Raw genomic sequence first — 203,561 nt, 5'->3', positions numbered from 1 at the left:
ACACACTTAGCAATCATGCATATCTAGTTTTGAAGGTGCATATAATCACGGAGAGTTACCCAAGAGGCCGAAGGGGACGGTTTGCTAAACCGTTAGTATGCGCAAGCGTAGCGAGGGTTCGAATCCCTCACTCTCCGCCATTTTTATTTTGGCGGCGTAGCTCAGCTGGTTAGAGCGTTCGGTTCATACCCGAAAGGTCGGGGGTTCGATTCCCTCCACCGCTACCAAACTACATAAAAATATGGCGGTCGTGGCGAAGGGGTTAACGCACCGGATTGTGGCTCCGGCACTCGTGGGTTCAAGTCCCATCGATCGCCCCATACCAACATGGGAGTATAGCCAAGTGGTAAGGCACGGGTCTGCAAAACCCTTATCCCCGGTTCAAATCCGGGTACTCCCTCCATTTTAGTCCCAGTAGCTCAGCAGGATAGAGCAACGGCCTTCTAAGCCGTCGGTCGGGAGTTCGAATCTCTCCTGGGACGCCACGCCTTTTCAAAAGATAGCCTCCTTGAGACGTTGTGGCGTCCGCAGGAGGTTTTTTTCGTAGAAGATAGTGCGTCCTTTCAGGAGACAATCAGAAGCAAGTGATAAGTCAAATGGCCTATTTCGAAAAAAAAGTAAAAAAACTTTCAGCCACAATTGGAAATGTTTTGTCTAATTTGTCATAAATTATGTAAAAAAATCAGAGAATATGGCTCCCTTTCTTTTCCGAAAATGTGACGAAACGATGATATTTTTGTAGAGAGGCGTTTGCATTCTTTCAAAATTTTTGCGACATGTAACTTTCTTTTTCGACAAACGTATCTACTAGAAGACTGAGCAAACAAAGCGATAGTTTGACAGGGAAAATCTGGGCTCCATCCAGTTGAAAACGATATTGACTTGCGAAATTTGATTGTGTATACTCAAAAACGTACTTCGTGTCAACAGAAAAACACGAGTAAAATCAGCGTTTATTGGCGGTCGTGGTGGAATTGGCAGACACACCATCTTGAGGGGGTGGCGGGGTGACCCGTGCGAGTTCGAGTCTCGCCGACCGCACCAATCCCGGAAACAATCAGGAAGAAATGGAAACGAGTGTTTGTGTTTTTCTAAATAAACAGAGCCTTTTTCGACAAGGGCTTTTTTTTCTGCCAACTGCCAAGCACTGTCGAATAGAAAGAGAAAAAGGTGGGAAAGGTGATAGCAGTGCCTTATTTTTTCCCACTTTTGGGTCATTGCTTATGAATCGTATTTGATGTAAACTGCCAATTGAGAGAAAAACAATAGAGAAATGTTGGAAAAACAACACTACCTAAATTCAGATCAGACCCAATCTGATTTAGGTCGAGGAGAAGAACCCATGAGTGTAATTAGAGAGATCATTGAGGGATTATTCATCGGATTTACTTCTGCGGTGGGCGTAATCGGCACATACCAAACACTGGTTTCTTGTGCAGGCCTATTCCGCAAAAAGGAGCAAGTAACATCTGAGCCGCAAAAGACGTTTGCTGTGCTCGTGGCTGCTCACAATGAGAGCGCCGTAATTGCTCCGCTTATTGAAAACCTGAAGAAACTCGACTATCCACGTGAAATGTACGACATCTTTGTCATTTGCGACAACTGTACAGATAACACGGCAGAAATTAGTCGGGCGCATGGTGCAATTGCATGTGAGCGTTTTGACACATCCAAGCGTGGGAAAGGCTACGGCATCGAATGGATGCTGGAGAACCTCTGGGCAAGACCAAAGCAGTACGACGCTGTCGTCATGTTTGATGCTGACAACTTGGTAGAGAAAAACTTCCTGAAAGTAATGAATGACCGTCTCTGCAAAGGGGCTCGTGTGATTCAAGGCTACCTTGATTCCAAGAACCCGTTTGATTCCTGGATTACGCTGTCCTATGCGGTTACGTACTGGTTTACAAACCGTATGTGGCAGCTGGCTCGTCACAATTTGGGACTGCCGAACACTTTGGGCGGAACTGGCTTGTGCATTGAGAGCAACCTGCTCAAAGAAATGGGCTGGGGAGCAACGAGTCTCACGGAAGACCTGGAATTTGCAACACGTTGTATTGAACGCGGTATTTACCCGACTTGGGCTCATGACACCAAGGTCTGGGATGAAAAACCGATTGACTTAAAATCGTCTATGCGCCAGCGCTTGCGTTGGATGCAAGGGCACTACGATGTGGCAGGACGCTACATTCGATCTGTATTATTTAATGGTGTGAAGTCGAGAAAGCTGGGGATGCTTGACGCAGCCTTCTACCTCTTCCAACCGATGTACGTGCTGATGGTGACAATGATGTCGGTATTGTTTCTGGCAAGATTTTTTGATATTGGTACGTTTTCAACGGTATCCACGATCTTGCCTACGTGGCTGGTATACGGTTCTACTGCCGTGTTCTACCTGTTGCCAATCTTGGCCCTCTATTTGGATAAAGTCCCGTGGAAGGGGTATTTCGGGCTCCTCTTACTACCGTTCTTTTTCCTGACCTGGCTTCCGATTATGTTTTACGCGTTCTTTACGAAGAAAAACCAAGTGTGGAGTCATACCTCTCACACACGCGCGATTCGTATCGAGGAGATCCAGCAATAGTGATGTAAACAAGCAGAAACCACAGGGGGAATATTCACCTGTGGTTTTCCTATTATCTTAAAGTAGCGAGACCGTTGCCGAATTTGTTATAATGACGTGATCAAGCAAGTAGCGTTTGCCAACGGGATTAAGGCACCAGCGCCAGACGTAGCGGTGCCCATAGGAGGAAAACAGCAATGAAGCTCGCAACAGATATTCACAACAACGACGTCCCATTGTTGTGGGGCGATAAAAGATACCATACATGGAATTATCATTTAAGAGGGACTTTTCACGAAAAGATTTTCAAGGTTCCCTTGGATGGCGGCTTTAGTTGTCCGAATCGGGATGGGAAAGTAGCGACAGGCGGCTGCACGTTTTGCAGCGCGAGAGGATCTGGAGATTTTGCCGGTGACCGCAGAATGGATCTGGAAAGACAGTTTCATGATGTGAAAAATCGCATGCACGAGAAATGGCCGCAAGCCAAGTATTTGGGCTTCTTCCAAGCGTATACGAATACGTATGCGCCTGTGGAGGAACTGCGGGAGATGTACGAAGTCATCCTTAAACAGGAAGGGGTAGTCGGACTCTCCATTGCCACACGTCCTGACTGCTTGCCAGACGACGTCGTGGAGTATTTGGCTGAACTGAATGAGCGCACATATTTGTGGGTGGAGCTCGGTCTGCAGACAGTCCATGAGCACACAGCCCAGTTAATTAATCGAGCGCACGATTATCAATGCTACGTGGACGCTGTAGAGAGGTTGCGCAAGCACAACATTCGTGTATGCTCTCATATCATCTACGGATTGCCGGGAGAGAGCCACGAAGAGATGATGCAGACGGCAGATGCTGTGGCACATCTGGATGTGCAGGGGATCAAGATACACTTGTTGCATCTGCTGCGCAAAACACCGATGGTGAAGCAATATGAAGCAGGACTCTTGGAATTCCTGTCGCAGGAGGAGTACACGAAGCTCGTTGTGGATACATTGGAAATTCTACCTCCAGAGATGATCGTCCACCGAATCACAGGGGACGGACCACCTGATCTCTTGATAGGACCGATGTGGAGTCGCAAAAAGTGGGAAGTTCTGAATGGCATTGATGCAGAACTGAAAGCACGGAATAGCTGGCAAGGAAAGTTTTTCGTGCCACGCACGTAAATGTCACAGCAACAAAAAGGAGGGAGCCTTTTCTGGGCTCCCTTTCTTTTTTATAGACTTCGAATGAGATTTCTCGCACGCTTCGGGTAATTGGTGATCAGTCCATCTACCCCACAGTCAATGGCTCGCTGGATTTGCCGACCAGTATTTACGGTCCAGCTCAAAACTTCAAAATGATGCTGCTTTGCTTGTTTGACCAAGTCTTCCGTCAGTTGATCAAATGGGACGTGCAATTGATCAGCTCGATAGTTGCTGGCTACTTCCCAAGGCTTGGCGAGGGGTCCAACGTATAAAAGTCCCGTCGTTTGCGTGGCATCCAATTGCTTGATTCGTAAAAGGCTGTCGAAGTTAAACGTTGAAATGATGGTTCGCTCTGTTAGCTGATAACGCCTGATTTGTTCGATGACGAGCTCCTCTAAGTGAGGTTGATCAAGGAAGAAATTTTTCATCTCGATGATGAAGCGCAGTGGTGTGTCGACAAACGTCTGAAATACCTCCTGCAGAGTTGGAATGTGGGCTTTTGGTACTCGCATAGATGAGTCTTTATCCGCGCGTAGCTGACGTAGCTCGCGCAATGTGTATTGACGCACCAAGCCAGAACCATTGGTTGTGCGCTCCAGGCTATGGTCATGAATAACAACCAGCTTATTGTCACTGCTGAGCTGAACGTCTAATTCGATCCCATTGGCTTTTCGTCGGACAGCTCCTTGAAACGATTCCATCGTATTTTCCGGAAACAGGCCGGAAGCGCCACGATGGGCATAGATAAGTGGGGGCACGAGGGCTTCCTCCCTTCTCGAGCGTGTTATTCCCTACTACCATGATATGTAAAGGGCCCCTCGATACGACCTGACATGAGAGGCATCTGCAGAAGTCTATCCGATTACGACAAGTACGATGACCAAAAGGACAAAGAGGACAAGGATCATGGCAAAATTGTTATTGCAGCTCACAAAAAACACCCTCCTTCTCGCACATGAAGCATCTACTCTCATGGTATGAAGAACGAGTAAATATGACCCAACAGAATGCCCACCTTCTGTTTTTTTGTGCATGAGGAACGCTTTTTTATACAGATTGGCAGATGACGGCTTTACTTGTTTTGCTACAATGAGAGGAGGAGTATTGTAGGGGAGGATGAAGACCGTGATAAATGTTGTAGGCGCACAGGACACTGGCGACCTGATCATTGATCGACAAAATCGCCGGGTAAAGCTGCATGTGTATGAACCATCACAAATCGAGCAGTGGGATCGGGTCTTGAAGGAGCTGGCCGAAGAGTCAGAGGCAACAAAAGTGATTGTATACGGGAAGAAACTAGATATTCCGCAATGGAAATCCCTGGGTTACGAACTGGAGGGAACCATCGACGGTTTTTTTCAAGGGGAAAACGCGCAGATGCTCACCTGCTACCTGACAAAAGAGCGGGCTACCTCTGGTGCAGAAAAACTTGCTGAGGAAATTCTTGCGTTGAGCCTGTCAAAAGCAGGCAGTACGATAGAGAAATCATTACCAGAGGGATACCATCTGCGTGAAGCAACGGAGTCAGACACAAAAGAATTGGCGTGTCTGTATGGACTGGTATTCGCGACGTATCCTACACCGATGAACGATCCGTCCTATATTCGCAAAACCATGCAGGAAGGTACCATCTACTATGTTGTTGAATTTGAAGGCAAGATTGCATGTGCTGCTTCAGCTGAAGTATCCGAGCGCTTTGGTTCTGCGGAAATGACGGATTGCGCGACCCATCCAGACCATGCGGGGAAAGGTCTCCTCCAACCGCTGTTTATCGCGTTGGAACAAAGGATGGAGGAGGCAGGAATTTACTTTTTGTACACCTTGACTCGGGCACAATCGGCAGGCATGAATGTGACGGCTGCCAAAATGGGTTATGAATATCGGGGAAGGCTGATTAATAACTGTACGATTTTTTCAGGCTATGAAGACATGAATATATGGGTAAAGCCACTTCGCCCGACGAGGGAATAACAGGCTACCTGTTTGTAGGATACAACTGCTGTTGCAGACGACGGGCCATCAGGGCCAACTGAAGCTGCCAACGTTGATGAGCGTCCTCCAGGCGGTAGCCTGTTTTTTCTTCGATCTGGGTCAACCGGTACTTGAGCGTATGTCGATGGATATACAAGGCTTGCGAGGTCTGTAGACCGTTTCCATTCTGGGCCAAATACACTTCAAGTGTTTCGAGCAGCTGTTGATTGTATTTCGTATCATAGCGAATTAATGGGTCCAGCAATGGGTTCCACAGGCGGAGCAAGCTATCTTTTTCACGATGGTACGGAAACAAAAACTGATAGCCCTGCATATCCCGGTATCGCAAAATTTGCGGGGATTGGGCCAACAGCGGGTACGCTTGCAGAGCAAACATTGCTTCTTCGGAGGCACTGACGACGTTTGGCAATTGCTCACAGGGATTGCTCAAGGCGATCTGTAGTGCAAGCTCTGGATGCAGCCCTCTCCAGCGGGAAGTGAGCTGTTCCAACAGGCGTAGGCTCGTCTGATCATCTGGCAAAATAAACAAGAGGCAATGTGGCCGCTCGCGCAGCAAATAAGAGCGTTGATGACGGTCGCTAAGCCTCCGCATCAACGTAATGACACTTTGATGCATGTCTCCAAGCATCGTCTGGTCGGCTACCTCTACGCGAACAGCGACACAGAGATGATGTCCGGCAAGCGGGTACCCCAGCATGCGACAACGGCTCTCCAGCTCCGTATGGGTCATCTGCTGCCCGTTCAGCAACTCCTCCACAAAATCCCCTTTTAACCGCCATTCCGTTGCCGCTACCGCCCTTTCCTTTACATATTCGAGTGCACATAAGGTAGAGGCATGCTGTAGAGCGACGTTATCGAGCTCTTTCCAGGCGTGCTCAGGCTTCGTTAAGGTCAACGTGCCAAAATGCTCGCGATTGGCGCGAATCGGTACACGATGCGCGATTTCCTGAGACTGATCATGTGGCAGTGCCTCCGAACTGCCATGCTGTGTGACTTCGAAGCCTAATGCATCAACGAGTGACACGACGCCTCCCGTAAGTACAGCGAGCTCCCCGGCAATAGCGGGAAGGCCTCCCTTGGACAGGGCAGCGTCAATCATACGGTTATGAATGGCAGAGGAATAGGCCAGCGTTTCAAATTGCCGATTCATGATCGGCTGCAAGATGGCTTTGGTTATGGTTGAAAAGTTTATCTCCGTGGGAATTTCAATCAATGGAAGTTGATAGTGATCCGCCAAAGTCAAAAACGTCTCGGGGATTTCCCGTAAATAAAAACCTGTATGAATTGCAACGCCACTCAGCTTTTGCTTCGCCAACGAAGGAATAAAAGAAGCGAGCTTTTCTGTGTGCTCAGCCAGCCCGAAGCCGGTTGTAATCAAAAATTCGCCTTCCTGCAAGCGACTCGTATCCTCCAGCACCTCGACAATTGTCACCCAACGAATCGGATTGTCCAGTCCGCCTGCTCCTGCGATCAGCCTGGTGTGAACCATGTCCGGCAGTTGCAGTGCTTCTCTTATCGTGATGGTCATCAGGTATCTCCTCCAAAAGCCTCGGTAAAGGTTCTCTTATACAAAATGTACAAAAGATTTTGTCTCTTTTCCATGTTTTTTTGCCAGCACGTAGGATGGCTCTTGCGTGCTGGTCAGCTAGGATAGAGGTATAGAATAAGCGAGGTGGCGACGAAAATGACGAAAAGCTATGTAATCAAGCCTGAATTGGGCAAAGAGTATCCGGTTATTTCTCACGGTAAAGGCATCTATCTTTACGATAAAGAGGGGAATCGTTACATCGACGGTTCAAGTGGAGCGGTGACGGCAAGCATTGGTCACGGTGTGGAAGAAGTGGCTGAGGCGATGTATGCGCAAGCCAAGGAGGTTTCCTTCGTATACCGGTCGCATTTCAGCAGCGATGCTGTGGAGAAGCTGGCTACAAAGCTAGCGGAGTGGGCACCAGGCTCAATGAACTGGACGTTTTTTGTCAGCAGCGGTTCGGAAGCAACCGAGACGGCACAAAAAATCGCGATTCAGTACTGGCAAGAAAAAGGAAGACCAACGAAAAACCGGATTATCTCCCGCTGGATGAGCTATCACGGGATTACAATGGGTGCACTTTCGATGTCTGGACACGTCTTGCGCAGAAAGCGCTTCACTCCACTATTGGCTGACTATCCGGCGATCACCGGACCATATCCGTATCGCAAACCAGAAGACATGTCCCTCGAATCGTATGCGCTTGCGTGTGCAAACGAGCTGGAGACGGCAATCTTGCGCGTTGGACCTGAGCAGGTAGCGGCATTCATCGCAGAGCCAGTCATCGGCGCTTCTGGGGGAGCGGTCGTGCCACCAGACGGTTACTTCCAACGTATTCGCGAGATTTGTGATAAATATGAGGTTTTGTTTATCGCAGACGAAGTAATGACGGGAGTAGGTCGCACAGGGAAAGCGTTTGGGATCGACCATTGGGGCGTCGTGCCTGACCTGATGACATTGGGTAAAGGGATGAGTGCCGGTTACACGCCTATGGCTGCTACGATTGTCTCGGACGAAATCATTGAGACCATTACAAAAGGTAGCGGCTCGATTATGGCAGGGCATACGTATAGTGCCAATCCACAATCTGCTGCTGTTTCTCTGGCTGTCCTCGACTATGTGGAGAAGCATCAGTTGGTCGACAAAGCAGCCGAACAAGGTGCCTATATGCTTGCCCGCCTAAAAGAACTGGCAGACGAGCTGCCGTTGATCGGAGATGCACGTGGTCTTGGCATGCTGTGCGCACTGGAATTTGTGAAAAACAAGCAGACAAAAGAACCGTTTGCGCTTTCGGGGGGAGTGGGCGGGAAGGTCATTCAAAAAGCATTTGAAAAAGGCTTGCTTATTTATCCGGCAATGGGCGGAATCGAAGGGGTGGCAGGGGATGCTGTCATCATCTCACCTCCACTGACCATTACCACGGAGCAAATCGATGAACTGATATCTCTGCTGAAAGAAGCGGTGGTAGCTGTTCAGCAAGAGCTCCAAGACAAGGCACTGATCGGATAGAGAAGGAGGAACGAGGATGACAAATCGATTTGAAAAGGTCGTCTCCCTGTCCGAAGCGCTCACCCATTTTCGCGATGGGATGACGCTGTTGGCAGGGGGATTCGGTGGCGTAGGAAACCCGCCTACTTTAATACAGGGAATTTTGGATAGAGGTGTGCGTGATCTGACGCTGATCAGTAACGATACGGCTTTCCCGCATATCGGAATTGGCAAGCTGGTAACCGAAAAGCGCGTCAAAAAAGTGATAGCTTCGCATATTGGCTCAAATCCGAACGCAGGGGCCCAAATGACAGCTGGGGAGCTGGAAGTAGAGTTCTGCCCGCAGGGGATACTTGCAGAGCGTGTACGGGCAGGTGGAGTCGGTCTGGGAGGCATTCTATCGGATGTCGGCATCGGGACGATCGCGGAAAAAGGAAAACAGAAGGTCGTTCTGGATGGAAAGGAATACTTGTTGGAGACACCGCTCACTGCCGAAGTGGCTATCGTACATGCGAAAAAAGCGGATCGCTTTGGCAATTTGGTGTTTGATACAAGTGCACGGAATTTCAATCCGTTAGTGGCGATGGCAGGTGACATTACCATCGTGGAAGCGGATGAGATAGTAGAGGTAGGCATGATCGACCCGGAAGAAATCGTCACCCCGGGCGTTTTCGTGAACCTTATTGTCCAAAGTGAAGGGGTGAACTGGCAATGGGCATGGGAGAAGTAAAAGAAACCGAGAGCTATCGTGAACGTATTGCCCGCCGCGCAGCATTAGAAGTGGAAGACGGCATGATCATTAACTTGGGAATCGGCATTCCAACGTTGGTTGCGGATTTTATTCCAGCGGAAAAACGAGTCATGTTTCACGCGGAGAACGGCATTCTCGGTACAGGGCCAAGCCCTGCGAAAGGCGAGGAGAATGCCATGCTTTGCAATGCGGGCGGTTTTCCTGTCACGCTTGCCACAGGAGCTTCCTTTTTTGACAGTGCGACTGCTTTTGCCATCATTCGCCGTGGACTATTGGATATGACGATTTTAGGAGTTCTGGAAGTAAGCCAAAATGGTGACATTGCCAACTGGATCGTTCCAGGCAAACGCGTCCCTGGCATGGGAGGAGCTATGGAGCTGGCACAAAAGGCCAAAAAGGTCATGGTTGTGACCACGCATCTAGATAAAAACGGACGTTCGAAAATCGTTCGGGAATGCTCACTGCCGTTAACTGCAACAAAAGCTGCGGATTTGATTATCACGGACATGGCTGTTATGGAGGTCATGCCAGATGGTTTGTATCTGCGGGAAGTCATGTATCCATACAGTGTCGCTGATGTGATTGGAGCAACGGAAGCCGAGCTCAAGATGGACGGAGAGGTTGGCGTTTTCCGCTAAGCAAAGACAAAACCATGGAACGGGGGAAAAACATGGCAAACTGGCAGGTGCTTATACGGGAGCAATTGGAAAAAGATCGAGAGGCTGCTGTTCAACTGCTGCAGCAATGGGTAAAAAGCCCAAGTGTACAAGGAGAAGAGCAATCCATCCAGCAAAGCATTGCAGAGCTTTTGGGGCAGATGGGGTTGGACGTTGACTTATGGGTCATGGAAGGCGAAGAGCTAGTGTCACATCCGTATTTTGTCTCCCCGCGTACCACATTTGAGGGCAGCCCGAATGTCGTCGGTGTGTGGAAGGGACAAGGAGATGGCCGTTCCATCATTTTAAACGGACACGTGGATGTAGTGCCCGCGGGAGATCTGGCACAGTGGGGCGATGATCCGTTTAGCGGGAAGGTGGAAGACGGCAAGCTTTATGGACGCGGAGCAACCGACATGAAAGGTGGAAATTTATCATCGTTGTTGGCGATCCAGGTTCTACAGAAGTTGGGTGTGCAACTAAAAGGCGACGTCATTTTTCAGAGCGTTGTAGAAGAAGAAAGCGGCGGTGCAGGTACATTGGCGACGATCATTCGTGGTTACAAGGCGGATGCTGCCCTGATTCCAGAGCCGACCAATATGAAAATTTTCCCGAAGCAGCAGGGCTCCATGTGGTTCAGATTGACCGTCAAAGGGCGTTCTGCTCACGGAGGGACCCGCTACGAGGGAGTCAGCGCCATCGAAAAGAGCATGCTTGTCGTTCAAGCCATTGGACAATTGGAAAAAGAGCGTAACGATCGACTCGAAGATCCACTCTACGCCAAGCTGCCCATTCCGATCCCGATTAATCTGGGGGTGATTGAGGGTGGCAAGTGGCCTTCGTCTGTAGCTGACCTCGTCAAGCTGGAAGGAAGGATGGGGGTTGCCCCAGGAGAACAGATGGACGATGCCAAAGCAGAAATGGCGGCTGCACTCAAAAAGCTGGCAGAGGTCGATCCGTGGTTTGCAGAGCAGCCTGTTGAGCTGGAATGGTTCGGAGCTCGTTGGGTCCCGGGAGCAGTGGAGCTCGATCATCCGTTGATGGAGATTTTGCAAGCGCAGTTTGAAGCTGTGACAGGAGATCGTGCCATTGTGGAAGCATCGCCTTGGGGAACAGATGGCGGTTTGTTGACTGCTTTGGCCAATACCCCAGCGATTGTAGTCGGACCTGGAGTCACACAGGTTGCACACTACCCGAATGAATACATCGTTTTGGATGAGGTATTCCGTTGTGCTGAGATCTTTGCGCTTACGTTATTGGAATGGTGCGGTGTGGCTGAAAGTGTGAAAGAGTAAGGGAATATCCAAATATTTCAAAGTCAAGACAGGAAGGCACGTATATGAGGGAGAATGATTGGAAGGTGAACGCCAATCAATGAGAGTGAGGATATGCCGATGAAAAAAACGTGCTTTATCGGGGGGGAGTGGGTCCCAGCTACTGCTCATGCACCGCTATTCTCTCCATGTACAGGTCAAGAGATTGCACAAATTTCGCAAGCAGACTCATCATTGGTTGAAAAAGCAATTGCTGCGGCCCACGAAGCGACAGCCGTCATGCGGCGACTTCCTGCCTATCAACGCGCCTTCCTGCTTGAAAAAATCTCGATTTTGATGAATGAACGTTTGGAAGAAGCAGCGCGGATCATTGCAATAGAAGCGGGGAAACCAATCAAAACAGCCCGTGGTGAAGTGATTCGAACCATTCAGACGTATAAATTTGCGGCAGAGGAAGCCAAACGGCTCCACGGAGAAACCGTACCATTCGATGCAGCTATCGGGGGAGAGGGACGTTTGGCTTATACTGTGCGTGAACCACTGGGAGTCATCGGCGCAATTACACCCTTTCCTTTTCCAATGAATCTCGTTGCTCATAAGGTCGGACCTGCTCTAGCTGCTGGCAATACTGTTGTTCTCAAGCCAGCATCGCAGACACCGCTTAGCGCATTGTTCCTAGCAGAGCTTGCAGAGCAAGCTGGTGTGCCCGCAGGAGCCCTCAATGTGATTACGGGCAGTGGGGCGAGCGTAGGTGATAAAATTGTATCTGATCCAAGAGTCAGGGCGGTGACCTTTACAGGGAGTCCAAATGTTGGGCTGGAGATACGCAATCGAGCGGGTATGAAAAGAGTCACGCTCGAGCTGGGATCGAATTCGGCAGTAATCGTTGATCGCAATGTGCAGCTGAATGAAGTGATTCCTCGATGCGTTTTTGGCGCCTTCGCTTATTCTGGGCAGGTATGTATCTCTGTGCAAAGAATTTATGTGGACAAAGAAATCTATCCAGATTTCGTCGAACATTTTGTTGAGCAAACACGAGCACTTCGCGGTGGTGATTCGCTTTCTGAGGACGCGGACTATTCTGCCATGATTAATCCGCGCGAAATAGAACGTGTTTTGGAGTGGATTCATGAGGCACTTCTTCAGGGGGCGCGTTTGGAGTGTGGGGGACAGATCGTGGATCGGATGCTTCAGCCTACGGTATTAACGGGTGTTCCGGCAGATGCAAAAGTATCTTGTCAGGAGGTATTCGGCCCTGTCGTTCTGATAAATCCAGTGGAGTCGGTCCGGCACGGTATTACGTTGGTAAACGATTCTCGCTATGGATTACAGGCTGGTGTCTATACAAACAATCTGTCGTTGGCTCTGGAAGCGGCAGAAGAGCTACGCGTTGGCGGTGTGATGGTGAATGATATTCCCACTTTTCGCGTGGATCATATGCCATACGGTGGCGTGAAAGAGAGCGGACTTGGTCGAGAAGGGGTCAAATACGCGATAGAAGAAATGACGGAATTGAAACTCGTTGCCATCAAGCGATAAAGGAAATGGGAAAAGAGCTCTTGCAAAAAATAGTAGAGCTGTGATATAGTATATATTGTTGAAATACGGAGGGATACCGAAGTGGTCATAACGGGGCGGTCTTGAAAACCGTTAGAGTGCAAGCTCACGCGGGTTCGAATCCTGCTCCCTCCGCCATAAATACAAATGAACCGACTCCAGTTTAGAAGCTGGGGTCTTTTTTATGGTCGAGAGCTTTGAGAGTTAGTTGTCGGTTATTTTTTTTGAAAATATCAGAAAATAAAGAAAACTAATATATAATGGAGATGAGACTATAAGTGATGGGGGAATTTGCATGCTAGAAGCGCAAAGGGTTCGGAGAAATGCACTTGGCGATATTTTGCGAAGAAGTCGTGGACGAAATCCTGATAAGCCTGCCCTGTACTTTGAAGAAGAAGTATTGACCTACACGCAGCTTGATCAGCTTGCAAACAAGACGGCTCATTCGCTTCTTTCAAGAGGCCTGCAAAAAGGGGAGCGGGTAGCAGTACTGTCACGCAACTCGATGGATTTTGCGATTCTGAATTTTGGGCTAGCGAAAGCAGGAGCCATCATGGTGCCGATTAACTTTATGTTGAATAAGGAAGATGTCGCTTATATTTTCGGTCATGCGGAAGTGAGTGCGTGCTTCGTAGCCCCCGAATTCATGCGGCTCGCTCAAGACGGACTCCACTTAGCTGGAATTTCCCCCAAGCTGCTTTCCGTCATCTCCAAACCAGCAGCACAAGCAGAGGAATGGCTGCCTTTTCGCACGCTGATTGAAGCGGCAGACGACCATGAGCCTGAAGTAGACATAGTGGACGAAGATGTTGTGCAGATTTTGTATACTAGCGGAACGGAATCAAAGGCAAAGGGTGTTATGCTCACTCATAAAAGCATTATCTCCGAATATGTCAGCACGATTATCGAAGGCGGAATGACGCAGGATGATGTGGCAGTTCACGCACTCCCCTTGTTCCATAGTGCGCAGCTTCATTGCTTTTTAGGTCCGTACGTGTACCTGGGTGGAAGCGGAATTATTTTGGAACAGGCAACCCCTGCGTTGATGCTACAGACGGTAGAGGAGTATAAGGCTACTCAGTTGTTTTGTCCGCCAACCGTGTGGATTGCCTTACTGCGTTCTCCCGATTTTGCCGCGCGTAATTTGAGTTCTTTGCAAAAGTGCTACTATGGTGCAGCAATCATGCCAGTAGAAGTATTAAAAGAGCTCGGTCAACGTCTCCCCAACGCACAGTTTTACAATTTTTACGGACAGACGGAAGTGGCGCCATTAGCAACTGTTTTACAACCGAAGGATCAGATGAGAAAAGCAGGCTCTGCAGGCAAGCCAGCATTAAATGTGGAAACGAAAATCGTCGATGATGATGGGAAGGAAGTCCCACGCGGTAGTGTTGGTGAAATTGTACACAGGACCAGCCATGCGATGCTGGGGTATTTCCGAGATGAGGAAAAGACACAGGCTGCCTTCCAAGGAGGGTGGTTTCACAGCGGGGATTTAGGCATCATGGATGACGAAGGTTATATTACGGTCGTTGATCGGAAAAAAGATATGATTAAATCGGGGGGAGAGAACGTTGCAAGCAGGGAGGTTGAGGAGCTTATTTATCAACATCCGAAAGTGTCTGAGGTCGCTGTGATCGGAGTTCCCCATCCGTACTGGATCGAAGCTGTGACGGCTGTCGTTGTGCCAAAAGCAGGTGAGTTACTGACTGCCGACGAGATGCTTGCTTTTTGCAAAGAACGTCTTTCCTCCTTCAAAGCACCCAAATATGTAATGATTGCTGACAATCTTCCTAGAAATCCCAGCGGCAAAATCTTGAAAAGAGAGTTGCGCCTCCGATATGAAACATTGACGACGTAGACACTCGCAAGGTCTAAAGCACAGAAAAACCCGCTCTGAATCCGGAGCGGGCTTTTTGCTGCTGTGATTATTTTACGTTGGAAACAGTCGGGCGATCGGCTTTAATGATTTCAAAACGATAGCCTTTTTCTTTCAAGTACGAAATGATTTCGGGGAGAGCTTCAGCCGTTGGCGACTTGGTACTGGAATCATGCATCAAAACAACGATTTCTTTTTGTGACTTTACTTGCTGCTTTATGTTTGCCAATGCTTGCGCGGCTGTGTATTTGTTGCTCCTTGCATCGCCATTGGTTACATTCCAGTCGATAAACATATAGCCACGTTGCTTCGCCTCTGCTTTAATCGCCTGCATGACTGTATGCTGCTTGTTATAACGTGTGGGATCTTGATATTTCAAACTGACGGTATTCGTACTGCCACCTGGATAGCGGAACACGGTTGGCTTTACACCGATTGCCTTTTCAATCATTTGACTGCCTTTTTCCAGGTCTGCAAAAAAGCCATCCATATTTTTGTAAAGAAGCTGATAATTATGGGAATACGAATGTCCTCCCAGCGCATGTCCTTCAGCTACAATCCTCTTAAGAATGGCCTCATGACCAGCCACCTCACGGCCTACAATAAAGAAGGTGGCTTTGACCTGATGCGTTTTCAGCGTATCCAAAACGCGAGGAGTTACAGCAGAAGGTCCATCGTCAAAGGTTAAATAAGCGATTTTCTCAGAAGTCTTCGGTGTCTGAGGGATCGGTTTTTTAACGGGTTCAGGCTTTTTCGTTTGATCGGTCGTTCCATTATGATTGCCAGTCTTCGGTGGAGTCGGTTTCTCTGGTTTTGCTGGCTTGGACGGTTTTGGCTGTTCTGATTGCTTTGGTTGTTCCGGTTGTTTTGTGTGCTTTTGTTGAAGTGGCTGCATCGGGATAAATGGTTTATCGCCATAGATCAAATATTTTTGCCGCAGCTCTATAAATTTCTTCAGATCCGCTTCATAGGAGGAAACGATCTCCTGCGGGGATTTTCCTTGTTCGAGAAGCAGACCGATTTTATTGGTACCCATCACTTTGTCGAACATGGAGATTTGCATACTCGTACTTCTTGGTATAGGGAATGTCTGTAATTGCTTGGCATAAGCTAGCGCGTAAATACCTGTTTTTGCCGGGTTAAACTGATGTGGATCGTTGATCTGAAGGCGTACGCCCCCGGCAGTTCCTTTATTCTCAGGAATAAAGAGGACGCCAGGCAGAAGACTCCCATTTAACAGATCGGCGTACTTGTGCGAATCTAGACCCTCTGCCCCGATCCAGGTGAAATAGTCGCCTTGATGAATAGGGGTACCCTCACCCAAACCAGTTGCCATATACCCGAAAACCGAGGTCAAGTTAGGGATGTGCGGAGAACTCGGAATCCAGGCCAATCCTGTCTGTTGGTAAATCATGTTGCGTGTATAGCCTTGCATCGGAATGACGGTAAGATCTACACCGATGGTACGATTGAAAAACAAGGCCAGCTCTCCGATGGTCATACCATGTGCAAGCGGGAGGGTATCCACTCCGATAAAGGAGCGGTAAGGAGGTTCAACTACAGGACCCTCGACAATCGTTCCACCGAGAGGATTCGGTCGATCCAGTACCATTACTTCTTTTCCTTGTTCTTTTGCAGCTATCATGGCGTATTGCAAGGTAGATATGTATGTGTAGGTTCTCGATCCGATATCCTGCAAATCAACGAGAAGAATATCGATGTCTTTCAGCATTTCTGGTGTCGGCTTGCGAGTTGATCCAGACAAGCCGTAGACGGGAATAGCGTAGACGGGATGAACAAAGCTCGTTACTTGTTTCCCTGCGACCGTTTTTCCGTCGAGGCCGTGTTCAGGTGCATACAGAGCGGTTAAATGGACGGAGCGATCACGTCGTAACATGTCGATCGTGCTAACCATTTGACTGTTTAGACCTGTTTGATTCGTAATTAACCCGACTTTTTTGCCTTCAATGAGATGGTGGAACTGATTGAACAGTACATCACTTCCCAATTGGATGGCAGTCGTATTGGCGGAGCTTCCTACTGGAGGAATTAAGGTTAAGATAATTGCCAGGATGAGGAAAGGGAGAAATTTGTTCATCATACATTGCCTCTTTCAAGATAAAATACTGTCGCTTCTTGTCTATTGTAACGGTTTTGCAAAGCAAGATGGTTGCATTTTTGTAACAATTTGAAATTAGGTCAAAAGGAGGAGGAAAAGTAACGGAAAAGAGGAGAGCTACTAGGAAAGAATGATCTTTTGAAAAGGAGACTAGAGGAAAATCTTGAAACTGCCTTCATCCTATAGTAGATTAAGAATCGTGTGAACCTTTTTGGAAATGGAGTGAATGTTTTGCTAAAAAAAGTAACCTCATTACTGCTAGCGATCGCTTTGGTACCGTTGGCAGCATTTTCTGCGGCAGCAGCGCCTGCAACTGTAACGCCTAAAACCGTACAGAATGCTGTTAAGGTGGAGTACAATAAAAAACAAATTGCGTTTCCTGACCAAGCACCAATTATCAACCAAGGACGTACACTGGTTCCGATTCGTCCGATTGCAGAGAGTCTTGGATTTGAAGTGAAATGGAATGAACAAACTCGTACCGTTACCATCAATAAAGGGAAAGATAACATCAGATTGGTCGTTACTCAAAAAATTGCCAACAAAAATGGACAAACGATTAACCTAGATGTACCTGCACAGATTGTGAACAAGCGTACCGTAGTACCTGTTCGTTTCATCGCGGAAGCTCTGAGCTACAAGGTTGAGTGGGATCCGAATACACAAACTGTATTGATTGCGGATAATGTGAACCCTAATCAAGTCGGCCAACAGGAAAAGCCAAAAGATCCGACGAAACCAGCTACAGATGAGAAAAAAACTGAGCAGGTTGCTTTGATTGACAAGGAAAGTATTGAAGGGAAATCTACTACAATAGCTGTGATCGGACTGTATCGAGTTACTGGTAAGGTTGATCCGAAAGCAGATCTGACCGTTGTAATCGAAGATGATACACATGAAGTAGAAGTTAATGCAGATGGCACTTTTAAATTACAAATAAATGGTGATGAAGGCATTCGCAGCTTTACCGTAAAAGCTGAAAAAGACGGTAAACAAGATACTTTTGAAGGCGAATTTATTTCCATTGATTAAGCCGTCTGATTTCTGAGTAAGAACACCTCCTGCACATCACACTAAGTGCAAGGAGGTGTTTTTGTTGTGAGACGAATGAGTGGGAGTATCATTGCTGTACTCCTGTTTGCCGGCTTGCTGACAGGGTGTTCACCTAACAAAGAACAGGGCACCGAAGATCAGAACGGAAATCAGGCCAAATTTGAATCTCTCGGAATTAACTTCCAGAACGATAACGTTGGTAGGGATAAAGGACCGGCAGCCATGATTAGCCAAAAGAGGGTTCATCAGCGAGAGCCGCAGCTCGTGAGGCACTTGGAAGGGCACGCGGAAAAGCTGCCCGGTGTAGCCGATATCAAGGTGTTAGCATACAAGGATAACCTGATTGTAGGTGTGTTGCCAGTCGATACACCAAAGCCTGACGAAGTCAACCCGCGGCCGTCCATCCCGTATACGCCTGGAAAAATTGTGCGAGTCGATAATGGTCATCCAGATTCGCTGCACAGACGTGTTGTGGATCGGATGAGGTCACGCTTGCAGGCAGAAACACGCTTCAACATTTTGTACGTGTCTACCAATCGCGCTGTTTATGACCGGATTACAGATTTGCATTCACGAATTACAAACGGAGAGCACATCAGTGACGAAGAATTCCAAGTTTTGTTAAATGATATTGGATATACGGTGATTGGATATAATTTAGTGGATTGAAAGAGCACCACCTGGACTCCCGGGTGGGCTTTTTGTCGATTAAGGCTCAAATGGCAGGAGAATAGTTAGAAATGGGGAAATAGTCAAAGAAGAGCAGGAGAACGGCAAGGAGTGCACATTGTATGATACCAATCCACATCCCTATATCCAAAATAACTCCTCCAGGACAGAAGCCATATGTCTTACGGCGACCTGCATTGGCGAAAAAATTACGCCTGTTGAAATATACGCAGCTTTGTCTTATTCATGCAGGGACAGGCTATGGCAAAACGACTTCTTTGGCTACATTTCTACATGATGAAGCACTGGCTGCTTCCTGGTATACCATTCAGGATGAAGACGATGCCCTTCTTGCGTTTGTCCTCTGTCTTGTCGAAAGTGTTCGTCAGGTTCATTCTGATTTTGGACAGGTATTGCGAGAGCAACTCAAACGTATCACAGAGCAAAATCCGGTGCCCTCCATAGACAGTAAGGTACTAGTCGACTGGTTTGTTGGGGAATGCGTACAGCTTCAGGCTGACCACATACTCGTTTTGGACCATTACCAGCGAATTGAGAATGGTAGTGACGTCGATCGATTTGTTCAAAGGTTAGCCGAGGCTCTTCCACAAAAGGTCAAGCTGGTTATCTTAACGCGCTTTCGACCGAAATGGTCCACCCTCGACTTGTTGTCTGCAAGAGGAGAGTGTCTGGAGCTTACAACAAATGACCTTTCGTTTACGCTGGAGGAGAGCGAGGCCTTTTATTCTGATCAATACGACATCACGCTGTCAGAAGAGGATTGGGGCCGAGTCGAAGAGGTGGCGCAAGGCTGGGTGATGGCTCTGCGGACTTTTGGTGAAATGGTAACGAGGGGGCAGACGGTTTCTGACAGTCTGCGTGAGTTATCGCGGTTGCTGCATTTGCTGGAAGTAGAAGTCTGGACGCAGCTGGATACAGGTATGCAGTGCTTTTTAATGGAGGCAGCGGTTCTCGAACAATTCGATTTGGAGGATTGCAAGCAAATACTTGGGGAAGGATGCATAGAACACCTGTTGGAAGCACAGCGTTGTAATCTATTTCTTCATGTCCAAGCAGGATCTCATTATTCCTTTCATCCGCTTTTCCAGCGTCTTTTGTCTAGCAAGCTGGCTGCGAATCAAGCGACGTACGTGCATGTCAATCACAAGGCCGCAGGATGGTACAGACGTAAAGGGGACGAGGCAAAAGCTTTTGGGCGGTTGCGTCTCGTCGAGCAGTGGGAGGTGCTGGGTGAGTGGTTGTGCCAAGCATCAGAAAGGTTGCTGCAAGCAGGGAAGCTGGACTTTTTATACGAGTGGATAACCTTGTTACCAGAGCGCATTAAGTGCGAACAGCATTGGTTGTTGTTTTATCAGGGCGAAGTAGAACGATATCGTTGTCTATATGCGAAGGCCTTTTCTTCTTACGAGCAATTTTTGAAGCACTGTGAACAAAAGCAAGATCAAATCGGATTGTGCCGCGGGTTGGAAGGGCAAGCACGCGTTCATCTCGACAGCGTACAAGGCGTTCGGGCAGAAGAACTGCTCAAGAGGGCGATTCAACTCTTGCCCCCGTTTGAGCAAGAGAATGAGATGGCACCGAGGCTATACCGCTTGCTGGCAGAAATCTATACGAATCGCGGAGATGCCAAACAGGCGGCAGCTTGGTATGAACGGAGTCAGGAATTAGAGCAGCAGACGGAGGTTGAGCTGGAATCGCGCCTGTTGTTTCGTACTGGCCGATTGCAGTCCTCCATTCAGCTCTTGGAGAGTAAGTGGCAGGTAGAACAAAGGAAGCATCCTCCGTTGACCAGATCGTATCGGGAAACCTCTTTGCTGTTATCTTTCGTCTATGCATTGAACGGCGAATGGGAGCGAGGATGGGAATCTGCAGAAACTGCCATCCAACTTGGGCGTGCAGCGCATTCACCTTTTGTAGAGGCGAATGGCTATGTTCGAAAAGCCCATGCGGCCCTCATCAGTCAAACTTTGCCTACGGATGAGATTCGCCAGCTTTATGAAAAAGGTTTGCAAATCATGGAGGAGCTCCAATCCACACGCGGCAAGTCAGAAACGCTTCTGGGACTAACCCTGCTTCATGCAAGAGAAAAGGCACTCGACCAAGCGCTTCTGTATGGAAACAGGGGGATACAAGAGACAGAGGCAATGCGCGACGACTGGTTAGGCAGTCTCGTACGCATGGCGATCGGGATTGCATATGCGAAATACGGGAAAGAAGAGGAAGCGTGGGCTACCTTTATCGATTGTGCCGACCGACTTAGTCATTGCGGGGATAGCTACAGTGTCGTCATTTGTCAATTGTGGCTGAGCTTCTTGGCTTATCGAAAAAAACAATGGGATTTGTTTGTGCCTGCGGTGACGCAAGCGCTGTCCTTGATGAAATCCGGTGAATATCAATTCCTTTTGCAGAGACCTACCCTGCTTACACCGCATGATGTACAGCAGCTTATGCCAATTCTGATCGAGGCAGAGCGCCGAAAGGTATCGCCGGATTACGTCTCTCAGCTGTTAAATGATTTGGGCTTGCAAAACGTGACATTCCACCCCGGGTATACCCTTCGTATTCAGACGCTGGGCGCTTTCCGTGTATGGTTGGGAGACCGGGAGCTGAGCGAAAAGGCGTGGCAGCGTGGGACGGCCAAGCTGTTGTTTCAGCTTTTATTGACAAAGAGGCATCATTTGTTAGCCCGGGAAGAAATCATGAATCGACTTTGGCCAGACAGTATCGAAGAAGCGGCCATTCGCGATTTTAAAGTGTCGCTGAATGCATTGAACAAAGCCCTCGAGCCAGATCGTGCTGCCAGAACAGACACATTCTTCATTCAACGCCATGGCAGCTCTTACGGTTTCAATCTGGCATCGGGCTACCATATGGACGTCGAAGAGTTCGAGAAGCTCGTTACACTGGGCTTGGCAGAATCAGATCGTCGTCAGGGGGCCATCCTTTTGGAAAAAGGGCTTGCGTACTACTTGGGTGATTACATGCCGGAATGCCGTTATGAGGATTGGTGTGTAGAAGAGCGAGAGAGAGTGCAGGCGCTGTTTTTACGCGGAGCAGAGAGGTTAGCTAAAATCATGCTAGAGGACGGGCAATTCGAAAAAACGATCCGTTGGTGCGAAGCGATTCTGCGGGTGGATGATTGCTGGGAGGAGTCGTACCGCTTACTTATGACTGCGTATTATCAGCAGAATAATCGGACACAGGCAATCCGCTGGTATGAAAAATGTGTAGGAAAGCTAAGGGAGAACCTCGGTGTCGCGCCAATGCCTGCAACCATGGAGACTTACCTTCAAATTATCGAGAAGTAAAAGATCGCCCGCAAAGCGATCTTTTTTTTGTATATAGAGCAATGGCTGCTTGACAAAACTAGGAAGTATTCGTAATATAATCTTTGTACTGACCAGTCAGTTCAAAAAATCGAAAGGGGACAGGAGTGATGGCACCATCCAAAAAAGATCAAATTGCGAATGGAGCGCTAACCGCATTTGCCCAATTGGGTTATAGCGAAACGACCATGGATGCAATCGCGGAAATGGCACAGGTGGCAAAAGGAACACTCTATTATCACTTTTCCACAAAGGAAGAGCTATTTTTGTACGTGATAGAAAAAGGCGTGAAGATGCTGATTTACCATGTAGATAATGTAATGCAAAATGAAGAGCTTTCCTTGGAGGATCGCATTCTGAATGTGCTGGATGAGCATCTTCGCTTCTTTTCCGAGAATCAAGATTTGTGTTTCCTGTTGCTGAGTGCCTTCTCAGGAGATGGGCAGCGCGACAGGATGGTTGGCAATCTGCTAGGTGGCTATTTCAGCACGATGGAGTCACACATGCTGGAACTTCAGCAGCAGGGGTATATCCGGGCGGATATCGATATTCGCACACTTGCTTCCGCGTTGTTTGGGATGGTTGGTTTTACCGTACTTCGCAAGCAGTTTCGCAAAGAGCCAGTGAACAGTGCCGCAGATAAACAGACGCTTCGTTATATGCTTTCAGGAATGATTCAAAATAACGTCTAGAGAAACGTAAAACAAGAGGAGAAGACAGATGAACAAACGTGCATGGATCGGTGTAGGTAGCTTTGTAGTCAGCATTGCAGTGCTTGGAACCGTATTGTTTGGTTCCAATGTGAGCAGCATGGCTGGTCAAAATTCAACGAAATTAGCAGGTGTAATCGAGGGAACAGAGGTAGACCTCTCTTTTAAAATGGGCGGTTCCATCGAACAGCTCTCACTAAAAGAAGGTGACGAAGTAAAAGCAGGGCAAGTAGTTGCCACACTAAGCAGCGCGGAAATCCTTGCGAAGAAAGAGCAGGCTGAAGCTGCTTACAAGCTCTCGCTCGTCAGACTGGACCAGGCGAAAAAAGGAGTATCAGTGACGGATAACTCCAGCAATGCTCAAGTCGACCAAGCAAAAGCAGCAGTCAACTCGGCGCAAGCGCAGCTTGACGCGAACAAAAATGGAGCCCGTTCAGAAGAAATTACACAGCTCAAAGCGAAATTACAAGCAGCACAAACTTCAAATCAAATTGCCGCGACAAATTTGGAGCGAATGAAAAAATTAATGGCGGAAGGTGCCGTTCCACAAGTGAAAGTGGAAGAGGCACAGATGCAAGCAGATAAAGCACAAGCGGAGTTCAAAGCAGCAGAAGAACAGTTGAAAATGGCTCAAACTGGATCGCGCAAAGAGCAGGTTGATGCCGCACAAGCACAACTGGATCAAGCAAAAGCTGCATACAACCAAGCTGTAGCAGGGAGAGGTCAAGTAGGCTTGAAGGAGCTGGATGTTAAATCCGCAGAAGCGAACGTCATGCAGGCAAAAGGCGCCCTGGCAGAAATGGAAGCCTATGTGAACAACACCAAGCTGACAGCTCCAGTAGACGGTATTGTAAAATCAGTTGCCGTTCAAAAGGGAGAGCTGGTTTCGCAAGGCTTCACCGTCTTGACGATCCAAACGAAATCAGACAACTATGTCAAATTTTATGTGAATGAATACATGCTTGCGAATGTGAAAACAGGCGATCAAGTGAAATTGTTTGTCCCAGCCCTGAACAGAGAAGTAGACGCCAAAGTAGTTACTGTAGCTCCTGCTGCTGACTTTGCCGTAAAAAAAGCGACACAAGAACTCGGTGATCGTGATATTCGTTCCTTCCAGGTGAAGCTGCTGGTGTCCGATCCGGAATTGCGTCCAGGCCTGACGGTTGAGTGGCAACTTGAAGGAGCTGGTAATGGTGAATAGTTTCTCTCACCTGTTCTGGAGCGAATGGAAAAATCTTTTTGCAAACAAAACCATTCGGAATATTCTCTTCCTCGTACCGCTGATTTATTTGACGATGTTCGGCTTTCTGTACAGTGAGAAAAAAGTAATGGAGATCCCGACTGTCATGGTGGATGCCGATCAAACCGAATTGAGTCGTGAGCTCTATCGCGCCTTTGAGGTCGATCATACATTTCGGATCACGTCGATCGTAGGGACAGAAGAAGAAGCAATGAAAATGGTTGACAAGGGCGAAGCAAATATCGCCCTGATCATTCCTGCTGGATTAGAAAAGGATGTGAAGGCTGGGAGAGAGGCAGAGGTATTGACTGTTATCGACGGCAGTAACATCATGATTTCGAATACGGCAGTTCGAGCAGCGAATACAGCGATTAAGTCTGTTTCAGCAGGAACCACGCTGAAGAAGATGGAAGCACTTGGCGGCTGGGGAGAAGAAGGAAAAAACATGTTTACGGGTATCGACTATCGATACAGAGTGTTGTATAACCCGACCTTCAGCTATCTGTCCTTCATGGTATTTGGACTTGCAGGTACAGTGCTTCAGCAAGTATTGTTCCTGGGAATTGTATTGTCGGTTGCCCAACAAAAAGAAGAGGGCACCTGGAAGGATACACTCTCTCGCCATGGCTTCTTCGCGATCACAGCGAGCAAATTGTTGCCGTACTTTCTGGCAGGAACCCTCAACATGTTCCTGGCGTTTACACTGATGTTAAAAGGTTTCGATATCCCTTATTACGGAAGTACGTTAGACCTAATGCTACTGGCAACTATGTTTAATTTGGCGGTGTTGGCTATCGGTTATGCCATCTCCTTTGTATCCGGCAGCCAGCTCCAAGCTACTCAGATCGGGATGATGATTGCCGTACCTTCTTTCATGCTTTCGGGTTACACATGGCCACTGATGTCGATGCCCACGGGGATTGCTGCGATTGCAAAATCTTTGCCGCTGACCTATTTCCTGGATGGTGTCAGAGAAATTTTGACGAAGGGACATGGGCTGTCAGCTGTCATGGACGACTTTATGGTTCTCGGTTTCATGACACTCATTGGGTTGTTCGCAGCCTATGTCATTTATTTGTTGCAGATAAGGAAAATGAAGGGGAAAGTAAGAGAACAAACGGCGGCATAAATGTAAGAATTTGGCTGCGCCAAAGCTATGGCGCAGCCTTATTTGTGTTTACATGCATCTTGGTTGGCAGGCAGGTTGTATAAAAATAACCCTTGTGTAATAAATAATCTTTCCTTTATACTTATTTTAAAAAAGGCAGATTCTTCAACGCTAGGGGGATTTTATGTCAGCGACTCATCTAAAGCAATTGTGCGAGGAGACATACACCAAGTTGAAAAAGGTCAGCATGGAAGTGGAACGTTTTTTGAATCAGGTTACCTTATCTGCTCTAGTATCCGCGTCAGGTGATCCTGAAGAATTTGAAACGTATTACCGTAACTATCTTTCCGACTTGCGCCACCTTTTAGTCTACTGCGAAAATGCATATGAAAGGCTGGGAGTATCACTCCGGCGCGCACGATTCCATGAGGAGTTTGCCGAAGAAGTATTGTATCAGGTATACCATACCTGTATAAATAACTTCTACTATCCCAAAGGCGAGGTCTATGAAGAAGATGGGCGGTTGGCCTATACGGGTCAGGACTGTATCATTTTCCGCAAGCAGGTAGTCCCTGAGTTGCAGGAGTTGACCTTGTCCCTGTCCAGAGTGTTCGAACAGATGCGTAATGATTTGCAGTATTACGAGACAGACTACATTGCGAAAAAAAGTATGCAAATAGAAAAAGCACAGGCCTAATAAGCCTGTGTTTTTCTTTGGGTTCCCGATCAGGGACGAACCGTGATAGAAGTCCTATCATTTATGAAAGTGTAGTGTAATGGATAATGGCTGTTTACATTATGCTTCGAAATAATCAGTTTTCTCCTCGTTAAAAGAGGGAGGAGAGTTCACGAGAAAAAAACGAATTTCCTCAATGGATAATCCCATTTTTCGTGCTGTAAGGATTAAATCGATCCATTCCTTATCCAGGAGATCTTTAGGAGACGGAGTGGTTTTCATGTTAGTTCCCCTTTTACCCTCCTTTTGTAAAAACAAATAAATTACCCAAAAAATGGTTAGAAAAAGATAGGTAAAAAGCTTATATCAGAAATGATACTTAATTCAGTTTCATATGTAAATCTAGTATTTGTGACTTTTGTTTTAAATTCATGCAAAAAAAATTATAAGCCACCACTATATCAGTGCTGGCAACAATGTTATTTATGTCGATTTAACCGCCATTTATTGTACTCCAAAAACTCTCGAAACTGTTCTTTACTTACCCCGGATTTCATAGCCTCTTCGATCAGCTTGTACCATTCTTCATCAACATTCTCGCTTGAAGGTATATCTTTATCCTGAAGCAATGTGTCTACTGTCACATTTAATACTAGTGCGATTTTCTCAAGAAATTGAATAGAAGGATTTCGCTGAATGCCGCGCTCGATTGAGCTCAGATAAGACTTGGCGACACCAGCGCGTTCAGCTAAATCAGAAAGAGAAAGGCCTTTGTCTATTCTAAGCTGCTGTATACGCGAGCCGATCATGTAATAGCCACCCCTTTAAATCTCTTCGTTTATTATAACGTCAATATAGCTGAAACACAACTTTTTGTGGGACTAGTCCTGTGTCGTTTGGCTCATTTATTCGAATTGGCTCTACTGACATTGCTAAAAAATTACCTTTCTACTAGATAAAATGAAGCGTCATTATGGCTAAGTATCTATAATCACGATCGTTCTTTATAAGAAACAGAGTGTTCGTTATTAAGGTTGAGTAAAAACGAGATATTCAGACGATATTCTACAAAATAGTCGATTTTCGCTGTTTTTGGTCTATTTTTAGAGAAAATTGATAGTTTACATTCCATTGCCTGTACAGGATACTAACTTTAAATCGTTCTTTATAAAGAACAAAACGAACGAACCGTTCTCTATAAAGAAAAGTTTGAGCTTGAATGGCGCTAACCGCTGCCGACTTGAAATGGATAGGAATGCACAGAAAAACTTACAAAAAAAATTCGGAGAGGAGAGATCCATTCTGCATGCCAATTTGTCAGAAGCAGTAACGGTAATCTGCCTGCTAATTGTAATAATTATACTATTTTTTATGGGTATCTTGGTGATTAAATCACGGAATTTGTTGATAGAAAGGAGAACACGCATTTATCTGGGACAGTTTCAAGACTACTTCACGTATATCCAGTCTCATATGGACTCGCCTGAGAGGTTCAAACCGCCTTACTGGCAATTAAATCGTTTGGAAATGAGAGTTTTGCAACAAAAACTCATTGAATGGATCGAATCTCTTACGGGAAGCCACCGAAAGAAAATGATTACACTATGTGAGGATACAGGGCTCGTCAAGCAAAACCTCCAAAGGCTGTATAGTCGTTTCCATTGGATAAGGATCGATGCAGCCTACCATCTAGGAGCAATGCGATCCGAGGAAGCCGTACCAAGACTTCTGGAATTGCTACAGACAAAAAAACTCGATCCCACTCATTTTATCATCGCGAGATCTATCGCTAAGTGTGCGAGAAATCTGGACGATATAAGGAACATGTTGATGCTTCTTGTAAAGCATCGAAAAAGCAATCATTACCTTGCCGTTGACATCATGAAAGAGACAGAGCTGGATTGTACGCCACTATTGCTTGAATGTTTGCGAAGTACGGACAAGGATTTGAATAAAATCGCTTTAATTGGATGGTCTGCTCCTTTAACCGCGGAGATTGCGGATTTGGTATATCGGCAGATTGATTCGGAAGACAAGGAAGTCCGCATCCTGTCAGTAAGGTTATTGTTCAAATATGATGCTGCTTTGGCAACGGCAGTGTTCGAGTCCTTGATGAAGAAGAACGATACGGAGGTTTGTCAGAATACTGAAATGATTGAGATGTATGCCAGTTACAGAAAGCAAATCCATGAGGATGAGCAGGTGGACGAGAAAAGTCGTTATGTTTATGCCGTGTAATTATACCTGAAAGGAGTTTGACATGAGGGACTTTTTGCAAGCATACGGGATCTTTGCTGTTTATTATGTAATCGTGATTGAGACGCTCTATTTAACAATTCTAATCCTGTCCATCAAAAATATTTTTTCCATCATCAAAAGCTCCATGTATTCTCGCTTTCAGTCACTCTCTGGCTCAGAGTACGTACCACAAATTTCGATTCTCGTTCCCGCTTACAATGAGGAATTGACCATCATTGAAAACGTTCGTTCACTTCTCGCGCTAGATTATCCCAAGTATGAAGTCGTTGTTATTAATGACGGTTCCAAAGATGAAACGTTGCAAGTTTTGTTACAGGAGTTCCAGTTAACTCGCACAGAGTATGCAGGAGGCTCCAGAGTATTGGAAACCTCCAACGTACGAGGCGTTTATTACAATCCGCAATATCCTAATTTATATCTTATTGATAAGGAAAACGGAGGAAAAGCCGACTCGCTAAACGCAGGGATTAATCTTTCCCATTATCCATTAATTGCTTCCATTGATGCTGATTCGTTATTGGAAAAGGACGCGTTGATCCGCATCGCCAAGGTGTACATGGAAAACCCTGAAGAAACGGTCGCAATCGGCGGCATAGTCCGAATTGCGAACGGCTGTGAAATCGAGGATGGAATGATAAAGAAAGTCAATCTTCCTAACAAAATTTTGCCTATGTTTCAGTGTGTCGAATACCTAAAGGCATTCCTAGGGGGAAGGATCGGTTGGAGCTCAATCAACGGACTGATTATTGTGTCTGGTGCCTTTGGGGTATTTCGAAAAGATTTCGTTGTCAAAGCCGGCGGTTATCGAGGGGGATATCCCGGCGAGGACATGAACATTATCATCAAGCTTCATAAATATATGCTTGAAAATAAACTTCCATATCGAGTGGCTTTTTGCCCTGATGCCGTTTGCTGGACCCAGGCTCCTGATACCTTGAAAATACTTGGAAGCCAGCGAAGAAGATGGGGACGTGGCAACCTTAAAAACATGCTGGAGTACGGTATTTATATAGTAGGCCGTCCCAAGTACAAAGTTGTAGGGCTGATTACATTTCCCTATAACATCATTTTCGAAACGCTCAATCCTTATTTCAGGTTTACCGGTTTTTTGGCTCTGCTGGGATATACATTGATGGACATGACTCAATGGAGAATACTGGCTATCTATGCGCTGCTGAATCTCTTGTTTGGCGTGCTGCTCGGGATCGGTTCTCTTTTTATGGAAGAGCTGGCCTTCAAGCGTTACACAAGATTTCGCGACAACCTCAAGATGTTGGCATTCCTCTTCTTCATGTTTCTTGGATATCAGCAGTTGGGAGTCATTTGGAGATTTCTGGGGCATATCGAGTTTATGCGCAACAATAACACATGGGGAACCATGACGAGAACAAGCTGGAAAACATAGAGAAATAAGGCACAGGAGGGAGATACCATGAGTCAGATTGCAAAAGCGTATTCGTTTCCTTTATTTCAAGCCTTTGAACATGTGCTTACCTTCTATGAGTCGAGTCAGTTGCCATGCGGGATTATTCTGGCTGTCACGAATGGAAGCAGTGAGGAAAAGCTCCAAGATTTGAAAATGTCTTTGGCAAAAGCAGAGGGGTTTACGGATATCCATTGTTTTTACGACAAACAAAGCAGCATTCTGGGAATTCTCCTTGGCGATCAAATGCTAGGCAATACTCATTTCTATTCTCTCTTCATCAAGGAACAGCTACAGACCCAACAACTGTTGGCTGGGCCAGTATTCATCGCCAGCTTCCCTGAACAGGGGGAATCAGCAGCACAAGTTCTCAGTGGTATGGTACAGGAGATTACTGCTGGAAAGGGAAGCGCTGGTGAGATTCACATATACAGCGGTAAAAGATCATCGGAAGAAAAGAGAAGTCTTTTGCTCGTTTCGCAAGATGAAACTGTGAATGAGTTTTTACGCATCTATTTACAAAGAAAAGGTTACTGCGTTTATTTGGCGGACAACGGGAGAGAAGCGTGGGAAAAATACAAACGATTTTTACCGGACGCTGTTATCACCGATGTCAATTTGGCCATTGAAGACGGTTACCAGCTCATCAGCAAGATCAATGCAGTTGCGCATGGCACCAAAATCGTGGTGTTAACCCACAAACGGTTGGAAGACGACAAGAAAAGATCATTCGAGCTGGGAGTCTCAGATTATATAGCGAAGCCATTTTCACCAGTGGACCTGGAAGCACGAGTGAGAAGTCTATTGTCTTAAACATAGATAAAAGGGAGGAAGAAAAAAATGAGCTACTTCACAAAATTGAAGCAAAAAATGGAATCAAAAACCGTAAAAGTCGGGGTAATTGGTCTTGGGTACGTTGGTCTTCCCCTCGCTATGGAAATGGCAAAAAGCGGTTTCTCTGTTTACGGGATCGATTTGGACCAACGGAAGGTAGAAACCTTGCTTGCTGGGAGGTCGTATATTCAGGACGTTCCTTGCGATGTGATCCAATCAAGCCTATCTGCTCAGCGATTCTTCCCGACTACTGATTATCGGGTGCTCAAGGAGCTGGATGCCGTCAGCATATGTGTGCCAACGCCGCTCAGTGAAAATCAAGACCCGGATACGTCCTTCATTAAGGGAGTTGTCCGTGAAATTATTAAATATAAAAAGAAAAACCTTCTGATTACGCTTGAGAGCACAACTTACCCGGGGACGACAGAAGAATTGATTCAATGGGAGTTCGAAAAGCTGGGTCTGACCGTCGGAAAGGATTTCTTTCTTTGCTTCTCTCCTGAGCGAGTAGACCCAGGCAATCATTCCTTCAACACACACAATACGCCAAAAGTAATCGGGGGAACCACGCCGAAGTGCTTGGAGTTGGGGGCCCTGCTGTATGGCAATCTGGTAACCAATGTAGTAACGGTTTCTTCTCCAAAAGTAGCTGAAATGTCAAAATTATTGGAGAATACATTCCGGAGTGTAAACATTGCCTTTATCAATGAAATGGCTATGATGTGCGACAAAATGGGCATCGATGTGTGGGAGGTTATCAAAGCTGCGTCAACGAAACCGTTTGGCTACATGCCATTTTATCCAGGTCCTGGAATCGGTGGGCATTGCATTCCGCTTGATCCGATGTACCTTTCTTGGAAGGCAAAGGGCTTCCGCTTTCATAGTAAATTCATCGAACTGGCACAATCGATTAACGACAATATGCCAGACTATGTGATCAATAAAACTGCACAGGTACTGAATCTTTATGCCAAATCAATCAAAAACTCGCGGATTCTCATTTTGGGGATGGCCTACAAGCCTGACATTGATGACCTGCGTGAATCCCCAGGCTTGCATATATATGAGCTGTTCCTGGAAAACGGGGCACGTGTGGATTACTACGATCCTTATGCACAAAGCTTTGTAGACAAACGCGGGAACACAGTTCGTTCCATTCCGCATGACTTGGAACAAATGAAAAATTACGATTGCATGGTACTCGTTACGAATCATAAGAGCTTTGACTATCAGGAGTTTGCTGACCTGGGTGTAGCCATCATTGATACACGAAATGCTTTTGACAGCATAACAGGTCAACACATTTACAAGCTGGGGAATCCGGCAAGGATGCACGCCGAGGAAGAACGAGTCGTACTCCTGGCTTAATTAGAAAACTGGCTGATGATTACGGAATAGGGAGGCAATCGTATGTGCGGTATCGTGGGATATATTGGTGAGGGGCAAGCGCAACAAATCCTGACAAATGGTTTGCAGAAGTTGGAGTATCGCGGCTATGACTCGGCTGGTGTCGCAATATTTAACGGTGAAAAAATGGAGATTTGCAAGTCGAAAGGAAGGCTGGCCGTTTTGGAAGAACGGCTCGTCCAATCTCCTATTCGAGGTAGTTTGGGAATCGGACATACCCGTTGGGCTACTCACGGCCGTCCATCCGATGAGAACTCACATCCGCATACCGATGAATCGGGAAAGTTTTCTGTTGTCCACAACGGTATTATCGAAAACTATCTGGAAATCAAACAGCAGCTTTTGGACCATGGAGTCACTTTTACATCCGAGACCGATACAGAAGTCATTGCTCATCTCATTGCTGTACTATACGAAGGCGATCTCGTTACCGCGGTTCGAAATGCAGTACTGCGTATGCGAGGAGCATATGCTCTCGGGGTTATTTGCGAGTACGAACCAGATAAAATGGTGGCAGTCCGATTGGCAAGTCCATTAATTATCGGGGTAGGCAAAGGAGAAAACTTCATTGGCTCCGACATCTCTGCTGTACTTGAGCACACACGCGACATTGTCATCCTAGAAGATGGGGAAATGGCTGTTCTCAAGAAAGACAGCGTTTCTCTCATGAAAGTGGAAACGGGCGAACCGCTTCAACGAGAGTTGTTCCACGTAGATTGGAATGTGGAGCAGACGGAGAAGGACGGTTTTGAGCACTTCATGCTTAAAGAAATTTACGAGCAGCCAAATGCATTTCGTAACACGCTGCTCAACCGGATTGACGAGGACGGAAAGCAAATTGTTTTAAAGGATTTTCCACTACATCCAGAACAAATCAATCGGTTTGAGAAAATATTCATCGTAGCGTGCGGAACCGCTTATCATGCAGGGTTGATCGGCAAGAATGTGATCGAAGAACTGGCGAGGATACCGGTAGAGATCGATGTCGCTTCAGAATTCAGATATCGACGCCCTATTATATCTGAAAAAACGTTGGTCATTGTCGTGAGCCAGTCTGGTGAAACAGCTGATACGCTGGCAGCGTTGCGGGAGAGTCGACGCCTGGGAGCCAAGGTCTTGGCAATCACGAATGTACAGGGCAGCTCGATTGCCCGTGAGGCCGATTATGTGCTTGCTACCTTTGCCGGACCGGAAATTGCTGTCGCTTCTACGAAGGCGTACACCTCTCAGGTAATCGTTTTTTATCTGCTGGGATTGTACCTGGCTCAAGTGAAGGAGACACTCGCGGAAACAGAAAGAGAATGCTTGATAGCCAATCTGCGACAGCTGCCTGAGCAGGCTGAAAAGGCACTCCAACATGCAGATGATATTCGCGTCTATGCTGAGTCGATCAAAAATCATGCCAGCCTGTTTTTTATCGGTCGAGGCATTGATTATGCTGTGGCGTTGGAAGGGTCCTTGAAGCTGAAGGAAATTTCGTACCTTCACTCAGAGGCATACGCTGCAGGGGAATTGAAGCATGGAACGCTGGCTTTGATCGAAGAGGGTACGCCTGTCATTGCCTTGGTGACACAAAAAGAGCTGGAAGAAAAAATGGTTAGCAATATTACCGAAGTGAAGGCACGAGGTGGGAATGTGTTAGCGATCACGTTGGAAGGGAACGTTGAATTGCACCGAAATGTAGACGAGGTGTGCTTTGTGCCTGCGACATTGCCTGTATTTACCCCCATCCTGACCGTTATTCCGCTACAGTTGATCTCGTATTACACTTCTTTGGCATTGGGCAATGATGTTGATAAGCCACGGAATCTTGCCAAAAGTGTAACCGTTGAATAAAAAATATGATTTGGAAGAATCCCGGAACAGCCAGTTTTTTGGAGACGGGATTCTTTCCCCATTTTGACCTGTCGGATTTACATTATTTCCGTAAGGGGCTGAATTGTCCATGATGGATGCCACTGACCAAACTCTTGATCAAAAAACGTTGATAGAAATCATGCTGCAGGTTTACGAGAAAGGTCAACAGACAACGACAATGGGAACGAGAGATATTGTTGAGGATATTGTCAACAGAGTAAGGCCGTACTTGAAAGAAGCCAAATAAGTCGATCTGATGGGAGGATCACATGAGTAGTCGTTATGCAATTGTATTGGCAGCGGGAAAAGGGACACGGATGAGGTCTACGCGTTGCAAAGTGCTCCATGAGGTTTGTGGCAAACCAATGATCCAGCATATTGTCGACCGATTACATGGTCTTGGCATCCATGAGATTATTTTGATTGTAGGGCATGGGGCCGAGCAAGTGAAAAATCAATTCGGTGCTTCTGTCCGCTATGCTTACCAGTCCGAGCAATTGGGAACTGCCCATGCAGTGATGATGGCGGCAGACCTCTTGCAAGACAAACAGGGGACAACGATCGTGTTGAGCGGGGATACACCATTGGCGAGGGAGAAAACGCTGGAGCAATTGCTTGAGCAGCATGAAACTCAACATGCAGCTGCAACTGTATTAACGGCACGGGTAGACGATCCTACAGGGTACGGGCGATTGATCCGCGACGCAAACGGTCTGGTAGAACGCATCGTGGAGCACAAGGATGCAACAGCCGAAGAACGGCAAGTATGCGAAATCAATACAGGAATGTATTGTTTCGACAATCAAAAGCTGTTTCAAGCCATATCCCGGGTGAAAAATGAGAATGCCCAGAAAGAGTATTATTTGCCGGACGTTTTAACTATTTTAAACGAGCAAAACGAGCGCATTGGGGCTTTCATGACCGATGATGCGGAAGAGGGGACAGGCGTGAATGATCGAATCCAGCTGGCTTGCGCTGAGAGATTACTCCGTATGCGAATCAATGAGCAGCATATGCAAAACGGAGTCACGATCATTGATCCGACCTCCACATATATTGATGCCGATGTGTGTATTGGACCTGACACGGTTATTCATCCGGGAACGTACCTTCGCGGGAAAACAAAAATAGGACCGGCTTGCGTCATCGGACCAAATGCAGACGTAAGTGATTGTATCGTAGGGGGTAACGTAGAAATTCGTTACACAAATGCATGTAATAGCACGATTCGAGACGGAGCAGTGGTTGGTCCTTATGCCTATATTCGTCCAGGTTCAGATGTAGGTGAGGAGGCGAAGGTCGGAGATTTTGTTGAACTGAAAAATTCACGTCTCGGGAAAGGTGCAAAGGTTGCTCATCTTTCGTATATTGGTGATTCTGATATTGGTGAACATGTAAACGTAGGGTGCGGTACAATCACTGTCAACTACGATGGCGTCCGCAAGCATAAAACGATCGTTGGTGATCACGCCTTTATTGGTTGCAATACCAACTTGATCGCTCCAGTTACCATCGGAGAGGGCGCTTATGTAGCCGCAGGCTCTACGATCACAGATGATGTTCCGAACGACGCTTTGGCCATCGCTAGAGAACGCCAGAGCATCAAAGAACAGTATGCTAAACGGTTGATGAGAACCCGCCCATAATCGCAGTCAGTAGGAGGATGTCTTATTTTTACAGCTAGCATAGAACCAGAACAAAATCGATCAAGCAAAAAAAAGCTACTCCTTGGTTTTTTGATCATCATCATACCAGTCATCGCAATCATCGCTTATTTGTATAGGACTCCGCCGATGATCGCAACCTGGATTTGGAATACACAGCTCATTATCACAGAAAAAGAAGATATCATCGCATTTGCCAAGCAACATGACGTCAATCTCATTTATTTGCATATTGATCAAGAAAATGTTGCCCATCAAGACTATCGTTCCTTTATTAAGGAAGCAAATGCATCCGGCATTCGAGTAGATGCTCTTGCAGGAGATCCGGTCTGGTCTCTTGTTTCCAATCGAAAAAGTATTACCACCTTTGTACACTGGGTTCAGACCTATAATAAATCAGCAGGGGAAGGTGAAAGATTTAGTGGCCTCCATCTTGATATTGAACCTCACGTACTACCCGAATGGAATGAGAACAAGGAAGTAATCAAAAACGAATGGATAGCCAATATCGAGTACTTGTCCGCGGAAATCAAAAAGGATCCGGCATTGGAGCTAAGTGTCGATATTCCGTTTTGGATGTACGAGCTGTCGCTGGAAGACAAATCGGAAACTGTCAGCAAATGGCTGGTCAGCACGCTAGATCATGTAACATTAATGGCCTATCGCGACAGGGTAGAGGGACCGAACGGGGTATTGGAAATTGTGAACCCGATCATGAACGAAGCGAACGATCAAAAAAACAAAGTAGTCGTAGGCCTTAACCTGCTGCAAAGCGCAGAGGGAGAAAACACAACCTTTTATGAGGAAGGGCATGGCGGATTGGAGGAGCAGCTGGCCGTTCTCGAAGATAATCTCGAAGAATTTGGAGGCTACGCCGGGTACGCCATTCATGATTACGAAAAGTGGAAGGAACTGGTCAAAAAAAGCAAAGCCCAAATGGAAGCAAGCAAAGCAGCAAAACCGATGCCTGTATTCGAAGGTGAAGGTAAAAAGCTGGTTGCCAAAGTAGACGGCGGGGATATTGCCCTCTATAACGGGCAAGGCTGGGAACCCGTGTTTTGGGCGGGAATCAACCTGGGTGCAACGACACCAGGACACTATCCTGGAGAGCTCTCCCCGACCCGCGAAGATTACTTGCGCTGGTTTTCGCAGATGAAGGAAATGAATAACAAAGTCGTCCGCATTTATACGATTCTACCTCCGATTTTTTATGAGGCCTTACACGAGTTCAACCAAAAACAAGAAGAGCCGTTGCTCCTACTTCAAGGAATTTGGTCGCCGGATGAAGCGCTCGCGGGTGAAGATCGGAAAGGACGGGATGCATTTACTCCCGAGATAACCAGAGATTTTCGCCAGGAGATTAAAGACGCGGTACAAGCAGTCCATGGAGACGTGACTCTCCCGGAGCGGTATGGCCGTGCCAGCGGTGAATATCGAACAGATGTATCGGAATACTTGGTAGGGTGGATACTTGGTACCGAGTGGCATCCATATACGGTACAGGTAACGAATGCATCTCATCTGGACATTCCTCCTTATCAGGGAAAAAACATCATAGCAACGGAAAAAGCGTCTCCTTTTGAAAGTTGGCTTGCCTCCATGCTTGATTATTTGGCTGAGGAAGAGATGAAATACGGATGGCAGCATCCAGTATCGTTCACAAACTGGCTGACGACCGATCCACTGTCGCATCCCAACGAACCGCTGCCGCAAGAGGATATGGTCTCGATCGACCCAATGAATTTGAAAGCATCGGCGGCATGGACAGCCGGTTACTTTGCCGCTTATCATGTCTATCCGTATTACCCGGACTTTTTGCGATATGAGGGAAAGTACCAAACATACCGGGATTCAAGCGGCAAGATAAATCCGTATGCCGGATACTTACATGATTTGCGTGCCCACCATAAAGGAATCCCATTGTTAGTTGCCGAATATGGCGTACCCAGCTCGCGTGGAATGACTCATTACGGGCCAGCTGGACGGAATCAAGGAATGCATACGGAACAAGAGCAAGGTGAGATAAACGCTGACATGCTGCGCAATATTTATGAAGAGGGTTACGATGGCGCACTTTTATTCGCATGGCAGGATGAATGGTTCAAATTTACCTGGAATACGATTGACTTGGAGTTGCCTTGGGAGAGGAGGGCGATGTGGAACAATCCGTTAACGAACGAGGAAAAATTTGGTGTCATCGCGGTCGAACCCGGTAATTACGTCTCCGACCAGATCATCCTTGATGGGAAAACAGCAGATTGGGAAAAAAGACTTCAGCGAGTCAAACGTGCTTATCCCGGATTTGAACTCTCTGTTTCACACGATGAGGCGTACCTGTATCTCATGCTAAAGAAGAGCGAAGGAGTTTGGGATTTCTCAAAGGACAGGCTGGATATTGGCTTTGATACGCTGAGTGGTGGGAGTCGAACCGCTGATCAAGCACCAGGAATTACATTTTCCCAAGAGATAGAATTTTTGCTGCGAATGCAAGGGGAAAGCAATTCTCGCATTTTTGTCAATAGCGCCTATGATCAGCATAGTTGGCTATATGGGTATATTAAGGGAATGCTGCCTTGGGACGAGCGTTATGATCAAGCAGATCGGGGCATATTCTTGCCATGGAAGCTGACACTCAACAAAGCATTGTATTTACCGGAAACCAAGAAAACAGTACCTTTCGAAGAGCTGGAAGTGGGCATCATGAAGCCAGGGATTTCCGATCCAGAAGATCCGACGTACAACTCATTGGCAGATTGGTATGCAAAGGGTAATGTTTTGGAAATACGGATTCCTTGGATGTTTCTGGGGTATACTGACCCGAGCAGCAAACAGGTTTGGAAATACCCGTATGAGGAGAATGGAATCGTTCCAACTGAAAGTAAAGGTGTTGGAGTGGAAGTGTTTGCACATTCCAATCAAAAGCCATTCTCGCGGGAAGCTTCCAAACCACTCTTGTACCAATGGGACAAATGGGATCTGCCCACGTACCATGAACGCAAAAAGCAGAGCTTTGAGATTTTGCGCAAGGCTTATGAAACATATGGTATGCCCAAGCCTCAGTGACATCCGATTTAACAGAGAAATAAGGGCGTGGTCCCATATAAAAAAGACGTACGAGCCCTAAATTAGTTCGTACGTCTTTTTGTTCACTAAGCTTACTGCCCACCAAAACGCAGTCGTTGAAAGAATTTATTGAGCAAGCCCCCGATTGTTTTTGGAGGCTGTTCCGTTTTGACTTCCTCGACCGGCTGGGCCTGGCGAAGGGCTTGGTTTACGTTAATCATACCGTATCCGTACAACTGATCGTGACCCGGAGCTCCGAGGTCAGTTGCGGACTGTCTGATGAGATTCATCACGTCTCGGGTATTCATATCAGGATGAATGGAACGGATGAGCGAAGCTAGTGCAGCGACGTGAGGACATGCCATTGAAGTACCTGATAGCGAGGCGTAATCGCTATAAATGTACGTGCTAGGAATATCGACCCCAGGAGCAGATACATCTACATAATCACCAAAGTTGGAAAAATCGGCACGTTCTTTGCGGTGATCGACAGCGGCAACGGCGAGGACCTCATCATAGGCAGCAGGAAAGCTAGGCTGATCACTCGCATCGTTTCCGGAAGCCGCGACCAACACGACATTCCTTTCAAAGGCGTAGCGACAAGCTTCCCGTAGAGCTGCAGAGGAGGTGTAGTTGCCTACGCTCAAGTTGATGACATCTGCCCCGTTATCAGTCGCCCAATAAATCCCTTGTGCGATGTCTACAGCTGATCCCGAACCGTCTGCGCCAATGGCTTTGATCGGCATGAGCCTGCTATTCCAGGACATCCCGGCAATACCATCTGCGTTGTTCGTTTTCGCGGCAATGACACCCGATACGTGGGTTCCATGACCATTATCATCCTGAGGGGTGTTGCTGCCATCCAAAACGTTGTAGCCTTTGACCAGCTTACCAGCAAATTCTGGATGCTTCATATCAACTCCCGTATCGACGACTGCTACGATAACATTGCTGCTGCCTTCACTGACGTCCCAACTTTGTTCCATGCCGATCAGAGAAAGATTCCACTGGTAATCATTGTAGTACGTATCGTTCGGCTTCACATTGGGGAGTAGGAGATAATTCGGTTCGGCATATACCGAGTCAGGGTGTTCAGCGAGTTTTTTCATGAGCTGCTTGGTAGTCATGCTCTTTGATTTGATAATGAGAAATTTGTCAAAGTCGCGCTTGATCTTGGCATCCAACGAAGAAACGAGCTCATCAATTTTTTCTTGCTTGGGTCGAGGTGAAAAGCGCACGACGACTTCATTTTCTACATAATGACTGCGATCACGCTGGTTATGATGAAGCGTTTGAATATGGTTTTTTTTCTCCAAGTCACGACGAATATCCTTCACTTGTTCAATGTAGTTAATCCGGGGAATTCTCGCCTGAAGCGATGTCACGTGGGGATGAGGTTCGCGCATTTCCTGTTCTGCATTCTGATTCATCCGATACGGGACAACTACGAGACCGACCAAGGCAATAGCGGCAACAAAAGGCCAGACGCGCAAAAAAACTCACTCCCTCCAGTGCTGTTATCTATATCGTGCACATGAAGGGAGTGATTATGAAGGAAATAGCTTACAGTTAGCGTGATTAGATTAAGCCAAGCTTTGCTAAACCATATTGGATGCCACTGTCGTTTACGTGGCGCGTAATCATATTGGCGAACGGCTTTAATTCTTCATGAGCATTACCCATCGCTACCCCCATGCCAACATAGGAGAGCATCTCTTTGTCGTTCAATCCGTCTCCAAAGGCAACAGCTTCAGCAGGAGTGAGTCCAAAATGTTTCAAGACGGCTTCAACTCCTTTTGCCTTGGAGCCATTTGGAGGCAAAATATCCATGCAGTGTTCATGCCAACGAATATAAGAGACGTCACGGAATTCTCCTGTGTACTTAGCTTCATCTGGGCCACAGTAGAGAAATGCTTGATAAATCGGCATTTCCTCCCAGTAGCGATGGCGATACGCTGGGTATTCCAGTCCCAACCAATCAAAAGACTCGATGATATGTGGGTGATCCATCGCATTGGCATAGAAGTGATCTGCACTCAAAAATACCATGGGATGGGAATGACCCTCAGCCATTTGTTCGAGCTTTGCCAAAGTATCTGTAGCAATTGGCGTATGATGGATGATCTTCCCTTCACTCTTCACATACGACCCGTTAAAGCCCACGAATGTCTCAATGCCCAGTTGCTCAGCGATTGGCATCAAATGATAAGGAGCTCGGCCTGTTGCGATCGCGACATGGACACCGTTTTGTTGTAAGGTTTGTACGGCGTCCACCGTTGTTTGTGGAATGATGTGATCGGTGTTCAGTAAGGTTCCGTCAATGTCAAAAAAGACGATTTGATAAGCCACTTCTTATCCGCTCCTCTCCACGCTATCTCTCTAGGTGTTCTCTCTATAAAGGTTTTGCACAAAAAAATAGGAAAAGGAATGCCGGATGGGACACTCCTTCTCAGTTCGCTATTAGAATACAGCTACTTCTGTCTCGCTGTCAAATACGTGACATTTGGCAAGATCCATCGCTAGTTTTACCTTCATCTTAGGTTTTAGCGCTTCACGAGAATCCACGCGCGCTACCATCTGGGTATCCCCAATATTGTGGAAATATACATACAATTCAGAGCCCATATTTTCTACGACTTCAACTTCTGCTTCAAGTGAGCTCTCAAATGGATTTGCTTCCATAAAGGAGGCGTCGCTGTAAATGTCCTCAGGGCGAATCCCAAAAATAACCTGCTTATTTACATAACCTTTTTCCCGTAAAGTCTTAGCTTTATCTTCTGGGAAGCGTACATGAATATTTTGCGCATCAAAATAGAGCGCCCCGTCTTTTTCGGAAAGATTCCCTTTCACAAAGTTCATCGCAGGGGAGCCGATAAAGCTCGCTACAAACAGATTGACTGGATGATTGTAGATTTCGGTCGGGGTGGCAACCTGTTGGATAAGGCCGTCCTTCATGACGACGATCCGGTCTCCCATGGTCATGGCCTCTGTCTGATCGTGTGTCACATAAATGATCGTGGTATTCAAGCGTTGATGCAGTTTCAAAATTTCCGTGCGCATTTGTACACGCAGCTTTGCATCGAGGTTGGACAACGGTTCATCCATCAAAAATACTTGCGGTTCACGCACGATCGCACGACCCAATGCAACACGCTGTCTTTGTCCCCCTGACAGCGCTTTTGGCTTGCGGTCTAGCAAATGCGAAATATCGAGGATTCGCGCTGCATCTTGAATTCGCTTATCAATATCAGATTTGGAGAATTTGCGCAATTTCAGACCGAAAGCCATATTTTCGTATACATTCATATGCGGATAGAGTGCATAGCTTTGAAAAACCATGGCGATGTCGCGATCTTTGGGAGCCACATCGTTGACACGGCGATCGCCTATGTATAAATCACCATCCGAAATCTCTTCCAGACCTGCAATCATGCGCAGCGTGGTAGATTTTCCACAACCAGATGGTCCGACCAGAACGAGGAATTCGCGATCTTGAATTTCCAAGTGAAAATCGTCAACTGCCGTAACGTTGTTTCCATATCGCTTATAAATGTGGGAAAGACTTACCTTTGCCATGAAAAAGGCACCTCCTCGGGTTTGTGAAGAAAGAAAATTCTTGGATAACTGTAAGGGTAGGGTACCAATTCACTTGCAAGTTGGATACGGACAGTATATACGAAATGTTTTGTTAATTTTGACGAAAGAGCAGGTAGAGCTGGAGCATGACGGCATCAGGAAACAATCGCGGGTCTAATCCGGTTTGTTCTGTCAGCTTGTCCAATCGATACAACAGTGTATTCCGATGAAGGAATAGCTGTCGTGCTGTATCGCTTACATTCAATTGTCTGGCGAACAACGTATCTAATGTTTCCAGTTGTTCATCTGTCATGTGCGGAACGGTTATGACAGCAGCCAGCTCGTTAGCGATTGCGGCTGCTATTTCTTTGGGGAGAGAAGCTGCCCATCGTTCTAACGGATAAGACCAATCTCCAGCAACCATCATTTGTGGTCGATAGGATTGAAGGGCACGGGCAAGTGATAATTGCCGTAATAGAGTGTCGCCCAATGCAAGTGGACTCGTGATTGGCGATCCGACAACAAGGCGAACGGGTTCCATCCATTCCATCGAAATCAGATCATGCAGGCCAGATGCCCACTCCATAAGCTCTGAAGCCGTTTTCTGATGATCGAGCATGGAGACAGGGACGATGAGAAGGGCATGTGTTTGCGTTAACGGAATGAAATCCGGTCCTCCTTCAAAAAAATCATGCAGCAAGGGCTGCAAGGAATCCCATTCTCCCTTTCGATCCGGTCTGCATCGCTCTAATAAAAAGGAGACACGCGCTTCTTTCCACGGCCATTTTGCTTCGAGTTGAGCAGGGATTGCAACAGGGGAGCCAGTGACAATGCTCGAAAGCCAGTTGGATATCTGTTTTGGGAGGGGAAGCGCTGCTGGATCATCCACATGAGGAAAAATCAGATCCAACAACGCTCGGGCTGAAGTATGCCATGCTACCGTTTCGATAAGGATCAATGTCACTACACCGTTACTCGAATGGCGGGCAACTTGCTCCCAGCCTTTTTGTACCCAATCCTGCTGGATATGTGCTGCTTCTGTTTGTGAGACTTGTACATATTCGATAGGTAAATGCGTCGTTTGTCGGATGTGCTCGACATCTCTCTTCCATTTTTCCACAAGGTGACCCCCATCTCGACACGAAAGTAAGGTTATTATACCTTAGTCGAGGGCGAGCGTGGCAGCGGTTTCTTGTAGGGCCGGAGCTGGAGTGGCCAAATCGTTGTATGGAGCATCAGTGCCCAGGACATGCAAGGTTATCTCGGGACGGGAACGCAGACGGATGTTTACCCCTGTTTGCCCCAAGCCCTCACTGATGTAAAAGGGGCGACCATCCATCTCGTGAAGACCTTTCACGATATTTTGCTTAGGTAATTTCCCCATCGTTGCGAGATGAAAGGGGCGAGGCCAATGGATCTGTCCTCCGTGAAAATGCCCTGACAACAAATAATCGTAAGCATACTCTTTCATGTGCAAAACTATATTAGGATCATGAGTCAAGACGAGCCTTGCTCCTGTCTCGGGTACATCGAAGAAAGACTTGGCCAGGTTGCTATGGCGCGTGCTGAAATCATCCACACCGATAATGTGCAGGGGCTGCCCCTTGTGATAGACGGTTTCATTTTCATTGAGAAGAACACGACAGCCAATGCGTTCTAACTCTGATTTCAACTGGGCGAGCTTGAAAGGGGCAAGAACATAGTCATGATTGCCAAAAACCACATAAATTCCGAGTGTCGGCTGTAATTGCTGGAGATATTGCACAAAAGCGACTGCCTTCGGAATGTTTATTTCACGGTCAAGCAGGTCGCCGGTAATCGCAATCAGGTCTACCTGACGCTGCGAGAAGTCATCGACAATGCGCTGGGGCCCTACAGACAAGTTTTCCATGTGCAAATCAGACAAGTGCAAGATCGAAATCGGCTCAAAATCATGCGGGTGTTGAAGGTGCTGTGATTTTTGCAAGGGAATCGCAACTTCTTTTATTTGAACATCAAATGTATTGCGATAGGCTCGAAAAAGCAACAAGGCGATAGCACCAAGTAAAATAAACCAGATCATCATGGTCAGCCATCTCCTTTGCGGTAAGAATACTGTCATTATACTAGAAAAAGTTCACGATCGAATAAGTAGGTTCTGGTAGGAGGAATTACGCAAAAAATGTAGAAATATTATGAATGTTGCGTAGTGAGAAAAACGATGTAGAGTAGGAGAGTGACGACATGAACGTAGAGAAAATTCCAGCAACGGAAGGCCCTTATAATCTGGAAAATTATGATGAAGCATATGCGAATTTTGATTGGGCGGATGTGGAGAAGCAATTCTCTTGGTATGAGACCGGGAAAGTGAACATGGTGTATGAAGCCATTGATCGACATCTCGCTACGGATCGGAAAGACAAAATCGCTTTGATGTACAGCAATGCGACGAGAGACGAGACTTATACTTTTGCGCAATTAAGTGAATTATCCAATAAATTCGGGAATGTTTTGCGGAATCTGGGCATTGTGAAAGGGGACCGCGTTTTCGTCTTTATGCCGCGTTCGCCGGAGCTTTATGTAAGCGTTTTAGGTACGATCAAAATTGGTGCAATCGTAGGGCCGCTATTTGAAGCGTTCATGGAAGCAGCTGTGCGTGATCGCTTGGAAAATAGCGAAGCCGTTGCGATCGTTACGACACCTGCACTTTTGCCGCGTATTCCAGTAAACGACCTGCCAGCACTAAAACACGTGATTGTTGTAGGTGCAGAAGAGGAGCTAAAAGAAGGTCATATCCGCTTTGAAAAAGCGATGGAAGAAGCCTCCACCGAGCTGGAAATCGAATGGGTCGATCGTGAGGATGGCATGATTCTGCACTATACCTCAGGCTCAACCGGTAAGCCAAAGGGTGTCCTGCACGTCCACAATGCCATGATCCAGCATTACCAAACTGGGAAATGGATTCTCGACCTGCAAGAGGATGATATTTATTGGTGCACAGCAGACCCAGGCTGGGTAACAGGTACCTCTTATGGCATTTTTTCGCCTTGGTTGAATGGAGCAACCATTGTCGTACGTGGTGGACGTTTCACTCCCGAAGACTGGTATAAAGTCATTGAGAAAAACAAAGTATCGATTTGGTTCAGTGCTCCGACTACGTTCCGCATGTTCATGGGGGCAGGGGATGAACTCGTCAAGCAGTTTGACTTATCCAGTCTGCGTCACGTCCTGAGCGTTGGCGAACCACTCAATCCTGAAGTCGTTCACTGGGGCATGCGTGTGTTCAATCAACGCATTCACGACAACTGGTGGATGACGGAAACAGGTGCTCAGCTGATTTCTAACTATCGCTGTATGGCGATCAAGCCTGGATCGATGGGTAAGCCGTTCCCAGGTATTTATGCAGCGATTATTGACGATCGCGGAAATGAGCTGCCGCCGAATCGTATGGGGAATCTGGCAATCCGTGCGGGCTGGCCGGCCATGATGAGACAAATCTGGAACAACCCAGCGAAGTACGAGGAGTACTTCAGCATCCCAGGCTGGTATGTATCCGGGGATTCTGCATACAAGGATGAAGAAGGCTACTTCTGGTTCCAAGGCCGTATTGATGATGTGATCAATACTTCGGGTGAGCGAGTCGGTCCGTTTGAAGTAGAGAGCAAGCTCGTGGAGCATCCAGCAGTAGCCGAAGCGGGCGTCATCGGCAAACCAGATCCGGTTCGTGGTGAAATTATCAAAGCATTCATCGCGCTGCGAGCTGGGTATGAGCCAAGTGAAGCGTTGATGGAAGAGATTCGCAAGTTTGTAAAAGAAGGATTGGCTGCACATGCTGCTCCTCGTGAAATCGAATTCCGCGACAAGTTGCCAAAAACTCGTTCCGGAAAAATCATGCGCCGCGTCTTGAAAGCGTGGGAATTAGGTCTACCAACTGGTGACCTGTCTACGATGGAAGATTAATCACAAGAAAAACCATCTCTCGAAATGTCGGGAGATGGTTTCTTTTTTTAGGAATGGTTATGTTGTTTATGATCATGCGGATGGTCGTGGTTGTGCTCATGCTCATGGTTATGATCGTGATCGTGGGAATCGGCTGTTGCCTGGCAATGTAAGTCACCATGTACAGTAGAGGAGTTCTCAATCTGAATGGTAGCGTGTGTAATGCCGAATTCTTTTTCCAAAAGGACCAGCGCGTCATTTAACACAGGGTAGCTGGGCAAATCGTCCTGGACAACCAGATGGCATGTCAGGGAATCAAATCCGGAAGTAACCGTCCAAATGTGCAGGTCATGCACTTTGATAACTCCAGACAGCTGACTGAGTCGCTCTTCCACTTTTGCCGTATCCAGCCGAGAAGGGGCTCCTTCCAGCAAAATATTGACGGATTCTTTCGTTACGCGCCATGCGCTCAGCATGATCAGGACAGCCACGACGATACTGATGATCGGGTCGGCAATGTACCAGCCAAAAGCCCACATCAGGATACCACCAACGATTGCACCGACAGAACCGAGAAGATCACCGAGAACGTGGAGATAGGCACTGCGTACATTGACGTTGTTCTTGGTATCACCACGCATGAGTACCATGGCTGCAGCAATATTCGCCAAGAGTCCAACTGAGGCGATAATGATCATGGAGCCACTGGCAACCTCAGGGGGATTCCACATGCGTTGGAACCCTTCCCAGAAAATGAACAAGGAAATCAGCACGAGTGTCACACCATTGGTTAGTGCAGCCAAGATTTCAAAACGTTTCAACCCGAATGTTCTCTTGGCAGAAGGTGGTCGTGCAGCGAAATGAACAGCGATCAAGCTCAATAGAAGCGCTAATGCATCACTTAACATATGCCCAGCGTCAGAGAGCAACGCCAAACTATTGGTGAGGAAGCCCCCGATGGTTTCTACAACCAAAAATACAGCAATGATGAGGAAAGAAATGAGAAGAGCTCGTTTACTGGCTCCTTTTCCATGGTGATGGTGGTCGTGACCATGACCATCTCCATGATCGTGATGATGAAATCCCATAATTGTGTCCTCCTTATAAAATGAATGAATTATAGATGCTCTGCTAAAAAAAGCGCGTCATTCCCAACACCGCCCATAAGCGCTGATCCTCGTGTATGCTGCCAGGGTAGCCCGAGAAAGGATAGGCCAGGAACTTTGGTTATCCCGCGATGATGAATCGGTCGGCCGTGGGAATCAAGCACATGAGGGACGTTAAGCCAATCGTAGTTCGATCGAAAACCGGTAGCCCACAATATGTTGTTGACCGTTGCTTGATTTCCATCTGCAAAAATAGCAGTGTTTCCATTCACCTGTACTGCCCGGGAAACCAATCGCATTGCTCCGGATCTGGACAAATCGCGGACCTGCTTTTTGTAACCGAAAATGGGATCAGGTGATTGACTCAATTTTTGTCCTAGCCAGGTGGAGCGGGGGACATCAAGTAACCCGAGTACCTTCATGTAATCAAAGATAGGTTTTCCAAAAATGAAGTGCGGCAAGTAAGGACGTGATTCGCCTTGTGAAAAAACTACGGGACGATGAGCGGCAAGCTCTACTGCGATTTGCGCGCCAGAGTTGCCACTGCCCACGACGAGGACAGGACCGTCAATGAGCTGGCTTTCATTTTTGTACTGCGCGGTGTGCCATTGACGAATGCTCGGGTTCAAGCTGTTTGCGATAGCCGGGATATAGGGTGTATGAAAGGGCCCTGTAGCAACCACTACCTGGCTCGCGAAGAGCAAGCTGTCTGGTGTCCGAACCTGAAATCTAGATCCGGCATGGCTAAGTTCCAAAACGGTAGTTCCGAGCATGACTGGCAATTCAAAACGTTTCGCGTACAATTCCAGATAATCTGCTGCATCGTCTTTGTTTGGGAGTGTATGCGGCTCTCCAGGGAAAGCGAGGCCAGGCAGATGATTATATTTGCGAGGCGTAAAAAGTACGAGTGAATCGTACCGCTTGCGCCAACTATCACCAATCCGTTTGTTTTGCTCCAAGATGACAAAACGGCGGCTTTTACGCTTGAGAGCATAACCGAGAGCAAGTCCTGCCTGCCCTCCGCCAATTACGATGACGTCATAGTCGTTCATGATTCGGGCCTTCTTTCCGGTAAGGATTACCTAAATCATACCATATTCATTATTATATTCAAGTAATTGTTTGAATGTTTTTTGGACATCAGCAAAAAAGGCCGCCACTATTGGTGACGGACCCGGATAAAAGCCAGTGGATTTACGGCTTTGATTGCTTCAATTCGGCAGCATGCTCAATACCACACATGATTAAATGGCGGACATGATCGTCGTCGAGTGAGTAATAGACGAGCTTGCCATTTTTTCGGTACCGGGCGAGACCCATGTTTTTTAACAAGCGCAGATGGTGGGAGGTATTGGGAATCGAACTATTGATGGTTGCAGCGACATCGCATACGCATAGCTCTCCTTCAAGTGCCAGCGCATAAATGATTTTTGCTCGCGTATCATCTGCAAGAGCCTTGAAGAGAGGGGCGACACCTTCCGTCTCCATCATTCTGGGCCGAAGCCTGTTTACTTTTTCTTCGTCGATCGTCTGGACTTCACAAACCTCTAGATCAGTGGGAATGCGCTGAATGTCTTCGCTCATTTCCTTCACCCCAAACCGTACCATTTTCCACCATTATAAGACGGATAAAGGGGGAAGGGAAGGCTGGACAACCTGTTCATTTTGTAAAAAAAGGTCAAGGAAAAGAAGGAAATATCAGTGCCTTTATATAAATAGGAATGATACCTATTTGTGAAAAGAGAGGAGAGAAATTCCACTTGATTCTGAAGATTCGCCAATTCCTGGTTGAAATAATCGGGGCGCTCCTGCTTGGACTAAGTGTCGTTTGGTTAACAATGGGCAGGGACAGCGACTTTTTTTCCGGTTGGAGCATAGAATGGTCCCCTTTGTGGCTTGATGTGAAAACCTTTTTCCTTAGTATTTGGCTGGAAGCAATCCCGTTTGTCCTCTTGGGTGTATTCTTTTCTGCGTTTATCCAGACGTTTGTGACAGAAGAGCAGGTGAGGCGTTGGACACCGAAGCATCCACTCGTTGCCCTGCCGTTTGCCGGGTTACTGGGATTTTTATTCCCCGTATGTGAATGTGCCATTATCCCTGTGGTTCGTCGCTTGATACAAAAAGGGATGCCGCTGTCAGTCGGGATTGTTTTCTTATTGGCGGGACCGATTGTGAATCCCGTTGTTTTGTCATCGACCTATGTGGCTTTCACGCGTCAGCCGGAAATGGCTCTCTACCGGGGCATTGCGGGATTCGTTGTTGCGCTAATTGTAGGCATGCTTGTCTTTCTGTTTGTCAAAAAAAATCCAATACGGCTCGGCATGGAATCGCAAATCAGTCATGAAGCCGACCATGTAAAAGCGACGGGTGGAAAGCTGTCCTCGACGTTTGCCCACGCGGTGGACGAATTTTTTGACATGGGGAAATATTTGTTGTTTGGTGCGTTTATCAGTGCGCTTTTACAGGTGTACATCAGCCGGGATACGCTCATGGACATCGGTCAAACACCGCTCACCTCCAATTTGGTCATGATGGGGATGGCGTACTTGTTTTCGCTTTGTTCAGAGGCAGATGCGTTTATCGCTGCTTCCTTTGCCAATACATTTTCAAGCAGCTCGTTGCTTGCCTTTCTGGTTTTTGGTCCCATGCTCGATTTAAAAACGACGTTGATGCTATTTGGAACGTTTCGCTTTGGTTTTGTTGTCAAGTTGGTTGTGGCTATTACGCTTTTGGTAATTTGCGTCACCATGCTCATACCGATGTAAGGAGGAGAATATGGATCAGAAAAAATTGAAGCGTCATCATATCATGCGCAGTTTGATTTTGGCGGGCATTACAGTGTTGTTGGCCTATTTGATCCTGTCGGAAACACTCAGTCACTATCTCGCACCGCGATTGCACATGTTCAGCTATGTCACACTCGTCATCCTGGCCCTGTTGACAATTGTCAGCATACGGCAAATTTTTGTTGGCAGTAGTGTTTACGATTGCGATTGTGAGGAGCAGCACAAAGTTCCGCGTACACCTATGGGCTCCCTTTTGGTTTATAGCTTGTTTATACTCCCCATCGTAATGGGCTTTGTCATGCCGGATAAAATTCTTGGCAGTGATGTAGCGGAGAAGCGGGGGATCACGTTACTCAGCAATGATGTACGAAAGCTGGCGGATGTTACGGCGAGCGCGAATATGAATGCGAATGCAGCAGAAAATGCGGAGCAGGAGGCAGAAGTAAAAGAAGATGCCGAACAAAGCGTAGAACCACAGTCAGAAGCTACCAATCAAGCAGCTTTACCCCCGGTGCAAGCAACAGACGACGAGCAATTGCGGCAACGATTCTCGAACGGGGGATTTGGTGACTTTTACACGGATATCGCCGTCTTTTTACATAAACAGCCAGTGATTGAACTGAATGACAAAGTGTTCTTGGACGGACTCACCACAATGGAGCTATATGCAAAAGAATTTGCTGGGAAAGAGCTTGAAACGATGGGATTTGTATATCGGCAACCTGATTTTACCAAGCAGCAGTTTGTTGTAGCGCGTTTTTCCGTCACCTGCTGTACAGCAGATTCCAGTGTTTACGGCGTTCTGGTGGAAAAGGAGGACGCGAACAAATGGGCAAAAGATAGCTGGGTAAAAGTTCGCGGAAAGCTCGAGCTGCGTCAGGTAGACGGATACGACATGCTAGTGCTCAAAGCATCTCAGGTAGAAGCCGTCTCCGCGCCAAAAGATCCTTATGTGTATTACAGCTTTGAAGCAGCAACAGACAGCTAAAATGTGGGGGAACGAAAATGATCGTGCGACTAAATTTACAGGATGAACAAACGGTACAAAAACTTTGGAACCTGCAGCAAAGAGCGTATCGTGTAGAGGCAGAGATAATTGGTACAGCAGATATTCCTCCCCTGCGAGAATCAGTAGAACAACTGAGAGCATGTGGAGAAACGTTTTATGGCTACATAGAGGGAGCCGAGCTGACAGGGGCAGTATCTTTTTTGATCGAAGGAGATACATTGGATATTCACCGAATGATTGTAGATCCTATTCATTTTCGCAAGGGAATCGCGAGTCAATTACTTGCCTCTGTCCACGAGCATGCCAACAGCAAGATCATCGTCGCAACCGGTTCTTTGAACGAACCCGCCGTTCGGTTGTATGGGAGACATGGTTTTACCTTGACGGATAAAAAAGAAGTGAAGCCCGGTCTGTGGCTATCTTTTTTCGAGAAAAGGATAAAGTAATTCCCCGCACATCCACTGCTATAGATTGCTTGACACCACCCTTCGTTGTTAGTATATTGGTTACAACGAGGGGTGGTACAATGAAAATCAGTAACAGATTCACCATCGCAGTACATATACTGTCGCTTATAAGCGTCCGTACCGATAATATGACCTCAGAGCAAATAGCCGATAGCGTGAATATTAATGCGGGATATATTCGGCAAATCAGTGGACTTTTGAAAAAAGCCGGATTAATCGGAGTGAAGCGTGGATCGGGTGGAGCATACTTGTTAAAAGAACCAGGTTCTATTTCTTTATACGACGTTTATCAAGCCGTCGATGTAGTCATCGAGGGTGAACTCTTCCATTGGCATGAAAATCCCAATCCAAATTGTTGGGTTGGGTCAAATATCCATGATGTTTTGGAAATCTATTTATTGAAGGCACAGCAAGCTATGGAAGAGGTCTTGCGAGCAGTCTCCATCCATGAAATTACTGAGATCATAATTAGAAAAAAAAATGCTTCTTCGGGAGCATAATTTTTTCGACTTAGTTGTAAGTGTTTTACTAACAACGAGACCGCCCTCTCAAAAAAATTTTACATCATAAGGAGGATTTAGTAATGATTAGTTATGATTCTGAAATTAAAGAACTTCACTGGGATCAAGATGTAAATTCATATGTTCAACTTATTCCAAACATCATTTATTCCGAAAAAGGGAACACCCCTTTAAAGCTAAACTTATTGGTATATAGAAATCCGATGGATGCTCTATTTAATCGAGAGGGTAACAAAGAGGTTTACCCATTGATTATTTATCTGCAAGGTTGTGGATGGGGATGGAGCGACCAAGATTTGTTCGCCTTTATCCCACAGCTCTCAGAATTTGCCAAACGCGGGTTTGTCGTTGCAAGCGTGCAATACCGCCTTAGTTCAGAGGCTATTTTTCCTGCTCAACTCGATGATGTGAAGGATGCGATACAATTTCTAAAATCAAATGCCGCGAAGTACAACATAGATCCAAGCAAAGTCGGTCTATGGGGAGATTCCTCCGGTGCACATTTAGCTTTACTAGCAGGGTTAGATGCTTTGGGATCAGAAGAAAATCAATGTGTGGTTCAAGCAGTTGTGGATTGGTTTGGGCCAACCGAATTGCTGTCCATGAGCCAATACCCTTCTGTTTTTGACCATGATTCACCACATTCGCCGGAATCTAAGCTAGTGGGAGGAGCAATTCAAGAGAATCAAGCAAGAGCAAGAGAAGCGAGTCCCATCGAGTATGTTCGTCCGGATGCTCCGCCCATATTGATTATGCATGGTGACGCAGATGATGTAGTGCCCTATGAACAAAGCGTTGAACTTTTTTATGCTTTGCGCAGAGCTGGAAACAACGCAAGTATGTATAAAATTAAGGGAGCAGGGCATAACGGTTTCACACAACAGCAAACAATGGATGTTGTTAAAGCTTTTTTCGACGAACATTTAAAATAAACGCTAGTGACCTAATAGAGAAGGATCTCATAAAAAAGGATAGTCCCGTGAGCTAGCGAGGGGTTGGCGATATGCTAAAAACTCCCTAGTACTGCAATGGGGAAGAAGAGAGTTTTAGAGTCGGTCCGATAATTATTGGTGCCTCCGGGGGAGTTATGGGTTGCGTCCTAAATAGTTAGGTTAGACAACATGGTGGAATTTTATTTATGCAATGTTCCGCAGACGATAGGAGCGGAATCAAGAGATGATCTGGGCCATTTTCCTAGGTCTTTTGTATTCGTCGAAATCCCGTTTGTATGCGTAATCCCCTCCAGTAGTCACTAAGTAGGAAGAAGCAGGAAAAAGGTTTAACGAGGACTTGCTTTCCGATTTATTGCCTAGGAATAAGGTTACTGTACAAGGTTGTCATGCTCATGCTCTTATATAAGTAGGAATGGGTTGGAAAAACATTTCCAATATTGCTAAAAATGGAGTGTGGAAAACATGAGAACAAGGGAAAAGAATCATTTCCGTTGCCGGCGGTTCTTGATCCGGATGGTTGCCTTCTCGCTGGCGGCATCACTTTGTCTGATTGGACAAGCTTCCGCTGCCGATGATGAAATCCAACTGAAGTGGGAACAGCGTTATACCAAAGAGGAGACGCGGGAGTTAGTCCAAAAGGTCGTCCCGACGAAAGATGGAGGCGGGCTGGTCTGGGCAAACGGGACGAACAGTGATTATCGCATACTCCCCCCTTTGCTGGTGAAAGCAGATGGAACGGGTCGGGAAGAATGGTCAAAGCGCATGCCGGAAGAGTTCTTTATCGCCGACGTGGAGCAGGCGAAAGAAGGCGGATATCTAGTGATGGGAGCGCTACGCTCGGAGCCGGACAAGCTGCAGTTGATCAAATTGAGTGAAACCGGTGATGAGGAGTGGACGAAAGCAATTGAGGTAGAGGGGGGGGCGATGATACCGGACAGATATGTCCTGCTGTACAGTGATTTCGCCGAAACATTCGACGGTGGTGTGGTCGCAGTAGGCCACAAATACCTCGAAGAGAGTGGACAGTACCTATACAATATCGTGAAGATCACAGCATCAGGTGAAATCGAATGGGATAAGCCGTTGGGCAACTCAGCTCATCGGGTTTATGTTACCAAAAGCGGGGAAATGTTTGTCCAAGGCAGTGTGTTCTCCGGCGATGCTCACCTGTACGTGGCAAAGCTGTCCGAAGAAGCGGACAAGCTTTGGGAACATACCTACGAACAGAAGGGTTCGGTCACAATTAAATCAGTCCTCCCTGCGACCGATGGCGGGCTTCTCGTCACCGGATACACCAACCGCTTCAACTCTGACCCCGGTTTCGATGACATCGTTGCGTGGCATATCGATTCGGAGGGGAAAGTTGTTTGGCAGAAGCTTTACGATACCGAAGTGGGAAGTGGAGAAGTGTCGGACGGAGAAAGAGGCTTATTGTTGTCCGAGACAGCGGATGATGGCTACATGCTGATCGGGCTGATGGATTCGATAAACGCTGACCCTTCCAAATGGAATTTCAAGAAGTTGGATCACTCTGGCGACCTTTTGTGGGAGAGAACGATCTCGTTCCCGCAAATACGCGTTGCTAATGCGGTTCCGCAGGGAAATGACCAATACTTATTATTGGGGGAATATTGGGAAAAAAGCACAACAATGGCGGACAAGCGAGACATCTATGTGATCAAATACGGCAAAACAAAAACCATCGTCTCCCTTGAGCCGCAAATGCAAATGCACAAACTGAAACTGGATAAAGGCGATACGGAAGAACTTAAGGTTACGGCTGTTTATGATGACGATACCAAAGAAGCTCTGACGAACGGGATTCGATGGACCTCTTCCAACGAAGAAGTGGCCGTAGTTGACGAGAATGGACGAGTTACGGCCAAAGAGAAGGGAAAAGTGCAAATCATCGCAACCTTTCAAGGAAAAAAAGCAGTATTCTCGGTCCAGGTGAAAGGGTAGATACTCAATTTGCGTCAATAGATAACGTACTTAACCTCCTATCAAAGAGATAGGAGGTTCTTCCCATTAACATCGTCGAAAGATGTCCCAACCAGCCTCAAACATGTTTCTACAAGTAGGGGGTGAACAGTTTAGCGTACGAGGTCAATGCCCCACGGGTAGGGACGTTCTACCCCGGCTACGTAATCGTAGAACCATATTAAAAATGGTAAACCAGTAAAAACTGGCTGACCTCATAATACGAACGGGCAGGATAGCATAATTATTAATTCGGTAAGCGGAGTTGATGTGGTGATATTGTTTTAAGAAAAATGAAACGATCAGGTAGAGGTCAACGTAAAAGGTATCATGAAGGATTTCTTGTTTTACAGCCGAAAGATCTTGTACACGGAGGATTAAATTGTGAGAAAACAATGGGTTGGCAAAATCGCTATTGTATTAGGGATGGTACTGTTTGTTCTGCAATATTATTTTCAGACCTTTGAATATAACTATATTTTAATAGGGCTAGGGGTGGTTCTCTGCCTGATGGGAGGGTTCCTGGTTTCGGGCGATTCTCCCAAAAAGGAAACAAAGATTTGATCCTGCCAACCTTTCCCGGCAAATCGTCAGTGAACGATACCAAAAGAAGAGTATATTCAAATGGAACTTAGGGGAATTAACAAGGCTATGCAATTGATACCTTTCCACGAGAAGGCGAAAGCCCGCCCAAATAGCTTGGGAAGGATAGAGTTGCACAAAACAACCCGGATAACGGGCACTTTTTCAAGTGTCTGTCTCCGGGTTTTCTTTCTTTTTACAGCATAAGCTTATTTGGTATCGTCAGTTTCTTTCTGTTGGTCTTCATAAAACCAGAGAGGATCATCGCAATCCTCATCACCATTGTAGTTGATTAAGATTTCTTCACCCGCTTGAATGTCCGTATACGCATAAAAATCAAACGTGTGGTTGTCGAAGTTAATCTCATACGTGGCATTTGGCGTGTAGGAATGATTAAATAGCATGCCATAGCCTAACAAAAGGGCTGTGTGATTGGCACCGTACTCAAATGCATAATCCGCGAGTAAGGTTTTCTCAATATGCTCATGCTCTTCGTTTAAATAGGGCAGCACGGGCGCTTCATGAATCAGGTCGCCTTTTCGGATATCTTGCGTTGCAAATACACCTCTATTTAATTCTCCATTGCTTAGTTTGGAGGTCTTGACTTCGATCATGCGGATCACCTGCATTTCTTATGTCTGTGGAAAACGTATCTTTCTAAGGATGACAGTTGATCGAGCAGAAAGCAATGTTTTTTATTTGATAACCAAATGATGGCGAACCGCATAAGCAGCGAGCTGGACGCGATTGGCCAATTGCAGCTTCTCGAGAATGTTTTTCAGGTGGTTTTTCACAGTGTTTTCTGCGATGATCAGCGCTTCGCTTATTTCCCGATTCGTTTTTCCGGCTCCCACATACATGACAATCTCTCGCTCTCGCGGGGTCAGAACAGCGGGTACCATTTCATCCGTCACCTCTTCTTGACGGAAGCGGTACATGAGACGGGTTGCCATTTCGCGAGTCAACTCACTATCCTCGCCGAGCAAGGCATGCAAGTAGTTAATCCAGTCGTCAGGCTCTAAATTTTTCAGCAAGTAACCTTGGGCACCGAACTGAATGGCCGTGATGAGGTCAGCAACGTCGTCGGAGACGCTGAGAATGACGACCTTGATGTGAGGGTATGCTTTTTTGACCTCACGGGTCGCTTCGAGTCCGCTCCATTTCGGCATGTTGATGTCCATGAGCACAAGGTCCGGTTGTATTTGTCCGCATAAGAGAAAGGCTTCCTCGCCATTTTGCGCTTCTCCGATGACCTCAAAAGAGGGATCGGGATCAAGCAGACTGCGAATGGCCATACGAGCCATCGGGTGGTCGTCGGCAATCAATACACGGTAAGCGTTCATAGTGTTTTTCCTCCTGAATGAGAAGATAAGCGGATGACCGTACCGCCTGCGGGTCGTACCTGAATGTCGATGGAGGCGTTCAACTGGCGCGCTCGCTCACGTATCATGGACAGACCGTATTTTTTCGTATCGGGAGAAGGGTTGGAAATCCCAATGCCATCGTCCTCAACGGCGAGAAGCCAGCCAGTTGTTTCATCCGTCGTGAGGTGAATCCACGAATGCTTGGCCTGAGAATGCTTGCGAATGTTGGCAAAAGCTTCTTGGATGATCCCGAACAGTTGCACTTCTGCGGTGGGAGTGAAAAAGCCGTCTTTGACATGCAATTCGCTAGCAACGTCGATTCCAGATAACGCGCTCCATTGCGCCAGCCATTTCTCAAGGCGTTGATCCAGACTGCCTTCTTCTGGCAATGAGCGCAAGTTAAAGATGGCTTGGCGAACATGATTGTCGATGGCAGATACAGCGACCCGTGCATCGTCCAAGTGCCCCTGCTTCAGCTTTACGTTGAGGAAGAACAGAGACTGCGCAATTCCGTCGTGTAATTCGCGGGCAAGGCGTTCCCGTTCTTCATAGACAGCGCGACGGGCTTGTTCCTCGACAATTCGTGCATTCATTTGTTTAAGGGTGTGAAACATCCAGGTAGCGAATAAAAAAGAGAGAAAGAGCGTCAAGAGGGTAATGTACACATTTCCGACTTCCATAGACATATAGGGCAGCAGAAAGTCGTGACGGATAAATTCAAAACCCCCGATGATGATAGTTGGAATCAAAAAGGTCAACCAATAAAAGATCCGATAGGACATGCAGATGCCTCCTTGCATGACTGTTGGCAAACATTCCTTAAGTATACCGAATGGGACGAGCGGATGGTATACTCAGGTGAGAAAAGGTGGAAAGCAGGAGGGAATGTCATGAGCACGATTGCGAAAGCGTTGACAATAGCGGGTTCAGATAGCGGTGGGGGAGCTGGGATTCAGGCAGACCTGAAAACCTTTCATCAACTCGGTGTGTACGGGATGAGTGCAATCACAGCGATCACTGCACAAAATACATTGGGCGTAGCAGGCGTATATCCGTTGCCGACAGAGGCAGTCGCCCAGCAAATGCATGAGGTGCTACGTGATCTTGGCACTGACGCGGCGAAAACGGGCATGCTGTTTAACGCTGATATTATTCGTGCTGTTGCGGAACAGGTCAAAGCATTTGACCTGAAAAAGCTGGTGGTAGACCCTGTGATGATTGCCAAGGGAGGGTCAAAATTACTGCTGGACGAGGCGATCGTTGCATTGAAAAAAGAGTTGCTGCCACTCGCGGAAGTCGTCACACCTAACTTGCCGGAAGCAGAATGCTTGACTGGCATGAGAATCGACACGACAGACGAGATGCGCGAAGCGGCAAAAGCGATACATGCGTTAGGCGCCCGCAATGTCCTGATGAAGGGTGGACATATGCAAGGGGATGTTGTTGTTGATATTTTGTTCGACGGTGCGTCATTCCATGAAATATCCCATGAGCGCATTCATACACGCCATACGCACGGCACAGGTTGTACGTTTTCAGCGGCTCTCACAGCGGAGTTAGCCAAAAATACACCGCTCACCACTGCGGTTGAGAAAGCAAATCGCTTTATCTTCGAAGCAATTAAAACAGCACCACAATTGGGTGGCGGGCATGGGCCGACCAATCACTGGGCGATTGTAGACTAAGTTTATCAAAAGAATGCCCCACAGCGATGCCATACAAGCAATCGCTGATGGGGCATTCTTTATTTGACTTCTAGAGAAAAAGTACCTTGAAGGCGTTCAGGATAGCTGGACAGAGGAAAGGAATAGGAAGTAGGTGTGCCTTTGTTTGTTTTTCGCTTGAATAGTATGGAATAGTTTTGAATGGATTCATCTTTTGTTGCAGATGAAGCGCTTCCTTGCACATAATCATATTCATTTCCCAGGTCGTCAGTCAGGTCATACCCTAAGGATATATGAGAGTGTTTATCTTGAGGCGGAACCTTCAAAGAAAAGTCCATACCCACCACATCATCGACTTGACGCAGTGCTGTTAATTTTAAGCGATCATTCGGCACGTTTGTTAATGTACCTGTCTTCGCGTCGATAACGATTCGCAATTTATCTTTGTCTAGGGCACGAATGCCATCGGCTTTGAGAATAAGCTTTTCGGGCTCTACAAAATAAATACTTTCCAGATTGTATATCCTCCTATTCTCACCGTTATCACGAACAGGAACACCATTTCCCCAAAAAGCGAATGTTTCTCCTTTTTCATCTTCGAGCCTTAGCTTATCAAAATCAAATATGTGCTTTTGGTTAGCTGGATCAAAGCGAATGCTCACTTCAGTCTGAGTGGGAAAGACTGCGATTTGTTCAATCGTGAAACGCTGACCGTCGATCATGACTTCCTTCATCACGGGGTACACTTTTTTGTCTAAGGTCTTAAATTTGTTTTTATCTACAGCAAAGTCGATCAAGAGAGGAGTCTTTTGTTCGAGATTATCAATTGCAAGTGTGACTTTTGCAGTCATTGCATCGGGTATTTCAGTGGCTTCATTGATGACAATATCAATACGATCTTGAATCACAGGCTCTTCTCTCCCCATGCTTGACCAAGATACACCATGCTCCCATTCCTTTCCCGTTTTGTCTAACAACTCGATCTTGTGCAGGGCTACTTCTTTATCAGTAAATGGATGCTTTACAGTATAGAAGAGGACCATCCGTTTTTCGTCGGCCAAAACTTGATCGATGGTAAACGTCACATCTTCTACTGAATCACTGGCGCCAATATTCTGGATAAGATTGTGTTCTGCTGCCTTTTGCAAGCCTTTATCATCCCGAAGAAACTCTACGATCTTTTCCATCCCGGGAATCGAGCTGACATAAGCGGCAACAGCAGGTGAAAGGCGGACGGAAAAAATAAACACGAAAATAAACAAACAAGCAACCAGACTAGAACCAATGCGTATCCACCGTTTGCGGCTCCGATTTTGCCGCAGCTCTTTTGCTTGCTCCATCCCTCTTCGAATGTATTGATCAATCTCAGCGGGAACCGTGTATGGACTCGCATTCTTTTTTTCATTTTCACTCATAAAGCTCACCAGCCTTTCCCGAGATCTTTGCGGAGTGCACCCAAAGCCTTGTGCAGCCATGTTTTGATGGTGCCTTCCGGATGACCGAGTACTTCTGCAATATCGCGTATCGTCCGATCTTCAAAATATTTCAAAATAATGATGTTGCGATAATTTGGACTGAGACGAGCGAGAGCCTCTTCGATTTGAATACGCTCGACATTCTGGTCATCCATAGGAATAATTGCACGACTTTCGACGTCATCCTCCATGGGACCCAAGATGATCCGTTTTCGGCGCTTTTGCTCATCCAGACAAATATGAATAAGGATGCGGGTCAGCCAAGTACGAAAATACGCAGGCTGTTTCAATCGTGCCAGCTTGAGGTAGGAACGGCACGTTGCTTCCTGAATGGCTTCCAATGCATCCGTCTCATTACGAAGAAAGGCGTAGGCGATTTTATACAGTTGTTCTTTATGAAGGCTGACGAGTTGAAAAAAGGCATCATCATCCCCAACTTTTGCGCGCGAAACGAGCTGTTCCAGATTCACTTTTTCCCCTCCTCTAGCATTAGACGGCTCAGGTGCCAAAACGGTTTTCATAAATTGTCAGCCGAGCTCTTTTTTTTGAACCAATCGCCTGTCCACTGCTTACTGTAAAAGAAAGAAGCGTGTGGGGATGGGGTGCAAGTGCATGTGGATCAAATGGGTTACGATTCATGAATCGTATGGACTCCCGCGGATTGCTCAGGAATGTCGGCGTTATTTAGAAATGAAAGGAATTCGAGTCAGGCTTTTGTCCAGACAGACAAAAAAGGCAGGACATGTCTATACATTGCAAGTACCGCAAACGCAGCAGGAGCAAGCAAAGGCGCTGCTGCGCCATTTTAAGAACACCCTGAAATAACGGAGCAAAGCCATACTTCCCCTTAGGTCCAGTCGAATGGCATGGGCATACTAGGTGAAGGGGGGATGGTGGCTATGGGAACGACCCTTTTGGAAAGACCTGAAAAAACGGAGCAAAAAGGGAGCAAGCTGTTTGTTCCGGATTATATTTTCGTCGAGCCAAATGCATTGAATTATCCACTAGGGCAAGAGCTGTATCGCCGTTTTCAAAAGGAAAGAATTCCGATGCAGATGACGACCAGCCATAATCAGGTTCGTGGCATCCCTGGGGATACAGAAGTGGAAAAATATCGCAATGCGAAGCGGACATTGGTCATTGGTGTACGCAAAACATTAAAGTTCGAGACTTCCAAGCCTTCCGCAGAATATGCCATCCCACTTGCTACGGGATGTGCTGCCCACTGTCACTATTGCTATTTGAACACAAATATCGGGACAAAGCCGTATGTTCGGGTGTACGTCAATACAGATGAGATTCTGGCGCAGGCCGAGAAGTATATCCAAGAACGCCCGGGAGAAATTACTCGTTTTGAGGCAGCTTGTACATCTGATCCGGTAAGCATTGAGCATCTTACGGGCAATCTGAAACGAGCAATTGAGTTTATGGGCCAGCAGGAGTTTGGGCGGTTGCGCTTCGTGACCAAGTTTCACCACGTGGATTCCTTGCTGGATGCCAAGCACAACAAGCACACTCGATTTCGCTTCAGCATGAATGCCGACTATGTCATCAAAAATTTTGAGCCAGGCACATCCAGCTTTCATCAGCGACTGGAGGCAGCTGGGAAGGTAGCCAAGGCTGGTTATCCGCTCGGCTTTATTTTAGCGCCTTTGTATTGGTTTGACGGATGGGAAGCGGGGTATACCGATTTGCTGGAGCGGCTGCGTTCGCAGTTGGTCCCCGAAGCGATGGAAGATTTGACGTTCGAGTTGATCCAGCACCGTTTTACTAAGATTGCTAAAAGCTTGATCCTCCAACGCTATCCGAAAACGAAGCTGGAGATGAAGGAAGAAGAGCGCAAGTATAAATGGGGGAAATACGGGAAAGGGAAGTATGTCTATCCCGACATCCAAGCAAAGGCTTTGCAAGCCCATTTGGAAAGCGAAATTGCCCGACTGTTTCCGCAAGCTCGTGTTGAATATTTTACCTAAGAACCAGACTGCTCTTGATGAAGAGCAGTTTTTCTTTTTGTGAAGCATACTACCAAACGATACCAAACGACACGATGCGAATGTTTTCGACAAACGCTTACATACATGCTAGAATATGGAGTGCTCTCATTTTCTTGAAAGGAATCGAAGCATACATGAAGTCCATATTAATTACCGTTGAGGGACCTATTGGTATTGGGAAAACCTCTTTATCACGGGAACTAAGCCGTGCATGCAACTTGCAGCTATTGGAAGAGATTGTCTACGAAAACCCGTTCCTGGGTAAATTCTATGAAAATATTGCCGAATGGAGCTTTCAACTCGAGATGTTTTTCCTCTGCAATCGCTACAAGCAGTTGCAGGATATTCATTCACAGTTCCTGAATCAAGGCATTTCCGTTGTTTCTGATTACAATATTTTCAAAAATACGATTTTTGCCAAACGGACGTTGCAAGGAGATAACCTGCCAAAGTACCTCAAAATTTATGATATCCTAACAGAGGATTTGCCTCAGGCCCATTTGGTAATCTACATGACTGCTTCGATTGAGACCGTGATGAAGCGGATTGCAATGCGCGATCGCGAAATGGAGCGCAGCATGGATGTCACTTATATGGAGAACCTGATTGCTGATTACAACGAGTTTATGGAAGCGTTTGAAAAGCATCATCCGGATACGCCTGTCATCAAATTCGATTGTGACGATTTGGATTTTGTACATCGACCAGAAGATTTGAAGATTGTACTAGATCGAATTGCACCACGGATTCAAGAGTTGATGGGAAAAGAAGGATAGGAAACGAAGGAAAAGTAAGCATGGGGATAAGGAGTTTTTTACATGTCGAGGTTTCAAAACAGCACACTTCGTGAAAAATACGGGATACCAAACAACGCAGTGATTACGATCGGCGGGACTGTAGGGGTAGGAAAATCCACCTTTACTCATGCCTTGGCAGATCAGCTCGGATTTCGTGTGTCCGTAGAAAAGGTTGACAATAACCCGTATTTGGGCCGTTACTATAACGATTTATCGCGTTGGGGTTTCCATTTGCAAATTTTCTTTTTGGCAGAACGCTTTAAGGAACAAAAAAGGATGTTTGATTATGGCGGCGGTTTTGTCCAAGATCGCTCTATTTATGAGGATACCGGGATTTTTGCCCGCATGCTGTACGAGCAAGGCAACATGACAGAAGAAGATTACCGCACTTATACAGAACTTTTTGAAGCGATGGTCATGACGCCTTACTTCCCGCATCCGGATATTTTGATTTACTTAGAGGGAAGCTTCGATGATATTATTGGTCGCGTAAAAGAGCGCGGGCGTCCGATGGAGCAACAAACTCCGATCGATTACTGGCAGGATTTATTTGGCCGCTATGATAGCTGGATTGCCTCCTTTACTTCCTGTCCGATTTTGCGGGTCAATATCAACGAATACGACGTTGTGGAGGACCCATCTTCCGTAGAGAGCATTATTGCTCGGGCTGCTGAAAAAATTCGGATTGGACGAGCTACACGCTTTTCATCATAGAAGCCCATAGCAATAACAAAAGCACCCCTGCATTTTGCCGGTAAGAAGGCGGAAGCAGGGGTACTTTGCTTTTATTTGGTGCGATATCCTTCCAAGAGAAGGGTCATCGCTGCTGAAACTTCCGCAAGAGATTTCTCATGATCAGGCGTCTCCGAAATCCAGAGCACGGCTTCGTTCATGGCACCAGACAGCAAATGCGTCAGAGCATCGATGGAAACGGGACGTAGGTACCCTTGATCTTGCATCGTTTGAAGCTGCTCCCTGAGATGCCGCATGGAGTTTTCCTCGTCCATCCGGCGCCACGTTTCCCATCCGATGACAGAAGGTCCATCGATAAGCAAAATCCGTTTGTTGCGATGTTCGACGGCCGCAGAGACAAAGGCCAAGCAACCCAGGATCAATTGTTGCCAAGGCTCCTCACTTTTCGCAGCTTCAGCTTCTACTCGCTCTCCGATTTCTTGTTGGACAGAAGCAAGTACTGCCTCAAATAATCCTTCTTTGCTCCCGAAATGATGGTACAGTGCACCACGGGTCACCCCGGCTTGTTTTACGATGTCTTCCATGGCGGCATCCGCGTAGCCTTGCCTGGAGAACATCTCTCTTGCTACGTCGATTAATTTTTGCATCGTCTGCTGTTTTTGCTCTGCTTTGGACATCCTCATGCTATACGATCTCCTTACTTATTTCATGCCTGATTAGACAGGGTCAACATAACTGTCAGCATACGCTGCAGAAGGCGGGATTACCTTTATGATATCAAGTAAAATGCCGTTTGGATCGGCTGTAATAAAATGCCGCTGACCAAAATCCTCGTCTCTAATGTCGAGATGGAGAGGAAGACCTGCTTTCACAATAAGTCTCTCGTATTCAGCGTCAACATCATCGACTTCGAAATTAAGGATAAGGCCACCATCTACTGGCTTTCGGAATCCTTGTGGAATCGTGTTGTGAGAAGGATCCAAGATGGCTAGCTCAAATGCCGGAGTGCTGCTTAGATTTTGCAGGCTCACATACCAGTCAGCTTCGAAAACAATTTCAAATCCAAAGTTTTCACGATAAAACTTCGCGCTGGCCTCAACTTGTTCTGTCAAAATGACAGGGTAAAAGCTGTTCACTTTCATTACGGATCTCTCCCTCACGATTTGGATGAGGTTAAATTAACATACATACTGTATGTATGTAAAGTGATTTCGCAATTTTTTCAACAAAGCTTTCCTACACTTTGCCACATGCAAATGGGCAACGGATAAACCCCGCTGTGGTATAATAAGAACATCTTGGAATTAAAGGGGCTCAGACATGGCAGAAGAATGGTTTGAACGCAGCTTTCGCGAAGATTATGTGCTTGTGTATCGTCATAGGGACGACTCGGCAGCAGATGGAGAGATCGCTAATCTGTTGGAAAGATTGCCGGTAAAGGACACAGGACGCGTACTTGATCTTTGCTGCGGGAGCGGGCGTCATTCGCGTGCGCTGGCTCGCCGGGGGTATGAAGTAGTTGGTGTGGATTTGTCGCCTGTTCTTTTACAGTTGGCAGAGGAACAAAACACCTATCCACAGCTAAGTTTTGCCCGCTGTGACATGCGCGACATTCCGTTTCACGAAGAATTTGATATCGTGGTGAATTTGTTTACCAGCTTTGGTTATTTCTCCACAGATGAAGAAAATGCTAACGTTATTCGTAACATGGCACAAGCGCTCAAAACAAAAGGTGAAGTGGTCATCGATTTCTTAAATGCAGCGTACGTCATCGATAATCTCGTGCCGCACTCCTCGAAGGAAGTCAGTGGGATGTTGATTGAAGAAGAACGCTGGATCCAGGATGGATTTGTGAAAAAGCGGATACTGATTTCCGATGAGTCTTCGAATGAACCGCGTGAGTATATGGAGCAGGTTCGCTTGTTTTCTGCCCAGCAAATGATTGCCATGCTTACAGAGGCAGGATTCGAAAAAATTCAAGTGTTTGGAAATTATCAGTTTGACGAATATGTGGCGCATGAATCACCGCGTATGATTTTTTATGCTGTGAAGCAATAGGTTGCGGATAACCTGTACGTCTCGTGAATATGATGGTGTAACAACCATTTATCGGGTAAAAGGGGGCATTGCTACAATGAGCAAGCTGTCTTTGGAACAGGTCAAATTGTATCTGAGCAAGGTACCTGGCTGGAAGCTGGTAGAAGACCGAATGGCGCTATCACGCACGTACCACTGTCGTGACTTTTCCACGGCGATTAGTTTCGTCAACCGTGTGGCAGAGATGCTTGAGCATGACAATCAGCACGTGGAGATTCATCTGGCAGGTGGAACAGTCACGTTTACGCTAGCCACCCGCGAGGCAAAAGGTTTAACCGGCAAAGATTTTGCATTAGCCCAGACCATTAGCAAAGTAAGCTGAAAGGCAGAAGAGAAGTAGCCGCTTCCCATAGCGAAGCGGTGTTTCTTTTTGGCTTTTTACGAGCTACTTTGTTATGATGGGCAGTATGAACCATTTCGGAGGGATTATTAAGATGGACATTCAACAACACGAGCAATTGATTCAGCTGTTGGCGGAGTATAAAAATCAAAAGGCTTCCGTGACTTTTACCCAATGGGATACCGATAGTGAAGAAGAGGAAGAGGTAACACAATTTCAAGCGCAGCTTCTGGAAACCAAGCTGACTGACAATGAATTTGAAGAAAAAGATCTACTGCTCGTGTTTACGACAGCAGAGGGCGAAGAAATGGAAATCCTGATGGAAATCCCGGGTGATGAGGTAGATTTGGCTAGCTATGAGGAAGGCCATTTGCGTATTTTTGGAACAGAAGCGGAGATTGTTTTGCAAAAATGAAAACGAAGCGAGCTTTTCGCTATGTAGGCACGCCCGATCCCATGTCTGATAAAGAGGCGTACCACTGCGAAAAATATATAAAGAAAAACAAGCATTCATTGGTGAGAGCGGGACAATATTTGGTTGATGTAACAGCCCTTGGTGCTCTGTTTCACTTGGACTGCTGGAATTGCAGGACCGTACATCGTGAGACCTGCTGTGAGGGTGGACAACCTTACGCAGTAGAAGAATGGCAGATTCCAATCTTGGAGGGGGAAATCCCCTCTATCTCTGCCGGGCTCCAGGATGAGTCTGAACGCAATCATTGGCTTCTTCATGGAGTTTGGGATCGCAATGAGCCTCCAGGAACGATTCGCATGCGACATGGCAATTGTCTTTTTTATCAAGAAAAAAATGGGCGTTACGGCTGTGCGATCCATGCTTACGCCGAGCAAACTGGTCGTGAAGTAGAGCCTCTCAAGCCATTCAGCTGTCAACTGTATCCAATCGATTTGATTGATACAGAGGATGGGATTCTGTTAACGGCCGTTACGAATGAAACATCCTCCTTTTCCAGATGGGGTACGGATTATTTGGAGCAGTTTTACTGTGCCAGTCCAGCCCGCCGAAAGCTTGCCACGCATATAGACGACAAGCTGTTTGCATTAGACGGCTATCGACCAGCTTATGAGTGGAATCTCCCTTTGTTACGTTATATCCTGCAAGATGATGCAGAGAGAATAGAAGGCATCCTTGCGAGCAGCTATCAATTGGAACGTTGAATGCCTTGTGATATGATGATGTATGCATCAAGTAGATTGATAAAGGAGCAACAGCGATGAACGTCAAGACAACTCAAGAATCTCGTACAATTCAGGCATCACTGGTTCAGCCATCTGATACGAATTACCATGGGACTATTTTTGGTGGTACGATGATGGCTTATATAGATGAGGTAGCTGCAATCGCTGCGATGCGACATTCGCGTCGCCCTGTTGTGACAGCATCGATTGACTCCATTGATTTTCTTGCTCCCGTTAAAATGGGACATTCCATCTGCCTGGAAGCGTTTGTTTCGTCAACGGGCAAAACATCTATGGAGATATTCGTAAAAGTCGTCTCGGAAAATCTCCAGACTGGCAAGCGCATTTTGACCGCGACATCTTTTCTCACCTTTGTTGCCTTAGATGAGGAAGGAAATCCGACCGAGGTGCCAGCCATCGTCCCTGAAACAGAGGAAGAAGAGCGATTGATGGCCACAGCGGATGAGCGCAAGAAAATGCGCAAAGAACGAAAAGGGAATCTGCAAGATTTCGTGAGTCAATTGAACATCGAGAAAAACATCTAATTTTTTTTGGTCTTCACCCTGAACGAACATTCGTTCAGGGGATTCTCGTTTATCCATGATGAGGAGGAATCGGGCAATGAAGTACCGCAGACTAGGAAAAACGGATCTGAACGTATCCGTGATCGGTGTAGGTACCTGGCAATTTGGCGGGGAGTGGGGGATGGATTTCTCCCAAGAAGGTGTTGACCAGATTCTCGACAAAGCAAAAGATCTCGGCATCAACTTGATTGATACAGCAGAATGCTACGGAGATCATCTGTCCGAACAGCTTATCGGAGGATATTTGAAAAAAAGCCGCCGGGAAGACTGGATTGTGGCGACGAAATTCGGGCATCATTTTCATGACAAATTTTCTCGAACCAATCACTACGGAGCAGCTGAAGTTCAGCAGCAATTGGAAAAATCGCTTCAAGCCTTACAAACCGACTATATTGACTTGTACCAATTCCACTCAGGACCTGACGAGGCTTTTGATAACGATGACTTGTGGACCTACCTCGACAAACAGGTGCAGGCAGGAACGATCCGTCATCTCGGCCTCTCGATTGCGAAAAATGACAATATGCATCAAACATCTGCCGCTACTTCGGTGAATGCAAAAGCAATCCAAGTAGTATACAATCGTCTGGATCAAAAGTCGGAAGAAGGTGTTTTTGCTTCCTGCCAGCAGCAAGACCTGGGTGTGTTGGCTCGCGTTCCGTTGGCGAGTGGTTATTTAAGCGGAAAGTATAAGCCAGGTTCTGTGTTCGGTGGTAACGATGTGCGGCATCGACATGATCAGGAGCATGTCAACAAGCTCTTGCTCCAAGTAGAAGAAATCAAGAAAAATGAAGTTCCTGAAGGAATGGATATGGCGCAGTGGGCATTGGCGTGGTGCCTCAAGCATCCGGCTGTCACAACCGTGATCCCAGGCAGCAAGAGCCCAGCGCAGGTAGAGGCAAATGCCAAAGCAGCTGACTATGTAAGCGATGAGCATCCACAAGCGAAGTCGAAATAAAAAGGATGCGTGCCATGACATCTTCCAAAAAAACGGTAAGAACGTGCGCGAATGGTCATTCTTACATGAAAAGCAGTGACTGTCCGACTTGTCCAATCTGTGAGCAAGAACGCAAACCGGATACTGGATTTCTTTCTCTGCTCTCGGCACCAGCAAGAAGGGCACTAGAACACAATGGAATCACTACCTTGGAACAGCTCGCAAGCTACAGCGAAAAAGAGATTCTGAAATTTCATGGGATGGGGCCAGCATCTATGCCGAAGCTTCGGGCAGCATTGAACGAGAAGGGATTGTCATTCAAGAACGAATGAATGGGCACAGACAACAAAAAAGGAGGAGCCGCGAGAGGACAGCGACTTCTCCTTTTCTTTTAATCTAAAAAGCGGGATCTGATCTGCGGGGTAGGTAGCATGCATTGCTCTGCTTTGCCCATCCATCGATAGCGATTTCTCGCGACCCAATCATAAATCGGATTGCGGACAGGCCTTGGGATGAGCCGAGCTATGTTTGACAGCAGAGGCCATCCACCTTGAAGCTTGCGGCCAACGTGCAAGATCGCATCCGATTTTGTATATAGCTGTCCGTTGGCGATAAAGACCACGGATGACATGTCTTTTTCCTGATAGTTGTAATGAGACAAAATTTCCTGCGCTCTCTGTGACTGCAAGGAAGCAAAATGAATGTGCCCATGCGGATCACGCTTCAAAATAAACTGGACAGCACCGTGGCACAGATGACAAACCCCATCAAACAGTAACAGGTACTCAGGGTGGTCCAGTTCTCTGCCTGCTTTCATGAGACAGCCCTCCATACTTCAAGTGGTTTATCTACATGCTTATCCTTAGCTCCATCATAACAGAGAAAGACAGTCGTTCCTATTCACCAATGATTATTCCGTCACAAATGCGAGTGTCCCTTGCTGGATCAGCTCTTCTGCCTTTACGAGATCAGGATGCATTTCGCGGTCTTCATGCAGGCGGGGAATCACCTGGCGCAACTGCTCATAGGCTCGCGCTGTACCTGTTCCAAGATCTCCCGAACCAAAATCGATAGCTTGTGCTGCTGCTAAATATTCGATGGCAAGCACCTTGGTGACATTCGATACGATCGTGCGGAGCTTGCGAGCAGAAGTCGTACCCATGCTGACATGGTCCTCCTGATTGGCAGATGACGGAATCGAATCGACTGATGCCGGATGGCAGAGCACTTTGTTTTCAGAAACAATGGAAGCGGCTACATATTGCGTAATCATAAATCCAGAATGGAGTCCGCCATTTTCGGTTAAGAATCCGGGAAGACCACTTAGCTGTGGATTGACGAGACGTTCCGTGCGTCTTTCCGAAATATTTGCCAGCTCAGCGATGGCAATGGCAAGAAAATCGGCTGCGAATGCCATTGGCTGACCATGGAAGTTCCCCCCGGAGATGACGTTGCCTGTTTCCGTAAAAAGGATAGGGTTATCGGTGACGCTATTGCATTCACGTGTAACTGTGGTCCATACATAGTCCAGCGTATCACGAGTTGCACCGTGCACTTGCGGGAGGCAACGAAGGCTGTATGGATCTTGGACGCGTAGCTCACCCTGCGCAGTCGTTCGTTTGCTGCCGGATAAATGCTGGAGTAAGCGCTTTGCTGATTCCTGCTGTCCTGGATGCGGGCGGACGAGATGGAGCTGAGGATCAAAGGCTTTTGGAATTCCACGCAGCGCTTCAATCGTCATCGCCGCAATCAATTCAGCGCTTTCAAGCAGGACTCGTGAATCATATAAGGCGAGGCAAAGCTGTGCGGTCATCGCCTGTGTACCGTTAATCAGAGCCAGACCTTCTTTTGCCTCCAGTCGAATAGGGGAGAGACCTACTTCGCTTAGCGCTTCTTTGCCGGAAAGCCGCTTGCCATTGACGAGCGCTTCACCTTTGCCGAGCATGACCAGTACCATATGAGCGAGAGGGGCCAGGTCTCCGCTGGCACCAAGGGAGCCTTGTTGAGGAATAATCGGATGAACCCCTCGATTGCATAGTTCTACTAGCTGAAGTAATGTTTCTTCCCGAATTCCCGAATACCCCTTTGCCAAGGCGTTGATGCGTAATGCCATCATCGCACGGACAACTTCAACGGCATAAGGGTCGCCCATCCCGCAAGCATGACTCATAATCAAATTTTCTTGCAGCTTGCTTACGTCCTCATCGTGGATCATGACATCGGAGAATTTTCCGAAGCCAGTGGTGATTCCGTATACGACCTCCTGCTGCGACACCATTTTCTCCACCATGGCACGTGAAGCACGAACACGATTCAATGCTTCTTCGGTCAATTGAATGTGGGTGGCGTTTCTAGCAATGGAAACAACATCTTCGATACGCAATTGATCCCCATCTACTTTAACAACGTTTACTTGCTGATTCATCTGTAATTTCCTCCTTTAGCAGAGCAGAGAACGAAAAGAGCGAGGGGTTAGGATATCATCTCCTAACCCCTCGCTCGAGAGCATGTATGTGATTGGATAAAAACGTGTAAGCCTGCATTCGTCGCGGCATACGTTCTTCCTCACTTTCGTTCATATGCAACTGTCTGATTATTTTATCTATTGCTACCATTGTATCAAATGCCTACGTGCAGTCAAGATGATCTTGTCACGGCGGCTTCCCTAGAGAGCAAAAAACGGGCTTAGTCCATTTTTTTAAACTGGGCGATAGTCGTCTCTCGAGTTGGATAAATGTCATACCATGTACTGTGTTAGTTCATCCGAAAGGACGTGTAGAATTCCGTGGAAAAGCGACGTAAGATGCCGCCTATGCCTACCGCACTCCCAAGGCGTCCTAAAGAAATGCCGAAACCGCCTTCTTCAGCGATGCCATTGCCGTCTCCATCGATGCCGTCACCTATCAAGCCTTCTCCTGAAAAGCCCAAGTCGGAAAGTCCAATCAATCCGAATCATTCTATTCCGGCGCGCCCAATGCCGCAAAAACCGATCATGCCTGCTCCCAATCTGGCTAACCCGAACGTGCCAAACGTCATGCCGCCAAATCGGATACCAGCAAATCCAACGCCACCCAACCGGATGCCGGCAAACCCTATGCCTAATGCTTCGCCGAATGTAAGGCCAAATGAGAGCCCAAACATGAGGCCAAACGTTAGACCAAACGTGCGACCAAATGAGAGTCCAAACATGAGGCCAAATGTCAGACCGAACGTAAGGCCAAACGAAAGTCCAAATATGCGGCCAAATGTCGGACCAAATGTAAGGCCGAATGTAAGGCCGAATGTCAGACCAAATGTGCGGCCGAACGAAAGTCCAAATATGATGCCAAATCTAAGACCGAATATCAGGCCAAATATCAGGCCGAATGCGCGACCGAATGAGAACATAGGAAGGGAACTGGAGCAGTACCTGTTCAAATTCCAGTTCCATATGGATCGGATGGAGTATTTCCGCCACAAATGCGATGAGCATCGTGAAAATCGCCGCAAATACATGGAATACCGCAGACATTATAAGCATCATGAGCGGAGAATGCATCATTATCATGACCGTTGCCAATTATGGAATGATGGTAGCAGTTCCTTTGGTCGAGGCTCATCATCTTCGAGTGGCAGCAGCTCCTCATCGGGATACAATTATCGACATAGTCGGGGGCATAGACGAGGGCGTGGGTGTGATTGCGGATGTTCATTTTGAAGCGCATGAGGAAGGACGCCAGCTAATGAAGCGGCGTCCTTTTCTATTCTCAATTCGTAAATGCTTCAACAGAGACTCCCTTTTTCTTTAACTCGCGTCTTAAAGTAAGTAGGGCATCATCCTTATTTTTACATTCCAATATGATGTCCACATTGTAATCCGCGAGCGCACTGACAAATGTAAGGAACGCCTCTGGGTCAATATCGTCTGCATGAGCGCGAAAGTCATTGGCTGACTTAGGCGAGGACATGTGCATCTTCGGTGTGCGCTCTCCCCAGGTTTGAATAATCCGTGGAAGGTATTCCGTCCAATGTTCGCCATCAGAATGGCAGTTGTGGTGGTGAATATCGAGCACCATCGGCACACCTACCCGTTCGCATAGCTCCAGTACCTCGCGCATGGTAAAAGAAGTGTCATCGTTTTCCACGACTAAACGGCGCTTGACGTTTTCAGGAAGCAGCTCGAAGTTGGATGCAAAACGATCGAGAGAAGAGGCTTTATCTTCGTATACCCCTCCCACATGTGTCACCAAGACGGAATTATCGTCGAGCCCCAGTAAATCAAACACTTTTGCATGGTAGGAAAAATCGGCAATTGTCGATTCCAGCACAGAAGGCTTGTCGCTGTTTAATATGCTGTAATGTCCGGGATGAGCTGTCAAACGAATGCCATGATTGCGGATATAATTTCCTGCCTTTTGGAAGTCCCATGCGAATTCTTTTGCCCAATCCCATTCAGCTGCTACTGGATGAGTAGCCAGTGGAACAAATTCAGAAGGAAGTCGATACAAAAAGATCTGATTTTCTACATTATAAGCAAGTAAATCCATTAAATTGAAAAAGTTTGCCTGCATAACCTGCCGCAGCTTTTTTAACCGAGCTGGGGGATCTAATTTATTTACCTGGGCAACCGTCGTTTTTTTGTTTGGATTGTTTTTTGTCTTTACACTGATGCAGGCATAGCCCATACGGATCAAGGAAATCTCCCTCCTTTGCAGCAGCATTCCTTTGTAGTATCTCCAAAACGGGAACGTCGTCGGCTTCTTGCCAGAGAATTATAAAACGGATAAGATGGGAGAATGTCACAGGCACGCCTACAACCTTTCCCTAAAAATGCGGACGTTCCTCGTGAGTAGACTTCGGTAGAGGTTTTTGAAGGAGAATGCAATGAATAGTCTTGACCAATCCTATAGTATGACTCTGGTTTTTCTCTCCTATTTTATTTCAGCAATGGCGTCATACACAGCATTAGATCTAGGCGCACGTCTCCATTATGCAAAAGGCAGGGGACGTGTGTTTTGGTTATGTGCTGGAGCCGTCTCCATGGGGCTTGGTATTTGGGCTATGCATTTTGTTGCCATGCTTGCCTTGCATCTGCCGATTGCTGTCCAGTATGATAACTTGATTGTATTTTTCTCGATTGTTTTGGCCGTGTTATCGTCAGCGCTTACATTATGGATCGTGAGCGAGCAGTCCATGTCCAAAACGAGGGTGGTAACAGGATCAGTTGTCATTGGGTCTGGTATCGCCGGAATGCATTATACAGGGATAGCAGCGATGATGATGAACGCCATTATTTTGTACGATTGGCTATGGTTTACCGTATCCATTTTCGTGGCTATCCTGTTCTCGATGGTTGCGTTGATTCTTACGTTTCAATTGCGTTCGATGGACCCAGTAGAAGGTCTCTGGAGTAAAATTTTTGCAGGGCTGTTGATGGGGGCAGCCATTACCGGCATGCATTACACGGGAATGTACGCCACTACATTCGTCGCTCACGAGCACATGACAATCACAGTGATCTCGGATGATGATTCGGGACTGATCGCTACCATGATTGGCATTGTCAGCGTGTTGATTCTAGTCGTGACCTTGGCTTCTGTATACGTGGACAAGCAATTCGCAGGGAAGACCTTGCGCGTGCTAGAAAGTGATCAGCGATATAAATCGCTATTTGAGCACAATTATGACGGGGTAATCTTTTACTCGATCGATGGAAGCCAAAGCGTCATGAATCCTGCGGCGATGCGATTGACAAAGGAGCAGAGCTTGCCTCTCGAAAAATTAATGACGATGTGTACTTCTACAGATGCTGAGCTCATCTCGACACATTTTACAAATGCAGTACAAGGTGAGGGCCGAAACTACGATATTACCTTGACCACGAGAGAGGGGCGTCAGCTTCATCTGAACATGACCCATACCCCCGTATTTGTCGATCAGCAGATTACGGGTGTCTTTATGATTATGAGAGACATTACCAATAAAAAGGAATACGAGGCAAAAATCAATTATCTCGCTTTTCATGATTCGTTGACTGGTTTGCCGAATCGCCGTTTTGTCGAACAGCAACTGGATCAGGCAATCATGGAGGCACAAAAAACAGATCAGCAAGTTTACGTTATGTTTCTGGATCTCGACCATTTCAAGCTGGTAAATGATTCATTAGGGCATGATTTTGGCGACCTGTTACTTCAGGAAGCCTCCTTGCGTGTGCAGGATTGCGTGGGTGAAAAAGGAACGGTGAGCAGGCTTGGTGGAGACGAATTCATGGTGATTCTTACAGATGTCACGGAAAGAGAAGTATTTTCCATGGCGAATGAAATCAACCAAGGGATTGAACAAGCATTTTTTATCCATGGGCACGAACTGTACATAACGACGAGTATCGGGATTTCTCGATATCCAGAGGATGGGCAAGATAGAATTGTCTTGATGCGTAACGCAGATGCGGCGATGTATGCAGCCAAAGACAAAGGGAAGAACAGTTTCCACTTGTACGTACCGAATCTGGAGCAAGCAGTGAATGGCAAAATGAATATTCAAAATGAATTGAATCGCGCTTTGGCCAGACAAGAATTTTTATTGCATTACCAGCCACAGGTAAGTGCCAAATCAGGCGCAATCGTTGGTGTAGAAGCTTTGATTCGTTGGGATCATCCTGAACGAGGCTTACTTTTGCCAGACCAGTTTATCTCAGTAGCAGAAGAAACCGGGTTGATCGTACCAATTGGAGAATGGGTGCTGCGGACGGCCTGCAAACAGAACAAGCAATGGCAAGACCAAGGACTCATGCCGCTTCGGGTAGCCGTCAATCTATCTGCACGTCAATTCCTCAAACAAGACTTTACCCAGATGGTCGCTGAGATTCTGCACGATACAGGGTTAGCACCGGAATACCTGGAGCTGGAAATCACAGAAAGCAGCATGATCGACGTCCAGCGCGCCACACAGGCACTCAAGGAATTAAAGCAATTAGGGGTGCACGTTGCGATTGACGACTTTGGGACGGGCTACAGTTCCCTCTACTATCTGAAAGAATTTCCGTTGAATCGTTTGAAAATTGATCGCTCGTTTGTGCGCGACATGATTGATGAGCCTTCCAATCAGGCCATAGTGTCCACGATTATTTCCATGGCCCATCATTTGCAACTGCATGTAATCGCGGAAGGCGTAGAGACAAAGGAGGAGCTTGCGTTTTTACAGGAGCATCTGTGTGAAGAAGTGCAAGGCTATTTATTCAGCAGGCCGTTACCGAGTGAAGACGTAGCGTTTTATTTGCAAGACCAAAAAGGCGTTAGTTAAACAAGAGGAGCAGCTCTCATGAGCTGCTCTTTTGTTTTGCATCTGCCAGCCAAATGAGGTGGTATAGCTGTCGAATTGGCACGTAAAATGTACTATTCCTGCTAACTTGTCAAGGAATTGCATCTAGGAAGAAAGGAGGGAGAGAATGCTGGCTCTAGGTGTCATCTTATTGCTGTTTACCATTGGAGTTGCGATTGCCATTGGGTATCGGGCAAACGAAAGCGTCCGGCAATTTGATGAAAGCGCGCATGAGAGCTTTATCGGTTCCCAAGCAGAGAGGGAGGGATAACGGAATGCAGCAGGAAAAAGAACAGCAATTGCTCGAGGACAAGAGAGACCTGAACAAGTTTGGTTATGCGCAGGAGTTACTGAGGGATATGGGTGGCTTTTCGAACTTTGCGATCTCATTTTCGATTATCTCTATTTTGACTGGTGCAGTATCCTTGTACGGGCACGGTTTACTGTATGGCGGTTCTGGCATGATGGGCTTCGGATGGACCTTGGTCGCGTTATTTGTCATCCTGATTGCAGCTTCGATGTCTGAACTTGCATCTGCGATCCCTACAGCCGGAGCGCTGTATCATTGGGCAGCTATTTTAGGTAGCAAACGGTGGGGCTGGTACACAGCGTGGATCAATCTTATCGGCCAAATCGGGATTGTCGCGGGCATTGACTATTCGTTCTCTTTGTTTGCGGACCCGCTGCTCGCGAGTGCGTTTGGTTATACCTCAACAGAAACGACCACGTTAATTCTGTTCGGGATCACACTCCTTTTGCACGGTACGTTTAACCACATAGGAATTCGACTCGTTGCCCGGTTAAATGACTTCTCCGCTTGGTACCATATTGGCGTCGTCGTCATACTTGTCGGAAGCCTCGTCTTTTTCTCTCGTCATGAGTTGCAACCCCTCGATTACCTCTTTCAAGTCGGTCAAACCTTTTCAGACAAACCGTATGCGATTGCTTTTTTAATTGGGTTGTTACAAGCGCAGTGGACCTTTACCGGCTATGATGCATCAGCGCATACAATTGAAGAAACGATTAACCCGCGGGTTCGTGCTGCTTGGGGAATTTATACGTCTGTGGCCTTTTCCTTTATTTTTGGATTTATCATGCTTGCTTTTGTCACCTTATCTATCAAAAACGCGGCGGCTGCCAGTGAAGCGGAGAATGCATTTATTTATGTGATCAGTGAGGCATTAGGCGGTGCATTTGGTTCTGTGGTGCTTTGGCTGGTTACCTTTGCAATGTGGTTCTGTGGCTTGGCGTCGATTACTTCTTTTTCGCGAATGTTGTATGCGTTTTCACGTGACAAAGGAATGCCGTGGAGCCATCAGTGGGCAGAAATTTCAACTAAATACAGAACGCCGGCAAAAGCGATTTGGCTGGTTATTATTCTTTCCTTTGCGCTTGCCTTGTTCGATTACATCGTGAAAAGCATCAATCCGAACACGTCGTATACGACATTGGCCTTTCTTACAGCGGTAAGTGTCGTTGGGCTTTATGTCGCTTACGGGATTCCGTTATACCTCAAGCTCCGGGCGGAATCGTGTGGACTATTTCAGCGGAAGCATTACGGTCCCTGGCATTTGGGGAACTGGAGTAAACCCATTAATGTATTGAGCTTGATTTGGATCGTCTTCATCTCGATTATGATGGTGATTCCACCCAATCAAACAGCTGGGTATGCCTTGATCGCCATGTTTTTGGTGCTTCTGATCATGGATTTGGCTTATTACCGGAAGCATTTCAAGGGCCCGCAAGCTGCGCTGGGCAATTCGGAGGAAGACATTAAACGTCAGGAAGCGAGATTTCGCGACTCCTAATGAAAAAGAAGTCCCGGTTCACAGAATGTGCAGGGTCTCCCTTATGTCTGTATGGGCATAGGGGCTTTTTTTCGTGAAGGACGGTTTTGAATAACGAATGGCAGAGGACGAAAAGCTGTCAGTAGGAAGGAAATTAGTATATTTTACATGGACATTATCGGTAGAAAATTCTAAAATAACAAATAAATAGACAGTTACAAATGAAGATTCGACAGCTATGTCCTCGTGGAATAGACATTTGTTATTTTCGTCGTTCCGTGATAGAATTCACAAAACGATATTTTTTTTAGCTAAACTTAACTGACTCGGAAAATGTTGAGGAAAGAAGCAAAAAAAGGAGTGATTGTGTGAGTTTGGAAACGAAGAAATGGGCGGATGAAGTAGCTGAGCAGGTAATCTCATGGCGACGATATCTCCATCAGCATCCAGAATTGTCGTTTGAAGAGGAGAAGACGTCCCAATTTATTTACGAAACGTTGGAATCTTTCGGGAATTTAGAGCTTTCGCGGCCAACCAAAACGAGTGTGGTCGCTCGACTGATCGGATCACAGCCAGGAAAAGTTCTTGGTATTCGCGCTGACATTGATGCTCTCCCGATCCATGAGGAAAATGATGTGCCGTATGCATCAGGAAAAGCTGGCGTGATGCACGCATGCGGACATGATGGTCACACAGCGATGCTGTTGGGAGCCGCAAAAATTTTGTCCCAGTACAAGGATCAAATCAAAGGTGAGGTTCGTTTCTTCTTCCAGCATGCCGAGGAGCTCCCGCCGGGTGGGGCTGCCGAAATCGTAAGAGCTGGTGCAGCGGACGGACTGGATTCGATCATTGGCATTCATTTGGCATCGTACATGCCTGTCGGGAAATTCGGTGTTCTTTACGGGGCACTTACTTCATCGACAGATCGCTTCGATATCAAGATTCAAGGAAAAGGCGGGCACTCCTCGCAACCGGAAGCATCTGTTGACCCGATCGTCATTGGGGCACAGGTTATTACTGGCCTACAACAAATTGTATCCCGCAATGTGAGTGCGTTGGACAAGGTCGTTATTTCGGTGACGATGCTGAATGCAGGGACAGCGTATAACATTATTCCGGATTCGATGACACTGACGGGCTCCACACGCTGCTTCGATGCCGAGATTCGCAAAAATATTCCGATGTGGATTGAACGAATTGTCAAAGGAATTACGGAAGCGCATGGCGCAAGTTATGAATTCACGTTCTCCCATGGCTACACATCGGTTGTCAACGACAAGCAGGTGACCAAGCTGATGGAGGATACCATCCGCGAGCGTTGGGGAGAAGAAGAGATTATTTACATTGATCCTTTGATGCCGGGTGAAGATTTCTCTGAGTATTTGAAAAAAGCTCCAGGCTGTTTTATTCAATTGGGTGCTGGCAATCCAGACAAAGGCTTTACATACCCGCATCATCATCCTCGCTTTGATTTTGATGAGGACGCAATGGTACGCGGCGTGGAATTGTTTGTTCGGGCAGCTCAAAAAGTCGTCATGGAGTAGAGCGATATAGAATGAGGGGGATGTTGTATGGCAGAGGCACGCGTCAATGAGTACAAGCTGCATTTTCTCGTACTTATTCTCGTCGCATTGACAGAATTTATCGGGACAAAAAAAATCAGTATTGGCATCGGGGTTATCGCTCTGTTTCCCATGCTCTACGCACTCGTTTTAGGCGGGGCAATCAGCTGGCCTAAGTTTAAATTTTTGAGTGAAAAAGAAATGAACGTCGCAGCCAATATTTTGGGGATTTCGTTTTTGATCTTTATTGCGAAGCTGGGAGCGAATATCGGTCCAGAGCTGCCAAAGCTTCTCGGCTCTGGTGTATCCTTAATTGTTCAAGAGATGGGACACATTGTAGGGACAATCGCACTTGGTCTGCCAATCGCATTGTGGCTGGGTCTGAAGCGCGAAGCAATTGGGGCGACTTATTCTCTCGACCGCGAGCCAAACTTGGCGATCATTGTAGACAAGTTTGGAGCAAACTCCGCCGAAGCTCGCGGCGCGCTGGGTGTATACATTTGCGGAACCTTGTTTGGTGCCATTTATATGTCGATTCTCGCAAGTATTTTAGGAAGCAGCGGGTTGTTTCACCCGATTTCTCTGGCGATGGGAGCCGCAGTTGGTTCCGGTAGTATGATGGCAGCAGCAACAGGCTCATTGGCTGTTATTTTCCCGGAAGCGCAAAAAGACATTGCCTTTTATTCCGGAGCGGCAAACTTGATGATGAGTATCGTTGGTACGTACGTGTGCATCTTCTTCTCCTTGCCGGTCACACAAAAGCTGTACGCATGGCTTGAGCCTATCATTGGACGCAAAAGCGCTTCTTCTGCGGCAGAAGGGGGGAGAAAAAGCGCATGAATCAAATCTTGACGATTTCTATCATCGGTTTAATCGCTCTCATCGGTAACTGGATCGGTTATAAAGTACCAATCATGGAATCTTTGCCAGGTATTTTGCTCTTGGCAGTTATTACGTTGATCGGAATGGGCTTTACTCGCATTCTTCCGTTTAAATCTCCCGTCATTGTATGGATCTCTTTGTTTGCGATGCTTGCGACATCCCCGTTTTTTCCAGGAAATGAATATACGGCTGCTGCGATTGCCAAGATCAATCTACTCGCATTGGCTACACCGATTCTTGCGTATGCAGGTTTGTCACTTGGAAAAGACGTTCATCTGTTCAAACAGCTTAGCTGGCGTATCGTAGTCGTGTCTCTCGTTGTCTTTACCGGCACGTTCCTATTCGCTACGTTGTTTGCGGAGATCGTATTCAAGATTCAAGGCAAATTTTAACGAAACTGTTTTTGAGTTAGGGCCTCCGTGTGCTTCCATATGCCATGGAGGTTCTTTGCACATACAACTGTGAAAGTCAGGAGTGGAGAGAGTATGATCATTGATGTAAGAAAGGTTACCTGGCAAAGAGATGAAACAACCATTTTGCGAGACATTGCCTGGCAAGTGCAAGACAAGGAGCATTGGTGTTTGGTCGGTTTAAACGGCTCTGGTAAAACCAGTCTGTTGAATATCATTTGTGGCTATGTGTGGCCGACAAAGGGGGAGGTCAGCGTATTAGGCAATCTTTACGGAACAGTCGACTTGCGTGAGGTGCGTAAATCAATCGGCTGGGTAAGTACGGCGCTGATGGCACAGCTTCACGAGCATGAAACCGCACTTCGTGTCGTCTTGAGTGGACGGGAGGCAACCATCGGCTTGTATTCCGTTCCAGAGGAGACGGACGTAGAGAAAGCGTCGGATTTACTCGATACATTTGGATGCCATGCATTAAAAAACAGACGCTTTGCCGCTTTATCGCAAGGGGAGAGACAAAAAGTACTGATTGCTCGCGCCTTAATGGCATCCCCTCGATTGCTCATCCTGGACGAGCCCTGCACCGGACTAGACCTGCTTTCAAGAGAACAGCTGTTGGCCATGATTGAACAAATCGCCAAGCAGCCAAACGGGCCCACGCTCATTTATGTCACTCATCACATCGAAGAAATTTTGCCTTGCTTCACGCATACCTTGCTGCTAAAAGCGGGGAAAGTAGACCAGGCTGGAAAAACAGAGGAGGTCCTAACGGCTGAACGTCTGACGAGCTTTTTCGGCGTACCTGTTCACATTCAGCGCTCGCAAGGAAGATCTTGGGTTAGCTTAGGGGAAGAGGCGACCGTTTGATTGTGTTGGATAAGTTTGGGCAGGAGTCAGCACGGTTGTGCATGATTGTGTATAATAGCAATAAGAAATTGTATCTGGGAGGAGAGGAGAGATGGAGGCATGAACAATGTGATTGCACCAATCACAGACTCCACCTGGGCGATCATCACCTATGAGGAAGCGTGGAATAGCTACGTGAACAGCTACGTGATCAAACAAGGGAATGCCTTTGTATTGATTGATTCTCATCAGCGCAAGCAACGCTCATTTTTTCAACAGGCGTTGGAAGAGATCGGAGCCAAGCCAGAGCGAACGGAATATGTCTACTTCACTCATCGGCATGCTGATCATATTGGAAATGCGGATATGTTCCCTTCTCGAAACAATTGGATTCACCTTGACGATTATTACGAACTGGACGATTTTTCACAGACGCTATTCGGCCATACGTTTACAGGTAGTGGGGGAGATCTCCCTTCCCTGCGCTTCCGGCAGCTTTCTTTTCATACAGAAGGCTCAGTTGCCTTCTTTGATCCCCAGTCGAAAATATGCTTTGTTGGCGATCATTTGTGCTTTGAAAACACAGAACTCGGTCAAATCGTTGGTGGAGAAGTGGACTGTCGGACAGCTTATAAAGAACACTTGAAGCAATGGGTAGCCCGTGAGCCAGAGCGAGCGGCAGAGTTTACGGAGGGCTTGGAGATTTTGCAGGATTGGCCCATTGAGTATTTGGCTACTGGTCATGGTCCCATTCTTCAAGGCGAAATTAAGGTGTTTTTGCAAGAGTTGATTGCGATTGCTCGTCCATAACGCAAAAAGACTTGTGCGCCGCGTACTGCCGGCTTGCACAAGTCTTTTTGCATTACTTGCTGGAAGTTGTTGTTTCTTCTTCTTCTTCCACTTCTTTTTCTTTTTCTAAATCTTTATCCATGATTTGGACGTTATGCTTTTTATACAATTCATCGATCCATTTATCCATATTATTTCGTTTGTTTTTGGATTTAACTTTTTCGATCACTTTCGGGCGAGCTTCTTCGAATGTTCCCTCGAACTTATCTTTGTTTTTCTCATAGTATTCTTTGATTTGTTCTTCGGTGATCGGGTTATCCTTCTCGAACAGCTTGTCCCGCAGCATAACAGCGCGCACGCCTTCACGGAGCTCTTGCTCAGTCATTTGCTTATCCTTCAAATACTGTTGGAATCTTTCCGGTGATCCCAATTTTTCTTTGACTGGGTTCACACGCGCATCGAGTTCTTGATCGGTTACAGTAACTCCTCGTGCAGCACCTTCCTGTTTGTACAGCTCCAAGGTGATGATATCAGCCATGACACGCTTACCAGCATCTTTTTTCAATTTGTCGTACATTTGCTCTTGAGTGATGGTCACATTACCAATTTTGGCAACAGGGTTATCCGCAGAAAATGCAGAATCTTTTCCAGGTGTACAGCCCGCTACAGCGAGACCGAGTACAAGTGCTGAGGTAGCAAGTATAGATACGTTGAATTTTTTCATGAAAAATACCTCACTTTCTTGATAGTAATACGACTGTGCATAGAGCAGCGTTACGGGAAGCGGAAAATAAAAACCGCACACATAAAGCAATGTGCGGTCGTCAATCGATTAGCTGGCTTGAGTAGAGGCTTTTTTCCACTCTTCCAAGCGTTTTTCCAGAACGGTGTGATTCAGATGCAAAAGACTAGCTGATTTGTCCATCAATTGCTTCAAATGGGAAAGGGCTCGCTCGTAATTTCCTTTGGCAGCTTCAATCTCTGCCAAGCAGAAGAGCTTCCAGTCTTTTGCTGATCGTTTGCTTGCGATCAGCTGGTAAGCTTCTATCGCACTCTCTACTTCACCCAGGCGGGCGTGCGAGCAGGCAATAAGAGCTAAGGAATCAGTCATTCCCTGATCACGCTGGTAAATACGAAACGCCACTTCCAATGACTCGTTATATCGTTCGGAGGAATAGTAAACGATCGCCAGGTTGTAAAACAAGTAGTGAATCATCGCTTGATTGAATAACGTTGGTCGTTCTTTGCAGACGTTGATTCCTTGAACGATATATTTTTCGGCCATTTCATAATTGCCAAGCATGATCTCATGGGTTGATTTATCCAGCATAGCGACAGCACGGGAACGGTTCTTCCGATAGGAAGCCTCCAGCCAGCGCAATCGAATATTCAAACGGCGTTTGAAAAGATTGGCCATGTACTGAAAGCGGAAGGGCCAGTGCAGGCGAATAAACATCACCAACAGCACAGCCGCAATGCCTGCCAGCGTTGATGTCAAATTTAAACTCAAATACTCCACGTAGTGACACCCTCTCTATTTACGCTGCATCTATTACCCCATCTTAGCACAGAACCTGTCCGCGTGACAGAGCATTACCGCTATTTCGCCAATGGCAAGATATTCTCTTTTTTGGGGGTAGAGAGCTGCTGCGTTTTCACGTAATCATCTGAAACGGTATAGAGCGTGTCGCCAATCGTGAGTATCCGTTTAATATTACTGGAGCTGTCGTACCAGCCTTCGCCTGCTTTTGCGACATCTTCCTTCGACAGATGGGTGATCTGATCTCTCAATTGAAAACCTTTTTGCAAATCGAGCTGATAGACGTAGGCACCTTGGAATGTAAAGTGGCCGTATTCGCGCATATCGTTTTTGGCTTTTTGTTCAGCCGTACGTTCGTGGACGGATACAGGAAAGGCGAGCAGATTTTTTTCTTTGGAGAACAGTAGAGCCTTGTGATTGTGCAACAGCTCGGAGTCCGTTCCTCTGTCCCCGATAACAGTCTTGAACTTTTCCTTCGGTTTCGTTACATCACTGACGTCAAAGAGGGCAATTTTCATCCCTTGGTAGTACGCCCAGTCTTTATCTGATTCTGCTTCTTTGCCAAAACCGATGATATGGTTTTCGTCATACGGGTGTAAATAGTCGCTGTAACCTGGAATTTTGAGGGCACCTAATACGCTTGGGGCAGAAGGCTTCTTCAGATCGAGAACGAACAGCGGGTCGACTTTTTTGAAGGTGACCATGTAGGCACGATCTCCCATAAAACGGACAGAGTAAATGCGTTCTCCTGGAGCGATGCCTTCCAGCTTGCCGAATACCTCGAGTTTATTGTCCAGTACATACAAGTTGTTTTTTGACGTATGCTCATCGTCTCGCCACATGTTCCCGCTCGTGGTGGCGATTCGGAAATATCCATCGTTTTCATCCATGGAAAACTGGTTCAGAATACGTCCAGGCACCGACCCTTTTCCCGTATACTGAATGTCACCCTTGTTCATGGCAAACCGATAAATGGCTGTATCTGACTCAACGGGAGGGGCAATCAAAGGAGCTGTCACTCCTTTTTGTTTAACAGCTACTGCCTGTACATTGTCTTGGGTGACGGCCACATACAGATTCTTAGTGGATGCATAGATGTTCTCGCCAGCACCAAGATACGTATGCAGTGACATCTTTTGTTTCGAATCATCCAGATTCACGCCAGCGACGATCAAATACTCTGGACGAAAGTGATCCGGGAAGTAACGAATCTCGCTGTAGGGAATGGTTTGATACTGGTTATGATGGGCGCTGTCTTTAAACGTTGGGCCTGGCACTTCTGCTTTCTCTTGCAAAATACGATACGTATCCATGTAATGGTTGGCTGTCACGTACAAGCTCGCGCCGATTTTGCGGGACGACATGTACTGACCTTCCAGCTCCAGTTGACGAGTGAGCTTAGGTTGCTTTTTGTCCGTAATATCGTAGATCATGGTTTTTACGGACTGCATGCCTTGGAAACGGGGGATGCCTCTTTTGGAAGCAGGACCAGGAGGATAGGAGATGGTCTCATCCGCTTGCCCGATGACGATGAGTCTATGATCGTCTACGTACATTTCTTGCGGTACGAATTTTCCATTGTCATAGCTGATACGGCTTGCGACCTTCATCTCGGTGGCTGGATACGCTTTGATGATGCGTACTTCATTTTGCGTGGATTGATAAAGATAAGTTCCATCTGATTTTACGATATCTGCTTCATCGACGCCCTGCACTTGTGTGTTTGTTGTGGAAAAATCACCGCGAACAGCGCCGCTGGAAGTGTCCGCTACTTTGTTGGCTGTGCTAGGTGCAGCAGCTGGCAAAGCGTTGCCCATTTCCAGGGTGGAGTAATGGTAGCTGCTGTCTTGATTTGATTCGATGAGCTTTTTTAGCTCCGCATAGGAACCGACTACTGGCAAATCTTCTGAAGATCCCGTGGCTTGAACGGTTGGCTCTGCGATTGTACCCGTCGTGAACAGGAAGGGTATAGCGGTCACCATCAGCACGGAGGCGAGAAGCCCGGCAAATGTTCTTTTCATTTTGATCCCCCTCATATCTGCTGCTTACCAAAATTTGTTGTCGGTAATAAGACGACGCATGTTTACGGAATGTTTCACACACTCTTTGGGCATCAATCTACGGACAGGTGGGGGAGCGTGTGCTATAATAATAGGCGGTTTATGCTACCATTTACACCACTACGTCAAAAGGGGCGTCATAGATGGAAAACTTGAAGCAAAGCATTCTGGAACTCATCACGGATACTTCTACGAATCTACCACCAGACGTGCGTCGTGCCGTCAATGCAGCTAAAGTGAAAGAGGATCTTGGTACACGTGCAGCGCTGTCTTTGTCTACGATTGCGCAAAACGTTGTCATGGCAGAAGAAAATGTTTCTCCGATCTGTCAAGATACGGGGATGCCTACATTCGAAGTGAAAACTCCGGTTGGAGTCAACCAGCTGATCATTAAACAAGCCATCAAAGAAATGATTGCAGAAGCAACCAAAACAGGTAAGCTGCGTTCCAACTCCGTAGACTCCTTGACTGGTGCAAACACAGGGGACAACCTCGGACCAGGTACTCCTGTTATTCACTTCGAGCAATGGGAAGAGGATGAAATCGAGATCAAGCTGATTCTCAAAGGCGGCGGCTGTGAGAACAAGAACATCCAATACTCCCTGCCCTGTGAGCTCGAAGGCCTGGGCAAAGTGGGCCGCAACCTGGATGGCATTCGCAAGTGCATTCTGCACGCCGTATACCAAGCGCAAGGACAAGGCTGTAGTGCCGGCTTCATTGGCGTAGGAATCGGTGGAGATCGCACCTCCGGTTATGCACTGGCGAAGCATCAATTGTTCCGCAAAGTAGATGATGTCAATCCAATTGCTGATCTGGCTGCTTTGGAAGACTACATCATGGAAACAGCCAACCAACTCGGAATCGGAACCATGGGCTTTGGTGGTAACTCGACTCTGCTCGGCTGTAAAATTGGCGTGGAAAACCGCCTGCCAGCAAGCTTTTTCGTATCCGTTGCGTACAACTGCTGGGCATTCCGCCGTCAAGGTGTTCGCCTGAATCCGGAGACAGGCGAAATCCTCCGTTACCTCTATAAAGACGAAGAAGTAGCGATGGACTTGTCCCCGGTAGCAGCTACGGATGATGCGGGCGAAAAGCGCCGCGAGGTTGTTCTGGAAGCGCCAATCTCTGAAGAACAAATCCGCAGCCTGCGAGTGGGCGATGTGGTCATTATCAATGGTGAAATGCACACGGGACGCGACGCCCTGCATAGCTACCTGATGGATCATGACTGTCCAGTGGACCTGAACGGTGGCATCATCTACCATTGCGGTCCAGTTATGCTGAAGGACGAAGCAGGCGAGTGGCATGTAAAAGCGGCTGGCCCGACTACCTCCATTCGCGAGGAGCCGTACCAAGGTGAAATCATCAAGAAATTCGGAATCCGTGCCGTTATCGGAAAAGGCGGAATGGGTGCGAAAACCCTGAAAGCATTGAACGAGCATGGCGCTGTGTACTTAAATGCGATTGGTGGAGCGGCCCAGTATTATGCAGAATGCTTGGAAAAAGTAGAAGGTGTCGACTTCATGGAATTCGGTATTCCAGAAGCGATGTGGCACCTGCGTGTAAAAGGCTTCGCAGCAATCGTCACCATGGATTCTCATGGCAACAGCTTGCACGCGGATGTAGAAAAGTCTTCCGCAGAGAAATTGGCTCAGTTTGCAGCACCTGTATTTAAATAAGGAAAGTAACACGAAAGCCTCTGGCGCACTTCATGTGCTGCTGGAGGCTTTTTTTTTCAAACTAGGTGGAAAAGGAGAAGGAAATAGTTCGATAGATGATGAAATTTCGAGGGACTAACTAGGATTGCGGACAGATGGATTTTCATTTTTGACAGGGGGGACAGGAATGAAATGGTTGATTGCTGATCGCGTCATTATCGGAGATGGGGAACATGTAATCGAACAAGGTGCTGTCGGGATTGATGAGAGAGGAAAGATTGTAGCAGTAGGGACAGAATCGGAGCTTACAGATTCCATTTCGGAAGGAGAGGTAAAGCGGTACAGCGGATGCTCCATTTTGCCAGGCTTGATCGATTTACATGTCCACATCGGGTATTGGTGGAGCAAACCAGACTCCACTGAATATCGCAATAACGATGGACTCGTGGCTTTACTTGCGACAGCGAACTTGAAAGAGGCACTTTCTTTGGGGGTCACGACGATCCGCGATGTTGCAGCACCGGATGGATTGTGCAGTACACTGAAGCTGGCAGCTAAGAACAAGTTCATTGTTTCCCCTCGTCTTTTTCAGGTAAATCAAGGGATTATTATGACAGGGGGGCATGGCTGGCAATTAGAGGGTGCCCTGCGAGAAGCAAATGGTCCGTGGGAAGTGCGGACAGCCGTGCGTGAACAAGTGAGAGCAGGGGCAGACTGGATCAAGCTCATGACGAGCCATCGTACACCAACACCGGAGTTCACACAAGAAGAGCTGAATGCGGCGGTTGATGAATCGCATCGTTTGGGACGGAAATGCTGTGTGCATGCCTCACTCCAACCAGCGATCCAGATGGCGATTGACGCGGGATTTGATACGATCGAGCACGCTACGCATATGACGGTGGAACAGGCAGAACAGATGAAAGAAAAAGGACTGGTATGGGTACCGACCATGGTCACCTTCTTCCAGATTGCTGATTATTACAAACATATTTGGAATGAACAGCAACAGGCGAATCAAGGTATATTGAGCGAAGGACTTATTGAGCAGGGGGCCTTTTTCATCGAATCGGAAAAGGCGTACCGGGAGAACTTCGCACAATTAATAAATACAGGCGTAAAGATCGCTACGGGTACCGATATCGTATTGGACGGCTATCCGGTTACACCAGTTGCAGAAGAAATCAAGCTGATGGTCGAGCTGGGGATGGAGCCAATTCGTGCGATTCAGGCTGCTACCCAAAATGCTGCTGAAGTGCTGGACCAAGGAAGTAAGATTGGTACGTTAGCGCCAGGTTATTTTGCAGATTTGCTAGTGGTAAAAGGTGATCCGCTACAAGAGATAGAGGTATTGAAGCAAGTAGAAGAAGTGTTTCTTGAAGGAATGACTGTCTATTCAAAGAGCTGATGGGGCTGAGCCTTGCTCTTTCAGGTTTGTAACGGCGGTTGTACTGGGTGTTTGACTATTTTTTGCCAAAATGGGTATTGGTTTATTGCGCGTGTACCAGGGCGGGCATAGGTTAATAACGAATGATCACAGAAAAAAGGAGTGAGAATCGTGAACTATGTAGTCCGTTCGGGAGATACGCTGAACAGCATCGCGGCTCGTTTTGGTGTATCCGTTCAGGAATTGATCCGCGTGAATAATATCGCCTATCCTTACTACATTTACGTCGGTCAAAATTTGTACATCCCGATTACTCCGACACCAGCTCCTGGTGCAGATGTCGAGCGTCGCTTGAATCGACTGGAGAATCGGGTAGATGCGCTTCGCGAAGACTATCGCAGGCTGGATAATCGGGTAGATCGGTTGGAAAACCGTGTCACTCGTCTGGAGCGTGCCATTACGCCGGCACCACCTCCGCGCCCACGTCCGACGGGTACGCCACGTCCGACCGGTACACCTCGTCCACGCTGAGCAGCCGGATAGATTGCCGAATAATTTTCCACACTTCGCAATTTCCTCTTCGCCTGATTCTGCATAAAGTGATACGAGAGGATTAAGAGGAGGTGCGGCCATGCTAGGGTTAAATGGAAAAAACATCCGACACCATTTCATGGGCGTCTATGGAAAAGTGGTACAGATTCGTGAACTGGTGGATGTGATCGACCAAGTTTTTGACTCTGTAAACAAAGTGGGCGACATAGGAAAGGCGATGCTTGGACCTCGTAAGGCAAGTGCCAAAAAGCTCGACAAGCTGAGATGAATGGCAAAACAAAAAAACCGCGTCCATAATGGAGGCGGTTTTTATTTATGGTTTATTCGTAGTTCATAGGGGCAGACTCTATCATCAGAATAACTCATCTGAAAGAAAAAGTCTACTCTTTTTTCGAAAAATCCCTTATATTTTTGGAGCTGTTATCAACTGACTTCAAAAAGGGGAGTGCAATGGAGATGGAAAAGGAAAAGCGCCGCGTAGGACTCATTACGGGTGGAGTGCTGATGGGGTTAATCTTGTCATCGTTGGATCAAACGATTGTCTCAACAGCCATGCCGACAATTACCAAAGAGCTGGGAGGTCTATCTCTTTATAGCTGGGTGTTCGCCATTTATATGCTCACATCGACCACGAGCATGCCCATCTATGGGAAAATGGCAGACTTGTTTGGAGCGAGAAAAATGTATTTAATCGGGTTGTTTCTGTTTCTCTTAGGATCTCTTCTGTGCGGCTTGGCAGATTCCATGACGGGTCTTATTGTAGCGAGAGGAATCCAAGGCTTGGGCGCTGGGGCATTAATGCCGGTTGCGTTCATTATTGTGGGTGAGCTGTATCCACCCGAAAAGAGAGGCAAATTTCAAGGCCTTTTCGGAGCTGTCTTTGCCATGACGAGTATACTCGGCCCCTCGTTGGGAGGAATTCTCGTGGAGCATCTGCCATGGGGATGGATCTTCTTTATCAACCTTCCTATTGGTATCGCTGCCTTGTTGATCATTGCCCTAGCCTTTCGTGAACAGCGGCACTACGATAAGAAGCCTGTCATCGACTGGTATGGGGTGATTAGCTTGAGTGCATCCATTATTCTCATCCTTCTGTCCCTTGTCATGGAGGGCAGGGAATACAAGGTCGGGTTAGGGGGAGCAGGTATCTTACTTCTCGGCTTGTTCATCTGGATTGAAACCAAAGCAAAGGAGCCCCTGCTTCCGCTTTCCTTATTTCGCATCCCGGCCATTGGATATGGCAATCTTGTAGGATTCTTCGTGAGTGCCGCTTTGTTCGGGGCAATCGCATACATCCCTCTGTTCGTCCAAGAGGTACGGGGTGCTAGTCCGTCAGAAGCTGGATTCCTTTTAGTGCCACTCATGTTGTCCGCGGCGATTTCTTCAACAGTTGGGGGAAGATGGATGGAAAAAGCTTCATTTCGAGCGATTCTAATTCCCAGCTTATTCATCATGGCGACAGGCTTTTTCCTTCTGAGCACGATTGATGTAGGGACAACCAACGCACAGCTCATCAGCTACATGATTGTCACAGGTCTAGGCATGGGGGCAATCTATCCGGCACTTGGTACAGCAGCACACAGCGCAGTAAAACCGCAAGATCGGGGCGTTGCCATGTCGACATCGCAATTATTTCGTTCCATTGGGGGGACGATTGGAATTAGTGTGTTTGGGAGCATCGTAGAATGGCGGATGCGGGCGGGATTGGTGTTTAGTGAAGCTTTGCACGACGTCTTTATTACTGGTTTGATTCTGATCGGTATCAGTTTGATAGCCAGCGTCCGACTCGGCAATAGTCGATTGCTCGACAAAGAACCCCGCCATTCGCATCCATCAAATAGCGAGGTTCCCAAACAATAGGTTTACGGTTTTTTATTCATGCCTTCCATGGCCATCCGAACCATTTCTCTGACCATACTGCCGCCCAAGCGTCCTCCGATTCGACCGGCATCATGAGAGGTTAACTGTCCATTGTAGCCGGGCTGCAATGGAACATGAATTTCTTCTGCGACCTCGAATTTGGCCTGCGCGGGATCAGCAACGTGTGCAACCTGCGCTTTTAGGGCGTCCAGTCCTTTTCTCGCCTCGGGGACGAGAGGGCGTTTGCGTCTGCTCATGGTAGATCACCTCACGCCATAGTGTGCCCAATTAGACGAGTGCTTTGCGCGAAGTAAAATCAGTCTCCTGATAGTAAGTATTAGCAACGAGCAGATTCGGTCCTGCACATCCAGCAGCAGGGCAGAAGCAATTGATCTTCTGGTTCAGCGTGTGTTCTTGCCATTTTTCAAACATCGACTGAAGCTGATCGGTTTGAATGTTGCCCAATGGCTCTACATCCCCGAAATCGGTCACGATGACATCGCCAGTGAAAATGTTGATGTTAAGACGATTGCGACCATCTGGATCATTGCGAGTCGTCACATTTTTCGCAGAGCGCAGTCTGCTGATCAATTCCCTGTCTGCTGCTTCAGGACTACAAGCGAAAAACGGAAGCGTCCCGAAAAGCATCCACAAATCTTCATTACGTACATCGAGCATCCGATGAATGGCTTGACGAAGCTCATCGAGTGAAAGGACATCCAGATCGCGTGCAAAATCACTCGCGTACATCGGGTGTACCTCATGACGCTTGCTGCCCATCTCCTGAATCTGTCGGTGGAGGGTATCGAGCTTTGTCCATGTGCGATGATTCAGCATTGTTTCGGCTGAGACAAATACACCTGCTTCCGAGAGCTTGCGTGCATTTTCCATCATCTCATGAAATTGTGCTTCCGCTCTTTTAATTGAAACCGGCTGCCGTGCTTTTGCGTAAACAATATCATGGAATTCTTCGGGAGTAGACCAGTTCCACGAGATATGCATGACATCGATGTAAGGCAGGATCAACTCATATCGAGAAAACGGCATAGACATGTTGGAGTTGATTTGGGTCCGCAGCCCACGATCTGCTGCATATTGTAGAATAGGCGCGATCACAGTTTTCACGGTGCGCTCGCTGTACATCGGTTCTCCGCCTGTTATACTGATAGTAAGCAGATCTTTTGCTTCATCGAGACGACGGAGTATGAGATCGACAGGGAGAGCGGGATCGTCTTTGTATCGCAATGTATCACCAACCGCGCAATGCTCACAGCGGAGATTGCACAGATTCGTTACAGTAAACTCGACGCTGGTAAGTTTATAGGCGGGGGGTGTCGCATTGAACAACGGCTCCCATGGATCGTGTAAAGGTGTTAATGGTGTAGTTGGAACCATGCGGATCAATTGTGAAACCTCCTTCATTCTGCGTACAACTCAACCTATTATAACGACATTAGGGCGGAAGGAGAATAGCTAACGAGATGATTATGGGGATGTCTTTTGGACGCGGTGTGCTTTTTCATGATCGAAATGTGCTGGCTTGCGCGGAAGTAAAAGACGGCGTGATTCATATGTGGGCGGAAAAAATCACATTGAAAACGATTGGGAAGCTCTGGTACCGAATTTTTTTCTCCTTTCCGTGGTACTATCAATTGTTTCACCTCCTGCTTGCTGGTTATGTTCTGGCAGCGATCGTGAAGCCTGACTGGGCCATCATCGATCCGATGTGGGCAGCTGTATACATCGCGGGCTTTCACTTTGTTTTTCCGAAAAAGATGAAAAAATTTCACGGTGCAGAACATAAAGTGTTTAGCTATGGGGGAAAGAAGTCGATAGCAGCACTGAAAGAGATTCAGCGGGCAAATATCGTGAATGACGGTTGCTCGACGAATCTGGTCGTGTGGTTTTTTACGGGGTTCATTTTGTCTGTATTCTTTTTACCCTTGGAATGGAGCGTCGCATGCGGGGTAGCAGGACTGCTTGTTGGCATGCTCGGCGATCGCTATGTGCGTAAATATTTCGGTTTTCTTTACAAGCTGTCGGCTTTCTTTCAAAAATACAGCACGACCAAAGAACCGGATCGGCTTCATTTAGAGACAGCGATCCGCTCGTATATGCTATTTGAGCACATTCGCGAGGTAGATCGATTGCAGAATGCTTCATAAGGAAAAAGCGGTGTTTTCACTATGGATACGCCGCTTTTTTTGTTCCATGCACAGGTCAGCAGCGTTATTGAATCCTGAGTAGTATTCATAAAAAACAGGGAGGATAGAAGGTGCATATGCGCCCTCGACCTCCCTTTTCTTATTCCTACTCCCGTTCGAGCGGGCTTTCTTCCAGTTGGCGATACATCTTGCCTTTATCCACATATGATTGGCGAATGCGCACGAATTCTTTCAAGTCTTCCTCGTTGAGTTCGCGTTTTACTTTTGCTGGGTTGCCGACAACGAGCGAGCGAGGTGGCACCTTCATGCCGGGAGGAACGAGTGCACCCGCAGCAACCATCGCTTCTTCTCCGATTTCCGCACGATCCAACACAATCGCGCCCATTCCGATCAATGCGCCGCGACGTACCACGCAGCTATGTAAAACGGCGTTATGTCCGACGGTCACCTCGTCTTCGAGGATCAATGGGTTGTTCGGGCTTTGATGCAGGGTGCTGTTGTCTTGTACACTGACGCGTTTTCCAATGATTGTCGGAGCGATGTCCCCGCGGATCACGGTGTTGTACCAAATAGAAGAATCCTCGCCAATTTCGACATCGCCAGAAACGACGGAGCCTTTTGCCAGGAAAACAGTAGGGTGAATCTTCGGTTTGATGTTTTCAAATGATAAGAGCAGCATAGTTACCTCCTAATCAATGAGTAAGCGAGCAATCTGTTTGCATCGGGCGCGGATGGAAAATAGAGAAACGACCAGTTGCAGGATCGCAGTCGATGACTGTCCCGGAGAGCTTGTCTATCTCATGTGTTTGATAAAAGAAACGAATTCCACTTATTTCTTGGTCGAGATCATGTTTGTCCGCTTCCGTAATGGCGATGCTATATGTATAGCTGCCACATCCCGTCGTAGTCGGGACGAGTCTGATTCCGAGCTGTTCAGCATCCGATTCTTCCGCGATCATTTGTGCAAGACGTACTGCCGCAGTTGGAGTAATGGTGATCATCGTCCTACCTCCTTATCGCCTATCTATTGTACTACAAATGGAACCTTTGTGACTTAAACCATATAGTTGCCTAATGCTTTATTCGAGCTTAAAGCCCGTACCACTAAGGTACAGGCCACCACATTGTAAACTCAAACAACTCTATGTCCATTATAAATGTTACCGCACAATTTCCCCATGATAAGCTCGCTTTACGAGGGGTAATTCCGTATGTTTGTGTTCTGTTGTGCAACCTTTTCTTTTAACATAGCGATTAAAAATAAGGAAGCAAAGATGGAGATAGCCACGCCAATCGTACCGAACCATGTAATCGACGACAGGGAAACTTGCTCAATCGCAATGCCTCCGATACCTGCCCCTGCGGCCATCGAGAGCTGCATCATGGATTGATTAAGACCAAGCATGATCCCTGAATTATTCGGTGCAATCCGTACCAAATTAAACTGTTGCGTAGGCCCGGAAGACCATGCAGCGAAAGACCATAGTACCAAAATGGCGATAACTGTAAACGGTTGAGGCGAGATAGTAACAGTAACTGAAAGCAAAATGAGAGCTACAACGTGCAGGATCATTCCACCAAGTAAAGTGGGGGAGACTCCCCATTTGTCAGTGCTGAAACCACCCAATTTGGAACCAATCAGACTAGCTACACCGAAAGCCAATAAGGCGCCGCTCAACAAATTCTCATTTATGCCTGCTACTTCGAGAAGATAGGGTGAAATGTAGGTATATGCGAGGGAATACCCACCCAGCCAAAAGAACGTAATCGATAAGCCAAGTGCGACCTTCGGGTTTTTCAATAATGCTAACTGCTTGGACAGAGGTACTGGCTCATCCCCTTGCACTTGCGGGATCGTCCGGGACAGGACAAACATCGCCAGAAGTCCTGCCAGCGCAATGATACCGAAAACGGATTGCCATCCAAATGCAGCCGCCGCTGTGCGTCCGAGGGGAACACCAATGATTAATGATGCGGTAAATCCCATAATGACGGTTGCAATCGAGCTTGCCTGTTTACCTGCAGGAGCGATCTTGGACGCGATATCTAACGCAGTTACAACAACCATTCCCGCTCCTAAAGCCATAATCACACGGGCTAGAACAAACAATTCAAAATTCGGCATAGCGAATGACAATATATTAGCTAACACGAAAATACCTAGTGCATTAATGAGAAGCCTCTTTCTATCCATTTTCGCAGTTAGTGCCATCATGATCGGGGTGAAAATTGCATAAACAAATGAAAAAATAGTAACAAGCTGACCCGCAGCCGTAATTGAGATGCCCATGGTACTGGAGAGTTTATCAAGGATGCCTGAAATCACGTACTCGGATGTCCCAACTAAAAAACTAACCAATGCCAAAAAGTAAACCTTCCATGTATTCGACATGTATTTCACTCCTGTTAAAATATTTGCATCTTTGATCAGATATGGTCCAATAACGCTGAACTAAACTACAAAATATTGATATATCGAGATATATCGAAATGTACTTTTGAAATAAAACTGAATACTCCATGAAGCATTCAGCTTTAATTCGATCATATTTGACTACTAAAAAAGGCTCCAATTTCACGTATTTTTTCTTCGTCCCTGGTATAATACGTGTATTTGCCAATACGCTCCGTCTTGATAAGGCCGGCTCGTTGGAGAATGGACAAATATTGGGATGCGGTTGATTGGGTCATATTCAATTTCTCAGTTATCTGGCTGACGCATACCCCGATTTTCCTCATATCAACTCCTTCATGGGGCGTAAAATGTTTTTCAGGCTCTTTTAACCAATACAAAATTTGAAGTCTAGACTCGTTTGACAGCGCTTTGAAAATTTCAATTGGATCCATACGCATAATTATATCGAGAATTATCGATGTGTAAAGACCTCCGATAGAAAATAACGAATAACCATACTCACTAGCCTTCCAAATCCTGCTTGTTGACCATGTGTGAGGCATGTGATAGAGTAAATGTTACTGATTCTGATGTGCAGGAAATGTGGGTAGTCGCTGCTGCAATCGTTTCGACGATTGGCGGTAGAGGAAAGTCCAGGCTCGCCCAGGCTGAGATGCCTGGAGTGTTCGTACCTGGTGCAAGCCAGGGCAGTGAGGTGCTAAGCCTTGCTGACGGCGTGGAAAGGGCTCTCTCTGAGGCCCGAGTACGCTGAAAGTGCCACAGAAACGTAGCTTTTCTGGCGACAGAAAAGATGGAACGCGGTAAACCCTGCGAGCGAGAAACCCAAATTAGGTAGGGGAACCGTCCTGAAGGAATCAAACGGAAAGGACGGATGGTATCTTCGGATGCCATAGATAGATGGCTACCGCTCTTGGTGCGAGGGATTGCCCCGCTTGAAGCACGGGAGAGACAGAACCTGGCTTATAGCATTTCCTGCTGGAATGAAACGTAAAACCACCTGACCTCAGGTGGTTTTTTTACGTTCTGCGAAATATCGTCAACCCGCTATCTATCAATGTTTGAAACACAGTGGAATGATTTACCGTGAACAAGCTTTGAAACTTTTTGGGATATCTTGTCGTCTAAAAAGAGCATTCGGCCGAAGAAAACAGTTCTACTGTGGACTATTCCATCATTTCTTCAAATGGGAGTGTCTGCTGGAGAGAATGAAACTGATAACACTGTTACATTGATGGAGGGGTTTATTTTGCAAAAAGAAAAGAATCGAGCAAGCAAGGATCTCAAAAAATTATTGGCGACAGCGGTTCTGGCAGGCTCGCTTGCATTGCCGGGAACCGGATGGGCTGCTACGGCACTGCCATTCTCCGACATCGGGGGAAATGTGAACAAAGACGCGATTCTGAAATTGAATTATGCAGGTGTTCTAAAAGGTTATACCGATGGCACTTTCAAACCGTATAAAGAAGTGACGAGAGCGGAGTTCGCCAAAGTTGCGGTGCTGGCACTCGGGTACACAGATGCGCAAGCAAAGCTACTTCAAGGAAAGACCGTATTTAAAGATCTGCCAGCAGATCACTGGGCAACAGGATACATTAATCTTGCGGTATCCCAAGGCATCATCAAAGGTTATCCAGATGGAACCTTCAAACCAAACAACAATGTAAAAATTGCGGAAGCGTTAACTGTTTACGTTCAAGGCTTGAAGATTGATGTACGTCCATCAGCCTCAAGCGAGTGGTACATCCCGTACTTGCTGGAAGCGGACAGAGCAGATATTTACGATGCAAAGGAAACACCGACAGCAGCAGCTCCGCGTGATATCGTTGCGAAGTATACCGATCGCTTTATGGAAACGCCTGTTTATGCAAATGGCGCGTACTACGACAAAGATGGCAATGCAAAAGGAACTATTCAGAAGCTTCAAGTAGTGAAGGGCGCAGTCGCTTCGTATGACAAGTCTGGCAAAAAGCTGAAACTAGTTGGACAAAACAAAGAAATCGAAATGGCTGATTCCGCGCAAGTGTACGGCAATCTGGTCGTAGGCGCGCAAGTGGAATACATCACGAAAAATGGCCGAGTGGCTTTCCTCACCGTTGTTACTTCTGACTCCGAAATAGTCGAAGGAATCGTGAAGACTGGCCTTAATTTTACAACGGCTGTAGGCGATGAAAAGAAATTCAAGGCAATCGTCAATGGAAAAGAAGTCGTTTTGGAAGTAGAGGATGGCGTAAATGTAAGCCGTTCTCACATCGGCCAAAAGTTTGTGGCAGTCGTTGGTGACAATGGCAAGATCAAGTCCATCACGATCAGCGACAACACAACAAAAGGAATTGTGGAAAAAGTATCTTCCGTGAGCGGTTCCAACTCGAAGAAAGAGCTGAGAGTAGACGGTACGACCTACACTTTGGATTCCAAAGCAACGATCAAAGGTAAGGCGCATCCAGAGGCAAAAGCAACAAGTGCTTCGTTCTCTGACATCGAAAAAGATGACTTGGTCGAGCTGACACTCAATGTGGACGGCAAAGTATCTGAGCTTGTTTACACGAAATTGAGCTACACAGATACGATCACCGTTGATACAGACAAAAACCTGATTCGCGTTGGCGGTGTCAATTACGAGGTGCATGAAGATACAGAGCTGTTCGTAGACGAAGACGAAGTAGATGAGCTGGATGAGTTGACGAGCGGCCAAATTGCAGTGCTTACGTTTGACAAGAATGGAAATCTGATCAAAGTAGAGCAAGGTGTAGGGGCAGCCACGAACAAGCTGGTCTCGGACACAACTGCGTATGCATCAGGAAAACTGGCAACTGTCAAAATTGACGGGAAAACCTACGATATCTTGACCAACGCGAAGCTGACTGTCGATGGCAGCTCCGTATCACCAACAACGATTAAAACCGATCAGTTTAATGACCACCGCATCCTTACATGGAAATACAATGTTGGCACGAATGACATCGTGGAGCTGGCTTTGGAAAAGCAAACCGTAAAAGGATACGTGACGAAAAAATCCGGTTCCAAAATTACTGTGAACGGGAAAGTGTATGAGCTCTTGTCCGGCGTCACGATTGACAGCGATGCAGCATCCAACGACAAAGAGTACACGCTGACACTCAACAACGCTGGCAAGGTAAAAGCCATTACAGGTGCGCCTAGGAAAGTAAGCGGCGTGGTTGACTCTGTTGAGGTTCGTAACGATGACGGCAAAGTGACTTCCGCAAAAGTAGAGGTTAACGGCAAGACGTACGATGTAACGGATGAGGATGCGATTGAAGACGTCGATCAATTCGAGTACGTGACATTGACCCTTGATCGTGAGGGCGATGTCATTGCTGCTTCCGTCAGTGGAAAGCTGGCGAAAGAAAACGTGAGTTTCGTCGGAATTGAATCCCGTGTGAACAAAGACAAATACGTATTTTTCGATGACGTATCGACGAGCTTGAAGATGACGGAAGACGCGAAGATCAAATACTACAACGGTAATGACTTGAAAGAAAGCGATCTTTCCTCCAAGGACAAAGTGGATTTGTGGACAAATGACCAAGGACATGTCTATGCCATTGTCGTAGCAAAACGATAAGAAAATAGAAAAAGGCGATCTCTTTCTCCATTCGAGAAGGGGTCGCTTTTTCATTTGCTGGCATCATTTTTAAAAAGCATTTAATTGAAAATGGTTTTCAATTAAAAGAAGATGTGTTATATTCATATTGTTTCGTGAAAAACAAAAAGAGGAGTGGTTTTGATGCAGTTCGATTACGAAGTGATAATTGTTGGTGGTGGACCAGTTGGGATGATGGTGGCTGGAGAGCTGGCGTTGGCTAAAGTGAAGGTGTGCGTGCTTGAGCGCTTAAAGGAAACAACCCCGTATTCACGGGCACTCACTGTACATCCGCGTACACTTGAAATCCTGGATTTGCGCGGGCTGAAAGCGAAATTACTTGATAGAGGAAAGCCGATTTCGACGGGGCATTTCGCAGCGCTTGATACACGCTTGGATTTTTCTGTCTTAGATTCTTCCTCCAACTACACCCTGATTATTCCCCAACATGACACTGAGAAGATACTGGAGGAGTGGGCAAAAAGTCTAGGGGTGGAAATACGCAGAGAAGTGGAGGTAATGGCCGTACACCAAGATCAGCACGGGGTTCAGGTTGAGGCTTCAGGGCCGAATGGAAAGGCAGTGCTTACGGCACGCTATGTGGTCGGTGCAGATGGCGCTGCCAGCATTGTCCGCAAGCAGGCAGGCATTCCGTTTGTCGGTAAGAATGTGACTTTTACGGCTATGCAAGGGGATGTTGTTTTAAAAAATCCGCCAGAATCCGGAAGTTTTTCCCGCTTTAATGAGCAAGGTTTGGTCATGATTGTACCCTTGCCAAAAGGGATGCATCGTGTGGTGCTGATCGATCCCGAGCGAATGGCTGTGCCAAAGGAAGAACCAGTTACACTGGAGGAACTGCGCGCTAGTTTGCTACGTATTCTTGGAGAAGATTTTGGGATTTCCGATCCGTTTTGGATGACTCGTTTTGGCAATGCGACCTTGCAAGCTCAGCGTTATCGGGAAGGACGGATTTTCCTGGCGGGAGATGCGGCGCATATTCATTTTCCAGCCGGAGGACAGGGGATGAACGTTGGCTTGCAAGAGGCAATCAACCTGGGGTGGAAGCTGGCGGCCCATTTAAAAGGCTGGGCACCGGATTGGCTGTTGGATAGCTATCATACGGAGCGTTTCCCCATTAATACCGCATTGCTAACGAATACACAGGTGCAATCGTTGCTGTTCGGTAGTATGGAATTCTCCCCATCCATTATCGCTTTAAGGAAAATGGTGTCCAACCTGCTGCAAATACCCGAGGCAAATTATCTGCTGGCTACCCAAATCTCTGCGTTCAATGTCCAGTATGAACCGGTTGGGGAGATGCAGCCGCATGTATTGAATGGTCGACGTTTTACAGAGTTGAATCTGCGTCTGGAGAACGGTGAGTGCCAGAATGCATACGAGCTTTTTCATTCCGGGTCATTCCTCTTGCTGCATTTCGGCTCAGATGAACGATTGGACGATGCTCTCGATTGGTCGAAATACAAGCATGTCCATGTAGTTCGCGCTTCGCTTGCTAAGGGAGCTGCTGATTGGCGTGACGTGCATACAGCGTTGATTCGACCGGATGGATATGTCGCATGGGCTGTTTCCCAAAAGGAGTCCAATCCGATGGAAGCTATTCGGAAAGGAATCACCCACTGGTGCGGACATGAATGATTGAAATGCGATTGTTTTGCACAAAACAAAATGGAATTGTTTTTCTCGAAACAATCAGTATATAATGGAGAGGAGATGAGATGGTAATCTAGGAGACATGATATGCAAAGCACAGAACTTTCCAAGCAGCGGATCATACAGCTTTACATACAGCTAGTCACGCAGCAAGAGCTGCGAGAAAGCAAATTGACTGCGCGAATGGCAGAGGAGATGCAGAAGCTGGAATCCGAGATGGGGATGAAGCTAAACCTTACCCTATCCGAAATTCATTTCATTGCCTGTATCGGGGATCATGGTCCCATCAATGTCACCACGATTTCGGAAAAAGTCAATTTAACGAAAGGGTCCATAACACGGATCAGCAAAAAGCTATGGAAGCTTGAGTTAATTAAAAGGCAACAGCTGGTTGATAATAAAAAGGAAGTGTACTATCGGCTAACCGCAAAGGGACAAAAGCTGTATAAGATTCATCACCAGTTGCATCAGGACATTGAACAGCGATTTAAGAGCTTTCTGGATAAATACACACCAGAGCAATTAGCATTTTCCCGCGAACTGCTGGAGGACTTGCTGAATTGGGATTTCTGATATCGTAGACAGAGGGGCACCATCACACTGATGGTGTCCTTTTTATTGTCTCGGGGTCTTCTTGACAAATGAAACCATTCTTCATACAATTTGGTCGATCGATCAATTTTTTGGTTATTTGATCAAAAATGAGCATCAGGAGTGGAATAGAAATGACTGATTCTTTTATTGCCGAGGCTAGAAGAGAGCAGATTGTTCTTGCTTGTATTGATACATTGGAAGAGGTCGGCTATCACAACTTAAGCTTAACGAAGGTAGCAAAAAAAGCCAGGATCAGCACAGGGCTTATTTCTTACCACTTCCATGACAAGCTTGATCTCATGAATCATACTTTGCAGTTTCTGGTAGAGAAGCAACTTGATTTTATTCGTAGGAACGTTGTGTTATCACATTCTGCAACAAAAAAACTGGAAGCTTTTATAAAGGCTCATCTGACCTATCAAGAAACCCATTATAAACATACGATTGCCTTGATTGAGATTGTCTTTACTGCCCGGAATGAAAACGGGGTGCCTTATTACAGAATGGAAGACGAACAGGAAGAGGACGGACTAAGAACGATATTAGTGGATATTCTCAAGGAAGGCCAACAGAACGGGGATTTTACGTCATCCTTTCAAACAGAAATAGTCGCATCTTTTATTATCGGGGCGATCGAAGAAAGAATGCTTAAGCCTGATTCATCTATACCTATGGAGCAATACGCCGTTGAGCTCGTAAAAATGGTGATGAAGCTCATTGTCTAACGATACCGTTGAACTTTTGGCAACGAACAAAGGAGAGGATCGTATGTCCGTTTTACCTCATATGAAAACGGCGGAGACAAAAAAACGTGCCGTTTCATTAGATCTGGCCAGAGGAGCTATGTTACTACTTATTGCACTCGCGCATGCCCCACTGTATCTGTACGCGCTGGAACCCGGGATCGTTCACAGAATGGAAAGTCAGAATTTCTTTGATCAAGTTGTCAATCTTTTTGGCATGCTTATCATCGATAACAGAGCGAGAGCGATGTTTGCCGTTTTATTTGGTTATGGTTTGGTACTGGCTTTTGATAGTCAAATGGCGAGAGGAAAAAGAGATGCTTTAAAGGCGGTCCGGAAGCGTTCCTGGTATTTGATAGTATTTGGAGCCGTTTTAGTGGTGATCATTGGCGGTCAAGATATTTTAATGGCCTACGGGGTGGCTGGACTTCTTGTCAGTTGGCTGTTAACACGTGAAATCAAGACTCTGATCCGAACCTTTATTGTTATCACGGTATTCTATATTATCGCAAATCCGATAATGTGGGGCTTTACGATGGAATCCATCGGTGATTATGGGTTTCCTCCAGAGCTTTTAGCTACAGACACCTATCTTAGCACACTGATACTTAGCTTGACTTATTTTCCGTTTGTTCCCTTTTTTATTCATGGTATGTTCCCGATTATTCCGTCTGTTTTGCTGGGTATGTGGATTGCCAACTATCAATTATTAACCAAGCCTGAGCAACAGTTACGAACACTTTCTATTATAACAACGATCGGCTTAGCTGTTTCCATACTAGGAGCACTGCCTGTAACTTTTATTGGGAGCATATGGAACCCAAGCTTTTTTCTCGCTGGTTTCGTTTATGGATTCCACATTTTAACTGGAATTGCTGGAGGATTAGCTTATGCGGCTTTCTTTGGAATCATTGGGGCAAAGGTAAAGAAAGCGGGTCCTTTACTCCAGTCGTTTATGGCTTTAGGAAAACGTTCCTTGACATTCTATGTATGGAATGAGGCGATGCTGGTTTTCTTCTTATCACCAGTAGCACTTGATTTAGGGGGACGCGTTAGTAACGGAATGGCTGCTTTGGTTGCGGTTGGAATTTGGATTCTCTCTCTGCTATTGGCCACAATTTTAGAAAAATACAAGCTGAACGGACCATTAGAATTCCTAATGAGACGAATGGTACATAAAAATAATAAGTAGTAACTTCTCATTTGCGCAGGAGTAGTGCCTTCTTTTTTCAATCGATTATAATAGCGTATAAAAGCCATTTATGGTTAGGAGAAAGAGGGAACCTTCATGACTTATACCACTCAGGAAAGCGGTGTTTTTCCAGCAGTCTGTTCACTTGATTGCCCGGACCAATGTGGATTGCTCCTTCATAAAAAAGAGGGGAAAATCGTCAAAATTGAAGGGGATCCGAACCATCCGGTGACGAAGGGGAATATTTGCAACAAAGTCCGCAACATGACAGAGCGCATCTACGATCCCAAGCGACTCACGCATCCATTGAAGCGTATTGGCAAAAAAGGGAGCGGGGAGTTTGTTCGAATCAGCTGGGAGGAAGCTATTACCACCATAGCCGAACGCTGGCGTGCCTTGATCGACTCAGACGGTCCCGAGAGCATTTTGCCTTACAGCTTTTACGGGAACATGGGGCGGATTAGTGTGGAAGGCATGGATCGCCGTTTTTTCCATCGTATGGGGGCTAGTCAACTTGACCGGACGATATGCAACAGTGCAGGGGCTGTAGGGTACAGCTACACGATGGGCGGAGCGTTTGGAACAGATCCGGAAGACACTGTTCATTCCAAGCTGTTCATCATGTGGGGGATCAATACGGTTAGCACGAACATGCATCAAGTGGTGTTTGCGGAACAGGCTCGAAAAAATGGAGCGAAGATCGTCGTGATTGATGTCCACAAAAATCAGACGGGTCGCTGGGCTGATTGGTTTATCCCGATTTTGCCTGGAACAGATACGGCTTTGGCTCTGGGCATCATGCATGTCCTATTTGCAGAAAACTTGGTGGATTCAGCCTTTATGGAAAAGTATACGGTAGGACATGAAGAGCTTAAGGAGCATGTCCGTACCTACGATCCTGATACCGTATCAGCCATAACAGGTGTCCCCGTCGACGATATTTACAAGTTAGCGAGAATGTATGGCACCACATCACCGTCCTTTATTCGCATTGGAAATGGCATTCAGCATCACGACAATGGTGGAATGTGTGTAAGGACGATTGCTTGTCTTCCGGCCCTGACAGGGCAGTGGCTTGTCAAAGGTGGTGGGGCCAATAAAGGGAATAAAGGCTTTTTGGAGCACAACAAGCTTGCCCTGCAGCGACCAGATTTGCTGGCAAATAAACAGACGAGAGTCATCAATATGAATGAACTTGGAAAAGCGTTGCTCGATACAGAGCCGCCGGTTAAATCGCTCTTCGTCTACACGAGCAATCCGGCCATTGTTGCACCAGAAGGAAACAAAGTAAGGCAGGGCTTGGCGAGAGAGGATTTGTTCACGGTCGTACATGACTTATTTTTGACGGAGACGGCTCTTTATGCGGATATCGTTTTGCCTGCGACGTCCTCTTATGAAAATACGGACTTTTACACGTCGTATTGGCATCATTACATTCAACTTCAGCAACCGGTGATTGCCCCATTTGGAGAGAGCAAGTCCAACACGGATGTTTTCCGCTTGCTGGCTGCTGCCATGGGATATGACGAACCTGCTTTTCAAGACAGTGATGCAGAGATGGTCAGACAGGCGTTGGTGGGGCATGGCAATCCTCATCTGGAAGGAATCACGTATGAAACTTTGGTCGAAAAACAATATGCCAAAGCAAATTTGGAACCTTTCTTTTTGGAACATCTCCCAACTCCAAGTGGCAAAATTGAGCTTTACTCGCAAGCAATGGCAAAACGAGGGCTGCCCCCATTACCGACTTACACGCCATTGGTCAATGATGGGGATTTCCCGTATTTATTTGTCCCGGGGCCTAATCACAATTATTTGAACTCCACGTTCTCGAATAATGAGAAGCATAAGAAAATGGAGAAAATACCACGTTTGCATATGAATGTGGCAGATGCATCTGCATCAGGCATAAGTGACGGAGATACGGTCCGCATATGGAATGAGCGGGGAGAATGCGAGCTAGTTGTATCGATAGGAGAAAATGTTTTACCGGGAGTGGTGGTCAGTCAAGGCTTGTGGGCTGATGCCCCTCACTCAAAGCATTATGTAAATGCGCTCACCCCGGATCGCATCGCGGACATGGGTGGAGGAGCTACCTTTTTTTCCGGACGTGTCGACGTGGAGAAGGTCATACGATAAAAATCAGCGAGTGTCTCGATTGTAGCCGGACACTCGCTGGTTACTTTTATTACCCGAAAGGATAGGAAGGGTTATAGCGAGGGAGTTGTCCAATGATCATAGTTGCTGTAGAACCAATTCACCTTAATTATTTTTGAGCTTTACACAAAAGCAGCATGTCTTTAATGATATCTACGACAACATTTGGCTGATCAATATGAATGGCATGTCCAGCATTTTCAACGATGATATGCTTGCTGCGGGTTGATAATTTCGTAAGCTCTTTATGTAAGTGGACCCAAGCAGCCATAGATTCGGGATTATGATGAGGTTGTAATGTACCCGATACGACAATGAGTGGCTTGTTGCCAAGTGATTTAGAATTCCGAGCTTGTTCAAAGCTTTCTTCTATTTCTTGAATAGAACCTTCAAGAACAAACTGACCATAGTACGCTGCTTGAACTTCTTCAGAGAACAAAGGAACCATGACTTTATTTTGATCTTCATGACATGGATCTAATAAAATCACTCCGGCAACCTCTTCTGGGAATGTACTTGCATATAGTCGAACATTCAATCCCCCAAAAGAGTGCCCGACCAAAACGTAAGGGGGAGACACGTTTGCTTTCTGAAGCAAGCTTCTAAGATTCTCAATGATTTGCTGACTATGACGAGGTCTTTTATTACTTTCACTTTCCCCTATACCTGCTCGGTCATAAATGAACATCCTAGTATGCTTTGAAATGTCACCACCAATCGAACTCCAGTAGTTCAACGTACACCCATAACCAGAATCAAAAACCACCGTCGGAAAATCACTTATTTCACCAAAATATTTAAAACATAGTCTAATTCCACCGATGTCGAGCTTTTGACTCATTTCATTTATTCCAATGTCACTCATTTTATCTCCTCCAGATTTTTTCATTTGGTTCATTTCCACAAATTATGCGATCATCCCTTTTTTGTAAGGAACTTTAGTTATACCCTTTGCATACAAAAAAGTGTCCCTACTGCACATAGCAGAGGGACACTTTCTTATGTTACCTACAAAACAAAGCTGACGACGACACCAGACAAAAGACTAACCAGCGTGGCACCGAACAACAGCTTCAACCCAAAGCGAGCAACCACATTGGATTGTTTCTCATTCAACCCTTTCACCGCACCAGCGATAATGCCGATGGAGGAGAAGTTCGCGAACGAAACGAGGAAGACGGAGAGAATTCCTACTGTACGTGGACTTAGTTCAGATACGACTTTGCCCAGTTCGATCATGGCTACAAACTCATTCGTTACGAGCTTCGTCGCCATGATACTACCAGCAGTCATCGCTTCTGCAAAAGGAATGCCCATCAGGATGGCAAAAGGAGCGAAGACGAACCCGAGCATTTCTTGGAACGTCCAGCCGAAAATCATACCGAACAAGCTGTTCACAGCAGCGATCAAAGCAACGAACCCGAGCAGCATTGCGCCCACGACTACCGCTACCTTGAAGCCGTCCATGATGTACTCGACGAGCATTTCGAAAAAGGACTGCTTTTCATTGCTTTGAATCTCCAGTAAATCATCTTCTTCGTTCACTGTATAAGGGTTGACGATTGATGCGATAATAAAGCCGCCAAACAGATTCAAGAACAGGGCCGTGACAACGTATTTCGGCTCAATCATCGTCATGTACGCACCGACAATCGACATCGAAACAGTGGACATGGCTGACGCGCAAAGCGTATACAGACGGTGCTCCGGCAAGGAACCGAGCTGCTTTTTCACAGTGATGAAGACTTCATTTTGGCCGACAATAGCAGAAGCAACAGCGTTGTAAGACTCTAGCTTACCCATGCCGTTAATTTTGCTCAGAACAAAGCCAATTGCCTTCATGATAATCGGCAAAATCTTGAAGTGTCGCAAAATACCGATCAGGACGGAAATGAAGACGATTGGGAGTAAGACGCCAAGGAAAAAGGACATTTGTCCTTCGTTTGCCAGATTGCCAAATACGAAATTGATCCCTTCCGCAGCAAAAGCAAGAAGCTTTTCAAACGATTTGGAAATGGCTGAAACGAATATATACCCAAACTTGGTATGCAGAAGAAGAAAGGCGAGCAAAAATTGCAGAGCAATCATGACGATGATCGGTTTGTATTTGACCTGTTTACGTCCATTGCTTCCTAATAATGCTAACCCGATCACGATGAATAAGCCAGCGATGGGAATGATGAAATTCATTACAACCTCCAAGAAATTAAATATTGCTAAACTTAAAAGGCAAAAAAACGCACTTCCCGACAAGAGAAGTGAAAGCGGTTTATATTCTATCATCCCGATAATATGATTGCAATTTATATGTATGTTCAGAATTATTGTCCGTTGGCGTTTGGAACGCTGAAATCGGGCGTACTAGCATAAGCCCACCACCATACGGTTTATGGAGGAGGTGAAATCCTTGGATGAGTTGCAGAGGCTCAAGCAGTTTATCACTTCAGCAGAGCATGTCTGGACTCAGATCGCGAATTCGCCGAGAGGAAAGCCTGTTTACACCGTAAACGGTGTGGATTACACACCATTGCCCGAAAAATACAACACTAAACGAAAAATCTCCCGTATTTTCCGCCGGTATTGGGGGAAGCAATTGACGGAAGTGATGATCCGGAATCTCCATTTGCGGATGCTAAAAGGTAAGCTCTGTGTTCCTTATCGTGACATCCCACCCTTTCCTGCAACCGTTTTGTCTTTGCAGATTAAAGTGAATCTGCCGGATCATCGGACCGTGGCTGCGATACTGAGTGGGGGAGGGAAAAAAACAAGAGTGGACTACCGGTTGATCCGAGTCGGCGCAACCAAAACGTTCACGATCATGAAACGCTCAGGCGAGCAGTTTGATCTGAGATATCAATCTCTTGCTACCATTCCCCTCAACCCGAAGGCACAACCCGTACGTAGAAGCAAGCAACGGGGAAAAAACAAAAAGTAACGAAAAGCTCCTCAATTCCCCCGAATCATAAGGGGCGAGGAGCTTTTGTTATCCTATCGGATTTTCGTATTGCTAGGCTCGAATGGAAATACGGTACTCCCGGAGCCAATAATCCAGTTGTCCAAGATAGGCGAACAACTGGGGTGTACTCATGAGCTGACCGAAAAACGGAATGCTCGAAGCCTGTGCATCTGACTCGGCAATTTTTCGAATCGTTGGAACATCTACCAGTTGAAGCAGTGGAGAGGAAGAGTCGTTTAAAATATCCAGTAGCCAAGAGCGAACGGCTTCCGTATAGGCGGGATTATGTGTTTTCGGATACGGGCTTTTCTTGCGATACAAAACCTCATCAGGCAGGATTCCTTCCATGGCTTTTCGTAAAATGCCTTTTTCCCGTTTCCCGTGCGTCTTCATATCCCATGGGATGTTCCAGACGTATTCCACGATGCGGTGGTCACAGAACGGGACCCGAGCTTCCAGACTGGCTGCCATACTCATTCGGTCTTTGCGATCCAACAGCGTGTTCATGAACCACGTTATATTCAAATAAAACATTTCCCGTCGGCGAGCTTCAATCGGATCTTCGCCTGGAAGATGTGGAACTTCATCGAGAGATTCCTCATATCGCATGGCTACGTATTCCTCAGGTTTGACCCAATCACGCAGCTCAGGTGATAGCCAGGAGGCACGTTCTTTCGTTGCTCTGGACCAAGGGAACGTTCCGGCATGTAGCAAGTCTTCTCGGTGAAACCACGGATACCCGCCAAATACTTCATCAGCGCATTCTCCAGAGAGGACGACGGTCGTCTCTTTTTTTATTTCGCGGCAAAACAGGTAAAGGGACGCATCTACATCAGCCATCCCCGGCAAGTCGCGGGCGAGTGTCGCTGTTTTCAAGGATTCGATCAAATCGTCCGTGTCGAACTCAATCGTGTGGTGCTGGGTTCCGAGAAACTTTGTAACGAGTTGGACATAAGGTTCATCCTCATTCGGTTGAAAAGCACTCGCCGTAAAATGTTTTCGGTTGTCGACGTAATCGATGGAGTAGCTGTGCAGGGTTCCGCGGCCCGTTTTTTGAAAATGATCTGCCGCAACAGCTGTAATAATGCTTGAATCCAACCCGCCTGACAAGAGGGTCGAAACGGGCACATCCGCAACCAATTGGCGTTCAATCGAATCCGTGACTAACTCCCTGACACGTTCCGCAGTTGTCTTTAGGTCATCCGTATGTGGGTGGCTTTCGAGTTGCCAGTAGCGCTTTTGCTTGACGCCATCACGCGTCACCAACAGATAGGAGCCGGGCCGAACCTCGTGTACGTTGTGAAAAACTCCATGGCCAGGCGTACGAGCGGGACTGATTCCGAAAATCTCCGCCAAGCCTTCACGAGAGAGCTCTGGTTTGACTTCGGGGTGAGCGAGCAAGGCTTTTAGCTCGGAGGCGAGCAGAAATGAATTGCCTCTTTGTGCATAAAACAGCGGCTTAACCCCCATACGGTCACGACCGACAAACAATCTTTGTTCGCGTTCGTCCCAGATCGCGAAAGCAAAAATGCCGTTTAGCTTTGACAAACAATCTGGGCCCCACTCTAAATACGTGTGCAAAAGCACCTCCGTATCCGAATGAGATTGAAAAGTATGTCCGCAAGCAAGCAGTTCTGCACGCAAATCCTCGGTATTATACAATTCACCATTGTAAATCATGGTGCAGGCGTGTTCGTTTTTGAGAGCCGACATAGGCTGCTGTCCGCCAGCAGGGTCTACGACCACAAGGCGACGATGACCGAGGGCCGCTCGAGGAGTCAGCCAAAAGCCTTCTGCATCAGGGCCTCGATCCTTGAGGCATTGGGTCATTTTTTGCAGAACATCACGTTCACCAGATAAGTCCTTTTCCCAATCAATCCATCCTACAATTCCACACATGGTATGATCACCCTTCTCCTGAAGCATTGCACACACAGCGTATGCAATTAGCCTAGCGAGGTTGTATGTCCAGAAGGGAAATGAGAGCAATATGCGGAATTTATAGAAGATTTAAACTAAGGGAGGCTGCGGTGGACAATCTCACGTTGTTGCTCATTGAAAGAATGGGCATTCTTTTGACGCTAGCATTTATTTTGACAAGGACACCGCTGTTTCGCCAGCTCTTAGACCGCGAATTGCACATAGGGACGTCAATCGCTTTTTCCGTCATGTTCGGATTGTTTGGGATTGCAGGTACATATGCAGGAGTGGTCGTGCAAGGGGAGAGCTATCTTCCTGCGTTTTGGATTTTTCGTTTGTCCTATGACGAGATTATCGCCAATTCTACTTTGGTAGGAGTCGTCATTGGAGGTTTGTTAGGAGGGCCTCTCGTTGGCCTGGGGGCAGGTGTCATTGCTGGGCTTCATGTCTTTCAATTGGGAGGATTCGCCGCAGCACCGATGGGCTTGTCGATCCCGATCACGGGGTTGCTGGCCGGATACGTAGCGCGTTTTTTCTCACAGGAGCGGGTTATTTCTCCGTCCAAAGCCATGTTCATTGGCATGTTCGCACCCATTATCCAGATGTCTCTTTTATTGATCATGGCAGCTCCGCCTGAGCTGGCGCGAACTATGGTCAACGTGATTGGGATTCCGATGGTGCTCACGAACAGTGTTTCGATTGCGATTTTTACAACGATGATACGGGTTGCCTTGCAAGAGGCAGAACGTTCGGCAGCCATTGAGGCGGAGCGTTCCTTTACGATAGCGGAAAGAATTTTGCCACATCTGAAAAGGGGGCTTACACCGCAAACGGCTCAGTCAGCAGCCCTCGTCTTACAAAAAGAAACGAAAGCAGCGGCCGTTGCGGTAACCGATCGAGAACGGCTTCTAGCACATGTAGGAGTGGGGGCAGATCATCATCATCCCGGCGAAGCGCTCCATAGTGAGCTCGATAAGCGGGCCCTGTATAGCGGTGGAATCGACAAGGGTTTGACGCGAGAGAGCGTCGGATGCAAGCGCAAAAATTGTAACCTGCATGCCGCGATTCTGGTGCCGATTAAAGAGGGGGACAGCGTCGTTGGTCTGATCAAACTCTATTATCGGAGGCCGCAACAAATAGGAAAAGTCCAGGAAGCACTGGCAAAAGGGCTTGGCAACCTGATCTCCAATCAATTGACCCTGTCTCTCACGGAGCAAATGAAAGGGTTAATGAAGGATGCTGAGTTGCGGATGCTACAGGCACAGATTCATCCTCACTTTTTGTTCAACACGTTGAATTCCATTGTGACCTTGATACGAATTGATCCGCAGCTAGCTCGGCATATGACCATTCAGTTTGGTGTGTTCATGCGATTCAACCTGAAGCTCACAGCGAGTCCGCTTGTCACCGTGAGACAGGAGCTGGATCACCTGCATGCTTATTTGGAAATTATCAAAATCAGATTTTCCGAGCAATTCGCCGTTCGCACTATCATTGATGCGGGGGTAGAGGAAGCCCTTATTCCTCCGGGCACGTTGCAGCCGTTAGTTGAGAATTGCATTCAGCATGGTGTTCGTGACATCACGAACGGTGGTGAGATTGTTCTCCATGTGAAACGGGAGGATGTGCATGTTGTTTTTCAAATCGAAGATAATGGCCAAGGCTTTCCTGACAATTTGCTGCCCGTTTTGGGAAAGGTGCCGATGGAGAGTAAGGAGGGCAACGGAATTGGCATCCATAATGTCAACCAACGTCTGATCAGCTTGTGCGGACAAGATGCCCAACTTCATTTTGCCAACAAACAAGAAGGCGGCAGTATGATTACGTTTGCGATTCCGATTACAAAAGAGGTGAGTGCCTGATGCCAATACGCGTCATGATTGCAGAAGATGAGCGACTAGCACGCGAAGAACTGAGCTATTTACTGCTACAAGAAGGAGATGTAGAACTGCTGCCCTATGCCACCAATGGACGAGAGCTGTTGGAGATGGTCGATGTCCACGAACCGGATGTCGTCTTCCTCGATATGAAAATGCCTGAGCTGGAAGGAGCGCAGGCAGCGAGAATGCTCGCCTCACGCAAGCAGCACCCCCTCATCGTTTTTTGTACTGCGTATGAGGAATTTGCCATCGATGCGTTTAAGCTTTACGCCGTCGATTATTTGTTGAAGCCTATGGAGCCAAAGCGGCTGGTAGAAACGATGCAACGGATACGAGAGCGTCTGGTCAAGCCGAAAGCAGAGCCTGTCCAGACAAAACGAACCAAGCTGTTGGTAGAAGACAACAGCAGATTAGTGGTCATTGATCCAGTGACGATTGTCTATGCGGTGCGGGAGGAGCGATATGTGCAAATCGTCACCCAAACGGCTACCTATTCGACGCGGATGACTCTGACACAACTGGCGGAAAAGCTTTTTGCATATGATTTTTTCCGTACCCACAAAAGCTATTTGGTCAATCTCCAATTCGTGAGCGAGCTAGAGCCATGGTTCAACGGTGCCTACAATCTGATTTTGAAGGGAGAAGGCAGACCGCGTATTCCCGTATCTCGGACATCTGCCAAGGATTTGCTCAAACGTCTCGAGGAGTAAGCCTAGCGATCCATCGTTTGCAGATTGTGGTTAAAATTCTGCCACTGACACGCTCTCCCCGACATCTTACGCAGAAAAATACACGGATAAAAAAGTATTCTCTACAATATAGGAAGCGCTTACATTTCTGGAGATGAGGGGGAGGTTCCCATGGGCAAATCCGCTTCGGCAAAAAAAGCCGAGGATCAGAAGAAGCAGGCTGTTGATTATGCAGCAGTAATTCAGTCGGCTACTTTCAAAGAGCTTTTGAGAAGAAAAAAAGCGTTTATTTTGCCATCTTCTATTTTTTTCTTCGTGTTTTACTTTACCCTTCCGATTTTAACCTCCTACTTCACCGTATTGAATCAACCGGCGTTTGGGGCGATTTCGTGGGCATGGGTATTTGCCTTTGCTCAGTTCGTCATGACATGGGGTCTCTGTATTCTGTACACCAGGCGGGCAGAGCAGTTTGATCAACTCGTAGAGAAAATCAAACAAGAGGCAGGTGGAAGGGGCTAATGAACGTTACTGCATTTTTACTTTTTCTCGTCATTGTATTGTTGACACTGATCATTACCTTTTACGCTTCCAAAAAGACGAATACAACCAGTGAGTTTTATACCGCTGGAGGAGGACTGACGGGTTGGCAAAACGGCCTCGCGATTGCGGGAGATTACATGTCGGCAGCTTCCTTCCTGGGGATCGCCGGAATGATTGCGCTGAGCGGGTTTGATGGTTTTTTCTACAGTATCGGCTTTCTCGTCGCGTATCTCGTTGTGCTCTACTTGGTAGCAGAGCCTTTGCGTAATTTGGGAAAATACACGATGGCTGATATGATAGCCGCGCGTTTTGACAATAAAAAGGTTCGTGGTGTCGCCGCTCTCAATTCGATTGCCATCTCGATTTTTTATATGATCGCGCAATTGGTTGGAGCGGGGGCCTTGATCAAGCTGCTCTTGGGGCTGGACTACACGACTTCCGTATTGATCGTAGGGGCATTGATGACCATCTACGTCGTTTTCGGCGGGATGACGGCAACCTCGTGGGTGCAGATCGTCAAGGCAGTTTTGTTGATGGTCGGGACATTCATCATCTCCATGATGGTTTTCGCCAAATTCGATTTTAATCTCTTGAAAATGTTCGAGCAAATGAAGACGGTGACACCATTGGGAGAGCAATTCCTCAACCCCGGCAACAAGTTTAAAGTGGGACTCGATACAATTTCCCTAAATCTCGCGCTTGTGCTTGGAACAGCTGGATTGCCGCATATTTTGATTCGTTTTTTCACCGTAAAAGATGCCACGACAGCTCGCAAGTCGGTTGTGTACGCGACGTGGATCATTGGTGCCTTCTATGTCATGACGATCTTCCTCGGCTTCGGAGCGGCAGCATTTGTAGGAGCGGGAAATATGGACCCAGCAGGTAACATGGGGGCTCCCCTGCTAGCGCAAGCACTCGGCGGTAACTTCTTGTTCGCCTTCGTATCTGCGGTTGCCTTCGCTACCATTCTCGCAGTAGTGGCTGGGCTGGTGCTGACAGCGGCCTCTGCCTTCGCGCACGACTTTTACGGACACGTCTTACGCCAAGGAAAAGCAACAGAAAATGAGCAAATGAAGATGGCCAAATGGGCGTCTGTCGGAGTCTCGATTGTCTCTATCCTGCTCGCCTTATTTGCGCAAAATCTGAACGTGGCTTTCCTTGTTGCCCTGGCTTTCGCAGTAGCGGCGAGTGCAAATCTACCAGTGATTTTGTTTACGATCTTCTGGAAAAGATTCAATACAGCAGGAGCAATCAGCGGGATGCTCGTCGGATTGTTCAGCGCTCTTATTCTGGTTGCGTTGAGTCCGAACGTTTGGAATCCTGTGGCTGGAAAAGCCATTTTGGTCGGCGAAGCGCTGTTCCCGCTGCCGAATCCGGGTATTGTCTCGATCCCGTTAGGGTTTTTGGCAGCATGGATCGGAACCTTGTTGTCCAGCTCCCGTGATGATAAGAAGTACGATGAAATTTTGGTGAAAGCGAATACAGGAATGAAAGATTCAGCGTAGAAACAGTAAACGTAGGAAGCTCATGCCACGAAGAGAAGGCTGGGGTTAGCCCCTGGTCTTTTTTTCATTTTTGCAAGAAGGGAGAGGTATTGTCTGTGACGACGATCATCTTTTTCCTTGCCGTCATTATCGGAACGATGGCCATCACTTACTCAGCTGCCAAACAGACGGGGACGACGAGAGACTTCTATGCGGCAGGAAATCGTTTGAACGGGTTACAAAATGGCATTGCCATTGCAGGCGATTACATGAGTGCTGCCTCGTTTTTGGGGATTGCGGGAACGATTGCGATGTACGGCTTCGACGGTTTCGTATATGCGATAGGCTTTTTTGTCTCTTATCTGATTATTTTGTTTTTAGTTGCGGAGCCGTTGCATAATTTGGGGCGCTATACGTTGGCAGACGCGATTGCCGTCCGGTTTGACAGTCTTTGGCTGCGTGGTGTTGTTGCCTGTACGACTCTATTAATTACGATTTTTTACATGCTGGCGCAATTAGTTGGAGCAGGTGCCCTCATTCATTATTTATTGGGAGTGCGTTACGATACGGCTGTCCTGATTGTCGGGAGCCTGATGACATTTTACGTCGTGTTCGGCGGGATGGTAGCGACCTCGTGGGTTCAGATTATTAAAGCGATTCTGCTCCTGACAGGTACATTGATCCTAAGCCTGACTGTGTTTGCGCGTTTTGGTTGGAGCTTCTCCGAAATGTTTTCCCATGTAAGTACGATTACACCTCTTCAGGAACAGTTCTTGCAGCCGGGTAATCAACTTCATGATCCGCTGGAAACGATCTCCCTGCATTTGGCTTTGATTCTCGGTACCGCGGGACTTCCCCATATTATCTCCCGGTTGTTCACAGTCAAGGACGCAAAGACGACTCGAAATTCGATTTACACCGCTACCTGGGTCATCGGAGCCTTTTATTTAATGACGATCTTTCTCGGCTTCGGGGCGAGCACGTTTGTAGGCTATGAGGCATTGAAAAATGTGGGCTTCGGGGGGAATCTGACCGTTACGCTATTGGCGGATGCTCTTGGTGGAGAGTTTTTGATGGCGTATATTGCTGCCGTTGCCTTCGCGACGATATTGGCAGTCGTGACAGGGCTCGTGCTCTCCGCCTCTTCTGCGTTCGCGCATGATGTCTACAGTCATCTCATCAGGCGAGGGGCGGCATCGGAAAAAGAACAGGTCACCATGGCAAAGCTTTCGTCAGTAGCGGTGGGCGTGATCTCCATTTGGCTGGCTATCGGTGCAGAAAAAATGAACGTGGCGATTCTCGTTGCGCTTACGTTTGCGGTAGCAGCATCATCCAATTTGCCACTGCTGTTGTTTACGTTGTATTGGAAGCGGTTTACCGTGCGAGGAGCGATTTGTGGCGTCCTGACAGGTTTAACGGCATCAGTAGTCCTTGTCATTTTGGGACCGACTGTTATGCATCCCTTAACCGGACTTATTCGTGCGGAGCCACTATTTCCACTGACGAATCCTGGATTGGTCTCTATACCACTCGGCTTTTTAGGGGCGGTGCTCGGAACACTACTGGATCGACCTGATCCGGATGCCGAAATGAAGTACCAACGTGTACTGCTTCAGGCGTTGACGGGAATCCGAGTTCCACCTGGGAAAACGGAGCAGGAATCTGCATAAAGCCTTTCCGTGTGCCCCACTCTAGGAGTAGAAGGAGGAGGGGCAAGTGGGTACGACGAAAGAGTCAGACGCTTTATCACATGACCAGCCAGATGTTTATGAGCGCGCAAGGCTGGCGCTGGATGATTTGATTGAGGAGCTATGTGAAGCACTAGAAGAGGAAGATACCGAAGCCTATAAGCGAAAAGGCTATGAAATGATTGGAAGCTACTTTCGTGAGCCGGTCAATACCGGGGAGTTAACCTTGATTTATGCGGCGGTGCTTGCCGATATCCTCTATAAGCTGGAGTTGACACAGCAAGGGGAAAACGTAACGATGGTCCGCGATGAGTACAGCATGATGAAAAAAGACGATTGAGTGGCGACCCTGTCTGAGGGTCGTCTTTTTCATTGGCGCGACCCGACCCTGCATGTTTCAGTGGGCAATTATTCATACTACGGGTAAACGACATCAAAATGGGTGATTGGTATGGAAAAGGTCGGGCTCGTTTTGCAGGGAGGGGGTAGCCGTGGGATATATACTGCTGGCGTTTTGGATTACTTTATGGAGCAGGAGCTATACATCCCGTATGTGATTGCCGTGTCAGCAGGTGCGTGCAATGGAGCAGCTTACTTGGCGAGGCAGCGCGGATTGGGCAAGATTTATCATATCAAATACATTCGCGATCCCCGATACTTTCACTATAAAAATTTGATCAAGAAGCGCTCGCTATTTGGTATGGATTTTATTTTCAATGAGATGCCTAACAAGCTGGAACCGTTCGCCTTTGACCGGTTTCGCGAAGCGAAGGAAAAGTTTGTCGTCGTTACCACGGATTGCACGACAGGGGAAGCTGTTTACTTTACGAAAGACGACTGTGAGGATATTTTCCATGTGATTCGAGCTTCGTGCAGTCTTCCGTTTCTATCGCCCAAGGTTACGATCAACGGACGTAAGCTATGGGATGGAGGCATCGTGCATCCGGTACCTTTCATGAAGTCCATGCTTGATGGCAATCAAAAGCATATTATTGTGCTTACTTCTTCAAGTCCGCCAAGTGAGTGGATGCGTAAGCTTTCGCGTGTCGAGCGTCTTTTTTCCAGAAGTACGCGCCTGTGCCAAGCTTTTATTCGTCATTTTCGCATCTATTACGAGACTATAGAGCAAGTCAAAGAGATGCAGAAGGAAGGTAAAGCGTTTGTTATCGCACCTCCAGCTGATACCTTTCTACGAGGTTTTGAACGTCAAGAGGAGAAGCTGGAGCATTATTACAGACAAGGCTACCAGGATGCTCATACCCAATTTTCTGGGCTTTGTACATGGCTTGGTCTTGGCAGGAACAGCTGAAAAATAAGGAGATATCTGCCCAGCGGATGTTTTTTCGGCGAAATCACGTGAAACAGGTTTTTCCAAAGCGAAGAAAGGGAAGAAGCATCAGGGGAGGATGGAATCAGGAGGAAAGACCCCATGAAATATGTGAATGTAGACCTAGTAGAGCCAGGAGACATTTTGGCTCGAAGCATTTATACAAGCGAGGGCTTGACGCTCTTGCATGCAGGTGTCCAGCTGACTGTCGGAATGATTAATAAATTGCGTCGGTTTGGCGTCACGATGTTAAGCATAAAAGATCCGCTGCTCGATGAAGTGAAAGAGCAGGAGGTCGTCACGGAGACTACTCGGAAGGACGCAATTCGCAATCTGTCGCAAGCGATTTCGTGTGTGCAGTCTGGAAAAAATTTTGATATCCGCGGCATTCAAAAATCAGTGGGAAGTATCATCGACGAAACCTTGAGAAATCGTCGTGTGCTCTTGAATCTGGGAGAAATTCGCACGACTGACAACGCGATGTACATTCATTCCTTGAATGTGTGCATGATGGCGACAGTAATGGGCGTAGGATTAGGCTATAATACGGCTCAATTAAAAGAGCTCGCCATCGGAGCCCTCTTGCATGACATTGGAAAGCTGTCTGTCGACAAGGAAGCCCCAGCCTATAAAAAGAACAGCAAGACCAATCATCATACGTGGCTGGGCTTTGATCTGTTGCGAAAAAAACATGAAATGAGCATTGTGTCTGCGCACGTTCCTTTGCAGCATCATGAATGGGTGGATGGTAGTGGGCAGCCACGAGGACTGACTGGCGATGAGATTCATGATTTCGCCAAGATTGTTGCGATTTGTAACTACTATGATAATCTCATCTCGCCTTTTTCAGCGGAAGAAGAGACGTTGCCTGCGTATGAGGCTTGCGAAAAAGTCATGGGGCTCGCGGAGAAACGCTTTGATCATAAAATGGTCATTCACTTTTTGCGCTCGATTGCCATGTACCCGACAGGAACCTCGCTGAAGCTGTCGACAGGAGAGATCGGTGTGATTATTGACCAAAATAGAGGCTTGCCTTCGCGTCCAGTCGTTCGGGTCATTCGAAGAGACCAGCAGGCGACTCGGCGGATGGTGGATGATCATGAGATTACGGACATTGATTTGAGTGAGAGGCCTACTATTTTTATCACTGCTGTCATGGACTAGGACAGTGAAAGAATAGGACTCCCTATCAGGGAATATCCCTACCAAGATCAGGGAATACCCCTACATACACGTAGGGCCCACAGGGCTACAATGGACTCAAGGCAGATGGGTACATAGAGCTACACCGCATTTGCCAGATGAAAAAAAGGAAGGACGTGTCATTATGTCCCGTATTCTAGTCCCTGTTGATTTCTCAGCGCAGTCCATTCAGGCGGTCCGCTTTGCGCTGGCATACGCCAAAAATAAGCATGATATCACATTGCTTCATGCCATCTCGCCGTTCCCTTCACGCAATGTTGTCAGAAGGTTGGGACGAGATGTTGTAGAAGATTATCAATTGGATGAGGCAAGAGAAGATCTGAAAAAATTCCTGTCGATTGTTGAAGAAGCCGGTATCACGTATGAATTGGAGATTGAGTTCGGAGAGCCGCATGAAGTCATTGCGAAGCACGCTGCGAATGACTATGCTGCTATCGTAATGGGAACACATGGCTACGGTCGCATTACAGGCTTTCTATTGCAAAGTGTCAGCTATCCGACACTCCATGATGTTAAAGTTCCGGTTTTCCTCATTGCAGAGGAGACAGATGAGAACCGCTTCCCATGGAATAAAGTACTCATTGCAGTAGATGGCTCCGATCATTCGATGGAAGCTGCGAAAAAAGCCATCGAAATGGGGCAGCACCTTCCAGATGTATCGTATACGCTACTGTCCGTTGTCATACCGCCAGTCACATACGCAGGAGTATATGGCGTAGGCTGGGATAACATGAATACCCTCGAAGGATGGGGACGTGAAACACTGAAACCTTGCGAGGAGATGCTGGAGGCTGCATCGCTTCCTTTTGAAAGCAAGGTCGTGGTCGGAGATCCAGCTACTGTGATCCGCCAGACGGCTGAAGAAATCGACGCAGGACTGGTTGTGCTCGGTCATCATGGCCAAGGTGCAGTGGCAGGTACGCTGCTTGGCAGTGTGACATTTAAAACGATTCATCGTACGAAAACACCACTCCTCATTGTGAAAACATAGCATTTTACTAGAAAAAGCTGTCCGTTTGGTGGACAGCTTTTTTGCTTGGTCGTATGTCTCTTACGATAGAGTTTGCGCCTGCTTGTGTTCGAGAAGTTGGTTAGCTCCATCTTGTGTTACTTCCGCCGAATCCCACTTGATTCGCTTACATCCCCATGCAGCGAGCAGAAGGATGACAGATGCAATCAAAAATACCGTAATCAATGAAGTCATCTGCATGAGCGGACCTGCTGCAAAGGAACCGACCATCATGAGTCCGACCATGAGCGGTGAAGTCGTTCCATTCACCCTTCCGATATATGCTTCATCCACGAGCTTGATCATGAACATACCGATTACAATCTGTAAAAATGCCATCCCTATTCCGGTAAAAAAGCGCATCGCTGCAGTTAGGTACATCCATACAGAGAGAACTTCTACGGCGACGGAGAGAGCGAAGAATATTAATCCACCTGTAATGACCCAGCGACTATTCAAGCGTTCCAGATAAATGGAAGCCAAAATGCCGCCCAACAGCATACCCAAACCGTCTAGCGCGGTAAACCATTGAATGGCTTCCTTGGAAAGTAAAAGACGATCCGTGATGACAAATACCTCCAGTGAATTGATAAAACCCGAGGATAACCCCAGACATGAAAAGGTAATGGCGATCCGGCGCAAGGCTGGTCGCTTTTTTACATAGGCAAAACCTGCTTTAATCTCAGAAAGGAGAGTTCCACCTTCCTCTGTTGCACTGGCAGTTGAGGTGGGAAGTATCAGCAAGATCAGTGCCGAGACGAAGAACAGGCCGGCCATCGTTAACAGGGAAGGGTAGATGCCCCACTGCTCAAAGAAAAAGGTACCAACAATCGGGCCAACCAGCAGAAAAATCGAACCCGTACTTTGTGCAATAGACACAGCTGCTGCAACTTGCTCATTAGGAATATGACGCTTCATCATCTTGGCAGAAGAAGGCTGGGAGAACTGCGACACGACAGCCGAGATAAAGGTCGCAAAGAATACAGCGATCCACATCCCTTGCCAGAGCAAATACACGATGACCAATACAGAGAGGGCGCTTAACAGGTTCCCGGCTATCATCGTTCGCTTCGGGTTCCAGCGATCAGCCAATGCCCCGCCAATAATCGAAAAAACCAAGATCGGAGCAAGTTCGATAGCAGTCAAGAGCGATACGGCGGTCGGATTGTTGCCGCTCGTCTCCATCACATAGTAAAGCAAGGCCATGTTACGAATCCATATACCGATATTTTCTAATGTATCCGTAATAAAAACGGTGAGAAAAACTTTGTTTCCCCAAAGACCTTTCATAGGTCATATCACTCCCGAAAATTTATACCGAACGTCCGGTTTAATTAAAGGTGAAAAAATGCTACTTGGCAACAATGCCATGCAGCAAAACGTCAATGCTCCTCTTCAGTAGAGCATGAAGACGCGCGTCATCCATTTGATAACCTACGTTAATCATTCCGTTCAAGAGCCCTTCCAGTATCATCGCCATTTCTTCGGGATCGCATGGGGCGAACTCGCCTCGGTCGATTCCTTCTTGGAAGAGGGAAGTATAGAGGGTGTACGTGGAGCCGAGCATTTCTAGCACTTGTTCCAAAATAACTGGATCGGCGAGCTGGCTGCCGGAGAACTCTTCGCCTGCTTTTTTTAGAGGGTGGGACAAAAAATCCTCCAAGAAAAAAGCAGCTAAGCCGTACAGTTTATCAATGGACGTCTCGAATTCTTTTTCTTTTTCCTGCCACAGATCTACCCATTCGCTGTACTGCTTTTCAAGCAAATGCAGGAACAACTGCTCCTTGTTTTTGAAGTGGTAATAGAGGCTGCCCTTACTCACTCCGGTTGCTTGGCAAATGTCTTCAATGGAAGTGGCTGAATAGCCTTTCTGAGAAAATAACTCGGTGGCTTTCTCTACGATATGTTGTTTGGTTTTCTCTCCATCGAGACGACGCTTTGACATTTTTTAAAAGCTCCTTTTTCTAGACTGAACGTTCGGTTTAGTTTTAGTTTATTCGATCTGACAGGGAAGCGCAAGTGCTCGGTTGAGAAAAAGGGGCAGAGGGAAAAGTAATAGGAAGCGAGGAAGGGAGGGATTACCTTGCAAATCGGTTGTCATGTCAGTATTCGTCATGGGTATGAGGAGGCGGCGAAAACTGCATACAAAGAAGGAGCACGATCATTTCAATTTTTTCCGAAAAACCCGCGTAGCTTGGGCGTCAAGCAATTCGATGCCCGGGATGCAGAACGGTGTCGCGCTTTTTGTCAGCAAAACGGTATGCTGTCGATTGCTCATACCTCATACCCGGTGAATCTTTGTGTCGAGGAGCAGGAGCTTTTCGCAGTGACAATGGCCTCCGTACGAAATGACCTTGAAATTGCCGAAGCTTGTGGAGCGTTGGGCGTAGTCGTTCACTTTGGCCAGTATAAAGGCGCGGTTGTCCTTACCGGTTACAAAATCATGATCCAGATGGTCAATCAAATACTGGATGGCTGGAATGGAAAAGCCCAGCTGTTAATCGAAAACAATGCCGGGCAAGGCAACCGTATGGGCACGACACTCGAAGAGCTTACACAGGTTCGACAATTGTTTGCTGAGCCACAGAAGGTAGGCTTTTGCCTGGATACATGTCATGCATTTGCCAGTGGATTGTGGAAAGGGAATGATTGGGGGGAAGTAGCCGATCGGATGCGAGAGCTCGATTATTTTACGAGCTTGCGTGCCGTTCATCTGAACGATTCTGTTTATCCGAGTGGTTCCTTTCGAGATCGGCATGCCTCCATCGGAAAAGGAATGATCGGTGATGCAGCCATTGCCGCTTTTTTGCAAACACCCGAATTGCAGGGACTTCCCATCGTTCTGGAAACGGCGAGAGGCTCAGAAGGGGGACATAGCGAAGAAATCAAACATGTTCGTCTGCTCAGAGACAATTGGCAGGGCTGACCATGTTGTGGTAGAGTGTGAAATGATGTGTTCAACACGGGAGGGGTACCTATGAAAAAGCGTATTAAGGTGACGATTGCGGATTTTACTCATCTGACAGAAAACTTGAATAACCCGGAGGAGCTCGCTCTGTACGAAGCGGCGAACGGAAATACATACGATGCTGAAATAGAGCATGATGGCTATGCGATTGTGGATGTAACTGACGAGGATTACATTGAGCTGGCTCCAGGGGAGTATCAGCTGATGATCGAGGAGTGGACAAACGCCGGACAAATCGGCGAATGGACACTGCAAACCATGTCCGACCCAGCAGATGACAAGGCTTTGCTGTACCGTACAGTGGACAAGGCTGGAACCGAAATACAAGCACCACAATCATTGCCGAAGCAGGTAGTCGAGCTGGTTGCAAATACGTGGTTTGGCAAAAAAGCTAAGAAGATTGAGGAGTAATCCAAGAACGAAAAGGAGCGCTGCGAGGTAGCGCTCCTTTTTATGCTAATAAGAATGTATAACTAACTAACGCCACGCCAAAGGCTTGTTGTAACAAGTTATCTAATAAGTAGCATTTACATCTTGAACGGACTTCCACTATAGCATTGAGCGTTGAGAAGATTATCCCTCAGTTTATACTGACGAGGATCTTACGTTTTAAAGGTACCGATGAACCAACAAAGCTGGTGAGAAGAAAAAGCGCAGGACTCGCAGACCTTGACAACGCCTACCCAGTCGGAACTTAAAAAAGGGGACCTGGTTGTCGAACACTTCTTCCCTGAGAAACGTCTGCCCGTAGGGTGGCTTTGGCTCGACGGTCCCCTTTTTTAAGTGGAGACGGACAGCCAATCCCCCTTGCGGGCGTGTCAGAGTCGAAGAGAACTGCGCTTTTTCTTCCCCTCCACGATGTTGACTCACTCGTCCTCAGAATCCAGCTGAATCCCATACTTTTTAATCCGCCGCATAAGTAGCGACTGGGTTATGCCGAGGGCCGCTGCTGTTTTGCGAGTCGTTTTGTGTGTACGCAATGCTTGCAAAATAAATTCCATCTCAATTTTCTCCATCCGCTCTGTAAGAGAAAGAGAACCTAGTGAAAGAATTCCCTCCTCCAGCTCACGAATACTCCGCAGTTCTTCTGGCAAATCACTGACCTGGATTTCATCCAGCTTGGACGTGATGACGATCCGCTCTACCAAATTTTCCAGCTCCCGCACATTTCCAGGCCATTCGTATTGATGCAAAACATCCAGCGCTTCCGGGGAAAAACGCCGTTTCTGGTTATGCTTGCTATTGAATCGCTGTAAATTGTGGTGGAGTAAAGGGAAAATATCGTCCTTTCTCTCCCGTAATGGTGGAACATTGATTGGCAAAATATTAAGGCGATAGTACAGGTCGTGTCTGAATTTGCCCAACCGCACGAGCTCCTGAAGGTTGGCATTGGTTGCCGTTATGATGCGGATGTCAGCTGTATATGTTTTCGTGCCGCCGATCGGCATAAACGTTTTGTTTTGCAGGAGCAGCAATAATTTCGATTGCAGATGGTAGGGAAGCTCGCTGATTTCATCCAAAAAAAGCGTCCCTTTGTCCGCCATTTTCACTAATCCGATTTTCCCCGAGTGACTCGCCCCCGTAAATGCCCCTTTGTGGTAGCCGAACAGCTCTGACTCGATCAAGGTTTCGGGGATGGCGCTACAGTTGACGTGGATGAACGGTCCGCTGCTTCGTTCGCTCAATTGATGGATTTGCTCCGCAAGATAGCTTTTTCCTACGCCTGTTTCACCTGTAATAAACACGGTCGTGTCGACAGGGGCAGCTTTTTTCATTAATTCCAGCAAGGCGAGATAGGAACGGCTGTTGCCAATCAAGGTTTGGGAGGAGCTCTGGCTCGCTTCCCACTTCATAAGCTGAATCTCTTCGCTGTACCGCTTTAGCAAAGCGACCGTCTCTTCCAGCTGTGAACTGGCACGGGCTGCCTCAGTGATATCACGCGAGTGGGAAACGATCAGCTCCGGCCTTCCATCCTCATCCGGGATAATATGTCCGGTCACCAGAAATTTCCCCTTATTATTGACGAGCTGAATGGTTGTGGTTGGTTTTCCCGTTTCCAAAACCAAGCGGGTGACAGAAGGGCTGAAAATCCCCATTTCTTCGAGGTCGGATACGTTTTGCCCGATGAGTTCGGCTTTTGGCAAACCACACAGGTTTTCACTGGCATTGTTTAACCATAAAGTAGTTCCCTGCGCATCAGCAATGAATATGCCATCTGCCAGTGTGTTCAGGATGTCAATAAAACGATCAACAGAAGACAATGCTAGTATCTCCGCAGCTTTTTCCATGTTGAGTAGCTCCCCAGTTTTTCAACTGATTGTACAAGATCGAATTGATTGTTGTATAGTGAGTCGAATTTAAAACTAGTTGAGTCGAAATCGACTCGAGTGAAAAGTTAGACTTTTCCTGCCTTTTCGTTTCAAAAGTGAGTCTATTTCGACTCAGTAATAGAAATTGCTTGTAGCTTGATTGCGTTTTCTTGCCGTTTTTAAGCTTGGCACAAGAGTTGCTTTTATATAGTTGGACGTAAGCGATTTACCCAAGAATAAGAGATAAGGAACTGCATGCGATGTTATCAAAACTGGTGACGCACGAACAAGCAGTGGAGCATGTTCTGGATGGCACCCGGCTGATGTATGGCGGATTCGGCACGATTGGCTCCCCGGCACAATTGATTGATGCGATTTTGCACAAAGGCGTGCAAAGCTTGACACTTATCGGAATTGATGCGGGGTATCCAGAAATCGGAATCGGAAAGCTGATCAGTCATGGACGGGTGAGGCGGCTGATAACCACACATATTGGCTCCAATCCCGAAGCAGGTCAACAATTGATGGACGGAATGCTGGAAGTGACATTTTGTCCACAAGGAATTTTCGCAGAAAAGATTCGGGCAGGAGGTGTTGGTATTCTAGGAATCGTTGTGGATGCGCATGTGGGAGGAGAGCGAATGGAAGGAGCAGAGCCGTTTGCTTTTGCCGGAAGATCTTGTCAGATTGAAGCCGCCCTTACTGCGGAGGTAGGGATCGTCTATGCGAAACAGGCGGATACTTACGGAAATCTCATTTATGACAAGGCGGCAAGAAATCTGAATCCGCTAGTAGCGATGGCGGCAGATATCACAATCGCTGAGGTGGAAGAGATCGTACCCGCAGGAGAGCTGGACCCTGATAAAATCGTGACGCCTGGCATTTTTGTGGATTATATCGTGGTTCGTGGCGGAGGGAACAGCTAATGGGGTTGGAAATGGATCAGCGAAATATGGTTGCGTGGCGTGCGGCCAAAGAGGTCACTCCCGGAATGGCAGTGAACTTGGGGATCGGGATACCTGAGCTCGTCGCTGATTTTATCCCGCATGAGTGGCAAGTCATGTTTCACTCGGTGAATGGAATCTTGGGTGTCGGACCTACGCCGTTAAAGGGAGAAGAGGATCAGCATATTTCCAACGCTGGTGGAGCACCTGTTACCGTTGTCCCAGGGGCCTCGTATTTCGACAGCACCATAGCGTATGGCATGATCCGAAGAAGAAAGCTGGATGCAGCGTTTATCGGGGCTTTGCAGGTGAATCGCCGAGGAGATCTGGCAAACTGGATTGTTCCTGGCTCACGTGTACATGGGATTGGTGGAGGAGCAGAGCTGGCCTATTACGCCAAGAAAGTGATCGTGCTCATGAGCCATGTCAATCAGGCAGGTGAGCCCAAAATCCGCAGGGAGTGCACGTTGCCACTGACGGCGAAGGGTTGCGTCGATCTCATTATCACCGAGAGGGCCGTGATCGAGGTCACGCAAAGAGGCTTGCTTTTGACAGAGGTAATGTACCCGTTCACCTTGGAAAATGTCATCACGAATACCGGGGCACCTTTAATGATTTCAGAAAATTTACAAATGGTAGAGTAATGAAAAATGTAAGCGCGAACATATGGAACAGGGGGATGAAACACATGAAAAAAACAATCAAAACAATCGCAGGAGTCGTATTTTCATTGTCACTACTTGTAAGCGGATGTAGCCAAGGCGCATCCACTAACAGTGCGGGAGGGCAAGCAGGTGGGGCTACTGCTGGAAATGCATCGTCCATGACAAAAGAGGCAGGCGTATTTGTTTACGCGGCTTCCGGTGAATATCAGCCATTCAGCTACTTCAAGGATGGTCAATTGACCGGATTTGATGTCGAGATCGGCAATGAAATCGCCAAGCGCTTGGGGCTTGAGCCAAAGCCAGTCACGTCGCCTTTTTCCGGTATTATCGCGGGGGTAAAGGAAGGACGCTACGATGCGGCGATTGCCAGCCATGCGATTACAGAAGAGCGAAAGCAGCAGATTGATTTCGCAGACCCTTACTACTTGTCTGGTGGACAACTGTTCGTTCGCCCGGATGGGACGATTAGCACGTTAGAAGGGTTAAAAGGCAAAGAAGTAGCAGTCGCACTCGGTACAACACACGAAAAGATGGCGCGGGAGTATACAGACAACATCAAAACGTATGACAGCGATGTAACGGCTCTGCGTGCCTTGGAGCAGGGCAAACACGATGTCGTGATTACAGATAGCGTTGTAGGGGAGATTGCTATCGCGCAAGGCTTGAAGCTCAAGAAAAGCGGTAAGCCACTCTCTGAAGTCCAACATGGAATCGCAGTGCGGAAAGGAAATACGGAATTGCTGAACAAAATCAACGAAGTGCTCAAGCAAATGATGGAGGATGGTACTTACGCCAAACTGAGCGAAAAGTATTTTAATCGCGACATTAGCAAAGCCGAATAGTGAGTTGGTATGAGAAGTATATTCCATTACAAGTGAGGGGTGGCATCAAGTGCCCAGTTTTGCCCATCTGACAGAAGAGTTTTTCCGGACATTGCCGTTTTTTTGGAAGCCGTTGCTGCTGACCTTTCAGCTGACGATCGCTTCTGTTATCGTAGGCTCGATTATCGGATTGTTTGTCGCCTTGTTAAAGGTATCCAAGCTTCCAGTTGCACGTTTCATAGCCAATGCGTACATCATGATTATTCGTGGTACGCCGTTAGTCGTGCAAATTTTCGTCTTGTATTTCGGCTTTTACAAAGTCATTGACCTCGGTCAATTTTGGTCGGCAGCGCTTGCTCTGGCGATCCACAGTGGAGCCTATATCGCAGAGATTTTCCGGGGCTCGATTCAGTCGATTGATAAAGGGCAAATGGAGGCAGGTCTGTCTTTGGGCATGTCCGCTCGTCAGACCATGCGTCGGATCATTTTGCCGCAAGCGTTGAAACGATCGATCCCGCCACTTGGCAACCAGTTTATTTTGTCTTTGAAGGAATCGTCTCTGGCCGCATTCATTGCCATGGATGAGTTGTTCTCACTGGCCCGCCGCTTGTCTGCGGAAACCTTTGATGAAATGACGTACTTTTTGATTGTGGCGCTCTATTACTTGGTTATTGTCATGGCGTTTACGTATGTGGTCCACATCATGGAGAAGCGTTTGGCCAAAGGAGAGGCGTAAAGCGGAGGGGAAAGACGATGGAAAAGCAAAGAGAAATGATACGCGTGCAAAATTTGAAGAAAAGCTTCGGAAAAGTGGAAGTTCTCAAGGATGTCACCCTGCATGTCGGCAAGGGCGAGGTCGTCGTCTTGATCGGTGCCAGTGGATCGGGGAAAAGCACATTGATTCGATGCATTAACTTTCTGGAGATCAAGGACGGCGGAGAGATTTATATCGAAGGAAAAAGTATCGATCCGAAGAAGGATGACTTGACCAAAGTACGGCAAAAGGTAGGCATGGTGTTTCAGCACTTCAATCTGTTTCCGCATAAAACCGTTCTGGAAAACATCATGGAAGCACCGCTGATTGCGAAGAAAGCGGACAAGGAGGAAACGAAGCAGGAAGCACTCCGGCTGCTGAAAAAGGTAGGTCTTTCTGAAAAAGCAGACGCCTACCCATCCAGCCTCTCCGGTGGCCAAAAGCAACGCGTGGCAATTGCTCGTTCGCTGGCGATGAAACCGGAGATCATGCTCTTCGACGAGCCAACCTCAGCGCTTGACCCAGAGCTGGTAGGGGAAGTGCTGGAGACAATGAAGCAGCTCGCACAAGAAGGAATGACGATGATTATCGTGACGCACGAGATGGGGTTTGCCAAGGAAGTGGCTGACTGGGTGGCGTTTATGAATCAGGGCAAGATCATCGAGATGGCTAGACCCCAAGAAATTTTCAACAACCCGAAAGAAGAGCGTACGAGAGAATTTTTGAACCGAGTACTGTAATGGCGTAAAAACGAAAGGGAGCTGGGGCATGAGAGACGTGGTCATTGTCGCGGGTGTGCGCAGTGCTGTGGGTGCATTTGGGAAAAGCCTGCGAGACGTACCGGCAACAGAGCTGGGACGGCAAGTATTGGAAGGCTTGATGAATAAGGTTGACTTGCCGAAGGAACAAGTCAATGAAGTGATTTTTGGCAATGGGTACGTACATGGGGGAGGACTCAATGCTGCACGTATCAGCTCGCAGCTGGCGGGATTTCCACGCAATGTCTATGGTCACATCGTCATCAAAGCATGTGGTTCAGGATTGAAGGCGATTGGCAACGGTGCGCTAGCCATAGCAGCAGGTCAAGAGGACGTGGTGATTGCGGGCGGAGTGGAGTCCATGAGCAGTGTTCCCTACCTCGTGAAGAACCGCTGGGGCAGCAAATTCGGCAATTTGACCATGGAGGATGCTCTTTTGACCGATGGTTTGATCTGCTCGCTAACGGGCGAGCATATGGGGATGACCGCAGAACGGCTGGCTGTACAGTACGGTATTACCCGTGAAGAGCAGGATCGTTATGCCTTTGAGAGTCACGTAAGAGCAGCGGCAGCAATCGAAGCGGGCACGTTCGCGAATGAAATCGTACCGATTGAAATCAAGGATCGCAAAGGCACCCGTGTTTTTGTCCAGGATGAATCCGTGCGCCATGATATTAAGCTAGAAGAGCTCGCCAAGCTGAAGTGTGTTTTTCAAAAAGAGGGGACGATCACTGCCGGAAATGCGTGTCCGATGAATGACGGCGCAGCCGCTGTATTGATGATGTCTCGTGAAAAGGCGGAGGAAGCGGGTTTGACTCCACTCGTGAAAATTAAGGCTTTTGCCAGCGCAGGAGTCGAGCCTGACGTGATGGGGATCGGACCAGTTCCCGCCACGCAAAAAGTACTGGAGAAAGCGGGATTAACGCAGGGTGACATTGGACTCATCGAATTGAATGAGGCATTTGCCGCCCAGGCTTTGTCTGTGATCAAATGCTTGGAGCTGGACACAAGCAAGGTGAATGTCAATGGAGGCGCGATTGCCTTGGGTCACCCTGTAGGGGCAACTGGAGCCAAACTGACTGTGACGTTGATGAACGAAATGCTGCGCAGACGTGAGAAATATGGCATGGTGACGCTGTGCATGGCAGGTGGCATGGGAATGTCAGTGATCTATGAAAATTTGACAATGTAAACTTCAACATGTGCAAATGAAAAAGCCCCGAACGTTGAATTGTCGGGGCTTTTTGCCATGGAAGCTTGATCGCTTATTAGGGGGCCTTTTGTTCGCGTAAATATTTTCGCAATGTAGCCGCCACTTCTGTTGGGTTTTCCAGCTGTACAATGACATGCTGATATTTGACATGCCCCACTACTTCTAGGATCAACAACGAATCAGTCTGGGTAAAAGAAAGGAAGTACCATTCGTTTTGATGCTGAAAGCTTCCTTCATAAATGTTCAAGGGTCCAAAAGACGTCCCTGGCATGCGCAACATCCATTTTGGCGGAATAAAAGAACCGACCTCGACATGCTTGATCGAGTGATAAGGTAACGTGATCGTACTCTTTAAGGCTAAGAGCGTATGCAAGCCAGTGAGACGCAAGGTAAAATCCGTCTTGCCGAAATGTACACTTCTTCCCATCGTTGCTCACCTCTTTTATCTGCCATCGTTCCATTATCTCACAGATGAATAATGATGACACGGGACAATCAAAAAAGCCGGCGTTTCCCCACAAGAGGAAGCAACCGGCTTTTCGTATTCTTTCTTACATTTCTTCTGGAGCAGCCAGACCGAGCAGACGCAGACCTTCCTTCAGTACAGCAACGACTGCTGCTACGAGCTGGAGACGGGATGCCTTCACATCTTCTTCCTCAGCCAGGATGCGCACATTCGCATAGAACTTGTTGAATGTTTGCGCCAGGTCGATTACATACTTGCCGATTTGCGACGGATCAAAGTTATCGGCAGCACGCTCGATTACCTCTGGGAACGCGTTTAAGAGGGTAATCACTGCCCAAGCCTCTTTGCTGTCGAGTGCACCGGAAGCCAGGTTCACCGTCGTTGCTGGCTGGTAGCCACCTCTGCGCAGTAGCGAGCATGCACGCGCGTGTGCGTATTGCACGTATGGTCCTGTTTCCCCTTCGAAGGTCAGCATCTCTTCCCAGGAGAAGTTGACATCATTGAGGCGGAAGTTTTTCAAGTCATGGAAAATAACTGCGCCTACCCCGACTTGACGAGCCACTTCTTCTTTATTGGACAGTGTAGGGTTTTTCTCTTCGATGACTTTTTGGACATCAGAAATGGCTTGTGCCAACACTTCTTCCAAGAGAACAACCTTCCCTTTACGCGTGGACATTTTCTTGCCGTCCTTGAGCATCATGCCGAATGGGATGTGGTGCATATTCGCGGACCATGCATAGCCCATTTTTTCCAATACTTTATAGAGCTGCTGGAAGTGGAGGCGTTGCTCGTTTCCTACGACATAGAGTGCTTTTGCAAAATCGTACGATTCGTGGCGGAAGAGAGCGGCAGCCAAATCACGCGTTGCGTACAGGGTAGCGCCGTCTGATTTTTTGATCAGGCATGGCGGCATGTTGTATTCATCGAGGTTCACGACCATCGCACCGTCGGATTCAGTCAACAGACCTTTTTCCTCGAGCAACGTAACAACGCGATCCATTTTGTCGTTGTAGAATGCTTCCCCGTGCGTGGAGTCGAAGGCTACGTTCATCAGGTCGTAGATCTTCATGAATTCCTTGAGGGATTCGTCACGGAACCATTTCCACAGATGCTGTGCTTCTTCGTCGCCATCCTCGAGTTTTTTGAACCATTCACGGCCCTGGTCTTCCAAGGTAGGATCATTTTCGACTTCTTCGTGGAAACGAACGTAGAGGCTGAGCAGCTCTTTGATCGGTTCTGCTTTTACCTTTGCTTCGTCACCCCAGAGACGATACGCAACGATCAGTTTACCGAACTGCGTACCCCAGTCACCCAAGTGATTGATGCGCACTGGCTCGTAGCCTTGCTTTTCCATGATATTGGCAATCGCGTTCCCGATCACAGTAGAGCGCAGGTGACCCATGGAAAACGGCTTCGCGATATTTGGGGAGGAGAGGTCGATTGGTACTTTGCGTCCTTCACCGAGATTACTGCTTCCGTATGTGCTGCCTTGGGTAAGGATGGTTCCGATTACTTGCTCTGCCACATTTTCTTGATCCAGGAACAGGTTGACGTACGGACCAACTGCTTGCGATTCGCGCAAGGGTGCACCAAAGAGCTGTCCAGCCAGCTCTGCTGCGATCATTGGTGGGGCTTTGCGCAATGCTTTTGCCAATTGGAAGCAAGGGAAGGCCACATCGCCCATGGCAGGGTTTGGTGGTGTTTCCAGCATGCCGTATACGGCTTCTTTGGTCAGTGTGTCTACGCCCATCGAGGATAGCGCAGCGGCAATCTTTTCAGCGACTTGGTGTTTATAGCTCATCTAAATTTCTACCCCTTTCAAATAAAAAAACCTCTACGTCTCCTGTGAAAAAGAGACGAGAGGTTATACTCCCGCGGTGCCACTCTTGTTGTTTTTCTCTTCCATCGCACAGGAAGACAAAAACCGCTTGACCTGCTGTAACGGGCAGTCCCGGCATAGCCCTACACGATCCGTTGCCCATAATGGCTGGCGTTAGATGTTCAGGCCGCATCTCCGAGGGGCGCTTCCTCACATGGTTTGGCATCGGGCTCACACTGTCCCCGACTCGCTTTCGTCCTCACACAAGGAGTACTTTTCCTCATCAACGATTCGTTTGTTTCTCTAGAATTATAGCTGTTTATACCGTCAGGATGCAAGAGTGCCTCGATCAAGGTTTTTTTAAAATCTTATCTAATTCCGCGAAATATTGCTTGGTCAGCTCTTCCCTTTCTTCCGCGCTGAGGTTATCTGCGTTCATCATTTGCTCTTTGTACTGTTCCAGCTTTTCGAGCATAGCCAACTCGGCAGCAGCGGCATCGTCCAGATCGTAATTTTCCGATGGATCGAACGGGATCAATCGATTGTCATTCCCACTGCGCAAATAAGCGGAGCGCCAGTTCTCTGGAAACTGGTACGGCTGTTCGCCAAACATAATCGCTAAAATATCGTCGGATTCAATCGGCAGGAAGTGATCGTAATCGTCTCTTCTGCCTCCCTCGGACAAGTTAATGTGGGACAAAAAATAGTGGAGATAATGTTCCCCGGTTTCGGTATTCTTAACGATGGAGTAGGTTTCAAATTCGGATTTGGATAGTTCTTTTATGGTCTCCAAACAGGACAGAAATTTATCTTTTTCTCGTGCTTGCAAGTCATCCATGTCATCTCGTTCCTTTCGCTCTACAATAAGCCTCATGATAGCAAAAGCAATGTGCGCTGACAATGAAAGCAACGCAACGGAGTGCAGCAGTGGAAGAACGGAAAAGAATGATGGAAAAATAATTGGGTAATCTTGTCACAAAAATAAGCTAGCTGGATCAAATACATATCAACACGAAACAAGGAGGTGAACAGCGCGTGAATGCAAGTGCCAAAAGTAGCGAAGCGGACTGGACGCTGCAATTGACCAACGAGGAGAAGCTGACGAGACTCATGAGCGAGTACGGAGACAACATCGTGCAGCTCGCCTACTTGATCGTCAAGGATCGGGGAATCGCGGAAGACATTACCCAGGAAGTGTTCCTGAAGGCTTATCGGGGTCTGGATCAGTTCCGCCATCAGAGTAGCGTGAAAACGTGGCTTTACCGAATCGCGATCAACGAGTCCCGCAAATATTTGCGTTCGTGGTCCTTTCGTCAGATTTTTTCTACATACCTCTCCAAAGAGGAAGCACCCCCAGAAAAGGTCGACACGGCAAATGTTGAATCGGCAGTCATCGGGCGAATGAGTAAGGTACAAGTAGCGGAGCAGGTGATGAAGCTCTCGCCGCTGTACCGAAAAGTCATGGTACTTCATTACTATGAGGATTTGTCGATAAGAGAGATGGCGCAAGTGCTGGATATTTCAGAAGATGCCGTACGAACCCAATTGTCACGGGCCCGAAAACATTTTAAGGCATTGTGTGAAAAGGAGGGATTGGAATGGACGTAGATAAGCAAATGCGTGAAGCGGTACGGAGCACAAGTGAGGAATCAGTGAAGGAAGTGAGGTTTACAAAAGAGATGGAATTACGGATCAGAGGTGCGATTGCAAAGAATAAACACAAGAATCGAAACAGAATTTTCGTGGCGGGTTCGCTGGCAGCTTGCTTGGCGGTTACTGCTGTGGGAATGCACCAGCAAGGCTGGTTTCCACAGTTGCCAAGTGGCAAGAATGTAACGAATGCGATTGCAACGACTGCTACGAAAACAAATAATAAAGAGGCAAATCAGAACAGTGTAATGGTGTCGGCGGAAGAGGCCGTCTTACCATTGAAAAAAGTGATTCCAGCCTTGAGCAAGATGACAATAAGAGTGGATCGTACAAGCTATGGAATCAGTGATCTCATGTTACTGGAAGGCGATAATGCGCGTGCCAAGGTTGCTTATGATATACAGACAGGACAAATTGAGAGCTTTACAATCAATGGTGATCGGGGAGAACAGAAGGAAGGGAAATTGCCATCAGCCAAGACTGCTGAGAATGCAGCAAGCGCATTTCTTCAAGCTTTTTTGGGGGAGGAAAGTAAGACCTATCAGCTCGTCGAGACTCAGATCTATTCCGACGAGCATATGGTAAAAGACCCATGGATGAGCGTGAATTATCAACGGATCGAAAACGGCCAGCCCGTCCCGTTCGACGTAATGTCGGTTGGAATTGACCAACGTGAGCAAGTCGCGTTTTTCGGGCGATTGAACAAGAGCGAACAAGCCTTTTTCACCAAGCTGACAGATGCCATGCCCGATTTGAGCCCATCCCTTCTTCTTTTGGATAAAGAAAAGAACCACGATGGCATGTCATTCATTTTGGGGAAAACGAACAAAGAGGGACATCAGGTTTCCCTTGTGATCACTGGCAATGGTCAAGCATTGGAACATTATAGGCTTCTGTTTAAGGATGAAAAGGAAGCAAAGAGCCAGAAAAGAGCAGAAGGAGCAAAAGCATTGGAGCAAGAGCGACAGTTCCTGAACAAGCTGCTCGGGGCTGATAGCGAGAACTATCGGTTGTTGGACGCCAACCATCCGGGATTGTACCTGAGATACTATAACGGGATGCCGGTGTTGTCTGATGAAATAAGCATCGAAACAACCGACTCTGGCCACCTCGAATATTTCAATAAGGGGCTCGAATCATTTGAGCCGTCGCAGTACCCGGATGTATCGACTGCTGTGTCAGAAGAGGTAGCCATCAAAGAGCTGAGCGAGCATATGAAGCTTCGATACGTGCAGAATCCGAGAATACAGCCACAATCAAAACAAGGGGATATGTGGCAGCCCATTCTGGAGTACACACCAGCTGTTTCCTTCATGCAAAGAGGACGTGAAGATGGTCAGGAGTGGTATATCGACGCGACCAATGGCAAGATGGTGTATGGAACGGGAGATAACGGGCTTGCTTATGATCAGTTGAATACGAAGGAAGCACATCCGATCGAATCTCCAAAGGAATACGTCAAGGTTCGCTCCAAGGATGAGGCAAAAGCGTTGCTGCAGGCGGAATTCGGCATACAAGTGGATGACTCGACCTATAGAGAGAGTAACCGTGACGGACGCAAGGAATACGTCTGGAATGATAAAAATGACAAGTATATCGGCGTAGAAGTTCTCGCAGAAACAGGCAGTGTCGTCGGGCTGGGGACACCGCGTTCCGATACAGCAGTGACAGTCAAACGCGAGCAAGCGGAAGAGGCTGCACTTGCCTTTCTGCCTAAATACGTTGATCCAGGCATAAAAGAAGTGCAATTGGCGAAAGTCATACAGCCAGACGAAGCGAATCCTGTGTCATCGGGCGAATGGGAATTCAGATATCTCATGAGCAAGGATGGCATTCCAGTACAGGATCGCTGGCCAAAAGTGGCTTATTCAGTAACAGTCGATCCGTCTTCTGGCAAAGTGACAAAGTTTGAAAACTACAGAGAGACGCACGAGCTGGTGGAGCTTCCAGCATCCGACGAGATCGTCTCGAAAGACAAGGCTGTTGAGGCGTATTTACGCGTCATGCCTTTAAAGCTGGTCTATTTGATGAGAGATGTGGATGGGCAAAAAATAGCTCAACCAAAGCTGGCGTATGTGCCGTGGAGTGACGAAAAGCTGGCGTTCAAATATATTACTCTGGATGCCGTGACAGGCAAGATCATCACCAAATAACAAGAAAAAAAGGCTATCCCGCAGCCATTCCTGATGGCTTTTGGGATAGCCTTTTTTACACACTTATTTAACAGTCGTCACACGAACACCCGATAATTACCAACAGGATAAACAGCACGAGCACGATTGCGAAGCAGTCACCGAAGAATCCGTTTCCGCAGTAAGATGTACTCATCTTTGTTTCCCCTCCTTTCCGTTATACTCCAGTCTATACACGAATGCCGATATTGGACTGGGCGGATGCCCAGCTTAGGCAAAAATGGGCGCGTAAGAGAAGTGGTTCAGTAAAAAATAGACAATTCACAATTGACGAGTAGACAAAGGGGGTGTTAAGATACTTGCAAACATTCCATACATTTCGCAAACCAACTAAATGACAAGTGTACGACTCTTATCCAGAGAGGCAGAGGGACTGGCCTGATGAAGCCTCGGCAACCGGTAAAAATCCGGTGCCAATTCCAGCAAAGCTACGTGCTTTGAAAGATAAGAGGATGTCTCAGGCGTTTTCGTATCTGCTGACAAATCCTCTTCTTTCAAAGAAGAGGATTTTTTATTTTAAACCGATTGCGGAGAATAAGCCGATGCAAGGGAGAAAAGGGGCACGTCAATGAAACCAACTTTTCGCGAACAGCTTTCCCGGAAAATTCTGATTCTGGACGGTGCAATGGGCACCATGCTTCAACAGGCGAATCTGACTGCTGATGATTTCGGCGGTGAAGCCTATGATGGCTGTAATGAACTCCTGAACCTGACCAGACCAGATGTGATTCGTTCCATTCATGAGAAATATTTAGAGGCAGGCGCAGATATCGTCGAGACAAACACGTTTGGTGCTGCTTCCATCGTTTTGGCTGAGTACGATGTGGCAGAGAAAGACCTTGAGATCAATATAGCGGCAGCTCGCTTGGCCAGAGAAGCGGTGGATGCCTATTCCACGGAGGAGTGGCCGCGTTATGTAGCAGGTGCGATGGGACCGACGACCAAAACCCTTTCGTTGACAGGTGGTGTCACTTTCGAAGAACTGGTCGAGGCGTATTATCGTCAGGCAAAAGGTCTGATTCTCGGCGGCTCCGATGTTCTTCTCTTGGAAACCTCGCAAGATACGTTGAACGTCAAGGCTGGCGGAATCGGGATTCGCAAAGCTTTTGAAGAGCTTGGCCAGGAGCTCCCGGTGATGCTCTCAGGTACGATTGAGCCGATGGGCACAACGCTGGCAGGTCAAAACATCGAGGCGTTTTACATTTCGTTGGAGCATATAAAGCCTGTCTCTATTGGTCTGAACTGTGCGACAGGACCAGAGTTCATGCGTGATCATCTGCGGACTCTGTCAGGAATTGCCCAATGTGCGGTCAGCTGCTATCCAAACGCAGGCTTACCAGACGAGAACGGCCATTACCATGAAACGCCACAGGGGCTTGCTTCGAAAATGCGGGCGTTCGCTGAACAGGGCTGGATAAATGTCGCTGGCGGTTGCTGCGGAACAACGCCTGACCATATTCAAGCGATGGCAGAAGCATTGAAAGACTGCAAGCCACGCAGTGCAGCTGTAGAACCGCTGAGCGCGGTCTCCGGGATCGAGGTCGTTTATGTTGAAGATGACAATCGTCCTTTGCTAGTAGGGGAGCGGACCAATGTCATCGGTTCCAAAAAATTCCGTGATTTGATTGCAGCTGGTCACTACGAAGAAGCATCTGACATTGCCCGAGCCCAAGTGAAGCGCGGCGCACATGTCATCGATATATGCTTGGCTGACCCCGACCGTGACGAATACGAAGATATGGAAAAATTCCTACAGTTCATCGTGAAAAAAGTAAAAGCGCCGCTCATGATCGACTCGACAGATGCGAAGGTCATGGAGCTGGGACTTCGCTATTCGCAAGGGAAGGCCATTCTCAACTCGATCAACCTGGAAGACGGGTTGGAGCGATTTGAGGAAGTGGTTCCGCTCATTCACAAGTTCGGTGCCTCGGTTGTCGTTGGAACGATTGAAGAAGCGGGTATGGCTATCACTCGCGAAAAGAAGCTGGAGGTCGCGCAACGCTCGTACGACATTCTCGTCAACCAGTATGGAATAAAGCCACAGGATATTATTTTCGATCCACTCGTCTTTCCAGTAGGGACAGGGGATGAACAATACATCGGCTCTGCAAAGGAAACCGTAGAAGGCATTCGTTTGATCAAACAGGCAATGCCTGCTTGCAAGACGATCCTGGGTGTCAGTAACGTTTCCTTCGGCTTGCCTCCTGCGGGTCGGGAAGTGCTGAATGCGGTCTTCTTGTACCACACCACTCTCGCAGGGCTTGATTACGCCATCGTCAACACGGAAAAGCTGGAGCGCTACGCTTCGATTCCAGAAGACGAGAGAAAGCTGGCAGAGGCCCTGTTATTCGAGACAAATGATGAGACATTGGCGGCCTTCACCGAATTTTATCGCCAAAAGAAAAAGGAAGTCCGTGTGGAAGTCTCCTCGTTAACACTCGAAGAACGCTTGGCTCGTTATGTAGTCGAAGGCTCCAAGGATGGTCTCGTGGAAGACCTGAAGCTGGCTCTGGATAAATACACACCGCTCGAGATCATCAACGGTCCGTTGATGACTGGGATGGAAGAGGTCGGTCGCCTTTTTAACGGCAACCAGCTGATCGTGGCAGAAGTATTGCAAAGCGCGGAAGTCATGAAGGCATCCGTATCGTTTTTAGAACCATTCATGGAAAAAAGCGATGCCGCTGCAAAGGGGAAAATCTTGCTGGCGACAGTCAAAGGCGATGTGCACGACATCGGAAAAAACCTCGTGGAAATTATTTTGTCAAACAACGGCTACAATGTCGTGAACCTGGGGATCAAGGTACCGCCAGAGCAACTGATTGCCGCATGCAGAGAAGAAAAGCCGGATGCCATTGGTCTGTCTGGACTCTTGGTAAAATCCGCGCAGCAAATGGTCATTACAGCACAAGACCTGCGTGATGCAGGCATTGATGTCCCGATGATGGTCGGTGGTGCGGCGTTGACGCGCAAGTTCACATCGAACCGGATCGCACCAGAATACCGTGGAATTGTTTTATACGCAAAAGACGCCATGGATGGTCTGGAGCTCGTGAATCGTCTGCAAAATCCGGAAGAACGTGATCGCTTGGTAGAGGAACAGCAGCATCTGCTGGAAGCAGTCGCAACGGCTCAGCCTGTTGTCGAGGAGAAAAAAGCACCTTTGCCAGCTCGCTCAGCCATTAGCAGAACCGTTCCGATCCATCTGCCGCCAGATTGTGAACGACATGTTCTAAGACAATATCCGCTCAGCCATCTGCAACCGTATTTGAACCTGCGGATGCTCCTCGGAAAACACCTCGGTGTTCGCGGAAATGTAGATAAATTGATAGAGGCAGGCGACGAGAAGGTACTGGAACTGTACGGCATTGTAGAAGAGCTATTAAATGAAGCGAAGCAAAAAGGAACCATTACGACACACGGTGTTTATCAGTTCTTTCCAGCTCAGTCAGATGGCAACGATATTTTGGTCTATGATCCAAAGGATCACAGCAAGCTGCTGGAGCGCTTTACGTTCCCGCGTCAGCTGGAAGAACCGCATCTTTGTCTGTCCGACTTCTTGCGACCAGTGGAGAGCAAGGAAATGGATTATGTAGGATTCCTGACTGTAACGGCTGGGGGAGGGATTCGCGAAAAATCTACAGAGCTAAAAGAACGTGGCGATTACTTGCGCTCTCATGTCCTCCAAGCCTTGGCATTGGAGCTGGCAGAGGCATTTGCTGAGCGAATTCACCACGTCATGCGCGACGTGTGGGGCATACCAGACCCGGTTGAGATGACGATGCTCGAGCGCTTCGGAGCAAGGTATCAGGGCATTCGTGTCTCCTTCGGTTACCCTGCTTGCCCGAATTTGGAGGATCAGGCGCAGTTATTCCGTCTATTGCGTCCAGAGGATATCGGCGTTCAGCTGACAGAGGGCTTCATGATGGAGCCAGAAGCTTCCGTATCGGCGATGGTATTTGCTCACCCAGAAGCACGTTATTTCAACGCAGGTCCATCTATTTTTGAAGTCTAAAAACTGATCACGTATAAATGAAAATGGGAGAGAAGGGATTGAGTTGACGACGAGAAAGAAAGATTTACGAGCCTACTTAAAAGACCACCTCCTAGTAGGAGATGGTGCAATGGCGACCCAGCTGCACGGGCTGGGCGTCCCGGTTGGCGTCAGCTTTGAGGAGCTGTGTCTGTCCAACCCTCGTTTGGTGCATGATGTTCATACGTCTTACTACCAGGCCGGTGCACGTTTTCTGGAGACAAATACGTATTCTGCCAACCGAGATGCATTGAGCCGTTACGGTCTGGAGCATAAGGTAGCGCGGATTAACCGGCTTGCAGTCGCCATTGCAAGGGAAGCCGCACAGGATGATGCTTATGTAGCTGGTAGCATCGGGTCGATTTTGGCTGGACGGGTGAAGAAAAAGGTTTTGGATGAATACCGTGACCAGTATGAGGAACAGGCAATTGCACTGTTACATGCGGGGGTAGACGGACTGATTCTGGAGACGTTCCTGGACTTGGAGGAGCTGCTTCTGGCGATCGAGGTAATCCGTCCACTCACAGATGTACCTGTAATCGCGCAGTTAGCCACATTGGAAGTAGGGCGCACACGTGATGGCTACGCCTTGACAGACGCTTTTTCCGAGCTGAAAGCCGCAGGCGCTGACGTGATCGGACTAAACTGTCGCCTTGGTCCCGCTGAACTGCTACGCTCGTTTGAAAATACAGTGATTCCAGAAGATTCACTCTTATCCGTATTCCCGAATGCAGGGCGTCTGGGAATGACTGACGGAGAATACGCCTTTAAATCATCACCTGAATATTTTGGACAGAGTGCGCTTCGCTTGCGTGAGCAGGGGGTACGGTTGATTGGCGGATGCTGCGGAACCACACCTGCACATGTGAAGGCGATTGCGGATGCACTTGAGTCACTTGAGCCGCAAGCGCGTGTGAACCCAACCATCGTAGCTGGTGATCGTCCTTCGATTTCTGTGCAGAGCACGAGGGAGAGGGAGAAACCAAGCATTGTCGAGCGCGTAAAAACAGCAACGACGATCATTGTGGAGTTTGACCCGCCGCGTGATCTGGATGCAGACCAATTTCTTCATGGATGCTGCGAGCTGCACAAAGCAGGAGCGGACGCCATTACGTTAGCGGATAACTCGTTGGCGACAGTGCGCATGAGCAACATGGCTCTTGGGGCGCTCATGAAGAGCAGACATGGAATCGATCCGCTTTTGCACCTTGCTTGTCGGGACCGCAATCTCATTGGGCAGCAATCGCACTTAATGGGGCTGCACGCTTTGGGGATTGACCAAATATTGGTGATTACTGGGGATCCATCGCGCTTTGGCGACTTGCCAGGTGCCAGCTCGGTATTTGATGTTACCTCATTTGATCTGATTCGCATGGTAAAGCAGTTGAACGAAGGAGTTTCGTTTTCAGGACGTCCATTAAAGCAAAAAGCCCAGTTTATCGTGGGTGCAGCCTTTAATCCGAATGTCCGAAATATGGATGCTGCCGTTGCCCGCTTGGAAAAGAAGGTCGAGGCAGGCGCGGACTACATTATGACACAACCTGTGTATGATGCAGAGTCCATTCGGAATGTGTACGAGGCGACAAAGCATATTGGCATTCCTGTCTTTATCGGGATCATGCCGCTGACCAGCTCGCGCAATGCGGAGTTTTTGCATAATGAAGTGCCGGGAATCAAGCTGTCGACAGAAGCTCTGGAACGGATGAAAAAGGTACAGGGAGAAGCCGCCAGAAAGGAAGGAATCGCAATCGCGAAGGAATTGGTCGATACGGCCGTTCGTTACTTCAATGGCATCTATCTGATTACCCCGTTCAATTATTACGAGATGGCAGCAGAGCTCATTCAGTATACGCGCCAGCAAAGCTCTTTGGTGAGGATTGCTCAGACGTAACGGTTTGCGCCAGTTAAATAGGGAAGGCCTATGTGTATAGACAGGCTATAGCCTTGCGTCTAATGCACATGGGCCTTCATTTCGTCTAGCATAAAGGCGGTTTTGAGAGCTTCCCGATTGCAAAACTGTTGTATCTCAGAAAGGTTCATCTGGGCATACAGCTTCTTGCGTAAAAAACGTTCAATGATATGTGGGAAAGCAAGATCGACAAAGAGCAAATGCAGTTGCTCAATCGACAGAGGGTTTTCTTGGAGATAGCCACGCAATATATGAGCAAACAATTCCTCATTCCACTGCTCATTTCTTCGCATAGCAAGGGATAGAACACGGGCAATGTCTTTGGACGGAAAATCGTAACGAACGTCATCCCAGTCAATGATCGCTATTCTTTGATTACTGACGAGCAAATTCCCATTGTTAAAATCTCCATGACAGAGAAAGTGATTGGTAAGCGGTTCCTTTTTCCATTTCGAGAAGTATAGAGAGGATTTCAAATGTTCCTTGGCTGTGAGCCCTGCTTGTTTAAAAAAAGGAAGGTATTCCGCAATCGTAGCGTATTTTTGATCATTTTTCCCGCCGTGTCGAAGCTCCCACTTCTCAAGGGAAGCTAAATCTGCCTTGTACTCCACGGACCATTTTTCTGCGCCATTGTAAAGGTTGCCATGCTTGGAAGAAAAACCGAGCGACCTCGCATGAAATTTGCCCAATACCATTCCGATCCGTTCCATTCGAATAGGGGAGTTATACGCAATATTTGGCCAGGATAGCTTTTGATGGAGAACGAAAAGATTTTCTCTATGAGATATGTAACGCTTATTATTTTTGGTTCGTTGAATGTTGGGAATGAGTACGCCGTTTTTGCGCAAATGCGCTTCTGCATTCAGAATGAAATGTAAACGTTCCTTTTCCAGAGGGAAAGCTTTTCCGATGAATTTGCCATTGGTCGTTTCCAAGTAAATGACGAGTGATTTGGGGGTATCCCGAATGGTTCTGTGATGCAAAACCGTCATGTCGTATTTGTTCTGGATTTTTTTGATGAGGTCGTCCACTGCTGATGCCCCTCCTTGCGTAAAGAGCTACAAGTATTGTACGGAAGAAGAGGAGTGGCTGACACTAAAGATCTACTTAGTGGGCAAGGGGAGAGGGTGCCAATTCATCTCGCGTAAAAAATGACTCAGCTCAGTAAACTTGGCGATTCGTTCCTCACGTGTAAAAGATGCGTTAGCCCCACTGGTAGACGGGACGACAAACACATAGCTGCCCGACCAATCTTTTGTCCCAAAGTACTTGATTGGCTGAAGCCCCAGTGAAATGGCTTCTTTCTTTTGTCCGGTTGCGTGACGAAAAGCAGTAATTCCGTTAAAACAGATGACACGAGGCCGGTAAGTCTGGATCATTTGGACGAACAGTTCTGCACCCTTGGCATAATCCTCGTTACGCAGGTCTGTTGCGGAACGGGTGGGGCGTGAGACTAGATCGGTAATACCATAATTGTAGTCTAAGAGGGTAGCGGTTTCCTCGGGCAAGAGCTTGTGAGGTGTCAGCCCACCCTCATACAAGCCGCGCCAAAACAGGTTGGCTGGATTGGCGTAGTGGAAACCCGTTGTAGCCGATATACGCCCAGGATTGATACCGCAAAATAAGACCGCTAAATCGCGGCGAATATATGTGGGCAACCATTTTTCTGTGAACTCGACCAAAGTGAACCCCTCCTGTTTAGCACATTGTAGCACATCAGTGAGCGCTTTCAGAGAGGAGCAAAAAAAGCTGCCAGACTTGGCAGCTTCAGGTTATATTGGATCAAGTAACGGATCTTAGAGCTGGGGATGCGGATACGGCAGCACTTGCTGTGGCTCGTTGAACGTGAATTGCTCCATTTCATTCCGGACGTATCTTTTCGTCTCGAATGGAACGACTTCTTGTTCTTCATTACCCCACAACCAATTCGACAGCATTTGTATCATAAGGATACCCTCCACTTTGTGGAAATGTTTTACATGTTCATCATACTCCAGTTGAGGGCATTTTTGGTTGGGCAGGTGTGAATAAGGCGTGAAGAAATCGTGGATAGAAAGTGAACAAAATTGAAGCGATTTCACAGGACGTCGAATAAAAAGCGAAAAGAAATCCGCCTGTACGACGGACTCTTTTCGCTTTTGTCATGTCATTTCTATGGATTGGTTGACCACAGTCCAGCGGATTTCACGAAAATGCGTTTGTTCAGCTTCAGCTGGCTGACCACGAACTCAGCAATATCCTCAGGCTGCATCGTCTTCTCAGGATTTCCGTCTGTCAGACCCAAGTCCAAAGCCAAATCGGTAGCTACCGTACTCGGCGTCAGCGCGGTGACGCGGATGTTGTGTTTGCGCACTTCAAGAGCCAAAGACTCCGTCAGGCCAAGAACACCGAACTTGGATGCGCTGTACGCACTGGTAAGAGGAGCACCTTTCTGTCCTGCGGTGGAAGAAATGTTGATAATGTCACCGGCGTTTTGCTCGATCATGCCTGGGAGCACCGCGCGAGTCACGTAATAGACACCCATCAGGTTAACTTGGATGATTTGCTCCCATTCGCTTGTTTCCAGCTCCATGAACTTGCCGAATTTGGCAACGCCCGCATTATTGATCAGGATATCAATCTGACCCAGTTCATTTTTGATAGAAGCAACAGCTGTTGTGACAGCCTCGTAATTGGATACGTCTGCGGTCGCAATCGCTACCTTGACGCCAAATGCTTCTACTTCCTTGGCGACTTGCTTCAGATTTTCCTCAGAGCGAGCCAACAGGCCGAGATGCACGCCTTCCTTTGCCAGGGCGATTGCAATTGCGCGGCCAATACCTTTACCTGCACCCGTAATGAATGCGGTTTTTCCTTTTAGTTCGATAGCCAAACGAAAACACTCCTTTTTCAAGACAATAGGAATCTCATGTATATTGTGCAGTGTACTAGCATTTATCCCCGGGGGGAAGGATGCACTTTTATGTACGTAGGTTACGAAAGGTAACTGTGTAAAACAAAATGTCCTCCCAGAGCAGGGAGAACATTGGACAGCAAGAGTAGAACTGCTTACAGCTTGTATACGTCTGTGTATTTTTTCTCAAGGTAATTCATTAAGTAGGTCGCATTTGTACCTTCGCCTGTAATCGCTTGAACGAGTTCACGAGGGCTCTTCATTTTACCGTACTGATGGATTTTTTCCTTGAGCCACTCACGGATCGGCGCGAAATCTCCGTTTGCGATAAGCTCTTCGTAACCGGTGATCTCATTCTCCATAACGTGGACGAATTGTGCCGCATACACATTACCCAGCGAGTAAGTCGGGAAGTAACCGATCATTCCGCCTGCCCAGTGTACATCCTGAAGCACGCCCAATGTATCTGTCGGTGGCTCGACACCAAGGTATTCTTTCATTTTTTCGTTCCAGATTTTTGGCAGATCAGCCACTTGAATCGTTTGATTGATCAAGCCTTTCTCGATTTCGTAGCGGATCATGACATGCAGGTTGTACGTCAACTCATCTGCTTCTGTTCGGATAAAGGAAGGAGTAACAGCGTTAACCGCACGATGCAGATCTTCTACAGACACGCCCTCGAACTGGGTAGGAAACGCTTTTTGCAGGTCCGCGAAAAAGTGATTCCAGAATGGCAGGCTGCGTCCGACCATGTTTTCCCAGTAGCGGGATTGAGACTCGTGAATCCCCATGGAGGTACCATCGCACAGTGGTGTGAAAAGCAGTTCTGGATTGATGTTCTGCTCGTACATCGCGTGGCCAGCCTCATGAATGCAACTGAAGAGTGCAGAATTGAAATCATTTTCAGCGTAGCGCGTCGTAATGCGGACATCTCCAGGGTTGAAGGTGGTGCAGAACGGGTGCGCACTGCGATCCATGCGGCCAGACTTGAAGTCGTATCCGATTTTCTCGAGGATATAACGGCTGAATGCTTCCTGGTCTGCCACTGGGAAGTTTTTCGTCAAAAAGGAGGTGTCTGGCTTGTTCGGAGAGTCGGCGATCGCTTTTACCAGCTTGACGGTTTTCTCACGCAAGGTGGCAAAGATCGGATCGAGCTGATCGACAGTCATGCCAGGCTCATACATGTCCAAGAGGGTGTTGTACTTGTTTTTGCCGTCATGACCCCAATATTCGATGAACTCGAGCTGGAAGTTCACGATTTTCTCGAGGTATGGCTGGAACATGGAAAAGTCGTTGTTGGCACGAGCTTCTTCCCACACCGTTTCTGCCTTGGCAGTCAGTACAACGTACTCCTGATGCCTGTCAGCAGGGATTTTCTTGTTGCGGTCAAATTCCTTTTTGCATTCCAGCACACTGTGACGGGTAATTTCATCCAATGTTTCGAGGACAGATGGCTCACTCAGCTCTGTCAAAAGCGCTTCCATTTCTTTAGACGTCGCCAGCTTAAATTGCTCGCCAGCCAGTGTCCCGATGATTTCGGAACGGGCATCCATTCCATTGCGAGGCGCTTGTGTGGCCTTGTCCCAATAAAGAACGTTCAGTGCTTGCGTGTAGCTGGTTATTTTCTTCACATAGTCACGGAATTCGGCCGCACGTGTTTCCACAGTCGTTGACATAGGGTTCCTCCTGTAAAATTGTGGTATTTTGGATATTCATATGTAAGTCATGCAGTCAAAAAAATTTTACTACTGAATATTATATCGGTTTAGCAAAAAATTACTAGGTGGATGCGGCACGCATTTGTCGGTATAATCGTAGAGGAAACGAATGTGTTACTTATTTGCGATGACAGGAGAATGAAGATGAGTCAATCCAATCCCCAATGGGAAAATGAGATAGCAAAACGCCGTACCTTCGCCATCATCTCCCACCCGGATGCGGGTAAAACGACAATGACGGAAAAGCTGCTCTACTACGGCGGAGCCATCCGTGAAGCAGGGATGGTCAAAGGACGCAAAAATTCCAAGCATGCCACCTCCGACTGGATGGAGATCGAGAAAAAGCGTGGAATCTCCGTTACGTCCAGTGCGATGGATTTTGAATACAACGGACACCACATCAACATTTTGGATACACCTGGTCACCAGGACTTCAGTGAAGATACGTACCGTACGCTGACGGCTGCCGACGCTGCTGTGATGATTATCGACGTAGCAAAAGGGGTAGAGGCACAGACTATCAAGCTGTTCAAGGTCTGTCGGATGCGGGGTATTCCGATCTTTACGTTCGTGAACAAGCTGGATCGTCACGGAAAAGATCCATTCGAGCTCTTGGAGGAAATTGAGCGCGTATTGGGTATTCGTTCTTATCCGATGAACTGGCCGATTGGGATGGGCAGCTATTTCAGCGGCGTATTTGACCGTATGAAGTCTCGTGTCGAGCTGTATCAAAGCAATACACAGCACGAAGAGATTTCCTTTTTCCCTGTAGAGGGTGCAGAAGATCCATTGATCGGTGATCGTGTTGGTCAAGAACTGTGGCAGCAACTGCAGGACGAAATCTCCCTGTTGGATGTTGCGGGAGATGAATACGATCCGGAACTGATCAATAAAGGGCAACTGACGCCTGTGTTCTTTGGTAGTGCCATCAATAACTTCGGGGTACAAACATTCCTGGACAACTTCCTGCAAATGGCGCCAGCGCCTTCCGCGAAGAAGAGTACAGAAGGCTTGATCGATCCGTATACGAACGCGTTCTCCGGCTTCATCTTTAAAATCCAAGCCAATATGAATCCAGCTCACCGCGATCGCATCGCTTTCTTGCGTATTTGCTCCGGCAAGTTTGAGCGGGGGATGTCAGTTAAGCATGTTCGTCTTGGCAAAGACATCAAATTGGCGCAGCCGGTACAGTTTATGGCACAGGATCGCGAAATAGTCGAAGAATCGTTCGCAGGAGATGTCATCGGTCTTTTTGACCCAGGCATTTTTCAGATCGGCGATACCCTCTGTGTCGGAAAATCTTTTGAGTACGAAGAAATGCCGCACTTCTCGCCAGAGTTTTTCTCCAAGGTGATGGTGAAGGACGCGATGAAGCACAAGCAATTCCAAAAAGGGATCATGCAGTTGACCGAGGAAGGAACGGTACAGTTATTCCGTACCCATCCGATGGAAGAGCTGATTCTTGGTGTGGTAGGTGTGCTGCAGTTCGAAGTACTGGAATACCGTTTAAAAGCCGAGTACGGGGTAGACATCATGCTGACGCGTATGCCGTATCAAATCGCTCGCTGGCTCGAAGGGGAGAAAGCAGACCTAGATGCTGTGAAGAACCGAACCGTTTCCGACCGTTATGGCCGTCCGGTTATGCTGTTTGAGAGCGAGTACCAGCTGCGTGTCGCGATGGATAAGTACTCGAATATCAAGTTCCACGAGAGTTCTCTTGGCTTGAAAACCGTTCATTCTTAATTGAAAAAGAAATGCAGGGCCTCCCGATCACGGTGAGGCCCTCTTTATCCATTTCACCAATTCCACCACTCATTTGGACAGCATGAACTAGAATTCGATGGCAAAAAACTTGACCTCCTCCGTATCCTTTGAAAGGGTAATCATCCCTTTTTCTTGCAGGCCGATTTTCTTTAGAAGATTGGCAGAAGACGCATTATCGGGGTTGGTGATTGCTACGATGCGCTTTAAGCCGACAACTTCTTTTCCGTGGGCAAGAACAGCAGAGGCTGCCTCATACGCGTAGCCTTTACCCCAGTATGCGGGCAGAAAGGCAAAGCCGATATCGACATCTTCCAAGGAATCTCTCTTAATCAGTCCACATAAACCGATCGGAACATTTTCTTCCTTCAGCTCTGCCAAATACAGACCAAAGCCAAGACTCTCGTACATCGCGACAGCCCCATTCAAAATATAGTGGCGGGCGTCTTCCGTCGTACGAAGGCCACGATCGCCAATAAATCGAATCCAAGAAGGCTCATTCATCAGTTTCAAGACAAAATCAGCGTCTTCGGGAGTTTGCCAGCGGAGGATGAGACGATCTGTTTCCAGCACTTTCATAGGAACGACACCAGCCTTTTCTTTTATCGTTTATCCGATGATTTGCAGCTCTTTGGGAAAAGAAGTCAATACTTCTACGCCATCCTTCGTGACGAGCACATTGTCTTCAATGCGGATGCCACCGATCTTCGTGTTATAAATGCCCGGTTCAATCGTGAAAACCATGCCTGGGATGAGTTTTCCTGCTGCCTGACTGTGAACGTACGGAGCTTCATGAAGCTCCAGTCCGATCCCGTGCCCAACACGATTGATGAAAAATTCTCCATAGCCCCGGTCCGAAATGACAGCTCGTGCAGCTAGGTCAACATCTGCGATCAGAGCCCCTGGTCGAACGGCTTGTATCCCTTCAGATTCGCTTGCACGACCGTATCGTACATGTCCCCCGAAAGGACACGTTGCATTAGGTTCTAAAAATGACAGGCGTTAAAACGGACAGGATCTCGGCTTCTTCTACAGTGGAAGGATTGTACCACGTATGAAGGAGAGAGGAAGGGAAGTGGATCGTGTCTCCTTGTTCGAGACAATATTCTGTTTCGTCGACGATGATGGTGACACATCCTTTAACGACGTAGTAAAACTCTTCACCGGGATGCTGAAACGCGACATGCTTCGTCTGTCTGGGTGGCAACACGTTGAGGAGGGGTTCAAGCGCCCTGTCGGGGAAATTCCCGCCGATTCGAACGTACTTCACAGGTGACCCTTCAATCTGTAACGTTTGACGCTTTGCAATGGGCGTGTGGTACGTGACAACTTTTTCTACTTCAAAGAAGTACGTAATGGGGACACCGAGGCATTCCGCAATTTTTTGCAGAGATGTAATCGCGAGCGAACTGTTACCACGCTCTACTTGTGATAAAAAACTGACAGAGAATCCTGATTTCTCACTCAAGTCCTTTAAAGTAAGCTCCTGCTGGATACGAAGCGCTCGTATTTTTTTGTAAACGTGCTCCAAAAAGTCACCTCCTGACCAAAAACAATTACGGTATTACAGTAAATATTACGGTAATACAAAAATAATTGCTACATTTATTCTGAATCTTCCCTCTTCTTTTCGTATCCTACTTGTACCATTGCCTTCATATACTGGCATAAAGACAGGCCGTTAGAGAGGAAGGGAATTGCTTTGAGAGCTCTCCTGTTAGTGGTTTTGTTTCTGGTTTCCTTTGACATGCACGCGCAGACGCCTCTTCTTGCGCCGTATTTAAACGTATTGGGTGTATCCGCTGCGATGATCGGCTTCGTGCTCGGCGGTTATGCGATCAGCAATTTGACAGGCAACCTGCTCGCTGGCCCTTTTCTTGATCGCTATCCGAAAAAATGGTTTATCGCAGGTGGATTGATTTTGGCTGGCGTGATGCTGATTGGTCAAGGCATCGTGCAAAACACCGCGGGTTTCTTTACTTTTCGGCTGATGCTCGGGTTTTTGATGGCGTTTGTATCTCCTGCTTGTTCTGCCTTGCTCGGAGAAACAGGGAAGACGGCACTTGAGCAGGGCGAAATTATGGGTAAAAAGGGATTGGTCCTTACCTCAGCGGGCATCGTATCCCCGGCAGTCGGCAGCTTTTTGGCGGTGCAATTCGGCTATGGCCAATCATTCGTGATTCTGGGCTACATGATGATCATTGCTGGCGTTTTCGCTTGGATGATGTTGCCTGAAAGAGTAGAGGGAAGTACGTCGTCTACGCCACGAATCAAAGGTGGGGGCAAGCAGAATCTAACCGCCATCTTGGAAAATCGAATGCTGTATCCTGCGTTTCTTGGGGGATTCGCAATCATTTATGCTCAAGGAACGATCATCTATGAAGTGCCTTTGCTCATTCAAAGACAAGGGATGTCCCCGGCTGTTACCGGCATATTGTTCAGCTTGAAAGGGTTGGGGGCACTTGCGATTTTGTGCCAGTTTTGGCTGTATCGCGTCCCCGTTGAGACGAGGACTTTTGCCGGATTGGGAGTGCTCAGCCTTCTTCTTTACGCCCTGGCAATCGGGCTGGCGATTCCGATTCATGTCATGATGTTTTTCTTCGGCGCGTGCTTTGGGATGCTGTTCCCAGCTTTTGCGACCGTCTTGACGGTACATTCACCACGAGAGCTATACGGGAGTGTGTTTAGCATTTACTCAGCGGTACTGTCGATCGGTGCGGTATTGAGCCCAGTATTGGCTGGTTTGCTGGGGAATTGGCACCATTCCTACTTCATTGCGTTTTTTGTAACAGCTGGCGTATGTCTGATCGGGGGACTGCATCGATTCTTGTTAAGCGGGGTTCCACGCTAGGAGGATAAGGACTTTCTGCTTAGTAAGCAGGGGGTCTTTTTTCGTTTCCAAAACAAAAAGTTGAGCATCTTGCCATAATCCGCTATAATACCCATTGTGATTATGATAATTATTCTCAATGGTAATGCGATCGAGTAGGCGGTTGTCGCTGCTTGATGGCATGACGCAGATGGAGGAACACACCAATGATGAAGAAAACAGCCAAACTTTCGATAGCCAGTGTCGTATTGGCAAGTCTCGTTACAATCGTGAGCGCTTGCTCTGGCCAGCCGAACGCCGCGAATCCAGAGACACAGACGGGGAACAGCCCAACCGCTGCACCAGCGGCTGAAGCTCCACGGGTACTGAAGGATGCGATGGGAAATGAAGTAACCGTCCCAGCTCAACCTCAGCGCGTGATCGCTTCTTATTTAGAGGATCATTTAGTAGCGTTGGGAGTGAAGCCAGTTGCTCAATGGTCAGTAGGGAACAGCCAAGTACAAGGCTACCTGCAAAAAGAGCTGGCGGGTATTCCAGCGATTCCTTATGATCTGCCGCCAGAGGTCGTGATGAGCCACAGCCCTGACCTGATTATTGTGGATAGCGCATCCGTGATCCAAGGGGACAAGTATAGCCAGTACTCGAAAATCGCTCCTACTTACACCATTGGAAAAGAAAAGAACAGCGATTGGCGTAAAGAGCTCCTGACAGTAGGAGAAGTGCTCAACAAGGGGGAAGAAGCGAAGAAAGTGCTGGCAGATTATGAGACGTTTGCAGCCGAGTCCAAACAAAAGCTGCAACAGGCGATTGGGGAAAAATCAGCGGCAGCACTGTGGACGACGGGGAAAAATGTGTACGTAGCACGCCAGGACTTGTCTAGCGGGGATGTGCTCTACAAGGATCTCGGGTTTAAGGTTCCTGCTATCGTTCAGGAAATCTCCAAGTCAGGAGAAGCAAACTGGAACGCGATTTCCATGGAGAAATTGGCTGAACTTGATGCCGAGTACTTGTTTATCGTAAACAGTAATCCGACTGCTGTAGAACAACTACAAAAGGATCCAGTATGGGCGAATATCCCTGCTGTGAAGAATGGAAATGCGTTTACGTTTGCGAAAGATTCCAGCTGGCTGTACACAGGCGTCATTGCCAACCGCCAAATGATTGAGGATGTACTCAGCAACGTTAGTAAATAAGAAGAGAAAAGCCTATCCACCCTTTGACGTTTTGTACGAAGGGTGGATAGGCTTTTTACATGTGTTTCTTGCTATTATGGGATTGGGATCTTCTCGATTTTACATGCTTTAATTCCGCCACGATAATAAAGCTCACGATGACAAGTAAAAACCACGAGCTGATTTTACTGAGATGCACGAGCTCCCAGCCTGCTCTCTGATTCGGATAATTCCAAGCGCCGAGAAACGTCGCTATATTTTCCGCAATCCAAATGAAAAAACCGATCAAAAAGTAACCAAGAGGGATGGGCATGAAAAACCGCTCGTTCGCGACGCTAAAATAAACACGTGTTTTCCAGAAGACAATGAAAATAGCTGCCATCAGCACCCAACGCAAATCCCAAATATAATGGTGGGTGAAAAAGTTCAGATAGATCATTGCGCCCAAAATGGTGGCGATAATTTGATTGGGCCAGCCAGAGAGAGAAACCTCTAGTCGACGCCACGCTTGACATAAGTAGCTCGCGACACTGGCGTACATGAACCCACTGTACAAAGGAACGCCAAATACCTTGCTGTACGCATCCTCCGGATAGCTCCAAGAACCCATATGCACCTTGAATATTTCCAAGCACAGCCCGATCACGTGAAAGACCGTGATGACCTTCAATTCGTCCCGAGACTCCAAACCGCTTTTCACCATGAAAATCTGGAAGAGCAGGCAGAGCAACAGCAGGAGGTCATACCTCGGCAAACCAGGAATGGTGACGAATTTGGATAAGGCGAGCGAAGCAAAAATAAAGACCGGAAACAAGCAAGACATGGCTTCTTGATAGCCAAAATGAAGCAATAGACGCATATATCGTATCATTTGTCTGTCCTTTACGTTTACGAAGTAGTTTCAGAGGGCTAATCCGTAAGCACAAACCGCACAAGTCTATTGATAGCCGAAGGCAGCACGCTTACGTGCCCCTCATCTTCGAATTTGATGAAGCTCACTTGAACACCTTTGGTAGTGAGTGGTTCCATGCGCTCTACAACGCGTTGTGCACCCTCGACCATGAAGGAGAGCTCATCGCCGCCAACAATGACGAGCAGTTTTAGTTCATGATCGCCTTTCCATTGGGTGATAAAGCGCTCTTGCTCTCTCAATACCTCGTCGTTGCCCCACCAGACGGAAGGGCTCCCTGATACGACGTGTGAGAAAAGCTTCGGACGCGAGAACAGCGTATACAGTGTGAAATGACCACCTAAGGAATGGCCGAAAATCGCCTGTTTGTTCGGATTTACCTGCCATTCGGAAGAAATAGCTGGCATCAGCTGCTGTTCAAGGAAATCCAGGAACAAATCAACCCCACCATGCTCTGGCCAAGGCTCCCCATTCGGTCGGTCAGGAAGTGAAGCCGAATCCACAGGCATGGTCAAATCGTAACAACGGCGGTCCATGTCAAATGGCAGACGTGATGGATAACCGATTCCTACAACAATGGCTGGGTTGAAGCCCTTGGGCTTGCGTGTTTGCAACTTCACCGTCTCCGCAATCGTTCCGAACATCGCATCGCCATCCACGGCATAAATAACCGCATATCCTTCGGGAGGAGCTTCAGCTTCCGGAATCGCAATCATAATCCGATAGTCATGACCTTGGCTTGATTGCAGTGTCCACTCTACACAATTACGAGGGGAGTAGCCGTTTTTCTCTATCATTTTCATTTTGCAATCAATCCTTTCACATCGTCAATGACTTTCATATGTGCGATCAGGCCGCCGCTTAACCAGTGATCTCCCTCTACTTTAAACGTACGACCATCCTTCACAGCCTCCATGCTTTTCCAAACAGGACTCTCTGTCAAATCTTTCTCGAATGCATCCCCCGTACCAGCGTCATTGATGAGGAAAATATAGTCCGCATCCAAATTGGGTAAGCTCTCTAGTGATACATGAATGTCACCGCCGGATACAACCTGGCTCGGCAAAAAGCCTAGCTCATTGGTAAGTACGTATCCACTGAAGAAATCATACTTGATGAAGAACATCCCTCTGCCATTAAAGCGAATAATCGCTGCTTTTTTGCCTTGAATATGAGGGGCCAGCTCCTTTTTGGCCGCCTCGACATGCTCCTTATATTTCTGCAAAGCTTTTTCAGCTTCCGCCGACTTGCCCAACAGATCGCCAACTATGCGTACGGAAGATTCAAGATCAGCATTTGCTTGCTTGAACACATACGTGGGCGCAATCATCTTATATTTATCGTACACGCCGCTCTCGATATGGTTGGCATTGTGTAAAAGGATGAGGTCTGGCTCGTGGGCCATAACCCCTTCCGGCTCTGGAGGCAATCCACCTGTGAAGGCAATGGACGGCACATCTTTTAGCTGAGCTTGCAAATACATTTTTGGTCTTGAGCCCGAAGACCACTGTACGACCGGAGCAACGCCCAGTGCGACCAATGTATCTTCCAGATTGGGAGCGAATATTTTGGCAGGTTCGGCAGGTAATGTCACCTCGTTACCCATTTCATCTTTCAGTACACGCGGGTAGGTAGGCTTGTCAGAAGAGCTCTTTGCCGATCCTTCGGCACTCTTAGTTGTGGATGATTCGAGCTTCTGCGTCACTGTCTCTCTGCTTTCGTTGTTCCCGCAGCCTGCTGCCAGTCCAGCAACGAGCATCGTCGTGGTCAGCATCAGCGCAAGACTTGTTTTCTTTGTCATACTAGTGGAATCCCCTTTCGTTGATAATGTTTCTCACTGGAAAACATTATAATTCACCCAAGAAAGGGGCTCCATGGACAACACCTTGAAACGTATTTGGACTTTTCCCTGTTATCATTAGCAGGATTTCATCCAGCATCCGGTTCATGGCTACTGGTGAGTACTCGTACCACGGATTAGAAGGCAAGGGATAGAGGTACCCATTTTGAACAGCGCGAAGTCCTCTCCAAAGCGAATGATGCTGTAGCGTTAGCCAGCTGAGGCGAGTCGACTCGTCAAGACAAACGAACAACAGGATTCGTTCCGGGTCAAAGCTCGCAAGCTGCTCGAGCGTGAGAGGCCGATTGCAAGGTTCCGTTTCCTCTTCAAGAAGAGAAAGCTGCAAATCATCGCACAGAAGCTCCTTTATTCCCTTATTGTTGTAGAGATGGATGCCATCCCGATAAAGGCGAATGATCGCAAATTTATCTTGCTGGAGCACAGATTGCAGGTCTGTGCGAACGGCAGCAGCCTTCGCTTCATAAAAAGCGATCCAGGAGTCACAAGCTGCTTCTTTGCCCGTGTAGCTGGCAACTTCACGTAATTGCTCTCTCCAGCCAGAAGATTGGAGGGTCAAGACGTCTATGCCATGTGCAGACAAGCGTTGCTTGGTAGTCTCGGGAAGCTCTACGTGGCTAATGACAACATCCGGCTTGGCAGCCAGAAGCATGATTTCCTGATTGTCATCATTCCACGGTGTTTCGACTGCTTTTAAATGAACCGCGATGTGTTGCTGATACTGCTGATAGTAATAGGGGGTCCACTTCGCATCCAAAGGAGCAGCGACTGGTATAATCCCCAGTACTACTAGATGCCCCAGCAGGGAAGGGGAGTAGACGGCAACTTTGCGCTCGGAAGCTCTTTCATACGCGGAGGGGGATACACCCACTTCCTTCTTAAACTTCCGGCTAAAGTAAAACTCATCGCTGTAACCGATTGTTTTCGCAATATCCCGCAGCTTCATATCCGTCTCGCGTAACAATCGCTTGGCGTGATTGATACGCAGGCTTGTTACATAATCCATGACACTTTGTCCGTAAGCCTTCTTGAACGAATCGCCAAAATAGCTCGGACTTAAGTTCGCCATTGCTGCCAACGTAGTTACGTTTAACGGACGATCGAAGTTACAGATCATATAGGCGCGAACTTCGTGGAGTGACATTTGGCGACTAGGCTCGCATTCTTTGTTATGCTTCATGATTCCATCCACCTTTTCAGGCACGTGCACAGGTTTGTGATAATGATAATTATTATCTATGAATGATGGCGAAAATGATAGAGGAAGAAAAAATAAGACGACCGCTCCCCAATGTCGTAGGGAAGCGATCGCCGAAAGTCCAATGATGGAATTACTCTTCGCCGGTAGCTACCGGATTATCTGGATAAGAGCTCCAATCACTCCAACTGCCCAAATACAATTTCACATCGGTTCGACCAGCAGCATGGAAAGCGAGCAAATTAGAGCAAGCCGTCACGCCTGAGCCGCAATAGACGATCAATTCTTTATCAGCGTAAGGAGCGAGACGTTTTTGCAGCTCGTCTGCCGGAAGCATCGTCTGATCAGCAGCGAGGTTGTCCTTATAAAAGAAATTGTGCGCCCCAGGTATGTGTCCTGCTTTTGCGTCGATCGGTTCGTTCTCGCCGCGGTAGCGTTCTGGCGCACGCGAATCGAGCAATACGGTGTGCTCGCTGCGTTTTTTAACACCTTCCATGTCAACTAACATGTCGTGGCGGACATGTGGGACGAACTGACGAGCTTGTACAGTAGGTACTTCAGCTGTTACCTCATAGCCAGCCTTTTTCCAAGCAGCGTATCCGCCATCGAGTACAGCTACCCGATCGTGACCAAGGTATCGCAGCAGCCACCATAGACGTCCTGCCATTGCCATTTCCTGATCATCGTAGGCGATGACAGTCGTGTTGGCATCGATTCCCGCATTTGAAAAATGGGCAGCCAGCAGCTCCGTATCTGGGAGAGGATGACGTCCACCATGCTCGCTTTTGGAGCCGGAAAGGTCACGGTTCAGATGAAAGTAGAGGGCTCCCGGGATATGATCCTTCGTGTATTCCTCTGCACCTGCTTCAGAAGCACTTAAAGCAAAACGACAATCGACGATCACCAAATTTTCATCGTTCAGATGATCCTTGAGCCATTGAGGTGTGACAAGTGCTTGCATGAATCTCCCTACTTTCTCTTTTTTTCTTCATCATAGCAGATGGCAATCCAATCAGGTACAATAATTAAGGGATTGTGGTTAGGAGAGAGGAGAAGTGAGATGAAGCGTTTCATTCGCTATTTTTTTGAGGGGCTATTGTTTGTCATTCCTTTGGCAGTGACGATTTATATTTTGTATTGGATTTTCACGACCGTGGATAACTGGTTCTATCTGCTGGTTCACAACTGGTTTAATCTCCAAATTCCAGGACTTGGTGTCCTCTTGACCATACTCGGCATTACGATTGTAGGCTTCCTTGCATCCAATGTACTGACACGCGGAGTTCTTTCGCTTGTGTCCACCGTCTTCGAGAAAGTGCCATTTATCAAACTGATTTATACGTCCATCAAGGATTTGATCGGGGCGTTTGTAGGGGAGAAGAAGAGCTTCGACAAGCCAGTGCTGGTGACGCTATCCAAGGATGGAAATGCGAAGGCCATTGGGTTTATTACAAAAGAAAGCCTCGATTCTTTCGGTCTCACAGACCATGTAGCGGTCTATCTGCCACAGTCGTACAATTTTGCAGGAAATCTCCTGTTGTTCCCGAGCGATCAGGTACAGCTGCTTGATACGGAAAGCTCAGAAGTCATGGCATTCCTGGTATCGGGTGGAGTATCTGGAGGGCCGCAAAACGTAAACAAAAAAAGCAGCGATGCTTAAATCATACAAACCTCCAGAGCCACGAGTCTTGTGGTTTTGGAGGTTTGTTGCTTGTTTTTAGGGGAACTTTCTTCGTTTTTAATTTTCCATATAAAAAAGACACCCAAACGAATTTGAGTGCCTTCACATTTTCATAACGTCAGCTGCTAAAAAATCCACTATGGCTGGAATATTTGCGACGATAGTGACGATGACCGTATGTTCGATGCCCCATCTTCCATGAGGATCGATATCGGTAATCACTGCTGCTGTACTTGTGATAGCCACGTCCGGTCATTTTCCATAAGAACCGGGCGCCTTTCTTAAAGAGGACCGCCACAATGACAATCGCAACGATCAAAATAACAAAACCGATCCCCAAAATCGTGAGTAGGACTGACATCCACATCGTCTCCTTGCCAAAAAGGTCTTACCTTTTTTACGGATGACACTACAGGAAGTTTCAATTATCCCTCGGCATTCAAATATTTCTCATAGGGCGTGTAGTCGATTTCTTTTGATTTCAGGTGGGCAATGAGCCATTTGTGGTCACGCTTGGGGGTTGCTACGATGTACCCCTTTACAATCAAATCGGTTGTAATGGTGGTTGCTTTCTCTTCCAACGCGATCTGGCCGATTTTCGCTGCGATAGAACGTCTCGCAACATCACGAAACAACTGTGGCACAGGATCAACCAATTCATTGAGCAAGGTCAGACCCTCATCTGTCCAGAGCGCACGTGTCTGATCAATGTAATGATCTTGCCAATCCAAGTCAGATTTTCCGTCTTGCTTGGGCATAGACTTGAGAAATTTGCGGAACATGAAATACCCGCCAATCGCCATCAGACTTACGAGAACAATGGTCCAGCCAACGATAAACAGGGAAAACCCTGTAGACATTTCACCCATACCTTGTACACCTCATTACCAATTTCCATTCACTAGTAAAAATTGTACCTTATTTTGGTTCGGGCAACAAACTTTTTATGCGTTTTCCTAACCTTAGGGGTTTGCTCTTCCCAAGAACACATACAATTTAGTATGATTAGAATTAATCTTTATTGGGAGTTGACGCTCATGTTCAAGCTTGGACAACGCGTCGTCATTGTTGCCGACTCCTTCGAGCAAGGTTTGCCTTTGGGTGAATACGGTTACCTGATTGCTCGTGACCGCAATCCGGACAGCGCATTTTCTTGGGTTTTACGCATTCCGAAAATTGATAAGCATATCGCCGTTGTAGAAGAGGACATCGCCTTGGAGGAGCAATTGCTGGAGGAAGAAGCAAATCGCATCTCGCATGAGGCTTTACTTGATTTTGCATTGGCGACAAGGAACGAAGCACTGTTTCGACAACTGATGGGCATGGAAGATGCAGAAGAGGCAAATGACGAACCCGCGAAGGAATCAATGGAGGAATTTATCCGTAAAGTAAATATCAAAGCATGGATCTAATTGGCGATACAAGCATTTGAAACTTTTGTGAGGAAATGAAAGCGAGGCTGTTTCATGTCTGAATTTGTGACGTTTACCAATGAGTTTGGTCAAACCATCGATATGTCCCGAGAGGATTACCAGAAAAAAATAATTCCGCAAAATCTGGATAAGTACTGGGATGAAAAAGATAAGCTTCGCGATTTTGCGATGGAGTTGGTGAAGGGTCAATTTCATGAGCAAGCCGCTGTCGCTGCCGACAGGCTTCTCGAATTATACGGGCCAATTGAGTCTGCTCTCATTTTCCGTGCAGTCGTTCATATGCAGGCGAGAGAGTTTGAAAGCGCTAAAAAAATCCTGACAGATTGTCTGGAACGATTCCCGTCCTCGGGTACGGCTTGCACCAATTTGGCAAAAATCTTCGCGTTTGAAGGAGATGAGCCAAAAGCGTTCGAGACCCTACATACAGGTTTGCACAAAGACCCGAATCAAGAAAATGGCTTGAACATGTTTGTCGAGAGCTTCTTGCAAAGAGGGAAAAAGGATGAGCTGAAAGGGCAGCTGGAGGCGCTGGCAAGTAAAGAAGGAGCTTGGAGACCACAGCTTCAACTGGCTCGTCTTGCTTTGACGGAGGAGGACCTCCTGAATGCGATGAAATGGTACACGGTAGCGATTGAAGGAGCGAAGGACCGCTTTGAGGTCGTCATGACTGTGACTGGTGAATTGGGACAAGCGGGTTATGTCTATCAGTTGATTCAGATTTGTGAAAAGTTCTGGACGCCACATTTCCCGTATCCGTATGCGGGCTTCAACTATGCCAATGCTCTGTTGGCGACCGATCAAATGGAAAAGGCAATCGTCATCCTGCGAAACATGCAAGAGCATTTGCCAGATAACTACAAGCCAATGGTCGATCATTTCCTGAATCGAGTACCTGGAGCGCTCGAAGTGGAAGCAGCCGCCCAACAGAAAGCCGTCGAGAGCCAAATGGACGATCCGACGACGAAAAAAAGCAAGTGGAAGTTTTGGAAGTAAATCGATAGCTAGAGCGCCCGGCAATTCGTTGTCGGGCGTTTTTCTGTAAGAAGGGGGAATGTGCCCCTAACCCTGTCATAAACATATGGGTCCATGAAAAAACGGTGCAATCATCCCCGGTAGATGGTTGGCACCGTTTTTTAGAAGCCATCTATTTAAACTGGCTGGTGAGCCGCCGCTCTATATAGGCTACGCCTTGATACATCAAGGTAGCGATGACCGCGATAATGGCTAAGCTCATCATGACCAGGGTAAAATTGAACACTTGGAAGCCATATATGATCAAATACCCCAAGCCTTGCTGGGATACGAGAAACTCTCCGACGATGACGCCGACCCACGAAAGTCCGACATTTACCTTCAGCGTAGCGAGAAGGGTTGGGATGGTCGCTGGCAAAATAACGAGCGTGAAGATTTGCCGTTTGCTCCCTCCAAGTGTTTGCACGACTTTGACGTAGTTTTGATTAACTTCCTTGAAGCTGGTATAGACGTTGATCGTGGTGATGATGACTGAGATCGCGCACCCCATGGCTATGACGGAGAGCAAACCTGGACCAAAGCCGACGATGAAAACCGGACCGAGGGCTACCTTTGGCATACTGTTGGCAATCACCAGATAAGGTTCTAGTACGCGGGAGAGAAAAGGGGACCACCATATGATCGTTGCCATGACGGTTCCCAAAATCGTTCCCAAGAGAAAGCCGATAATCGTTTCCCACACGGTCAAGCCGACATGCGGGAGAAGACTGCCATCTTGCAGCTGCAACCAAAATTGAGCCCAAATCTTGGAAGGATAGCTGAAGATGAGCGCATTAATGGTATTGGTTCGAGCCAACAGCTCCCATAAACCGAGAAAAACGAGAAAGAGGAACAGTTGTGTGGTAAAGACGGAAAAGCTCATACGCTTTTCTAGCTGCAAGTAGCGGCGATGGACGGATTCAATTTCCTTTGGCTGCATCAGATACTACCTCCATCTCTTTCCACACGCGATGGAACAAGTCTTGGAATCCATCATGATTTCTGGCGTCGAATGGCAGAGCATCCCGGATCGGGCTGGGTACGACAATCTCGCTGCTGATGCGTCCCGGGTTGCGTGAAAAGATATAAACACGATCGCCCATCGCGATCGATTCGGAGAGATCATGTGTCACAAGGACTGCCGTCTTTTTATGCCGACGCAGTGTTGAAAAGATCAAGTCTTCGAGCTTGAGTTTAGTCTGATAGTCCAATGCCGAAAATGGTTCGTCAAGCAACAGCACATCAGGTTGACAGGCGAGTGTTCGGACGAGTGCAACCCGTTGCCGCATGCCGCCTGACAGCTGCAGGGGAGAGGATTTGCGCACATCAGACAGCTCCATTTCATCGAGCAGATGTAGCGCGTATTCCTCTGTTTCCTTCGTGCGGATGCCTTGGATATCGAGCCCGAGAAACACGTTGTCTTCGATGGAGCGCCAGTTGAACAAATAATCTTGCTGCAGCATGTAGCCAACTTGCCTAGACGTTCCGTTGACTTCTCTTCCGTCGATCCACACCTTGCCTGCTGTCGGCTTCTCAAGCCCTGCAATGAGTGAGAGCAGCGTCGTCTTGCCACAACCGCTGGGACCAACCAGACAAATGAATTCGCCTTCCTCCACGCGCAGGTTAATGTCTTGGACCGCCATGAACGCCCTGGTCGTGGATAAATAAAGATGGGTCACGTGGCCGAGTTCTATTTTTGCCGGCGTAGAAGAAATTTGCTTCATGACGGCCTATTTCCCTTCCTTGGATTGGGTAGCAAAAGTGGTGTTTACCAGCTTGTTGTAATCAGCGCGTTGCTTTAATTCACCAGCGGAATCCATAATATCTTGTAGCTGGCTCCATTCCTTTTCGTCCAGAATGGGATCTGTCGCATAGGAGCCCTGTTCGAGGTAACGCTGTACAGCGGTTTCCAGAATCTTCGGATCGATTTGCTCGAAGTACTTGCCGATCACATCAGCCGTTTCTTTTGCACTGTGGCTGGCAACCCACTGTTGCCCTTTGTAGACCGCATTGGTAAACTTTTGGATAGCTGCTGCGTTGCTGTCGATATAGCTTTGTTTTGTCATGAAGACAGTGTAAGGAACGGTTCCGCTCTCTTTGCCAAAAGAGGCGACAACATGGCCGATTCCTTCCTGTTCAAAGCGGGAGGCTTCCGGTTCAAACAGCTGTACATACGCTCCGGTACCAGATGCGAAGGAAGACGCGATATTTTTGAATTCGATATTCTGAATGAGTTCCACGTCGGTTTGCGGATTGATGTTATGCTTTCTGAGTACATATTCTCCGACCATTTGCGGCATGCCGCCTTTCCGTTGGCCCAAGAAGACACTGCCTTTTAGCTTGTCGAAAGTAAAGTCATCCATTTTGGTGCGGGAGACGAGGAAGGTGCCGTCCGTCTGTGTGAGCTGCGCGAAGTTGACAACAGGATCGGCAGCTCCTTGCTGAGAGACGTAGATGCTGGTCTCGGAGCCGACGAGTGCGACCTCGATGCCGCCAGATAACAGGGCCGCCATCACTTTATCTCCGCCGGGAATGGTTGAGAGCTCCACTTCCAGACCTTCTTCCTTGAAAAATCCTTTTTCAAGTGCGACATATTGCGGGGCGTAAAACAAAGAACGAGTCACTTCACCAATTCTTATTTTTTCGGGAGTGCTGGAGCAGCCAGTCAAGACGGCCGTCATAACGAGAAAAGCGGCCAGCCCCAGCGCCAAAAATCGTTTCATGATTAGGAGTCCCTCCTTGCTAGGCTTTGTATGTTGTAGGCTATGCGCCCAGACAAAAAAGGGTGAATGCCTAGAGATAGAGACAGGCACATGATGAGGGAAGGCCAAAAAGGAGATGGACATAGCGTGATCGTTACATTTTTAGGCACCGGATCAGGTGCACCCACTACGCGAAGAAACGTGAGTGGGATCGGCTTGCGATTTTTACAGGCAGGAAAGTGGTGGTTGTTTGACTGCGGAGAGGGGACTCAGCACCAGCTACTGCGAGCACCGATGAAAATTAGTCAATTGGATAAAATCTTTATCACGCATCTGCATGGGGATCATCTGTATGGACTGATCGGACTGCTTGCGAGCCGATCTTTGCGCAATACTGAACCGACTCCGTTAGAGCTGTACGGACCACCTGGACTCGACCGATATTTTCGAGCTGTCATGGAGGCAAGCCCGGTTCATTTGCAATATCCATTGGAAATAAAAATCGTCAGTGAAGGTGTAATCTACGAGGACGAAGAGATCGTAGTGAGCTGTCGAATGGCGAAACATCGCGTGCCTTCGTTTGCGTATGCTGTGATGGAAAAGGAAAAGACAGGAGCATTTCAAGTAGAACGGGCAAAGCAGGCCGGGGTGCCGTCAGGGCCGTTGTTTGGAGCCTTGAAAAGAGGAGAACAGGTCACACTCGAGGATGGACGTGTTCTGGAGGGAAAGGACTTCGTTGGAGAGCCCCAGCCAGGACGCAAAATCGTCTTCAGTGGGGATACGGAGCCGAGCCAAGCGGTTTTGGAGCTGGCAAAAGGGGCGGATTTGCTCGTCCATGAAGCGACTTACGCCCATCACGACAAGGAGCTGGCGACCAGAAGCGGACATTCCACAGCACGTGAGGCGGCTCAAATTGCCAAAGAGGCGGGCGTGAAAGAACTGTGTCTGACTCACTTCAGTCCACGTTATGAAGATGAAGACGGGGATTTTTCGATGGAGGATTTGTTGGCAGAGGCACAGCAAATTTTTCCGGCGACCCAATTAGCTGATGATCTCGGCAGCATTTCTGTTAAGCGAGAGAGAAACGATGGGAGAAAGAAATAATCCTTGCTATAATGAATGATCACGATGGAGGAGGTGGGGGAGCATGAAACGGATTACCTTTGCTACACCAGAAGAGCTTATTCAACATTGTCAATCGGAAGAAGTCAGCCTCGTTGTCGAATATCGAGACGAAGTGAACAAGCAACGTCAGGTCATTTTGACGGGAGAGCAGCTTGCAGAGGCACAGACCTACCTGAACTTCTCCAAATCCGAAGCGTATTACCGGAAGGACGGGCTTTTTTACGAAGTCATTGCAGGCTGGAAATAACACACATCGTCAGGAGATGAGTAGATGGGAAACCTTCAAAAATCTCCACTCCATTTTTCAGCAACTGTGTAAAACCGTGAAAAACGGTCTTGTATAGGCGATAGTCCAATCATCTTTGAGCATTCGCACATACAGTATGACTAGTTGCTGGCAAAGGAGGGAAAGCGAATGAGTCTGTTTAACGGAGGATTTGACGACTTTGCTTTAATACTGGTGTTGTTCGTATTGCTCGTTATCGTTGCTTGCTCTTGCGACTAACGAAAACACTGGGTAGCTTCGCCAGGAGGGAGAGCGATTTTTCGCTCTCTCTTTTGTTTTTGCATAAAAAAGCCCTCGCCAACCAAAGAGGGCGAGGGCTAGGGGGAGACATATCTTATCCGAGGCGATCATGTACTTGCCTTTTTACACTGGACATTTGTCGGTCGGATAATTTGACACCAACCGCCTTGCTGACTTTTTTAATCAGCTCGCTTAATTTCTTGTCATCCTTCAAGTCTTTCATGGAGAAGTCTTTTGCCAGCGAACGTACATCACCCATCGTCCATTTTTTCTTGCTTTTCTTGTTGATGGATTTCAATAAATCACGTGGACTGCCCTTCGCTTTGAGCTTGACTTTTGCCTTTGCTTTTCCTTTTGCTTTTGCCATGATGCTTCGCTCCTTTCGAAAGAATACACCTGCCCTATGCAGTTATATGGAAAAGCAAGGGAGTTCGCTTGGACAGATTCACTCCGCGATTCGCCTATTTTGCTTAACGTTGTGCAATGGCCCAAACCCATAGGGGGAGCCGTGACATAGGATGAGTCAGAACGATGCATGACAGGAGGCTAGTGGGTTGAAAATTGTCAGCTTTCATCGGGATACGCCATTTACCGAGATACTGTCAGATTTGAAAACCAAGGTTCTGACCAAAACCGAGAGACTTCCATGGCGATGCTATGATGACCTTTCTTGCTTGTGTGTCAAAGAAAAGATTTTTGAGCAGCATGAGGAGCTTTTTCGAAGGTATAAAGCGATGGTGGAAGAGAACATTACCGTAAACGTTCATGCGGAAGGGCAGGATGAGATACCGTGGGGCGTGCGATATGTGGGGGCACAAAGACTGTGGCGAAAGGGGCGTGGAGCAGGCGTCAAGGTCGCTGTCATCGATACGGGAATCTCCCGCGATCATTTTGATTTGAAGGATCAAATAAAGGGTGGCATCCAGCTCGTGCGCGGCAAACAAAATGGACACGGTACGCATGTCGCGGGGATCATCGTAGCCGAGATGAACCAAAGAGGAATTGTCGGGGTGTCTCCAGAGGCTCATCTGTATGACGTCCGTGCTTTTGATTATGAAGGTCAATCATCTTTGTCTACCATTTTGCAGGCTCTGCAATGGTCGATTGCCAATAAGATGGATGTGATCAACATGAGCTTTGGTATGCCCCAATACAGCGAAGCAATGGCGAGAGCAGTTGGTCGGGCCCATCAGCAAGGAATCGTATTGGTAGCTTCTGCAGGCAACGGAGGGGGCGAAGCGGAGTATCCAGCCCGGTACGATGGCGTCTTAGGGGTTAGCGCGATTGACCAAACGGGAAAATTGGCGTCGTTCAGTGCGAGAGGCAAGGGAGTAAATATGAAGGCACCCGGGGTTGATATTTTGTCTACGTGGCCGGGCAATCAGTTTAAAAAGCTGAATGGTACTTCGATGGCTGCCCCGCATGTGGCAGGGCTGAAGGCGCTAGAAATTGGTCGCAAGCGAAAAAAAGCATAGCGTTCCACGAAAAAACAGCTCCAAGGCTAAAAAAAGCCAAGGAGCTGCTGGATTTTCATAAACGAATTATTGATGGATTTTGGTGTCATGGTCTTGCTGGACACGGAACCATATATTAAGATCGTTAATAACACTGGCCAATTCGTGAATCTCACTGTTCAATTCGCAAGATCTTACGAAATTTTCTTCTTCGGACATTTGTTTGGTTTTCTCAATGATAACCTTCTCTACCCGGTGTATTTGATCCGGAATGGTTGCGCGGATTTCTTCCCATTCCAGCAACATGTCCGCTCTTTCTACAGTCGAATAATCTTCCCATTCCAAATGCAGCACGGGAAGTCGTATACCTAGCCGTTCATCAAGGATAAATTGATAGCGCAAAGGTGAACTCACTCCTCTCCACCTCCATCATACCAAAAATGAATCGGTACGGGGAGAGAAATACACACGAAAGGAGCAACCATGTCAAAGGGACGTGTTCTTATCGATGCGGATGCTTGTCCGCGCCAGGCTCTCTTAACTGCCCAAGCATTGTGCAAGGAGCTCGACTGGATCTGTTTGACCTTTGCCAGTTATAATCATCAAATTGGAAACGCCAATCATGTGACGGTAGATGCCGGCCCACAAGCGGTAGATATGAAGCTGGCAAACGAAACGACTGCAGGGGATGTCGTGGTGACGCAGGATATTGGTCTGGCAGCTCTCATCCTCGGGAAGAGAGCCCATGCCCTGACGCCGCACGGAATGGTTTTTGACCCTGAACGGATAGCGTTTCATTTGGAAGAACGGAATGAAAAAGCCAGATATCGACGCGGGGGAGGTCGTACGAAAGGGCCTGCTGCTCGCACGCGTGAAGATGATCAGCGATTTGCTGAGTCCTTGCGCTTTTTGATGGAAAGAGGAGATCAACAATGAATCAGACAACTAGAAAAAATGGATATGTAGGAGGAGCACTAACGTTTGCTGTTCTTGCTATGATCATGTTTGCCCTTTTTGTAGCGGGGAGTGTGGCAGGTATGGATCAAGCTGCCATTGCATTTGCGGAGTCGATTCGCTCTGATGTTGGGACTGCTTTTTTTCGATTGATAACCAATCTGGGCGGAGGCATGTTCCTTGTACCAGTAGCGGTGATGATGATTGTTGTCCTATACATAAAGAAATATCGTGTGGAGGCAATGTTTGTTCTCATTTCCCTCGGTGTCAGTGAAGTCGCAAATGAGCTCTTAAAGCTGTTCTTTGCCAGACCTAGACCGAGTGGCGTCAATCTGATTGAGTTGCCGGAGTCCTTTTCGTTTCCGAGTGGCCATGCGATGATTGGACCAGCCTTTTATTGCATGGTCGCGTCTTGGATTGCCCAATGGTTTGCGGAGAAAAGATGGTCGTCGCTTGTGCAGCCTGCGGTTTTTCTTTTCGTGGCAGTGCTCGCGTTCAGCCGTGTGTACTTGGGCGTTCATTATTTGAGTGATGTGCTTACCGGCTTTTTTCTGTCAATGTGCTGGTACTTCCTCCTCCGTCTTGGCTATGAAGAATGGATGGGGAGACGAAGCACGGTCGTCGACCCCATACCGCATTCCAGATAATCACGAAGCTAAGTGGAATACCCTAATTCACTCATTAAACTCAGCCATTTTTCTACGCTGGGTTTATTTTTTTTGTCCTTTGGCAAAACGATGTACGCCGACCGTTTGGGAGGCTTATTGCCTGTTATGATCAGTTCCTTCAAAGTACCTGCCGCAAGCTCGGCTTTGACGGTAGAGCGCGTTAACAAGCTCACGCCGAGACCTTCTTTGATCAGATCGATAGCGAGCTCCGCTTTGTCTACTGTCAGCTTGGGTACGTAATTACGCGGCAGTGTCTGTCTAATCCACTCGTTAAAAGGAGGGCCCCAATTCATGTACAGCAGCGGCAGATTGCGCAGCTCGCGCGAATCGACATGTGTAAATGCGGCAATGGGGCTCTCTGGACAGCAAACCAAGACAATTTCATCATCCCACGTCGGAATGACGTCAAAGTTAGGCAAGGATGGGGGAACGTATACAATTCCGATTTGAAACGTTGTCCAGCAAATACTGGATAACATCGGACGAGTGGCCTGTCTTTGTGCTGATCGCAATTTGCGGATACCGATAGTGGTACTCTTTCAAGATCGGCTCGAGGGTGGAAGTCCAGATCGCGTTTAAGCTGCCGATTGATAAATAGTCTTCATAAGGCTGGAGGGAAGCGACTTCATTTAAGGCTTCATGGGACAGTTTGAGGATTCTCTCAGCATACGGTAAAAGGGTTAAGCCTGCTTGGGTAATTTCAACACTTCTTTTATCACGAATGAAAAGAGGTTTGCCAACTTTTTCTTCCAGTTGCTTGATTCGCATTGTCACCGTAGACTGGACTAAGTGGAGCATTTCCGCAGCCTTGGTGAAATTTTTCGTTTGGGCCAATGTGTAGAAAGCGCGTAATTGTTCGAAGTCCATACAGTTGGAATCCCTCTTATCTAAATATTTGATTACCATATACAAAAATGTTCGTTTCCCAAATTATACCCTGTTCGCTAAGCTGGGGATATCCTTATTTCATGTGGGCTATCGGGAGAGCGAGGGGTATTGGAATGAAGTGGGAATGGTGGCGAGAAACGCCCTTTTCAGTGAAGCTCTTGTTAAGCACATCTTTTATGATGAATATGGGTTTTTATGCCTTAATCCCGTATCTTACTTTGTATTTGACGGGCAGCATCGGATGGACACTGGCGATGGCAGGGATTGTCCTGAGTGTCAGACAGTTCTCCCAGCAAGGTCTTGCCTTTTTAGGCGGTGTGATCGCGGATGCATTCGGATACAAAGGGGCGATGTTCCTTGGATTGGGCGTACGTGCCGTTGGATTTGCGATGTTCGCTTTTTGTACCGAGACGTGGCACTTTTTTGTTGCCGCGATTCTTTCCGGATTGGGTGGGGCGTTGTTTGAGCCTGCTTGCTCTGCTGCCTATGCGATTATCACCCCCGAAGCCATTCGAAAAGAAGTTTTCTCCCTTCGCAATGTACTTGGTAATATTGCGGTAGTCGGTTCCCAAATCGTAGGGACAGCACTCTCGGCTATTGATTTTACGTATATTTCGCTGTTTGCAGGGGCCGTTTTCGGAGTGAATGCCATCGTGATCTTCTTTTTATTCCCACCGATTCGCGCCACGAATACACGGCATAGTATATGGGAAAGTATGTCCACGGTAGTGAAGGACAAGCTGTTTGTACGATATACCTTTATTTTGATGGGGTATTACTACTTGAATATGCAGGTGTTCTTAACGATACCGCTGTTTGTTGAAAATGTTACGCATAGCAAGGTGAATGTAGGGATCGTGCTTTCTGCGCTTTCGCTGTTTGTGATCCTATTTCAAATGAAAGTGACACAATTGCTGGAGGGTTATCAGCAAAGGCTTACCTTGATTGGCATCGGGACGTTGTTTATGAGCGTGGGACTATTTTTGTTCACGTTTGCCGACTCATTGTGGCTCATTCTCTTGGATGTGTTCCTTTTTGCACTGGGTACTATGATTGCTGTTCCGAATCTGGTCGATGTCGTTCCCCGTTTTGCTCCCAAGGACTTGGTGGGTGCCTATTACGGCTTCAACGGGTATTCGATTGCCATCGGGGGTTCATTCGGACAGGTAGCGGGAGGATGGGTGTACGATGTGGGGCTGCGCTTGCAAACGCCGTGGCTGCCGTGGACCATTTGTTTGGTCATCGGGTTTTGGGTGGCCTGGATGCTGCATCGCATGGAACAACAAACCGGACAAATCGGGAATGATCTAAAGAAAATAGCTCGCTCATAAATATTTTTGGGCGAAATGAAACATTTTCCATCGTTCATACGTATATAACGATAGAGAAGATTGGCGCAAGAAAGTGAGGGAATTTTATGGAAGATATGAAAAAGCTAAAGCGCATGTTGCTGGTAACGAGTTCCCTTGGATTTGCAGTCTTTGCCATGGTAGTCGTTACGGAAATTGTCCGAATCTCATTGTAGCATTGCCAAGCCTAACGCATCGCATATAAAACATGAAAAGCTTGCGGTCCCTTCTTGAAAGTAGGGGCTGCAAGCTTTTCTTTTTGATTTACGCTTCGAGTTTCTTTTTAAAATGGAATTGATACACGCATATTGCTCCAATCATGAATGGAACTCCGCAGTACAAGGCGATACGCTGTTCTGGATCGAATGCCAGACTCACGAGAACGAGCAAGTTCAAGATCAAGGAGATCAAAGGCAGTACAGGGTACAAAGGTGTACGGAACTTCAGATCCTCCAGCTTGCCGCCATTTTTCAGGTAATGGCGACGGAAAGCGAGCTGCGAAGCGGAGATGGAGATCCAACCCACCTGTGCGCCGAGACCAGCGATAGACAGCAATACCATGAACACCGTATCCTCTGCAAAAATACCGGACAGAAGAGACAAGAGAGCAATGGCAAAAGTAATCAACAAAGCGTTCATCGGAATCCCTTTTCCATTTACGGCTCCAAGCTTTTTCGAAGCCATTCCTTCTTTGGACAGGGAGTAAAGCATACGAGTTGCTGCGTACAAACCAGAGTTGGCCACAGACAGAAGTGCTGTCAGGACAACGAAGTTCATAATGTCAGCTGCATAAGGAATCCCAATGCTGTCAAATACGACGACAAACGGACTTTCAATCACACCTGCCTGTTGGTGTGGAATCATCCCTGCCACAATGGCAATCGCCAGAATGAAGAAAACGAGTGTGCGCCAAACTGTCGTACGAATGGCCTTTGGAATCGTCTTCTCTGGATTCTCACTCTCTCCAGCCGCAATCCCGATTAGCTCGGTACCTTGGAAGGAGAAGTTCACGGTGATCATCGTCATCAGCAAGCCTGTAATTCCAAAGGGGAGAAGCGGGCTTTCTGTAAAGTTGGTGAACATTGGCGCAGGCTGACCGTTTTTCAGGTCGATAAGGCCAAACATCGCAGCTCCACCCAAGATGATGAACAAGATGATAGCGCTTACTTTAATGCTGGAAAACCAGAACTCAGATTCACCGAACGCTCGAGCAGATAAAGCATTTAATAAGAAGAGCACTACACCGAAGATTGCGCACCACATCCAAACAGGTGAATCAGGGAACCATCGTTGCATCAGCAATCCCGCTGACAACAATTCCAAAGCAACCGTCACGGCCCATCCTAGCCAATACAACCAGCCTACACCAAACCCAAGTGCGGGGCTAACAAAGCGGGTCATATATGTTTGGAACGAACCTGCCACTGGCATGGCAACTGTCAGCTCGCCCAGACATAGCATAGTCAGGTACATGATAAAGCCGCCGACTAAATAGGATAGAATGGCACCAACTGGTCCTGCCTGACTGATTGTATAACCTGATCCGAGAAATAACCCGGTTCCGATTACGCCCCCAAGTGAAATCATAAAAAGGTGTCTGCTGTTCATCGTGCGTTTCAATTGATTGTGCTGATCCATGTTGCTTTGGGACATATAACCCTCTCCTTCACGCGAGTATGTTAAATGGATGTATGCGTTTTCAGCGCGATAGCCATATATGCTCTGCAAGAATGATACCAAATGAAATACTTTATGAAAATATTATTTTTGAGGTAGATACTGGCAAAAAGCGCAAAATGATTCGGCAGGTTGATGCAAAATAATTAAAAAAACGCCAAATCTCTTGGCGTTTATTAAAAATGATAAGGTAATAACTGGACTGATAGAAATGAAGTTAACAAGCTTTTAAAAGGGAACGATGAACCAACAAAACTGTCGAGAAGAAAAAGCGCAGGGCTCGTAGACCTTGACAGCGCCTACCCAGTCGGAACTTCAAAAAGGGGACTACGCTTGTCGAACACTTCTTCTATGAGAAACGTCCGCCCGTAGGGTGGCTTTGGATCGACGGGCACCTTTTTGATGTGTAGACGAGCAGTGAATCACCCTTGCAGGCGTGTCAGAGTCGAAGAGAACTGTGCTTTTTCTTCTCCTCCACAATGTTGACTCAAACCAAAATGCGCTTTAATGGTACTCTTTATCCCTTGATTCCCAACTTACGCAAACGATATTGCAAACTTTGACGACTGATTTGTAATTCCTTGGCTGCTCGTGAAATATTTCCGTTATAGCGTTCCACAACATGGTGGATATATGCTGTTTCAAATTCTTGCATCGTTTCCTTCAACGGCTTTCCTTCGTCAACAAAAGGCAATGCGGGAGGGGAGGGTTGCTCGATCGTTACAGAAGCGGCTGGCATACGACGCAAAAAGTGTAAAGGCAAGTGCTCATAACGGATGGTTGATTCGTCAATCATCAGATTCATGGCCCCCTCAATCAAGTGCTGAAGCTCACGCACATTGCCAGGCCAGTCATGCTGAATAAAAAATTGCAGAACCTCGTCACTGATGCTTCTTACCTCCATTTGGAACAGCTCATTGTATTTTTCGATAAAATGGCTGACCAGCATCGGAATATCTTCCTTGCGTTCCCGAAGCGGGGGGAGAAATAACGTGACGACTCCGAGGCGGTAGTACAGGTCTTTTCGCAAATGAGAATTGGCGATTGCCTCAACAGGATCTTCATTGATAGCGGCAATGATTCGTACATCAATCGATCGATCCTTTGTGTCACCAATACGTCTAATTGACTTCTCTTGCAGAGCACGCAACAATTTTGCCTGGAGTGGCATACTAAGCGAGTTGATTTCGTCGAGAAAAAGTGTTCCGCCTTCCGCTTGCTCAAACAATCCAGGCCGCTCTACTGCGCCGGTAAATGCTCCGCGAGCAGTTCCAAACAAAAGCCCTTCGATCAAGCTATCCGGAAGTGCAGCGCAGTTTTGTGAAATAAGGGGACCAGATGCACGCAGACTGGCATTATGAATGCTTTGCACGAACAGCTCTTTCCCGGCACCAGTTTCACCGACTACCAAAACGGATGAGGAGGTGCGTGCTGCGCGTTTGGCATTTTCTATGACATCGAGAATAGGACCGCTTCTCCCGATAATGTGCTCGAATGTGTAGCGTGACCCGTTTTTTTGCAGCAGGTTTTCTCTGATCAATCGCTCCATTTTGGTAACATCGTTTGCGATTTCCATTGCGCCGATGACCTTACCATTTTCAATGATGGGGTAAGTATTGTTGATGGTTGAGATTTCCTTTTGCTTGTCGTTGAAATACGTTTGTCGTGTATTGCGAATGCTGTTTCCGGTACGCAAGCACGTGAGCAAGGTACTTTCTTGTCCAGACGGGAACTGAAAAACCTCTGCCAAAGGTTTGTGCAAAACGTCTTGTCTGGTCATCGATTCCAGCTCGGTCATTTTTGAATTGTAGACAATCGTTGTCCCATCCGAATCGATGACATGTACACCTTCATTCATTCTGTCCAAAATATGTTCATAAATGCGCAGGAGAGTGTCAGCTGAAGCATTATGCATAGAAGACGACAACATGGTCACCAGCCTTTCCTTATGAGGGTATCATAGCATAAAGGGAATGAGTGCAAAAACATTATGCACTGCAAAAGAATATGAATACCAGATGCAAAAATTTTTTGCTCGTCTGACTCAATTGGATCGACTTTGTGGGTTTTTTCTATTTGGCATCGTTCTTGCTAGATAATTTTAGCAAGTGATCTTGAAGGAGGCTAACGACATGAGTAAAACAAACGTGGTTATTGAACAAACAGAAAAATTTGGTGCGCACAACTATCATCCGCTACCGATCGTTATTTCCAAAGCAGAAGGCGTATGGGTACACGATCCGGAAGGCAATAAATATCTGGATATGCTGAGTGCATATTCTGCGCTGAACCAAGGACATCGTCATCCACGTATCATCCAAGCTCTGAAAGATCAAGCTGATAAAGTAACGCTCACTTCCCGTGCTTTTTACAATGACCAACTGGGTGAATTCTACGAAAAGCTCTCTGCGGTGACAGGAAAAGAAATGATCCTGCCAATGAACACCGGTGCAGAAGCAGTAGAGACAGCACTCAAAGCAGTTCGTCGCTGGGCTTATGATGTGAAAAAGGTACCAGAAAACCAAGCAGAAATCATCGTATGTGAAGGCAACTTCCATGGACGTACTGTCACAGTGACTTCTTTCTCTTCTGCAGAAGAGTACAGACGTGGCTTCGGACCATTCACACCGGGTTTCAAAATCATTCCTTATGGTGATATCGAAGCGCTTAAGCAAGCGATTACACCAAATACAGCAGCATTCATGCTGGAGCCGATCCAAGGCGAAGCAGGAATCATCATTCCGCAAGAGGGCTTCTTGAAGCAAGCACAAGAGGTATGTAAAGCAAACAATGTACTTCTGGTCAGCGATGAGATCCAAACAGGCTTTGGTCGCACAGGTAAAATGTTTGCCAGCGATTGGGAAGATGTAGTACCAGACATGTACATCATGGGGAAAGCTCTTGGTGGTGGCGTGTTCCCGATCTCCGCAGTAGCAGCAGATAAAGAAATCTTGAGCGTATTTGAGCCAGGCTCCCACGGTTCTACCTTTGGCGGAAATCCACTGGGTTGTGCAGTTGCCATCGCAGCTATGGATGTATTGGCTGACGAAGGTCTTGTACAGCGCTCCCTGGAAATGGGCGCATACTTCATGGAGAAATTAAAAGAAATCAACAACCCGATCATCAAGGAAATTCGCGGTCGCGGTCTGTTCATTGGCTTGGAGCTGACTACAGCGGCTCGTCCATATTGCGAAAAACTAAAAGAACTGGGACTCTTGTGCAAAGAAACACATGAGACAACCATTCGCTTTGCACCACCACTCGTTATCAGCAAAGAAGATCTGGATTGGGCAATTGATCGCATCAAGCAAGTTCTGCACGTGACAGAAGCTGCAAACGCATAATAGCAACAACGAAAGCCATCCTGTACAGGGTGGCTTTTTTTAGTGGGCTCATTATAACAGAATAGTCTCATCATTCGTTCGACAAATTTCGACTAACTGTGGATAAAAGGAAAAAAACATCCACAAAGGAAATGCTTGGATGCTTATAAGTTACACACAATTTGCCCACATGTTACCAACAAGATGTCCACATTGGCTGTGGATATCCGAACGGTTGTTCGATACAAATGCTTCTGTTACAATGGGCTCATATTAAAGATGGAGGTGAGCAAAGGTGAAATACTTAAGTGACCAAATGTTGATAGAAGTATATCATCGAGCTGTCGACCTTCAACTAGATGCAGCTTTTATCGAATTGCTTCGCGAAGAACTACAGCATCGGAATATCCGTATCACGCAGTTCAGCGCCTAAGAGGAAAATCATCACGCATACGTAACATATGGCAAAAGCCATCCTCTTTTACCGACGGAGGATGGCTTTTGTTATCTTATGCTTGCTCCGTAATAAACTCGAAAGCAGTAATTCCTTTAATCGGTTCTTCATTAGCAAGCAATACTTCGGGCAAATAAAAGTACACAGGACCATCCTCTTTAATAGGCTTGCCGTCCTTGGAGAATTGCAGGATGGCCCTTCTAGCCTCTGCAAGTGGAAGAACGATCGCTTCCTGATTCTCGCGGTGAAGACGGACATGAGTCACCTCTGGTAGGGGCTCAGCGTTTATAATGAAGGGATCAAGACGAATTCCGTACTCACCCTCTAGCACCTTACGTTCTTCAGCTAAGCTTTTTCGTTCGGAAGGAAGCGTAGCCCCTTCGCGTAATTCCTTATCCCACTGCGTACCCGTGCCAGCCAGATACTTAGCTTGGGTAGCAAGCGAGTTATCATCTTCGCCCGAGTATGTTTTCAGATCAAATTTGCGTTCATCAAAAACCCAAACGGTTGGATCCAATGTAATAGGGAAAGCAATAGCTCCTTTGAACACGATAACATCAGACATACGTCATTCCTCCGTGGTCGTTCATAATCAATCTCTATATTACTATAGACTCGCAAATGACAGCAATTATCCAAAAAGCGAAAATTTCATAAAATAGTCTAAAAATTATTGACATGTAATTTATAGAATATATAATCTTATTAGAAAGTTATTATGTGAGAGTGAATTTTGCCTGAGCTATTTGAACTCCTACTGAAAAGTTGGAGTCAGATAAAAGGCAGAGTGTACAAGCCTTTCGAATTTTGGAAGGGCTTTCATGAAGAGTAGGATAGTCACTTCGTCTTTCTCCCGCTTAACCATCAACGACGATGAGCGCTAGAGAAGGAAGGCCACATCATTCATCCCGAGGATGGTTGCAAAGTCGCAGGAACATTCAGGGAATTCAAACGACTTAGGGGGCGGAACTATGGCGAAAGGCACGAATGTGCAAGTAGATCTGATGAAGCAAAAAGGTATTCTAAAGTGGATTGAAACAGTAGGGAATAAGCTCCCGCATCCATTTGTACTATTCATTATTTTGTGTGGCATTTTGATGGTAGTCTCTGCAATTCTCGCAGCCATGGACTTTTCGGTTATGCATCCTGCAAAAGGCGAAGCGGTTGCCGTTAAGAGTTTGCTTAGCGTCGAAGGTATTCACTGGATTTTAACGAGTATGCTGAAAAACTTTATTGAATTTCCAGCACTTGGCCTCGTTCTGGCGATGACGCTTGGAATTGGACTGGCAGAAAAAATCGGTCTTTTGACGACAGTTCTACGCAAAATGATGGCAGGCATTCCGGCAGCGGTTGTCAGTTATGCAATTGTTTTTGTCGGTATTTTGGGAAATCTTGCTTCTGATGCAGCCATGGTTATTATTCCTCCGCTTGGCGGTCTCGTGTTCTTGGCAATGGGGCGTCACCCGATTGCAGGCTTTGCAGCTGGTATGGCTGGTGTATCCTCCGGTTTTACAGCGAATTTTTTCATTGCCGGTACAGATGCTCTTTTGGCAGGGATTAGTACCGAAGTAGCGAAAACGATTGATCCGAATGCAATGGTTACACCAGTAGATAACTGGTTCTTCATGTCTGCTTCCGTTGTCATCCTCGCTTTCTTTGGAGGATGGATTACCGATAAAATTATCGAACCGCGTCTTGGCGCGTATCACGGAGATCGAAACGTACAATTCGAAGAAGTAACTCCCCAGGAAAACAAAGCACTGCGCAAAGCCGGTATCGCAGCGTTGATTTTCGTAGTGATTGTAGGATTGCTGGTCGTTCCGGAAGGTTCATTGCTGCGCGATCCAAAGACAGGTGACTTCTTGACCTCATCGTTTTTGAAAGGGATCATTCCTATCATCCTGCTGTTCTTTGTGACCGTATCGTTTGTATACGGTAGAGCAATGGGACTGATCAAAACATCGAAGGACATTCCGCATTACATGTCCGAAGCCATCAAGGATATGTCCGGCTTTATTGTGTTAGCGTTTACAGCTGCACAGTTCATCGCGTTCTTTAACTGGAGCAACATTGGTATTTTGATGGCTGTCAATGGGGCAGAATTCATGACAAACATGGGCTTGACAGGCTTGCCGATCATTATTGCCTTCACCCTTTTCACAGGAATCTGTAGCTTGTTTATCACGAGTGGTTCAGCGCTGTGGGCGATTCTCGCGCCTGTATTCATGCCAATGCTGATGCTGCTGGATTACAATCCGGCGTTTATCCAAGTCGCTTATCGGATAGCGGACTCTGCAACCAATACAATCTCACCTGTGAATCCGTACATCCCGCTCTTCCTGGCTTTCTACCAGAAGTATAATAAGAATGCAGGTATGGGAACGATTTTCTCTACCATGACTCCATTTGCAATCGTTTTCCTGGTCGTTTGGATCTTGCAATTGACAGCATGGTACTTCCTCGATCTCCCATTTGGTCCTGGCGTATACGTTCGCTAGTCTAAATAGAGAGTCGCTCATGAGGGCGGCTCTTTTTTTCGTACACGAGAAGCTTGGACAATTGGAAAAAGACGGTTTATGCTGTGGGTATGTATGTGAAGGGAATAAGGGAGGGAAAGAACGTGTACGATTTTGATCAGCGAATTGAACGCAGAGGGACAGACAGTGTCAAATGGGATATTCAGAATCCAAAAGTGAACGGAGAAGGGATGCTTCCGCTGTGGGTGGCGGATATGGATTTTGCTTGCGCTCCTGAAATCACGGAGGCACTGATCGAACGGGCGAGTCACCCGATATACGGATACACGTTGAAGTCAAATGCCCTTTATCAGAGCTTGAAAGAGTGGATACACAAGCGATTTGATGTAGATGTAGAAGTGAGCTGGATGACAGGGATACCTGGGGTGGTTCCCGGCATTCATGTAGCAGTAGAGGCTTATACAGCCCCGGGGGATGGAGTCTTGATCCAGACGCCTGTGTACCATCCTTTTTATCATGCAGTTGAAAATCGCGGGCGTTATGTGGTTACCAGCCCACTCTTGGAGCGTGACGGCCGGTATGAAATGAATTGGGATGATCTCGCACAAAAGCTGAGCGACCCGCGGGTGAAGCTCATGCTGCTTTGCACACCGCATAATCCGATTGGGCGTGTATGGACCAGAGTAGAGCTGGAGCGCTTGGGAAGATTGTGTGTAGAAAATGGCGTGCTTGTGGTTGCTGACGAGATTCATTCGGATTTGGTCTATGAGCCAAATGTTCATACGCCTTACTATTCACTGGCACCGGAGTTGGCAAACCAGAGTGTGACCTTCCTTTCAGCCGCTAAAACGTTTAATTTGGCTGGTCTGTACACTTCCTATCTGATGACAGAAAATCAGCAGTTGTTGCGGAGCTTCCAGGTCACTGCATCCAAAATGGGCTATGAAAATTTGAATTTGTTTGGGATGGAAGCAACGATCGCTGCCTACCAATATGGAGAAGCCTGGCTGGAAGAACTGTTGATCTATTTACGTAGGAATGCTGCCTATGTGCATGAGTTTTTATCGACTCGTATTCCTGGGGTTTCCATGGCAATTCCGGAAGCAACATACTTGGGTTGGATGGATTTTAGACAGTTAGGATACAGTCAGGTGGAGTTGAACAAGCTCATTCGTGAGGAGGCAAAGCTCGGTTTGCACGATGGCACGACGTTTGGGCGGGATGGTGCAGGCTTTATGCGAATCAATTTTGCTTGCCCAAGATCGATTCTAGTCGAAGCGATGGAACGATTGGAGCACGCTGTTCAGAAGTAGGGGAAATTTGACATGGGTCATGCAGAAATCTACAATCGAATCTGTATACATCGACGTAATAGACTGAGGGGTTTTTCAATGGATTTGACACAAGCGTCCAAACAATTGGAGCAAGTACGCAACCAATCACTTGAGTATACACACAAGGGGAGTGTAGCCTCTTACATCCCTGAATTGGCAAAAGTCGAACCGCATCAATTGGGAGTGGCTGTATGCTTGCCAGATGGGACGATCCTTTCTGCCGGGGATGCAGATGTGCCTTTCTCAATGCAAAGCATCTCCAAGATTTTTTCTCTGATCGTGGCCTTATGCCAGAACGGGAAGGATTACGTGTTTCGGCATGTGGGGAAAGAACCAACGGGAGACCCGTTTAATTCGATTATTAAGCTGGAGACGACCGAATCCCATAAACCGTTGAACCCGATGATTAATGCAGGAGCCATCGCGGTTGCTGGTATGATTCGTGGTGCCAATGTGGACGAGCGGCTAGATGCTGTGCTGGCTTTGATGCGGAAAATGACAGGGAATCCTCTTCTTTCTATCAATCTAGCAGTTTATTGTTCAGAAAAGAAAACGGCTGATCGCAATCGTGCCCTCGCTTGGTTTCTAAAGGACAGCGGCATTCTGGAAACGGATGTAGAAGAGACGCTTGATCTGTATTTTCGCCATTGCTCGATAGAAGTGACAGCGAAGGACGTAGCTACATTAGGGATGGTGCTTGCCGCAGACGGAATTCTCGTGAATACGGGTGAGCGAGTGATTCCGGAGGAGGTAGCGCGAATCTGCAAGACCTTTATGGTGACTTGTGGAATGTACAATGCCTCTGGTGAGTTTGCGATTGACGTAGGAATCCCTGCGAAAAGTGGGGTTGCCGGCGGTATTATGGCAACAGTGCCACAGCGTATGGGGATTGGTGTGTTCGGTCCGTCGTTGGATGAGAAAGGAAATTCGGTAGCCGGTGTCAAGCTGTTGGAGCTGCTATCAAAAGAGTGGAAGCTTGGTATCTTTTAGCTTCTTGCAGTTGATCTGTCTTCTCCCCTTTTCAAATGGCCCAGAATCGCGTACTATGTATGATAAGGATGGAGGCAAACGGAGGGATAGGTTTTGACAGAAATTAAGGTTCCCGATCTGGAACAAAAAGCGCTAGCGTTGCTTCAAGCAGACGCCGACAAAATTTACAAGCTGATCGACGTACAGATGGAAAACCTGACCATGCCGCAGTGCCCACTGTATGAAGAAGTGCTGGATACCCAAATGTTCGGGCTTTCTCGTGAAGTAGAGTACGCGGTCCGCTTAGGACTGATTAGCGAAGACATTGGTCGAGAAATTATGGGTTCATTGGAACGTAAATTGGCCCATCTTCATGAACTGTTTAATCAAAAGTAAGGCGAGGAGAGCGGAGATTATCCTCGCTTTTCATTTTGTTGAAAGAAAAAACACTTGCCTATTTCACCTATTTATATTAAATTAAATTCTATAATTTTTTATTAATTTCGAAATGCAATGACGGAGACTAGTATGCGGAATCACCGCTTTTCAGGGAGAAGCTGCCTTAGACTGAAAGCAGCTTTGAAGCGCGCCCCGTAGAATTCCCTCCTGAGCAGCCCTCTTAATGGCTTCTTGCCTAGTAGGAGGAATCGGGTCATTCCCGTTATCAATGATGGAGAGAAGTGCGTAGGGAATCTGTATCCCGTGCACTTAATCAGGGTGGTACCGCGAATAACTCGTCCCTTTTTTGGACGGGTTTTTTTATTTAGCGCAAGAAGCCCAACAAACCGAATCATAGAAACAAAGCAAGGAAAGAGACTAGTAAACGGACCTGCTGCATAACAGGGAAGGCTGCCATAGACTGAGAGCAGCCTGATGTAAGCCCCGTTGAATTCACTCTTGAGCTGACCTCTGAACGCAGGCGCCGCCAGTAGGAGAGTCCGGGTCATACCCGTTATCAATGACGAAGCGAGGCATCGCCTATAGGGGATGTCTAAGTAGGGTGGTACCGCGAGAAATAACGAACTCGTCCCTTTTTGGGGCGGGTTTTTTTGTATCCATTTTTGAGCAGTAAAAGAAAATATTTGGAGGGTGAAAAACTATGAAACAAGCCGAACAATGGACGAGCAGGCTCGGCTTCATCTTGGCAGCAGCAGGCTCGGCGATCGGACTGGGGGCCATTTGGAAATTTCCATATATGGTCGGAACGAGCGGTGGTGGAGCATTCTTTCTCCTATTCATCATCTTTACGCTAGCAATTGGTCTTCCGCTGTTGTTAGGAGAATTCACAATCGGCCGCAGTACTCAAAAAGAGGCGATCAGTGCATATAAAACAGTTGCGCCAGGGTCACTCTGGCATTGGATCGGTCGCCTTGGGGTGGTCACTTGCTTCTTGCTCTTGTCCTTTTACAGTGTAGTGGGAGGATGGATTCTTAGTTATCTTCTTCGCGGGTTTACTGGTCAATTGCAAGGGCCAGCGTATGATAAAGTGTTCGGTGACGTTATCGGTGATCCTATTGGTGCAGTAGTTGCCCAGTTGGTTTTCATGCTCATTACTGCATGGGTAGTAGCGAGAGGCGTATCGAGTGGAATTGAGTCCGCTAACAAGTACATGATGCCTGGCTTGTTCCTTTTATTCATGGTATTGATGGTTCGTTCCTTGACGTTGGATGGGGCGATGGAGGGGGTTTCCTTCTTTCTGCGTCCTGATTTTTCCAAGCTGAGTGCGGAATCGATCCTGTACGCGTTGGGTCAATCCTTTTTCGCGCTGAGCGTCGGGGTGTCCGTCATGGTCACGTACAGCTCGTACCTTGCCAAAAACGAAAGTCTGGTTCGTTCTGCTGGTTCGATTGTCAGTTTGAATCTGCTCGTATCACTGTTTGCCGGTTTGGCGATTTTCCCTGCCGTTTTCTCCCTCGGTGTAGAGCCAACAGCAGGGCCAGGATTGCTGTTTATCGTACTGCCTTCTGTGTTTGAAAAAATTGCCTTCGGCAGCATTTTTCTGTTAATCTTTTTGGCTCTTTTCCTTTTCGCTACACTGACTTCGGCTTTTTCGATGCTGGAAATTATTGTTGCTTCCCTTGCAAAGGGGGACGAAGCCAAGCGCAAGCGCCTCGCATGGGTAGTAGGTCTGTTGATTTTTATCGTCGGTGTCCCGTCAGCTTTGTCATTCGGTGTATGGAGCGAGGTTACGCTGTTCGGTAAGGCTATCTTTGACGCGATGGACTTTTTGGTCAGCAATATCTTGATGCCGCTGGGAGCTCTGCTCATTGCGATCTTCGTTCCTTTGAAAATGAAACGCGAGACCTTGATCAACGAGCTGGGGGCGCATACTCCACTGGGCAAACGCCTGTTTATCATTTGGCTTCTCCTGATTAAATATGTAGCACCTATCGCGATTCTCGCAGTGTTCCTGCAAATGCTGGGTATCTGGTAAAACAACGAAAGGCTTCGCCACGCTAGGATGGCGGAGCCTTTGTTTTGTTCCTGCTCCCTACGCGAAGAAAAAGACCGTACCCAAAATAATATACACTGTCAACAGAAGTACGCCTTCAAACCAGTTCGTAGCGCCATCCCTTGTGATGGAAATCGTAATAAAGGTAGCAACTCCGATCGCAGCCAATTCAAAGGAAGTGAACACGATGTCCATCGGATTGCCTAGCAAGAGACTGAGAATGACGAGAGTAGGGGCTACGAACAACGCGATCTGCAAGCTGGAGCCGATCGCGATCTCGACTGCAGCACCGATGCGTCCTTTTAGTGCCAAAAGCAAGGCAGCGCTGTGCTCCGCCGCATTCCCGATGATCGCAATGACAAAAGCACCTACGAATAACTCTGACCACCCTAACGATTCGGAGACATGATGCACTCCCTCTACCAGCCATTCCGAGACAACGGCCACGAAAAAAGTGGAGACAGCAAGCATCAAGAGAGAGACGCCCTTTGACCATACCGCATCACTTTCTTGCGGCTCGATATCCGATAAAAAATCGCTGTGGGTAATCATTGAAAAGATGAGCCACAAAATGTAGGCAATGATGAGCAGGCTGGCGATGACGATGCTGATGATCTCCACCTTGATCGCAGGCAGATCGAACATGAAGACTGCCGGTATGAACAAAGCGACGATTGCGAGTGTCATCAGGGAAGCATTGTGACTTGCCAGTCTGCTATTGAAGGTTTGTTCCTTGTACTTAAGACCGCCCAGTAACGTACTCAAGCCGAGAACCAACAGCATATTTCCGATGATCGCTCCCGTAATAGAGGCTTTGACCATATCGAACAAGCCTTCTTTCACCAGAAAAAAAGCAATAATGAGTTCTGCGGCATTTCCGAAGGTAGCGTTAAGAAAGCCGCCGATTCGGTCCCCAGCATAATGGGCGACGCTCTCTGTCGATTTTCCGAGCCAAGCCGCCAAAAAAATGATGGCAAGTGAAGCAGTGGCGAATTGGAGCATTTCATTTCCAGAAAAATAGTGGGCGTAAAGGGCTAACAGCATGCTCCCGCCAACTAATGAGAAAAAGAGTTTCAAGTTCATTTCATCACCTCAGCAGTTTTTACTCATCCCTAAAACCTTATAGGTATAGAGTTCCTGTTCTGGACAAAACTAACCATGAACTAGAAAAGGGAGGTGTTTTTTTATGACCCAGCCTTTGTTGTGCCCGACATGTAAATCAAATCGGATGAGGTTCACTGTTATTGAACAGACCCCTCGCTATATAAGACTGGACCCACAGTCAGGCGAAGTCGTAGCAGAACTCCATCAAGACCAGCTCGATATGTTTCACCAGCCGTACAAAGGTGAGAACTACATGATACAATGTGGAGTTTGCGGGACCACAGAACCGGAAGAACGATTCGTCAAGATGGCTCAGCATATGCAATCACAGCGTTCAAAATGAAAACGAAAAGGAAAGCAGGCACGCAGTTTACCACTGTCGTGCCTGTTTTTTATGGAATGCTAGCGGCAAAAAATATGTCTGCCGATCTTTTTGATTTGAGGGCGGCTCCAAATCCAACCTGATGTAGCAGTATCCGGGTTGAAATAATAAATGGCTCCGTCAGTTGGGTCCCAACCTTTGAGTGCGTCATTCACTGCTTTTTTTGCCTGCTCGTTCGGTGTCAGCCAAATCTGTCCATCCGCCACAGCCGTAAAAGCACGAGGTTCGAAAATAACGCCCGCTGGTGTATTGGGAAAGGCCGCGTTTTTCGTCCGGTTTAGAATAACAGCCGCCACTGCCACTTGGCCAATGTACGGCTCTCCGCGCGACTCACCGTAGACGGCATTCGCCATCAAGCGCAGGTCGTTCTCCGATACTCCGGCAGCGTGATACGTAGGTTTAGAAGGCGTAGAAGGCTTCGATGGTGCAGGTGTAGCGGTTTGTGGCACCCCGAGATCAGAAGCGGTGGGCTTGTAATTTTTCGTTGCGTTGTACAGCTTTACCTTTGTCTGCCCCCCAAGGACACCGTCTACGGTTAAGCCAAACTCATATTGAAAGTTACGCAACGCCCAATAAGAACGCCATCCGAATACGCCGTCTACTTTTCCTGTATAAAATCCAAGGTGCTTCAAGCGATACTGCATCTCACGCACGTCTGAGCCTTCTGCCCCTACTTTGACAATCTGCTTACTGAAAGCATCCGAGCGCAAGGGAGATAGCATAATCGCAGACGTAACCAGAAGTGCGAATACTACTACAGCTAGCAGCCATTTGACAGGCTGTTTCATTTCTTACCCTCCTTCGGGTATGGTTTTTTATATCAGTTGGTTATTGTTAGGTTCTCCAACTCCCGTCATTTTGGCCTTAGTAAAATATTGGAGAATGCGTAGACTACGAGTACATGTATTTGTACTTTGTCCTGAAAGGGGAAGATTTTGATGCTGGTCGCGCAATATTTGACGGAACAGTTGATCAGATGGGGAGTAAAACGAATATACGGGGTGGCGGGTGACGGCATCTTTGACTGGCTCGATCAGATCGCGAAGCAACCCGACATTCAATACATTGCTTGCAAACATGAATCTGCTGCGGCAATGATGGCAAGTGCGGAAGCAAAACTAACAGGAATTCCGGCTGTTTGTACCGCGACGATGGGGCCAGGTTTCGTTAATCTGCTGAATGGACTTGCAGATGCCCATACGGATCGAGCACCTGTCATTGCGATTACAGGTCAAGTGGAGACATACAAGCTGGGCGGTGCGTATAAGCAGTTTCTCTCACAAGAAGACATGATACGTCCCATCAGTTTTTATTCGACGACGATTGCGCATCCAGATGCAATCCAAAGTGTTCTGCACAAAGCATTTGTCACGGCTATGCAGCAAAAAGGAGTAACACATCTTGCCATTTGCAAGGATGTCTTCACCCAAACGACTTCAGAAGCTGTCCTTACAGCACTTCCACGCATTCCACAAGCCATTTATCCTGATCGCATGGAGATCGAGCTCGCTTCCGAGCAGGTTGCGAAGGCGAAAAAGCCTCTCGTTCTACTTGGAATCGGTGCCCGCAAGTCGGCGGATTCATGTTTAAAGCTAGCGGAACAGCTAGGGGCAGGCGTGTTGCTGTCGCTCGGAGCAAAAGGGACGGTAGATGAATCTCATCCGCTTGTGATCGGCGGATGGGGAGAGGGGGGCAGCGAAACAGCTTTACATGCCTTAGCGGAAGCTGATTTGTTGCTGATTTTGGGAGCGAGCTGGTTCCCTCGCGCTTTTTTGCCAAAGAAGCTGTCCGTCATTCAAGTAGATCATCAGCCTGGATCGATACATGCACATCCCTACCTCCATTCTGTTACAGCTGAATTGGACGATGTCCTGCCGATCTGGATGAGACGTTTGCAGTCGCGCAGACAGGACGGTGCGTGGCAGGAACAGATCAAGCGTTGGCATGGAGAGTTTGGTGAGGAGACAGAACAAGCAGTCATTCAACAAGCGAGTGAACGAGTAAAGCCACAAACCTTGATGCATACGCTCGGGGGAGTGGTCCATGAAGATGCGATTATCGTCCTAGATACCGGTGAGCATACAATCTGGTTTAATCGTGCGTTCCGTGGGAAAAGACAGATCCCACTCTTTTCGGGAAAGTGGCGAACAATGGGATTCGGGTTGCCTGCGGCTGTGGCTGCAAAGCTAACCTATCCTGAAAAGCAGGTTGTCTGCGTCGCTGGGGATGGGGGATTGCAAATGAATCTGGCAGAGCTTATGACAGCGGCCCAGCTCCAACTTCCGATTGTGATTCTCGTGGTGAACAATGGGACCCTAGGATTGGAAGAAGTCAAAATGAGTCAGGCGGGCTTGATTCCTTTTGGCGTGAAATTGCGGAATCCAGATTTTCAACAATTGGCGAATGCTTGTGGAGTCAATGGCAAGGTCGTCAAAGAGGTGCAAGCTTTGGAGCCGGTATTGCGGGAGGCACTTGCTGCGGATCAGTTGACACTCGTTGACATACATTGCACATCTCCGACACTAACGGAGAGAAAAAAACAAATTTCCTTCCAAGCCCAAGCATGATTTGTTTATAATGAAAGAAAAGGCAAATGAAACCAGTGGGGGAAGAACGAAACGGGCGAAGAGGAGGGCGTCCTGATGGCTGACAGTCTTGGCGAAATCAGAGTAGCAGATCAGGTGATCGCGATCATTGCTGGCGTTGCTGTAGAAGAGGTGTTGGAAGTCACAGTCCGTTCAGGCGGAATTTATCAAGATTTGGCGAAAAAGCTGAATGGCGGCGCGAAAGGCATTACCGTATCCGTAATAGGCGACAGAGTCACCATTGACATGCGTGTATCCGTTCGTTACGGGGCGCAGATTCATCACGTCTGTCACATCCTACAGGAAAAAGTAAAAGAAGCGGTGGAAACATTAACAGGTCTTTATGTGGAAGCCGTGAATGTACGGGTGGAAACAATCGAATTCCTTCGAAATGAGTAAGAGAAAAGGGATACTGGACGCATCCGGTATCCCTTATATTTGTTTTTTACATGGTATAAGGCTGTTTTTGTAATTGCTCTTCTACCTTCTGGCGACTGACTTCCCGCGATATACTGAGCAAAAAGCCAGTGGCGAGCAGACATACGAGTAAGGAGGAACCACCATAACTGATAAACGGCAATGGTACACCTGTCAATGGAATCAAACCCGTTACGCCGCCAATGTTTAAGATCGCCTGAATGGCGAACATGCTGACAACACCGATTCCTGCCAGACTGGCAAAGGTGTCTTTTACGCGCAGACAAATATGGATGCCGCGCAGCAGGAAAAGCAAGAAAATCAAGAGGAACACAGAGGCACCGATAAAGCCAAGCTCTTCTGTCATGATCGAGAAAATAAAATCGGTATGCCTCTCGGGTAAATACAAATACTTTTGAATGCTTTTTCCAAAGCCTGTCCCAGTCAGGCCGCCATGTGCAATCGCAATCCAGGATTGGATAATGTTGTAGCCAGTGCCATCCATATCACTCCATGGATCGAGGTAGGAAGAAATCCGGTTCAAGGCATGGGGTTTTGCTGAGATGTATACCAATAGCGCAACAGTTACAGCTGGGGCACCGAGACCGACCAGTTGACGAATTTTGGCCCCACCGCAGATCATGACAATCAAAGCGCACCCGAGCAAGATGGCAGCAGAACCGAGGTCGGGTTGGACTACAATCAGCATAAAAAACATCCCCGTTACCATCAGTGGGGGCATCAAACCAGATTTCAGCTTTTGTATCCCGTTCCCTTTTTTGGAGATGATCGCTGCCAAGTACAGAATAAGTCCAAGCTTGGCAAACTCCGCAGGCTGTAAGGTTGCAGAACCGATTTCAAACCACGATCGAGCTCCGTTCACTTCCTTACCAATGCCTGGAACAAGAACCAGGAGCAAAGAAAAGAAGCTGACAAGCGCAATCAATAAGAAGTTTCTCTTATAAAAGGAGAAGGGAATGTTCATCGCCACCAGCATTCCAACGCCACCGAGCAGCAAGAAAACCGATTGACGCTTCACGAAATAAAGCTCATCTCCGCCGCAATAATCACAGCCGCCGCTTGTAAAGCTGGTCAACGCGAAAATGGAGCTGGAGCTGAGCACCATGGTTATGCCAAACCCAACAAGTAGGGCGGTCAAAAACAGGAGCAAGAAGTCAGGTACGCCCCTCGTCTTCATAAAAAGAACCCCCCTCTACGTGAAACAGAGAGGGGACTCCTCTCTGTACACCGTGCCATTTCATTTTTTAGTGTGAGGACAGCTTTTCGCCCAGCATTTGCAGCTTCAACTTCGCTGTTTTTACAACGGAGTCTGGCATTGGGTAATCGTAATCCAGACCGTGTGGGAAAAGATGTTTGCCCATATAAGGATCTTCGAGCTTCAGGACTGCGTGCGTATCCTCCAATTTGCCTTCCGTCACGTTCGCTTCGATGCGCAGGTAGAAAACGTTACCTTTATCTTGGATTTTATAATCGTATGTAGCATGCTTATAATCCCAAGCGCCGCGATCAAAGCCGAGTTCGCTCATATAATGCTCCAGATCGGCGAAAAAGACTTCTTTCGTGCCAATACCCGTGTCCTTAATGACCATTCTTTTTCCTCCTAAAAATGGGTGAGATATTCATTTATTAATCATAGTCTGTTTTTGAAAGAAGCGCAATATATCATACTCTTTCTTGCGAATGAAACGATAGGCGAGCGGACAAACTACAATCGTTGATTAGCAAAAGGAGGAGAATGAAATGGCGAAACTGGAAAATCGCACCCTGCGTGAAATTATGACAAAAGATGTCGCTACTGTGACGCTTAAGGATAATGTGTATGAAGTGGCTTGCAAAATGCGCGATTGGAATGTTGGGGTCATTCCGGTTGTGGATGAAAAAAATGATGTAATCGGCGTGATTACGGATCGTGATATTGTGATTCGCGGTTTGGCTGAAAAGCATGAAGGATCGACTGCAACCGAGGTTGTCATGACCCGGGACATTATTCTCGGTCAGCCGGGAATGACGGTTGATGAAGCTGCGAGGGTTATGGCTCAGCATCAAATTCGTCGCCTGCCCGTTGTCGATAATGGCAAGCTGGTCGGAATTGTGGCATTGGGAGATATGGCTGTTCGTCAAGTTCACCACGATGAGGCAAGTGACGCTCTCCAACAAATTTCTGAGCCGGCGCCACATTAATAAAAGAGAAATGAGCTGTCGGGAGGAATCCGGCAGCTTTTTTTCTTTCTGTCTGTACATTCACGCTGCGTCAAGGTTTATGATAAGGAAAGAATGATACAGGGAGAGAGTTCCATGCAAATCAAAGACATGGCCCATCGCTTGCAAATCACCCCGCGTGCGATTCGATATTATGAAGAAAAAGGGCTGATCAAGCCATTGAAAGCAGATGCGTCCGGGTATCGCCAGTTCACAGAGGAAGATGTCTGGCGACTGCAAACCATCATTACCTTGCGCGAGGTCGGGATGGCGGTAGAAGACATTCGGGAACTTCTGATTCAAATGAAAGATCAGGAAGGCACTCTTCTCCATTATTTAGAGCTGCAGCGATCGTTTATGTATACAAGGTGGGTAGAAATGAGCAAGGTCATCCAAACGACAGAAGCGATGATTGAGCGGATAAAGGGGAGAGAATCGATTGACCCAGCAGAGCTGTTTACATTGGCAGAGGCAAACAAGCGATTGAAGCAGACTCGGGATAACTGGGTAGATCGATGGAATTTTAATGAATGGGCGGACCGCTACGATGAATGGGTACATGGCGGGAATGGTCATGAATCGTACGAAAACGTACTGGATGAGGTCGTCGCGACTGTTGCAGTCAAACCAGGAGAGTGCGGTCTGGATGCCGGAACGGGAACGGGAAACCTCGCAGGGCGTCTCGTGAAAAAAGGAGCCAGGATGAGCGGGTTCGACCAATCACCGCAAATGCTGAAGCAATGCAGAGCGAAACACCCAGAGGTCGAGACGAAGCTGGGAACCTTTTTCGCCTTTCCGTTTTTGGAAAATCGGTTTGACTTTGTCGCTACAAGTTACGCCTTGCACCATTTGACGGATGATCAAAAGCAGCTTGCCTTGGCGGAATGTCGTCGTGTGATCAAACCAGGGGGACGGTTGGTCATTGCCGATTTGATGTTTGTGGATCAGACGCATAGACAAGCTCATCTTGATGCCCTAGAGAAGGAAGGTCATACGCGAGTGATAGCAGATATTCAGGATCGCTGTTATGCGGATCGCTCTCGATTGCTACAGGAGCTTGCCAATCTTGGTTTTACAAATGAAGCAAGACAGCTAGGAACCTTTACGCATTTGATCTTGTCTACTTGTAAGTAGCACCTTCCTGGGGGTTTTTCAAAAAAGTCGTCTTTTGAACACGCATTTCACTTTTGGGCTCTTCCAACTACTGGCACACGTCTATCCTTTTGCATAGGCTGTAGCGAGAAGGAAAGGAGGACTCCGCCATGGGTCTGTTCGACGGTTTTTTTGATCGCGAAAACGAGGAGTTTATATGGATTATTATTGTCGTGGTCGTCCTGTTGTTCTTGTTTAGTGCCGATCGTGACTAAAGTCTGGACGTATAGACAAAACGACCTTGCGTGAAGGTCGTTTTTTTCGTTATCCAAAATGGACTGCTTTATCCAACACATACTCGAGAGGTGGCAGTTCCCGGGGTGCTGCGTAGGGGGTTAAGGAGAAGCGAACACTATCGAGTTGATCGGGGAGGGCAGGGCTGACCATAAACTGCAGGGAGATTTCTCGGTCAGAGCCGCGTGCTCCGCTTTTGCGCACATGGTGCTCCTGTGAGCTCGCGATTTCTAGCATGAGATGTGGGCGTATCCTACCAATGTTTTCATCATCGGTCATTCCCGATTTTATCTCGACATGAACGATACTCAAATTCTTGTGTTGCATGGCATGTGTCAATATGTAGGTAAAACCATCAAGCACAGTTGTTTTCATAATAGGCAGCACACCGATCAATTCGCCGTACTCATCAGGGAATACAGGTCTTGTTTCAGAATTTAATGTATGCAGAAACCAGCCAAGCTCAGCTTCATCCATACTGTATTTCTTAGCCCATTCCTGTCTGATTTCCTGCGGTGGGGTTAATCTTTTCCTGTTTGCAAGCACTTTTCGCTCATGAAGGAGCTGAAGAATACGCTCGTCGATTTTTTTGCATTCGTCGTTGTACTGGTTTGGTACAAATTGAAATTCAGTCCAACCCATCAAAAATCGCTCCCTTTCCCATTTTCATTATTTTACCAAAAATCAGGAACGTTTGTACTTTTTCTCTCCTATTGACCTATGTTGGCAAATCCACTACGCTGGAAAACAATGCAACATAGAAGAGGAGAAGGAAGTCTATGAAACGAGTAACCATATATCTGCTCGCATTGGCTCTTTTGCTATCGGCATGTGGATCGTCCGGCCAGCCGGAAGCTAACGGCGAGATGGATGCTGTGATCAAACGAGTGGTCGATGGCGATACATTCGAGCTGGACAGCGGGGAAAAAGTCCGTATGATTGGCGTAGATACCCCGGAGACAGTGAAACCGAACCATCCAGTCGAACCGTATGGGAAAGAAGCGAGCAATTACTCCAAAGAGCTTTTAACGGGCAAAAAGGTTAAGCTGAAGTTCGATGTCGAGCCCTATGACAAATACAAGCGTTTGCTTGCATACGTATATTTGGAAGATGGCACCTTTGTCAATGAAAAGCTCGTTCGTGACGGCTACGCCCGGATCATGACGATCCCACCGAATGTAGCCCAAGCAGAGCTGTTCCTGGCAGCGGAGCGGGAGGCCAGGGAGCAGAATCGCGGATTGTGGGCATTAGAAGGGCAGCAGGGAGAGGCTCCTAAGGAAAAAGCCAAGCCCCAAAAACAGTCCAATAACAATACTGCAGCAGACACTGCACCGCCAGAAGGAAAGACCATCAAGGGCAATATCAACAGCAAAGGCGAGAAAATCTACCACATTCCTGGCTCTGCTAGCTATGAGCAGACAACCCCGGAGATGTGGTTTGCGACGGAGGAAGAAGCGCAACAGGCAGGTTTTCGAGCGCCAAAACGATAAGACATGAAAGAAACATGAGCCGCATAAATGGATATGTAAGCCTCGTCTGCCCCGGCAGTCGGGGCTTTTTCCTTGTCGAAAAGAATTTCAGAAATGTTACAGAACGATGTTATATGATAAAAAAGGTCAAAAGACCTATGGAAAATGCCGTTACATAAGAGGAAGGGATTAAAAAATTACCATCATATTTCACAAAAAGAAGTAAAAAATCGTAGAATTACGATGGAGGAAACAACTATTTATAGAGGGAATTGCGCATGTTTCAAGCCTGGCAGCGAAAAACACGCAAAGCGTAGTTGCTTCTGTACAAGAACAAACAGCTTTCTATGGAACAGATTGCAACCGCTTCCCGTACACTCGCCGAAATGGCAGAAGAGCTGCAGCATTCCATCGGTAAGTTTCAATTGTAATGCGAGAACAGGCGGGGGTGCCATGTGTTTAATCAAATCAGAGATGTAAAGTATGCATTGTCTGCATTGGAAGAGTCATCTGTTATTTCGATAACAGATGAAAAAGGAATCATCACCTACGTCAATCACAACTTCTGTCAAATATCCAAGTTTAGTAGAGAGGAATTAATCGGAAAGAACCATAACATCGTGGATTCCGGGTTCCATCCGCGAAACTATTTTAAATCGTTATGGGAGACCATTAGCCGAGGAAAAGTATGGAAAGGCGAGATGAAAAATCGGGCAAAGGACGGTACAGAATATTGGCTTAGCATGACGTTGGTTCCGTTCATGAACGACAGTGGATTCCTCTATCAGTACGTGGCAATCGGGACGGACATCACGAAACGAAAGCAGATGGAAGAGTCACTTTCAAAGACGATGAAGGACTTGCACGATATCAAAAATGCACTGGATGAATCTTCGATTGTAGCGATTACAGACGACAAAGGCGTCATTACCTATGTAAATGACAAGTTTTGTGAAATCTCCAAATATGAAGTGGATGAATTAGTTGGAAATACCCATCGGGTCATTAACTCTCGCTATCATTCTAAGTCGTTTTTTAAATTGATGTGGGAAACGATCAAGCAAGGACGTGTCTGGAAGGGCGAAGTGAAGAATCGCGCCAAAAACGGCAATGAATACTGGATGAATACGACCATCGTGCCATTTCTAGACGACCGGGGAGTTCCGTATCAATATGTTTCGATCCGTACGGACATTACCGACCGGATTGAAGCAGAGGCAGCTTTGGCAGAAGCCTTGCAGAACGATTTTCGCAGGACGGTCCAAAACTTGCAAAACTGCGTGTTTAAGATCGTGACAGATCCGAAAGGGAACATCACTTATACCTTGTGTGAAGGGAAAATTGCGGAAGAGCTTGGGCTAACGTCTGAAAGAATGCTGAGAAAAACGTCGTATGAAATTTTTCCTTATGAGGTAGCGGAGCAAATGGAAAGCTATTTTCGCAGAGCATTTGCTGGTGAGCCTGTTACCTTCGAACTGAAACTATCCGGTAATGACTATTACATAACGTTGTCACCTATTGAGGAAAATGGAGAGATCGTGGAAATGGTAGGCTCCATGATTGACATCACCGAGAGAAAAAAGGCGGAAGAAACGATTCGCTACATGGCCCATTACGATTCCTTAACCAACCTACCGAATCGAACGCTTTTTCATGAAAAATTGGCAGAGGCGATGCTCAAAGCAAAACATAAGGATGAAAAAATCGGCGTCATGTTTATCGATTTGGATCGATTTAAAAATATAAATGATACGCTGGGTCACTCCATAGGGGATGTCCTTTTACAAGCAGTAGCAAATCGTCTCATCGGTTGTTTGCGAAAAGAAGATTCTGTTTCACGACTAGGCGGAGATGAGTTCGCCATCTTTCTCACAGGTGTCACACACAAAGAGGTTGGTGAAATTGCGCAGCGAATCGTCACGAGCATGTCCGAATCGATTACGTTAGACCATATTGAAATCTTCATCACACCAAGTATTGGCATCAGCATGTATCCGGATGATGGAGACGATATCGAATCGCTGTTGAAGCATGCGGACGCTGCCATGTATTTGGCAAAAGAGCAAGGGAAAAATAATTATCAATTTTTCTCGGAGGAGCTACATCAGGTTTTAGCCAAAAAGCTACAGCTTGAAAGAGAGTTGCGAAGAGCTTTGGATGAGAAACAATTTACGCTGCACTACCAACCGAAGATTCATTTGCATACGGGGCAGATTATTGGCATGGAGGCGTTGATTCGTTGGGAACATCCAGATCTTGGCCTCATCCCCCCTATTCAATTTATCCCGATCGCAGAAGAAACAGGCTTAATCGTACCGCTTGGGGAATGGGTAATGCGAACGGCTTGCCAACAGACAAAAGTGTGGCAAGAAGCAGGCTTTACACAGCTGGCTGTTGCGGTGAATATATCCTTACGCCAATTTATGCAAAACAATCTCATTGAGATGATTACCTCGATCCTTGAAGAAACGGGGTTAGCTCCGCAATACTTGGAGCTGGAAATCACAGAAAGCATGGCGCTAAATGTAGACTATACGATTCGGATTTTGAATCGCTTGAAAGGTCTCGGGATAAGCATCAGTATCGATGATTTCGGGACGGGCTACAGTTCTTTGAGCTATCTAAGTCAATTTCCGATTGATCGGCTCAAAATCGACCAATCCTTTCTTCGGAATTTGAACCCACAGAATCAAGCGATTATTAAAACGATCATCGATATGGCACACAACATGAAAATTGCTGTTATTGCAGAGGGTGTTGAAACACAAGAACATGTTGATTTTCTAAAGGAACAAATGTGTAATGAAGTCCAAGGGTATTTCTATAGTAAACCGCTGCCCACGAAAGAAATCGATTCCTACTTGCAGGTAAATCGTTATGGTGAATCAGGCAGCATGGTTTAAGTGGAACCATCGAGATTAACAAAAGGAAAGTGGTGAAGGAGCTTGGATCACCAGATACATGGGACGTACGACAGTTTCCTTGTGATACTATCTTATTTAATCGCAGTTGCAGCTTCTTTTTCTGCTCTCAACCTGGCAGCCAGAGTGAGTACAAGTAAAGGGAAGCACCAGCTCCTCTGGTTGATTTTTGGTGCCACAACAATGGGGCTTGGAATATGGTCCATGCATTTTGTCGGAATGCTGGCACTTACCCTCCCTGTTAAGGTTCTGTATGACATGGCGTATGTCATCCTATCTGTCGTTCTTGCCATTTTTGTCTCAAGCATAGCCTTGTTTACCGTCACGAAAAGCAACTTACATGCGAGACAGCTAGGTATCGCTGGAATTCTTATGGCTGCTGGAATATCCGGGATGCACTACGTTGGTATGGCCGCGATGATTATCGAAATTACATACGATATGTGGATCGTCCTTCTATCCATTATCATCGCAGCGACTGCTTCAGCAGCGGCACTTTGGCTGTTGTTTTACTTTCGCCGTGATCAGTCGAAATACGCGTATTTATACAAATTGGGCAGCTCACTTATTATGGGAGCCGCAATCGCGGGTATGCATTACACAGGAATGGTTGCAGCGCATTTCTACGTAACGGAACTGCCGACAATAGAAATGGGAACGCAGATTGAGCCGGAGACCTTGGCTTATGTCATTGTTTTGGCCACTTTTTTACTGTTGGGCATTACCTTGTTCGGCTTGTTTATTAACAAACGACTCTCGCAAAAAGATACGGTCATTCAAGAAAGTGAAAGCTGGTATCGTTCGCTTTATAAAAATAATGAGTACGGCATTATTTCCTTAGATACAGGTGGATGTATTATCCAAATGAACCCAGCTGTTACGAAGATTGGGGGACTGCGGGAGGAAGAATTCATCAATCAACATGTATCGAAAATTGGCAAGCATATTGTTGAGGAGAAAAGGGACATCACCAAAGATTCTTTTGCCCAGTCTTTTCAGCCCATTCGCAATAATTTTGAGACGACCCTTCTTCATCCGAACGGAAATCTCGTAGAGCTGAGTGTACTCAATGTCCCGGTTGAGATTGAGGGAGAAGTGGTAGGGAATCACATCATTGTGAAGGATATTACCGAAGAGAATCGCGTAAAAGAAAAAATCAAGTATTTAGCTTATCACGATGAACTGACTGACTTACCGAACCGAAGAAAGTTTAATCAAGTTCTTCATCAATCCATTGAAAAAAGCAGCCAAGTTTCATCGAGCTTTGCCGTCATGGTTATCGATATCGATCGTTTCAAAATGATCAATGATTCCTTGGGTCACTCCTACGGCGATATCTTTTTGCAAGGGGTCAGCGACAGAATTGCAAAGAGTGCGGAAGAGTACCACGCCACCATTGCCCGGATGGGTGGAGATGAATTTACCGTCCTTTGCGAAACAGGAGCGGACCGCAGGGAAGCGGCGAGTTTAGCGGATAAGATCATTGAAGCGTTGAAACAGCCATTCTCGCTAAAAGACAGTGAATTTTACATATCAGCGAGTATTGGAACGGCGATATTCCCAGACCACGGAACAGATGCTGTCGCGCTGCTCAAAAAAGCGGATACGGCCATGTACGAGGTGAAAAAACAGGGGAAAAATGGTCATCTGTTCTATACGCCCGATTTTGACGTCCAACTGCTGGAAAATATTGAAATAGAGCGTGATCTTAGAAAAGCAATTGAACGAAAAGAGCTGATGGTGTACTATCAACCTCAATTTCATTCGGAAAGTAATCGCATGATCGGAGTGGAGGCGCTCGTCAGGTGGAATCATCCGACCAAAGGGTTGCTCTCACCTGGAGTGTTTATCCCTATTGCTGAAGAGACTGGGTTGATCTATGAGATCGGTACATGGGTGCTCCGCGAAGCGTGCAGGCAAATGAAGCAGTGGCATGATGGAGGGGGACCGTTGATACCTGTCTCCGTCAACTTGTCCTCCCATCAATTCCACCAACGGAACCTCGTCCAGTACATCAAAAATATCCTCGAGGAAACCAAGCTCGCCCCGCACTTTTTGGAACTGGAAATCACGGAGAGCATGATGATGGATCCGGCCGTATCGATCAGTATCCTGCATGAGTTAAACAAAATCGGAACCAGAATCAGCTTGGATGATTTTGGAACCGGTTACAGCTCATTGAGCTATTTGAAAAAGTTCCCGATCCACAAGCTAAAGATTGACCGCTCCTTCATAACAGACCTGTCTCGGAATGAAAACGATAAAGCCATTGTGGCCACCATCATTTCGATGGCAAAGCATCTGAAATTGGATGTGATTGCAGAAGGCATTGAAACGAAGGATCAGTTGGATATTTTGACCGAAAATCATTGCAAGGAAATTCAAGGGTATTATTACAGTCGCCCATTATCCGCGAATGAGGTGGAGCAAGTGTTTTTTATGCCAATAAGGACGCATCTCAGTCCAGAAGCATAAGCATTGACTCCCTGTCTTTTATCGATGGGGAGTTTTTATGTTTACAGCAGGAAATATAAAATTAGGTATTGCATACCCTACAGGGGTATCGTAGAATGTAATCAACATAAGCTTCCCAAAAACAAAGGAGGATGTAAAATGAACGTCACTTTGAATGTACAAGGAATGTCCTGCAATCACTGCGTCATCTCAATAGAAGGTGCTCTTCAAAAGCTAGACGGGGTTAGCAAAGCAACCGTTAGCCTTGCTGACAATCAGGTAAGCGTGACTTTTGATGAATCCGTTGTTTCGCTGGACAATGTGAAAGAGGCCATTGAAGATCAAGGATACGATGTCGTTTAAAGCAAAGGGTGTAGGAAGGGCTGTGATTGAAGAATTGCAGCCTTTCTTATGTCTATCGGTTGACCGAATATTACAAATTTAAGCGTTGTAGGAGGAATGCCTTTTGAAGCGTGTGCAGTTTGCCGTAAGTCCAGAAATTCGTGTCGGCGGTTCAGTGTTTGCTCCAGCAGATATGGTGGCGATTGGTCAAATCGTTGGCGAGGATGCACAAATTGAACTTTCGACCTTTCAGCAGCTTATCGTTGAGATGAATGAAGAGAAGGCTGAGGATGCGAAAAAAGCGCTGCGTGAAAAAGGCTTATGCGTGTACGAAACAGGCTCTGTTGTGAAGAATTTGTCTGTCTGCTCTTTTTGCAAAGGAGCAGAGATTGAAGGGCTTATGGCAGCGAGAAATTTGAATGAAACGATCGCAGGGATGGCCGTTCCTTTTACGATGAGAGTTGGTTATACGGGTTGCCCAAATGCCTGTGGAGAGCCGTTGGTAAAAGATATCGGGATCGTGAAGCGAAAAGAAACCTTTGAAATCTACGTCGGAGGCCAATCGAAAACAATGGAGGCCAAAACAGCCGAGCTTCTGGTCGAGCAGGTGAAGGTAGAACAATTATCCTCCATCGTTCAAAGCATCATTATCTTGTATCAGACGCAAGGGAAAAAGAGAGAGAAGTTTTTCAAGTTTGTCGAGCGATATGGATTGGAAAATGTCCGAAAAGAATTGGGGCTGTCTTCCTGATCGACAAGTGAATATGGAACCTGCTAGGTATTAAAATTTGGATGATAATCGAAGCGGATGGTTGCTAGGATCATTAGAGGAGGAATCTCGTTGTCAAGTGCGGAATTGAACATTGTACAGTCTTGTCATACATCGGATCGAAACAGTCATCATTCAGAAAAAACCAAGCAAAACTTGCAGGCGCGCCTCAATCGGATTGAGGGACAGATTCGCGGGATTAAAGGCATGGTGGAGAAGGATGCTTATTGTGATGATGTCTTGAATCAAATTGCTGCGGTACAATCTGCCTTAAATTCAGTGGGACGTATCCTTTTGGAAGGACATATGAAATCCTGTGTGATTGAACGCATCCAAGAAGGGGACAACGCAGTCATTGACGAGCTGTTAACCACGATGAATAAGCTGATGAAATAAAAAGCTTCAGAAATGAAGCTTTTTTATAATGGCGAAATATAGCTATGCTGTTGCAAGTAGGTGTGTGCGGCATGAAGCGGTCGAGTGTGGCAGTGCAAAATCTGGTCAACGTGCAGAATGAAGGAATCCAACGAGGGTGTCCTTTTCTAGTTCGTTTTGTCCTAATTAGTTGTCGTAGGACATACTTTACAATGTGGGGAATATACTCGGGGGTGGTATCTTGAGCGCGGTGTATCAGGTCCTGATCTACGTCGGTTTCGCTTACGTTTGCTTCACATGGTTTATATGGCGACGAAGGCAGGAAATCGATCATATGCAAGGCATGATGGGCACGATGTCTGTCAGTATGATGATTGGACTGATCGGAGGGTTAATCCTCGGCGATGTTTACAGGGGAGACCTTTATGTATCCACCATGTGGGGAATGCTGGCAGGTGGACTGTCTGGTTTTCTGCTAGGAGTTCCCTTATCGATCCTGAGTATTGTAGAAGGACTTTTATCTGGCGTCATGGGCGGGATGATGGGCGCCATGCTGGGAGAAATGGTTCCCAGTGAAAAGGTAGAGCCTCTCCTGTTTGTTTTCGTCATGCTCTATACCGTATGTATGCTGCTCGTAGCCAAGCTGATTGATTTCAATCATATAGAAACGAAGTGGTCTTCTTTTTTTCATCATCCAGCTACTCCTGTTGTGTTGCTGCTTGCCGTCTTTTTCTGGTTTCAATCATTACCGTTTCCATCCCCGACTCTTTATGCAGGTGATCGTGCGACAGAAATCAACCTCACAGCCGTCGACTTTTCCTATAAACCGAGCCAATTTACCGTGAGAAAAAATACGGAGATCAAAATCGTCTTTCAAAATGATGGCAATGTAGAGCACGATATCGAGGTTGTGTCTGAGGGAAAAATCGTTACGATTTCAGAAGCAAGCAGCGAACATCGTCATGGAGCAATGGCTGAGGGTGTGATTCATTTGCACGCCAAACCGGGAGAGTCTGTTGAAACAGTGTGGAAGGCATTGGAGGAAGGAACCTATGAATTTTATTGTACGATCCCGGGACACAAAGAAAGCGGCATGATTGGGCGCTTGCAAGTGACAGGATGAAGCAAAGGGGGAGGCGAATGCCTTACGAAAAGGTGGAAACCGCTTTCCATTAGGAGGAGAGCGGTTTTTCTTTTTGGGGTAGCAATCACGCCTACTGGGTGGGCAGCATAGTGTAGTCATGAAGGAACAGACATTGCAAGTTGGAGGAGGATATTGGCATTGCATTCGCAAACACGCGACTACTTTCCGTACGTTGGTCCCTACGATCCTTGTCCGCCGATTCGGGTAAAGACATACCAGGTGCCACCTCAGCTGTTCATGACGTTTCAGCCGGAGAACTTGCCGCAATACAGCCCGATGGAAGCGTTGAAATTAGGCACGCTATGGCCGGCACTTTTTAGCCCCTATGATCCAAGACTGAGTCATTTAGGGAGGGGAGGCACATGACAGCTGAAAATAGATTTGGCGATGAACAATATTACGCATTACTTGAACAGCTGCAAGCGATCGACTTTGTGCTGGTAGAGCTAAATCTTTTCTTAGATACCCATCCAACGGATCAGAATGCGCTCCAGCAATTTAACGATTTAACGGAACAACGCTGGGTTTTGGCAAACGAGTATGAGAAGTTATATGGGCCCTTGCAAAATCTTGGCCGCAGCTATTCAGGCTATCCGTGGCAGTGGAATGATGATCCATGGCCTTGGCAAGTTTAGAAGAGAGGGATAACGAAACCGATGTGGATCTATGAAAAGAAACTTCAGTATCCGGTTCGTGTCAGTAAGTGCGATGTGAGAATGGCGAAGTATTTGATTGAGCAATACGGAGGGGCAGATGGAGAGCTGGCAGCTGCTCTGCGCTATATGAACCAGCGGTATACGATCCCGAATAAAGTGGTCGGATTGTTGACAGATATCGCTACGGAAGAATTCGCTCACCTCGAGATGATTGCCACGATGGTGTATAAGCTGACCAAAGATGCGACTGTCGAAGAGCTGAAGGAAGCGGGACTGGGTGACCATTATGCCAATCATGATCGGGCGCTCTTTTACAACAATGCCAGTGGTGTACCGTGGACGGCTGCCTATATCGCTGCCAAAGGCGATCCAATCGCCGACCTTTACGAGGATATTGCAGCAGAAGAAAAAGCACGCGCGACGTATCAATGGCTGATCGACATGACCGATGATGTTGATTTGCAGGACAGCTTGAAGTTTTTGCGGGAACGGGAAGTCGTTCACTCTATGCGTTTCCGCGAGGCTGTAGAGATTTTGAAGGAAGAGCGGGATGCGAAGAAAATATTTTGAAGGTTAAAAAAGAGAGCTGGTGAGCTCTCTTTTTGTTTCTATGGCTGCTGCGGTTCAAAGGCCGGTGGAACAACTATGATGGATTTCTTCCCTCGATTTTGTGCAAAAAACACATGACATTCCAACATTTCCGCGACGTCTCGTAACGGTACAACCAGAATGGTATTATTGTACAGCTTCGCTTTTGCAGGGACAGGGATTGGCTGACCATTTAGCACAAAGCGATCGCCGCCTACTGGAATTTTAAGCGTGTTAAAGTTATCTTGGATAAGTGTTGCGGTTTGTGTAGAATCGTCCCATTGGATAGAAACTCCAAGTATATCTGCTAGTTCTCGAAGGGAAACATACGTGACATCGTTTTCGGCAAATACTTGTTGAACAAGCTTTTTATTATCTACTGTTACACTCATTGAAGTGTTTTCTTTATATGGTGCAGAGTCTTTGTGATTATACAGTATATCAATAACTTCAATGTAATTGTAATTTATTTGTGATTTAATAGAATCTATCCGTATTTTGAAAGTCGCTCTTGCAAATTCTCCCGGTTCTAATTTCGAAGTCGAAATCTCATAAGAGTGGGTAGCTTCGGGATGGAACTGAGCTTCGCCATCTATATCTCTTAATAAGAGTCCTGTATACTCGAAAGTAGCTGTTGCCTCTCCTTGATTTAGTAATAGGGCCTCTATGCTGTACGTTTCATCTATTAGTTCAGTATACAGTATTGTTGTTTTGATGTTTGATCTCGGTTCTGCTTTTTTCCCTAATGTAAACGTATACGTTGGCTTTAGATCCAATTTAGCAGATTTAAAGTATGTAGGTTTTAAACTGATTTTTTGCCCTTTTTTACTGAACAGATCAATGCTTCCTTTAAGGTTGATAAGTTCATAGAAACCTGATGCTTTGCGACTTCCATCTGGCCTTTTTTCGAATGTCAAATCAGTCAATTCAAACTGCAAAGGATTCTTCTCCAATGATGCCAAGGAAACTGGAACTGAAGCAAAGAAAATAAAAAAGGTCAAAGCAAGGCACGTAAAAAGTCTCACCATTTTCACCAACTCAAATCACCCCAAGATTGAAAATATCATGTTAGAAAAGCATTCAGTAAAGAAGGCTTTTCCCTTCTCATCTATAAAGAAGATCATTCGGAATGACGACGATGGTTTTCTGACCCCCTTTATGTTCAAAAACAACATAGTAATCCAGCATTTCTACAATATCTCGTAAAGGTACAACCAGGGTTGTGT

General features: G+C 47.2%; 195 protein-coding genes, 7 tRNA genes, 1 other RNA gene, 3 pseudogenes, 1 riboswitch and 3 other annotated features. Of the genes and pseudogenes, 131 read left to right on the top strand and 75 right to left on the bottom strand.

Features of this window, described 5'->3' with window-relative positions:
• The first annotated feature begins 49 nt into the window (after window positions 1-49).
• From C7R94_RS15280 to mnmL, 8 genes are all read left to right on the top strand, one after another.
• Window positions 50-140, top strand: a tRNA-Ser gene (locus tag C7R94_RS15280).
• A gap of 10 nt (window positions 141-150) precedes the next feature.
• Window positions 151-227: transfer RNA gene (locus C7R94_RS15275), tRNA-Met, on the top strand.
• 17 nt (window positions 228-244) lie between these two features.
• Window positions 245-320 (top strand) — tRNA-His (locus tag C7R94_RS15270).
• Window positions 321-329: 9 nt separating this feature from the next.
• A tRNA-Cys gene (locus C7R94_RS15265) sits at window positions 330-403 on the top strand.
• A 5-nt stretch (window positions 404-408) separates the two neighbouring features.
• Window positions 409-485: transfer RNA gene (locus C7R94_RS15260), tRNA-Arg, on the top strand.
• Window positions 486-959: 474 nt separating this feature from the next.
• A tRNA-Leu gene (locus tag C7R94_RS15255) sits at window positions 960-1,044 on the top strand.
• Window positions 1,045-1,342: 298 nt separating this feature from the next.
• Window positions 1,343-2,581, top strand: a complete 1,239-nt coding sequence (locus C7R94_RS15245) for a glycosyltransferase family 2 protein (protein ID WP_106782472.1) — start codon at window positions 1,343-1,345, stop codon at window positions 2,579-2,581.
• A 176-nt stretch (window positions 2,582-2,757) separates the two neighbouring features.
• On the top strand, window positions 2,758-3,726 hold the full coding sequence (gene mnmL, locus C7R94_RS15240; protein WP_047068639.1) for a tRNA modification radical SAM protein MnmL/YtqA: 969 nt from the start codon (window positions 2,758-2,760) through the stop codon (window positions 3,724-3,726).
• Window positions 3,727-3,776: 50 nt separating this feature from the next.
• On the opposite strand, the gene C7R94_RS15235 is transcribed toward mnmL, so the two are convergent.
• Together C7R94_RS15235 and C7R94_RS31005 are read right to left on the bottom strand one after the other, a co-directional pair.
• Window positions 3,777-4,505 (bottom strand): glycerophosphodiester phosphodiesterase, encoded by a 729-nt coding sequence (locus tag C7R94_RS15235; protein ID WP_106782469.1) that lies wholly within the window; start codon window positions 4,503-4,505, stop codon window positions 3,777-3,779.
• A 96-nt stretch (window positions 4,506-4,601) separates the two neighbouring features.
• Window positions 4,602-4,721 (bottom strand): YjcZ family sporulation protein, encoded by a 120-nt coding sequence (locus C7R94_RS31005; protein ID WP_369835000.1) that lies wholly within the window; start codon window positions 4,719-4,721, stop codon window positions 4,602-4,604.
• A 142-nt stretch (window positions 4,722-4,863) separates the two neighbouring features.
• Here C7R94_RS31005 and ablB point away from each other — a divergent pair, with 142 nt between their 5' ends.
• Window positions 4,864-5,718, top strand: coding sequence for a putative beta-lysine N-acetyltransferase (gene ablB, locus C7R94_RS15225; RefSeq protein WP_106782460.1), 855 nt, complete (start codon window positions 4,864-4,866; stop codon window positions 5,716-5,718).
• A 4-nt stretch (window positions 5,719-5,722) separates the two neighbouring features.
• Here ablB and C7R94_RS15220 read toward each other — a convergent pair whose 3' ends face one another.
• Entirely contained in the window at window positions 5,723-7,267 is a 1,545-nt protein-coding gene (locus C7R94_RS15220) for a PucR family transcriptional regulator (protein WP_106782458.1), read from the bottom strand.
• A gap of 156 nt (window positions 7,268-7,423) precedes the next feature.
• Here C7R94_RS15220 and C7R94_RS15215 point away from each other — a divergent pair, with 156 nt between their 5' ends.
• The 7 genes from C7R94_RS15215 to C7R94_RS15185 all read left to right on the top strand — a co-directional run bounded on the left by C7R94_RS15215 (window position 7,424) and on the right by C7R94_RS15185 (window position 14,854).
• Window positions 7,424-8,776 carry an aspartate aminotransferase family protein gene (locus C7R94_RS15215; protein WP_106782453.1) on the top strand — a complete coding sequence of 451 codons (1,353 nt, stop codon included), beginning with the start codon at window positions 7,424-7,426 and terminating at the stop codon, window positions 8,774-8,776.
• Between the two features lie 16 nt (window positions 8,777-8,792).
• Window positions 8,793-9,485: a 3-oxoacid CoA-transferase subunit A gene (locus C7R94_RS15210; RefSeq protein WP_106782451.1), complete on the top strand. Its 693-nt coding sequence runs from the start codon at window positions 8,793-8,795 to the stop codon at window positions 9,483-9,485.
• On the top strand, window positions 9,467-10,144 hold the full coding sequence (locus tag C7R94_RS15205) for a 3-oxoacid CoA-transferase subunit B (RefSeq protein WP_012685801.1): 678 nt from the start codon (window positions 9,467-9,469) through the stop codon (window positions 10,142-10,144). Before C7R94_RS15210 ends, C7R94_RS15205 begins: the two co-directional genes overlap by 19 nt.
• Window positions 10,145-10,176: 32 nt before the next feature.
• Window positions 10,177-11,457 (top strand): peptidase, encoded by a 1,281-nt coding sequence (locus tag C7R94_RS15200; protein WP_106782449.1) that lies wholly within the window; start codon window positions 10,177-10,179, stop codon window positions 11,455-11,457.
• Window positions 11,458-11,556: 99 nt separating this feature from the next.
• The gene (locus tag C7R94_RS15195; RefSeq protein ID WP_199197939.1) at window positions 11,557-12,975 is read left to right on the top strand and encodes an aldehyde dehydrogenase family protein; all 1,419 of its coding nucleotides are present in this window, start codon (window positions 11,557-11,559) and stop codon (window positions 12,973-12,975) included.
• A 67-nt stretch (window positions 12,976-13,042) separates the two neighbouring features.
• Window positions 13,043-13,131 (top strand) — tRNA-Ser (locus C7R94_RS15190).
• 157 nt (window positions 13,132-13,288) lie between these two features.
• Window positions 13,289-14,854: an acyl-CoA synthetase gene (locus tag C7R94_RS15185; protein ID WP_106782443.1), complete on the top strand. Its 1,566-nt coding sequence runs from the start codon at window positions 13,289-13,291 to the stop codon at window positions 14,852-14,854.
• Window positions 14,855-14,921: 67 nt separating this feature from the next.
• Here C7R94_RS15185 and C7R94_RS15180 read toward each other — a convergent pair whose 3' ends face one another.
• Complete coding sequence (locus tag C7R94_RS15180) at window positions 14,922-16,970, bottom strand: exo-beta-N-acetylmuramidase NamZ domain-containing protein (protein ID WP_106782493.1); 2,049 nt, start codon at window positions 16,968-16,970, stop codon at window positions 14,922-14,924.
• Between the two features lie 222 nt (window positions 16,971-17,192).
• Between C7R94_RS15180 and C7R94_RS15175 the strand changes: the two genes are divergently transcribed.
• From C7R94_RS15175 to C7R94_RS15145, 7 genes are all read left to right on the top strand, one after another.
• Complete coding sequence (locus C7R94_RS15175; protein WP_106782441.1) at window positions 17,193-18,023, top strand: copper amine oxidase N-terminal domain-containing protein; 831 nt, start codon at window positions 17,193-17,195, stop codon at window positions 18,021-18,023.
• 75 nt (window positions 18,024-18,098) lie between these two features.
• On the top strand, window positions 18,099-18,713 hold the full coding sequence (locus C7R94_RS15170) for a YhcN/YlaJ family sporulation lipoprotein (RefSeq protein WP_233220574.1): 615 nt from the start codon (window positions 18,099-18,101) through the stop codon (window positions 18,711-18,713).
• A 122-nt stretch (window positions 18,714-18,835) separates the two neighbouring features.
• The gene (locus tag C7R94_RS15165; protein WP_106782435.1) at window positions 18,836-22,042 is read left to right on the top strand and encodes an AfsR/SARP family transcriptional regulator; all 3,207 of its coding nucleotides are present in this window, start codon (window positions 18,836-18,838) and stop codon (window positions 22,040-22,042) included.
• A 128-nt stretch (window positions 22,043-22,170) separates the two neighbouring features.
• The gene (locus C7R94_RS15160) at window positions 22,171-22,752 is read left to right on the top strand and encodes a TetR/AcrR family transcriptional regulator (protein ID WP_106782433.1); all 582 of its coding nucleotides are present in this window, start codon (window positions 22,171-22,173) and stop codon (window positions 22,750-22,752) included.
• A 28-nt stretch (window positions 22,753-22,780) separates the two neighbouring features.
• Window positions 22,781-23,971, top strand: coding sequence for an HlyD family secretion protein (locus tag C7R94_RS15155; protein ID WP_106782431.1), 1,191 nt, complete (start codon window positions 22,781-22,783; stop codon window positions 23,969-23,971).
• Window positions 23,961-25,139: an ABC transporter permease gene (locus C7R94_RS15150; RefSeq protein WP_106782428.1), complete on the top strand. Its 1,179-nt coding sequence runs from the start codon at window positions 23,961-23,963 to the stop codon at window positions 25,137-25,139. Before C7R94_RS15155 ends, C7R94_RS15150 begins: the two co-directional genes overlap by 11 nt.
• Before the next feature lie 163 nt (window positions 25,140-25,302).
• The gene (locus tag C7R94_RS15145) at window positions 25,303-25,815 is read left to right on the top strand and encodes a YpuI family protein (RefSeq protein WP_106782426.1); all 513 of its coding nucleotides are present in this window, start codon (window positions 25,303-25,305) and stop codon (window positions 25,813-25,815) included.
• A 99-nt stretch (window positions 25,816-25,914) separates the two neighbouring features.
• Here C7R94_RS15145 and C7R94_RS15140 read toward each other — a convergent pair whose 3' ends face one another.
• Together C7R94_RS15140 and C7R94_RS15135 are read right to left on the bottom strand one after the other, a co-directional pair.
• Window positions 25,915-26,076 carry an anti-repressor SinI family protein gene (locus tag C7R94_RS15140; protein WP_106782423.1) on the bottom strand — a complete coding sequence of 54 codons (162 nt, stop codon included), beginning with the start codon at window positions 26,074-26,076 and terminating at the stop codon, window positions 25,915-25,917.
• A 197-nt stretch (window positions 26,077-26,273) separates the two neighbouring features.
• Window positions 26,274-26,603: a helix-turn-helix domain-containing protein gene (locus tag C7R94_RS15135; RefSeq protein WP_047068654.1), complete on the bottom strand. Its 330-nt coding sequence runs from the start codon at window positions 26,601-26,603 to the stop codon at window positions 26,274-26,276.
• Between the two features lie 436 nt (window positions 26,604-27,039).
• Here C7R94_RS15135 and C7R94_RS31000 point away from each other — a divergent pair.
• The 9 genes and pseudogenes from C7R94_RS31000 to C7R94_RS15100 form a co-directional block, all read left to right on the top strand.
• A pseudogene (locus tag C7R94_RS31000) lies at window positions 27,040-27,525 on the top strand (hypothetical protein); the annotation flags it as partial.
• Between the two features lie 99 nt (window positions 27,526-27,624).
• Entirely contained in the window at window positions 27,625-28,032 is a 408-nt protein-coding gene (locus C7R94_RS30675) for a hypothetical protein (RefSeq protein WP_233220568.1), read from the top strand.
• Window positions 28,033-28,054: 22 nt separating this feature from the next.
• Window positions 28,055-29,458 (top strand): glycosyltransferase family 2 protein, encoded by a 1,404-nt coding sequence (locus C7R94_RS15125; RefSeq protein WP_106782419.1) that lies wholly within the window; start codon window positions 28,055-28,057, stop codon window positions 29,456-29,458.
• A 27-nt stretch (window positions 29,459-29,485) separates the two neighbouring features.
• Window positions 29,486-30,289, top strand: coding sequence for a response regulator transcription factor (locus tag C7R94_RS15120; RefSeq protein WP_106782417.1), 804 nt, complete (start codon window positions 29,486-29,488; stop codon window positions 30,287-30,289).
• A 27-nt stretch (window positions 30,290-30,316) separates the two neighbouring features.
• Window positions 30,317-31,678, top strand: a complete 1,362-nt coding sequence (locus C7R94_RS15115) for a nucleotide sugar dehydrogenase (RefSeq protein WP_106782414.1) — start codon at window positions 30,317-30,319, stop codon at window positions 31,676-31,678.
• Window positions 31,679-31,720: 42 nt separating this feature from the next.
• Complete coding sequence (gene glmS / locus C7R94_RS15110; RefSeq protein WP_106782412.1) at window positions 31,721-33,553, top strand: glutamine--fructose-6-phosphate transaminase (isomerizing); 1,833 nt, start codon at window positions 31,721-31,723, stop codon at window positions 33,551-33,553.
• Between the two features lie 109 nt (window positions 33,554-33,662).
• The gene (locus C7R94_RS30045; RefSeq protein ID WP_158264680.1) at window positions 33,663-33,821 is read left to right on the top strand and encodes a YwzD family small protein; all 159 of its coding nucleotides are present in this window, start codon (window positions 33,663-33,665) and stop codon (window positions 33,819-33,821) included.
• A 22-nt stretch (window positions 33,822-33,843) separates the two neighbouring features.
• Entirely contained in the window at window positions 33,844-35,220 is a 1,377-nt protein-coding gene (gene glmU / locus C7R94_RS15105; RefSeq protein WP_106782410.1) for a bifunctional UDP-N-acetylglucosamine diphosphorylase/glucosamine-1-phosphate N-acetyltransferase GlmU, read from the top strand.
• A 147-nt stretch (window positions 35,221-35,367) separates the two neighbouring features.
• On the top strand, window positions 35,368-38,301 hold the full coding sequence (locus C7R94_RS15100; RefSeq protein WP_106782407.1) for a hypothetical protein: 2,934 nt from the start codon (window positions 35,368-35,370) through the stop codon (window positions 38,299-38,301).
• A gap of 92 nt (window positions 38,302-38,393) precedes the next feature.
• Here C7R94_RS15100 and C7R94_RS15095 read toward each other — a convergent pair whose 3' ends face one another.
• The 5 genes from C7R94_RS15095 to C7R94_RS15075 all read right to left on the bottom strand — a co-directional run bounded on the left by C7R94_RS15095 (window position 38,394) and on the right by C7R94_RS15075 (window position 43,939).
• Window positions 38,394-39,794, bottom strand: coding sequence for a S8 family peptidase (locus tag C7R94_RS15095; protein WP_106782405.1), 1,401 nt, complete (start codon window positions 39,792-39,794; stop codon window positions 38,394-38,396).
• Between the two features lie 85 nt (window positions 39,795-39,879).
• Window positions 39,880-40,650: a Cof-type HAD-IIB family hydrolase gene (locus C7R94_RS15090; RefSeq protein WP_106782403.1), complete on the bottom strand. Its 771-nt coding sequence runs from the start codon at window positions 40,648-40,650 to the stop codon at window positions 39,880-39,882.
• Between the two features lie 111 nt (window positions 40,651-40,761).
• The gene (locus C7R94_RS15085; protein ID WP_106782400.1) at window positions 40,762-41,877 is read right to left on the bottom strand and encodes an ABC transporter ATP-binding protein; all 1,116 of its coding nucleotides are present in this window, start codon (window positions 41,875-41,877) and stop codon (window positions 40,762-40,764) included.
• A 112-nt stretch (window positions 41,878-41,989) separates the two neighbouring features.
• Window positions 41,990-42,997, bottom strand: coding sequence for a PucR family transcriptional regulator (locus C7R94_RS15080; RefSeq protein WP_106782398.1), 1,008 nt, complete (start codon window positions 42,995-42,997; stop codon window positions 41,990-41,992).
• A 42-nt stretch (window positions 42,998-43,039) separates the two neighbouring features.
• Window positions 43,040-43,939: a metallophosphoesterase gene (locus C7R94_RS15075; protein ID WP_106782491.1), complete on the bottom strand. Its 900-nt coding sequence runs from the start codon at window positions 43,937-43,939 to the stop codon at window positions 43,040-43,042.
• Window positions 43,940-44,100: 161 nt separating this feature from the next.
• Between C7R94_RS15075 and acsA the strand changes: the two genes are divergently transcribed.
• Complete coding sequence (gene acsA, locus C7R94_RS15070) at window positions 44,101-45,816, top strand: acetate--CoA ligase (RefSeq protein WP_106782395.1); 1,716 nt, start codon at window positions 44,101-44,103, stop codon at window positions 45,814-45,816.
• A 47-nt stretch (window positions 45,817-45,863) separates the two neighbouring features.
• Here the strand turns inward: acsA and C7R94_RS15065 are convergent, their stop codons facing one another.
• The 3 genes from C7R94_RS15065 to C7R94_RS15055 all read right to left on the bottom strand — a co-directional run bounded on the left by C7R94_RS15065 (window position 45,864) and on the right by C7R94_RS15055 (window position 48,485).
• The gene (locus tag C7R94_RS15065) at window positions 45,864-46,883 is read right to left on the bottom strand and encodes a cation diffusion facilitator family transporter (protein WP_106782393.1); all 1,020 of its coding nucleotides are present in this window, start codon (window positions 46,881-46,883) and stop codon (window positions 45,864-45,866) included.
• Window positions 46,884-46,912: 29 nt separating this feature from the next.
• Window positions 46,913-47,953 carry a flavin-containing monooxygenase gene (locus C7R94_RS15060; RefSeq protein WP_106782391.1) on the bottom strand — a complete coding sequence of 347 codons (1,041 nt, stop codon included), beginning with the start codon at window positions 47,951-47,953 and terminating at the stop codon, window positions 46,913-46,915.
• A 142-nt stretch (window positions 47,954-48,095) separates the two neighbouring features.
• Window positions 48,096-48,485, bottom strand: coding sequence for an ArsR/SmtB family transcription factor (locus C7R94_RS15055; protein WP_047069462.1), 390 nt, complete (start codon window positions 48,483-48,485; stop codon window positions 48,096-48,098).
• A gap of 254 nt (window positions 48,486-48,739) precedes the next feature.
• Here C7R94_RS15055 and C7R94_RS15050 point away from each other — a divergent pair, with 254 nt between their 5' ends.
• The 7 genes from C7R94_RS15050 (at window position 48,740) to C7R94_RS15020 (ending at window position 55,181) form a co-directional block, all read left to right on the top strand.
• On the top strand, window positions 48,740-49,666 hold the full coding sequence (locus C7R94_RS15050; protein WP_429790914.1) for a permease: 927 nt from the start codon (window positions 48,740-48,742) through the stop codon (window positions 49,664-49,666).
• Between the two features lie 10 nt (window positions 49,667-49,676).
• On the top strand, window positions 49,677-50,675 hold the full coding sequence (locus C7R94_RS15045; RefSeq protein WP_106782386.1) for a TIGR03943 family putative permease subunit: 999 nt from the start codon (window positions 49,677-49,679) through the stop codon (window positions 50,673-50,675).
• A 17-nt stretch (window positions 50,676-50,692) separates the two neighbouring features.
• Window positions 50,693-51,142, top strand: coding sequence for a GNAT family N-acetyltransferase (locus tag C7R94_RS15040; protein WP_106782384.1), 450 nt, complete (start codon window positions 50,693-50,695; stop codon window positions 51,140-51,142).
• A gap of 80 nt (window positions 51,143-51,222) precedes the next feature.
• Entirely contained in the window at window positions 51,223-51,663 is a 441-nt protein-coding gene (locus C7R94_RS15035; RefSeq protein ID WP_106782381.1) for an Rrf2 family transcriptional regulator, read from the top strand.
• An 83-nt stretch (window positions 51,664-51,746) separates the two neighbouring features.
• Complete coding sequence (locus C7R94_RS15030) at window positions 51,747-52,616, top strand: alpha/beta hydrolase (RefSeq protein WP_106782379.1); 870 nt, start codon at window positions 51,747-51,749, stop codon at window positions 52,614-52,616.
• Window positions 52,617-53,099: 483 nt separating this feature from the next.
• A complete protein-coding gene (locus tag C7R94_RS15025) occupies window positions 53,100-54,599 on the top strand; it encodes an Ig-like domain-containing protein (protein WP_106782376.1) in 1,500 nt (499 codons plus the stop codon).
• Between the two features lie 402 nt (window positions 54,600-55,001).
• Window positions 55,002-55,181: a hypothetical protein gene (locus tag C7R94_RS15020; protein WP_106782374.1), complete on the top strand. Its 180-nt coding sequence runs from the start codon at window positions 55,002-55,004 to the stop codon at window positions 55,179-55,181.
• Window positions 55,182-55,408: 227 nt separating this feature from the next.
• Here the strand turns inward: C7R94_RS15020 and C7R94_RS15015 are convergent, their stop codons facing one another.
• From C7R94_RS15015 to C7R94_RS15005, 3 genes are all read right to left on the bottom strand, one after another.
• Window positions 55,409-55,813, bottom strand: coding sequence for an SET domain-containing protein (locus C7R94_RS15015; protein WP_047068672.1), 405 nt, complete (start codon window positions 55,811-55,813; stop codon window positions 55,409-55,411).
• Window positions 55,814-55,894: 81 nt separating this feature from the next.
• Window positions 55,895-56,542 carry a response regulator gene (locus C7R94_RS15010; RefSeq protein ID WP_106782372.1) on the bottom strand — a complete coding sequence of 216 codons (648 nt, stop codon included), beginning with the start codon at window positions 56,540-56,542 and terminating at the stop codon, window positions 55,895-55,897.
• On the bottom strand, window positions 56,539-57,345 hold the full coding sequence (locus C7R94_RS15005) for a sensor histidine kinase (RefSeq protein WP_106782370.1): 807 nt from the start codon (window positions 57,343-57,345) through the stop codon (window positions 56,539-56,541). Before C7R94_RS15005 ends, C7R94_RS15010 begins: the two co-directional genes overlap by 4 nt.
• Window positions 57,346-57,453: 108 nt before the next feature.
• Here C7R94_RS15005 and thiD point away from each other — a divergent pair, with 108 nt between their 5' ends.
• On the top strand, window positions 57,454-58,248 hold the full coding sequence (gene thiD / locus C7R94_RS15000; RefSeq protein ID WP_106782367.1) for a bifunctional hydroxymethylpyrimidine kinase/phosphomethylpyrimidine kinase: 795 nt from the start codon (window positions 57,454-57,456) through the stop codon (window positions 58,246-58,248).
• Window positions 58,249-58,307: 59 nt separating this feature from the next.
• Here the strand turns inward: thiD and C7R94_RS14995 are convergent, their stop codons facing one another.
• A complete protein-coding gene (locus C7R94_RS14995) occupies window positions 58,308-59,642 on the bottom strand; it encodes a DUF4179 domain-containing protein (protein WP_106782365.1) in 1,335 nt (444 codons plus the stop codon).
• A gap of 5 nt (window positions 59,643-59,647) precedes the next feature.
• Window positions 59,648-60,172: a sigma-70 family RNA polymerase sigma factor gene (locus C7R94_RS14990; protein WP_199197938.1), complete on the bottom strand. Its 525-nt coding sequence runs from the start codon at window positions 60,170-60,172 to the stop codon at window positions 59,648-59,650.
• Between the two features lie 127 nt (window positions 60,173-60,299).
• On the opposite strand from C7R94_RS14990, the gene C7R94_RS14985 reads away from it, so the two are divergent.
• From C7R94_RS14985 to C7R94_RS14970, 4 genes are all read left to right on the top strand, one after another.
• Window positions 60,300-60,527, top strand: coding sequence for a hypothetical protein (locus C7R94_RS14985; protein ID WP_106782359.1), 228 nt, complete (start codon window positions 60,300-60,302; stop codon window positions 60,525-60,527).
• A gap of 74 nt (window positions 60,528-60,601) precedes the next feature.
• Window positions 60,602-61,675: a spore photoproduct lyase gene (gene splB / locus C7R94_RS14980; protein WP_106782357.1), complete on the top strand. Its 1,074-nt coding sequence runs from the start codon at window positions 60,602-60,604 to the stop codon at window positions 61,673-61,675.
• A gap of 155 nt (window positions 61,676-61,830) precedes the next feature.
• Window positions 61,831-62,472 carry a deoxynucleoside kinase gene (locus tag C7R94_RS14975; protein WP_106782489.1) on the top strand — a complete coding sequence of 214 codons (642 nt, stop codon included), beginning with the start codon at window positions 61,831-61,833 and terminating at the stop codon, window positions 62,470-62,472.
• Window positions 62,473-62,514: 42 nt separating this feature from the next.
• Window positions 62,515-63,207 (top strand): deoxynucleoside kinase, encoded by a 693-nt coding sequence (locus C7R94_RS14970; RefSeq protein WP_106782354.1) that lies wholly within the window; start codon window positions 62,515-62,517, stop codon window positions 63,205-63,207.
• Between the two features lie 71 nt (window positions 63,208-63,278).
• Here the strand turns inward: C7R94_RS14970 and C7R94_RS14965 are convergent, their stop codons facing one another.
• Together C7R94_RS14965 and C7R94_RS14960 are read right to left on the bottom strand one after the other, a co-directional pair.
• The gene (locus C7R94_RS14965) at window positions 63,279-63,869 is read right to left on the bottom strand and encodes a TetR/AcrR family transcriptional regulator (RefSeq protein WP_106782352.1); all 591 of its coding nucleotides are present in this window, start codon (window positions 63,867-63,869) and stop codon (window positions 63,279-63,281) included.
• Window positions 63,870-63,902: 33 nt separating this feature from the next.
• Window positions 63,903-64,328, bottom strand: a complete 426-nt coding sequence (locus C7R94_RS14960; protein WP_106782350.1) for a VOC family protein — start codon at window positions 64,326-64,328, stop codon at window positions 63,903-63,905.
• Between the two features lie 178 nt (window positions 64,329-64,506).
• Between C7R94_RS14960 and C7R94_RS14955 the strand changes: the two genes are divergently transcribed.
• The 7 genes from C7R94_RS14955 (at window position 64,507) to C7R94_RS14925 (ending at window position 68,673) form a co-directional block, all read left to right on the top strand.
• Window positions 64,507-65,244 carry a class I SAM-dependent methyltransferase gene (locus C7R94_RS14955; protein WP_106782348.1) on the top strand — a complete coding sequence of 246 codons (738 nt, stop codon included), beginning with the start codon at window positions 64,507-64,509 and terminating at the stop codon, window positions 65,242-65,244.
• Between the two features lie 76 nt (window positions 65,245-65,320).
• Window positions 65,321-65,605, top strand: coding sequence for a 4a-hydroxytetrahydrobiopterin dehydratase (locus C7R94_RS14950; RefSeq protein WP_007724250.1), 285 nt, complete (start codon window positions 65,321-65,323; stop codon window positions 65,603-65,605).
• Between the two features lie 112 nt (window positions 65,606-65,717).
• Window positions 65,718-66,038: a hypothetical protein gene (locus C7R94_RS14945; RefSeq protein WP_047068683.1), complete on the top strand. Its 321-nt coding sequence runs from the start codon at window positions 65,718-65,720 to the stop codon at window positions 66,036-66,038.
• Window positions 66,035-66,799 (top strand): DUF3109 family protein, encoded by a 765-nt coding sequence (locus tag C7R94_RS14940; RefSeq protein WP_106782346.1) that lies wholly within the window; start codon window positions 66,035-66,037, stop codon window positions 66,797-66,799. The genes C7R94_RS14945 and C7R94_RS14940 overlap by 4 nt, the downstream gene beginning before the upstream one ends.
• A gap of 56 nt (window positions 66,800-66,855) precedes the next feature.
• Window positions 66,856-67,365: an acyl-CoA thioesterase gene (locus C7R94_RS14935; RefSeq protein ID WP_106782344.1), complete on the top strand. Its 510-nt coding sequence runs from the start codon at window positions 66,856-66,858 to the stop codon at window positions 67,363-67,365.
• 76 nt (window positions 67,366-67,441) lie between these two features.
• Window positions 67,442-68,362, top strand: a complete 921-nt coding sequence (locus C7R94_RS14930) for an aldo/keto reductase (protein ID WP_106782341.1) — start codon at window positions 67,442-67,444, stop codon at window positions 68,360-68,362.
• Between the two features lie 14 nt (window positions 68,363-68,376).
• The gene (locus C7R94_RS14925) at window positions 68,377-68,673 is read left to right on the top strand and encodes an RNA polymerase alpha subunit C-terminal domain-containing protein (protein WP_106782339.1); all 297 of its coding nucleotides are present in this window, start codon (window positions 68,377-68,379) and stop codon (window positions 68,671-68,673) included.
• 59 nt (window positions 68,674-68,732) lie between these two features.
• On the opposite strand, the gene C7R94_RS14920 is transcribed toward C7R94_RS14925, so the two are convergent.
• The 4 genes from C7R94_RS14920 to C7R94_RS14905 form a co-directional block, all read right to left on the bottom strand.
• Window positions 68,733-69,173 (bottom strand): thiol-disulfide oxidoreductase DCC family protein, encoded by a 441-nt coding sequence (locus tag C7R94_RS14920; protein ID WP_047068688.1) that lies wholly within the window; start codon window positions 69,171-69,173, stop codon window positions 68,733-68,735.
• A 78-nt stretch (window positions 69,174-69,251) separates the two neighbouring features.
• Window positions 69,252-70,766 (bottom strand): histidine ammonia-lyase, encoded by a 1,515-nt coding sequence (gene hutH / locus C7R94_RS14915; protein WP_106782336.1) that lies wholly within the window; start codon window positions 70,764-70,766, stop codon window positions 69,252-69,254.
• Between the two features lie 329 nt (window positions 70,767-71,095).
• On the bottom strand, window positions 71,096-71,287 hold the full coding sequence (locus C7R94_RS14910; protein ID WP_047068690.1) for a hypothetical protein: 192 nt from the start codon (window positions 71,285-71,287) through the stop codon (window positions 71,096-71,098).
• Between the two features lie 6 nt (window positions 71,288-71,293).
• Window positions 71,294-71,728, bottom strand: coding sequence for a hypothetical protein (locus C7R94_RS14905; RefSeq protein WP_106782333.1), 435 nt, complete (start codon window positions 71,726-71,728; stop codon window positions 71,294-71,296).
• An 86-nt stretch (window positions 71,729-71,814) separates the two neighbouring features.
• Between C7R94_RS14905 and C7R94_RS14900 the strand changes: the two genes are divergently transcribed.
• Window positions 71,815-72,129, top strand: coding sequence for a hypothetical protein (locus tag C7R94_RS14900; RefSeq protein ID WP_106782486.1), 315 nt, complete (start codon window positions 71,815-71,817; stop codon window positions 72,127-72,129).
• Here the strand turns inward: C7R94_RS14900 and uvsE are convergent.
• Window positions 72,088-73,014 carry a UV DNA damage repair endonuclease UvsE gene (uvsE, locus tag C7R94_RS14895; RefSeq protein WP_106782330.1) on the bottom strand — a complete coding sequence of 309 codons (927 nt, stop codon included), beginning with the start codon at window positions 73,012-73,014 and terminating at the stop codon, window positions 72,088-72,090. The genes C7R94_RS14900 and uvsE overlap by 42 nt on opposite strands.
• Before the next feature lie 190 nt (window positions 73,015-73,204).
• Between uvsE and C7R94_RS14890 the strand changes: the two genes are divergently transcribed.
• The 8 genes from C7R94_RS14890 to C7R94_RS14860 all read left to right on the top strand — a co-directional run bounded on the left by C7R94_RS14890 (window position 73,205) and on the right by C7R94_RS14860 (window position 81,934).
• Window positions 73,205-75,622, top strand: a complete 2,418-nt coding sequence (locus tag C7R94_RS14890) for an EAL domain-containing protein (RefSeq protein WP_106782327.1) — start codon at window positions 73,205-73,207, stop codon at window positions 75,620-75,622.
• Window positions 75,623-75,767: 145 nt separating this feature from the next.
• Window positions 75,768-75,911 carry a hypothetical protein gene (locus tag C7R94_RS30305; RefSeq protein ID WP_007724273.1) on the top strand — a complete coding sequence of 48 codons (144 nt, stop codon included), beginning with the start codon at window positions 75,768-75,770 and terminating at the stop codon, window positions 75,909-75,911.
• Between the two features lie 4 nt (window positions 75,912-75,915).
• Complete coding sequence (locus C7R94_RS14885) at window positions 75,916-77,448, top strand: amino acid permease (RefSeq protein ID WP_106782325.1); 1,533 nt, start codon at window positions 75,916-75,918, stop codon at window positions 77,446-77,448.
• 347 nt (window positions 77,449-77,795) lie between these two features.
• Window positions 77,796-78,971, top strand: a complete 1,176-nt coding sequence (locus tag C7R94_RS14880; protein WP_106782322.1) for an amidohydrolase — start codon at window positions 77,796-77,798, stop codon at window positions 78,969-78,971.
• 27 nt (window positions 78,972-78,998) lie between these two features.
• Window positions 78,999-79,829, top strand: a complete 831-nt coding sequence (locus C7R94_RS14875) for a DUF3100 domain-containing protein (protein WP_047068696.1) — start codon at window positions 78,999-79,001, stop codon at window positions 79,827-79,829.
• Window positions 79,826-80,263, top strand: coding sequence for a hypothetical protein (locus tag C7R94_RS14870; RefSeq protein ID WP_047068697.1), 438 nt, complete (start codon window positions 79,826-79,828; stop codon window positions 80,261-80,263). The genes C7R94_RS14875 and C7R94_RS14870 overlap by 4 nt, the downstream gene beginning before the upstream one ends.
• A 93-nt stretch (window positions 80,264-80,356) precedes the next feature.
• Entirely contained in the window at window positions 80,357-81,145 is a 789-nt protein-coding gene (locus tag C7R94_RS14865; protein WP_047068698.1) for an ABC transporter ATP-binding protein, read from the top strand.
• Between the two features lie 99 nt (window positions 81,146-81,244).
• Window positions 81,245-81,934 (top strand): MBL fold metallo-hydrolase, encoded by a 690-nt coding sequence (locus tag C7R94_RS14860; protein WP_106782320.1) that lies wholly within the window; start codon window positions 81,245-81,247, stop codon window positions 81,932-81,934.
• Window positions 81,935-81,986: 52 nt separating this feature from the next.
• Here C7R94_RS14860 and C7R94_RS14855 read toward each other — a convergent pair whose 3' ends face one another.
• From C7R94_RS14855 to C7R94_RS14845, 3 genes are all read right to left on the bottom strand, one after another.
• Window positions 81,987-82,637, bottom strand: coding sequence for a SurA N-terminal domain-containing protein (locus C7R94_RS14855; RefSeq protein ID WP_233220566.1), 651 nt, complete (start codon window positions 82,635-82,637; stop codon window positions 81,987-81,989).
• 108 nt (window positions 82,638-82,745) lie between these two features.
• The gene (locus C7R94_RS14850) at window positions 82,746-83,432 is read right to left on the bottom strand and encodes a tetratricopeptide repeat protein (protein WP_047068701.1); all 687 of its coding nucleotides are present in this window, start codon (window positions 83,430-83,432) and stop codon (window positions 82,746-82,748) included.
• 80 nt (window positions 83,433-83,512) lie between these two features.
• Complete coding sequence (locus tag C7R94_RS14845) at window positions 83,513-85,474, bottom strand: beta-propeller domain-containing protein (RefSeq protein WP_106782316.1); 1,962 nt, start codon at window positions 85,472-85,474, stop codon at window positions 83,513-83,515.
• A gap of 182 nt (window positions 85,475-85,656) precedes the next feature.
• On the opposite strand from C7R94_RS14845, the gene C7R94_RS14840 reads away from it, so the two are divergent.
• The 5 genes from C7R94_RS14840 (at window position 85,657) to C7R94_RS14820 (ending at window position 90,970) form a co-directional block, all read left to right on the top strand.
• Window positions 85,657-87,192 (top strand): fumarate hydratase, encoded by a 1,536-nt coding sequence (locus tag C7R94_RS14840; RefSeq protein ID WP_106782314.1) that lies wholly within the window; start codon window positions 85,657-85,659, stop codon window positions 87,190-87,192.
• 166 nt (window positions 87,193-87,358) lie between these two features.
• Window positions 87,359-88,579 carry a metal-dependent hydrolase family protein gene (locus C7R94_RS14835; RefSeq protein ID WP_106782311.1) on the top strand — a complete coding sequence of 407 codons (1,221 nt, stop codon included), beginning with the start codon at window positions 87,359-87,361 and terminating at the stop codon, window positions 88,577-88,579.
• 150 nt (window positions 88,580-88,729) lie between these two features.
• Window positions 88,730-89,089 (top strand): LysM peptidoglycan-binding domain-containing protein, encoded by a 360-nt coding sequence (locus C7R94_RS14830; RefSeq protein WP_106782309.1) that lies wholly within the window; start codon window positions 88,730-88,732, stop codon window positions 89,087-89,089.
• Between the two features lie 100 nt (window positions 89,090-89,189).
• A complete protein-coding gene (locus tag C7R94_RS14825; RefSeq protein ID WP_047068706.1) occupies window positions 89,190-89,378 on the top strand; it encodes a hypothetical protein in 189 nt (62 codons plus the stop codon).
• A gap of 182 nt (window positions 89,379-89,560) precedes the next feature.
• Entirely contained in the window at window positions 89,561-90,970 is a 1,410-nt protein-coding gene (locus C7R94_RS14820; RefSeq protein WP_106782306.1) for an MDR family MFS transporter, read from the top strand.
• Between the two features lie 2 nt (window positions 90,971-90,972).
• On the opposite strand, the gene C7R94_RS14815 is transcribed toward C7R94_RS14820, so the two are convergent.
• Both C7R94_RS14815 and yfkAB read right to left on the bottom strand, forming a co-directional pair.
• Window positions 90,973-91,227 carry an alpha/beta-type small acid-soluble spore protein gene (locus C7R94_RS14815; RefSeq protein WP_007724320.1) on the bottom strand — a complete coding sequence of 85 codons (255 nt, stop codon included), beginning with the start codon at window positions 91,225-91,227 and terminating at the stop codon, window positions 90,973-90,975.
• A gap of 31 nt (window positions 91,228-91,258) precedes the next feature.
• Complete coding sequence (gene yfkAB, locus C7R94_RS14810) at window positions 91,259-92,374, bottom strand: radical SAM/CxCxxxxC motif protein YfkAB (RefSeq protein WP_106782304.1); 1,116 nt, start codon at window positions 92,372-92,374, stop codon at window positions 91,259-91,261.
• Between the two features lie 77 nt (window positions 92,375-92,451).
• Here yfkAB and C7R94_RS14805 point away from each other — a divergent pair, with 77 nt between their 5' ends.
• Window positions 92,452-93,135 (top strand): DUF1385 domain-containing protein, encoded by a 684-nt coding sequence (locus C7R94_RS14805; RefSeq protein WP_106782301.1) that lies wholly within the window; start codon window positions 92,452-92,454, stop codon window positions 93,133-93,135.
• Between the two features lie 145 nt (window positions 93,136-93,280).
• Here C7R94_RS14805 and C7R94_RS14800 read toward each other — a convergent pair whose 3' ends face one another.
• The 4 genes from C7R94_RS14800 to C7R94_RS14785 all read right to left on the bottom strand — a co-directional run bounded on the left by C7R94_RS14800 (window position 93,281) and on the right by C7R94_RS14785 (window position 95,982).
• Window positions 93,281-93,814, bottom strand: a complete 534-nt coding sequence (locus C7R94_RS14800; protein WP_047068709.1) for a gamma carbonic anhydrase — start codon at window positions 93,812-93,814, stop codon at window positions 93,281-93,283.
• Between the two features lie 13 nt (window positions 93,815-93,827).
• Entirely contained in the window at window positions 93,828-94,136 is a 309-nt protein-coding gene (locus C7R94_RS14795; RefSeq protein WP_106782299.1) for an iron-sulfur cluster biosynthesis family protein, read from the bottom strand.
• A 191-nt stretch (window positions 94,137-94,327) separates the two neighbouring features.
• A complete protein-coding gene (locus C7R94_RS14790) occupies window positions 94,328-95,527 on the bottom strand; it encodes an MFS transporter (RefSeq protein ID WP_106782297.1) in 1,200 nt (399 codons plus the stop codon).
• Between the two features lie 152 nt (window positions 95,528-95,679).
• Window positions 95,680-95,982, bottom strand: a complete 303-nt coding sequence (locus C7R94_RS14785) for an ArsR/SmtB family transcription factor (RefSeq protein ID WP_047069466.1) — start codon at window positions 95,980-95,982, stop codon at window positions 95,680-95,682.
• Between the two features lie 147 nt (window positions 95,983-96,129).
• Here C7R94_RS14785 and rnpB point away from each other — a divergent pair.
• The 7 genes from rnpB to C7R94_RS14750 all read left to right on the top strand — a co-directional run bounded on the left by rnpB (window position 96,130) and on the right by C7R94_RS14750 (window position 105,491).
• An RNA gene (gene rnpB / locus C7R94_RS14780) (RNase P RNA component class B) lies at window positions 96,130-96,519 on the top strand.
• Window positions 96,520-96,797: 278 nt separating this feature from the next.
• Window positions 96,798-99,134, top strand: a complete 2,337-nt coding sequence (locus tag C7R94_RS14775; RefSeq protein ID WP_106782295.1) for an S-layer homology domain-containing protein — start codon at window positions 96,798-96,800, stop codon at window positions 99,132-99,134.
• Between the two features lie 162 nt (window positions 99,135-99,296).
• Window positions 99,297-100,808, top strand: coding sequence for a monooxygenase (locus C7R94_RS14770; RefSeq protein WP_106782293.1), 1,512 nt, complete (start codon window positions 99,297-99,299; stop codon window positions 100,806-100,808).
• A 102-nt stretch (window positions 100,809-100,910) separates the two neighbouring features.
• Complete coding sequence (locus tag C7R94_RS14765; protein ID WP_047068713.1) at window positions 100,911-101,396, top strand: MarR family transcriptional regulator; 486 nt, start codon at window positions 100,911-100,913, stop codon at window positions 101,394-101,396.
• A gap of 152 nt (window positions 101,397-101,548) precedes the next feature.
• Entirely contained in the window at window positions 101,549-102,142 is a 594-nt protein-coding gene (locus tag C7R94_RS14760; RefSeq protein ID WP_106782290.1) for a TetR/AcrR family transcriptional regulator, read from the top strand.
• Window positions 102,143-102,185: 43 nt separating this feature from the next.
• Window positions 102,186-103,352: a DUF418 domain-containing protein gene (locus C7R94_RS14755; RefSeq protein WP_106782287.1), complete on the top strand. Its 1,167-nt coding sequence runs from the start codon at window positions 102,186-102,188 to the stop codon at window positions 103,350-103,352.
• Window positions 103,353-103,448: 96 nt separating this feature from the next.
• The gene (locus C7R94_RS14750; RefSeq protein WP_106782285.1) at window positions 103,449-105,491 is read left to right on the top strand and encodes a molybdopterin-containing oxidoreductase family protein; all 2,043 of its coding nucleotides are present in this window, start codon (window positions 103,449-103,451) and stop codon (window positions 105,489-105,491) included.
• A 127-nt stretch (window positions 105,492-105,618) separates the two neighbouring features.
• On the opposite strand, the gene C7R94_RS14745 is transcribed toward C7R94_RS14750, so the two are convergent.
• Entirely contained in the window at window positions 105,619-106,374 is a 756-nt protein-coding gene (locus C7R94_RS14745; protein WP_106782283.1) for an alpha/beta fold hydrolase, read from the bottom strand.
• 143 nt (window positions 106,375-106,517) lie between these two features.
• Window positions 106,518-107,699, bottom strand: a complete 1,182-nt coding sequence (locus C7R94_RS14740) for a NupC/NupG family nucleoside CNT transporter (RefSeq protein ID WP_106782281.1) — start codon at window positions 107,697-107,699, stop codon at window positions 106,518-106,520.
• 208 nt (window positions 107,700-107,907) lie between these two features.
• Between C7R94_RS14740 and C7R94_RS14735 the strand changes: the two genes are divergently transcribed.
• Entirely contained in the window at window positions 107,908-108,444 is a 537-nt protein-coding gene (locus tag C7R94_RS14735) for a DL-endopeptidase inhibitor IseA family protein (RefSeq protein WP_106782278.1), read from the top strand.
• 72 nt (window positions 108,445-108,516) lie between these two features.
• Here C7R94_RS14735 and asnB read toward each other — a convergent pair whose 3' ends face one another.
• Window positions 108,517-110,364 (bottom strand): asparagine synthase (glutamine-hydrolyzing), encoded by a 1,848-nt coding sequence (gene asnB / locus C7R94_RS14730; RefSeq protein WP_106782276.1) that lies wholly within the window; start codon window positions 110,362-110,364, stop codon window positions 108,517-108,519.
• Between the two features lie 131 nt (window positions 110,365-110,495).
• Between asnB and C7R94_RS14725 the strand changes: the two genes are divergently transcribed.
• From C7R94_RS14725 to C7R94_RS14685, 9 genes are all read left to right on the top strand, one after another.
• On the top strand, window positions 110,496-112,247 hold the full coding sequence (locus tag C7R94_RS14725; RefSeq protein WP_106782273.1) for a LytS/YhcK type 5TM receptor domain-containing protein: 1,752 nt from the start codon (window positions 110,496-110,498) through the stop codon (window positions 112,245-112,247).
• Window positions 112,247-112,975: a LytR/AlgR family response regulator transcription factor gene (locus C7R94_RS14720; RefSeq protein ID WP_106782271.1), complete on the top strand. Its 729-nt coding sequence runs from the start codon at window positions 112,247-112,249 to the stop codon at window positions 112,973-112,975. The genes C7R94_RS14725 and C7R94_RS14720 overlap by 1 nt, the downstream gene beginning before the upstream one ends.
• Before the next feature lie 150 nt (window positions 112,976-113,125).
• On the top strand, window positions 113,126-113,473 hold the full coding sequence (locus C7R94_RS14715) for a DUF485 domain-containing protein (RefSeq protein WP_106782269.1): 348 nt from the start codon (window positions 113,126-113,128) through the stop codon (window positions 113,471-113,473).
• A complete protein-coding gene (locus tag C7R94_RS14710) occupies window positions 113,473-114,999 on the top strand; it encodes a solute symporter family protein (RefSeq protein ID WP_047068723.1) in 1,527 nt (508 codons plus the stop codon). The genes C7R94_RS14715 and C7R94_RS14710 overlap by 1 nt, the downstream gene beginning before the upstream one ends.
• A gap of 89 nt (window positions 115,000-115,088) precedes the next feature.
• Entirely contained in the window at window positions 115,089-116,648 is a 1,560-nt protein-coding gene (locus C7R94_RS14705) for a solute symporter family protein (RefSeq protein ID WP_233220565.1), read from the top strand.
• Window positions 116,649-116,694: 46 nt separating this feature from the next.
• A complete protein-coding gene (locus tag C7R94_RS14700) occupies window positions 116,695-117,006 on the top strand; it encodes a hypothetical protein (protein WP_106782264.1) in 312 nt (103 codons plus the stop codon).
• Between the two features lie 111 nt (window positions 117,007-117,117).
• Window positions 117,118-117,975, top strand: a complete 858-nt coding sequence (locus C7R94_RS14695; protein WP_106782262.1) for a patatin-like phospholipase family protein — start codon at window positions 117,118-117,120, stop codon at window positions 117,973-117,975.
• 120 nt (window positions 117,976-118,095) lie between these two features.
• Window positions 118,096-119,157, top strand: coding sequence for an HD-GYP domain-containing protein (locus C7R94_RS14690; protein WP_106782260.1), 1,062 nt, complete (start codon window positions 118,096-118,098; stop codon window positions 119,155-119,157).
• Window positions 119,158-119,320: 163 nt separating this feature from the next.
• Window positions 119,321-120,187, top strand: coding sequence for a universal stress protein (locus tag C7R94_RS14685; RefSeq protein WP_106782258.1), 867 nt, complete (start codon window positions 119,321-119,323; stop codon window positions 120,185-120,187).
• Window positions 120,188-120,247: 60 nt separating this feature from the next.
• Here C7R94_RS14685 and C7R94_RS14680 read toward each other — a convergent pair whose 3' ends face one another.
• Both C7R94_RS14680 and C7R94_RS14675 read right to left on the bottom strand, forming a co-directional pair.
• Entirely contained in the window at window positions 120,248-121,495 is a 1,248-nt protein-coding gene (locus C7R94_RS14680; protein WP_106782255.1) for an MFS transporter, read from the bottom strand.
• Window positions 121,496-121,556: 61 nt separating this feature from the next.
• A complete protein-coding gene (locus C7R94_RS14675; RefSeq protein WP_106782253.1) occupies window positions 121,557-122,150 on the bottom strand; it encodes a TetR/AcrR family transcriptional regulator in 594 nt (197 codons plus the stop codon).
• Window positions 122,151-122,288: 138 nt separating this feature from the next.
• On the opposite strand from C7R94_RS14675, the gene C7R94_RS14670 reads away from it, so the two are divergent.
• Together C7R94_RS14670 and C7R94_RS14665 are read left to right on the top strand one after the other, a co-directional pair.
• Window positions 122,289-123,131, top strand: a complete 843-nt coding sequence (locus C7R94_RS14670; RefSeq protein ID WP_106782251.1) for a deoxyribonuclease IV — start codon at window positions 122,289-122,291, stop codon at window positions 123,129-123,131.
• Between the two features lie 51 nt (window positions 123,132-123,182).
• A complete protein-coding gene (locus C7R94_RS14665) occupies window positions 123,183-123,584 on the top strand; it encodes a hypothetical protein (RefSeq protein WP_017247868.1) in 402 nt (133 codons plus the stop codon).
• 455 nt (window positions 123,585-124,039) lie between these two features.
• Here the strand turns inward: C7R94_RS14665 and C7R94_RS14655 are convergent, their stop codons facing one another.
• Window positions 124,040-125,461: a sigma-54 interaction domain-containing protein gene (locus C7R94_RS14655; protein ID WP_106782248.1), complete on the bottom strand. Its 1,422-nt coding sequence runs from the start codon at window positions 125,459-125,461 to the stop codon at window positions 124,040-124,042.
• 281 nt (window positions 125,462-125,742) lie between these two features.
• Between C7R94_RS14655 and C7R94_RS14650 the strand changes: the two genes are divergently transcribed.
• The 6 genes from C7R94_RS14650 to C7R94_RS14625 are packed head-to-tail and all read left to right on the top strand — an operon-like array spanning window position 125,743 to window position 130,616.
• Window positions 125,743-126,408, top strand: coding sequence for a CoA transferase subunit A (locus tag C7R94_RS14650; protein ID WP_106782246.1), 666 nt, complete (start codon window positions 125,743-125,745; stop codon window positions 126,406-126,408).
• Window positions 126,408-127,070, top strand: coding sequence for a 3-oxoacid CoA-transferase subunit B (locus C7R94_RS14645; RefSeq protein ID WP_047068734.1), 663 nt, complete (start codon window positions 126,408-126,410; stop codon window positions 127,068-127,070). The genes C7R94_RS14650 and C7R94_RS14645 overlap by 1 nt, the downstream gene beginning before the upstream one ends.
• A 44-nt stretch (window positions 127,071-127,114) precedes the next feature.
• Window positions 127,115-127,933, top strand: a complete 819-nt coding sequence (locus C7R94_RS14640) for an ABC transporter substrate-binding protein (RefSeq protein WP_106782244.1) — start codon at window positions 127,115-127,117, stop codon at window positions 127,931-127,933.
• 49 nt (window positions 127,934-127,982) lie between these two features.
• Window positions 127,983-128,648, top strand: a complete 666-nt coding sequence (locus C7R94_RS14635) for an amino acid ABC transporter permease (RefSeq protein ID WP_106782242.1) — start codon at window positions 127,983-127,985, stop codon at window positions 128,646-128,648.
• A gap of 17 nt (window positions 128,649-128,665) precedes the next feature.
• Window positions 128,666-129,406 (top strand): amino acid ABC transporter ATP-binding protein, encoded by a 741-nt coding sequence (locus C7R94_RS14630; protein ID WP_106782240.1) that lies wholly within the window; start codon window positions 128,666-128,668, stop codon window positions 129,404-129,406.
• A gap of 28 nt (window positions 129,407-129,434) precedes the next feature.
• Entirely contained in the window at window positions 129,435-130,616 is a 1,182-nt protein-coding gene (locus tag C7R94_RS14625) for a thiolase family protein (RefSeq protein WP_106782238.1), read from the top strand.
• 76 nt (window positions 130,617-130,692) lie between these two features.
• Here C7R94_RS14625 and C7R94_RS14620 read toward each other — a convergent pair whose 3' ends face one another.
• From C7R94_RS14620 to C7R94_RS14605, 3 genes are all read right to left on the bottom strand, one after another.
• Entirely contained in the window at window positions 130,693-131,064 is a 372-nt protein-coding gene (locus C7R94_RS14620) for a hypothetical protein (RefSeq protein WP_106782235.1), read from the bottom strand.
• 124 nt (window positions 131,065-131,188) lie between these two features.
• Window positions 131,189-132,904 (bottom strand): arginine--tRNA ligase, encoded by a 1,716-nt coding sequence (gene argS, locus C7R94_RS14615; protein ID WP_106782233.1) that lies wholly within the window; start codon window positions 132,902-132,904, stop codon window positions 131,189-131,191.
• 48 nt (window positions 132,905-132,952) lie between these two features.
• Window positions 132,953-133,218, bottom strand: a binding site (T-box leader).
• 53 nt (window positions 133,219-133,271) lie between these two features.
• The gene (locus C7R94_RS14605) at window positions 133,272-133,760 is read right to left on the bottom strand and encodes a hypothetical protein (RefSeq protein ID WP_106782228.1); all 489 of its coding nucleotides are present in this window, start codon (window positions 133,758-133,760) and stop codon (window positions 133,272-133,274) included.
• Window positions 133,761-133,957: 197 nt separating this feature from the next.
• Here C7R94_RS14605 and C7R94_RS14600 point away from each other — a divergent pair, with 197 nt between their 5' ends.
• Together C7R94_RS14600 and C7R94_RS14595 are read left to right on the top strand one after the other, a co-directional pair.
• Entirely contained in the window at window positions 133,958-134,530 is a 573-nt protein-coding gene (locus C7R94_RS14600; RefSeq protein WP_106782225.1) for a sigma-70 family RNA polymerase sigma factor, read from the top strand.
• Window positions 134,521-136,725, top strand: coding sequence for a YcdB/YcdC domain-containing protein (locus C7R94_RS14595; RefSeq protein ID WP_106782223.1), 2,205 nt, complete (start codon window positions 134,521-134,523; stop codon window positions 136,723-136,725). Before C7R94_RS14600 ends, C7R94_RS14595 begins: the two co-directional genes overlap by 10 nt.
• A gap of 67 nt (window positions 136,726-136,792) precedes the next feature.
• Here C7R94_RS14595 and C7R94_RS14590 read toward each other — a convergent pair whose 3' ends face one another.
• The gene (locus C7R94_RS14590; protein ID WP_083995026.1) at window positions 136,793-136,900 is read right to left on the bottom strand and encodes a YjcZ family sporulation protein; all 108 of its coding nucleotides are present in this window, start codon (window positions 136,898-136,900) and stop codon (window positions 136,793-136,795) included.
• Window positions 136,901-137,113: 213 nt separating this feature from the next.
• A riboswitch (SAM riboswitch) is annotated at window positions 137,114-137,215 on the top strand.
• A 117-nt stretch (window positions 137,216-137,332) separates the two neighbouring features.
• Here C7R94_RS14590 and metH point away from each other — a divergent pair.
• Window positions 137,333-140,779, top strand: a complete 3,447-nt coding sequence (metH, locus tag C7R94_RS14585; protein WP_106782221.1) for a methionine synthase — start codon at window positions 137,333-137,335, stop codon at window positions 140,777-140,779.
• A gap of 43 nt (window positions 140,780-140,822) precedes the next feature.
• Window positions 140,823-142,688 carry a bifunctional homocysteine S-methyltransferase/methylenetetrahydrofolate reductase gene (locus tag C7R94_RS14580; RefSeq protein WP_106782218.1) on the top strand — a complete coding sequence of 622 codons (1,866 nt, stop codon included), beginning with the start codon at window positions 140,823-140,825 and terminating at the stop codon, window positions 142,686-142,688.
• Between the two features lie 59 nt (window positions 142,689-142,747).
• Here C7R94_RS14580 and C7R94_RS14575 read toward each other — a convergent pair whose 3' ends face one another.
• The 5 genes from C7R94_RS14575 to C7R94_RS14560 all read right to left on the bottom strand — a co-directional run bounded on the left by C7R94_RS14575 (window position 142,748) and on the right by C7R94_RS14560 (window position 147,275).
• On the bottom strand, window positions 142,748-143,737 hold the full coding sequence (locus C7R94_RS14575) for a phosphotransferase (RefSeq protein ID WP_106782215.1): 990 nt from the start codon (window positions 143,735-143,737) through the stop codon (window positions 142,748-142,750).
• Between the two features lie 72 nt (window positions 143,738-143,809).
• A complete protein-coding gene (locus C7R94_RS14570) occupies window positions 143,810-144,388 on the bottom strand; it encodes a mismatch-specific DNA-glycosylase (RefSeq protein ID WP_047068747.1) in 579 nt (192 codons plus the stop codon).
• A gap of 114 nt (window positions 144,389-144,502) precedes the next feature.
• On the bottom strand, window positions 144,503-144,652 hold the full coding sequence (locus C7R94_RS30300) for a hypothetical protein (protein ID WP_162837744.1): 150 nt from the start codon (window positions 144,650-144,652) through the stop codon (window positions 144,503-144,505).
• Between the two features lie 206 nt (window positions 144,653-144,858).
• Window positions 144,859-145,578, bottom strand: a complete 720-nt coding sequence (locus C7R94_RS14565; protein ID WP_106782213.1) for a 3-ketoacyl-ACP reductase — start codon at window positions 145,576-145,578, stop codon at window positions 144,859-144,861.
• A 176-nt stretch (window positions 145,579-145,754) separates the two neighbouring features.
• Entirely contained in the window at window positions 145,755-147,275 is a 1,521-nt protein-coding gene (locus tag C7R94_RS14560; protein ID WP_106782211.1) for a carboxypeptidase M32, read from the bottom strand.
• A gap of 186 nt (window positions 147,276-147,461) precedes the next feature.
• Here C7R94_RS14560 and C7R94_RS14555 point away from each other — a divergent pair, with 186 nt between their 5' ends.
• On the top strand, window positions 147,462-149,060 hold the full coding sequence (locus C7R94_RS14555; RefSeq protein WP_047068750.1) for a peptide chain release factor 3: 1,599 nt from the start codon (window positions 147,462-147,464) through the stop codon (window positions 149,058-149,060).
• Between the two features lie 87 nt (window positions 149,061-149,147).
• On the opposite strand, the gene C7R94_RS14550 is transcribed toward C7R94_RS14555, so the two are convergent.
• The 3 genes and pseudogenes from C7R94_RS14550 to C7R94_RS14540 all read right to left on the bottom strand — a co-directional run bounded on the left by C7R94_RS14550 (window position 149,148) and on the right by C7R94_RS14540 (window position 150,609).
• Entirely contained in the window at window positions 149,148-149,657 is a 510-nt protein-coding gene (locus C7R94_RS14550) for a GNAT family N-acetyltransferase (RefSeq protein WP_106782209.1), read from the bottom strand.
• Between the two features lie 30 nt (window positions 149,658-149,687).
• A pseudogene (locus tag C7R94_RS14545) lies at window positions 149,688-150,037 on the bottom strand (M24 family metallopeptidase); the annotation flags it as partial.
• 20 nt (window positions 150,038-150,057) lie between these two features.
• Complete coding sequence (locus C7R94_RS14540; protein ID WP_106782206.1) at window positions 150,058-150,609, bottom strand: helix-turn-helix domain-containing protein; 552 nt, start codon at window positions 150,607-150,609, stop codon at window positions 150,058-150,060.
• 171 nt (window positions 150,610-150,780) lie between these two features.
• Between C7R94_RS14540 and C7R94_RS14535 the strand changes: the two genes are divergently transcribed.
• Entirely contained in the window at window positions 150,781-151,929 is a 1,149-nt protein-coding gene (locus C7R94_RS14535) for an MFS transporter (protein ID WP_106782204.1), read from the top strand.
• Window positions 151,930-152,114: 185 nt separating this feature from the next.
• Window positions 152,115-153,101 (top strand): ABC transporter substrate-binding protein, encoded by a 987-nt coding sequence (locus C7R94_RS14530; RefSeq protein WP_233220564.1) that lies wholly within the window; start codon window positions 152,115-152,117, stop codon window positions 153,099-153,101.
• 55 nt (window positions 153,102-153,156) lie between these two features.
• Here C7R94_RS14530 and C7R94_RS14525 read toward each other — a convergent pair whose 3' ends face one another.
• From C7R94_RS14525 to C7R94_RS14505, 5 genes are all read right to left on the bottom strand, one after another.
• Window positions 153,157-153,951 (bottom strand): DUF817 domain-containing protein, encoded by a 795-nt coding sequence (locus C7R94_RS14525; protein ID WP_106782201.1) that lies wholly within the window; start codon window positions 153,949-153,951, stop codon window positions 153,157-153,159.
• A 38-nt stretch (window positions 153,952-153,989) separates the two neighbouring features.
• Entirely contained in the window at window positions 153,990-154,793 is an 804-nt protein-coding gene (locus C7R94_RS14520; protein WP_106782199.1) for an alpha/beta hydrolase, read from the bottom strand.
• Complete coding sequence (locus C7R94_RS14515) at window positions 154,790-155,791, bottom strand: ABC transporter substrate-binding protein (protein WP_106782197.1); 1,002 nt, start codon at window positions 155,789-155,791, stop codon at window positions 154,790-154,792. The genes C7R94_RS14520 and C7R94_RS14515 overlap by 4 nt, the downstream gene beginning before the upstream one ends.
• A 46-nt stretch (window positions 155,792-155,837) precedes the next feature.
• Window positions 155,838-157,028 (bottom strand): helix-turn-helix domain-containing protein, encoded by a 1,191-nt coding sequence (locus C7R94_RS14510; RefSeq protein ID WP_106782195.1) that lies wholly within the window; start codon window positions 157,026-157,028, stop codon window positions 155,838-155,840.
• Window positions 157,029-157,179: 151 nt separating this feature from the next.
• Window positions 157,180-158,007: a sulfurtransferase gene (locus tag C7R94_RS14505; RefSeq protein ID WP_106782192.1), complete on the bottom strand. Its 828-nt coding sequence runs from the start codon at window positions 158,005-158,007 to the stop codon at window positions 157,180-157,182.
• A gap of 99 nt (window positions 158,008-158,106) precedes the next feature.
• On the opposite strand from C7R94_RS14505, the gene C7R94_RS14500 reads away from it, so the two are divergent.
• Window positions 158,107-158,706: a DUF502 domain-containing protein gene (locus tag C7R94_RS14500; RefSeq protein ID WP_106782190.1), complete on the top strand. Its 600-nt coding sequence runs from the start codon at window positions 158,107-158,109 to the stop codon at window positions 158,704-158,706.
• A 139-nt stretch (window positions 158,707-158,845) separates the two neighbouring features.
• On the opposite strand, the gene C7R94_RS14495 is transcribed toward C7R94_RS14500, so the two are convergent.
• Window positions 158,846-159,088: a hypothetical protein gene (locus tag C7R94_RS14495; RefSeq protein ID WP_106782187.1), complete on the bottom strand. Its 243-nt coding sequence runs from the start codon at window positions 159,086-159,088 to the stop codon at window positions 158,846-158,848.
• A 64-nt stretch (window positions 159,089-159,152) separates the two neighbouring features.
• Complete coding sequence (locus C7R94_RS14490) at window positions 159,153-159,596, bottom strand: DUF2621 domain-containing protein (RefSeq protein ID WP_012685927.1); 444 nt, start codon at window positions 159,594-159,596, stop codon at window positions 159,153-159,155.
• A gap of 168 nt (window positions 159,597-159,764) precedes the next feature.
• Here C7R94_RS14490 and C7R94_RS14485 point away from each other — a divergent pair, with 168 nt between their 5' ends.
• Both C7R94_RS14485 and C7R94_RS14480 read left to right on the top strand, forming a co-directional pair.
• The gene (locus C7R94_RS14485; RefSeq protein ID WP_012685928.1) at window positions 159,765-160,139 is read left to right on the top strand and encodes a hypothetical protein; all 375 of its coding nucleotides are present in this window, start codon (window positions 159,765-159,767) and stop codon (window positions 160,137-160,139) included.
• A gap of 54 nt (window positions 160,140-160,193) precedes the next feature.
• Window positions 160,194-161,153 carry a tetratricopeptide repeat protein gene (locus C7R94_RS14480; RefSeq protein WP_047068762.1) on the top strand — a complete coding sequence of 320 codons (960 nt, stop codon included), beginning with the start codon at window positions 160,194-160,196 and terminating at the stop codon, window positions 161,151-161,153.
• A gap of 151 nt (window positions 161,154-161,304) precedes the next feature.
• Here the strand turns inward: C7R94_RS14480 and C7R94_RS14475 are convergent, their stop codons facing one another.
• Genes C7R94_RS14475 through C7R94_RS14465 form a run of 3 tightly spaced genes read right to left on the bottom strand, consistent with a single transcriptional unit; the run spans window position 161,305 to window position 163,894 of the window.
• Window positions 161,305-162,111: an ABC transporter permease gene (locus tag C7R94_RS14475; RefSeq protein ID WP_106782184.1), complete on the bottom strand. Its 807-nt coding sequence runs from the start codon at window positions 162,109-162,111 to the stop codon at window positions 161,305-161,307.
• Complete coding sequence (locus tag C7R94_RS14470) at window positions 162,092-162,895, bottom strand: ABC transporter ATP-binding protein (protein WP_106782181.1); 804 nt, start codon at window positions 162,893-162,895, stop codon at window positions 162,092-162,094. Before C7R94_RS14470 ends, C7R94_RS14475 begins: the two co-directional genes overlap by 20 nt.
• Before the next feature lie 6 nt (window positions 162,896-162,901).
• Window positions 162,902-163,894: an ABC transporter substrate-binding protein gene (locus tag C7R94_RS14465; RefSeq protein ID WP_106782178.1), complete on the bottom strand. Its 993-nt coding sequence runs from the start codon at window positions 163,892-163,894 to the stop codon at window positions 162,902-162,904.
• Window positions 163,895-164,020: 126 nt separating this feature from the next.
• Between C7R94_RS14465 and rnz the strand changes: the two genes are divergently transcribed.
• The 3 genes from rnz (at window position 164,021) to C7R94_RS14450 (ending at window position 165,503) form a co-directional block, all read left to right on the top strand.
• Window positions 164,021-164,977: a ribonuclease Z gene (gene rnz / locus C7R94_RS14460; protein WP_106782481.1), complete on the top strand. Its 957-nt coding sequence runs from the start codon at window positions 164,021-164,023 to the stop codon at window positions 164,975-164,977.
• 43 nt (window positions 164,978-165,020) lie between these two features.
• Window positions 165,021-165,245 (top strand): hypothetical protein, encoded by a 225-nt coding sequence (locus C7R94_RS14455; RefSeq protein ID WP_088907054.1) that lies wholly within the window; start codon window positions 165,021-165,023, stop codon window positions 165,243-165,245.
• 168 nt (window positions 165,246-165,413) lie between these two features.
• Window positions 165,414-165,503: a YjcZ family sporulation protein gene (locus C7R94_RS14450; protein WP_100169674.1), complete on the top strand. Its 90-nt coding sequence runs from the start codon at window positions 165,414-165,416 to the stop codon at window positions 165,501-165,503.
• A 115-nt stretch (window positions 165,504-165,618) separates the two neighbouring features.
• On the opposite strand, the gene C7R94_RS14445 is transcribed toward C7R94_RS14450, so the two are convergent.
• Window positions 165,619-165,891, bottom strand: a complete 273-nt coding sequence (locus tag C7R94_RS14445) for a stage VI sporulation protein F (RefSeq protein ID WP_106782176.1) — start codon at window positions 165,889-165,891, stop codon at window positions 165,619-165,621.
• Window positions 165,892-166,078: 187 nt separating this feature from the next.
• Here C7R94_RS14445 and C7R94_RS14440 point away from each other — a divergent pair, with 187 nt between their 5' ends.
• Entirely contained in the window at window positions 166,079-166,999 is a 921-nt protein-coding gene (locus C7R94_RS14440) for a S8 family peptidase (protein WP_106782174.1), read from the top strand.
• Window positions 167,000-167,065: 66 nt separating this feature from the next.
• On the opposite strand, the gene C7R94_RS14435 is transcribed toward C7R94_RS14440, so the two are convergent.
• Window positions 167,066-167,392: a hypothetical protein gene (locus C7R94_RS14435; RefSeq protein WP_047068769.1), complete on the bottom strand. Its 327-nt coding sequence runs from the start codon at window positions 167,390-167,392 to the stop codon at window positions 167,066-167,068.
• 69 nt (window positions 167,393-167,461) lie between these two features.
• Here C7R94_RS14435 and C7R94_RS14430 point away from each other — a divergent pair, with 69 nt between their 5' ends.
• Together C7R94_RS14430 and C7R94_RS14425 are read left to right on the top strand one after the other, a co-directional pair.
• On the top strand, window positions 167,462-167,914 hold the full coding sequence (locus C7R94_RS14430; protein ID WP_106782172.1) for a YaiI/YqxD family protein: 453 nt from the start codon (window positions 167,462-167,464) through the stop codon (window positions 167,912-167,914).
• Window positions 167,911-168,579: a phosphatase PAP2 family protein gene (locus C7R94_RS14425; RefSeq protein ID WP_106782170.1), complete on the top strand. Its 669-nt coding sequence runs from the start codon at window positions 167,911-167,913 to the stop codon at window positions 168,577-168,579. Before C7R94_RS14430 ends, C7R94_RS14425 begins: the two co-directional genes overlap by 4 nt.
• An 8-nt stretch (window positions 168,580-168,587) precedes the next feature.
• On the opposite strand, the pseudogene C7R94_RS30995 reads toward C7R94_RS14425, so the two are convergent.
• Window positions 168,588-169,467: pseudogene (locus tag C7R94_RS30995) on the bottom strand (LysR family transcriptional regulator).
• Window positions 169,468-169,601: 134 nt separating this feature from the next.
• On the opposite strand from C7R94_RS30995, the gene C7R94_RS14415 reads away from it, so the two are divergent.
• Window positions 169,602-170,819, top strand: coding sequence for an MDR family MFS transporter (locus C7R94_RS14415; RefSeq protein WP_185746353.1), 1,218 nt, complete (start codon window positions 169,602-169,604; stop codon window positions 170,817-170,819).
• Window positions 170,820-171,101: 282 nt separating this feature from the next.
• On the opposite strand, the gene C7R94_RS14410 is transcribed toward C7R94_RS14415, so the two are convergent.
• Both C7R94_RS14410 and C7R94_RS14400 read right to left on the bottom strand, forming a co-directional pair.
• Window positions 171,102-172,490 carry an amino acid permease gene (locus C7R94_RS14410; RefSeq protein WP_106782167.1) on the bottom strand — a complete coding sequence of 463 codons (1,389 nt, stop codon included), beginning with the start codon at window positions 172,488-172,490 and terminating at the stop codon, window positions 171,102-171,104.
• A gap of 541 nt (window positions 172,491-173,031) precedes the next feature.
• Window positions 173,032-174,444: a sigma-54 interaction domain-containing protein gene (locus C7R94_RS14400; protein WP_233220572.1), complete on the bottom strand. Its 1,413-nt coding sequence runs from the start codon at window positions 174,442-174,444 to the stop codon at window positions 173,032-173,034.
• Window positions 174,445-174,646: 202 nt separating this feature from the next.
• On the opposite strand from C7R94_RS14400, the gene C7R94_RS14395 reads away from it, so the two are divergent.
• Together C7R94_RS14395 and sda are read left to right on the top strand one after the other, a co-directional pair.
• Window positions 174,647-175,858, top strand: a complete 1,212-nt coding sequence (locus C7R94_RS14395) for an ornithine--oxo-acid transaminase (RefSeq protein ID WP_106782162.1) — start codon at window positions 174,647-174,649, stop codon at window positions 175,856-175,858.
• A 274-nt stretch (window positions 175,859-176,132) separates the two neighbouring features.
• Window positions 176,133-176,270 (top strand): sporulation histidine kinase inhibitor Sda, encoded by a 138-nt coding sequence (gene sda, locus C7R94_RS14390; RefSeq protein ID WP_007725857.1) that lies wholly within the window; start codon window positions 176,133-176,135, stop codon window positions 176,268-176,270.
• A 76-nt stretch (window positions 176,271-176,346) separates the two neighbouring features.
• On the opposite strand, the gene C7R94_RS14385 is transcribed toward sda, so the two are convergent.
• Window positions 176,347-176,856, bottom strand: coding sequence for a molybdopterin-binding protein (locus C7R94_RS14385; protein ID WP_106782160.1), 510 nt, complete (start codon window positions 176,854-176,856; stop codon window positions 176,347-176,349).
• A 406-nt stretch (window positions 176,857-177,262) separates the two neighbouring features.
• Between C7R94_RS14385 and C7R94_RS14380 the strand changes: the two genes are divergently transcribed.
• From C7R94_RS14380 to C7R94_RS14360, 5 genes are all read left to right on the top strand, one after another.
• A complete protein-coding gene (locus C7R94_RS14380; protein ID WP_106782157.1) occupies window positions 177,263-178,789 on the top strand; it encodes an AbgT family transporter in 1,527 nt (508 codons plus the stop codon).
• A gap of 122 nt (window positions 178,790-178,911) precedes the next feature.
• Complete coding sequence (locus C7R94_RS14375; protein WP_106782154.1) at window positions 178,912-180,081, top strand: MalY/PatB family protein; 1,170 nt, start codon at window positions 178,912-178,914, stop codon at window positions 180,079-180,081.
• Window positions 180,082-180,159: 78 nt separating this feature from the next.
• Window positions 180,160-181,092: a glutaminase A gene (gene glsA / locus C7R94_RS14370; protein ID WP_106782152.1), complete on the top strand. Its 933-nt coding sequence runs from the start codon at window positions 180,160-180,162 to the stop codon at window positions 181,090-181,092.
• Window positions 181,093-181,185: 93 nt separating this feature from the next.
• Window positions 181,186-181,467 (top strand): Fpa/YlaN family protein, encoded by a 282-nt coding sequence (locus C7R94_RS14365; protein ID WP_007725848.1) that lies wholly within the window; start codon window positions 181,186-181,188, stop codon window positions 181,465-181,467.
• A 108-nt stretch (window positions 181,468-181,575) separates the two neighbouring features.
• Window positions 181,576-181,816: a binding site (T-box leader), on the top strand.
• A gap of 52 nt (window positions 181,817-181,868) precedes the next feature.
• Window positions 181,869-182,106, top strand: a binding site (T-box leader).
• Window positions 182,107-182,170: 64 nt separating this feature from the next.
• Window positions 182,171-183,505, top strand: a complete 1,335-nt coding sequence (locus tag C7R94_RS14360; RefSeq protein WP_106782149.1) for a sodium-dependent transporter — start codon at window positions 182,171-182,173, stop codon at window positions 183,503-183,505.
• A 57-nt stretch (window positions 183,506-183,562) separates the two neighbouring features.
• On the opposite strand, the gene cax is transcribed toward C7R94_RS14360, so the two are convergent.
• Window positions 183,563-184,606, bottom strand: coding sequence for a calcium/proton exchanger (cax, locus tag C7R94_RS14355; RefSeq protein ID WP_047068779.1), 1,044 nt, complete (start codon window positions 184,604-184,606; stop codon window positions 183,563-183,565).
• 103 nt (window positions 184,607-184,709) lie between these two features.
• On the opposite strand from cax, the gene C7R94_RS14350 reads away from it, so the two are divergent.
• Complete coding sequence (locus C7R94_RS14350; protein WP_047068780.1) at window positions 184,710-184,970, top strand: hypothetical protein; 261 nt, start codon at window positions 184,710-184,712, stop codon at window positions 184,968-184,970.
• 59 nt (window positions 184,971-185,029) lie between these two features.
• On the opposite strand, the gene sleB is transcribed toward C7R94_RS14350, so the two are convergent.
• Window positions 185,030-185,797: a spore cortex-lytic enzyme gene (gene sleB / locus C7R94_RS14345; protein WP_106782147.1), complete on the bottom strand. Its 768-nt coding sequence runs from the start codon at window positions 185,795-185,797 to the stop codon at window positions 185,030-185,032.
• 150 nt (window positions 185,798-185,947) lie between these two features.
• Between sleB and C7R94_RS14340 the strand changes: the two genes are divergently transcribed.
• Window positions 185,948-187,576: a thiamine pyrophosphate-binding protein gene (locus C7R94_RS14340; RefSeq protein ID WP_106782145.1), complete on the top strand. Its 1,629-nt coding sequence runs from the start codon at window positions 185,948-185,950 to the stop codon at window positions 187,574-187,576.
• 75 nt (window positions 187,577-187,651) lie between these two features.
• Entirely contained in the window at window positions 187,652-187,993 is a 342-nt protein-coding gene (locus tag C7R94_RS14335; protein ID WP_106782143.1) for an Asp23/Gls24 family envelope stress response protein, read from the top strand.
• 46 nt (window positions 187,994-188,039) lie between these two features.
• Here the strand turns inward: C7R94_RS14335 and ftsW are convergent, their stop codons facing one another.
• Together ftsW and C7R94_RS14325 are read right to left on the bottom strand one after the other, a co-directional pair.
• Window positions 188,040-189,209, bottom strand: a complete 1,170-nt coding sequence (gene ftsW / locus C7R94_RS14330; protein ID WP_106782140.1) for a putative lipid II flippase FtsW — start codon at window positions 189,207-189,209, stop codon at window positions 188,040-188,042.
• A 67-nt stretch (window positions 189,210-189,276) separates the two neighbouring features.
• Window positions 189,277-189,621, bottom strand: a complete 345-nt coding sequence (locus C7R94_RS14325) for a YugN family protein (protein WP_047068784.1) — start codon at window positions 189,619-189,621, stop codon at window positions 189,277-189,279.
• Between the two features lie 151 nt (window positions 189,622-189,772).
• Between C7R94_RS14325 and C7R94_RS14320 the strand changes: the two genes are divergently transcribed.
• Window positions 189,773-190,213: a CBS domain-containing protein gene (locus tag C7R94_RS14320; RefSeq protein WP_047068785.1), complete on the top strand. Its 441-nt coding sequence runs from the start codon at window positions 189,773-189,775 to the stop codon at window positions 190,211-190,213.
• 114 nt (window positions 190,214-190,327) lie between these two features.
• Window positions 190,328-191,365 carry a MerR family transcriptional regulator gene (locus C7R94_RS14315; RefSeq protein WP_106782138.1) on the top strand — a complete coding sequence of 346 codons (1,038 nt, stop codon included), beginning with the start codon at window positions 190,328-190,330 and terminating at the stop codon, window positions 191,363-191,365.
• A 282-nt stretch (window positions 191,366-191,647) separates the two neighbouring features.
• Here the strand turns inward: C7R94_RS14315 and C7R94_RS14310 are convergent, their stop codons facing one another.
• The gene (locus tag C7R94_RS14310; protein WP_106782135.1) at window positions 191,648-192,259 is read right to left on the bottom strand and encodes a hypothetical protein; all 612 of its coding nucleotides are present in this window, start codon (window positions 192,257-192,259) and stop codon (window positions 191,648-191,650) included.
• Between the two features lie 137 nt (window positions 192,260-192,396).
• Here C7R94_RS14310 and C7R94_RS14305 point away from each other — a divergent pair, with 137 nt between their 5' ends.
• The 10 genes from C7R94_RS14305 (at window position 192,397) to C7R94_RS14255 (ending at window position 202,317) form a co-directional block, all read left to right on the top strand.
• Window positions 192,397-193,107, top strand: a complete 711-nt coding sequence (locus C7R94_RS14305) for a thermonuclease family protein (RefSeq protein WP_106782133.1) — start codon at window positions 192,397-192,399, stop codon at window positions 193,105-193,107.
• 434 nt (window positions 193,108-193,541) lie between these two features.
• Window positions 193,542-195,989 (top strand): bifunctional diguanylate cyclase/phosphodiesterase, encoded by a 2,448-nt coding sequence (locus C7R94_RS14295; protein WP_106782131.1) that lies wholly within the window; start codon window positions 193,542-193,544, stop codon window positions 195,987-195,989.
• A gap of 42 nt (window positions 195,990-196,031) precedes the next feature.
• Entirely contained in the window at window positions 196,032-198,482 is a 2,451-nt protein-coding gene (locus tag C7R94_RS14290; protein WP_106782129.1) for a bifunctional diguanylate cyclase/phosphodiesterase, read from the top strand.
• 138 nt (window positions 198,483-198,620) lie between these two features.
• Window positions 198,621-198,824: a copper chaperone CopZ gene (gene copZ / locus C7R94_RS14285; protein WP_047068791.1), complete on the top strand. Its 204-nt coding sequence runs from the start codon at window positions 198,621-198,623 to the stop codon at window positions 198,822-198,824.
• A 112-nt stretch (window positions 198,825-198,936) separates the two neighbouring features.
• The gene (locus tag C7R94_RS14280) at window positions 198,937-199,554 is read left to right on the top strand and encodes a nitrite reductase (protein WP_233220571.1); all 618 of its coding nucleotides are present in this window, start codon (window positions 198,937-198,939) and stop codon (window positions 199,552-199,554) included.
• Between the two features lie 90 nt (window positions 199,555-199,644).
• Entirely contained in the window at window positions 199,645-199,968 is a 324-nt protein-coding gene (locus C7R94_RS14275) for a metal-sensitive transcriptional regulator (protein WP_106782123.1), read from the top strand.
• A gap of 229 nt (window positions 199,969-200,197) precedes the next feature.
• Window positions 200,198-201,070, top strand: a complete 873-nt coding sequence (locus C7R94_RS14270; protein ID WP_106782477.1) for a cupredoxin domain-containing protein — start codon at window positions 200,198-200,200, stop codon at window positions 201,068-201,070.
• 159 nt (window positions 201,071-201,229) lie between these two features.
• A complete protein-coding gene (locus C7R94_RS14265; protein WP_106782121.1) occupies window positions 201,230-201,457 on the top strand; it encodes a spore coat associated protein CotJA in 228 nt (75 codons plus the stop codon).
• A complete protein-coding gene (locus C7R94_RS14260) occupies window positions 201,454-201,726 on the top strand; it encodes a spore coat protein CotJB (RefSeq protein WP_047068795.1) in 273 nt (90 codons plus the stop codon). Before C7R94_RS14265 ends, C7R94_RS14260 begins: the two co-directional genes overlap by 4 nt.
• A gap of 21 nt (window positions 201,727-201,747) precedes the next feature.
• Entirely contained in the window at window positions 201,748-202,317 is a 570-nt protein-coding gene (locus C7R94_RS14255; protein ID WP_007725798.1) for a manganese catalase family protein, read from the top strand.
• 38 nt (window positions 202,318-202,355) lie between these two features.
• Here the strand turns inward: C7R94_RS14255 and C7R94_RS14250 are convergent, their stop codons facing one another.
• On the bottom strand, window positions 202,356-203,363 hold the full coding sequence (locus tag C7R94_RS14250) for a copper amine oxidase N-terminal domain-containing protein (RefSeq protein WP_233220570.1): 1,008 nt from the start codon (window positions 203,361-203,363) through the stop codon (window positions 202,356-202,358).
• Window positions 203,364-203,561: the final 198 nt, after the last annotated feature.

The sequence above is a fragment of the Brevibacillus sp. NRRL NRS-603 genome (genome assembly GCF_003013445.1).
GTDB classification, from domain to species: Bacteria; Bacillota; Bacilli; order Brevibacillales; family Brevibacillaceae; genus Brevibacillus; species Brevibacillus formosus.
Note: the sequence above shows the minus strand (reverse complement) of the source record. Positions and strands in the feature narration are given on the sequence as shown.

Excerpts from the sequence above, each read along its gene's own strand:
- C7R94_RS15245 (WP_106782472.1), top strand. The coding sequence starts at position 1,343 with ATGAGTGTAATTAGAGAGATCATTGAGGGATTATTCATCGGATTTACT.
- mnmL (WP_047068639.1), top strand. The coding sequence starts at position 2,758 with ATGAAGCTCGCAACAGATATTCACAACAACGACGTCCCATTGTTGTGG.
- C7R94_RS31005 (WP_369835000.1), bottom strand. The coding sequence starts at position 4,721 with ATGAGAGTAGATGCTTCATGTGCGAGAAGGAGGGTGTTTTTTGTGAGC.
- ablB (WP_106782460.1), top strand. The coding sequence starts at position 4,864 with ATGAAGACCGTGATAAATGTTGTAGGCGCACAGGACACTGGCGACCTG.
- C7R94_RS15220 (WP_106782458.1), bottom strand. The coding sequence starts at position 7,267 with ATGACCATCACGATAAGAGAAGCACTGCAACTGCCGGACATGGTTCAC.
- C7R94_RS15215 (WP_106782453.1), top strand. The coding sequence starts at position 7,424 with ATGACGAAAAGCTATGTAATCAAGCCTGAATTGGGCAAAGAGTATCCG.
- C7R94_RS15210 (WP_106782451.1), top strand. The coding sequence starts at position 8,793 with ATGACAAATCGATTTGAAAAGGTCGTCTCCCTGTCCGAAGCGCTCACC.
- C7R94_RS15205 (WP_012685801.1), top strand. The coding sequence starts at position 9,467 with ATGGGCATGGGAGAAGTAAAAGAAACCGAGAGCTATCGTGAACGTATT.
- C7R94_RS15200 (WP_106782449.1), top strand. The coding sequence starts at position 10,177 with ATGGCAAACTGGCAGGTGCTTATACGGGAGCAATTGGAAAAAGATCGA.
- C7R94_RS15195 (WP_199197939.1), top strand. The coding sequence starts at position 11,557 with ATGAAAAAAACGTGCTTTATCGGGGGGGAGTGGGTCCCAGCTACTGCT.
- C7R94_RS15185 (WP_106782443.1), top strand. The coding sequence starts at position 13,289 with ATGCTAGAAGCGCAAAGGGTTCGGAGAAATGCACTTGGCGATATTTTG.
- C7R94_RS15180 (WP_106782493.1), bottom strand. The coding sequence starts at position 16,970 with ATGAACAAATTTCTCCCTTTCCTCATCCTGGCAATTATCTTAACCTTA.
- C7R94_RS15170 (WP_233220574.1), top strand. The coding sequence starts at position 18,099 with ATGAGTGGGAGTATCATTGCTGTACTCCTGTTTGCCGGCTTGCTGACA.
- C7R94_RS15165 (WP_106782435.1), top strand. The coding sequence starts at position 18,836 with ATGATACCAATCCACATCCCTATATCCAAAATAACTCCTCCAGGACAG.
- C7R94_RS15160 (WP_106782433.1), top strand. The coding sequence starts at position 22,171 with ATGGCACCATCCAAAAAAGATCAAATTGCGAATGGAGCGCTAACCGCA.
- C7R94_RS15155 (WP_106782431.1), top strand. The coding sequence starts at position 22,781 with ATGAACAAACGTGCATGGATCGGTGTAGGTAGCTTTGTAGTCAGCATT.
- C7R94_RS15150 (WP_106782428.1), top strand. The coding sequence starts at position 23,961 with ATGGTGAATAGTTTCTCTCACCTGTTCTGGAGCGAATGGAAAAATCTT.
- C7R94_RS15145 (WP_106782426.1), top strand. The coding sequence starts at position 25,303 with ATGTCAGCGACTCATCTAAAGCAATTGTGCGAGGAGACATACACCAAG.
- C7R94_RS15140 (WP_106782423.1), bottom strand. The coding sequence starts at position 26,076 with ATGAAAACCACTCCGTCTCCTAAAGATCTCCTGGATAAGGAATGGATC.
- C7R94_RS15135 (WP_047068654.1), bottom strand. The coding sequence starts at position 26,603 with ATGATCGGCTCGCGTATACAGCAGCTTAGAATAGACAAAGGCCTTTCT.
- C7R94_RS30675 (WP_233220568.1), top strand. The coding sequence starts at position 27,625 with ATGCTTCTTGTAAAGCATCGAAAAAGCAATCATTACCTTGCCGTTGAC.
- C7R94_RS15125 (WP_106782419.1), top strand. The coding sequence starts at position 28,055 with ATGAGGGACTTTTTGCAAGCATACGGGATCTTTGCTGTTTATTATGTA.
- C7R94_RS15120 (WP_106782417.1), top strand. The coding sequence starts at position 29,486 with ATGAGTCAGATTGCAAAAGCGTATTCGTTTCCTTTATTTCAAGCCTTT.
- C7R94_RS15115 (WP_106782414.1), top strand. The coding sequence starts at position 30,317 with ATGAGCTACTTCACAAAATTGAAGCAAAAAATGGAATCAAAAACCGTA.
- glmS (WP_106782412.1), top strand. The coding sequence starts at position 31,721 with ATGTGCGGTATCGTGGGATATATTGGTGAGGGGCAAGCGCAACAAATC.
- C7R94_RS30045 (WP_158264680.1), top strand. The coding sequence starts at position 33,663 with ATGATGGATGCCACTGACCAAACTCTTGATCAAAAAACGTTGATAGAA.
- glmU (WP_106782410.1), top strand. The coding sequence starts at position 33,844 with ATGAGTAGTCGTTATGCAATTGTATTGGCAGCGGGAAAAGGGACACGG.
- C7R94_RS15100 (WP_106782407.1), top strand. The coding sequence starts at position 35,368 with ATGATCGCAACCTGGATTTGGAATACACAGCTCATTATCACAGAAAAA.
- C7R94_RS15085 (WP_106782400.1), bottom strand. The coding sequence starts at position 41,877 with ATGGCAAAGGTAAGTCTTTCCCACATTTATAAGCGATATGGAAACAAC.
- C7R94_RS15075 (WP_106782491.1), bottom strand. The coding sequence starts at position 43,939 with ATGATCTGGTTTATTTTACTTGGTGCTATCGCCTTGTTGCTTTTTCGA.
- acsA (WP_106782395.1), top strand. The coding sequence starts at position 44,101 with ATGAACGTAGAGAAAATTCCAGCAACGGAAGGCCCTTATAATCTGGAA.
- C7R94_RS15065 (WP_106782393.1), bottom strand. The coding sequence starts at position 46,883 with ATGGGATTTCATCATCACGATCATGGAGATGGTCATGGTCACGACCAC.
- C7R94_RS15060 (WP_106782391.1), bottom strand. The coding sequence starts at position 47,953 with ATGAACGACTATGACGTCATCGTAATTGGCGGAGGGCAGGCAGGACTT.
- C7R94_RS15055 (WP_047069462.1), bottom strand. The coding sequence starts at position 48,485 with ATGAGCGAAGACATTCAGCGCATTCCCACTGATCTAGAGGTTTGTGAA.
- C7R94_RS15050 (WP_429790914.1), top strand. The coding sequence starts at position 48,740 with ATGGGCAGGGACAGCGACTTTTTTTCCGGTTGGAGCATAGAATGGTCC.
- C7R94_RS15045 (WP_106782386.1), top strand. The coding sequence starts at position 49,677 with ATGGATCAGAAAAAATTGAAGCGTCATCATATCATGCGCAGTTTGATT.
- C7R94_RS15040 (WP_106782384.1), top strand. The coding sequence starts at position 50,693 with ATGATCGTGCGACTAAATTTACAGGATGAACAAACGGTACAAAAACTT.
- C7R94_RS15035 (WP_106782381.1), top strand. The coding sequence starts at position 51,223 with ATGAAAATCAGTAACAGATTCACCATCGCAGTACATATACTGTCGCTT.
- C7R94_RS15030 (WP_106782379.1), top strand. The coding sequence starts at position 51,747 with ATGATTAGTTATGATTCTGAAATTAAAGAACTTCACTGGGATCAAGAT.
- C7R94_RS15025 (WP_106782376.1), top strand. The coding sequence starts at position 53,100 with ATGAGAACAAGGGAAAAGAATCATTTCCGTTGCCGGCGGTTCTTGATC.
- C7R94_RS15015 (WP_047068672.1), bottom strand. The coding sequence starts at position 55,813 with ATGATCGAAGTCAAGACCTCCAAACTAAGCAATGGAGAATTAAATAGA.
- C7R94_RS15010 (WP_106782372.1), bottom strand. The coding sequence starts at position 56,542 with ATGAACGCTTACCGTGTATTGATTGCCGACGACCACCCGATGGCTCGT.
- C7R94_RS15005 (WP_106782370.1), bottom strand. The coding sequence starts at position 57,345 with ATGTCCTATCGGATCTTTTATTGGTTGACCTTTTTGATTCCAACTATC.
- thiD (WP_106782367.1), top strand. The coding sequence starts at position 57,454 with ATGAGCACGATTGCGAAAGCGTTGACAATAGCGGGTTCAGATAGCGGT.
- C7R94_RS14995 (WP_106782365.1), bottom strand. The coding sequence starts at position 59,642 with ATGAGTGAAAATGAAAAAAAGAATGCGAGTCCATACACGGTTCCCGCT.
- C7R94_RS14985 (WP_106782359.1), top strand. The coding sequence starts at position 60,300 with ATGGGGTGCAAGTGCATGTGGATCAAATGGGTTACGATTCATGAATCG.
- splB (WP_106782357.1), top strand. The coding sequence starts at position 60,602 with ATGGGAACGACCCTTTTGGAAAGACCTGAAAAAACGGAGCAAAAAGGG.
- C7R94_RS14975 (WP_106782489.1), top strand. The coding sequence starts at position 61,831 with ATGAAGTCCATATTAATTACCGTTGAGGGACCTATTGGTATTGGGAAA.
- C7R94_RS14970 (WP_106782354.1), top strand. The coding sequence starts at position 62,515 with ATGTCGAGGTTTCAAAACAGCACACTTCGTGAAAAATACGGGATACCA.
- C7R94_RS14965 (WP_106782352.1), bottom strand. The coding sequence starts at position 63,869 with ATGAGGATGTCCAAAGCAGAGCAAAAACAGCAGACGATGCAAAAATTA.
- C7R94_RS14960 (WP_106782350.1), bottom strand. The coding sequence starts at position 64,328 with ATGAAAGTGAACAGCTTTTACCCTGTCATTTTGACAGAACAAGTTGAG.
- C7R94_RS14955 (WP_106782348.1), top strand. The coding sequence starts at position 64,507 with ATGGCAGAAGAATGGTTTGAACGCAGCTTTCGCGAAGATTATGTGCTT.
- C7R94_RS14950 (WP_007724250.1), top strand. The coding sequence starts at position 65,321 with ATGAGCAAGCTGTCTTTGGAACAGGTCAAATTGTATCTGAGCAAGGTA.
- C7R94_RS14945 (WP_047068683.1), top strand. The coding sequence starts at position 65,718 with ATGGACATTCAACAACACGAGCAATTGATTCAGCTGTTGGCGGAGTAT.
- C7R94_RS14940 (WP_106782346.1), top strand. The coding sequence starts at position 66,035 with ATGAAAACGAAGCGAGCTTTTCGCTATGTAGGCACGCCCGATCCCATG.
- C7R94_RS14935 (WP_106782344.1), top strand. The coding sequence starts at position 66,856 with ATGAACGTCAAGACAACTCAAGAATCTCGTACAATTCAGGCATCACTG.
- C7R94_RS14930 (WP_106782341.1), top strand. The coding sequence starts at position 67,442 with ATGAAGTACCGCAGACTAGGAAAAACGGATCTGAACGTATCCGTGATC.
- C7R94_RS14925 (WP_106782339.1), top strand. The coding sequence starts at position 68,377 with ATGACATCTTCCAAAAAAACGGTAAGAACGTGCGCGAATGGTCATTCT.
- C7R94_RS14920 (WP_047068688.1), bottom strand. The coding sequence starts at position 69,173 with ATGGAGGGCTGTCTCATGAAAGCAGGCAGAGAACTGGACCACCCTGAG.
- hutH (WP_106782336.1), bottom strand. The coding sequence starts at position 70,766 with ATGAATCAGCAAGTAAACGTTGTTAAAGTAGATGGGGATCAATTGCGT.
- C7R94_RS14905 (WP_106782333.1), bottom strand. The coding sequence starts at position 71,728 with ATGTTCTCATTCGGTCGCGCATTCGGCCTGATATTTGGCCTGATATTC.
- C7R94_RS14890 (WP_106782327.1), top strand. The coding sequence starts at position 73,205 with ATGAATAGTCTTGACCAATCCTATAGTATGACTCTGGTTTTTCTCTCC.
- C7R94_RS30305 (WP_007724273.1), top strand. The coding sequence starts at position 75,768 with ATGCTGGCTCTAGGTGTCATCTTATTGCTGTTTACCATTGGAGTTGCG.
- C7R94_RS14885 (WP_106782325.1), top strand. The coding sequence starts at position 75,916 with ATGCAGCAGGAAAAAGAACAGCAATTGCTCGAGGACAAGAGAGACCTG.
- C7R94_RS14875 (WP_047068696.1), top strand. The coding sequence starts at position 78,999 with ATGGCAGAGGCACGCGTCAATGAGTACAAGCTGCATTTTCTCGTACTT.
- C7R94_RS14870 (WP_047068697.1), top strand. The coding sequence starts at position 79,826 with ATGAATCAAATCTTGACGATTTCTATCATCGGTTTAATCGCTCTCATC.
- C7R94_RS14865 (WP_047068698.1), top strand. The coding sequence starts at position 80,357 with ATGATCATTGATGTAAGAAAGGTTACCTGGCAAAGAGATGAAACAACC.
- C7R94_RS14860 (WP_106782320.1), top strand. The coding sequence starts at position 81,245 with ATGAACAATGTGATTGCACCAATCACAGACTCCACCTGGGCGATCATC.
- C7R94_RS14855 (WP_233220566.1), bottom strand. The coding sequence starts at position 82,637 with ATGAAAAAATTCAACGTATCTATACTTGCTACCTCAGCACTTGTACTC.
- C7R94_RS14845 (WP_106782316.1), bottom strand. The coding sequence starts at position 85,474 with ATGAAAAGAACATTTGCCGGGCTTCTCGCCTCCGTGCTGATGGTGACC.
- C7R94_RS14840 (WP_106782314.1), top strand. The coding sequence starts at position 85,657 with ATGGAAAACTTGAAGCAAAGCATTCTGGAACTCATCACGGATACTTCT.
- C7R94_RS14835 (WP_106782311.1), top strand. The coding sequence starts at position 87,359 with ATGAAATGGTTGATTGCTGATCGCGTCATTATCGGAGATGGGGAACAT.
- C7R94_RS14825 (WP_047068706.1), top strand. The coding sequence starts at position 89,190 with ATGCTAGGGTTAAATGGAAAAAACATCCGACACCATTTCATGGGCGTC.
- C7R94_RS14820 (WP_106782306.1), top strand. The coding sequence starts at position 89,561 with ATGGAGATGGAAAAGGAAAAGCGCCGCGTAGGACTCATTACGGGTGGA.
- C7R94_RS14815 (WP_007724320.1), bottom strand. The coding sequence starts at position 91,227 with ATGAGCAGACGCAAACGCCCTCTCGTCCCCGAGGCGAGAAAAGGACTG.
- C7R94_RS14805 (WP_106782301.1), top strand. The coding sequence starts at position 92,452 with ATGATTATGGGGATGTCTTTTGGACGCGGTGTGCTTTTTCATGATCGA.
- C7R94_RS14800 (WP_047068709.1), bottom strand. The coding sequence starts at position 93,814 with ATGCTGCTCTTATCATTTGAAAACATCAAACCGAAGATTCACCCTACT.
- C7R94_RS14795 (WP_106782299.1), bottom strand. The coding sequence starts at position 94,136 with ATGATCACCATTACTCCAACTGCGGCAGTACGTCTTGCACAAATGATC.
- C7R94_RS14790 (WP_106782297.1), bottom strand. The coding sequence starts at position 95,527 with ATGTCGAATACATGGAAGGTTTACTTTTTGGCATTGGTTAGTTTTTTA.
- C7R94_RS14785 (WP_047069466.1), bottom strand. The coding sequence starts at position 95,982 with ATGGATCCAATTGAAATTTTCAAAGCGCTGTCAAACGAGTCTAGACTT.
- C7R94_RS14770 (WP_106782293.1), top strand. The coding sequence starts at position 99,297 with ATGCAGTTCGATTACGAAGTGATAATTGTTGGTGGTGGACCAGTTGGG.
- C7R94_RS14765 (WP_047068713.1), top strand. The coding sequence starts at position 100,911 with ATGCAAAGCACAGAACTTTCCAAGCAGCGGATCATACAGCTTTACATA.
- C7R94_RS14760 (WP_106782290.1), top strand. The coding sequence starts at position 101,549 with ATGACTGATTCTTTTATTGCCGAGGCTAGAAGAGAGCAGATTGTTCTT.
- C7R94_RS14755 (WP_106782287.1), top strand. The coding sequence starts at position 102,186 with ATGTCCGTTTTACCTCATATGAAAACGGCGGAGACAAAAAAACGTGCC.
- C7R94_RS14750 (WP_106782285.1), top strand. The coding sequence starts at position 103,449 with ATGACTTATACCACTCAGGAAAGCGGTGTTTTTCCAGCAGTCTGTTCA.
- C7R94_RS14745 (WP_106782283.1), bottom strand. The coding sequence starts at position 106,374 with ATGAGTGACATTGGAATAAATGAAATGAGTCAAAAGCTCGACATCGGT.
- C7R94_RS14740 (WP_106782281.1), bottom strand. The coding sequence starts at position 107,699 with ATGAATTTCATCATTCCCATCGCTGGCTTATTCATCGTGATCGGGTTA.
- asnB (WP_106782276.1), bottom strand. The coding sequence starts at position 110,364 with ATGTGTGGAATTGTAGGATGGATTGATTGGGAAAAGGACTTATCTGGT.
- C7R94_RS14720 (WP_106782271.1), top strand. The coding sequence starts at position 112,247 with ATGCCAATACGCGTCATGATTGCAGAAGATGAGCGACTAGCACGCGAA.
- C7R94_RS14715 (WP_106782269.1), top strand. The coding sequence starts at position 113,126 with ATGGGCAAATCCGCTTCGGCAAAAAAAGCCGAGGATCAGAAGAAGCAG.
- C7R94_RS14710 (WP_047068723.1), top strand. The coding sequence starts at position 113,473 with ATGAACGTTACTGCATTTTTACTTTTTCTCGTCATTGTATTGTTGACA.
- C7R94_RS14695 (WP_106782262.1), top strand. The coding sequence starts at position 117,118 with ATGGAAAAGGTCGGGCTCGTTTTGCAGGGAGGGGGTAGCCGTGGGATA.
- C7R94_RS14690 (WP_106782260.1), top strand. The coding sequence starts at position 118,096 with ATGAAATATGTGAATGTAGACCTAGTAGAGCCAGGAGACATTTTGGCT.
- C7R94_RS14685 (WP_106782258.1), top strand. The coding sequence starts at position 119,321 with ATGTCCCGTATTCTAGTCCCTGTTGATTTCTCAGCGCAGTCCATTCAG.
- C7R94_RS14680 (WP_106782255.1), bottom strand. The coding sequence starts at position 121,495 with ATGAAAGGTCTTTGGGGAAACAAAGTTTTTCTCACCGTTTTTATTACG.
- C7R94_RS14675 (WP_106782253.1), bottom strand. The coding sequence starts at position 122,150 with ATGTCAAAGCGTCGTCTCGATGGAGAGAAAACCAAACAACATATCGTA.
- C7R94_RS14665 (WP_017247868.1), top strand. The coding sequence starts at position 123,183 with ATGAAAAAGCGTATTAAGGTGACGATTGCGGATTTTACTCATCTGACA.
- C7R94_RS14655 (WP_106782248.1), bottom strand. The coding sequence starts at position 125,461 with ATGGAAAAAGCTGCGGAGATACTAGCATTGTCTTCTGTTGATCGTTTT.
- C7R94_RS14650 (WP_106782246.1), top strand. The coding sequence starts at position 125,743 with ATGTTATCAAAACTGGTGACGCACGAACAAGCAGTGGAGCATGTTCTG.
- C7R94_RS14645 (WP_047068734.1), top strand. The coding sequence starts at position 126,408 with ATGGGGTTGGAAATGGATCAGCGAAATATGGTTGCGTGGCGTGCGGCC.
- C7R94_RS14640 (WP_106782244.1), top strand. The coding sequence starts at position 127,115 with ATGAAAAAAACAATCAAAACAATCGCAGGAGTCGTATTTTCATTGTCA.
- C7R94_RS14630 (WP_106782240.1), top strand. The coding sequence starts at position 128,666 with ATGGAAAAGCAAAGAGAAATGATACGCGTGCAAAATTTGAAGAAAAGC.
- C7R94_RS14625 (WP_106782238.1), top strand. The coding sequence starts at position 129,435 with ATGAGAGACGTGGTCATTGTCGCGGGTGTGCGCAGTGCTGTGGGTGCA.
- C7R94_RS14620 (WP_106782235.1), bottom strand. The coding sequence starts at position 131,064 with ATGGGAAGAAGTGTACATTTCGGCAAGACGGATTTTACCTTGCGTCTC.
- argS (WP_106782233.1), bottom strand. The coding sequence starts at position 132,904 with ATGAGCTATAAACACCAAGTCGCTGAAAAGATTGCCGCTGCGCTATCC.
- C7R94_RS14605 (WP_106782228.1), bottom strand. The coding sequence starts at position 133,760 with ATGGATGACTTGCAAGCACGAGAAAAAGATAAATTTCTGTCCTGTTTG.
- C7R94_RS14595 (WP_106782223.1), top strand. The coding sequence starts at position 134,521 with ATGGACGTAGATAAGCAAATGCGTGAAGCGGTACGGAGCACAAGTGAG.
- C7R94_RS14590 (WP_083995026.1), bottom strand. The coding sequence starts at position 136,900 with ATGAGTACATCTTACTGCGGAAACGGATTCTTCGGTGACTGCTTCGCA.
- metH (WP_106782221.1), top strand. The coding sequence starts at position 137,333 with ATGAAACCAACTTTTCGCGAACAGCTTTCCCGGAAAATTCTGATTCTG.
- C7R94_RS30300 (WP_162837744.1), bottom strand. The coding sequence starts at position 144,652 with ATGATACAAATGCTGTCGAATTGGTTGTGGGGTAATGAAGAACAAGAA.
- C7R94_RS14560 (WP_106782211.1), bottom strand. The coding sequence starts at position 147,275 with ATGTCAACGACTGTGGAAACACGTGCGGCCGAATTCCGTGACTATGTG.
- C7R94_RS14555 (WP_047068750.1), top strand. The coding sequence starts at position 147,462 with ATGAGTCAATCCAATCCCCAATGGGAAAATGAGATAGCAAAACGCCGT.
- C7R94_RS14550 (WP_106782209.1), bottom strand. The coding sequence starts at position 149,657 with ATGAAAGTGCTGGAAACAGATCGTCTCATCCTCCGCTGGCAAACTCCC.
- C7R94_RS14530 (WP_233220564.1), top strand. The coding sequence starts at position 152,115 with ATGATGAAGAAAACAGCCAAACTTTCGATAGCCAGTGTCGTATTGGCA.
- C7R94_RS14525 (WP_106782201.1), bottom strand. The coding sequence starts at position 153,951 with ATGATACGATATATGCGTCTATTGCTTCATTTTGGCTATCAAGAAGCC.
- C7R94_RS14520 (WP_106782199.1), bottom strand. The coding sequence starts at position 154,793 with ATGAAAATGATAGAGAAAAACGGCTACTCCCCTCGTAATTGTGTAGAG.
- C7R94_RS14515 (WP_106782197.1), bottom strand. The coding sequence starts at position 155,791 with ATGACAAAGAAAACAAGTCTTGCGCTGATGCTGACCACGACGATGCTC.
- C7R94_RS14510 (WP_106782195.1), bottom strand. The coding sequence starts at position 157,028 with ATGAAGCATAACAAAGAATGCGAGCCTAGTCGCCAAATGTCACTCCAC.
- C7R94_RS14505 (WP_106782192.1), bottom strand. The coding sequence starts at position 158,007 with ATGCAAGCACTTGTCACACCTCAATGGCTCAAGGATCATCTGAACGAT.
- C7R94_RS14500 (WP_106782190.1), top strand. The coding sequence starts at position 158,107 with ATGAAGCGTTTCATTCGCTATTTTTTTGAGGGGCTATTGTTTGTCATT.
- C7R94_RS14495 (WP_106782187.1), bottom strand. The coding sequence starts at position 159,088 with ATGTCAGTCCTACTCACGATTTTGGGGATCGGTTTTGTTATTTTGATC.
- C7R94_RS14490 (WP_012685927.1), bottom strand. The coding sequence starts at position 159,596 with ATGGGTGAAATGTCTACAGGGTTTTCCCTGTTTATCGTTGGCTGGACC.
- C7R94_RS14485 (WP_012685928.1), top strand. The coding sequence starts at position 159,765 with ATGTTCAAGCTTGGACAACGCGTCGTCATTGTTGCCGACTCCTTCGAG.
- C7R94_RS14480 (WP_047068762.1), top strand. The coding sequence starts at position 160,194 with ATGTCTGAATTTGTGACGTTTACCAATGAGTTTGGTCAAACCATCGAT.
- C7R94_RS14475 (WP_106782184.1), bottom strand. The coding sequence starts at position 162,111 with ATGCAGCCAAAGGAAATTGAATCCGTCCATCGCCGCTACTTGCAGCTA.
- C7R94_RS14470 (WP_106782181.1), bottom strand. The coding sequence starts at position 162,895 with ATGAAGCAAATTTCTTCTACGCCGGCAAAAATAGAACTCGGCCACGTG.
- C7R94_RS14465 (WP_106782178.1), bottom strand. The coding sequence starts at position 163,894 with ATGAAACGATTTTTGGCGCTGGGGCTGGCCGCTTTTCTCGTTATGACG.
- C7R94_RS14455 (WP_088907054.1), top strand. The coding sequence starts at position 165,021 with ATGAAACGGATTACCTTTGCTACACCAGAAGAGCTTATTCAACATTGT.
- C7R94_RS14450 (WP_100169674.1), top strand. The coding sequence starts at position 165,414 with ATGAGTCTGTTTAACGGAGGATTTGACGACTTTGCTTTAATACTGGTG.
- C7R94_RS14445 (WP_106782176.1), bottom strand. The coding sequence starts at position 165,891 with ATGGCAAAAGCAAAAGGAAAAGCAAAGGCAAAAGTCAAGCTCAAAGCG.
- C7R94_RS14430 (WP_106782172.1), top strand. The coding sequence starts at position 167,462 with ATGTCAAAGGGACGTGTTCTTATCGATGCGGATGCTTGTCCGCGCCAG.
- C7R94_RS14425 (WP_106782170.1), top strand. The coding sequence starts at position 167,911 with ATGAATCAGACAACTAGAAAAAATGGATATGTAGGAGGAGCACTAACG.
- C7R94_RS14415 (WP_185746353.1), top strand. The coding sequence starts at position 169,602 with ATGAAGTGGGAATGGTGGCGAGAAACGCCCTTTTCAGTGAAGCTCTTG.
- C7R94_RS14410 (WP_106782167.1), bottom strand. The coding sequence starts at position 172,490 with ATGTCCCAAAGCAACATGGATCAGCACAATCAATTGAAACGCACGATG.
- C7R94_RS14400 (WP_233220572.1), bottom strand. The coding sequence starts at position 174,444 with ATGTTGTCGTCTTCTATGCATAATGCTTCAGCTGACACTCTCCTGCGC.
- C7R94_RS14395 (WP_106782162.1), top strand. The coding sequence starts at position 174,647 with ATGAGTAAAACAAACGTGGTTATTGAACAAACAGAAAAATTTGGTGCG.
- C7R94_RS14385 (WP_106782160.1), bottom strand. The coding sequence starts at position 176,856 with ATGTCTGATGTTATCGTGTTCAAAGGAGCTATTGCTTTCCCTATTACA.
- C7R94_RS14380 (WP_106782157.1), top strand. The coding sequence starts at position 177,263 with ATGGCGAAAGGCACGAATGTGCAAGTAGATCTGATGAAGCAAAAAGGT.
- glsA (WP_106782152.1), top strand. The coding sequence starts at position 180,160 with ATGGATTTGACACAAGCGTCCAAACAATTGGAGCAAGTACGCAACCAA.
- C7R94_RS14360 (WP_106782149.1), top strand. The coding sequence starts at position 182,171 with ATGAAACAAGCCGAACAATGGACGAGCAGGCTCGGCTTCATCTTGGCA.
- cax (WP_047068779.1), bottom strand. The coding sequence starts at position 184,606 with ATGAACTTGAAACTCTTTTTCTCATTAGTTGGCGGGAGCATGCTGTTA.
- C7R94_RS14350 (WP_047068780.1), top strand. The coding sequence starts at position 184,710 with ATGACCCAGCCTTTGTTGTGCCCGACATGTAAATCAAATCGGATGAGG.
- sleB (WP_106782147.1), bottom strand. The coding sequence starts at position 185,797 with ATGAAACAGCCTGTCAAATGGCTGCTAGCTGTAGTAGTATTCGCACTT.
- C7R94_RS14340 (WP_106782145.1), top strand. The coding sequence starts at position 185,948 with ATGCTGGTCGCGCAATATTTGACGGAACAGTTGATCAGATGGGGAGTA.
- C7R94_RS14335 (WP_106782143.1), top strand. The coding sequence starts at position 187,652 with ATGGCTGACAGTCTTGGCGAAATCAGAGTAGCAGATCAGGTGATCGCG.
- ftsW (WP_106782140.1), bottom strand. The coding sequence starts at position 189,209 with ATGAAGACGAGGGGCGTACCTGACTTCTTGCTCCTGTTTTTGACCGCC.
- C7R94_RS14325 (WP_047068784.1), bottom strand. The coding sequence starts at position 189,621 with ATGGTCATTAAGGACACGGGTATTGGCACGAAAGAAGTCTTTTTCGCC.
- C7R94_RS14320 (WP_047068785.1), top strand. The coding sequence starts at position 189,773 with ATGGCGAAACTGGAAAATCGCACCCTGCGTGAAATTATGACAAAAGAT.
- C7R94_RS14315 (WP_106782138.1), top strand. The coding sequence starts at position 190,328 with ATGCAAATCAAAGACATGGCCCATCGCTTGCAAATCACCCCGCGTGCG.
- C7R94_RS14310 (WP_106782135.1), bottom strand. The coding sequence starts at position 192,259 with ATGGGTTGGACTGAATTTCAATTTGTACCAAACCAGTACAACGACGAA.
- C7R94_RS14305 (WP_106782133.1), top strand. The coding sequence starts at position 192,397 with ATGAAACGAGTAACCATATATCTGCTCGCATTGGCTCTTTTGCTATCG.
- copZ (WP_047068791.1), top strand. The coding sequence starts at position 198,621 with ATGAACGTCACTTTGAATGTACAAGGAATGTCCTGCAATCACTGCGTC.
- C7R94_RS14260 (WP_047068795.1), top strand. The coding sequence starts at position 201,454 with ATGACAGCTGAAAATAGATTTGGCGATGAACAATATTACGCATTACTT.
- C7R94_RS14255 (WP_007725798.1), top strand. The coding sequence starts at position 201,748 with ATGTGGATCTATGAAAAGAAACTTCAGTATCCGGTTCGTGTCAGTAAG.
- C7R94_RS14250 (WP_233220570.1), bottom strand. The coding sequence starts at position 203,363 with ATGGTGAGACTTTTTACGTGCCTTGCTTTGACCTTTTTTATTTTCTTT.